We start from the raw sequence: 216,945 nt of genomic DNA on the forward strand, positions 1-216,945 counted from the left end.
GGCGGGCCCCGGGGCGCGCGGGGCGCCGCGGGGGGGCGCGCACGGGACGGGGCGGCCGGTGGTTTAGCCGGGGGCCCGCCTTCCGCAGCGGGCCTAGCTGAACGAGTCGCCGCAGGCGCAGGAGCCGGTGGCGTTCGGGTTGTCGATGGTGAAGCCCTGCTTCTCGATGGTGTCGACGAAGTCGACGGTGGCGCCGCCCAGGTACGGGGCGCTCATCCGGTCGGTGACGACCTTGACACCGTCGAAGTCCTTGATCACGTCGCCGTCGAGCGAGCGCTCGTCGAAGAACAGCTGGTAACGCAGGCCGGAGCAGCCACCGGGCTGGACGGCGACGCGCAGCGCGAGGTCCTCGCGGCCCTCCTGCTCCAGCAGGGCCTTGACCTTGCCCGCGGCGGCATCGGTGAGGAGGATGCCACTCTCGACGGTGGTCTCGTCCTGGACGGTCATCTGCTTTCTCCCGGTCTTGACGACGGTCTGCCGCCAGTGCCAACCAACAGCCGTCCGGTTTCATTTCCCGGACGGCGATTGATTTCTGCGGCCTGTTCGCGACCGAATATCCGTGGGCCGGGTGTGCCACCCGCGTCCCCTACGCTCCCCATGCTCGCACACCCCCGCGGGACGGGTCACCGCGCGAGGTGCGGATCCGGGCGAACGGGCCCCGCGGCGGGCCGTCGGACGCCAGGATGGTTCCCATGATCCTTCGCCCGGTCAGGGACACCGCCGCGGACGCGGAGGCCGTCCAGGAGCTCGCCGACGCCGCGTTCGCCGACGCCGCCCCGACCACGGCGGCACCGGGGCCGACGCCGCTGCGGCTGGCCCGGACCAGACACCTGGCGCGCACCGATCCCGGCGGCTGCTGGCTGGCGGAGAGTGCCGGCGAGCCGGTCGGGGCGGTGCTGTCGATCCGCCGGGAGGGCCTGTGGGCGCCGTCGCTGTACGCCGTCCGGCCGTCCGCGCAGGGCAGGGGCGTCGGGCGGCTGCTGCTGGAACGGGCGGCGGCGCACTCCCGGGGCTGTCTGCGCGGGATGGTCTGCGCGGCGGACTCCCCGGCGGCGGCCCGCCGCTACCGGCTGGCCGGCTTCACCCTGCACCCGGCGATGTGGCTGGCCGGGCGGGTGGACCGGGAGGGGCTGCTCGACCCGGGGGACATCCCGGTGCACCGCGGCAACGCCACTCACCTGCACCTGCTGGACTCGGTGGACCGGCGGCTGCGCGGGTCCGCGCACGGGCCGGACCACGAGCTGATGCTGGGCCACTTCGAGGAGCTGCTGATCGCCGACGCGCTGGCCGGCAGCGGCTACTGCTACCGGGACGGCGGCGTGGTGCGGCTGCTCGCGGCCACCAGCAAGCGGATCGCCGCCCGGCTGCTGCGCGAGGCGCTGTCCCGGGTGCCGGAGGGGACCGAGGCGCGGGTGGAGCACCTGACCGCGGAGCAGGAGTGGGCGCTGGACGTCGGGCTGGAGGTCGGGCTGACGCCGCGGGCCGCAGGCTTCGTCGGGGTCCGCGGGATGCGGCCGCCGGCGCCGTACCTGCCGAGCGGGGCGTTCCTGTAGGGCGCGGGCACGCGTACGGCCCCGCCGGGACTGCCGACGGGGCCGTGACGGGAGCGGGCTCAGACCATGGTGTCCAGGATCTCCCGGACCATCTCCATGGTGGTGCCCGGGTGCAGGAAGGCGAACCGGGCGACCGTCTCGCCGTCCCAGCCGGTGGGGGTGACGAAGCCGATCTGGTCCGCGAGCAGCTGCTGCGACCAGCGGTAGTAGTCGTCGTTGGTCCAGCCCTTGCGCTTGAAGCAGACCGCCGAGAGCTGCGGGTCGAACAGCAGCTCCAGGTGCTCGGTCTCGCGGATCAGCTGCGCGGTCTCGCGGGCCAGGGTGAGGCCGGCCTCGATGGCGTCGGTGTAGGCCTGGACGCCGTGCACGGCCAGCGAGAACCAGAGCGGCAGGCCGCGGGCGCGCCGGGTCAGGTGGTAGGCGTAGTCGGTGGGGTTCCACTCGTCGCCCTCGGTGTGCAGGACGTCCAGGTAGGAGGCGTCCTGGGTGTGCACGGCGCGGGCCAGCTGCGGGTTGCGGTAGATCAGCGCGGCGCAGTCGAAGGGGGCGAACAGCCACTTGTGCGGGTCGACCACGAAGGAGTCGGCGTGCTCGATGCCCTCGTAGCGCTCCCGCACCGAGGGGGCGAACAGGCCCGCGCCGCCGTAGGCGCCGTCCACGTGGAACCACAGGTCGCGCTCGCGGGCGACCTCGGCCAGGCCCTTGAGGTCGTCGACGATGCCCTCGTTGGTGGTGCCGGCGGTGCCGACGACGCCGATCACCGTCTCCGGGTTCGGGTCGGCGGCCAGGGCGGCGCGCAGCGCCTCGCCGGTGAACCGGCGGTCGACGGTCGGGACCTTGAAGGCCTCGACGCCGATGATGTTGAAGGTGTTCTTGACCGAGGAGTGCACCTGGTCGGCGACGGCTATCCGCAGCCGCGCCTCCGGTCCGACGCCCAGTCGGCGGCGGGCGGTGTCGCGGGCGACCACCAGGGCGGAGAGGTTGCCCGCCGAGCCGCCGGAGACGAAGGTGCCGCCGGCCGACTGGGGCAGGCCCGCGCGGTCGGCGATCAGGCGCAGCACCTGGTTCTCGGCGGCGATCGCGCCGGCCGCCTCCAGCCAGGAGATGCCCTGCAGGGAGGCGCAGGAGACGACCATGTCGAACAGCAGCGCGGCCTTGGTCGGGGCGCACGGGATGAAGGACAGGTAGCGCGGGCTGTCGGCGGAGATGACCGCCCGGGACAGCTCGTGGTCGTACAGCTTGAGCACGTCGACCGGGTTGTTGCCGTCCTGGTTCAGCAGGCCGGACAGCTGGGCGCGCAGGTGCTCGCCGTCCCCGGGGTGGTCGAGCGGGACGGGGTCGTACTGCAGCCGCTCCCGCATGTAGTCGAAAACCAGGTCGACCAGTTCGTTGTCGGGCCGGTGCATGCGGTCGGGTGCTGCGGACACGGCTGTCCCTCTCGGCGTGGGGTGTCGGGGGGCGTCCGACCGGCGGGACGCCTCACCGCGACGACCGGACGTGATCAGCGTAGGCAGCACGAGGGCCTCACCGCGCGTCGGAACGCGGCTGGTCAGGCAGGTTTCGGGCGTCTTCGGGCCGGTCCGCGCAGGATTCCTGCGTGCGGGCCGGGAAGGTCGTGTCCGGTGGGTCCCGGCGGGCCCGGCGAGGCTCCGCGGGACACCGCCCGGGTCACCCGATGAGCTGGGAGAGGACCACCGAGGAGCGGCTGCGCTGGACGCCGGGCTCGCGCCGGATGCGCTCGATGACGGCCTCCAGGTGGCGCATGTCGGCGGCCCGCAGGTGCACCAGGGCGTCCGGGTCGCCGGTGACCGTCCAGGCGGCGACCACCTCGGGGAACTGCCGCAGGCTGGCGAGGATCTCCTCGGGGGCGGTGCGCTCGCGGCAGTAGACCTCGACGAAGGCCTCGGTCTGCCAGCCCAGCACGGACGGGTCGAGCACCACGGTGAAGCCCCGCACCACGCCGCGCGCCCGCAACCGGTCGATCCGCCGGCGCACGGCGGTGGCGGAGAGGTTCAGCTGCAGGCCGATCTCGGCGTACGAGGCGCGGCCGTCGCTGCCGAGCCGGGCGAGCAGGAGCCGGTCGGTCTCGTCCAGGTCGGCCCCGACCACCTCGTGCGCTCGGCTGCTGGTCATGGGTGCGGGGCTCCACGGTCGTACGGGGGGGTCGGTGGGGCGCTCCGGCGGCGGGCTGCCACTGCCGAAACGGTTCGTCACCATTCTGGCGGATGACCTGGACGAGTTCACCGCCGAAGGATGACGGGCCGGAGGCCGTCACGGAACGAGCAGCACGATCTTCCCCCGGGTGCGGCCCTCGGCGCTGAGCGCCTGGGCGGAGGCGGCCTGGGCCAGCGGGAAGGTCGAGGCGACGGTGACCGTCAGCCGGCCGTCGTCGGCGAGCGCGGCCAGCTCGGCGAGATCGCCGGCGTCCGGGCGGACCCAGACGTACCGGCCGCCGAGCGCCTTGACCCCGAAGTCGGTGATCGAGGCGATCCGGCCCGGGTCGGCCACCAGGCCGGCCGAGACCTGGACGGCACCGTGGCCGACCAGGTCGAGGGCCGCGTCCACCCCGTCGGGGGCGAGCGCGCGGACCCGGTCGGCCAGGCCCTCGCCGTACACCACCGGCTCGGCGCCGAGGCCCCGCAGGAAGTCGTGGTTGCGCTCGGCCGCGGTGCCGATCACTCGGGCGCCGAAGGCCCGGGCCAGCTGTACCGCCAGGTGGCCGACCCCGCCCGCGGCGGCGTGCACCAGGACGGTCTCCCCCTCGGCGAGGCGCAGCGCCCGCAGGCCCTGCAGGGCGGTGAGCCCGGCCAGCGGCAGGCCGCCGGACTGCGCCCAGTCCAGCGCGGCCGGCTTGCGGGCCAGGGTGCGGACCGGGGCGGAGACCAGCTCGGCGTAGGTGCCGTGCTCGACGGCGTCCTTGCGGACGTAGCCGTACACCTCGTCGCCCGGGGCGAACTCGGTGATCCCGCCGCCGACGGCGCGCACCACACCGGCCAGGTCCCAGCCCATGACCAGCGGGAAGTGCGCGTCGAGGATGCCGTCCAGGGCGCCGTCCCGGACCTTCCAGTCCACCGGGTTCACCCCGGCCGCCCGGACCTCGACCAGGACGGAGTCGGGTCCGACCTTGGGGTCGGGCAGGTCGGTGTACTCGACCACCTCGGGGCCGCCGTAGCGGTTGATCGCGATTGCTTTCATGGCTCAGCCATACCCGCGGGCTTCGAAGTATCGATTCGGCCGCGCCGGACTGCCCCGAATCGGCTATCGGGCTCCGCCGGGGGTCCGTTTCGGCGAGCGGTTCTCGTCACATCGACAGGATGGCCATCGTCACTCTGACGCTAAGCGGTTAGAATAGATAGCGTCAGTTAGACGAAAAGGCCCCACCGCTAGCTCGGCCGCACAGAAGGGCACCCGCCCGTGACCACCACCATCACCGAGACCCACGGCGTCGACCCCACTCCGACGCCGCTCGCTCTGCTGCTGCTCGGCCGCGAGGCCGATCCGAACAGCGAGCGCGGCGTCGAATGCCCCGGTGACCTCCCCCCGGCCTCCGACCCGAACCTCGTCGAGCGCGCCCGCGCGGCCAAGGCCGCGCTCGGCGACCGCGTCTTCATCCTCGGCCACCACTACCAGCGCGACGAGGTGATCGAGTTCGCCGACGTCACCGGCGACTCCTTCAAGCTCGCCCGCGACGCGGCGGCCCGCCCCGAGGCCGAGTACATCGTCTTCTGCGGCGTGCACTTCATGGCCGAGTCCGCGGACATCCTCACCAGCGAGCGGCAGCAGGTCGTCCTGCCGGACCTCGCGGCCGGCTGCTCGATGGCCGACATGGCCACCGCCGAGCAGGTCGCCGAGTGCTGGGACGTGCTGACCGACGCCGGAATAGCCGACGTCACCGTCCCGGTCTCGTACATGAACTCCTCCGCCGACATCAAGGCCTTCACCGGCCGGCACGGCGGCCTCATCTGCACCTCCTCCAACGCCAAGCGCGCCCTGGAGTGGGCCTTCGAGCAGGGCCAGAAGGTGCTGTTCCTGCCCGACCAGCACCTCGGCCGCAACACCGCGGTGCGGGACATGGGCTTCTCGCTGGACGACTGCGTCGTCTACAACCCGCACCGGCCGAACGGCGGCCTGACCGCCGAGCAGCTGCGGGACGCCAAGATGATCCTCTGGCGCGGCCACTGCTCGGTGCACGGCCGGTTCAGCCTGGACTCGGTCAACGACGTCCGCGAGCGGATCCCCGGCGTGACCGTCCTGGTGCACCCCGAGTGCAAGCACGAGGTCGTCGCGGCCGCCGACATGGTGGGCTCGACCGAGTACATCATCAAGGCGCTGGACGCCGCCGAGCCCGGCTCCAAGTGGGCCATCGGCACCGAGCTGAACCTCGTCCGCCGCCTGGCCAAGGCGCACCCGGACAAGGAGATCGTCTTCCTGGACCGCGCGGTCTGCTTCTGCTCGACCATGAACCGGATCGACCTGCCGCACCTGGTGTGGGCGCTGGAGTCGCTGGTCGAGGGCCGGGTGCCGAACGTGATCACCGTCGACCCGGAGACCGAGAAGCACGCCAAGGCGGCCCTGGACCGGATGCTGGCCCTGCCGTAACCCGTCCCGCGGACAACGGCGAAGGGCGGGCCCCCTCCCACCGGAGGGGGCCCGCCCTTTCGTCTGGCAGCAGCCGCGGGCGCTACTCGGGGAAGCCCGGGATCACGCCCTCGCCGTCGGCCATCAGCAGCTCGCGGACCTCGTCGATCGTCGCTTCGGCGCTCGGCAGGATCAGCTCGGACGGCTCCAGCGAATCCAGCGGCACCGGGGTGCCGTACTGCTTCACCGCGTCGATGAGCTTGCCGTAGGCCTGGCGGAAGAGCGTCTCGTCCCCCGACTCCACTGCAGTGACGAGCTCGGCGTCGAGCTCGTTGAGCAGGTTCAGGTGGTCGTCGCCCACCTCGTACTGCCCCTCACCCATGACCCTCATGATCATGCCGTGCGTCTCCCTGGTTCGTGGGTCGAGCTCAGATCACTTGTTGTAATTGATGCGCGGGGTGTCCTGCTGCGGCTGCGGCTGGACGTCCTGCTTGCCCTGCTCGATCGCGGCGGGGCCGGTCGAGGAGGGGCCGGACAGCTCGGCCTTCATCCGGGCCAGCTCCAGCTCGACGTCGGAACCGCCGGCCACCCGCTCCAGCTCGGCCTCGATGTCGTCCTTGCGGCCGAGACCGCTCGCGTCGTCGAGCGCGCCCGAGGCGAGCAGCTCGTCGATCGCACCGGCCCGGGCCTGCATCTGGGCCGTCTTGTCCTCGGCACGCTGGATCGCCAGGCCGACGTCGCCCATCTCCTCCGAGATCCCGGAGAAGGACTCGGCGATGCGGGTCTGCGCCTGGGCGGCCGTGTACGTCGCCTTGATGGTCTCCTTCTTGGTGCGGAAGGCGTCCACCTTGGCCTGAAGTCGCTGGGAGGCGAGCGTGAGCTTCTCCTCCTCGGCCTGGAGCTGCTGGTACTGCGTCTCCAGGTCGGTGATCTGCGACTGCATGTTGGCCTTGCGGGTCAGCGCCTCGCGGGCGAGGTCCTCGCGGCCGAGCGACAGCGCCTTGCGGCCCTGGTCCTCGTACTTGGCGGACTGCTGCTGCAGCTGCGTCAGCTGGAGTTCGAGCCGCTTGCGCGAGGTCGCGACGTCCGCGACACCACGCCGTACCTTCTGCAGCAGTTCGAGCTGCTTCTGGTAGGAGTAGTCGAGCGTCTCACGGGGATCCTCCGCCCGATCCAAGGCCTTGTTCGCCTTGGAGCGGAAGATCAACCCCATACGCTTCATGATTCCGTCGCTCATGGGCCTCGGGTGCCCCCTTCTCCGGCCTGCGGTCTTTATCTCGTTACCAGACACGACGAGTGTATGTGCAGCGAGCCCGTCGCCGCAGTGCACCTGCCTGCAACAAGACTGCTACAGCGACCAGTGGCGTTTCCTCCTCCCCCGGGTGGATCCGCCCCTCATACCCCCCATCGTCCATCCGAGTGATCCCCTACGGGAAGGCCCCGGGAAACCCGCTTCGGACGGCGACCTGGCGGTATCGATATGCGTTTGGGTCCGAGGGCACCCGTGGAAGCCGCGTCGCACCCCGTACGCTGGTGGTGTGTTCCGACGCCGTTCAGATGATGCCGCCGCCTCCGCCACCGTGCTGGAGAAGCAGGACGAGACGACCCAGGCCCGCGATCCGCAGGCCAAGAAGGGCCGCCCCACCCCCAAGCGCAGTGAGGCCGAGGCCAACCGGCGTACCCGGGTGACCGTGCCCAAGGACCGCAAGGAGGCCGCCCGCCAAGGGCGCGAGCGGATGCGCACCGAGCGCGAGAAGCAGCGCCAGGCCCTGATGAACGGCGACGAGCGCCACCTGCCGGCCCGCGACAAGGGCCCGGTGCGCAAGTTCGCCCGCGACTACGTGGACTCCCGCTGGTCGCTCGCCGAGTTCTTCCTGCCGGCCGCCGTGGTCATCCTGGTGCTCAGCATCGTCAAGGTGCCGACGCTCCAGCTGCTCTCCACCCTGCTGTTCCTGCTGTTCTTCGTGCTCGTGATCCTGGACTTCGTCCGCCTCGGCTTCGGTCTGCGCAAGCAGCTCGCCGAGCGCTTCGCCGGGCAGAACACCCGCGGCGCCGTCGCGTACGGCATCATGCGCACCCTCCAGATGCGCCGGCTGCGCCTGCCCAAGCCGCAGGTGCGGCGCGGGGAGAAGCCCTGACCGCCGAACCGGTCGACTCCGGCTGGGCCCCCCCGTCCTGGGAGGGGCCCGGCCTCTACGCGCTTCCGGGGCAGGGGGACGGCGGCCACGACCGTCTCGCCCAGGAGCGCAGGCTGCCCTCGCGCAGCGGGTCCTTCGCGGGCGGCACCGGCGCCTGGCTGGACCGGCTCGGCGGGCTGCGCAACTTCGTCCGCCAGGAGCTCGTCGCCCGCCAGCTCGCCGAGCAGCTCGCCGGGCGCAGCGCGCAGCGGGTGCTCGACATCGGCTGCGGCCAGGGCACCCAGGCCCTGCGGCTGGCCAGGGCCGGCCACTACGTCACCGGGATCGACTCGGACCCGGTCGCGCTCGGCGTCGCCCAGGGGGCGCTCGCCGAGGAGCCGCCGGAGGTCCGCGGCCGGATGCAGCTGCTCAGCGGCGACGGCCACCAGTGCGGGCGCTGGTTCGGCCCGCGCAGCTTCGACGTGGTGCTCTGCCACGGCGTGCTGATGTACCTGCCCGACCCCGATCCGATGATCGCCTCGCTGGCCCGGCTGCTGGCCCCCGGCGGGTTGCTCTCGCTGCTGGTCCGCAACCGCGACGCGCTCGCCCTGCGGCCGGCCGCCGCCGGGGACTGGCGGGCCGCCCTGCACGCCTTCGAGAGCGACCGGTACTACAACCGGCTCGGGCTGGCCGCGCGGGCCGACCGGCTCGGCGACCTCACCGTCACCCTCTCCGAGGTGTCGGTGCCGCTGCGGCACTGGTACGGCGTGCGGGTCTTCACCGACAACGCCCCGGACGACGCGGCCCCGCCGGTGGACGGGCGGCAGCTGGCCCAGCTCCTGGAAGCCGAGTACCGGGCCGGCCGCACCGACCCGTACCGGCAGGTCGCCGCGCTCCTGCACGTGATCGGGGCGAAGTAGCCCGGGGAGAAGCCGATCCGGGCGAAGTAGCCCCGGGCGGAGCGGATCCGGGGCGGAGCAGCCGCCGGGCGACCGCCCCACCCCGTCGGGCCTACTCCTCGCGCAGGCTCATCGCATAGACGACGCGGTCGTCGTCCAGCAGCACCGCGGTGTCCACACCGTCCTCCGCGAGCTGCTTCCAGGTCTCCCCGATCCAGGTCTCGGCGTCTCCCTGGCCCGCGAACTCCTCCTGGCCGCCGCCGGGCGTCACCGCGCTGCCGTCCGCCTTCTCGTACCGCCACGTCCAGACCATGCCGGCTCCTCCCACTGACCACGCTGCCTGTGTTGCTGCGCACCATAGCCTGCCCGGCCCGATCTTCCGTATGCCTGGTCCGGCGGCCCGGTCCGGCAGGATGGGCGGCATGGCGACCCCCTCCGAGCCCACCCGTCCCCCGCTGCCCCGCACCCTGCTGCTCGGCGGCGCCCGCTCCGGCAAGTCCACCCGCGCCGAACAGCTGCTCGCCGACCACCCGGACGTCCTGTACGTGGCCACCGGCGGCACCCGGGACGGCGACGCCGAGTGGGCCCAGCGGGTCGCGCTGCACCGGGAGCGCCGCCCGTCGAGCTGGCGCACCGCCGAGACCTGCGACCTGGAGGCCGTGCTGGCCGACCCCACCGACCCGGCCCCGGTGCTGGTCGACTGCCTGGCGCTGTGGCTGACCTCCGTCATGGACGAGTGCGACGCCTGGGACGACGAGGTCTGGGCGGACGAAGGCGAGCGCGCGGTCCAGCGCCGCTGCGAGGCGCTGGCACGCGCCTGGGCGGCCACCGGGCGCACGGTCGTCGCGGTGAGCAACGAGGTCGGCATGGGCGTCGTCCCCGCCACCGCCGCGGGCCGCCGCTTCCGCGACACCCTGGGCCGGCTCAACATGGCCGTGGCGGACGCCTCGGAGCGGGTCCTGCTGGTCGTGGCCGGACAGGTGCTGACCGTCAAGCCAGCCGCAGGCTGAACACCTTCGGCGTGTAGCCTTCCGGACGATGGACACGACCGTGGATCTCGATACGTTCTCCTCGCTCGTCGAGCGCCCCGACGAGAGCGCCCGGCGGGCCGCCGACGAGCGCTGGCAGGCGGCCGACCGCCCGCGCGGCGGGCTCGGCAGGCTGGAGGAGCTGGGCAGCTGGCTGGCCTCCGTGCAGGGGCGCTCCCCGGTGCGGCCGATCTCCGCTCCCAAGGTGCTGCTGTTCGCCGCCGACCACGGCGTCGCGGCGCTCGGGGTGTCCCGGATGCCCGCCGAGGGCGGCACCGCGGCCCGGGTGCGGGCCGTGCTCGACGGCAGCGCGCCGGTGTCCCGGCTGGCCGCGCGCTACGGCGCCCGGGTGCGGGTCGTCGACGTCGCGGTGGACGCCGACCCGGCCGACTTCCCGGACGAGGTGGTCACCCACCGGATCCGGCGCGGCTCCGGGCGGATCGACGTCGAGGACGCGCTCACCGCGCAGGAGACCGTCCGGGCGTTCCGGGCCGGCATGGCCGTCGCCGACGAGGAGGCCGACGCCGGCACCGACCTGGTGCTGCTCGGCGACCTCGGGGTCGGCGCCACCACGGTGGCCGGCGTGCTGGTCGGCGCGCTCTGCGGGACGGACGCGGCGGCGGTGACCGGGCGCGGCTCCGGGATCGACGACCGGGTGTGGATGGTCAAGTGCGCCACGGTCCGGGACTCGCTGCGGCGGGCCCGGCCGGTGCTCGGCGACCAGCTCGCGCTGCTCGGCGCCACCGGCGGGGCCGACTTCGCGGCGATCACCGGCTTCCTGCTCCAGGCGGCCGTGCGGCGGCTGCCGGTGGTGCTGGACGGTGTGGTCTCGGCGGCCTGCGCGCTGGTCGCGCAGCGGATCGCCTTCCGGGCGCCCGAGTGGTGGCGGGCCGGGCAGTCCAGCGGCGAGCCGGCCCAGGCGAAGGCGTACGACCGGCTGACCCTGACGCCGTTGCAGGACCAGGGAATCACCATGGGCGAGGGCTTCGGCGCGCTGCTGGCGCTGCCCCTGCTCCAGGCCGCGGGGGACGTGCTCGCGGACGAGGCGCCGAAGCCGTTCGTGCCGATGGCGCCGAGCGCGCCGAAGGAGCAGCCGAGGCTGCCCTCGGCGGCGGACCTGCTGCGCAAGCTGTAGCGAACCGGCCCGCGCCCCCGGCCGACGGCACGACAACCCCGGGAACGCCCCTGCCAGGGGCGTTCCCGCCGTGAGAGGAACACGTTCATGGCGAGCGGCACCGATCGGGCCACCTGGGCCGACGGCCTGCGGTTCGGGTTCGGCACGCTGTCCGTACTGCGGGTGCGGGTGGAACGGTGGGACCGGGCGGCGGCGGCCCGGGCGATGCTGACGGCTCCTCTGGTCGGGCTGGTGCTGGGCGCACTGGCCGCCGCGGCCGGGGCCCTGGTGGCCTGGCGGGCGGGCGGGCCGCTCGGCGCGGTGACCGCGGTGGGAGTGCTCGCCGGGCTGACCCGGGGACTCCACCTGGACGGCCTGGCGGACGTCGCCGACGGACTGGGCAGCGGCAAGCCGGCCGAGGACGCGCTGCGCATCATGAAGCAGTCCGACATCGGTCCGTTCGGCGTCCTGACCCTGGTGCTCGTCCTGCTCGCCCAGGTGGCCGCGCTGGCCGGACAGTTCGCCCACTCCCCGCTGCGCGGCGCGCTCGCGGTGCTCGCCTCGGCGACGGCCGCGCGGTGCGCGCTCGCCTGGGGCTGCCTGCGGTCGGTGCCGGCCGCCCGACCGGGCGGGCTGGGGGCGATGGTGGCGGGCACCGTGGCGCCCGTCGGAGCCGCCGCCGCGACGGCCGCCGCGGCGCTCGCCCTGGCCGCGGCGGGACTGTCCGACGGATGGTCAGCCCTCCGTCTCCCGCTGGCCGTTGTGCTCGGCACGGGCTGCGCCCGGCTGCTGCTCGGACGGTGTGTGCGCAGGTTCGGCGGGATCACCGGTGACGTGCTCGGCGCGATGGCCGAAACCGCCGCGACCGCCTCGCTGTTCGCCCTGGCGTTGCTCGGCTGACACCGGGCGGCGCGTGATCCCAGCATGCGGACTACCATGCGTGGAGCACCGCAGCCCTGCACCGTGGCAGGTCCTGCCCGCCCGGCGCGCACCGAGGAGCCGGGGCCTCTGGTGTGCGCGGCCGCCTCGGACGGACGCGCGCGCCAGGGGGCCCGGACCCCGGAGGCCCGCCGGCGGACGGCCTGCGACGGCGGGCTGCGCCGGTGCGGCAGCCTCGCCGTGGCCGGCCGTGGACCGCGAAAGAACAGGACGCATTACGTGACTGCATTGTCTGTGAGCACCTCCTCCGCCGCCTCGCTGCGCGCGGATGCCCTGGTGATCGGTGTCGCGAAGGGCCCGAAGGGCATCGTGCTGGCCCCCGGCGCCGAGGCCGTCAACGAGGCGTTCGAGGGCAAGCTGACCGAGGTCCTCAGCACCCTGGGCGCGACCGGCGCCGAGGGCGAGGCCGTCAAGGTCCCCTCCCCCGCCGGCCTGAAGGCCGCGCTCGTGCTCGCGGTCGGCCTGGGCGAGGCCGCCGAGGACGGCTACCAGCTGGAGGCGCTGCGCCGCGCCGCCGGTGTCGCCGCCCGTACGCTGGCCGGCGCCAAGAAGGCCGCGCTGGCCCTGCCCGCCGAGTCCGCCGCCGACATCGAGGCGGTCGCGCTGGGCGGCCTGCTCGGCTCGTACGCCTTCGGCACGTACAAGGCCAACGGCAACGGCAAGGAGCCGGTCGGCGAGCTGGTCCTGCTGGCCGCCCGCAAGGGCAGCAAGGACGCCAAGGCCGCCGTGGAGCGCGCCGCCGCGATCGGCGAGGAGATGAACCGGGCCCGCGACCTGGTCAACACCGCGCCGAACGACCTGAACCCGAAGAGCTTCGCCGCGATCGCCCAGGCGGCCGGCAAGGAGCACGGCCTCAAGGTCGAGGTGCTGGACGAGAAGGCGCTGACCAAGGGCGGCTTCGGCGGCCTGCTGGGCGTCGGCGTCGGCTCGGAGAACCCGCCCCGCCTGGTGAAGGTGGCCTACACCCACCCGAAGGCCAAGGCCACCCTGGCGTTCGTCGGCAAGGGCATCACCTACGACTCGGGCGGCATCTCGCTGAAGCCGGCCGGCCACAACGAGACCATGAAGTGCGACATGGCCGGCGCCGCCGCCGTGTTCGCCGCCGTGGTGGCCGCCAAGCGCCTGGGCCTGGCCGTCAACGTGACGGGCTGGCTGGCGCTGGCCGAGAACATGCCGTCCGGCTCCGCCACCCGCCCGGGTGACGTGCTGAAGATGTACGGCGGCAAAACCGTCGAGGTCCTGAACACGGACGCCGAGGGCCGCCTGGTGCTGGCCGACGCGATCGTGCGGGCCGGCGAGGAGAACCCGGACGTCATCGTCGACGTGGCCACCCTGACCGGCGCCATGGTGCTGGCCCTGGGCAACCGCACCTTCGGCGTGATGGCCAACGGCGACGAGCTGCGCGAGGAGCTGCACGTCCTGGCCGGCGAGGCGGGCGAGCAGTCCTGGCCGATGCCGCTGCCGGCGGACCTGCGCAAGGGCTTCACCGAGTCGACCATCGCCGACCTGGCCAACATGGGCGAGCGGATGGGCGGCGGCCTGGTGGCCGGCCTGTTCCTGAAGGAGTTCGTGGCCGAGGGCATCGACTGGGCGCACCTGGACATCGCCGGTCCGGCGTTCCACGAGGGCGCGCCGTACGGCTACACCCCGAAGGGCGGCACCGCGAGCGCGGTGCGCACCCTGGTCCGCTTCGCCGAGCAGAGGGCGAACGGCAAGGCCTGATCCAGGCATGCCCTGAACCAGGACCCCCGGACCCGGGGCGCCCCCTGGTCCAGGACCCGCTGCGACGGGGCCCGGCGCGTGTGCGCCGGGCCCCGTCGTCGTTCCGGCCCGGTTACCTGCGAGTAGGGCCGGTGGCCGCGGCGCACCTCTGTTCGCTGCGGGCGAAACTTTGTTCCACAGTACGGAAGAAGCTGTGGCGGGCAACGCGGAAGACGCCCGTCCGGCGGCTGTCAACACCGCGCTGAGCTGCGATGATGCCCTTCCGTCGGGGGTGTTCGCGCCCCGGTGACCGCTCCGCGGGACACCCCTGGGGCGGACCCGGACATCAGCCACCGTGAACAAGTGCGAAGATGTATTTCCGGCACGACTGGGCGCCCCACAAAGGCTTCCGACCCACCGGACCGCGACCGGCCCGGCGACCCACCCCATGCATGGAGGACGTGACGTGGCGAACGACGCCAGCACCGTTTTCGACGTTGTCATTCTCGGAGGCGGAAGCGGCGGTTACGCCGCGGCGCTCCGCGCCGCTCAGCTGGGCCTGAGCGTCGCCCTGGTCGAGAAGGGTGAGCTGGGCGGCACCTGCCTGCACCGCGGCTGCATCCCGACCAAGGCGCTCCTGCACGCCGCGGAGATCGCGGACGAGACGAAGGAGGCCGCCGAGTTCGGCGTTCTGGCCACCTTCCAGGGCATCGACATCAACGGCGTCCACAAGTACAAGGACGACGTCATCGCCGGCCTGTACAAGGGCCTCCAGGGCCTGGTGGCCTCCCGCAAGGTCACCTTCATCCAGGGCGAGGGCAAGCTCTCCTCGCAGACCTCGGTGGACGTCAACGGCCAGCGCATCGAGGGCCGCCACATCGTCCTGGCCACCGGCTCCGTGCCGCGCTCGATCCCGGGCCTGGAGATCGACGGCAACCGCGTGATCTCCTCCGACCACGCCCTGAAGCTCGGCTTCATCCCGAAGTCGGCCGTCATCCTCGGCGGCGGCGTGATCGGCGTCGAGTTCGCCTCGGTCTGGAAGTCCTTCGGCGTCGAGGTCACCATCGTCGAGGCGCTGCCGCACCTCGTCCCGCTGGAGGACGAGAACTCCTCCAAGCTGCTGGAGCGCGCGTTCCGCAAGCGCGGCATCAAGTTCGAGCTGAAGGCCCGCTTCTCGGGCGTCGAGTACACCGAGACCGGTGTGCGCGTCTCCACCGAGAACGGCAAGCAGATCGACGCCGACCTGCTGCTCGTCGCCATCGGCCGCGGCCCGGTCTCCTCCGGCCTCGGCTACGAGGAGAACGGCGTCGCGATGGACCGCGGCTACGTCCTGGTCGACGAGTACATGCGCACCAACGTGCCCACCATCTCCGCCGTCGGCGACCTCGCCCCGACCCTCCAGCTGGCCCACGTCGGCTTCGCCGAGGGCATCCTGGTCGCCGAGCGCCTGGCCGGCCTCAAGCCGGTGCCGATCGACTACGACGGCGTTCCGCGCGTGACCTACTCCAACCCCGAGGTGGCCTCCGTCGGCATCTCCGAGGCCAAGGCCGTCGAGCTGTACGGCAAGGAGAAGGTCGTCACCCTGAAGTACAACCTGGCCGGCAACGGCAAGAGCAAGATCCTGAAGACCGCCGGCGAGATCAAGCTCGTCCAGGTCAAGGACGGCGCCGTGGTCGGCGTCCACATGGTCGGCGCCCGCATGGGCGAGCAGGTCGGAGAGGCCCAGCTGATCTACAACTGGGAGGCCCTCCCGGCCGAGGTCGCGCAGCTCATCCACGCGCACCCGACCCAGTCCGAGGCCCTGGGCGAGGCGCACCTGGCGCTGGCCGGCAAGCCGCTGCACGCGCACGACTGATCACGCCCCACCCCCTTTCCCGGTACTTCCCGTACGCAAGTACCTCCCGTACGCAAGACTTGATAGGAGTCGCTGAAACCATGGCGGTCTCAGTAACACTGCCCGCGCTGGGCGAGAGCGTTTCCGAGGGCACCGTCACCCGCTGGCTGAAGGCCGAGGGTGAGCGTGTCGAGGTCGACGAGCCGCTGCTGGAGGTGTCGACCGACAAGGTCGACACCGAGATCCCGGCCCCGGCCTCCGGCATCCTGGCCTCGATCAAGGTCGCCGAGGACGAGACCGTCGAGGTGGGCGCCGAGCTGGCGATCATCGACGACGGCTCGGGCGCCCCGGTCGCCGCCGCGGCCCCCGCTGTCGAGGCCGCGCCCGTCGCCGCCCCGGCCCCGGTTGCCGCCCCGGCCCCGGTTGCCGCCCCGGCTCCGGTCACCGCTGCCCCGGTTGCCGCCCCGGCTCCGGTCGCTGCTCCGGCCCCGGTCGCCGCCGCGCCGGCCGCCGACGCCACCCCGGTGCTGCTGCCCGCGCTGGGCGAGTCGGTCACCGAGGGCACCGTCACCCGCTGGCTGAAGGCCGAGGGTGACACCGTCGAGATCGACGAGCCGCTGCTCGAGGTCTCCACCGACAAGGTCGACACCGAGATCCCGTCGCCGGTCGCCGGCACCCTGGTGAAGATCCTGGTCGGCGAGGACGAGACCGCCGAGGTCGGCGCCCAGCTCGCGCTGATCGGCGCCGCCGGTGCCGTCGCCGCCGCCCCGGCTCCGGTCGCCGCTCCGGCTCCGGTTGCCCCGGCCGCTCCGGCCCCGGTCGCCGCTCCGGCCCCGGTCGCCACCCCGGCTCCGGTTGCCGCCCCCGCTCCGGTCGCCGCTGCCCCGGCTCCGGCCCCGGTCGCCGCTCCGGCTCCGGTCGCCGCCCCGGCCCCGGTCGCCGCCCCGGCCCCCGTTGCCGCCCCGGCCGCTCCGGTGGCCGACAGCGGTGACGCCTACGTCACCCCGCTGGTGCGCAAGCTCGCCGCCGAGCACGGCGTCGCGCTGGCCTCCGTCGCCGGCACCGGCGTCGGCGGCCGCATCCGCAAGCAGGACGTCATCGCCGCCGCGGAGGCTGCCAAGGCCGCTCCGGCCCCGGTCGCCGCTGCCGCCCCGGCCGCCGCGCCGAAGGCCGCCGCCTCGCCGTCCGCCCTGCGCGGCCAGACGGTCAAGATGACGCGCATGCGCAAGGTCATCGGCGACAACATGCTGAAGGCCCTGCACGAGCAGGCCCAGCTGACCAGCGTGGTCGAGGTGGACGTCACCAAGATCATGTCGCTGCGCGCCAAGGCCAAGGAGGGCTTCCTGGCCCGCGAGGGCGTCAAGCTCTCCCCGATGCCGTTCTTCGTCAAGGCCGCCGCCCAGGCGCTGAAGGTCCACGCGGTCGTCAACGCCCGGATCAACGACGCCGAGGGCACGGTCACCTACTTCGACACCGAGAACATCGGTATCGCGGTGGACTCCGAGAAGGGTCTGATGACCCCGGTCATCAAGGGTGCGGGCGACCTCAACATCGCCGGCATCTCGAAGAAGACCGCCGAGCTGGCCACCAAGGTCCGCGACAGCAAGATCACCCCGGACGAGCTGTCCGGCGCCACCTTCACCATCAGCAACACCGGCTCCCGCGGTGCGCTGTTCGACACCGTGATCGTGCCGCCGAACCAGGTCGCCATCCTGGGCATCGGTGCCACCGTCAAGCGCCCGGTGGTCATCGAGGCCGACGGCGGCACCGCCATCGGCATCCGCGACATGACCTACCTGTCGCTCTCCTACGACCACCGCCTGGTGGACGGCGCCGACGCCGCCCGCTACCTGGTCGCGGTCAAGGAGATCCTGGAGGCCGGCGAGTTCGAGGTCGAGCTCGGCCTCTGACCCCACCAGGTCCCCGCGGAACCCCGCGTACGGAACCCCGCGTCGTCCCCGGACGGCGCGGGGTTCCGCCGTTCCCGGCCCCCGGACACGCCGAGTCCCGCAGTCGCACCGAGTCGCGGCATGCGCGGACGCGGCCGAACGGGGATGCTGGAGCGGTGATGGACGAGACGGACTTCTGGCAGATCATCGACGAGACCCGGGACGACGCCGACGGCGACCCCGACGAGCAGGCAGACCTCCTGGTGGAACGGCTCCTCCAGCTGACCCCGGACGATGTGATCGACTTCGCCCGGCTGTTCCAGGCGCGGTTCCAGCGCGCCTACCGCCACGACCTGTGGGGCGCGGCCTACCTGATGCTCGACGGCGCCTCCGACGACACCTTCGACTACTTCCGGTCCTGGCTGATCGGCCAGGGCCGGGAGGTCTTCGAGGGCGGGCTCACCGATCCGGACGACCTGGCGGACCTGCTGCCCGAGTTCGACGAGGAGGAGGACGGCGAGGCCGAGGACCTCGGCTACGCCGCCGACGAGGCGTACGAGCGGCTGACCGGGCTGCCGCTGCCCGAGGTGGGTGTGCGGCAGCCCGAGCGGCCGGCCGGGCCGGTGCTGGACTTCGACGATCCGGACGTCATGGCGAAGCGCTTCCCCAAGCTCTGGGAGCGGTACGGGGACTGAGGGCGGTCAGGTGCTGCTGCCGGAGGAGCTGTCCTGCTTGATGCCCTTGAGGATCTGGTCCAGCACCGCGAAGTCCGGCGCGGCCGGACTGTCGTCCACGCCGCCCTCCATGACCACGTAGCCGCCCCCCTTGGCCGGGAGGGCGGCCAGCAGGACGTAGCCCTGGGTGCCGTCCGTGGTGCGGATGTGCCAGCGGGTGGCGTAGCCGAGCACCCCGGCCACGCTGATGTACCCGGAGCCGGCGTCGGTGTGCGAGCTGACGCCGGAGAAGATCTGCCCGGCGTAGGAGGGCATCTGGGCGTCGGCGGCGGCCTTGGGCGTGGTGCCCTGGACGATGTCCTTCTCGACCGAGAACTGGCCGCGGATGCAGGCGCTGCCGTCCGGGCAGGTGTAGCGGTCGGTGCCGAGGTAGACCGTCGAGTGCGGCGGGTTGTCGGACACCACCCAGCCGTCGAGGACCGGCACGGTGATCGCGTGCTCCGGGTCGGGGACGGTGCTCTTGACCGCCGGCAGGGGCTTGGGCGCCGCGGGGCTGCTGGTGGACGCGGTGGGGCTGGGGCTCGGCGTGGGGCCGCTGCTCCGGGGCGCGGTGACCGTGGGGTCCGGGGTCGGGTCCGCCCGGTGGTCGCCGCCGCTGTTGAGGACGACCCCGGCGACGATCCCGGCCACCGCCAGCACGGCGACCGCGATGCCGATGATCAGACCGGTCTTCGGTCGGGCCGGCCCGGGCGGCGGCGGGTAGCCCGGGCCCGGGTAGCCGTAACCGGGGCCGTAGCCGGGGCCCTGGGGCGGGTAACCGCCCTGGGCCGGGCCCGGATAGTCGCCCTGGGCCGGGCCGGGGTAGCCGCCCTGGGCCTGGTAACCACCCTGGGCCTGGGCCTGGTACGCGTCCTGGCCGGGGTAGCCGTAGGCGGGTGCCTGGTGGGCGTCCTGGCCCGGGTAGCCGTAGGTCGGGGCCGCCGGGCCGCCCGGGTACCCGTAGCCGGGCTTCCGGTCGGACGGCGACCCGGTCTGGGTGGGGGCGTCGGCGAGCCCGCCCGCGACGCCGCCCTGGAGCGGTCGGACCTCGGCCGTCCAGGCGTTGCCGTCCCACCAGCGCTCGTGACCGGGGGTGCCGTCCGCACCCTGGACCGGGTACCACCCGGGAGGCGTCGAGTTGCTCACGGGCGTACGGTACCCGGCACGGCGGCGCTCCAGACAGATCGGGACTGTCACGACTCCGCACCGCCCCGCGAACGGCCAACCTCCCCTGGCGGCAAGCCTGTTCGAACGGCCGGCGCGCGGGGCGGGGCGAGAGGGCGGCGCCGGTGCGGGCGGGGCGGGCGAGGCGGGCGCGGGCGGGAAGGCGCGGGCAGCGCGGGCGCGGCTGCCCTGCCGCTCAGTCGGCCAGGCCGCGGGCCATCCAGATGTCGTCCACGTACCGGCCGTCGATCAGGAACTCCCCGGCCAGCGAGCCCTCGACGACGAAGCCACAGCTCTCGTAGAGGCGGCGGGCCGGAGCGTTCCAGCCGAGCACCCGCAGGCTCATCTTGCGGGCGCCCTCGGCCCGGGCCGCCGCACAGGCCGCGTCGACCAGCCGGCGGCCGATGCCCCGGCCGCGGACGGTGCCGTCGACGGCCAGGCCCTGGATCTGCCGCACGTGCCGGTTGCTCGCCAGCCGGGTGGCCGGGACCTGCCGGATGTAACCGACGATCCGGCCGTCCAGCACGGCCAGCAGGTAGTGCTCGGGGGCGTGCCGCTCGTCGAAGAGCGGCTCCTCGACGGGCGGTTGCGGGGAGACGTCGGACAGGACGGACCAGGCCGCGTGGTTGAGGGCGGCGAGTTCGCGCTCGTCCTCGCTCCGCGCCGTACGGATGATCAGATCGTCGTCAGGCATGCGCGTCATGCTAACGGCGCATGCGGAGGTGACGGCCGGTCGGGAACACCGCGGGAGCGCGCGGGAGCTGCGAGGATGGGCGCATGCGCATCGCTGTCACGGGTTCCACGGGTTTGATCGGTTCGGCGCTCGTCCGCTCCCTGCTGGCGGACGGCCACGAGGTGGTCCGGCTGGTCCGGCACCGCTCGAAGACCGGCCCGCGGCCGGACGGCAGCACCGCGATCGGCTGGAACCCGCTGCTCGGCGAGGTCGAACGGGACGGACTGACCGGGGTCCAGGCCGTGGTGCACCTGGCCGGCGCCGGGGTCGGCGACCGCCGCTGGACGGACTCCTACAAGCGGGAGATCCGGGAGAGCCGGGTGTACGGCACCGAGACGCTGGCCGTCGCCCTGGCCGGGCTCAAGGAGCCGCCGCAGGTCCTCGTGAGCGCCTCCGCGGTCGGCTGGTACGGGCAGACCGGCGACCGGGTGATCGACGAGGACTCCCCCGCCGGCGACGACTTCCTGGCCGAGGTCTGCCGGGAGTGGGAGGACGCCGCCCGGCCGGCCGAGCGGGCCGGGATCCGGGTCGTCCACCCGCGCACCGGCATGGTGCTGTCCGCGGCCGGCGGGGCGGGCGGGCGGCTGTTCCCGCTGTTCAAGCTGGGTCTCGGCGGGCGGCTCGGCGACGGGCGGCAGTACTGGAGCTTCATCTCGCTGCACGACGAGGTGGCCGCGCTGCGGTTCCTGATCGACCACGACGACCTCTCCGGCGCCTTCAACCTCACCGCTCCGAACCCGGCGACCAACGCCGAGCTGACCACCGCGCTGGGCCGGGCGCTGCGGCGGCCGACGCCGTTCCCGGTGCCGGAGGCGGTGCTCAAGGCGGTGCTGGGCGAGCTGGCGATCGAGGTGGTCGGCAGCCACCGGGTGGTGCCGCGGCGGCTGCTGGACGCGGGTTTCCGCTTCACCCACCCGGACGTGTACTCGGCGGTGCTCGCCGCGATGTGACGGGTGCGCGGGGCGGCGTCAGGGGCACGCGCGGAGCGGGTGCCGGGCGACGGGACGGGTGCGGCCGGCGAGGCGGGTGCGGCGGGCGAGGCGGGTGCGCGGGTCGGTGCGGCTCCTGGGGCGGGTGCTGGGCGGCGGGCGCGCGGGGTGGCTGCGCGCGCCGGGAGGGTAGGCGGGCGCGCGGGTCGCGCGAAGCCCGTACGTACTCCGACGACGGTATCCGCCCTGGCCAGCGGCATATGCCGAGCGGGGCCCGAGGGGGCCCGAGGAGGGGGCGCACGGGAGCACATGGTGGGCGCGTCGCACGCCCCCGGTGACCGTACGCGCCCACCGACCCCCGAACCCGGCCACCACGGCGCACTGTCCGTGACCACTCCCCCGCCCGGTGCCGCAGGACCCTCCCCGGCCTTCGGATCCGGCCCGATGCGCTTGTCTGATGCTCACACTGACTGGGCATCACCCTCCACGGACCGTGTCCCGGCACCCCGCTGCCTGCGTCGGCCGGAGCCCCGGGACCAGGGAGGGAGCACCCCAGTGCCCACGTACGACTTCACCCGCCGCGCCCGCCGGCCGTCCGACCCGGACGTCGTCGTGGTCGGCGCCGGACTCGCGGGCCTGGCCGCCGCCCGCGCGCTCACCGGCCACGGCCTCACCGTTCAGGTCCTGGAGACCACCGACCGGATCGGTGGCCGGATGGCCACCCGCGAACAGGACGGATTCCGGCTCGACGACGGCAGTCACCTGTTGAACACCGCCTTCCCCGAGCTGCGCCGCACGCTCGACCTCGACCGCCTCGACCTGCGCCCGCTCGCGCCCGGCGTGCTGGTGCACAGCGCCGGCCGCCGGTACCGCGCCGGGGACCCCCAGCTCACCGTCGCCCGGCAGGCCGCCGCCCGGGCCCCGCTCGGCAGCCCGCTGGACAAGGCCCGGCTGGCGGGCCGGCTCGGCCGGCTCGCCGCCACCCCGGTCGGCCGGCTCCAGGCCCGTCCGGAGACCACCGCCGCCCGCGCACTGACCGGCCACGGCCTGGCCCAGCGCACCGTGGACGGCTTCCTGCGGCCGCTGCTCAGCGCCCTGCTCTCCGATCCGGCGCTCGGGACCAGCAGCCGGGTCGCCGACCTGGTGCTGCGCTCGTACGCGCGCGGACGGCTCTGTCTGCCCGCCGCCGGGATCGCGGCGGTGCCGGCCCAACTGGCCGCCGCCCTCCCCGCCGGCACCGTCCGCACCCGGGTGCGGGTCACCTCGATCGCCGCGGACGGCGTGGAGACCGCAGCGCACGGGCGGATCGGCGCCCAGGCCGTCATCGTCGCCACCGACGCCCGCTCCGCCGCCGAACTGCTGCCCGGGCTGCGGCTACCGGACTTCCACCCCGTCACGACCTTCTACCACGCCGCCGACGCCGCCCCGCTGGGCGAGGCCGTCCTGCTGCTCGACGGCGACCGGCCGAACGGGCACCCGCCGCTGGTCTCGCACTCACTGGTGCTCAGCGAGCTGCACCCGTCCTACGCCCCGGCCGGCCAGTCGCTGATCGCCACCACCGTGCTCGGGCGGCGCGCCTTCGACGTGGGCGGCCCGGCCGGTCTGGAGCCGGCCGTCCGGGCCCGGCTGGCCGAGCTGTACGGCGGCTCGACGTCGGACTGGCAGTTCCTCGGCGTGCGGCACGTCCCGGACGCGCTGCCCGCGATGCCGCCGCCGCACAACCCCCGCCGCCCGGTGCGGCTGCTGGCCGGGCTGTACGTCGCCGGGGACCACCGGGACACCAGCACCGTGCAGGGCGCGCTGGTCTCCGGGCGGCGGGCGGCACAGGCGGTGCTGGGCGACCTCGGTGTCCCCGCCGACGCCCGGGAGGTGGAGGCGGCGGCCTGACGGCCGCGCCTGTGCCCGGGCCCGGGCACAGGCGCGGGCGCGGCGAGCGGCATCGGCAGGCTCCTCGGCCTCGGCGGGCGTCGCGGCGCCCCGCCGGAACGGCGGGCACCGCGTGGCCGGTGCCCGCCGTTCCTGCTGCCGTCCCCGGCCGTTCCCGGCCGTCCGCGGGCCGCTCCGCGCCGGTGACGGCCGACGCGGAACGGCCGGAGGTCCGGGCCGGGGCCTGAGGGCCCGGACCTCCGTACGCCGGGTGCGTGGGGGCGGACCCCGTCCGCCCTTCGGTCAGATCACCCCCGCCTGCCGGGCCGTCTCCTCGAAGGCGCGGGCCACCGGGCTGCCGCGGTAGGGGGTGAGGCGGCGGTGGAAGTCCCGGACGTACTCCAGCGAGCGGGCCGAGCGCATCTCCCCCGCCGCCCGCAGCGCGTCGGTGGCCATGGTGCAGGCCTCGTCGAGGTCCCCCATGCCGAGCCGGGCGGTGGCCAGCACCAGACGGCAGAAGATCCGGCTGCGGGCGTAGGCGGGCGAACGCAGCCGCAGCGACTTCTCGGCGTGCTGCGCGGCCGTCCGCCACTGCTGGAGGTCGCGGTAGCAGTGGGCGAACTCGTCGGAGAGCTGGGCCTCGTCGAAGTACCGCGCCCAGGAGGGCAGTTCGTCGCCCGTCCGGGCCGCCGCCAGGGAGCGCTCGGCGCGCACCAGGGCGGTGGTGCAGGACCGGACGTCGCCCAGCAGCCCGTGCCCGCGCGCCTCGGCGGCGTGCATCAGCGACTGGACGACCGGCGGCACGGCGGTGCCCACGCCCTGCTGGGCGACCCGGGCGAGCTGGACCGCCTCCCGGCCGTGGCCCAGGTGGACGGCCTGCTGGCTCATCGTCACCAGCACGTAGCCGCCGAGCGCGCGGTCCCCGGCGGCCTGGGAGAGGCGCAGCGCCTGGACGAAGTAGCGCTGGGCGAGGCCGTGCGCGGCGATGTCGAAGGACGTCCAGCCGGCCAGCCTGGTGAGGTCGGCGACCGCGCCGAACAGGGCCCGGCCGATCTGTTCCCCGTAGCGGCCGCGCAGCATCGGCTCGGCCTCGCTCTCCAGGTAGCGGACCAGCGCCTGGCGGGCGTGGCCGCCGCCGTAGGCGTGGTCGAGCGCGCGGAAGAGGTCGCCGACGGCGCGGATGGCGGCGATGTCGCCGCGGCCGACCCGCAGGGTGGGGCGGGACTCGCGGGCCGGGTCGGTGTACGGCGGTTCGACGGCGACCGGCGGCCGGCGGCTCTGGATCGGCACCCGGCCGATGGTGGGGGCGGTGCCGGTGGTCCCGGCCGTGCTGCGGGCGGTGGGGGCCCCGGGGACGCCGGGGGCGGGGCCGCGCGCCGGGCTCCCGGGGGACGCGCCGGGCGCGCCCGGCGCCGGGGCGCCGGTGATGGCCGCGGAGGTGGCGCTGCCGGACGGCGGGCCGGCGGTGGCGTCCGAGCGGGTCAGGGTGGAGCCGTCCCGGGCGACCCGCTCGTCGGTGCGGCCGATCAGCCAGTCCCGGCTGGGGACGACCAGGCCGGCCGGAGTGAAGGCGATCCGGCGCAGCTCGGACTGCGGGCCGTTGTCCTTGCGCCACATGCTCGCCACGATGTCCACCGCCTCCTGCGGCGTCTCGGCGAACTCCAGGCCGGCGTAGACCGGGGCGCAGGCGTCCAGGCCGAGGTCCTGGGCGGTGAGGCGGCGGCCGAGGCGGCGGGTGAAGACCTCGGCGATCAGCGCCGGGGTGGCCCCGCGCGGCTGCTGGCCGCGCAGCCAGCGGGTGACCGAGGTCTTGTCGTAGCGCAGGTCCAGGCCGTGCTCCAGGCCGAGCTGGTCGACCCGGCGGGCGAGGCCCGCGTGCGAGAAGCCGGCCTCCTCGATCAGCGCCGCGAGCTGGCCGTTCTGCGGGGCCGGGCCGGAGTGGCCGGGGCCGCGGGGAGGGCCGGGCACGGGCGCGGCGGGGTTCTCGTGCCGGTCGGGTGTGGCCTGCACCGGCAGCCGCCGGTCGTCGGCGTCCGGGGCGTCGGCGGTCAGCGTGTCGGCGGTCAGGGCGTCGGGGGCGTCCGGAAGGGTCCGGCCGACCGTCCCTCGGTGCTGGCCGAGCGGGTCGAGCGGTCCGTACGCCGGGCTGTCGGTTGCAGGCCGTTGGGGCATGTCTGTCAACACCTCTCGGACGTCGCACCGGGCTTCACCAGCACTTCGGCGGCCCGGGGCGGCGCCCCCTGTCGGGAATCGGCGTGAATGTAGCGAGCATTCGGGCGCTATGGGTGGATCTGACCGAGCAATCCACCGAACGGGTGAAGCAACCGCGCCCATTTCGGGGAAGCGGGGCCTTCTCGGGTTTGGTCGTCCGGGGTCGAACCACCGGCCGTTCCGAGGGCTTTCCCGAGGGCCTCTCCGAGGGTCGATCCGCCGTTCGGACCCCGCTCCGGTGTCATGGCGGACGGCACCACAGCCCAGCGGACTGCTGTGGCGTTCCGCCACATGGGAGTGGGGCCGCCGGATTCCTACCGTTCTCGGCCATGGACACCTCTACTGCCCGCCCGCTCGCCGGCCGCACGGCCATGGTCACCGGGGCCGCCTCGGGCATCGGCCGGGCCTGCGCCGAGGCCTTCGCCGGGGCCGGCGCCCGGGTCTACGTCGTCGACCTCGCGGCCGGCCCGGCCGAGGAACTCGCCGAGCGGATCGGCGGCCGCGCGATCGTCGCCGACCTCGCCGACCCCGGGGCCGTGGACGCCCTGCCGGACGACGCCGACATCGTCGTCAACAACGCCGGCCTCCAACACGTCGCGCCCGTGCACGAGTTCCCGCCCGACCGCTTCACGCTCATCCAGCGCGTCATGGTCGAGGCCCCGTTCCGCATCCTGCGCCGCACCCTGCCCCACATGTACGGGCAGGAGTGGGGCCGGATCGTCAACGTCTCCTCCGTCCACGGCCTGCGTGCCAGCGCCTTCAAGTCCGCGTACGTCACCGCGAAGCACGCACTGGAGGGACTCAGCAAGACCGTCGCCCTGGAGGGCGCGCCGTACGGCGTCACCAGCAACTGCATCAACCCGGGCTACGTCCGGACCCCCCTGGTGGAGAAGCAGATCGCCGCCCAGGCGCTCGCCCACGGCATCCCCGAGGAGGAGGTGGTCGAGCGGATCATGCTCGACCGCACCGCCGTGAAGCGCCTCATCGAGCCCGACGAGGTCGCCCAACTCGCCCTCTGGCTCTGCTCCCCCACCGCCTCCTACATCACCGGCGCCAGCCTCCCCGTCGACGGCGGCTGGACCGCCCACTGAGCGGGGAACGCCCGGCGGTCAGGCCTCCCCTCTCATAGGGCAGCGCAGCACATTCGACCCCGGGACTGTGTGGGCCGTCCACATAGTCCCGGGGTCGGCCGCTTCCTACCTTGTGGCGACATCGTCTCCCCCCTGGTTCTGGAAGTGGTGGCCATGAGCACCTCCGCACGAGGTACGGCGGCGAGCAGTTCACTCCCGAGAGTGGTGGCTGCGAGCCTGATCGGCACGACCATCGAGTGGTACGACTACTTCTTGTACGGAACGGCGGCGGCGCTGGTGTTCGGGAAGCTGTTCTTCCCGCACAGCGATCCGCTGACCGGGACGCTGCTGTCCTTCCTGACCTATGCGATCGGGTTCGCGGCACGCCCGCTCGGGGCGCTGGTGTTCGGTCACTTCGGGGACCGGGTGGGACGGAAGAAGCTGCTGGTGGTGAGCCTGCTGCTGATGGGCGGGTCGACCACGGCGATCGGGCTGCTGCCGACGTACGACTCGATCGGGGCCGCGGCGCCGGTGCTGCTGACGGCGCTGCGGCTGGTGCAGGGCTTCGCGCTCGGCGGCGAGTGGGGTGGCGCCGTGCTGCTGGTGTCGGAGCACGGGGACCAGCGGCGGCGGGGGTTCTGGGCGTCCTGGCCGCAGGGCGGGGCGCCGGCCGGGAACCTGCTGGCGGCCGGGGTGCTGTCGCTGATGACGGCGGTGCAGTCGGACGCGGCGTTCCTGGCGTGGGGCTGGCGGGTGCCGTTCCTGCTGTCGGCGGTGCTGGTCGTGGTCGGCATGTGGATCCGGCTCGCGGTGGACGAGTCGCCCCTGTTCAAGCAGGCGCTGGCGGCGCAGCACAAGCGCCAGGAGGAGCGGAGCACGGCCGAACGGCTGCCGCTGGTGGAGGTGTTGCGCGACCACTGGCGGGAGGTGCTGGTGGCCATGGGCGCGCGGATGGCGGAGAACATCTCCTACTACGTGATGACCACGTTCGTGCTCACCTACGCCGTCACCCACGCCCACTTCTCCAAGCAGACCGCGCTGAACGCCGTCCTGATCGCCTCCGCGATCCAGTTCGCGCTGATCCCGCTGTTCGGCGCGCTGTCCGACCGGGTCGGGCGCAGGCCGGTGTACCTGGTGGGCGCGGTCGGGGTGGGCGCCTGGGCCTTCGTGTTCTTCGGGATGGTCGACACGAAGTCCTTCGGCTCGCTGGTCACCGCCGTGACCGTCGGCCTGGTCTTCCACAGCGCCATGTACGCGCCCCAGGCGGCCTTCTTCTCCGAGCTGTTCGCGACCCGGATGCGGTACTCGGGCGCCTCGATCGGCGCCCAGTTCTCCTCGGTGGCGGCCGGCGCCCCCGCGCCGCTGATCGCCACCGCGCTGCTCAAGGACTACGGCAGCTCCACCCCCATCGCGGTGTACGTCGCCATCGCGGCGGCGATCACCGTGCTGGCGGTGCTGTGCGGCCGGGAGACCAGGGGCCAGGACCTCATGGACGTCGAGGGACGGGACGACCGGGACGGCCGGGAGCCGGGCACCGCCTCGGCCGAAAAGCCCGCCGTCGCCTGAGGAGCGAGCCGATACGATCACGGTTTCTCGGAACCGACGGAACCGACGCCGATTGGCAGCACGCACCATGAACCACCCTCACGAAAGCGCCGCGCCCGCGCTGCGGCGGCTGCTCGACCTGCTCGCCTCCGGAGCCGCCACCGAGGACTTCGCCGACGTGCTGGCCGACGCCCGCCGCCGCGGGGCGCCGGCCGCCGTCCTCGCCGAGATCGACGACGCCACCTGGCAGGCCCTGCGCGTCCACCGCACCCTGCGTCAACACCGGCGGCGCGAAGCAGAGTTGACGGCCCTGTTCGACACCGCCGGGGACCTCGCGGCCTCCCGGGACCTGGACACCGTGCTCCAGGCGATCGTCCGCCGGGCCCGGATGCTGCTCGGCACCGACACCGCGTACCTGACCCTGCCGGACGAGGGCGCCGGCGACACCTACATGCGGGTCACCGACGGCTCGGTCTCCGTCCTGTTCCAGACCCTGCGGCTCAGCCTCGGGGACGGCCTGGGCGGGCTGGTCGCCCAGACCGCCCGCCCGTACGCCACCCCCGACTACCGCACCGACGAACGCTTCCACCACACCGGCACGATCGACGCCGGTGTGCTGGACGAGGGCCTGGTGGCGATCATCGGGGTGCCGCTGCTGCTCGGCGGCCAGGTCATCGGCGTCCTCTTCGCCGCCGACCGCACGCCGCGCGCCTTCTCCCCCGACGAGGTCGCGCTGCTCTGCTCGCTGGCCGCGCACGCCGCGATCGCCCTGGACACCGCCAAGGCGCTGGCCGACACCCGGGCCGCACTCGCCGAGCTGAACGCCGCCAACGAGCTGGTCCGGGCCCACTCCTCCGCCGTGCAGCGCGCCGAGCAGGCGCACGACCGGCTCACCGACCTGGTGCTGCGCGGCGCCGAGGTGCCGGACGTCGCCGCCGCCGTGGCCGCCCTGCTGGGCGGGGAGATAGCGGTCCTGGACGCCGAGGGCGAACCGCTCGCCGGACGCTCCGCACCCGCCGCCGAACTGGCCGAGGCGGTCGCCGCCTCCCGCGCCGAGGGCCGGTCCGTACGGCACGGCGAGCAGTGGGTCTGCGCGGTGCTGGCCGGACACGACGCGCTCGGCACCATGGTGCTGCGCGGCCGGCCCGACCTCGACGACGCCGACCGGCGGCTGTTCGAGCGGGCCAGTGTGGTCACCGCGCTGCTCCTGCTGCTGCGCCGCTCGGTCGCCGAGACCGAGAACCGGGTCCGCGGCGAACTGCTCACCGACCTGCTGACCGCCCCCGAGCGGGACCCGGGCGGGCTCACCGCGCGCGGCCGCCGGCTCGGCGTCGACCTCGCCCGGCCGCACCTGGTGCTGGTCGCGGAGCCCGCCGACGGGAAGGCCGACGACCGGGCACGGCTGGCCGGTGCGGCCCGGCGCTACCTGTTCGGCTCCCGGGGCGTCAGCGCCGAGCACGCCGAGACGGTGGTGCTGCTGGCGCCCGTCGAGAGCGGCGGCACCGACGACCCCGAGGAGACCGCCCGGCAGGCCGCCGAACGCCTGGCCCGGCTGGCCGGGTTCCCGGTCACCGTCGGCGCCGGCCGGCCGTCCGCCGGGCCGTCCGCGCTGGCCGCGTCCTACGGCGAGGGCCTGCGCTGCCTCCGGGCGCTGCGGGTGCTCGGCCGCGCCGGGGAGGGCGCCTCGGCCCGGGCGCTCGGCTTCCTCGGCGTGCTGCTCGGCGACGGCCACGACGTGGACGGCTTCGTCGGCGCGACGCTCGGCCCGCTCCTGGCGTACGACGCCCGGCGCGGCACCGAGCTGGTCCGCACCCTGCGCGCCTACTTCGACTGCGGCGGCAGCCTGACCCGGGCCAAGGACGAGCTGCACGTCCACGTGAACACCGTGGTCCAGCGGCTGGACCGGGTCGAGGCGCTGCTCGGGCGGGACTGGAACCAGCCGGAGCGGTCGCTGGAGCTCCAGCTCGCGCTGCGGCTGCAGCTGCTCGCGGGCGGCTGAGCCCGAACAGGCCGACGGGCTCGCCCGGGCCGGGCTGCCGCTCCCGGGCCGAACCGCTGCCCGGGGCGGGGTGACGGACCCCGGCAGGACGGCCGGACCCGGCAGGACCGCTGCTCATGGGCGGCCGAGGGGGTTCGGCCGGGCTGGGCGTACAGTGGCGAGGTTGGTCTCGAACGCCCGGCAAGGAGCGGCAACGGTGAGCGAGAACGTGCGTTTTGTTCGCATGGGCATAGGTGAGCGCACCGTGCCCTACCAGGAGGCCTGGGAGGAGCAGCAGCGGCTGCACGCGCTGCGGGTCGCGGACGAGATCCCCGACACCGTGCTGCTCCTGGAGCACCAGTCGGTGTACACCATGGGCAAGCGCACCAACCCCGCCGACCTGCCGCTGGACGGCACCCCGGTGGTCGAGGTCAACCGGGGCGGCGAGATCACCTGGCACGGCCCCGGCCAGCTGGTCGGCTACCCGATCGTCAAGCTGCCCGACCCGATCGACGTCATCGCCTACGTCCGCCGGCTGGAGGAGGCGCTGATCCGCACCGCCGGCGAGTTCGGCATCGGGTCCACCCGGGTCGAGGGCCGCAGCGGCGTCTGGGTGCTGGGCGAGTCCATCCCGGACGCCGTGGTGGATCCGGCGCAGGTGGTGGACATCGGCAGACTGACCCTGCGGATGGGCCTGCCGCTGGGCATCGACCCGCGACTGGCCGGCCCCGAGTACGCGCCCTCCAACGCCGGCCAGCGCGGTGACGACCGCAAGCTCGCCGCGATCGGCGTGCGGGTCGCCCGCGGGGTGACCATGCACGGTTTCGCGCTCAACTGCGACCCGGACATGACCTGGTTCGACAAGATCGTGCCGTGCGGCATCCGGGACGCGGGCGTCGCCTCGCTCACCGGCGAGCTGCGGCGCGGACTGTCCGCCGCCGAGGCCGCGCCGGTGGTCGAACGGCACCTGGCGGACGTCCTCGCCGAGTTGCCGGAACCGGTCCTCGGCCACTGACCCGCCGGGCAGCGCCGACGCACCTTCCGCCGACGGCCGCCGAAAGTCCCGGCGGCCGCTGGGAATCTACCGACCGGTAGCCATGTTGCCCTGCGATTGCAGGGCGGCAGGCCCGGCGAAGGCCGTACAACCACAGGCGTACCCTGGGGGTACCCCGTCTAGTTCTAGGAGTCGCACGTGTCCGCTGTCGCGCCCGACGGCAGGAAGCTGCTCCGCCTGGAGGTCCGCAACAGCGAGACCCCCATCGAGCGGAAGCCCGAGTGGATCAAGACCCGCGCGAAGATGGGCCCGGAGTACAACGCCCTCCAGTCGCTGGTGAAGAAGGAGGGGCTGCACACGGTCTGCCAGGAGGCCGGCTGCCCCAACATCTTCGAGTGCTGGGAGGACCGCGAGGCGACCTTCCTCATCGGCGGTGACCAGTGCACCCGCCGCTGCGACTTCTGCCAGATCGACACCGGCAAGCCCGCCGAGTTCGACCGCGACGAGCCGCGCCGGGTCGCCGAGTCCATCGTCACGATGGACCTCAACTACGCCACCATCACCGGCGTCGCCCGTGACGACCTGGAGGACGGCGGCGCCTGGCTGTACGCCGAGACCGTGCGCCAGGTCCACGCGATGACCGCCGCCCGCGAGGCCGGCCGCACCGGCGTCGAGCTGCTCATCCCCGACTTCAACGCCGTGCCCGAGCAGCTGGCCGAGGTCTTCTCCTCCCGTCCCGAGGTGCTCGCGCACAACGTCGAGACGGTGCCGCGGATCTTCAAGCGGATCCGCCCGGCGTTCCGCTACGAGCGCTCGCTGGACGTCATCACCCAGGCGCGTGCGGCCGGACTGGTGACCAAGTCCAACCTGATCCTGGGCATGGGCGAGACCCGCGAGGAGGTCAGCCAGGCGCTGGCCGACCTGGTCGGCGCCGGCTGCGAGCTGATCACCATCACCCAGTACCTGCGCCCCTCGCTGCGCCACCACCCGGTCGAGCGCTGGGTGAAGCCGCAGGAGTTCGTCGAGCTCCAGGAGGAGGCCGAGGAGCTGGGCTTCGCCGGTGTCATGTCGGGCCCGCTGGTGCGGTCCTCGTACCGGGCCGGCCGGCTGTACCGGCAGGCGCTGGAGCGGCGCGCGCAGGCCACGGTCTGATCGCGGTCCGATCACGCGTGTGACGGCGGTCCGACGGCGACCTCCCGGTCCACCGATCGGTTCGAGCCACGGGAAGGGCGGAGCTTCGGCTCCGCCCTTCCGGTTTTCACCACGCTTTGACTGGCTGGTCACGGGCTGGTAACACGGGGTGGGGACTCTGGACGCCTGGTGAGCGTTCGATTCTTCTCAGCCACGAGAGGAGCTGTTCGGCATGCGGGTTCAGATGCGGATCCGGTCGGTGGGGGTGGCGCTGCGGTTCGCCGAGAGCGTCCTGCTCGCTCCCGGCCAGCGGCACGCGCGCCGCAACGCGTGGGCGGCGGTGTGCGAGAACCGCCGGTACGCGGCGGACCGCAGGCACGACGACGCGGCGGCCCGGACGGCACAGCCGCGGCCGGTCCGGCGGTAGTGCTCCGGCGGTGACGCATCGGCGTCGGCGGCGGTGCTCCGACGGCACCGCACCGGCGTCGACGATGGTGCTCCGGCGGCAACGGACCGGCGTCGCCATCGGCGATAACGCTTCGACGTCGCAGGGCCCCCCGGCGTCGCTCTGTGCGACGGCGTGCGGGCACACGGGTCACGGTTGGGGCGAACGGGTACCCGGGCTTGGATATCCCGTACCCGTGCCACGTACCATGAGCGTTATGGCGAGGGAAACATCCGAGAACCCCGGGCGACTGAAGCAGATCCGCCTGGCGTACACCATGACCAAGAAGGTCGACACCAAGATCGGCCTGATCATCGCCGGCGTCGGCCTGCTGACCTTCGGCGTGTTCCTCGCCATCGGCTTCGCGATCGAGCATCCCGTCTACCTGGGCATCCTGGGCTTCATCGTGGCCGTGCTGGCCATGGCGATCGTCTTCGGGCGCCGGGCCGAGCGCGCCGCGTTCGGTCAGATGGAGGGGCAGCCGGGGGCAGTCGCCGCGGTGCTGAACAACATCCGGCGCGGCTGGAGCTCCAACAGCACCCCGGTGGCGGTCACCCGTAACCAGGACGCGGTCTACCGCGCCGTGGGCCGGGCCGGCATCGCGCTGATCGGGGAGGGCAACCCGAACCGGGTCCGCCAGCTGCTGGCCTCCGAGAAGAAGAAGATGGCCCGTGTGGTCGGCGACGTGCCGGTGCACGACATCGTGGTGGGCAACGGCGAGGGCGAGATCCCGCTGAAGAAGCTCCAGATCCACCTGATGCGCCTGCCCCGCGCCATCACCGCCGCCCAGGTCACCGAGACCAACGACCGCCTGCGCGCGCTGGGCGACCTGCTCTCCAAGGCGCCGATCCCCAAGGGTCCGATGCCGAAGGGCGCCCGGATGCCCAAGGGCGGCCAGGCCCGCTGATCCTCCCCCGCCCCTGACGACACGAGAACGGCCCCGCCGCGGAAGCTCCGCGGCGGGGCCGTTCCGACGTTCGTACGGCGTCGGGGGTGCATCCCGGCCTCGACCAGGGGCCGGGGCCGGGGGCCGGGTCTCGGCCGGAGCTAGATCCGGACCTCGACGGTGCCGACCGCCTTGTCGTGCAGGCCGCGGGTGTCGCGGTCCCAGACCAGCGGCGGCACCACCAGGCAGAGCAGCAGGGTGCGCAGCAGGACCTGCGGGATGGTCGCGCGGCTGCCGTCCAGCCGGACCACCCGGAGGCCGAACAGCCGCTTGCCGACCGTCGTGCCGGTGGTGGCCAGCAGCAGGGCCGCGACCACGAAGAACAGCGGGCTGGTCCACAGGTTGGCCTCGGCCTGGTCGCCGCGGGCGATCAGCCCGTACGAGATCAGGGCGACCAGCCAGCCGTCCACGAACAGGGCGCCGATCCGGCGGCCGGGGCCGGCGATCGAGCCGGGGCCCTCCTTGGGCAGCCCGAGGCGCTCGCCGCGGTGGCCGAAGTCGGCGCCCATCTTCTCGGCGGCCGCCCGGGGGCCGTCGATCCACGATCCCAACGCTTCTCTGGTGTCCACGAATCCACACTAACCGGGCTGACGGCGTACGCCGCCACCGGCTCCCCTCCGGTCGGGACATCACCCCCGACCGGGTGAATCGTCGTTCCGGCGCCTTTCCAAGTGGTCCAGACCACTTGCGGGAGGGCGCCCAGCCGGGCAGGGTGATTTGTACCGTCCCGTACGTCTTTGCCAGCCGCCCGGCAGCCGTGGTTAACATCTAGGAAACGAGCGGGTCACCGAGTGGAAACGACCCATTCCTATGGTGAGCCCAATTCGCACGCCGAGGAGGATGGATGTTCAACAACGCCGCCGAAGTGAAGCAGTTCATCCAGGACAACGACGTGAAGTTCGTCGACGTCCGCTTCTGTGACCTGCCGGGCGTCCTGCAGCACTTCTCCGTACCTGCGGCGACCTTCGACCCGTCCGAGATCCTGATGTTCGACGGCTCGTCGATCCGCGGCTTCCAGGCCATCCACGAGTCCGACATGGCCCTGGTGCCGGACCTCGCCACAGCCCGCCTCGACCCCTTCCGGGCCGAGAAGCACCTCAACATCAACTTCTTCATCCAGGACCCGGTCACCGGCGAGGCGTACAGCCGCGACCCGCGCAACGTCGCCAGGAAGGCCGAGGCCTACCTCGCCTCCTCCGGCATCGCCGACACCGCGTTCTTCGGGCCCGAGGCCGAGTTCTACGTCTTCGACTCGGTCCGCTTCGACACCAGCGCCAACGCGTCCTTCTACCACATCGACTCGGAGGCCGGCGCCTGGAACAGCGGCGCCGCCGAGGGCGACGTACGCGGCTACAAGGTCAAGTACAAGGGCGGGTACTTCCCCGTCCCGCCGGTCGACCACTTCGCCGACCTGCGCGCCGAGATGTCGCTGGAGCTCGCCAAGGCCGGACTGGAGGTCGAGCGCCAGCACCACGAGGTCGGCACGGCCGGCCAGGCCGAGATCAACTACAAGTTCAACACCCTGCTGCACGCCGCCGACGACCTGATGCTGTTCAAGTACATCATCAAGAACGTCGCCTGGCGGAACGGCAAGACCGCCACCTTCATGCCGAAGCCGATCTTCGGCGACAACGGCTCGGGCATGCACGTCCACCAGTCGCTGTGGAGCGAGGGCACCCCGCTCTTCTACGACGAGCAGGGCTACGCCGGGCTCTCCGACACCGCCCGCTACTACATCGGCGGGCTGCTGCGGCACGCCCCCTCGCTGCTGGCCTTCACCAACCCCTCGGTGAACTCCTACCACCGCCTGGTGCCGGGCTTCGAGGCGCCGGTCAACCTGGTCTACTCGCAGCGCAACCGCTCGGCCGCGATCCGCATCCCGATCACCGGCTCCAACGCCAAGGCCAAGCGCATCGAGTTCCGCGCGCCGGACCCGGCCTCCAACCCCTACCTGGCCTTCGCCGCCATGCTGATGGCCGGCCTCGACGGCATCCGCAACAAGATCGAGCCGCTGGAGCCGGTCGACAAGGACCTCTACGAGCTGGCCCCCGAGGAGCACGCCAACGTCCCCCAGGTGCCCTCCTCCCTCCCCGCCGTCCTGGAGGCCCTGGAAGCCGACCACGAGTACCTCCTCGCCGGCAACGTCTTCACCCCGGACCTCATCGAGACCTGGATCGACTACAAGCGCACCAACGAGATCGCCCCGATCGCCCTGCGCCCCCACCCGCACGAGTTCGAGCTCTACTACGACCTGTAGAGGGCCGCGGGGCTGACAGTGCGCACCGGGCGGGCGGTCCGACGGAGGTCGGGCCGGCCGCCCGGTGCGTGCTGTTTCCGGCCGCGGGGGTGGGGTGGGTCAGTAGGAGTCGGGGGTGTGCTGCTGCGGCGGGTGGGTGTCCCTGGGGGTGAAGGCGGTGGCCCAGGGGGTGGTGACGGTTTCCAGGACGCCGGGGGCCCGGGCCGGCGCCGGGGCGGGCTGCGGGGGGAGGGGTTCGGCGGCGCGGAGCTCGTCGATGCTCCTGGTCATGCCGGTCTTGAGACGGGGCGTCAGGGGCTTCTCGATGAGGCGGTGGGCCAGCCAGGAGGCGACGAGCATGCCGGCGGTGACGATGGCGACCGCCGTCCAGGGCTTGACGTCGCGCTCGTGGAGAGCACGCAGGGCGGTCCAGCCCATGGTCTCGTGGAGGAGGTAGAGGGGGTAGGTGAGGGCGCCGGCGAAGGTGAGCCAGCGCCACTGGATCCGGGATCCCCAGCCCAGGGCGACCACGATCATGACGAGGTAGGAGAGGCTGGTCAGCAGGACGGCGGGCCAGGTCGGCAGGTCGACGCGACCGAGGTAGGGGTTCACGTCCTTCTGGTGCTGGATGGTGTAGAGCACGGAGAGGATCCAGCTGATCCCGACGATGCCGAAGAGCATGAGGTTGGGACCGTACCGGTGGACCAGGTAGAGCGCGAGGCCGGCGACGAAGAACGAGGAGACCTGCGACATCGCGAAGAAGTCGAGGACCGGCCACTTGGTGCTCGCCGCGACGATGCCGGCGACCGTCCAGATCGAGCAGAAGGCCACGATCCGCCGGTAGGTCACGCCCCGCCAGACCACGATGGCGAACAGCAGGTAGAAGCGCAGCTCGATCCAGAGCGTCCAGTAGACGGCGTCGACATCCTTGATGCCCAGGCCCTCCTGGAACATCGTCAGGTTGGCGAGCACCTGCTCCGAGGGGAGCGGCTGGCGCACGAGCGGCCACACCGTGACGACCGCGGTGGTGAGCAGGACGGCGAACCAGTACGCGGGGTAGAGCCGGATGACCCGGGAGCGGACGAAGTCGCCCACCGGACGGCCCCAGCTGCTCATGCAGATCACGAAGCCGCTGATCACGAAGAACAGGCAGATGCCGGTCCACAGATAGGCGCCGAGAAAGGAAGCGCGGTGGAACACCTGATCGACCGGCTTGCCCCAGGCACTGTCCTCGGGCTTGGTACCGCCGCCGTAGCCGACGTAGTGGTGGAAGACCACCATCAGCGCGGCCAGGATGCGCAATCCGTCCAGGACCGCGAGACGGCCGCCCTTGGCGGACTTGCGGCCCGAGGAACCTGATCGTTGCCGGGGGAAAATGCTCACGGCAGAAGATAGCGCACACACGTTCAATTGCCCGGTGCAGGCCCGGAGGCGCTCACTCCGGGAGGCTCGGCGGCACGGTCCGGACGACGGCCAGGGACGCCACGGCGGCCGCGAAGCCGAGCAGCGCGCCCGCCGCGACATCTCCCGGGTAGTGCACGCCGGTGTGGACCCGGGAGTAGCCGACCGCGGTCGCCAGCGCGCCGAGCGGCAGCGCCAGCGGTGGCAGCAGCACGCCGACGGCGGTGGCGAAGGCCGTCGCCGAGGCCGTGTGCCCGGACGGGAAGGAGGCCGACTCCGGCATCGCCACCTGCCGGCCGACGGTCACCCTCGCCAGCTCCCGGTCGGGCCGGGGGCGGTGGACCAACTGCTTGCCGACCAGGTTCGCCGCCACCGAGGCCAGCGCCACCGCGCCGACCCCGGCCACCGCCGCCTGCCGGGGGCGGCCGGGCCGCAGAGCGAGCAGGGCGGAGACGGCCAACGAGATCTTCGAGTGGTCGGCGGCCCTGGAGAGCCGGCGCAGCGCGGAGTCGAGCGTCGGGGTGGAGGTGGCGGCGACGGCCGCGTAGACGGCTCCGTCGAGCGCCCGAAGGTCGGTGAGTACGGACGGCGGTACGGACGGCGGTACGGGCGGCGGGGCGGGAGGCGGGGCGGGAGGGGTGGCGTCGTGGTCCGGGTGGTCAGTCACGGGTCGGCCCCTCCTCAGTCGGGTCGGAGCCGGAACCGGAGCTGTCGCCGGCGCCGGGGTCGGAGCGGCCGAACGCGAGGGCGGCCAGCCGGCGCCAGTTCACGGACGGCACGGGGGCGGGGACGCCGGGGCGGTCGCGCGGCACCAGGACCCGCAGGGCCCGCGGGCTCAGCGTGCACACGACCGGGACGGGCATCCGCAGCGTCTCGCCGTCGACCGCCACCGGGATCTCGTCCTCCTCCGCGGTCACCTCCACCCGCCGTGCGGTCAGCGCGGTCAGCCCGGTGGACTGCGTGCCGCGCACGGCCAGGTCCGCGGCCTGGGCCGCGCCCTCCACCCGGATGCCCAGGACGCCGAGCAGGCCGCTGTCGAGCCGGGGCCGGCGGCCGCCGATGCCGAGGTCGTCGGTCGAGCCGTACGGGTTGTTGCTGACCAGCAGCGCCTGCTGGGCGGTGAGCACGGTGGCGTCGGCCCTCACGTCGACCCGCCGTACGCCCTCGCCGACCAGCAGGTCGGGCAGCAGGCCGAGCGCGGTGCCGGCCTTGGCGTCGCGGTACTCGGGGCGCTCCACGACGTCGGCGTACACCCCGAAGGAGACGGTGTTGACGAAGGCCCGGCCCGCGACCTCGCCGAGGTCGACCCGCAGTTCCTCGCCGTCGGTCAGCGCGTCCAGGCAGCGGGAGGGGTCGTCACGGTCGAGGCCGAGGTCCATGGCGAAGTGGTTGCGGGTGCCGGCGGAGATCACCAGGAACGGCAGGCCGTGCTCGGCGGCGACGGCCGCGACCAGCGCCTGGGTGCCGTCGCCGCCCGCCACGCCGAGCAGGTCCGCGCCCTCGGCCACGGCCGTGCGGGCCAGCTCGGCGACGTCGGCGGGGGCGGCGGGGTCGAGCAGGACCACCCGGGCGCCGAGTCCCTCCGCCCGCTCGACGAGCCCGAAGCGGCCGACCTTCCCACCGCCGGACTTCGGGTTCATGATCAGGACCGGTCGCAGCGGCCGGGGCGCGGCACGCCCGCGCATCGGCGGCTCCGGGCGGGCCCGGCGCAGCGCGGCACGGGCGAGGGCCAGCGCGATGCCCCAGACCAGGACGAGGAGCAGGGCCGTCAGCCACAGCTGGTGGTGGGCGAAGAGCACCAGCACCGCGACCGGCGCAGCGATCGCGACGAGCAGCCCGAACACCCGGACCGCGCCCCGGTAGGCCAGGAACCACCAGACGCCGGCGGCCCAGACGACGAGTCCGAGCAGCCCGGCCACGAGCACCAGCAGCCCGCCTTCCCCCAGCGCGAACAGCAGCACCCCGACGGCCCCCGCGGCCGCCAGCAGGGCGCAGCGGGCGAGCAGCGGCGCGCCCGCTCCCCCGGCGTGGTCCGCCGTCCGTGTCCTGTCGATCTCGTCCTCCCGTGCCGCGCCCTGGGGCGTGTCCGTCCCGGGCCCGGTCGGGCCCGGTCGTTGCCAGCAGCCTGCGCACTCCCGCGCCCGGGGGCATCCCGGCGGGCCCGTCCGGGTGACCGGGGCGACGGGTGGCGGGAAGAACGACGGGCGACGGGCGACGGGAAGGACGAGGGCGGGAAAAGCGGTTGTCGGGCCGAGTTGGATGGGGCCATGGGACACAGGGAGAAAGTCACCCCGACGGTGTACGTGTCGGTGGACGTGGAGTCGGACGGGCCGATCCCGGGGCCGTACTCGATGCTGAGCTTCGGGGCCGTGGTGGCCGGATGGCACGACGGGGACGGGTTCCGGCGGCCGCCGGCGGGGGCGGCGGCGTTCTACCGGGAGCTGCGGCCGATCAGCGCGGAGTACGTCCCGGAGGCGCTGGCGGTGTCGGGGCTGAACCGGGCGGCGCTGCAGGCGGACGGGGCCGATCCGGCGGCGGCGATGCGGGAGTTCGGCCGCTGGGTGGAGGGGGTGCGGCGCGGGCCGGGCGGGCAGCGGTACCGGCCGGTGATGGTGGGCTACCCGGCGGTGTACGACTGGCAGTTCCTCTACTGCTACCTGGTGCGGTTCACCGGCTCCAGCCCGTTCGGGCACTCCGGCTGCCTGGATCTGAAGACGCTGTACGCGGCGCGGGCCGGGGTGCCGTTCGCCGGGATCGGCAAGCGGTCGATGCCGCCGGAGCTGCTGCCGGACCTACCTCATACACACCACGCCCTGGACGACGCCCGGGAGCAGGCGGAACTGTTCGCGAACCTCTGGGAGTGGTCCGGACCTACTGGACGTCCGGAGTGGTCCGGGCCTACGGGACGTCCGGAGTGAGGGCGAGGACGGCGAGGTCGTCGGCGAGCAGGCCGGCGTACCGGTGGACGTCCTGGGCCAGGAAGGAGACCACCCGGTCGGGGGCGGTGGTGCCGAGGGCGGCGAGGCGGGGGGCCAGCGGGTAGAAGGCGCCGGCGGTGTCGCGGGCCTCGCTGACGCCGTCGGTGTAGAGCAGGACGGTGTGGCCCGGGGGCAGCGCCACGGCGACCGCCTTGCTGCGCTCGTCGGCGGGGCCGAGGTGGCCGAGGCCGAGCGGGAGCTCGTCGGCGCAGGACACCGGGGTGATGCCGCCCCCGCCGAGGAGCAGCGGGGTGGTGTGACCGCGGTTGACGATCTCGACGCAGTCCGAGCCGGGCCGGTACTGGAGCAGGACGGCGGTGACGAACAGCTCGTCGTCGCCGCGGTCGGCGGCGTCGCGCAGCACCGCGCGGTCCAGCTGGTCGGCGAGTTCGACCAGCCCGGGGGTGTCGTACGCGGCCGCCCGGAACGCGCCGAGGACGTCGGCGACGGTGCGGACCGCGCCCAGGCCCTTGCCCCGGACGTCGCCGAGCAGCACCCGCACGCCGAAGCGGGTGTCGCAGACCTCGTACAGGTCGCCGCCGACCAGCACGTCGGCCTGGGCCGGGCGGTAGAGGCCGGCCACCCGCAGCCCGCCGGCCCGCTCCGGCACCGGACGCAGCACCGTGCGCTGCAGGGTCTCGGCGACCGTACGGGCCTGGAGCAGGTTGCGGTTCTGCCGGGTGCGCTGCCAGGACAGCGCGGTGCCCATGACGCCGGAGAGCAGGGTGGCGATGTAGACCCAGACGTGGTGCTGCTCGTTGACGTGGTCCGCGCGCAGCGCCAGGCCGAGCTGGAGTGCCAGGGAGCCGGCCGTCGTGACGGCGGTCAGCACGGGGCCGTAGCTGAAGGCGGCCACCACGGGCAGCGCGGTGAGCAGGAAGCCGGCGGCGACGGCGTCCGGGACGACGGCCTCGGCGACCAGGTCCAGCACCAGCAGGAGCACCGGCAGCCAGGGCACCCAGCGCGGAACCCTGGGCTCCAGCGCCGCGGGGCGCGGCGGGCGGGGTGCTGTGCGCACGGTGGGACCTCCTGGCAGGTGGCCGTTCCGGGTGATCGGTCCGGATTGGCCGCTTTCGTCCCTCCATGCTCTCCCACGAACGGCCCAGCCACGAACGGCCGAACGTCCCGGTCCCCGGGGCCGGAGGAGCCAAATCCCCCGGCCCCGGGGACCGCGCGTCACCGGTTGGTCACCGGACGGTCACCGGCAGGGTCTCGTAGCCGCGCAGCACCAGGCGGTCGCGCCGGGTCGGGACGCCGCCCGGGGCGAGCCGCGGGAAGCGGTCGAGCAGGGCGGGCACCGCGACCTCGGCCTCCAGCCGGGCCAGCTGGGAGCCCAGGCAGAAGTGGGTGCCGCCGCCGAAGCTGAGCGGCTGGCTGTCGGTGCGGGTCGGGTCGAACACCTCGGGGCGCTCGTACCGGGCCGGGTCGTGGTTGGCCGAGCCGATCAGCAGGGTCACCGCGTGGCCGGGTGGGATCGGCAGGCCCTCGACGCTCAGGCCCTCCTCCAGCGCGACCCGGCCGGTGGCCTGCACCGGGGAGTCGAAGCGCAGCACCTCGTCGGTGAACCCGGCCGGGGTGATCGCGCCGCTGCGCAGCCCGGCGGCCGCCTCGGGGTGGCGGAACAGCAGGGCCAGGCCGTTGCCGAGCAGGTTGGTGGTGGTCTCGAAGCCGGCCACCAGCAGCAGGACCAGGTTGGCCAGCAGCTCCTCGGCGGAGAGCCGCTCGTCGTCCGCGGCGGCGATCCGGGCCAGGTCGGTGACCAGGTCGTCCTGCGGCCTGGCCAGCCGCTCGGCGGCCAGCTCGGTGAAGTAGCGGGCCAGCTCGTCGGCGGCCTCGTCGGCGGCGGCCAGCTCGTCCAGGTCCTGGATGATCTCCAGCGCGACGGTCAGGTCGGAGGCGAGGTCGCGGAAGCGGTAGCGGTCCTGCTCGGGGACGCCGAGCAGCTCGCAGATCACCCCGACCGGCAGCCGGAAGGCGAAGGCGTCCATGAAGTCCACCGGCGAGCCGTCGGCGCCCTGCTCGGCCATGCCGTCCAGCAGCCGGTCGACCGCCGTCTCCACGGCCGGGCGCAGCGCGGCGACCCGGCGGGCGGTGAACACCGAGGCGATCAGCGAGCGGACCCGGGGCTGGTCGGGGGCGTTGCGCTGGAGGATCGAGCGGCCGAACAGGGCCAGCGAGGAGTGCACGGCGTACTCGGGGGCCAGTCCGGCCATCATCTCGGCGGTCGCCACCCCGAAGGCGGGCGTGCGCAGCACCTTGTTGACCGCCGTGTAGCCGCTCACCACGAACATGCCGTCCCCGGCCGGGGCCACCGGGCCCAGCTCGCGGGCCCTGGCGTACAGCGGGTACGGATCGGTCCTGACCTCCGTGGTCATCAGCTGTTCGATGATCGCCGCGCCGTCCATGCGGTGCTCCCCTCCCGAGATCACGCTTCCTGTCCGGTCAACCGCCGTCGTGCGCGGCGGAGTTCCCGTACCCACCGGAATCGCGCGGCGGACGGGGCGGGCCGATGCGTGCGGCGGGGCGGGGCGGGCCGTTGTGCGCGGCGGGGCGGGGCGGGCGCGGGCGGCTCGGTAGGGTGGCCGGCATGGAGATCTGGATCAACCCGCGGTGCGGCAAGTGCCGGTCCGCGCTCGGCGAGCTGGACGGCGCCGGAGTCGAGTACACCGTACGCCGCTACCTGGAGCAGCCGCCCACCGCGGCCGAGCTGGTACAGGTGCTGGAGCGTCTCGGCCTGGAGCCGTGGGACATCACCCGCACCGACGAGCAGGTCGCGAAGGACCTGGGGATGAAGGGCTGGCTCCGGGAGGCGGGTGAGCGCGACCGCTGGATCGCGGCGATGGCCGAGCACCCGATCCTGATCCAGCGCCCGATCATCACCGCGGACGACGGGCACGCCGTCGTGGCCCGCACCCCCGAGGCCCTCAAGTCCGTCCTGCCGTAGGGGCCTTGCGGCCGGATCGGCCGGTCAGTGGACCTGGATCCGCTCCACCGGCCGACCCGGGTGCCAGTTGTGCACGAGCAGGTGGTCGCCCTCCACGGAGGTGTGCACCACCTGGTCGAGCTCCAGCCGGAACGCGTGGAACGGGCCGGGCGGCGCCTCGGGCAGATCGGCGGCGAAGGCGGCGAGTTCGGTCTCGTCGGTGACCTCCACCGCCCTGCCGGAGACCTTGGAGTCCCCGCCGGCCATGGTCTCGTCCCCCGGGTGCGCGTGCAGTGCGAAGCGGGCGTCGCGCTGGAGGTCACGCGCCTTGACCGCGCCGTACATCGACCCGATCCACAGGTCGGCGCCGACGAACTCGACCTCCGTGCCGCTGACCCGGGGCGATCCGTCCTTGCGCAGCGTCGCCATGACGTGGTGCTTGTTCGCCTCGAACCGGGCCCGGACCAGGGGCGCCAGATCGGGGGCCTCGTGCTCGAAATCCTGCCAGGTAGCCATGGCGCCAGTCTGGCACCCGGCACCGACGGCCGCCGTGCGCGGACGACCGGACGGGCGGGGACGACCGGACGGGCGGGGGCCGGGCCGTTGTCGGTGGCCGGTGCCACACTGGCCGGGTGACCACCACGACCACGTACATCGCCTTCCTGCGGGCCGTCAACGTCGGCGGCCGGACGGTGCGGATGGAGCGGCTGCGGGCGCTGTTCGCCGAGCTCGGCCTGGGGAACGTCCGCTCCTACATCCAGAGCGGCAACGTCTTCTTCACCACCGACGAGCCGGACCGCGCGGCGCTGACCGCGCGGATCGAGGAGCACCTGGAGCAGGCGCTCGGGTACCCGGTGCCGGCGCTGCTGCGGACGGTGGACGAGGTGGCCGGGCTGCTCGCCGCCGAGCCCTTCCGGGGCGTCGAGGTGACACCGGACGTCCGGCTGGTCGTCGCCTTCCTCTCCGAGCCGCTGCCGGGCGAATTCGCCTTCCCGTACCGCTCGCCGAAGGGCGACGTCGAGGTGCTCGGCGCCGACCCGGGGTCCGCGTACGTGGTGATCCACCTCCGGGACGGCAAGTGGGTCACCAAGGACATGTTCGGCAAGGCCTACCGGGGCACGGTCACCTCCCGGTTCCTGCACACCACGGAGAAGATCCTGGCCGCCGCCCGCAAGGCCTGATGGCCCGTACGGCCCGTACGGCGCCCCGGAACGGACCGGGCGGCACGGCCCGGAGCACCCCGCCCGGGCGGCCCGGAACGTGCGGAACCGCCCGGCCGGAAGGGGCGTCTGGACTGCCGTGACGTACGAACCCCGCACCCGTGCACGGCGTGTTCTGGACAGCCTGAGTCGGCCGCGCCGACAATTTGGCCATGACGACTCCTGAGCTCCCCACCGGCGCGGCCGGTCCGACCGGCGCGGTCCGACCCTCCGACGCCGAGCGGGACGAGGCGCTCGGGGTGCTGCGGGACGGCGCGGGCAGCGGGCGGCTCTCGCACGACACCTTCCTCGGCCGGATGGACATCGTCCTGCAGGCCACCAGCCGCGGCGAGTTGGACGCGGCGGTGGCCGGGCTGCCCACCGGCGGGCCGGTCGAGCGCTTCGTGCTGCGCACGGTCGGGCGGGCGTCCGCCTTCGGCGACCGGCTGGGCCGGGCCTGGCGCACCGAGCGGCTGCCGGGGCTGAGCCTGCCGCAGGCCGGGGCCGGGCAGTTGACGATCGGCCGGATCCCCGGTTCGGGACTGCGGCTGCACGACGCCTCGGTGTCCCGGCGCCACGCCGAACTGCGGCACGAGCAGGGCGGCTGGGTGCTGTACGACCTCGGCTCGACCAACGGCACCCATGTGAACGGGCGCCGGATAGCGGGCGGCGTACGGGTCGGCCCGGGCGACCAGGTGCGGTTCGGGAACCTGGAGTTCCGGCTCGCCGCGTTCTGACCGGCGTTCCGCGCCCGCGCTCCCGGTCAGTGCGGGAACTGCCGGGGCGGTCGCAGGCGCGGCAGCTCGTCCTGGAACTCGGCGATCACGGTGGCGATCTGGCGGGTCACCACGGTGTGCTCCAGCCGGTCCAGGTACCGGTTCTCGGCGGCCAGCGCCTCGACCGTGACGCCGAAGTAGAGCGTCATCAGCGGGTTGACGAAGAGCTGCGCGTCCTTGGTCCGCTCGGTGAAGCGGACGTCGCCGAACTCGCCGCGCAGCGCCGCCGCCACCGAGCCGTTGACGATGCTGGGGTGGTCCGGGAAGGCGGCCCTGGCGTGCTCGACGGCGTCCAGGTAGAGCACGCCCTCCCGGCTGTCGCGCGGGATGGAGAAGGCGCCGAGGTAGCCGCCGGCCCGGTCGATCGCGGCGAGGTTCTCCAGCACCAGGGAGTGGTTGACGCCGTGGTAGGCGTCGATGCCGAAGCCGAGGCAGGCGACCAGCCGCTCGGGCACCTCGGACAGGCCGGCCACCGCGCCCAGGCTCGCCATGTCCTCCTCGGGGGTGCCGAGTCCGGCCTCGTCGCCGCGCATCAGGATGTCGGTGCCGCCGTCGACCAGCAGGATCGCGTCCACGCCCAGGCGGGCGACCAGCGCGCGGTAGGCCTCGCGCAGCGGCTGCACGCCCACCGTCGGGAAGGCCCACACGGTGTCGGGCATCCCGTGCCGGTTCAGCCAGCGGGCCAGGGTGCGCTCCGGGAAGTAGCCCTCGGGGGCGGCGGTGTCCGGACCGATCCGGGCCACGTCGGGCTCCGCCCAGACGTCGAGGGGCAGGCCGTAGAGGTGGGTGAAGGAGAGGTTGGCCAGGTGCACCTCCTTGCCCGCGGCCCGCAGGGCGAGGGCGATCGGCAGCCCCGCGTACACGTCGAAGCCGCCGCCGGCTCCGGCGATCAGGATGCGCTCGGCGGCCAGCAGCCGGGTGATCAGCGGGGGTTGCAGCAGAGAAGTCACCGGCGGACGGTAGCAGGGCGGTGCAGGGACGGCGGGGCCGGAGGCCCGGGCGTCGCACCGGAGGCCCGGGCGTTGTCGGTGGCGGGTGCGAGGATGCGGGCATGACCGAGGAGACGGTTCCCACCCCCGACGTGCTGCGCGAAGCCCAGGAGCGGGCCCGCGAGTTGATCCGGTGCGGCTTCCAGGAGCCGGACGAGATGGCCGAGTCCCTGGTCGAGCACCTCGACGACCGGGGGCTGACGCAGGAGGAGGCGGAGCGGATCCTCGCCCCGCTGTGGACCGAGCGGCTGGCCGAGCAGGCGGCCTGGCCGGAGACCACCGACGTGGACCGGCTGGCGGACGCCTTCGACGCGCTGGAGGACCGGGGCATCGTCGCGGCGATGGACTTCACCTGCTGCGCGGGCTGCGGCTACGCGGAGATCGGCGGCGAGGCCGGGACGGACTCGGTCGGCTTCGTCTTCTTCCACCAGCAGGACACCGAGGCGGCGGCCGCCGGGCGGGGGCTGATGCTGCGCTACGGCGGGTTCCGCGCCGGGGAGGAGACGGCCGAGGTGTCGGAGCGCCGGACGGTGGAGGTCGGGCGGGCGGTGGTCGCCGCGCTGGAGGCGGTCGGGCTTCCGGCGGAGTGGGACGGCTCGCCGCACACGGCGATCCGGGTCGCCCCGATGGAGTGGCTCAACCGCCTGCCGGGGTAGGCGCGGTAGCGCTTTGTCGTGCCGGGGCGGTCAGTCCCGCTCGATGTGCACTTCGGCGTAGTGGTCGTCCTTGTTCGTCTTGCGCAGGGTGATCCTGACGCCGCCGACGGAGGTCTCGGAGTCCTTGGTGGCGGTCTTCCTGTCGTCGCCGACGGTCACCTCGGCCGAGTTGTCACCGATGTGGCCGACGGTCATCCGCATCGGGTTGTCGCCGCCGAAGACCTTGACGGTCTTGGTGCCGTCGGCCTTGTCGGTCTTGATGCCGACGGTGCACTTGTGATCGTCCAGGCAGAGGGCCACGCCGCCCTCGCAGGCGGTCAGTCCGGCGCCGAGCACCAGGACGGCGCCGGCGGCGAGGAACGCGGGGCCGCGTCGGAAGCGGGTCCCGAGGCGGGTCCCGGGGCGGGTGCGGTGCGGGCCGGGTGTGCTGCGCGCTGTGGTCATGCGGTCGACGGTAGTGCGGCGGGTACGGCCCGCCATCAGCCGTCGGCGTGACGCCTCCCCTGGTGCGGCCCGGAGCGGCCGGGGCGGCCCGACCCCGAGGGCGGTGGGTCGAATCCCCTAGGGGGCATGGGGAGTTGAGAGCTCCCCCGCGCTGGGGACCGACTCGGCATATGCCGCAGTCCCCTGCCTCCGGCTCATGCCACGCGCGTAGATCAAAGGCCCGCGAAGAGCCCCGGAGTCAGTCCGCGATGCGCCCCAGGCCGTCGAGGCCGAGGTCGTCGAGGCCGAGGCCGGCGCCGGCGGCCGGACCGTCCGGCGGGCCCCACAGCGGCGAGGTGCAGCGCTGGTAGGTCGCGTGCCAGTGCGGCCAGTTGCGGGCCACGTCGTCGTCGCACTCGGCCAGCAGCCGCTCGACCAGCTCGGGCTCCACGCCCTCCAGGAGCCAGGCCAGCGCGTCCGCCGTGCCGGGGCCGTCGGCCAGGCGCAGCAGGTCCAGCAGCTCGCCCAGCCCGCCGAGCCGGGAGCCGTCGGCGATCACCCGCTCCATCCGGGGCAGCAACTGCCGCTCCTCGATCCGCAGGTGGGTCTCCAGCCGGGCCGCGAGGTCCTCCATCGCGTACGCGACCGGCCAGGCGCTGCCGGTGTCCCGGCTGGCGATCCGCACCAGCGTGGTGACCCGGGTGAAGGAGTGGTCCAGGTTGTGGTGGTCGTCCTCCAGCCAGTTGAGCAGCAGCCGCAGCTCGGGCGCGAAGCGGCGCACGATCGGCCACAGCCGGGTGTCCTGCTGCTCGTGGTGGCAGGTGAGCATCGCGGTGATGAAGTTCCAGTGCCGTAGCAGGGCCTCGCCCTTGTGGTCCTCGTCGGGCTGGAGCAGCCGCAGCGCGTTGGGCAGCCGGGCGAGGTCCCGGCGCAGCGCGGCGTGCACCAGGCGGAGCCCGGAGAACCGCAGGACGGCCGGCTCGTCGGCCGCGGCCCGTCCGTACGCGTCCGCGCCCAGCGAGGCGGCTGCGGACTTGCCCTGCGCGGGCACGGTGGGGACGGGCTGGGGCACCAGGTGGATCGGCATGGCACTCTCTTCACGGCTTGGGGCACGGCGGGTGGCGGCGGCCGGTGGAGGACCGCCCCAGCCAAGGTGCTCGCAGTCGATCAGAAGCGAATCAATGTCCGATTGACGCGCAGGTCACGGGCCTGCGGACGGGCGGCGCGACCTGCTCGGAGCTGCCGGAAAGCAGGACCGCCGGCGTCGGGAGCGCGAACGCGTCCCGGCACCGGCGGTACGGGTGAGAGCAGTGCGGCAGTCCGAGCAGTGCGGCAGCAGCACGGGCAGTGCAACAGCAGAGCGGGCAGTGCGGGCAGCCGAAGGGCGGGCCCTCAGTCGGCCGCCGGCCCCGCCAGGTGGGCGGAGAGCCACACCAGGGTGTCCGGGATCATCTTCTTGAAGTCCGAGGTCAGGTGCTTGCCGCCGGGCTGCTCGTGGTACTGGAGGCTCACCGGCGGGACCGCCTTGTCCACCCAGCTCTTGACCACCTTGGTCTCGTACGGGTTGGCGCCGCCCGCGGTCACCAGCATGCTCACCTCGGCCTTGCCCTGGGCGACCAGCACGTCCGGGTTGTTGGCGGCCCGCTCCGCGTCGTGGCCCTTCCACAGCCCCGAGTCCGGTATGAAGTAGCCGTCGATCGGCACCGCGGCCTTGTAGACCTGCGGGTACTGGAGGGCGAGCTTGGCACTGCAGAAGCCGCCGGTGGAGGCGCCCATGACGCCCCAGCCGTCGCGGCCCTTCACGGTGCGGAAGTTGGCGCGGACGAAGTCCGGGAGGTCCTCGGCCATCCAGGTGGCCATCTTGGGCTGGCCCGGGATGTCGGAGCAGTCCAGCGCGTTCTTCTCGTCGCTGTTGAAGTTCTGCACCGGCATGATCATGATGAACGGGTGGGACTTGCCCTCCTTGACCAGCCGCTCGTTCTCCTCCTGGATCGGCAGCTGGTTGTCGGTCCAGGTGTTGTAGCCGTTGCTCTGGCCGCCCGCGAACAGGGTCAGCACCGGGAAGCCGGTCTTGGCGAACTTGGGGTCGTTGTACTCGGGCGGCAGCCAGACCCAGACCTGGCCGGTGACGCCGGACTTGGCGCCGGTCACCTTGGTCATCATGATCGGGCCGGCGCCGGTGTCCCGGACCTTGTTGAGGGCGGCGGCGGGCCCGGTGGGCATCAGCACCTTGCCGGAGGAGGCCGCGGTGGCGGTGCCGGTCGCGGCCGGGCTGGTGCCGCCGGCGCTCGGACTGCCCGCCGAGCTGCTGCCGCCGGCCGGGGTGGCGTTCTTGGCGCTGTCCCCCTTCCCACCGCCGGAACTCCCGCAGGCCGCGAGCGAGGCGGCCAGGGCGAGCACGGCGGCGCCGGACAGGACGGCGCGGGAACGGGACGACTGCCTAAGCACGGTGAGGACTCTCCGACCGATGTCGCGCCCGGTCCGTCTGACCGGGCGGCGGCCCCCCGGTGGGGCCGGACAGACCGGGGGCACAGCGCTGGTGCGTCCCCCGGAGCGATGGCGCGCCGCCCCTCGCGGGGGTGCGCCTTCCTGCGATCTTATGACGTGGGCCCGGGTGGCCCGGTTGCGCGGTGGCCACCGGAAATCCAATGTTTGTTCGCGATCGGGTAAAGGCCTTCACCACTCCCCCCGGTCGGCGGGGGTCGGATGGCGGGGGTGGCCGCCGGGCTCCCGCCGAGCCGTCCGGATTTCGGCGGCTTTGACCAGTGACGGCGGGCCGCCGGTCCGCGACGATCTCCAGGGCACGCCCGGGGCCGACCGGGAACAGTCATCGAGGAGGGTGCCATGAACCAGCGGATCGCCGTCGTCACCGGAGCCGGGAGCGGCGTCGGCCGCGCCGTGGCGGTCGAACTGGCCGCGGACGGCTGGCGGACGGTGCTGGCCGGCCGGCGGCCCGGACCGCTGCGGGAGACCGCCCGGCTCTGCGCCGCCCCGGCCGACGTGGTGCCGGCCGACGTCACCGACCCGGAGGCGGTGGACGCGCTGTTCGCCGCGGCCGCCGGGCGTCACGGCCGGGTGGACCTGCTGTTCAACAACGCCGGCGCCTTCGGCCCGGCCGTCCCGCTGGAGGAGCTGTCGGTCGAGGACTGGCGGGCCGTCGTCGACCTCAACCTGACCGGCGCCTTCCTCTGCGCCCGGGCCGCGTTCCGGCAGATGAAGGCGCAGGACCCGCGGGGCGGCCGGATCATCAACAACGGTTCGATCTCCGCGCACGTCCCGCGCCCGCACTCGATCGCCTACACCGCGACCAAGCACGCCGTCACCGGCCTGACCAAGTCGCTGTCGCTGGACGGCCGCCCGTACCGGATCGCCTGCGGGCAGATCGACATCGGCAACGCGGCGACCGACATGACGGCGGCGATGGGCGCGGGCGTGCGTCAGGCGGACGGCCGGATCGCCCCCGAGCCGACCATGGACGTGGCCGACGTGGCGCGCACCGTGCGGCACATGGCCGGGCTGCCGCTGGAGGCCAATGTGCAGTTCGCCACCGTGCTGGCGACGGCCATGCCGTACATCGGGCGGGGGTGACGGACGGCCGCGCCGCCCGCCTCCCGGCCGCCCTCGCGGGGGATCCCCGCCGGAACGGGCCGACGGGGATCCGGAGCGGGCCGGGGCCCGCGGCTCACGGCCGCCAGGTGTCGTTCAGCGCGACGGTCCCGCCCGAGGGCACCGTCGCCGTCCGGTTGGCGCCGGACTCCCAGGTGACCGCGCCGCTCGCGTCCTTGCGGACGTACTTGTACTGGAAGGACGTGCCGGCCGGCAGCGACAGCGCCAGCGACCAGACCGGGTAGCCGGCCGAGGAGAGCGGCAGGGCCTTCGCCGGGTCCCAGGCGCCGAGCGCCGCGGCGTCGCCGACGACGTAGATGTTCTGCCCGACCGAGGTGGTCGCGTTGACGTTGAACGAGGCGCCGGAGACGCTCGCGCCGGACTGGACGTACAGCGCGACCGCGTCGCCGGCGCCGACCGTCGCGGTGAACTGCCCGTTGGCGCCCACCTGGTACGTCGGGCCGGTGCAGCCGCCGCCGGACTGCGGGTCGCCGTGCTGGACGTCGCAGTAGGTGCCGGCCGGCAGCCCGGTCTGGAAGGTCCGGGTGATCGCGCCGCCCTCGTGGTTGATCGCGACGTAGCCCCTGTTGCCGCGTCCGAAGGCGATCGCGTTGCCGCCGTTGGACCACCAGTCGGTCACTCCGGTGCCCGCCACCGCGTTGCGGAAGCCGACCATGTTGGCGACCTGCCGCCAGGCGTGGGTGCAGTTCCAGCCGTCCTGGTAGCAGGCGTTGACGGTGCCGCCGTTCGGCGGGCCGTCGTCCTTGTTGGCGAAGGAGTAGCCGGAGTGGATGTTGGGGGCGCCGTACGGCGAGGCCAGCAGGAAGACGTTGGCCAGCGTGTAGGTGTTGCCGTAGGTGTAGTTGAGGGTGGAGCCGTTGCGCTCGGTGTCCCAGTTGTCGACGAAGGCGCGCGCCTGCCCGCTCGGCAGGTAGCCCCAGGAGGCGCCCCAGCCGCTGAGGTTGGCGAGCTTGTCGGTGGTGAACATCCGCTTGAGGTCCGTGCCGACCCGGAACTCGTCCACGTCGCCGGTGCCGGTGTACTCGGTGGGCTGGACCGGCTCGCCGGCGCCGTGGATGACCTCCTGGACCCAGTAGGCCGCGGGGTTGGCCATCCTGGCCTTGATCGCCGCGAGGTCGGCGGCGGCGATGTGCTTGGCGGCGTCGATCCGGTAGCCGTCGACGCCGAGCGAGGCGAGGTCGTCCAGGTAGTGCGCGATGGTGGTCTGGACGTACGCGCTGCCGGTGTTCAGGTCGGAGAGGTTCTCCAGCTCGCAGTTCTGGACGTTGCCGCGGTCCTGGTAGTTGGTGATCGGCTGGCGGCAGGTGTGGAAGTCCTGGTCCTGGTACGTGCCGGGGTAGGTGTACTTGGTGTACGCGGTACCGCCGGTGCCGGTGCCGGAGCCCGCCGACATGTGGTTGACCACCGCGTCGGCGATCACCTTGACGCCGGCCGTGTGGCAGGCGGCGACCATGTTCTTGAAGGACGTGCGGTCGCCGAGCCGTCCGGCGATCCGGTAGCTGACCGGCTGGTAGGAGGTCCACCACTGCGCGCCCTGGATGTGCTCCTGCGGCGGGGAGACCTCGACGAAGCCGTAGCCCTTGGGGCCGAGGGTGGAGGTGCAGGCCTGGGCGACGGAGTCGAAGCGCCACTCGAAGAGGGTGGCGGTGACGTCCTTGCCGTTGTTGGCCGGCGGGGCGGCCTGGGCGGCGGGGGCGCCCAGGGAGGTGCCGAGCGAGAGCGCGAGCGCCGCCGAGGCGGCGAGCGCGCCGGCCGCGCGGGCGGGCCGGCGGGTGGCCCTGGGGGTCCTCCCGGCCGAAGGCAGGGGGAGGGTGGGGGCGGTGGTGACCACGTCGTCTCCTGAGGGGGTGGCTGGGGTGGGGCAGCCGGAGGTGAGGCCTGCAGGAAGTTTCTGCAACTTGCCGGAAACTTGCAGCGCCGAACCTAGAGGCGCCCGCGAGGGCCGTCAAGACCTCGGCCGAAACCCCGGACGGCACGACAAGGGCCCGGCGGCCGTAGCCGCCGGGCCCCTCACCTGTCCTGGTTCACCGGCCCTTCAGGAGCCGGCCCGGGGTCAGCCGGTCTGGACGGAGGTGTCGTCGATCACGAAGCTGGTCTGGAGCGAGGCGTCCTCGGTCCCGGCGAACTTCACGGTGACCGTCTGGCCCGCGTAGGCCGACAGGTCGAAGGTGCGCTGCTGGTAGCCGGCCGCGGCGTCCACGTTGGAGTAGGTCTTCAGCGTGGTGCCGTTGACCGAGACGGTCAGCTTGTCGTACGCGGTGGTGCCCGACTCGGCGGTGTCGATGTGCAGCCAGAAGCTCAGCGTCGCCTTGCAGCCCGACGGGATGCTCACCGTCTGCGACAGCGAGTCCGAGTGGGTCGAGCCGTAGCCGTTCATCCACGCCTTCCAGGAGCCGCCGTGGGCCGCCTGCGAAGAGCTGTTGTCCACCACGCCGCTGGACGCCGTCCACGGGGTGGCGGTGCCGGTCTCGAAGCCCGCGTTGCCCAGCAGCTGCGCCGGGGTGCAGCTGCCGCCACCGGTGGAGACGGTCCAGGTGAAGCTGGTGCTGCCGGTCTTGCCGGCCGCGTCCTTCGCCGTGACGGTCACGTTGTAGGTGCCCGCGGTGGAGGCGGTACCGGTGATCGCGCCGGAGGAGGAGATCGACAGCCCGGTGGGCAGGCCGGTCGCGGTGTAGGTCAGCGGGGCGGTGCCGCCGGTGGCGCTGACCTGGAGGTTCACCGCACCGCCGACGGCGGTGGACTGGTTGCCCGGGTTGGTGACGGTGACGCCGCCGCTGGGCGCGGTGCCGACGTTGACGCCCGCCCAGGCGGTGCTGACCGCGGTCAGCTCGGCGCTGCCGGCGCCGTACAGGTCGGTGGCCGCCTTCTCCGTCGCGACGCGCGCCGCGGCGTAGTTGGTGCTGGAGGTCATGTAGGTGGTCAGCGCGCGGTACCAGACGGCCGCGGCCTTGTCCCGGCCGATGCCGGTGACCGTGATGTTGCCCTGGGTCGGCGAGTCGTAGCTGACGCCGTTGATGACCTTCGCGCCGCTGCCCTCGGACAGCAGGTAGAAGAAGTGGTTGGCGACGCCGGAGGAGTAGTGGACGTCCTTGTTGCCGACGGTCGAGGACCAGTAGTCGGCCGAGGCACCGTCCTTGGACGGCTTGTCCATGTAGCGCAGCGGGGTGCCGTCGCCGTTGATGTTGATCAACTCACCGATCAGGTAATCGGGGTTGTCGGTGGGGATGTTGGCGGAGAACTCGACCATGGTGCCGAAGATGTCCGAGGTGGCCTCGTTGAGGCCGCCGGACTCGCCGGAGTAGGTCAGGTTGGCGGTGGCCGCGGTGACGCCGTGGCTCATCTCGTGGCCCGCGACGTCCAGCTCGGTGAGCGGCGCGGTGTTGTTGCTGCCGTCGCCGTACGTCATGCAGAAGCAGGAGTCGTCCCAGAACGCGTTCACGTAGTTGTTGCCGTAGTGGACGCGGCTGTAGGCGCCGACACCGTCGTTGCGGATGCCGTTGCGGCCGAAGGTGTTCTTGTAGTAGTCCCAGGTGGCCGCGACGCCGAAGTGGGCGTCGACCGCGGCGGACTCGCCGTTGTTGACGGTGCCGTCGCCCCAGGTGTCGGTCGCCTTGCTGTACAGCGTGCCGGTGCCCGAGGTCCCGTGGTTCAGGTTGGTGGTGTACATCCCACCGCGGGTGGTGTCCTTCATCTGGAACGCCGAGCCCGACTGGGTCGTGCCGATGGTGACGTTGCCGACGAAGACGCCCTTGCCGGAGCCGGTCTCGATGCCGTCCCACTGCTGGATGACCTGGCCGCTGGTGGCGTCGGTGACGACGTGCATCTTGCTCGGGGTGCCGTCCGACTTGGTGGAGGAGACGACGGTCTCCCAGGCCAGCCGGGGGCTGTTGTCCCCGGCCCAGACCACCAGGCGCGGCGCGGTGTCGACCGCGGTGCCCGACTCGGCGGCGAGCGCGGCGCTCTGCGCGGCCGGCGCGGCCAGCTTCGGCGTGGTGCTCACACCGCTCAGCGAGGCGGTGCTGGCCCGGTCAACGCTCTTGGTCGCACCGGTGGGCGCCTGGTGCACCACCAGGTCCCCACCCAGGACGGGCAGTCCGTCGAGGGTGCGCTCGTACCGCAGGTGGCGGGTGCCGTCCGCGTCCTGGATGACGTCCCTGGTGACCAGCTTCTCGGTGCCGCTCAGGCCCAGGGTCTGGGCGAGGGAGGCGGTCTGCTGGTTCGCGACGGAGATCAGCTGGGCGCGGCTCGCCTGCTGGGCCGCGACGGCGGCCGGCGCGTCCGGCGTGGCCGCCTGGGCGATCACCGGCATGCCGGTGACCAGCAGCGCGGTGGAGGCGGCCATGACAACCGCCGCCTTCCGGGCGTGAGCGTAACGGGACATGCGGACTCCTTTTCCGACCGGCGCTGGGTCGCGCACGGTGGAGAGAAACCTGAGCCGCGGTTGCGGCGCAGTGGGGGCCCCCGCCGGGTGCGACGGGAGTGCGGATGCGTTGCTCACAACTCGTTTGCAGGGTCGGGACGCGCTGCACCTGAACTGGAACAGCTGCACCGGGGGGTGGGGTCCCCTCGTCTACAGCCGGGGGAATCGTGGCAGCTACCGAGCGGTTAATGACAGATGCATGCCACGGATTGGCCGATTCATTACCGAAACCGTATGCAGGACGGTTCGTCAGTTGTGTTACCCCGTGGCGAACTCGTGAACACGGTTTTCATGCCCCGGACAAAGTTCGATCACTGCCGACGGTCGGTGACCAGCACTCAGGTCCGGTTCTCCCCGCGGAGAGCGGCCGCCAGCGCCAGGCAGACCCGGCACATCACAGTTCCGGCCGTGCCATCAACGGTTTCCGGCCATTGTGCGTCCGGAACGGAACCTTGCCGTCCCCGAACCGGAGCCGGGCCCCGCACCACCTGAACAGTGGTACGGAGCCCGGGAGTTGTCGCAGTGTACGAATCAGTGTTGGACGAACACCGCCACGGTGCGGCCCGGCACGGTGAAGGTGCCGGTCGCGGCGTCGAAGCCGGACCGCTGCACCACCCGGTCCGCCCCGCCCGCCTGGACGGGGTGCAGCGCCTGGCCGGTGCCCCGCAGGGCCGGCACGGTCTGCGCCTGCGCCGCGGGGGTGGCGTTGAAGACCACCGTGATGCCCTTCTCCGCCCCCGGCAGCCCGGTGCCGTCCAGGTGCAGGGTGATCACCCCGGGCGTCTCACCGGCGGTGCCGGAGAGCGGGTAGGAGAGCCGCTGCTGGACGGCGGCCAGGCTCGGCAGCGAGAACAGCGGCGAGGACCGCTTGATCCGCAGGAACTCCTGGTACTGCGCCGAGGCCGCCCGGATGTCGGCCGCCCCCACCGTCAGCTTCGGGTTCGCCAGCAGGGACCGCGCGGCCGGCCACTGCTCCTGGTTGTCCTTCGCCATCGGCAGGCCGCGGCCCCAGCCGTTGCCGTCCGCGGCGTCCCAGTGGATCGCGTTGAACCAGTCCCCCGAGTCGTAGGAGTTGGAGTCGAGCGACTTGGAGCGCAACAGGTCGCTGCCGGCCTGGGCGAAGCCCGCGCCCTGGGTGAGCGCGGTCAGCGAGAGCGCGAGCGCCTGCATCCGGGCCCGGTCGGCGGGCGCGGTGCCGGTCGGCAGCTTGTACGCGAGGGCGTCGAAGAGATCGGTGTTGTCGTGGGCGTCCACGTACTCCACCGCCTCGCCGGGCTTCGCCGCGTACCCGGTCGGGGCGCCGTTGTAGTCGACCTGGGCGCCGGTGACGGACTTTCCGGAGCTGTCGGTGAAGGAGTAGCCGGCCAGGTTGCCGGTCAGCCCGACCTTCAGCTGGTCCATCCCGTGCAGCAGCCGGGCCTTCTGCTCCTCCGGGGTGCCGTTCGCGGCCGAGCCGTTCGGGTCCGTGAACAGACCCGAGGCGAAGCCCTGCTGCGGGGCGGAGTTCAGCATGAAGTTGCCGCCGCGGGCGGCGTCCCGGATCCGGTCGTCGAAGGTGGCGATCCCGGTGCCGGCCATGTTGGCCTGGGTGGCCTGCTCGAACCGGGCGTTGTCGGCGACCGCGCCGAAGTTCCAGCCCTCGCCGTACAGGAAGACGTTCTTCCCGTCCACGCCGTCCGAGTCCGGCGTCATCCTCCGCAGCGCGGACTGCACGTCCAGCATGGTGGACTTCGGGTCCAGGCCCATCAGGTCGAAGCGGAATCCGTCCACCTTGTACTCGCGCGCCCACAGCGTCACCGAGTCGACCACCAGCCGGTTCATCATGGCGTGCTCGGGCGCGGTGTCGGCGCAGCAGCTGTCCGTCGTCACCTTGCCGTCGGCGTCGAGCCGCTGGTAGTAGCCGGGGACCACCTTGTCCAGCACCGAGTGCTCGGCCTGGCCCGCGGCCGCGGTGTGGTTGTAGACCACGTCGAGCACCACCCGCAGCCCGGCCGCGTGCATCGCCTGCACCATCTGCCGGAACTGCACGGTGCGCGCCGTCCCCCCGGGGTCGGTGGCGTAGGAGCCCTCCGGCACGTTGTAGTGCAGCGGGTCGTAGCCCCAGTTGTACGCGTCGTCGGCGGCGACGGCCGCCACGCACTCCTGCTGCTTCGGGCCGTCCGGGGGAAGGGACTTGAGGTCGCAGGCCGGCAGCTTCTGGTCGGCCCGGTTCTCCCGGACGGTGGCGATGTCGAAGGTCGGCAGCAGGTGGATCGTGGTCACCCCGGCGTCGGCGAGCTCCCGCAGGTGCCGCATGCCGGCCGAGTTCGACTCGGTGAACGCCAGGTAGGTGCCGCGCTCGGCGGCCGGGACGGTGGGGTCCTCCACCGAGAAGTCCCGGACGTGCAGCTCCTGGATCTGCTGCTGCGCGGGCGGGACGGCCTGCGGTCGGGCGTGGTCGTCCCAGCCCGCGGGCTTGAGGTCCCTGGCGTCGAGGTCGGCGACCAGGCTGCGCCGGGAGTCGGTGGACAGTGCCACCGAGTACGGGTCGGTGACGGTGTTGACCACCAGCTGCTGGGTCGAGGGAGCCCAGACCTTCACCTGGTACAGGTAGTACTTGCCGTCCAACTCGCGCTTGTCACGGACGACTTCCCACACCCCGGTCTCGTCGTCGAGCTTCAGCGGCAGCGTCTTCGGGGTGCCCCCGGTGGCGCTGTCGAAGACCTGGACGGAGACCTCCTGCGCGGTCGGCGCCCACAGCGACAGCGCCACCTTGCCGTTGTAGTGGGCCGGTCCGAAGTCCACCTTGCCGGTCCGCCCGGCGTACAGGTCGTCCAGCACGCCCGGGATCTGCACCCCGGTGGCGGCCAGGACGGCGCCGCTGGGCAGGTGTTCGGTGAACAGCAGCTGGCCGCGCAGCGCCGCCGGGACGCGGGCGGCGTCCCGGCCGTCCACGGTGAAGGCCCGGTAGCCCGCCAGGTGCGGGTACTTCGCCTTCTGGGCGTCGGTCGGCCCGCCCTTGACCGGGGTGAGCCGCAGCCACTGACCGGGCTTGGTCAGCACGCCCTTGTCGGCCTTGATGCCGCCGGCCGGGTCGTACACCAGCTGGGCGCTGGTGCCGCCGGCCAGGGCCTCGTCGCCCGCGCCGTAGTTCGCCGGGACGAGGACGGTCCGCGCGTCGATCCACTGGGCCTTGGCACCGGTGAGGTCGATCTGCGCGGAGGCGGCCGGGTTCTGCGGCAGCAGGTAGCCCTCGCGGCCGCCGAGGATCCAGACCTCCTTGCCGTTGACGGCGAGGTCCAGCGACTGGTCGGCGGGCAGGTCCTTGTCGTTGCCCTTGTGCAGGATGTAGCTGAGGCTGGTCGCCCCGGGGGCCAGCGGCACCTCGAAGACGGCGCCGAAGGCGTCGCGGCGCACCGGCGCCAGCGGCTTGCCCCAGTCGGTCGGGGTGGCCGCGCCGGTCCAGTCGTGCAGTCCCCAGCCGTCGTAGTCGCCGTCGGCCCGGTTGTAGTGGATGACGGCAGTGTTCGCGGGCTGGGTGTTGCCCGGGCCGGGGTCGGCGGTGCGCACGGCCGGGTCGCCCTGCTTGAGCCACACCTCCCCGGTGCTGCCGACGTCGAGGTGCCGGTCGGCGTCGACGTCCTTGACGCCGTCCTTCTCCACGACGAACCCGACGTCCGAGGCGCCGGGCTTCAGCCGCACGTAGGCGAAGGCGCCGTACGCGTCCCGTCCGGTGAAGGGGTGCCCGGCCGGCCACGGGGTGGCCTCGCCGTCGGCGAGGTCGCCCCAGGCGTAGAGGTTCCAGCCGTCGTAGTCGCCGTCCGGCCGGTTGTAGTGGACGACGGCGTACGGGCGGGAGCCCGCGGTGGGCACCGGCTTCGGCGCGGGGGCGCCGGTGGTGAAGCTCGCGGTGGCGGAGCGCAGGTGGCCGCCGGGGTCCTGCACGACGGCCTTGTAGCGGACCACCGTGCCGGGGGCGACGGCGCCGAGGTCCTGGGTGACCTTGTACACGCCGTTGTCGGCCGTGCCCAGGGTCTGCCAGGGCCCGTTGCCGATCTGGGCGGCGAAGCTCACCCGGTCGAAGCCACCGCCGTCGACCTTCGCACCGACCGTGACGAGTCCGCTCGAACCGTCCGCCGGCGGCCGCACCGCGAGCTGCGGAGCCGGGCCGACGGCCGCGAGCCGGGCGCCCGCCTTGAACACGACGGAGGACAACGCCGGCACGGTGACGGTCACCTTGCGGTCGGCGCCGCTGGTGATCCGGTCCCCCGCGGACGGGTAGATCCGGTCGAAGCCCGTTCCCGCCGAGAAGGTGTCCAGGGTGACGGTCTTCGCCTCGGCGGCGTTGTTGACCGCGACCAGGTACTCGACCTGCTGCCCGGCGTCGATCCGGGAGAAGGCGTACACGCCCGCGCCGTCGGCGGCGTACCGCTCGACCTGGGCGCCGTCGGCCAGTGCCGGGTTGTCCCGGCGCAGCCGGGCCAGCCCGGCGATGCCCTGGTAGAGCTCGCCGCCCTGCCCGTAGCGGTCGGCCGGGCCGGAGGGTCCGCCGAGCACCCGGTCGCCGTTGTAGGAGGCGGTCTTCGAGGCGAACAGGTCCTGCCGGGCGTCCTTGTCGCCGCCCGCGCCGGTGAAGCCCTGCTCGTCGCCGTAGTAGACGACGGGCTGGCCGCGGGTGAGGAACTGCAGCTCGTTGCCGAGCCGGTCCTTCTTCAGCAGCGTGGCGTCGTCGGCGCCCGGGTTGTCGGCGAGCAGGAAGGAGCCGAAGCGGCCCATGTCGTGGTTGCCGAGGAAGGTCGGCAGCTCGTACGCGTCGGTGTCGGCGCCGGTGTAGCGGTAGTCCTGGCCGTAGACGTCGGCGAGGCCGCGCGCCGAGCCGCCCTGGGAGACGTAGGAGCGGGCCGCGCCCTGGAACGGGAAGTCCAGGGTGGCCTGGAGCCTGCCCTTGGTGACGTACGGCGAGGTGACCGCCGGGTCCCCGGAGTAGACCTCGCCGAACATGAAGAACTTCTTGTTGCCCTGCTTGGCGGCGAAGTCCTTGAGGGCGGGCGCCCACTGCTGCCAGAAGGCCATGTTGACGTGCTTGACGGTGTCGATCCGGAAGCCGTCCACGCCGGCGTCCTTGACCCACTGCTGGTAGACCTTCTCGAAGCCCTTCACCACCTTGGGGTTCTGGGTGTCGAGGTCGTCCAGGCCGCTGAAGTCGCCCTCGGTGGCGGATTCGCCGACGAAGGTCGAGTCGCCCCGGTTGTGGTAGAGCGCCGGGTCGTTGAGCCAGGACGGGGTCTTGGCCCCGGCGTCGGCCGGGGTGCGGAAGACCGGGGTGTAGGGGAAGGAGTCCTTGGTGGTCCGCGGCCAGGGGGCTCCCGCGTCGGCGACGGCGGTCTCGTCCACCGGGTTCCCGTCCGCGTCGAGCGTCGGGTAGGCGCCGGCGGAGCGGTAGCCGTACTGCTTCTCGGCGTAGTCGACGACGTCGGCGGTGTGGTTGGTGATGACGTCGAAGAAGACCTTGATGCCGCGGGCGTGCGCCTTGGCTATCAGCTCCTTGAGCTGCTCGTTGGTGCCGAAGTGCGGGTCGACCTGGGTGAAGTCGGTGATCCAGTAGCCGTGGTACCCGGCCGAGGCGTCGGCCCCGCTGCCCTGCACGGGCTTGTTCTTGAAGATCGGGGCCATCCAGATCGCGGTGGTGCCGAGGTTCTGGACGTAGTCGAGCCGCTGGATCAGCCCGGCGAGGTCGCCGCCGTGGTAGAAGCCCTTGTCGGCGGGGTCGAAGCCGTTCTCCAGCCGCCCGCCGGTGATGCCTCCGCCGTCGTTGGCGACGTCGCCGTTGGCGAAGCGGTCGGGCAGGACGAAGTAGAACTGTTCGCGGGTGAGGTCGTGCCGCCCGGCGGTGGCCGCCAGTGCGGCGTCCGAGGGCGGGGCCGGCGGGGCGGCGGCGAGGGCCGCGGGGGCGCCGCCGAGGGTGGCGGCGGTCAGTGCGGCGGCCAGCAGGACGGCGGTGCGGCCCGGCGGTCTGCGGCGGCCGGTGGTTCGTCGGGCGGTGCTCCGTCGGGGACGGAGCGGGGCATCGGCCACTGAGGGCTCCCTTAGGGGAAGGGGCGATCGATTTTCCCAGGAAGCTAGCGGCCTGCAATATGTTTCAGCAAGATGCTGAAACCGTTTCGTGCCGGGAAATTCCAGGTGGGCGACCGTCTCCGACCACCCCGATTACTTCCTCGGAGCGACGGGCGTGACAATGGGACGTATGTCCGTCCCACCGGTACGCACCGAACCCCAGAGCACCCCCTACCCCGGTGGGAGCCGGCCCCTAGCCCTCAAGGGGGACAGCCGGTGAAGAATCCACTTCCAGAGGATGAGCAGACGGCTACGAGCGGTCTGGCAGACTTGCCGTCCATGGGGGAACCGACCGAGATCCAGCGAGGCGACGCCGGGCGCGCCGACGCGGCCAGTGGTGGCGGTTCCGAAGCAGCGAAGGCCCTCCCCGGCCGCCTGCCCGATGGAGCCACCCGTGCCGCACAGTCCCGTACCGCCGTCCTGCGCGACCGCATCGGCGCCCAGCGCCGGTCACCGGCCAGACCGCGGATCTGGTTCGAACTGGCACTGATCGGGATCAGTTACTGGATCTACTCGATCGTGCGCAACGCGGTTCCCGAACAGGAAGCGATAGCCCAGAAGCACACGCGCTGGATCTGGGACCTCGAACAGCACCTCGGCATCGCCGTCGAGCGCTCGATCAACCACGCCGTGGACAGCGTCGGGTGGCTCATCACCGGGATGAACTACTACTACGCGACGCTGCACTTCGTGATCACGATCGGCGTGCTGGTCTGGCTCTACCGCAGCCACCCCGGGCGCTACGTCGCGGCCCGCACCGTGCTGTTCGTGACCACCGGGATCGCCCTGGTCGGCTTCTACTTCTTCCCGCTGGCCCCGCCCCGGCTGATGACCGACGGCGGCTTCATCGACACCGTGAAGGTCCACGGCACCTGGGGCTCGATGGCCTCCGGGCCCGCCGCACACGTCTCCAACCAGTACGCGGCCATGCCCTCGATGCACATCGGCTGGTCGATGTGGTGCGGCCTGGCGATCTTCTTCCTGGCCCGCCGGACGTGGGTCCGGGTGCTCGGCCTGCTGTACCCCGCCGCCACCCTGGTGGTCATCGTCTCCACCGCCAACCACTTCTGGATGGACGCCGTCGGCGGCGAACTCTGCCTGGCCGTGGGCTTCCTCGCCGCCCGCTGGCTCTACCACGAGTGGGTCTACAAGCTGCCCAGGGTGCCCGCCCGGGAGACGCCGGCCGAGCAGCCGGTCACCGTGCCCGAGCAGTGGAGCGAGCCCGCGGTCAGCAGCGCACGCCGCTAGCGGCGCAGCGCCGGCCGGGCCCGCACGCCGGCCGCCCGGAACACCGAAGGGGCCCCGCACGGGGCCCCTTTCGCGTGCCCGTCAGCCGGAACCGTAGAACAGCCGGTCCACCACGCCCCGGGCCCGCCGGGTGATCCGCCGGTAGTCGTCCAGCAGCTCGCCGCTGTGCCCGGAGCCGTACCCGAGGTAGCGGGCCACCCCGGCCAGCTCCCGGGCCTCCCCCGGGAAGCTGTCCCCGGGCCGGCCGCGCACCAGCATCACCGCCGCCCGCACCCGGGAGGCCAGCACCCAGGCCGCGTCCAGCACCTCGGCGTCCTCCGACCCGACCAGCCCGGCCTGCGCGGCGGCCGCCAGTGCCGCCCTGGTCCGGGTGGTGCGCAGGGCCGGCAGCTCGTGCCCGTGCCGGAGCTGCAGCAGCTGCACCGTCCACTCGACGTCCGCCAGCCCGCCCCGGCCGATCTTGGTGTGGGTGGTCGGGTCGGCCCCGCGCGGCAGCCGCTCGGCCTCGATCCGCGCCTTGATCCGGCGGATCTCCACCAGGTCCCGCTCCGGCACCCCGCCGCCGGGGAAACGCAGCGGGTCGATCAGCTGCCGGAACCGCGCGCCCAGCTCCTCGTCCCCGGCCACCGGCTCGGCCCGCAGCAGCGCCTGGCTCTCCCAGGCGTGCGACCAGCGCCGGTAGTAGGCCGCGTACGAGGCCAGGGTGCGCACCAGCGGGCCGCTGCGGCCCTCCGGCCGCAGGTCGGCGTCGACCAGCAGCGGCGGCTCGGTGGAGGGCGCGCCCAGCTGGGTGCGCAGCTCGTGGCAGACCGCCTGGGCGGCCCGGGCCGCCTCCTCCTCCAGCGAACCCAGCAGCGGCTCGTGGACGAAGAGCACGTCCGCGTCCGAGCCGTAGCCCAGTTCGTGGCCGCCGAAACGGCCCATCGCGATCACCGAGATCCGGGTCGGCAGGTCCCCGTGCTCGGCCTCCCACCCGGCGACGCAGGCGCGCAGCGCGCCGCCCAGGGTGGCGGCGTTGAGCGCGGTGAGCGCCTCCCCCGCGGTGTCCAGCGCCTCGGCGGGGTCCTCCCCGAGCCGCCCGAGCACGTCCGCCGCGGCGGTGCGGAACAGCTCCCGGCGGCGCACCGAGCGGGCGGCGGCCACCGCGGCGTGGGTGGATCCGGCCCGGCCGACGGCGGCCAGCACCTCCGACTGCAGCGCCGCCCGGCCGCGCGGCTCCAGACCGCGCGGATCGCCCAGCATGGCCACCGCCTCGGGGGCGCGCAGCAGCAGGTCGGGGGCGAGCCGGCCGGCCGACAGCACCCGGGCCAACTGCTCGGCGGCGGCGCTCTCGTCCCGCAGCAGCCGCAGGTACCAGGGCGTGCGGCCGAGCGCGTCGGAGACCTGGCGGAAGTTGAGCAGCCCGGCGTCCGGGTCGGCGGACTCGGCGAACCAGCCGAGCAGCACCGGCAGCAGGGTCCGCTGGATCGCGGCCTTGCGGCTCACCCCGGAGGCGAGCGCGCTGAGGTGCCGCAGCGCGGCCGCCGGGTCCGCGTAGCCCAGCGCCTCCAGCCGGGCCCGGGCCGCGTCCGGGCTCAGCCCGGTGGCGCCCTGCGGCAGTTCGGCGACGGCGTCCAGCAGCGGCCGGTAGAACAGCTTCTCGTGCAGCCGCCGGACCTCCATCGCGTGCCGCTTCCACTCGCGCTGCAGCGCGGCCACCGGGTCGGCGCGGGTGTCGTCGTTGATCAGCGCCGCCAGCGAGCGGGCCAGCCGGCGCAGATCCTCGTCGGCGGTGGGCATCAGGTGAGTGCGGCGCAGCCGGTACAGCTGGATGCGGTGCTCCAGCGAGCGCAGGAAGCGGTACGCGGCGTCCAGCGAGGCGGCGTCCGCCCGGCCCACGTACCCGCCCCGGGAGAGGGCGGCCAGCGCCTCCAGGGTGTTGCCGCTGCGCAGCGCCGGGTCGGTGCGGCCGTGCACCAGCTGGAGCAGCTGCACGGAGAACTCGACGTCGCGCAGCCCGCCCGGGCCGAGCTTGAGCTGGCGGTCCAGCTCGGTGGCCGGGATGGAGTCGACCACCCGGCGGCGCATCTGCTGCACGTCGGCGACGAAGTTCTCCCGGGCGGCGGCCTGCCAGACCATCGGGGCGAGCGCCTCGACGTACGCGGCGCCGAGTTCCTCGTCCCCGGCGACCGGGCGGGCCTTGAGCAGCGCCTGGAACTCCCAGGTCTTGGCCCAGCGCTGGTAGTAGGCGAGGTGGCTGGCGAGGGTGCGTACCAGCGGGCCGTTGCGCCCCTCGGGGCGCAGGTTGGCGTCCACCGGCCAGATCGTGCCCTCGCCGGTGGTGTCCGCGCACAGCCGGGTGAGGGCGGCGGCCAGCCGGGTCGCGGCCCTGATCGCCTCCGCTTCGTCCACGCCCTCGCGCGGCTCGGCGACGAAGACCACGTCCACGTCCGAGACGTAGTTGAGCTCGCGGCCGCCGCACTTGCCCATGCCGATCACGGCGAGCCGGCAGGCCGCGGCGGCCTCCGGGTCCTGCTCGGCGGCGAGGTCCAGGGCGGTCTGGAGGGTGGCACCGGCCAGGTCGGCGAGTTCGGCGGCGGTCTGCGCGAGGTCGGTGGTGCCGGTGAGGTCGCGGGCGGCGATGGCGAGCAGGCAGCGGCGGTAGGCGACGCGCAGCGCGTTGGCGGGGCCGAGCGCGTTGGCGGGGCCGAGCGCGTTGGCGGGGCCGAGCGCGTTGGCGGGGCCGAGCGCGTTGGCGGGGCCGCGGGCGTTGGCGGGGCCGCGGGCGTCGCCCCGGACGCCTTCGGCGAGGGCCCGGCGGAAGTCCTCCGGGCCGGGGTGCATGTCGCGCAGTTCGAAGGTGACCAGCACGTGCCAGTCGTGCGGGTGCCGGGCCAGGTGCTCGCCGAGCGCGGTGGAGACGCCGAGCACGCCGAGCAGCCGGTCGCGCAGCGGCTTGGAGGTGGTGAGGGTGTCGCGCAGGGTGTGCCGGTCGGCCTCGTCGGCGGCCTCCAGCAGCCGGGCCAGGCCGAGCAGCGCGAGGTCGGGGTCGGCGGTGGCGCCGAGCGCGTCCAGCAGCAGCGGGTCGTCGGCCAGGCCCTCCAGCCCGGGGCCCTCCAGCAGCCGCACCGCCCGCGCCGGGTCGGTGAACCCGCGCCGGACCAGCCGGTTCTCCGGCCGGCTGACCCGGCTCCCGGCCCGTTGCTCCTCGACCGCCATCGACCCCTCCGTCCGTCCGAGGACCGCCCTCGCACCCGCGTCCTCAGGGCCCGCCCCCGGATTCCCTGCCGGGTCCGAGCCGCGGGCCCTAGCAGGCTACGCGCCCCCGGTGCCCGCCGCCGGACGCGCCCGCCGGGTGGACACGGCCGGCCCCTCGACCGCCGTAGGCGTGACCTGGTCCCGGCCGCGCTCGTTCAGCCGGGCGCCGCAGCACGGCCCGCGGCCCAGCCCCCTCCTCCGGAGCGCCGATGCCCACGACCGGCCCCGCCCGCCTGCCCTCGCTCACCGGGCTGCGCTTCTGGGCGGCCCTGCTGGTGGTGCTCTACCACCTCTCCCACAAGGTGGGCACGCTTCCGGTGCTCGGCCCGCTCGCCTGGTACGGCCGTTCGGGTGTGACGTTCTTCTTCGTGCTCTCCGGCTTCGTGCTGGCCTGGACGTACGGGGCCTCGCCCGCCCCGGCCGGGGCCCTGACCTTCGCCCGCCGCCGATTCGCCCGGATCTGGCCGCTGCACCTGCTGACCACCGTGCTGTCCCTGGGCGCGGACGCGGCGATCGGCGCGGTGCTTCCGGTGGTGGCCGCGCTCTGGTCGCTGGCACTGGTGCACCCGTGGGCGCTGCCCACGGTGTACGGCGGCAACCCGGCCTCCTGGTCGCTGGGCGCCGAGGCCTGGTTCTATCTGCTGTTCCCGCCGCTGCTGCGCCTGCTGGCCCCGCGCCGGCGCGCCTGGCTGCCGCTCGCGGCCCTGTGCACCGCGCTCGGCCCGGTGCTCTGGGCGGCCGGTGCCCTGCTGCCCGCCGACCCGACGGTGCGCGGCTGGCTGCTGGACTACCTGCCGCTGACCCGGACCCCGCAGTTCGTCCTCGGCGTGGTCACCGGCCTGGCCGTGCGGCACGGCGCGCTCCCCCGGGTGCGGTCGGCGCGGTCGGGGCTCCTGCCGGCGGCCGCCGCCGTGGCGCTCTGGCACCTGCTGCTGGTCCCCTGGCACGCCGCCGTCCCGGACGCCCTCTGGTACGGCCCGTACAGCGCCTCCCAGTTGCTCCCCGCGCCGCTGTTCGCGGCCCTGCTGGCGGCCGCCGCCCGGCGCGACGCCGCCGGGTGCCCGCCCCGGCTGCTGGCGGGCCGCACGGCCGTCCGGCTCGGCGAGTGGTCGTTCGCCTGGTACCTGGTGCACGAGATCGGCATCCGCTGCTGGCTGTCCGTCCAGGGCCGCCCGGCGCCGGGGGCCGCGACGTTCGGTGTCTGGCTGCTGCTGGCCGGCGGTTCGCTGGCCGCCGCGGGCGTGCTGTACCGCTGGGTGGAGCGCCCCTGCGAGCGGCTGCTGCGCGGCGCCGACCGGGGCCGGGACGCGGCGGCGCCGCCGGCGCCCCGCGCGGTGCGGGTGGGGCGGCAGCGGCGCCGTGGTGCGACGGGGGATCAGCCCTCGGTGGAGCCGTCCAGGTTGATGTAGGCGTAGAAGACGCCGAGGTCGTAGCCGTCCTTGTCGGTGTCGAACAGCACCTTGATGTCGGTGTCCCCGTTGCGCAGGAACGGCGAGATGTCCCAGCGGTTGGAGTCGTAGCCGAAGTTGTTGCGGTTGTACGGGGTGCGGACGAACTGGTCGGCCGGGGTCAGCTCCTCGATGGTGGAGTTGAACGCGTCGTTGGAGGCGTGGTTGAGGTCTGAGAAGAGTGACAGGGGGCCGTTGGTGGACTTGATGGCGAGGGTGTCGCCGGTCCACTTGAGGTCGCCGTCGTAGACCACGAAGCCGAGCTTGCCCGCCACCGGGCCGGCGGCCGGGGTCCGGAGCCCGGTGAGGTCGAACTCGCGCGGCGGGCTGTCGGGCAGCTCGACCCGGAAGCCGTCCCACAGGTGGACGTGCCGGAAGGGCTTGCACTCGTTCTCGTAGGCGACCACGATCGTCCAGCCGCCCCAGCTGTGCGGCTTCACCACCGAGTCCATGTTGGCGACGGTGTAGGTGCCGTTGCCGGCCTGCCTGACCAGGTCGGTGATGTCGGCGGAGGCCTGGTAGCTGCTCTCCACGTCGGTGGTGATGTAGCCGATGGAGGGCTGGTCGTTGGCGATGTTGCGGTACTCGGGCTCGCCCGGGACCTTCAGGTACACCTCGTCGATCTGGTTCTCCGGCAGCACGACGTCGTCGATGCCGCGGGTGCCGCCCCAGTACAGCCGGGCGTACTTGACCCTGGAGCCGTCGATCAGGCCGAGGTCGGCGGAGCTGGCGGAGTAGATCGCGTCACCGAGCGGGCCGACCGAGCCCGGGTCGATGTTGATGTACTTCATCTCGTACTTGTTGTTGATCGGCCTGGGTCCGAGGCCCTTGCGGGCGTCCAGGCAGGGCGGCTGCTCCGGGTCGAGCGGCGCCTTGGTCTCGTCGCAGGTCATCAGCGAGTTGCTGATCCGGGTGATGGAGCCGTGGAAGTCGCCCTCGAAGCGGGTGGTGAACGGCAGTTGGTTCTCGGCGATCGTGGTGGCCCGCTGCTTCGCGCGCTGTGCGGGCTGGGCTTGCTGTGCGTGCTGGACGCCCGCCTCCGGCCCGGGGGCCGTGCCCGAGCCACGGGCGTCGGCGATGGTCGGGGCGGCCAGCAGTTGGCCGGCGACGGCGGCGAAGGCGGCGCCCGCGACGCAGGTCCGGCGGAGGAGCAGACGGGTGGCGGAGGCACGACTGACGGAGGAGATCATGTGATCCTCTTTCAGGATGGACGGACGAGCAGGCCGGTCGGACCACAACCCTCCGTCACATAAGCATCACATTCCGCCACCGGTGCGGCGATTCCGCCGCAGGTCCACTCCATAGCAGGGCCCGCTGCCGCCCTCCTGGGCGACAGCGGGCCGACGGGGGTTTGAGCGGCCGTCACCCGCTCACAGCACCTGGAGGTTCTTCCGCAGCTCGAACGGCGTGACCTCGGAGCGGTACTCCTCCCACTCCTGGCGCTTGTTGCGCAGGAAGAAGTCGAAGACGTGCTCGCCGAGGGTCTCGGCGACGAGTTCGCTGCGCTGCATCAGGTCGATGGCCTCGCCGAGGTTCTGCGGCATCGGCTGGATGCCGAGAGCGCGGCGCTCGGAGTCGGACAGCGCCCAGACGTCGTCGTCGGCGCCGGGCGGGAGCTCGTAGCCCTCCTCGATGCCCTTCAGACCGGCCGCGAGGGTGACGGCGTAGGCGAGGTACGGGTTGCAGCCGGTGTCCAGGGAGCGGACCTCGATCCGGGTGGAGCCCTGCTTGCCCGGCTTGTACATCGGCACCCGGATCAGCGCCGAGCGGTTGTTGTGGCCCCAGCAGATGTAGGACGGCGCCTCGCCGCCGGCCCCGGCGGTGCGCTGGGAGCCGCCCCAGATCCGCTTGTAGGAGTTCACCCACTGGTTGGTGACGGCGGCGGTCTCGGCGGCGTGCTTCAGCAGGCCCGCGATGAAGGACCGGCCGACCTTGGACAGCTGGTACTCGGCGCCGGACTCGTGGAACGCGTTGCGGTCGCCCTCGAACAGCGAGACGTGGGTGTGCATGCCGCTGCCGGGGTGCTCGGAGAACGGCTTGGGCATGAAGCTCGCGTGCACGCCCTGCTCCAGCGCGACCTCCTTCATGACCAGCCGGAAGGTCATGATGTTGTCGGCGGTGGACAGCGCGTCGGCGTAGCGCAGGTCGATCTCCTGCTGGCCGGGGGCGCCCTCGTGGTGCGAGAACTCGACCGAGATGCCCATCGACTCCAGCATCGTGATCGCCTGTCGGCGGAAGTCGTGGCCCACCCCGCGCGGGGTGTGGTCGAAGTAGCCGGAGTGGTCGGCGGGGATCGGCGGGGTGCCGTCGCCGGGCAGGTTCTTCAGCAGGAAGAACTCGATCTCCGGGTGGGTGTAGAAGGTGAAGCCCTGCGCGGAGGCCTTCTCCAGGGTGCGCTTGAGCACGAACCGGGGGTCGGCGTAGGACGGCGATCCGTCCGGCATCAGGATGTCGCAGAACATCCGGGCGGTGCCCGGGGTCTCCGAGCGCCACGGCAGGATCTGGAAGGTGGTCGGGTCCGGCTTGGCGATCATGTCGGACTCGTACACCCGGGCGAAGCCCTCGATCGCCGAGCCGTCGAACCCGATGCCCTCCTCGAAGGCCTGCTCCAGCTCGGCCGGCGCCACCGCGACCGACTTCAGGAACCCGAGCACGTCGGTGAACCACAGCCGGACGAACCGGATGTCACGCTCTTCGAGCGTCCGAAGCACGAACTGCTGCTGCTTGCCCATGGGGACAGTCTCACCTCTGCTCTTTACGCTCGTGTTACGCCCCGGAGGCCGTGGAAAGACCTCGTAAAGCGGTTGCCCCCATCATGGCCGATCCCCGCCCGGCCCGGCAGCGCCGACCCCCGCCGCAGGCTCCCGCCCAGGACATCGCGTCAGTTGGACGATTACACTCGGGGCATGCCCAATCTCCGTCTCGCCCTGAGCCAGATCGACCCCTGGGTCGGTGACCTCGTCCGCAACGGCGACGAGGTGGTGCGCTGGACCAAGCGGGCCGCGGAGGCCGGCGCGCAGCTGGTCGCGTTCCCCGAGATGGCCCTCACCGGGTACCCGGTGGAGGACCTCGCCCTGCGCCACTCCTTCGTCGAGGCCTCCCGCGCCGCGCTGGTCGGGCTGGCCGGCCGCCTGGCCGCGGAGGGGCTGGGCGAGGTCCCGGTGCTGGTCGGCTACCTCGGGCGCTCCGAGCACGCCTCGCCACGCTTCAACCGTCCGGCCGGCTCCCCGCAGAACTGCGCCGCGGTGCTGCACCGGGGCGAGGTGGTGACCCGGTTCGCCAAGCACCACCTGCCCAACTACGGCGTGTTCGACGAGTTCCGCTGGTTCGTCCCCGGCGACCAGCTGCCGGTGCTGCGGCTGCACGGGGTGGACGTCGCGCTGGCCGTCTGCGAGGACATCTGGCAGGACGGCGGCCGGGTCACCGCCGCCCGCGAGGCCGGCGCCGGGCTGCTGCTGGTGATCAACGGCTCCCCGTACGAGCGGAACAAGGACGACCAGCGGCTGGAGCTGGTGCGCCGCCGGGCGGCCGAGGCGGGCTGCACCCTGGCGTACGTCAACATGGTCGGCGGCCAGGACGAGCTGGTCTTCGACGGCGACTCGATCGTGGTCGGCGCGGGCGGCGAAGTCCTGGCCCGTTCCCCGCAGTTCGAGGAGCACCTGCTGGTGCTGGACCTCGACCTGCCGGCCGCCGCGGGGGACGACACCGACGGACTGCTGCTGAGCGACGGGCTGCACCTGGTCCGCACCGAGCTGGGCGGCGAACCGCAGGCCGCGCCCGCCATGGGGGTCCCCCCGGCCGAAGGCTGGGGGAGGCTCACCGCCGAGGTGGCGCCGCGGCGGTCCGACGAGGCCGAGATCTGGGCCGCGCTGGTCTCCGGCACCCGGGCGTACGTGACCAAGAACGGCTTCTCGTCCGTGCTGATCGGCCTCTCCGGCGGCATCGACTCGGCGGTGGTGGCCGCGATCGCGGTGGACGCGGTGGGTGCGCGGAACGTGCACGGCGTCTCGATGCCCAGCCGCTACTCCTCCCAGCACTCCCGGGACGACGCGGCCGAGCTGGCCCGCCGCACCGGACTGCCCCTGCGGACCGTCTCCATCGCCCCGATGTTCGACGCCTACCTGGCGGCGACCGAGCTGACCGGCCTCGCCGAGGAGAACCTCCAGTCCCGGCTGCGCGGCACCCTGCTGATGGCGATCTCCAACCAGGAGGGGCACATCGTGCTCGCGCCCGGCAACAAGAGCGAGCTGGCGGTCGGCTACTCGACGCTGTACGGCGACTCGGTGGGCGCCTACGGACCCATCAAGGACGTCTACAAGTCACTGGTGTTCCGGCTGGCCCGCTGGCGCAACGAGGAGGCCGTGCGGCGCGGCGAGGTGCCGCCGATCCCGGAGCACACCATCACCAAGCCGCCGTCCGCCGAGCTGCGGCCGGACCAGGTGGACACCGACTCGCTGCCCGACTACGACCTGCTGGACGGCGTGCTGGCCCGCTACATCGAGGGCGACGAGGGCCGGGACTCGATCGTGGCGGACGGCTTCGACCCGGCCGTGGTGGACCGGGTGGTCCGGCTGGTCGACACCGCCGAGTACAAGCGGCGCCAGTACCCGCCGGGCCCGAAGGTCTCGGCCAAGAACTTCGGCCGGGACCGCCGCCTGCCGATCACCAACCGCTGGCGGCGCGGCTGACCGCTACGCCGAGTACCGGTAGGTGGCGGCCACCGCGAGGTGGTCGCTGCCGTCCCGGGACAGGGTGCGGGAGTCCACCGGCGTGAGCCCGCCCTTGCTCATGATCTGGTCGATCCGGGCCATCGGGAAGGCCGCCGGCCAGCTGAAGCCGAAGCCGTCGCCGGCGGCGCCCTGGGCCGAGCGCATCTGCGAGGTGACCGGCGCCAGGCTGCGGTCGTTCATGGTGCCGTTGAGGTCGCCGAGCAGCAGGACCTTCTTCAGCGACTCGGCCTGGATCGCGTCGCCGAGCGCCTGCGCGCTGAGGTCCCGCTGGTTGACGGTGAAGCCGCCCTCGGCCTTCAGCCGCACCGAGGGCAGGTGCGCCACGTACACGGCGACCGGGCCCTGCGGGGTGGTGACCTCGGCCCGGAAGGCCCTGGTCCAGCCCATCTTGAGGTCCACCGGGGAGGCGTCCCCGATCGGGTACTTCGACCAGAGCCCGACCGTGCCCTCCACGGTGTGGTACGGGTAGGCGCCGGCGAGCCCGGTCTCGTACGAACGCAGCTGCCGGCCGGCCAGCTCCTGCAGGGCGACGATCTGGGCGCCGGAGTCCACCAGGGTGCGGACGGTGCCCGGCACGTCGGTGTTGGCGGCGGCGACGTTGTGGCTGACCACCGTCCAGTCGCCCTCGCCGCCGCTCCTGTCGGACAGCAGCCCGCCGAACAGGTTGACCCAGAGCACGACGGGCAGCAGCAGGGCGAGCAGCGCGGTGGCGGAGCGGCGCAGCAGCGCGGGTACCAGCAGCACCGGGACGGCCAGGCCCAGCCAGGGCAGGAAGGTCTCCAGCAGGCTGCCGAGGTTGCCGACGCTGTTGGGCACCTCGGCGTGGAAGGCGAGCAGCGCGGCGGTGAGCACGGCCAGCACGGCGACCACCAGGCCGCGCCGCCAGGTGCCGCTGCCGCGGGCGTCCCGGCCCCAGTGGCGCAGGCCGAGGAAGCCGCCGCGACGCACCGCGGGGGCCGGGCCGTCGGCGTCGCCCCCGGGGGCCGCGATCCGCTCGGTCCTGTCCGCCTGCGCCATGAAGTGGCTCCCGTCGCTCGTGCCGTCGCCGCTCCGGTGTCCGGCCCGTCGTCGGGCGGGCAGGCACCGGACCGGTGCCGGTTTGATCGATTGTCCGGCTCAGCCTATGCCGGGACAGACGTCGGCCCCGCTGAGCGGGTTCCGGCGTGGCCCGGTTTGGTGAGCGAGGCCACGTTCGGGGCCGGGCCGGGCCGGGTCGGGCGGGGTCAGCGGGGTGCGAGGCCTTCGAGCACGGAGTCGACCAGCTTGCGGGCCAGGTCCGGGTCCTCCAGGTCGGAGTCGTCCCACAGGATGCTGCGGTAGAGGATCGGCCCCATCAGGAGGTCGTTGAGCAGTTCCAGGTCGAGGTCGTCGCGGATCACGCCCTCGGCGACGGCCTGGCCGATCAGGCGGAGCCCGACCTCCCGGCGCGGCTTGATCACCCGCTCCCGGTACGCGGAGTACAGCTCGGGCAGGGTCTGCATCTGGCCGAGGGCGGCCTTGAGCACCCAACGGGTGCGCTTGGCCAGGCCGCGCCGGCGGACGTGGTCGACCAGGGCGATCAGGTCGGCCCGGGCGCCGGCGCCGGTGGGCTCCGGCAGCGGCTCCTCCAGCCGGCTGACCACGTCGACCAGCAGGGCCTCCTTGTTGGACCAGCGCCGGTAGATGGTGGCCTTGCCGACGCCGCCGGCGGCGGCGATGCCCTCGATGGTGAGCTCGGACAGCGCGGTACCGCCGGCCATCAGGTCCTCGACGGCCGTGAAGATGGCCTGCTCGGCGGCCTCGCTCCGGGGCCGGCCACGGCGTACCTCCGCGCAGTGCTGCCCGGTGTCGGCGGTCGGCGTGTCCGTCTTCATCCCCGCTGTCTCTCCCTCGCTCTCCCCGGCGGCGCTGGCGCCGTGGGGTGTCCCTCGGTGGGTCCGCGGCGGGGCCCGCCCCGGACCGAGGCCCTGCCGCCCGGGGCGCACCCGGGCGACAGGGCCATTGTCGCTCAGTCACGGTGGGCCCGGCCGCTGGTCAGGCCTCCGCGGCCGCGGCCTCGCGCTCCTGGCCGCGCTGTCCGGGGGCCGGGCCGGCCGGGCCGGCGGGGGCGGCCGAGCGGCGCGGCAGCAGGAACCAGGCGACGACGGCCCCGATCACCGAGACGCCCGCCGAGAGCGAGGCCACCACGTGCATGGCGTGGACGAAGGCGTCGTTCGCCGGGGCGATCAGCGCCTGGCCGCCGGGGATGCGGTCGGCGATGGCCAGGGTGGCCTCCAGCGACTCGCCGGCCTTGTCGCGCAGGCCCTCGGGCAGGTGGGTCAGGGTGTCGGCCATCCCGTCGCGGTAGACGGTGGAGAGCACCGCGCCGAGCACGGCGACCCCGAGCGAGCCGCCGACCTGGCGGAAGGTGTTGTTGACGGCCGAGCCGGCGCCGGCCTTCTCCCGGGGCAGCGAGGCCATGATCGCGACGGTGACCGGCGGCATGACGTGCGCCATGCCGGCGCCCATCACCAGGCCGAGCACGACCAGCACCCAGATCGGGGTGGTGGCGGTCAGCACGACGTAGCCGACGAAGCCGACCGCGACCAGCAGCATGCCGCAGGTCGCGGTGGCGGCGACGCCGAAGCGGTCGACCACCAGCCGGGCCCGCGGGGCGAACACCAGCTGGGCGGCGGCCAGCGGCAGCATCAGCACACCGGCCTGGAGGGCGCTGTAGCCGCGCACGCTCTGGATGTAGAAGACGCCGAAGAACGAGACGCCCATCAGCGCGAAGAAGATCACGCCGACGACCACCACGGACGCGCTGAACACCTTGTTGCGGAACCAGGTGACGTCCAGCGCGGGGAACGCGGTGCGGCGCTCGAACCAGACGAAGGCGACCAGCGCGACCACGCCGACCAGGGTCGGCGCCCAGGCCTCGACCGCGGTGAAGTCGGCCAGCTCGCCGCCCTTGATGATGCCGTAGATCAGCGCGACCAGGCCGACGATCGACAGCAGCACGCCGATCGGGTCCATCCGGCCCGGGCTGGGGTCCTTGGACTCGGGGACCAGGATCACCATCGCGATCACCGCGACGACCACGATCGGGACGTTGATCAGGAAGACCGAGCCCCACCAGAAGTGCTCGATCAGCAGGCCGCCGGTGATCGGGCCGATGGCGATGGCCAGGCCGACCGCGCCGGCCCAGATCCCGATCGCCTTGGGCTGCTCGGAGCGCTCGAAGACGTTCATGATGATCGCCAGCGTGGCGGGCATCGCGAGCGCGCCGCCGACACCCATCAGGGCGCGGTAGCCGATGAGTTCACCGGGCGAGGCGGCCAGCGCGGACAGCAGCGAGGCGATGCCGAAGACCACCATGCCGGCCAGCAGCGCGCGCTTGCGGCCGAACCGGTCGCCGAGCAGGCCGGAGGTGAACAGCAGCCCGGCGAAGACCAGGGTGTAGGAGTTGATCGACCATTCCAGGTCGCTCTGGGTGGCCCCGAGTCCGACCGGCGCGGGCGTCGCGATGGTCTTCATCGCGACGTTGAGGATCGAGTTGTCGAGCACGACGACGAGCAGGGCGAGCAGCAGGGTGCCGAGGATCGCCCAGCGCCGACGGTGGATGGCTTCCGGCACGCGGGGTGGCGCGGCTGCGGTGGTCATGGGTGTTTCCCGTCCGTGGTGGTGTGGCACTGGCGGGCATTCCGAGCCGCATACGTCTCGTAACCCCCCGCACCAGAGTAGCGGGCGATACGATACGAGACGAATCCGTTTCGTAAAGAGCGGGCAAATTCGGCGGCCGCCGGCGCACCCCGGCGGAGGTGACCCGCGCGCCCGGTGTGTCCCGGATCGCACCGGGACGCCCGCACCCCTCTTTGCGCGGGCGCCGGGGCGTGCAAGCATGGAGGTGATCCGGGGACGCCGTACGGCGCCACGAGACGACAACCCTTCAGGAGTCCGTTCGATGAACGCTTCTACGCCTTCGCCTGCCCAGAACCGGGCGTCGACCGCCACCCTCTACGGCGGGGTCACCAACCGCCGTGTCACCGTCCGCGACCTCGCCGCCGCCAAGCAGCGCGGCGAGAAGTGGTCGATGCTCACCGCCTACGACGCCCTCACCGCGGGGGTGTTCGACGAGGCCGGCATCCCGGTGCTGCTGGTCGGCGACTCGGCGGGCAACTGCCACCTCGGCTACGAGACCACCGTCCCGGTGACCATGGATCAGATGGTGATGCTCTCCGCCGCCGTCGTCCGCGGCACCGAACGGGCCATGATCGTCGCCGACCTGCCGTTCGGCTCGTACCAGGAGTCCCCCGCGCAGGCCATGCACAACGCGGCCCGGCTGATGAAGGAGGCCGGGGTCGGCGCGGTCAAGCTGGAGGGCGGGGAGCGCAGCGCACGCTCGATCGAGCTGCTGGTCGAGGCCGGCGTCCCGGTGATGGCCCACATCGGCCTCACCCCGCAGTCCGTGCACGCCCTCGGCGGCTACCCCGTCCAGGGCCGCGGCGACGAGGCGGCGCACCAGCTGCTGCGCGACGCCAAGGCCGTCCAGCAGGCGGGCGCCTTCGCCGTGGTGCTGGAGGCCGTCCCGGCCGAGCTGGCCGCCCAGGCCACCGAGCAGCTGGCGATCCCGACCGTCGGCATCGGCGGCGGACCGGACACCGACGCCCAGGTGCTGGTCTGGACCGACATGGCCGGCATGACGGCCGGCCGGGTGCCCAAGTTCGTCAAGCAGTACGCCGACCTGCGGACCGTCCTCGGCGACGCCGCCCGGGCGTACGCCGAGGACGTGCGCTCCGGCGCCTTCCCGGCGGCGGAGCACAGCTTCCACTGACGCCCGCTCCTCGCGGCCCGCGGCCCCGTTCCGGTTCGGAGCGGGGCCGCTGCCGTACCCGGGGCCGCTGCCGTACCCGGGACCGCGTCCGGTGGCCGGGGAGCGCCTCCGGCGGCCGGTGACAGCGGCCTGACAGCGCCCGGCGCCGGCCGACAGGGAGCTGACAGCGCGGGCGGACACCCTGGGGGCATGACACGAATCGCGACAGCCCCGAACGACCGGGGAACCACCTCTCGGAACGCCGTGGAGGTGCACGGCATCGTCAAGCACTACGGCGAGACCAAGGCCCTCGACGGGGTCGACCTCACCGTCGAGGAAGGCACCGTCCTCGCCCTGCTCGGCCCCAACGGCGCGGGCAAGACCACCCTGGTGCGCGTCCTCTCCACCCTGATCAAGCCGGACGCCGGCACCGCGTTCGTCGGCGGCTACGACGTGCTGCGCCAGCCCAAGCAGCTGCGCCGCACGATCGGCCTCACCGGCCAGTACGCCTCCGTGGACGAGCTGCTCTCCGGGTACGAGAACCTCTACCTCATCGGCCGGCTGCTCGACCTCCCCCGCAAGGAGGCCAGGGCCCGGGCCGCCGAACTGCTGGAGCGCTTCTCGCTCACCGAGGCCGCCAAGCGGACCGCCAAGACCTACTCCGGCGGCATGCGCCGCCGCCTCGACCTGGCCGCCAGCATGATGGGCCGCCCCCGGGTGCTCTACCTGGACGAGCCCACCACCGGCCTGGACCCGCGCACCCGCAACGAGGTCTGGGACGAGGTGCAGCGCATGGTCGCCGAGGGCAGCACCGTGCTGCTGACCACCCAGTACATGGAGGAGGCGGAGCAGCTCGCGAACGAGCTGACCGTCATCGACCGCGGCCGGGTGATCGCCAACGGCGCCGTCTCCGAGCTCAAGGCCAAGGTCGGCGGCCAGACCCTCCAGGTCCGCCCGGCCGACCCGGCCGAGCTGCCCGAGATGGCCCGCTGCCTGCACCAGAGCGGCATCCTCAACGCCACCTTCTCCGCCGACACCGGCCTGCTCGCGGTGCCGATCACCGGCGAGGAGCAGCTGACCGCGGTGATCGGGGTGCTCGGCACCCGCGGCTTCGCCGTCGCCGGCATCGACACCAAGGTGCCCAGCCTGGACGAGGTCTTCCTCGCCATCACCGGCAAGCCCGCCTCCGCCGCGGTGCCCGCCCCCAGCCTCGCCAAGGAGCCCGTCGCATGACCACCGCCACGCTCACCCCGCCCCGGGCCCGGGACACCCGGCCGCCGGCGGAGGATTCCCGGATCGGCCTGGCCGGCACCCTGCGCCACGTCGGCGCGCTGACCCGGCGCAACCTGATGCGGATCAAGGCCGACCCGGAGTCGATGTTCGACGCCGTGCTGATGCCGATCATCTTCACCGTGCTGTTCGTCTACGTCTTCGGCGGCGCGATGGCCGGCAACCAGGACGACTACAAGCAGTACCTGATCCCCGGCCTGCTCGGACAGACCGGCCTCACCCTCGCGATGGCCGTCGGCACCGGCCTCAACAGCGACTTCCAGACCGGCGTGATGGACCGCTTCCGCACCCTGCCGATCGGCCGGGCCTCGGTCCTGCTGTCCAAGATCGTCGCCGAGACCCTGCGCGGACTGCTCTCCTTCGCGATCCTGATCGGCTTCGCGATGTGCATCGGCTTCGAGGTGCGGACCGGACCGCTGGAGGTGCTGGCCACCATCGGCCTGGCCCTGGTGTTCGGCATGTCGATCGTCTGGATCTCGATGCTGCTGGGCATGGCCCTGCGCAGCGCCCAGGCCGTCCAGGGCGTGGCCATGCTGGTCCTGATGCCGATGCAGTTCGGCAGCTCGATCTTCGCCAGGCCCGACACCATGCCGGGCTGGCTGAAGTCCTTCACCGAGGTCAACCCGCTGTCGGCGCTGGCCGACGCCTCCCGCTCGCTGCTCAACGGCGAGGGCCCGGTGGCCCACCCGGTGATGATCGTGCTGGTCTGGTCGGCCGCCGTCACCGCGATCTTCGCCCCGCTGGCGGTCGCCCGGTTCCGCAAGCGGACCTGACCCCACGACCGCCGTCGGCTCCCCCTCGACTCCCGCCGGGGAGGGCCGGCGGACGAGAACGGCCGGCCGCCCGGGACAGGCGCCGGCCGCGGAACGGGCCCGTGCGGCCGGTGACCGGGGGACGGGCGCCGGCCGCGGAACGGGCCCGTGCGGCCGGTGACCGGGGGACGGGCGCCGGCCGCACGGGCCCGCGGAGTCCGGGAAGTCCGCGGGGTCCGCGGGGTCCGGGGAGTCCGGGGAGTCCGGGGAGTCCGGGGCTAGCCGATCAGCCCCTCCAGCAGCTCGAAGGCCTGCTCCTGGGACGTCCCGACCCCGCCGTCCCGGGCCTCCTCGTACTCGGCGTCGCCCATCACCTCCCGCAGGACGGCCTCCGTGCGCGCCCGCTCGGACCGCTCCAGGTAGCCGCCCTTGGGGCCGTTCAGCCCGCCGTGCGCGCCCATCAGCACGGCCGCCGCCCGGGCCCGCTCCAGGTCCCCGTCGCGCCCGGCGAAACTGCACAGCACCGCCGTCACCGCGGGCACCACCATGACCGTCATGTGCTCGGCGAAGCCGCTCGCCGCCGTCACCGCCCGCAGCTGCCGCCAGCCGTCGCGCAGCATCTCGAACCCCGCCTCCGGATCGCCGGCCCGGGCCGTGATCCAGCCCCGGGCGCTCAGCAGCATCCCGGTCACCAGGCTCGGCGCGAAACCGCCGACCCGGACCGTGTCCAGCTCGTCCAGCTCGGCCAGCGCCAGCTCGAACTCGCCGCGCTGGGCGTGCAGGCCGCAGAGCGTCAGGTGGCCGAACATCAGGGCCCCGGTGGTGGACTGGTTGAGTCCCGGGGTCTCGATCGAGGCCAGTGCCTCCCGGACGACCCGCTCGCCGCGGTCCACGTCGTGCTCCAGCAGGGCGGTGCCCAGATTCACCCGCAGGATCGGCACCTCCAGCGGCGCCCCCAGCTCCTCGACCAGCCCGATCGCCCGCTCGTACGCCTCCGCGGCGGCCGCGGACTCGCCCCGGTTGGCCAGCGACTCGCCGTGCGCCGCCAGCGCCTGGGAGATCCCCCAGAGGTTGCCCGCCCGCTCGTACAGCTCCAGCGAGCGCTTGCCGTCCACGATGCTCTGCTCCGCGCCGCTCGGCCAGTCGTTCAGCATCCTGGCCCGCACCTGCAGGATGAACGCCAGGTCGCTCGGCCCGCCGTGCCGCTCGCAGCCGAGCACGGCGTCGTCCAGCAGGTCCTTCATCACCTCCAGGCGGCCGGCCAGGAACGCGCCGAACACCCGCATCAGCGCCGGGAAGCGGTAGGACTGCGGCAGGTCCGGGGTGTAGGCGTCCATCAGCCGCTGGGCGACCTCGACCGCCTCCGGGTCGCCGAGAACCTCCAGGTTGCCCTCGAACAGCCCGATCAGCCGGAACATCGCGAGCAGCCGGCGGGCCTCCTCGACCACCGGCGCGGACAGCGGCAGCTCGTACGCGAACACACTGTGCTCCAGCGGCACCGCCCGCGGGGCGTCCGGGCCGAACGGGTCCGGGCCGAGCGCGCCGACCGCGGTGTACCAGGTGCGCGCCTCCATGCTGTAGCCGCGCAGCGACCAGTACCAGCTCATGCCGACGGCAAGCAGCAGCGCCTGCTCCTCGTCCCGCAGGTCGATCGCCCGGCGCAGCGCCGCGCGAATGTTGTCCTGCTCGCGCTCCAGCACCGCCAGCCAGTGCAGCTGCCGGGGGCCGTGGATCTGCGTGTCCGCGACCGAGATCATGGTGCGGAAGTGCGCCAGGTGACGGGCCTCGGTGGCGGCGCGCTCGGCGGCGGACGCGGCCAGGCGCTCGGTCGCGTACTCGTGGATGGTCTCCAGCATCCGGTAGCGCGGCAGGCTGGCCCCGTCCAGGTCGGCCACCAGCAGGGACTTGTCGACCAGCGACAGCAGCAGGTCGGCGACCTCGCCGGTGGCCACCTCGACGCCGTCGGCGCAGACCGCCTCGGCGTCCTCCAGCTGCCAGCCGCCCGCGAACACCGCGAGCCGGCGCAGCACCGCCCGCTCCCGCTTGCCCAGCAGGTCCCAGCTCCAGTCGACCACCGCGCGCAGCGTCTGCTGGCGCGGCAGCAGGGTGCGGCTGCCCGCGGTGAGCAGCGCGAACCGGCCGTCCAGCCGGTCGGCTATCTGGCGCGCCGTCATCACCCGCAGCCGGGCGGCGGCCAGTTCGATGGCCAGCGGCAGCCCGTCCAGCCGGCGGCAGATCTCGGCGCACGCCTCCGGGTCGCCCTGCGGGTCGAAGCCGGGACGGGCGGCGGCCGCGCGCTCGACGAACAGCCGCAGCGCGACCGGGTCGGGCAGCGGCTCCACCGGCAGCACCGTCTCCCCCGGCACGCCCAGCGGCTCGCGGCTGGTGGCGAGCACCGTCAGCCCGGGGCACTCGGCGAGCAGGACGTCGGCGAGGTCGGCGGCCGCCTGGATCAGGTGCTCGCAGTTGTCCAGGACGAGCAGCATCCGGCGGTGGCCGCAGTGCTCGACCAGCCGGCGCAGCGGGTCCTCGGCCCGCTTCTCGATCACCTCGGCGACCATGCTGGTGCTGTGCAGCACGATCTCGCGCAGGCCGAGCGCCGAGACCACGGCGGCGGGCACCGCGTCCGGGCTCTCCAGCGGGGCGAGTTCGGCCACCCAGACGCCGTCCGGCCAGCGTCCGGCGGACTGCTCGGCGCGGCCGGCCTCGGTCGAGAGGCTGGTCTTGCCGGAGCCGCCGGGGCCGGTCAGGGTCACCAGTCGACGGTCCGTCAGCATCGCGCGCAGCGAAGCGAGATCGTCCTCGCGGCCGACGAAGCTGGTCAGCCGGCCGCGCAGGTTGCCGCCGGGGCGCGGGAGTTGGGGCGCCGCGGGGGCGGGGGTGGCGGCGGGGGCGGGATCCGGGTTCCGCCCCTCCTGGGCCGCCGGGGACGCCGGGTCCGCCGGGACCACCGGGGACGCCGGGTCCGTCAGGTCCGTCGGGTCCGTCGGAGCGAGCAACTCGGCGTACAGGGAACGGAGTCCGCGCCCCGGGTCGACGCCGAGCTCGTCGGCCAGGGCGCGCCTGGTCCGCTCGTAGTGGCGCAGCGCCTCGGCCGTCCGCCCGCCCTCGTGCAGCGCCCGAATCATCAGCAGCTGCAACGGCTCGTCCAGCGGCTGCCGTTCGCACAGCTCGGCCAGTTCGGCGATCAGCTCGGCGGCCCGGCCGAGGCCGAGGTCCGCGGTGATCCGGTGGCGCCGGGCCTCCTCGTACTGGGCCTCCAGCCGGACGGCCGGTCCGGTGCGGTCCGGCAGGTCGGCGAGCGCGGGGCCGCGCCACAGGGCCAGGGCGGCGCGCAGCCGCTCGGCCGCGAGCGCGTGGTCCCCGGCGTCCAGGGCGCGGCGGCCCTCACCGGTCAGCCGCTGGAAGTCGGCGAGGTCGGTGGCCGGGCCGGTCAGCCAGTACCCGGCCGGGCCGGAGCCGACCTCGTCCCGGCCGATGGTGCGGCGCAGCCGGCCGACCAGGGTCTGGAGCGCGGCGGAGGAGTCCTGCGGCGGCTCGGCCTCCCACACCTCGTCCACCAGCAGGTCGGCCGGCACCGGCCGGCCCTGCCGCAGGGCCAGGGCGGTGAGCAGGGCCCGCAGCCGGGCGCCGCCGATCGCTACCGGCGTGCCGTCGTCGTGGTGGGCCGTCGTCGTCCCGAGGATGCCGTAGTGCACCGCACCATTCTGGTCGATGCCCGGGGGAAGGGCCGCACAATTGTGCTGGGCCCCTCCCGGCCCCGGCACGTAGGGTGGAACGCCACCGCGCGCCCGGACGTTCACCCGGGACGGCTTGTCCGGTCACCGGCCCGCCCGGCATGATCGACCCGCCCGCGCCCGCCCGCCTTCCCCTCCCCACGGAGCACCCAGACCATGACCTTCGCCGCCACGCCGCGCTCCCGCAGCGAGGACCGCCGGATCAGCCCGGTGTTCTGGGCGCTCCTCGCCGTCCTCGGCACCTCCGGCTGGGCGGTGTACCAGGGTTACGGCAACGCCTCGTTCGGGGTGTTCCTGTTCGTGGTCGCGGGCTGGATGGTCTCCCTCTGCCTGCACGAGTACGCCCACGCGCGCACCGCGCTGCACGGCGGCGACATCACCGTCGGGGCCAAGGGCTACCTCACGCTCAACCCGCTGAAGTACGCCAACGTGCTGCTCAGCTTCGTGCTGCCGATCGTCTTCGTGATCCTCGGCGGCATCGGCCTGCCCGGCGGCTCGGTCTGGATCGAGCGGCACCGCGTCCAGGGCCGGCTCAAGCACAGCCTGATCTCGGCGGCCGGTCCGCTGGTCAACCTGCTCATCGCGGCGGCGCTGCTGATCCCGATCGGCGCGGGCTGGCTGGACGACCCGACCGTGCACGCGTTCTGGAACGGCTACGAGCTGACCATCTCGCCGTTCTCCGGCGCGCTGGGCTTCCTCGGCTTCCTCCAGCTGAGCGCCGCCGTGCTGAACCTGCTGCCGGTGCCCGGACTGGACGGCTACGGGATCGTCGAGCCCTGGCTGTCCTACAAGACCCGGCGCGCGGTCGAGCCGTTCGCGCCGTACGGGATGCTCGCGGTGTTCGCGCTGCTGTGGCAGCCCCAGGTGAACCAGTTCTTCTTCGGGATCGTCCACGGCCTGATGACCCTGTTCGGCGTGGACCAGGACTACGCCACGCTCGGCCGGTACCTGTTCAGCTTCTGGAAGAACTAGCTCCTCCGGGGACCGCGGGCAGGGCCTCAGCCCTGCTCGGCGGCCGCCGCGGCGATCCGGGCCCGGCGGCGGTCCATCCACAGCACGTTGCTGGCCACGCCGGCCAGCGGCAGCCAGATCAGGCCCAGCCAGAAGCCCTGGACCAGCGAGACCACCAGGGCCACGAGCGCGAGGACGACGGCGGCCAGGGCGAAGAGGGACGTGCGAGGCATGGCGGGAGGCTCCTAGAACGGGTGCGGGCGGCCGGGTCACGGCCGCCACCCATTGTCGCCGACCTCACCTCCGGAGCCGGTCCAGGGGTGAGGTCGACACGGCCCCCGCCGGTCAGACGTCGGTGATCCGCAGGCCCGCGTGGGCCTTGTAGCGGCGGTTGACCGAGATCAGATTGGCGACCAGCGACTCCACCTGGTGGGCGTTGCGCAGCCGGCCCGCGTAGATGCCGCGCATCCCGGGGATGCGGCCGGCCAGGCCCCGCACGACGTCGGTGGCGTCCCGGTCGTCGCCGAGCACCATGACGTCGGTGTCGATGCTCTCCACCGACTCGTCCTGGAGCAGCACCGCCGAGAGGTGGTGGAACGCGGCGGTGACCCGGGAGTCCGGCAGCAGGGCGGCGGCCTGCTCGGCGGCGCTGCCCTCCTCCGGCTTCAGCGCGTACGCGCCCTGCTTGTCGAAGCCCAGCGGGTTGACGCAGTCGACGACGATCTTGCCCGTGAGCTCCTCGCGCAACGCGGTCAGGGTGGCGGCGTGGCCGTCCCACGGGACCGCGATGATCACCACGTCGCTCTCCCGGGCGACGGCGGCGTTGTCGGCGCCGCGCACGCCGAGGCCCAGCTCCGCCGCCGAGGCCTCGGCACGGGCGGCGTCACGGGAGCCGATGAGCACCTGCTGGCCGGCCTTGGCCAGCCGCAGGGCCAGTCCCCGCCCCTGGTCGCCGGTGCCGCCGAGGACACCGACCACCAGCTGCGAGACGTCCGGCACCTCGTGGGCCGGGTTTGTCGCTGAATCGAGGGAAGTCATGGGCCGATCCTGCCAAATCCCCGGCCCGGCGGGACATCCTGGCCCGCATGGACGCGGTGAGAGTTTCGGCACTCCGGGAACGGCTGACGGGAACGGGCTGGCTGGAGGCGGTCGGCGGCTTCGCCGGGGCGCTGCGCCGCTCGGTGGAACGGCGCGGGGCGAGCGGGCTGCTGCTGGTCGGCACCGAGGCGTACGAGCCCTGGCACCTGGCCGCCCACCTGGACGACGAGGCCGCGTGGTCGGACATCCCCCGGCTGGCGCCCACCCTGCTGCGGCACAGCCCGCCGGCCGGCGCCCCCGCCCACCTGCTGCACGACCTGCGACGGCTCACCGGGGCCGGGCGCGGCGACACCGTGCTGGTGGTGGTCCCGGAGGCGGCCGGCGCCCCGCTGCTGGAGCGGGTGCAGGACGCCCGGCGGCGCGGCGCGACCGTGCTCGCGCTGGACGGCGGCGCCCCGGCCGGGCCCGGGGCGGCCGGCGGCGCGGGTGGGCCCGGGGGGCCCGGGGGGCCCGGTGGGCCTGACGGCTCCGGTGGCCTCGGCGAGCTCGCGCACGAGCGGCTGGCCGTCGGCACCGCCGCCGAGGGCCCCTTCGACCTCGCCCAGCACCTGGTCAGCGTCGCCGCCGGACAGCGGACCGACCGCCGCTCCGTCCGGGACCGGCTCGCCCGACTCGCCGAACGGCTGACCTCGACGCCCGCGATCAGCCGCTGGTGAACCGGGCGCCCGAGCCACCGGTGCGCGCGTCCCGTCCGCCGACGGGCCGAAAATCCTTTGCGGAAGCGGTGACCGCCGTCCGAGGATGACGGTTCGTGAACGTCGACGAACCCCCGCGTCCCGCCGTGCCCGGGCGCGCCCGGAGGCTGCTGCGATCGCTGACGCCCGACCTGGCACCCTGGCGCGCCTCCCGCGACTTCCGCTACCTGTGGACCTCCGGCTGCGTCACCAGCTTCGGCAGCTTCCTGACCTTCGTCGCCGTGCCGATGCAGATCAAGGAGCTCACCGGCTCCTCCTTCGCGGTCGGGCTGATCGGCGCCGTCGAACTCGTCCCGCTGATCGTCTTCGGTCTCTGGGGCGGCGCCCTCGCCGACGCCCTGGACCGCCGCAGGCTGGTGCTGCGCGCCGAGGCCGCGCTCGGCCTGCTGGCCGGGCTGCTGCTGCTCAACGCCCTGCTGCCGAACCCGCTGGTCTGGCCGATCTACCTGGTCGCCGCACTGGTCGCGGCCGCCGACGGCCTCCAGCGCCCGGCCCTGGACTCGCTCACCCCGCGGATCGTCCCGCACCAGCACCTGACCGCCGCGTTCGCCCTCAAGTCGCTGTACCACAACGCCGCTTCGGTGGCCGGCCCCGCGCTGGCCGGGGTCGTGGTGGCCTTCGCCGGGGTGCAGACCGCGTACGCGCTGGACATCCTCACCTTCGCGGTCTCGCTGCTGCTGCTCGTCCGGATCAAGGCGGTGCCGCCGCCCACCGGTGCCGAACGGCCGTCCGTCCGGGCGGTGCTGACCGGCGTCCGCTACGCCTGGAGCCGCAAGGACCTGCTCGGCACCTACGCGATCGACGTCTGCGCCATGCTGTTCGCCTACCCGGTGGCCGTCTTCCCTTTCCTGGCCTCGGAGTTGGGGGCGGACTGGGCGCTCGGCCCGATGTACGCCGCCTCCGCCCTCGGCGCCCTGCTGGTCGGCGCCACCAGCGGCTGGACCTCCCGCGTCCACCGGCACGGGCGGCTGCTGGTGGCCGCCGCCGTCGGCTGGGGCGCGGCGATGGCGCTCGCCGGACTGTCCGAGCACATCGGGCTGGTGCTGCTCGGCCTGGCGCTGGCCGGCGGCGCCGACGAGATCAGCGGGCTCGCCCGCTCGACCATGTGGAACCAGTCCATCCCCGACGAGTTGCGCGGGCGGATGGCCGGCGTCGAACTGCTCAGCTACTCCGTCGGCCCGCAGCTCGGCCAGGTCCGGGCCGGCACCATGGCCGGGCTGGTCGGCGTGCGCGCCGCCGTCTGGGCCGGCGGCGTCGCCTGCGTGGTCGCCGTGCTCGCGGTCGCCGCCGCCCTCCCGAAGCTGCTCGGCTACGACGACCGCACCGACCCCCACGCCGCCGCCGTCCGCGCCGAGCACGAACGCACCGAACGGGAGGCCGCCCCGACGGCGTGACGAGCCCACCGGGCCGGCTACTCGGCGTCGTCCTTCGGCTTGTCGCTCCAGCGCGGGTCGTTCTGCCACTCGCGGTTGCGCTCGTCGGCGATGCGCAGCGCCTGGGCGGCCTCCTCGGGGGTGGCGTACGGGCCCAGGCGGTCCTTCGCCGGGCACTCCGGGCCCTCTTCGACCTTGTTGTGCTTGATGCAGTAGAACCACTCGCCGGGTTTGCCGGTCGGCTTGCGGTTGAATCCGAGGGGCATGGCGCTCTCCCGTTCAGAAGGCCAGAAGGATGGGTCGGTACCGATCATTCCCCGCCCCGGCCCGGGCCGCACACCCCCCGGGGCCCCGGGGACCGGCGACTAGACTCGCGGCATGGCTCTCGTACCCGGCATCCAGTCCCCCACCCGCAAGGTCCCGGCGCACATCGCGCGCCCCGAGTACGTCGGCAAGTCCGCGCCGACGCCGTACACCGGGCCCGAGGTGCAGACCGCCGAGACGATCGAGAAGATGCGGATCGCGAGCGGGATCGCCGCCCGGGCGATGGAGGAGGCGGCCAAGCTGATCGCCCCCGGCGTCACCACCGACGCGCTGGACGCCGTCGCCCACGCCTACATGTGCGACCACGGCGCCTACCCGTCCGACCTCGGCTACCGGGGCTTCCCCAAGTCCGTCTGCACCTCGATCAACGAGGTGATCTGCCACGGCATCCCGGACTCGACCGTGCTCCAGGACGGCGACATCGTCAACATCGACGCCACCGCGTACATCCACGGGGTGCACGGCGACCTCAACGCCACCTACCTGGTCGGTGACGTGGACGAGGAGTCCCGGCTGCTGGTCGAGCGCACCCGGGAATCCCTCGCCCGGGCGATCAAGGCGGTCAAGCCGGGTCGTCAGATCAACGTCATCGGGCGGGTCATCGAGTCCTACGCCAAGCGCTTCGGGTACGGCGTGGTGCGGGACTTCACGGGACACGGCATCAACACGTCGTTCCACTCCGGCCTGATCATCCCGCACTACGACAGCGAGCGGGCCACCGAGGTGATCAAGCCGGGCATGACCTTCACCATCGAGCCGATGCTGACCCTGGGCACCTACGACTACGAGATCTGGGAGGACGGCTGGACGGTCGTCACCAAGGACCGCAAGCGCACCGCCCAGTTCGAGCACACCCTGGTGGTCACGGCGGACGGTGCGGAGATCCTCACCCTGCCGTGACCGGGGCGCGGCCGGCGTGAGCCGCGCCGCCCGGTGGGCGCCCTAGCCGATCAGCCACTGCTCCTCGGCGACGGCGCCCACCTCGGTGCAGGCGTCGGTGAGCACGTCCAGTACCCGCAGCGGGTCCGGCAGTGGCTGCTCGGGCCCGCGCAGCCACCTCACGTGGGAGCCGTCCGGCAGCGCGGCCGGCGGCAGCAGGGTGTACGAGCCGCGGCAGTGCCAGCGCAGGCCGGGGTGCTCGGACATGGTGTCCGGGGTGGAGTCGAGCGCGCTCGGCCACCACTCGTCCTCGTCCTGCGGGGTGCCGCGGGTGGCGGTGAAGAACAGGTAGCGGTCCTCGCCGACGGCGGCGACCGGGCCCTCGACGCCCAGTGCGGTCAGCCGCTCCAGCGCCAGCCGTCCGGCCTCCGCCGGGACGTCCAGCACGTCGTGCACCCGGCCGGTGGCGGTGATGAAGTTGGCCTGCGGGTCGCGGGCGAGCCAGCGGGAGAGCTGCTCGGGGTCGGTGGTGGCCTGGGTCTGCCAGGCGAAGGACACCGGGTGCTGGGCGGGGGCCGGGCACGCCACCCGGTCGCAGGAGCACCGGTAGCCGGCCGGGTGGGCGGCGGGCGCGAGCGGGAATCCGGCGCGCGCGGCGCCGAGCAGCTGATCGAGTCCGGCGGCCGGGTCGTCGGCGCCCCCCGCCCGCTGACGTTCACGCTTCTGCCACCAGGTCGTCCACCTGCTGCCGGCTTCCATCGGGCCCCTTCCGCGCAACTGCCGTGCCTGGTGCGACACAGCGTTCGACGTACCACTCGACGCAACGCACGGCGCCCCCGACTGCTTCCCGGGGTGCTCGGCCCTGACGTCCGCGCCCTGCCGGCCGTGGACCGGGGTCACCGGGCGGCCGACGCCCGGGTCACGGTACGCAGTCGCGGCAGCACGCTGTCCGCGCCAAATCGGCCGGAGGGCGCGCGGATTCGCGCCTCGCCCGGCCCGTACGGGCCCGCTGACCCGGGTGGACCCCGAGGGCGTAACAGGAAGGATAAGGGTGCGGAGGGCCTCCGGATGACCGGGGGCGGTGCCTCTCCGGTCACACTCGCGGTGACGCCCACGGGCGCACCCCGGGCACACTCCCGGCACGCCGCTCGCACGCGACGTCCCGCCCGCCCTCCCGTCCGGGAGCCCCCGGTCGCCCCGGCGCTCCCCCGCCGGCACCCCGTGCGGCGCCCCGGGCACGGCCCCGGCCCTGGTCCCGGTCCCGGTCCGGCGCGGAGGTGAGACCCTGGGGGGATGAAGAGCGCGGACACCGAATTCGTCGGCGGCCCCCTGGACGGGACGATCCTGCCCATCCCCCTGGGGCCGATGCTCGGCGTGCCCAAGAAGTACAAGGTTCCGGTCCCCGCGCACGGCGAGGCCACCGCGCGCACACTGGTGTACGTCCGGAGCAAGCAGGTTCGGGGCCTGAGCTGGTTCTGGCGCTACGAGTACGACGAGGCGGCCACCGTCCGCGCCTCCGGCTGACGAGCCGCGCGCTTCGCCGTCGCCCCGCGTCGCCCTGTCTTGCCCCTGTTGCCCTGCGTTGCCCTTCGTTCGCCTCCTGGGGAGGTCGGCATGGCGAGGACGGTTCGGCACCCGAGGAGCCGCTCCCGGGCGGTGGAGCACCACAACCGGCAGGTCGCCGGCGTCACCGGGGTGCTGCTCCTGGTGGTGTGCCTCTACAGCGTGGCCATCGGGCCGAACGCCTGGCTCTGGTTCGGCTGGGTGGTGCTGCTGCTGGTGTCCGTGGCGCTGTTCACGGTCCGGCCGTGAAGCCCGTGAGGCCCGTGAGCCCCGCGAGGCCCGTACGGCCCTCCCCCGGACCGCCCGGGCAGCGGCACCGCCCGTCCCGTTCCCCGGCGGGCTGCCCGGCGGCGCCCCCCGCGGGTTCTTTCCCGGCTTCTCCCCCCGGGCCGGTCAGTCGTCCTCGGCGAGGATGAGGTACAGCTTCTTGCGGGCCTCGGTCAGTACGGTCAGGCCCTTGGCGCGCTGCGCCTCGGTGCCGGTGGCCATGACCTGCCGGATCGCCTGGTCGACGGCGGCGAGTGCCTGGCCGACCTCCTGGACGGCCTCCCAGTCGACCTCCCGGCCGGCCTCCGCCCACGGTTCGGCCGGCCCGGCGTCGGCCTCGGCCCGGCCCGCGTCGGTGAGCGAGACCAGCCGCTTGCCGCCGACCTCCTGCGCCGTGATCAGGCCCTCCTCCTCCAGCAGCTGGAGGTTGGGGTAGATCGACCCCGGGCTGGGCCGCCAGGCCCCTCCGGTCCGCTCAGTGATCTCGGCGATCATCTCGTAGCCGTGCATCGGCCGCTCCTTGAGCAGCGCCAGCAGCGAGGCCCGGACGTCACCGCGCCGGGCCCGCCCGCCGCGCCGCCCGTGCGGACCTCCGCGCCGGCCGCCGTGACCGCCGAAGCCGTGCCCGAACGGGCCGCCCATCGGCCGGCCGGGGCCGCCGCCGCCGAACGGCGGGCCGAACCCGCCGAACGCCTCCCGGCCCTCGACGCCCTCCCCGGGCATCCCCCGGAACTCCGGGCCCGGGCCGCGGCGCCGGCCGCCGCCCGGGCCGCCTCCGCGCGGGCCTTCCCAGCGGAATCGCATTCCTTGACCTTCCGAGCGCATCGCGCCCACCTCCGTCTCCACGGTTCGACGAGGCAGTCGAGTTACTGTCTCGATAGCTCGACGATATATCGGTGACTGTCGCTCGTCAACGGATTCCGACACGCCCACGGAGCACGACGCATCCCCCGTCCAGCCGCTACGGTGGCGGGCATGGCCGCAGAACGAGACCTCGCGACGCTGCTGCGCGCAATGAGCCCGCAGCTCAACCCGGGGCGGTACGTCTACTGCACGCTCCCCGCCCGGGTGCCCGCCGGCATGCGGCCGGTGGTGACCGTCGCCGAGCCCGAGGGGGTGACGATGGTGGTCGCCCAGGAGGAGGCGGACGCGCTCGGGCTGCGCTACGAGTACGTGGCGGCCTGGATCACCCTGCGGATCCACTCGGCGCTGGAGGCCGTCGGGCTGACCGCCGCGGTGTCCGGCCGGCTCGCCGAGGAGGGCATCAGCTGCAACGTGGTGGCCGGTTTCCACCACGACCACCTGTTCGTCGCCGCCGACGACGCCGACCGCGCCGTCCGCGCCCTGGAGGACCTCTCCGCCCGCTCCGCCTGAGCCCCCGCCGCTCGCCCCGGGTGGCCGCCGCCGACCGGGCCTTCGACACTGGGAGACGAGCCGCCCCGCCGGGACGGCCCCACCGGAAGGAGACGGCCGCCATGGCCATCTGCGTCACCTGCGGCAACGACTACTGGCTGGCCTTCGAGATCAAGACGGTCACCGGCGACACCTACACCTTCGACAGCTTCGAGTGCGCGATGGAGAAGCTCGCCCCGCGCTGCGAACAGTGCGACGTGCGCATCGTCGGCCACGGCGTCGAAGTCGCCGGCATGTTCTTCTGCTGCGCCAACTGCGCCCGCGTCAACGGCGGTCTCGGCGACCAGATCCGCGACGCCGTCGGCGCCCGCCCCGCCTGACCCGGCGGGGCCCCGCGCCGGACGGCGGGGAGGGAAAGGGGCGGAAGAGTCGGCCTGTACGCCGGGTTCTGTCTCCCGGGTTGCTTGCGCGGCCCGGGGAGGCGGCCATCCATCTAGGGCTGCCGTTGCCGACAGCCTCGTGCGGTCCACCCGCGGACTCGGGCGAGCAGCCTTCAAACATCCGCGCACGGTGCCCGAGGGCACCGATCTTGACCTTGCTCCAGGTGGGGTTTACCTAGCCGGCCGGGTCACCCCGGTCGCTGGTGGTCTCTTACACCACCGTTTCACCCTTACCCACCACGAAAAGCGGTGGGCGGTCTGTTTTCTGTGGCACTGTCCCGCGGGTCACCCCGGGTGGGCGTTACCCACCACCCTGCTCTGTGGAGCCCGGACGTTCCTCGGCGGGTCTGGGACCCGTCGCGACCGCCCGGCCGGCTCTTCCGCCGTAGTGGTCATGGTAGCCGCTCGGGCGGCGCCTCCCGTACACCGGACCGGACGGACGGCGCCTCGGCGCCGAGGCGGGCGGCCACCCGGGCGGCCGTCGCGCTCGCCCAGGCCGTGGTGGTGACCAGGCCCAGGACGAGGACGGCGCCGCCGAGGCCGACCAGGATCCACCAGCCGGCGTGGCTGGCCCGGGCGAAGCCGGTCGCGACCGGCCCGACCACGGCCGAGGCGACGACCGTGCCGATCACCGCCACACCCAGCGACTGGCCGATCTGACGGCTGGTCGAGGCGACCGCGGCCGCCACGCCCGCCTGGGCGCGCGGCATGCCGGACACCGCGGCGTTGGTGATCGGCGCGTTGACCATGCCGAAGCCGAAGCCGAACAGCCCGTACGCGGCCAGCAGCAGGGCGGGCGGGGAGTCGGCGGCGAGCCGGGTCAGCAGCAGCCCGCTCGCGGCGAGGCCGAGCCCGGCCGCGACCAGCGGCAGGCGCGGGCCCCGGCTCGCGACGATCCGCCCGGACAGCGGCGCGCAGACCAGCATCATCCCGGCCATCGGCAGCGTCCACAGGCCGGCCTCGACCGGGCCGTAGTGGCGGACGTCCTGGAGGTAGAGGGTGTTGAGGAAGAGGAAGCCGCCGAGCGCGGCGAAGGCGCAGACCGCGGTGACGGTGGCGCCGGTGAACGGCGCGCTGGCGAAGAACCTCGGGTCCACCAGCGGCTCGGCCACCCGGCGCTCCCAGAGCGGGAAGGCGATCAGCGCGGCCCCGGCGGTGGAGGCCAGCGCGAGGATCAGCGGGGACGTCCAGCCGTTGGCCGGCCCCTCGATGATCGCGGCGGTGCCGCAGCCGAGCAGCACGATCATCAGCAGCTGCCCGACCGGGTCCAGCCGGCGCGCCCGGGGCGCCCGGGACTCGGGCACGAAGCGGGCGGTCAGCGCGATGGCGGCGAGCGCCACCGGGACGTTGATCAGGAAGATCGACGGCCAGCCCGCGCCGTCCACCAGGAAACCGCCGAGCAGCGGGCCGAGCGCCATCGAAATGCCGACCACGCCGCCCCAGACGCCGATCGCCCGGGCCCGCTCCTTCGGGTCGGTGAAGGTGTTGGTGATGATCGACATCGCCACCGGGTTGAGCATCGAGCCGCCCACCGCCTGGAGCGCCCGGAAGGCCACCAACCAGCCCAGGCTCGTCGCCTGGCTGCACAGCAGCGAGCCGAGCGCGAAGCAGACCAGCCCGGTCTGGAACACCCGGCGGCGACCGAAGCGGTCGGCCACCGAGCCGAACAGCATCAACAGCGAGGCCAGCACCAGGGTGTAGGCGTCGATGATCCACTGCAGCCCGGACGCCGGGGCGCCCAGGTCCCGCTGGATCACCGGCAGGGCGATGTTCACCACGGTGTTGTCGAGGCCGACAATGAACAGGCTCAGGCAGCAGATCGCCAGGACGAGCAGACGGCGGCGGGGGCCGGGCGCGGGCCCGGGGGCAGGCACGGGCGCGGCGGCGGCGCGGGGCTGGGGGGCGGGCACGGACCGATCCTCCCACCGCGGGGTGGCCCGGGGCGGGTTGGCGGCGCGTCCGGGTGGCGCGTCCGAGTGGCGCCTCCCGGGCCGCGGCGCCCCCGGCCGGGGGGGTGGCGCGGCCCGGCGGCCCCGGCGGGCTCAGCGCCCCAGCAGGGACTTCAGGTCCTTGGCGGCGAGCGCGACCGCGCCGTCGTAGCCCCCGGTGGCGAGCCGGAGCATGAAGGCCACGGCGTCGTCCGGGTGCGGGTCGGTGTACGGCTCGCCGTTGTAGTCCAGGAACAGCAGCATCGCCTCGAAGGCGGTGCGCTTGTTGCGGTCGATCAGGGGGTGGTTGCGGGCCAGGCTCTGGCCGAGGGCCGCCGCCTTGGACCAGAGGTCCGGGTAGGCGTCCTCGCCGAACAGGCTCGCCTGCGGGCGGGCGATCGCCGAGAGCAGGCCGCCGAGGTCGCGGACGGTCTCCGGACCGCCGGCGAGGTAGGTGACGTCGTCGAGGTCCAGGTACTCGGTCACAGGTCCTTGAGCCTCTCCAGCGTCTCCGCGTTGGCGGTGCGGATCCGGGCCACCATGGCCGCCCGGCGCTCGGCCCTGCTCTCCCGGCCGGCCTCGCGGCCGGCCTCCGGAGCGGTCTCCGGAGCGGTCGGCCCGGTGAGCGCCCTGGGGACGTCGGACTGGCGGACCTCGAAGGCGAGTTCGGCGGTGTCCGCGCCGTCCGGCGCCCCGGTCACCCGCACCCGCCCGGCCATCACCGCCTGCGCGGCCGCCCGCAGCGCGAACTCCAGCGCCGTCCGGGTCTCGGCCGGCAGGCCGGCGGGCAGGCGCACGGACAGGGACTCCTCCACGGCGTCGTCGTCGCCGGGCACCAGGTCCAGGGGTCGCAGGGTCATCGCACTCACTCTCCTCGCCGCTCACCGTACTGGTGAACAGCCGGGTGCCCCACCGAATTGCCTGCCGCTCCCGCCCGCGGCCGGGCAGTCGAGGGCGAAGGGGCGGGAGCGGGAGCGGCGGGGTCCGTACGGCGGGCGCAGTAGGGTTGCGGGGTTCGTGTGCCACAGATTGTCGAGGAGTCCGCTGTGCTGGTGCTGTTGCCGCCCTCGGAGGGCAAGGCCGGATCCGGGGACGGCGGGCCGGTGGCGCTGGAGCGGCTGTCGCTGCCCGGGCTGACGGCGGCGCGCGGCGCGGTACTGGACGCGCTGGTGCGCCTGTGCCGGGGCGACGAGGACACCGCCGCCGAGGTGCTCGGTCTCTCCCCCGGCCTGCGCGGCGAGATCGCCAAGAACGCCGGACTGCCGACGGCCGGGGCCCGCCCGGCGGGCGAGGTGTACACCGGGGTGCTGTTCGACAACCTCGGCCTGGCCACCCTGGACGCCGCCGCGTACGACCGGGCCGAGCGCTCGCTGCTGGTCTTCTCCGGCCTCTGGGGCGCCGTGCGGATCTCCGACCGGATCCCGTCCTACCGCTGCTCGATGGGCGTGAAACTCCCGGAGCTGGGGGCGCTCGGCGCGTACTGGCGGAGCGTGACGGCCACCGTGCTCCCGGAGGTCGCGGACGGGCTGGTGCTGGACCTGCGCAGCTCCGCGTACGCGGCGGCGTGGAAACCGGCCGGCGAGGTGGCCTCCCGGACCGCGACCGTCCGGGTGCTCCAGGAGCGCGACGGCAAGCGCACCGTGGTCAGCCACTTCAACAAGGCGACCAAGGGCCGGATCGTCCGGGACCTGCTGCTCGCCGGGGCCGAGCCGAAGACCCCCGGCGAGCTGATGGACGCGCTGCAGGAGCTGGGCCACCACGTCGAGCTCGCGGCACAGGGCACGGCGCGCAAGCCGTGGCAGCTGGACGTGGTGGTCACGGACGTGCACTGAGCACGTCCGTGACCGGCGGATCAGCGCAGGTGCGAGGTGTCGTTGAGCAGCCGCAGCGAGGCGTTGCCGTCCGCGTAGTACTGGACGGCGCAGATCGAGGCGGCGGACAGCTCCATCCGGTACATGGAGTCCGGCGGGGCGCCGAGCGCCAGCCGGACCAGGGTCTTGATCGGGCTGACGTGCGAGACCACCAGGACCGTCTTCCCCGCGTACCGGGCGATGATCTTGTCCCGGGCGACGCCGGCCCGGTGGGTGAGCGTGGTGAAGCTCTCCCCGCTGCCGGTCGGCCTGGCCTTGGCGGAGCCGAGCCAGGCGGTCAGGTCGTCCGGGTACCGCTCCCGCACCTCGGCGAAGGTCAGGCCCTCCCAGTCGCCGAAGTCGACCTCGCGCAGCCCGTCCTCGTACCGGACCTCCAGGCCGAGCCGGGCGGCGACGGTCTCGGCGGTCTGCCGGGTGCGGCGCATCGGGGAGGCGACGACCGCCTGGACGCTGCCGCGCGCGGCCAGCGCCTCGGCGGCCCGCTCGGCCTGCCAGCGGCCCTTGTCGGAGAGCTCCGGGTCGCCGCCGCCGCTGCCGGAGAAGCGCTTCTCCGGGGTGAGCGGGGTCTCGCCGTGGCGCAGCAGGACGAAGGTGGTGGGGGTGCCGAGGTCGGCCGGGGCCGCCCAGCCGGCCTTGGGCGCGGCGGTCTCCAGCGGGGGTTCCTCGACGGCGGCCGCCGGCTTGCGGGGCTCCCACTGGCGCCCGGCCTTGCCCGCGTCCATCGCCTCGTTGGCCAGCCGGTCGGCGTCCTTGTTCCGCTCGCGCGGGATCCAGGTGTACGTGACCCGGGCGCGCGGGAGGACGGTGCGCGCCTCGGCGGCGAGCGGCTGCATGTCGGGGTGCTTGATCTTCCAGCGCCCGGACATCTGCTCGACGACCAGCTTGGAGTCCATCCGGACGTCCACCGAGGCGTCCGGGTCCAGCTCGCGGGCCGCCTTGAGCCCGGCGATCAGGCCCTTGTACTCGGCCACGTTGTTGGTGGCGTGGCCGATGAACTCGGCGGCCTCGGCGACGATCTGCCCGGTGTCCCCGTCACGGACCACCGCGCCGTAGCCGGCCGGCCCCGGGTTGCCCCGGGACCCGCCGTCGGCCTCGACGATGAAGCGGGCCGCCACCGGCTCAGACGCCCGAGTCCGAGGTGCGGACCAGGATCCGCGAGCAGTTCTCGCAGCGGACCACCTTGTCGGCCGGCTCGGCCTTGATGGCGTTCAGCTCGGTGATGGAGAACTCGGTGCGGCAGCCCTCGCAGCGGCGCTGGTAGAGGCGGGCCGCGCCGACGCCGCCCTGGGTCTCGCGCAGCTTGGCGTACACCTTCAGCAGGTCGGCCGGGATGACGGTGGCGACGGTCTCGCGGTCGCGCTTGACCTTGTCGGCCTCGCCGTCGATCTCGGCGAAGGAGGCGTCGCGGCGGCCCTCGGCCTCCTTGAGCACGATGGTGGAGTGCTCCAGGCGGGCGGACAGCTCCTCGACCCGGGTGTTGGCGCTCTCCTGGCGCTCCATGATCTCCAGCACGACCTCCTCCAGGTCGCCCTGGCGCTTGGCGAGCGAGCCGATCTCGTGCTGGAGGTTCTCCAGGTCCTTCGGCGAGGTGATCGCGCCGGAGTCCAGGCGCTGCTGGTTGCGGGCGGCACGGGAGCGGACCTGCTCGACGTCCTGCTCGGCCTTGGTCAGCTCGCGGGCGGTGTCGCCCTTCTGGGCCTCGGCGGCGACGACGAGGTCCTTGAGCGCGGTGTGGTCGGCGGTGGCCTTGTCGATCTCGGCGTGCTCGGGCAGGCTCCGGCGCCGGTGGGCCAGCTGGTCGAGCTTCGAGTCGATGGCCTGGAGGTCGAGCAGGCGGATCTGGTCGGCGGGCGCGGCGTTCAAGCGGAGAGCTCCTGTGAATCGGGTCAGGCGGTGAAGGACATGGGGGCGTGCGCGGTCCACGGGTCGGTGACCCGGTGGGAGACCTTGGTCTCCACGGCCCAGCCGCGCTTGTCGGCGACGGCCAGCAGGGCCCGCTCGGCCAGGGTGAGCCAGGGCCACTCGGTGGCCCAGTGGGCGGCGTCGAGCAGCGCGACGGGCGCCGCCTCGGCGGCCTCGGAGGCCGGGTGGTGACGCAGGTCGGCGGTCAGGTAGGCGTCCACGCCGGCCGACCGGACGTCGGCGAAGAGGCTGTCGCCCGAGCCGCCGCACACCGCGACGCGGCTGACCAGCCGGGTCGGGTCGCCGGAGACGCGGACGCCGGCGGCGGTGGCGGGCAGGCCCTTCGCCACCTGCGCGGCGAAGGCGGAGAGGGTCAGCGGGGGCTCCAGCAGGCCGATCCGGCCGGTGCCGCGGCGGCCCAGCGGGTCGGTCGGGTCCGGTACCAGCGGGCCGGTGACCCGCAGGCCCACCGCCTCGGCGAGCGCGTCCGAGACGCCGGGGTCGGCGTGGTCGGCGTTGGTGTGGGCGACGTGCAGGGCGATGCCGTTGGTGATCAGCGTGTGCACCACCCGGCCCTTGAAGGTGGTGGCGGCGACGCTGGTGGTGCCGCGCAGGTAGAGGGGGTGGTGGGTGACCACGAGGTCGGCGCCCCACTCCACGGCCTCGTCGACGACCGCCTGGACGGGGTCGACGGCGAAGAGCACGCGGTTGACCTCGGCCTGAGGGTCCCCGCAGACCAGGCCGACGGCGTCCCAGGACTCCGCCCACTGCGGCGGGTAGACCTCTTCGAGCGCGGTGATGACGTCGGACAGTTTCGGCACCTGTCGAGACTACCGTGCGCGCGGGCGCGGTCGGGCCTCGGCCGTTCGGCGGGCTGCCGGGGGAGTCGCGGCGGCTGTTCGGACGCGGGAGCTGCGGGCGTACGGGTGCGCGTCAATCTGTGACGGGAGGCGCCCGACGGGCCCGCGCGCTCCGTACGCGGCCGCGCGCCGGGCGCCCGTTACTCACAGCAGGGTTCTCGTACGAATTCGAAACCACGCCTTGATCACCCTTACGAGTGAAGTGACCGGCTCTGCGTTGAGGCTTCGGTTGGCTCGAAAGTAACTTCACTCCTGCGAACGGGAGTTGCACCGGCGGCAGCCACGACCCGGAGTCGGGCGGATGCCGCGCGGGCCGGACGGGATCCGGGTGAGCACTCCCGTGCCGGGGCGGCACCGCCGCCCCCTCCGGGGAAACCGATCAGGCCGGGCCGCCGACCCGGGTGCCGCGAGCAGTGGGCACCCGGCGCGGCGGCGGAGACGAAGGGATGTGGTGGCGGATGAGGGCGGGCACATCGCTGCGTGCGGCCGGGGACAGGGGATCGGTGGAGCGCGGACCGGACGCGGCGGGTTCGTGGCCGGGGACGACACGGGCGGCACCGACCGGTGCCGGAGGCCGGGGAGGCGGCGGTGACCGGGACGTCACCGCCGGCGGCTTCCGGCGCGCGGCCGGGCCGCCCGTGTCCTCGCCGCGCGTTCCTGCCCCTCCTTCCGGCGCCGCCCCTTCTTCCGGCAAGGCGCTTCGCTCCGCGCCTGCCTTTTCCTACGCTTCCGCTGCGGCCCCTTCGTCCGGGGCGGGGTGCCCGGCCGGCACCACCGGGGTGAGCGGAGCATGAACGTGGCCACCCGGACCGTGACCCAGGCCCTGCGCCGGCTGAACTTCGCCTTCGCCGCCGACGGCAGCCACGCCGCCTGCCTCGCCTCCTCGGCCGACAGCGGCTGGTACGTGGAGAGCTGGCGGCTTCCGCAGGACGGCGGGCCGGCCGCGCCGACCCCACTGGCACTGCCCGGCAACCGCTCGGAGAGCCTGCGCTCGCAGCTGGTCGCCCTGCCGGACGGCTCGGTGCTGATCTGTCGGCACGACGGCGACCGGCACGACCTGGCCCGCCTGGCGCCGGGCGAAAGCTCCGCCGCGGAACAGCGGCTGGGTGCGCTCAGGATGGCCGGACTGCGGGTGCTGCCGCTCCCGGCACCGGCCGGGGCCGGGCCCCGGACACCGGTGGCGGTCGCCCTCGGCAGCGACACCCGCCCGGCGACCACCGCCTGGCTGGTGCGGACGGACGGCAGCGAGCCCGAACAGGTCGCCGAGATCCCCGGGTTGCACGGCGGCGGCACCTGGCTCGACCGTACGGGCACGCTGCTCGCGCTGGACCGGGTGAACGACGGCCTGGTCCGCAGCGTGGTCCTCGACCTGCGCACCGGCCGCACCACCCCGCTGCTGGAGATCGGCCCGCACAGCAACGACCGCCTCGTCCTGTTCGACCCGGAGAGCCGGTTCGCGATGGTACGCAGCGACGCGCCCGGCACCGACCGGCTCGGCTGGGGCCTCCTCGGCACCGGGGAGCCGCTGCGGTTCCCGGAGTGCCTGCACGTCGCGGGCATGCTCCTGCGACCGGTGGCCCTGCGGGTGGCGGCGGACGGCCCCCGGGTCGCGGTGCAGATCGACCACGGCGCGGGCTCGACACTCGCGCTGTGGCGGCCCGCCGCCGGACGGCTGAACCCGCTGCCGGCGCCGCCCGGGCGGCTCGGCGCGGTCGGCCACTGGGGCGAGGCCGGGCTTCGGCTGCCGTACTCCTCGCCCGACCGTCCGACGGCGCTGGCCACCCTGGACGTCGACGCGCTGCTGGCGCACGGCCCGCTCCCGGCCGCCTCCGCCCCGGTACCGCTGCCGCTTCAACTCGCGCCACTGGCCTCGGGGTTGCCCGGCCCGTGGCGGGACACCGTCCTGCCCTGGCAGCCCGGCGGGATGCGCCCGGTACGGACCGCACCGCCCGGCTGGCGGCTGGACGGCAGCACCCCGCCCGGCGACGGCGGCCGCTGGCAGCCCGCGCAGAGCCTCGAACTGGCGGGCCCGGCAGGCCCGTTGGAGGCCGTGGTGTACGGCGGGGACAGCTGGCTGAGCAGCCCGCACCTGGTGCTGGCGCTGCACGGCGGCCCGGCGGACGCCTGGCGGCTGGAGTTCGACCCGGCGCTGCAGCGGATGGCCGCCGAGGGCCTGGCGGTGGTCGCGCCCAACCAGCGCGGCTCCACCGGCTACGGCGTGGCGCACGCGCTGGCCATCCGGGGCGCCTGGGGCGGCCCCGACCTGGACGACGTCCTGTACCTGCTGGACGGCATCGCGGGCCAGCGCGCCGCCCTGGGCCTGGAGCCGCCCGCCCTCTTCGGGGTCAGCTACGGCGCCTTCCTCGCGCTGCTGGCGGCCGCGCACGCGCCGGCCGGGCAGGTCGCCCGCTGCGCGGTGGTCGCACCGTTCCTGTCCGGCGCCCGACTGCTGGCCGAAGCGGCGCCCCCCGTAGGGGCGTTGGCCACCCGCCTGGGCGGTGGCGAGCCGATCTCCGACGCCCGCGGACCGCGCGACGTCCTGCAACTCGCACACCGGCTGAGCGCGCCGCTGCTGATGGTGCACGGCAACCGGGACGAGGTCGTGCCGGTGAGCCAGTCCCGGTCGCTGCGGCACGAACTGCTGCGGATCGGCCGGGTCGAGGGCGAGGACTTCCGGTACGTCGAGGCGGCGGGCTCCGGGCACGAGGTGCTCGCCGACGAGGGCGCCGCCGTCCTGCACGAGCTGCTGGCCACGTTCCTGCGGACCGGCCGTCCGGGCTGATCCGCCGCCCGCCCGCCGAAGGCCACGGACTCCCGGACCCTCCCGCACGACCGGGCGGCCCCGGCGCCGTGCTGGGCGATCCGAGTGAACTCTCCGCAGGTGAGCGCGGGCCGCCGGCCCGGCCCGGCGGCCTCCGGGCACCGCCCCGGTCCGCCGCGAGCCGGTGCGCCGACGACCCGGCTCCGGGCCCCGGACCAGCACGGGACTCGCGTCAGGATCTCGATAGGATCTCGCCCGTCCCGGCCGTTATGGTGGCCGGGGCACGGGCCGTGATCACCGGCTACGGGCGCGTACCGAGCACCCGATCGGGGACCCGACCGTGCGCCACCGGCGCCGGCCGGGCGCCGATGACCCGCACCCTCCGCACGGAAAAGACGAATCTCATGTCCGACACCCTCACCGACACCACCGGACCCGCGGTTACCGGGACCGACGCCGACGAGAAGACGGCCAAGGACACCGGGTCGCACGGCCGCCACCGCGGTGGCTCCGCCGACGACGACAGCCCGGAGACCGACCCGCACGGCCGCCACCGCGCGGCCGGCGCGCGGGGCTGACCGCACCACCGCCAGGGCGTCGGCGCCAAGGGCACCGCGCAGCAGCACCGCACGGAGGCGCCGCGCCCGAGGGCCCGCCGGGAGAGCACGGACTCCCCCGGCGGGCCCTCGCTCTTTCCCGGGCCCGCCCGGCCGTGCCCGCACCCGGCCCGGCCCTCAGTCCATCGTGACGACCGTCCGCAGCGCCTCGCCGCTGCGCATCTGCGCGATCGCCTCGTTGACGTCGGCGAGCCCCACCCGGTGGCTGACCATCCCGTCGAGGTCGATCCGCCCGGCCCGCCAGAGGTCCACGACCAGCCCGATGGTGCGCGTCACCGTCGCCCCGCCGTACAGCGAGGGCAGCAGGCGCTTCTCGTTGAAGAACAGCTCGCCCATGGTGAACTGCGCGAGGTCGTCCTGCGCGCCCGCGCCGATGACCACCACCGCGCCGCCGCGCCGGGCGGCCTCGTAGCCGGCCCGGACGGTGGCCGCGCGGCCGACCGCCTCGAAGACGTAGTCGAAGCCGCCGCCGGGCAGCGTCCTGGCCGCCGCCTTCAGTTCCTCGGGCGCGATCGCCTCGGTGGCGCCGAAGGCCAGGGCGCGCTCGCGGCGCGAGGCCACCGGGTCGACGACGGTGATCCGGCCGGCGCCGCAGACCCGGGCGCCCTGCACGGTGGCCACGCCGACCCCGCCCGCCCCGATCACCGCGACGGAGGCGCCGGGCTCGACCCGGGCGGTGTTCACGGCGGCGCCGATGCCCGTGGTCACGCCGCAGCCGATCAGCGCGGCGGCCTCGTAGGGGAGGTCGGCGGGCACCTTGATGACGGCGTTCGCCGCGACCACGACCTCCTCGGCGAAGGCCCCGGTGCCGTAGAAGCCGGAGGCGTTCAGCTCGCCCTCGGCGATCCGGAAGCCCGGGGCGCCGAGGCCGCGCAGGCTGGCGATGCACAGGTGGCCGCGGTCCCGGCGGCAGTGGTCGCAGCGGCCGCACGGGGCCATCCAGCAGAGCACCACCCGGTCACCGGCGGCGAGGCCGGTGACGCCCTCGCCCACCTCCAGCACGTCCCCGGCGCCCTCGTGCCCGGGGACGAACGGCGCGGGCTGCGGCAGCACGCCGTTCATCGCGGAGAGATCCGAGTGGCAGAGGCTGGCGGCGCGTATCCGGACCCGTACGGTGCCCGGTCCGAAGCCCACGGCCGTCACGTCCTCGCGGACGTCGAGGGTTTCCTGGCCGGTCTTGTGCAGGACGGCTGCGCGCATGGTGCTGCTCCCTGGGTGCCTGGTGTTCCTCGGATCGGCGGTCGCGCCGATTCTGGCACGGGCGGCGCGGCGCGACGAGAACGCGTTCCACAACATCCGACCGGCGGAACTGTGCGAAGCCGCTGTCCTTTCGCCACCGGAACACGCCATGATCACCACCGTGTCGATACCCCCACCGATGTCGTCGCCGACGTCGCCTCCGATGTCTGCGCCGACCTCCCCCGAGCGGCCCGCCCACGGCGGGCCCTGCCCCCGCTGCGACGCCGCGCTGACCGCCGACCGGCGCTTCACCGCCTGGTGCCCGGCCTGCGACTGGAACCTGTCCCCCGGCCAGGACGGCACCGCCGCGCCCACCCGGCGCGAGCGGGCGGCGGCCGAGCGCACCGACCGGCTGTTCGGGGAGCAGGCCGCGGGCGGCGACTCCCCCACCGCCCGCCGCGACTGGCTGCTGGCCTCCGCCGCCGCCGCTCCGGTCCACCTGGTCACCGTCGGCCTGTTCTGCCTGGCGCTCTGGCTGCTCGTCACCGGGAGCACGGTGCAGCGCTGCGCCGGCGCGGTGGCGCTGGTGATCGCGGTCGCGCTGCGCCCCCGGCTCGGCCGGGTGCCGCGCGAGAACGTCCTCGACCGGGCCTCGGCCCCGGCGCTGTACGGGCTGGCGGACCGGGTGGCCGCCGAGCTCGGTGCCGCGCCGGTGGCCGCCATCGAGGTCACCGACGAGTTCAACGCCTCCTACGGGCTGGTCGGGCTGCGCCGCCGTCCCGTCCTCCACCTGGGTCTGCCGCTCTGGGAGGTGCTGGACGACCGGCAGCGGATCGCCCTGCTCGGCCACGAGTTCGGCCATCACGTCAACGGCGACCACCGGCGCTCGCTCTGGCTGCACAGCGCGATCGTGGCGCTCGCGGCCTGGTACGACATGGTCCGGCCCGACCGTCCGGGCCGCGGACGTGGCGACGAGGTCTCGCTGCTGATCCGGATCGGCGCGATGGTCGGCGCGGTCGTCCTGCGGGCCGTCGCCTGGCTGCTGCTCCAGGGCCTGTACCTGTTCGACCGGCTCACCTCCCGCGCCGGGCAGCAGGCCGAGTACCGCGCGGACGCCCTCGCCGTCCGGGTCGGCGGCAGCGAGGCGGCCGGTGGCCTGCTCGCGACGTTCCTGCTGTTCGGCCCGGTGTGCACGGCCGTGGACCGGATCCGCGCCGAGGAGCGCCGGCGTCCCCGGACGGTCCGCCGCGGCCGGGGCCGGACGGCCGAGCAGCCGGAGCAGCCCGAACAGCCGAAGCCGCCCGCCCCGGACCTGCTCTGGGAGCGGCTGCGCGAGCACCTCGGCTCCGTCCCCGCCACCGAGCGCGAGCGCCTGCTGCGGCTCAGCGCCCGTGACCGTGCCGCCGTGGACTCCACCCACCCGCCGACCCATCTGCGGATCGCGCTGGTCGAACGCGCGGAGGCCCGGCCGGCCGCCGTCACCGCCGCCCCCGCCGAGGCCGGGGCGATCGCCGCCGAGCTGGCCCCGCACCGCGCCCGGATCGCCGCCGACCTGCTCGCCGGCTGACCGGCGACCGGGCGGCGAGCAGGTCGGCGGCCGGGCGCGGTGAGCCCGCGCGGCACCGGCCGCCCCGGCGCCGTCGCCACCGCTACCGTCGAGTAGGGTCCGTGCACGTCCGCCCGCGTCCCGACCCCCGAGGAGCACCGCATGTCCGACCTGCTGCTGAGCGCCGAGCCGGCGCCCGAGGTGCTGGCGGCGTTCGAGGAGGCCACCGGGTTCATGCCGGTGGACGAGGGGCTCGCGCTGTACGCGGCGGCGGTGGCGGTGGCGCGCGGCACCGGGCTGCCGGTGCTGGAGATCGGCACCTACTGCGGCCGCTCGGCGATCCTGCTCGCGGCGGCGGCGCGGGAGGCCGGGACGGTCGCGCTGACCGTCGACCACCACCGCGGTTCGGAGGAGCAGCAGCCCGGCTGGGAGTACCACGACTCGACGCTGGTCGACCCCGAGGTCGGGCTGATGGACACCCTGCCGAGGTTCCGCCGCACCCTGCACGCCGCCGGGCTGGAGGAGCACGTGGTGGCGCTGGTCGGCCGTTCGCCGCGGATCGCCGCCCTGTGGGGGCGCCCGCTGGGCCTGGTGTTCATCGACGGCGGGCACACCGACGAGCACGCGACCGGCGACTACGAGGGCTGGGCGCCGCACCTGGCGCCGGAGGGCCTGCTGGTGGTGCACGACGTCTTCCCGGATCCGGCGGACGGCGGCCAGGCCCCGTACCGGGTGTACCTGCGGGCGCTGGCCGAGGGCTTCGAGGAGGTCTCGGTGACGGGCTCCCTGCGGGTCCTGCGCCGAGCCGCCCGGTAACGCGTTCGTTCCCGCGTCCCCGCACCGATGCTCTAACGTCGTGCCAGGGCTGTCGGGCGGGGGTTCGAACGGTACGGTGGCCGCGCAGCACCAGGCAGAGCGCAGAGCATCGGCGGACGGTGGGGGCCAGCAGCGACATGACGGACCAGCAGAACAGCGCTCCGGCGGTCTGGGACCCCACCGCGCGAGGCGGCGCCGGCGGCTGGGTGCGCGGCCCGCAGCGCCCGGCCGACGCGCAGTCCGCCCCCGGGGCTCCCGCCGCCCCCCAGCCTCCCGCAGCCCCGCAGTCAGCGGCTCCGCAGTCCGCCGCCCACCCCGGCCCGATGGCCCCGCCGCCCGGGCCCGGCGCCGTCGGCGACCAGGGCCCGCCGCTGGGCGCCCGCCCGTACCTGGCCGCCTCGCCCGGCTACGACCCGCCGACCGCCCGGCTGTTCCCCGCCGCGCCGCCGCCCCCGGCCGCCCCGCCCCCGGCCTCGCCGTTCCCCTCCCACGCGGGTCCGCAGTCCCACGCCCCGCAGCAGGCACCGCAGCAGGCCCCCGGCTACGACTACCTCCTGCAGCCGCCCGCCGCCCCGCCGCAGTCCCCGTACGGCGCCCAGCCCCCCTACGGCACCCAGCCCGACCGTCCGACCGGCCACGGGGACGACGAGGACCGGCCCACCGACCGCAGGACCCCGCTGCTGATCGGCCTGGCCGTGCTGCTGGTGCTGGCGCTCGGCGGTGGCCTGCTGTTCGCCCTCCAGGGCGGCGACAAGGACGACCGGGCCGCGCCCGCCCCGGCCTCCGCCCCGGCGACCGGCCCGGACAACCTGCCGCCCGCGCCCACGGGCGCGGACGGCGCGCCGAGCGCCTCCGCGAGCGCCTCCGGCCCGCCCACCGGCACGCCGTCCCCGACCGCGACCGGTCCCGGTCCGGCCGCCGGCGCGCAGGCCCAGGCGCTGGACAGCCTGCTCAGCGAGGGCGAGAACGCCAAGGCCCCGATCGGCAGCGCCGTCGCCAAGGTGACCAGCTGCCCGCCGAAGGCCGACATCGAGAGCGCCGCGCAGGACTTCGACAACGGCGCGAGCCAGCGGGCCGCCCTGCTGGCCAAGCTCTCCCAACTGACCGTCACGGACGTGCCGGGCGGCGCGGACGCGGTGAACTCGCTGAAGTCCGCCTGGCAGCTGTCGGCCGACATCGACAAGGCGTACGCGAGCTGGGCGCGCGCCGTCGCCGCCCAGGGCTGCACCGGCAGGGCCCCGGCCACCCCCGACAAGAAGCGCGCGGACGAGCTCAACCCGAAGGCCACCCAGGCGAAGACGGACTTCATGACCAAGTGGAACGTGATCGCGAAGAACTACGGTCTGACTCCGCGCACCCAGGACAGGATCTGACCGACCAGTGACCGGTTCCGCCGCCCGACCGCCCCGCCGCTCCGCCCTGCTGCGCGCCACCACGGCCGCGGCCGTGGCCGTTCCGCTCTGCACGGCGGGCTGGTTCGGCTGGCGGGCCCTCGACCACTCCGGCCCGGCGGGCGCCGCGGCGGCCCCGGCCACGTCGTCCCCGGGCTCGGCCCCGGCCGCCGAGCCCCCGGCTCCGAGTGCAGCTCCGACGGCCACGGACCAGCCGGCCGCCACCGGCACGCCCCTCACCCCTCCGGTCGCTCCGGCGCCCACCGACGGCGGCTCCCCCGCCGGCGCCCCCTCGGCCGGGACCCCGGCCCCGACCGCCGACACCGCCACCGTCCTGGCCGGCCGCACCGTCCTGCTCGACCCCGGCCACAACCCCGGCAACTCCGCCCACACCGCCGAGATCAACCGTCAGGTGGACATCGGCAACGCCCGCAAGGAGTGCGACACCACCGGCACCGAGACCAACGCGGGCTACTCCGAGGCCGAGTACACCCTGGACGTCTCCCGCCGGGCCCGCGCCATCCTGACCGCCCTGGGCGCCAAGGTGGTGCTGGCGCAGGACGGCGACCGCCCCTGGGGCCCGTGCATCGACGAACGCGCCCGCGCGGGCGCCGACGCGCACGCCGACGTCGCGCTCTCGGTGCACGGGGACGGCGGCCCGGCGAGCGGCAGCGGATTCCACGTGATCATGCCCGCCAGGGTGGTGGCCGGAAAGGCGGACAACGCGGCCGTCGTCGATCCCTCGCACCGGCTCGGCCTCCTGCTGCGCGAGCGGTTCCACGCCGCGACCGGCGAACCGTACGCGGACTACATCGCCAAGGACGGCCTGGACACCCGCTCCGACCTGGGCGGCCTCAACCTCTCCACCGTCCCCAAGGTGTTCATCGAGTGCGGTAACATGCGCAACTCGACGGACGCGAAGCGGATGACGGACCCTCAGTGGCGCCAGCAGGCGGCCCAGGGGATCGCCGACGCGCTGACCGCGTTCCTGACGACCCAAGAGAAGACCGAAGAGCGACACGGGAGTTGAACCGCACACCCCCGGAGGACGACGCTCCGCCCGGACCGCACGGTTTGCAACGACTTCGCCCCATTCCCGGTCCCGCCGTGCACCGGCAGGACGGTTGGGCCTAGGCTTCTGGTCCGTTCGGGAGTTTCGGCCGGTCGGCCCGACCGTACGAACCACCGTCCACGACACGTCAACGAGGGGAACGTTAGTGAATCTGCGCGCTCTCACCAGGGGAGACGCCGCCGTCGCAGGCGCGGCCGTCCTGCTCTTCATCGCCTCCTTCCTGCCCTATCTGGCCGCGGACTGCAGCGGCCGGCTCTGTGCGGACGCCTCAAAGAACGCGTGGAGCACCGATCTGTTCCCCGTCCTGCCCTCGATCTACCTGCTCGGCATCGTCGCCGCCGCGCTGATCCTGGTGCAGCGCTTCCAGGGCCAGGCCGCGGCCAACCGACAGGTCCTCGGCCTGCGACTCGACCAGTGGGGCATCGCCTTCGCGGTCGCCGCGCTGTGGACCTCGGTCTGGTCCCTGGGCGCCAGCCCGTACGGCCCGAACGTCAGCCACGGCTTCGGCGCCTGGCTCGGCTTCATCGCGCTGATCGTGCTCGCCGGCGCGGCCGCCGCGAGCCCCCTGGTGCCCGCGCTGAAGGCCCCGCTGGTCTCCGACCGCCCGGCGGCCGTCCCCGGCCAGTACGGCTACCCGGGCCAGCCCGGTCACCCGGGTGCGCCCGGCCAGCCCGGTCAGTACGGCTACCCGGCCCAGGGCCACGACCCGGCGTTCGGCGGCCAGGGCGGCTACGGCTACCCGGGCGCCGGCCAGCCGCAGCCCGGCCAGCCGGTCCAGCCGCACGACGCCGGCACCCCGGTGCCGCAGCCGGCCCCGGCCGCGCAGCAGGCGGCCGCCCCGGCGGCGGACTTCCAGCCGTTCTGGTTCGCCGTCCCGGCCCCGCGCCAGCTGGCCCCGAAGGACAACCCGGCCGGCGCCCCGGTCGGCGAGGTCGTGCCGGGCACCTGGTACCTGGCCGTCGAGCAGCGCGGCGCCGCGCTGGTCGCGCAGCTGCCGGACGGCAGCCAGGGCGTGCTGGCCGACACCACGGGCATCCAGCGCGGCTGACGCCCGCGGGCATGTACCGCGAAGGGGCGGGACCGGTTCTCCGGTCCCGCCCCTTCCGCATGAGCGCCCGCCTTCCGTACGCGCGCTCGACCGCCGTACGCGTCCGCACGCTCGATCGCCGTACGCGTCCGACTGCGCGCCCGCCTGCCCGCTCGCCTGCCCGCTCGAGCGCACGGCTGTCGCACGCGCGTCCGGCTCAGCAGCAGTCCTCGACCACCAGCCCGGCCGGCAGCTGCTCCCCGCCGAAGACCGAGACCGTCGCCGGGTCCCCGCCGAGCGCGGCCACCGCGAGCAGCAGCGCCCCGGCCGTCCAGGTGGTGCGCTCCTCCGGCCAGATCGCGTCGTCCTCGAAGACGTACCCGGTCCAGTACGAGCCGTCCTCGTGCCGCAGGTGCTTCTGGATCCAGCGCAGGATGTCCACCGCGCGGTCGGACTGGCCGATCGCCCAGAGCGCGAGCGCCAGCTCGGCGCTCTCCCCGCCGGTCACCCACGGGCGGTCGCTGACGCAGCGCACGCCGAGGCCGGGGACGACGAAGCGCTCCCAGTCCCGCTCGATCCGGGCCACCGCCGCGTCGCCGCGCAGGCCGGTGCCGAGCACCGGGTAGTACCAGTCCATCGAGTAGCGGTCCTTGTCCAGGAACCGCTCGGGGTGGTGGGAGACGGCGTGTCCCAGCCGCCCGGCCGCGAGCTCCCAGTCGGGCTGCGGCTCCTCCAGGTACTCGGCGACGGCCAGGCCGCAGCGCAGCGCGTGGAGGATGCTGGACGAGCCGGTGAGCAGCGCCTCGTCGGTGGCGGTGCCGTCCTCGGAGACCCGCCAGGCGATCGGGCCGCCGGGCAGCCGCAGTCCGACGATGAAGTCCAGGGCGCGCCGGACGACCGGCCAGATCCACTCCAGGAAGGCGTCGTCGCCGGTGCTGAGGTGGTGGTGCCAGACCCCGACCGCGACGTACGCGCAGAAGTTGCTCTCCTTGGCCCGGTCGGTGACCACGCCGTCGGTGTAGGCGGCGTACCAGGAACCGTCCGAGTTCTGGGCGGCGGCGAGCCAGCGGTAGGCGGCCTCGGCGGCGGCGTGCTCGCCGGCCGTGTCGAGGGCCATCGCGGCCTCGGTGTGGTCCCAGGGGTCGAGGTGGTGGCCGGCGAACCACGGTATGGCGCCGTCGGGGCGCTGCTCGGCCAGGATGCTGCGGACGGTGTCGGCGGCCTGCTCGGCGTCGAGCACCCCGTCGAGCAGCAGCACCTCGGGGACGGCGGCGGTCATGCCGTCCTGCCCGGCGCGCGGTTGGGCTTGGAGGCGTACGCGACGAAGCTCTTGCCGATCACCGGGTTGAGCGCCCGCTCGGCGGCCTTGGTGAGGCTGCTGATCACCGGGGTGCCGACGATGTCCCAGACCAGCAGCTGGTGGTACGCCTTCACCGGCAGCGCCTTGTCGTTGTCGACGCCGACCGCGCACTTGATCCACCAGTACGGCGAGTGCAGCGCGTGCGCGTGGTGGGTGCCGTACGGCTCCAGGCCGGCGTCCTTGAGCTTGCCGAGCAGCTCGTCGCCCCGGTAGATCCGGATGTGGCCGCCCTCGTTCGCGTGGTACTCGTCGGACAGGGCCCAGCAGATCTTCTCGGGCAGCCAGCGCGGCACGGTGACGGCGAGCAGGCCGCCCGGCTTGAGGACCCGGAACATCTCGTCGAGCACGCCCTTGTCGTCCGGGATGTGCTCCATCACCTCGGAGATGATGATCTTGTCGAAGGACTCGTCCTCGAACGGCAGCGCCAGCGCGTTGCCCTCCATGGCGACCGCCGACGCCCCCTCGGGGGCCTCACCGGCCTGCTCCATCGCCGCGAACCACTTCCTGACCTCGGCGATCTCCCCGGCGTTCTGGTCGAGGGCGATCACGTTGGCGCCGCGGCGGTAGCACTCGAACGCGTGCCGGCCCCCGCCGCAGCCCAGGTCGAGCACCCGGTCGCCAGGGGCGAGCGGGAAGCGCGAGAAATCGACGGTCAGCACTGCTGGACTCCCATTCCTATTGCTGCCAAGCGTTCTTGACGCCTCGTCAGGCTTCGTTCAGCACGTCGCGCTGCGCCGGGCGGGCCCCGACCCGCCGTCACCGACCCGCCGTCACCGGCCTGGCCGCCGACCGGGCCGCCAACCGGGACGCCGACCTCCCGTGCGCGTCGACAGGGCCCTAGGCCACGTACCGCCAGCCCGGCCCCGAACGGGCCCGGGCGCCGGCGCCGGTGGCGATCGCCGCCCGGTAGGCCTCGGCGGTCAGCTCGGCCGCCCGCTCCCAGGTGAACCGGGCCAGCACCCGCCGCCGTCCGGCCGCGCCGAGTCCGGCCCGCAGCTCGGGGTCGTCCAGCAGCCGGCCGAGCGCGGCGGCCAGCGCGTCCGCCTCCCCCGGCGGCACCGCCAGGCAGGTCTCCCCGTCCGGCCCGGCCACCTCGGGGATCGCCCCGCCGGTGGTGGCGACCAGCGGGGTGCCGGTGGCCATCGCCTCGGCGGCGGGCAGCGAGAAGCCCTCGTACAGGGAGGGGACGCAGGCCACCTCGGCCGAGCGGTAGAGGTCGACCAGCTCGCGGTCGGTCAGTCCGCTGCGGAACTCGATGTGCCCGGCCAGCCCGAAGCGGCGCACCGCCTCGGCCACCGGCCCGTCCTCCTTCTGCGGCTTGCCGACCACCACCAGGTGGGCGTCCCGCTCGGTGCGCACCTTGGCGAGCGCCTCGACCAGGAAGACCAGGCCCTTCAGCGGGACGTCCGCGCTGGAGGTGGTGACGATCCGGCCGGGGACGCGCCCGATCTCCGCCGAGGGCGACCAGAGCCGGGTGTCGGCGCCGATCGGCACCACCGAGATCGCGTCCGGCGCGGCGCCCAGGTGCTCGGCGATCTCGCGCTGCGAGGTCCCGGAGACGGTGATCACGTGGTCCAGCCGGGCGGCGACCCGGCGCTGCATCCGGGTGAAGGCGTACCAGCGGCGCAGCGAGAGCCGCTTGCCCCGGGTGGTGGCGGCGTCCAGCTCCAGCTGCCGGTCCACGGTGATCGGGTGGTGGATCGTGGTGACCAGCGGGAAGCCGTGCCGGGCCAGGCCGAGCAGGCCGTAGCCGAGGGTCTGGTTGTCGTGGACCACGTCGTAGCGGCCCTTGTGGGCGGCCAGGTACTGGCGGGCGCGCAGCGAGAAGGTGAGCGGCTCGGGGAAGCCGCCGGTGCGCATGGTGGCGAACTCCAGCACGTCCACCGGGCCGCGGAACTCGCCCCGGGCCGGGGTGCGGAAGGGGTCGTCGGCGCGGTAGAGGTCCAGGCTGGGCAGCTCCACCAGGCGCACCGAGCCGGGGCCGTCGACCTCGTCGAGCACCGGGTAGGGCTGGGCGCCGATCACGTCCACGTGGTGGCCGAGCCGTGCCAGCTCGCGGGAGAGGTGTCGTACGTACACGCCCTGACCCCCGCAGAAGGGGTCACCGCGGTACGACAGCAGGGCAATCCGCAGCGGCTGCGCGGTCATCCTGGGCCCTCTTCTCTAGCTGCTATCGGTGCTGCCGGTCGTGCTTCCGGTCGCTAAAGTAGATCAGGTTTCAGTGGCTGGGGAACTCGTCGTCGACCACGTGAACAATGAGAGACCTCGAAGATACCGGCCCGTAGCTTTTCCCCAGGAGCCAGGGCTGGTGATTCCCGCCACGCCGAATCCTGCCGACCTGTGGAGCACGCCGCCACTCTCGCCCGCCCGGGAGCACCCTTGCCGCCACCCCCTCCTTCGACGTTGCCGCCGGTCTCCCCTCCGGGCGAGCCGCCGCTGACCGCGCGCCAGGCCGAACGGCGCCGGCGCATCCTGCGGGCCGCCACCGCACTGGCGGTGCGCGGCGGGTACGAGGCGGTGCAGATGCGGGAGGTCGCGGAGAGCGCGCAGGTCGCCCTCGGCACGCTCTACCGGTACTTCCCGTCCAAGGTGCACCTGCTGGTGGCGGTGATGCTGGAGCAGCTGCAGGGCCTCCACGAGCACATCCGGCGCCACCCGCCGACCGACCTCGAACCGGCGCTGCGGGTCGCCGACACCCTCACCCGGGCCTTCCACGCGCTGCAGCGCGAGCCGCTGCTGGCCGAGGCCATGGTCCGGGCGCTGTCCTTCGCGGACCGCTCGGTCGGGGCCGAGGTGGACCAGGTCAGCGTGGCCACCGGACAGCTCATCCTGGACGCGATCGGCCAGTCCGGACCGCCCACCGGGAGCCAGCGCGCGGCGGTGCGGGTGATCGAGCACACCTGGCACTCGGCGCTGGTCGCCTGGCTCTCCGGCCGCGCCTCGATCGCCGAGGTGCGGGCCGACCTGCACACCGCGGCCCGGCTGCTCACCCTGCCGTGAACCGTCCTCCTCCCGCCGCCGACTGGAACCTGTTCCTGCCCGCCCCGGGCAGCTCGTCGTGCTCCGGCGGCTAGAGTCGACAGTCGGCACAACTCCATCCCGCTCCTCCCCCGGGGAAAGCCGGTGCGAATCCGGCGCTGACCCCGCAGCCGTGAGACCGGCGCCGCCCTCGGCCGCCCGGACGAGTCGGAGCACCCGCGGAGGGGCGAGCGGCCCGTCCGGACGCCCGCGCCCGGCACCGTCGAGGACTACGGAACGGCCCCGCCCGGGCCACCACCGCTCACCGAAAGGCACACCCGCACCATGCTGACCGCCGCCCGCCTGGGCGCCGCCGCCCTGTCCGCCGCGCTGCTCACCGGCCTCGCCGCAGGACCGGCCCTCGCCGACAGCCCCGCGCCGACCCCCGCCGCCCTCCCCGACGGGCTGTACGGCAAGGGCGACCCGACGTACGACGGCGTCTGGCGACAGTCGCTGGCGCTCACCGCGCTGACGGCGGCCAAGGTCACCCCGGCCGACTCGGCCGTCGGCTGGCTCACCGGCCAGCAGTGCGAGGACGGCGGCTGGCCGTCGTACCGGGCCGCCGGCGCGGCCTGCGACCCCAAGACCGAGGACAGCAACGCCACCGCCGTCGCCGTCCAGGCCCTGGTCGCCCTCGGCGGGCACCAGGAGGCCGTCGACAAGGGCGTCGGCTGGCTCAAGGCCAACCAGAACGCCGACGGCAGCTGGGCCTACAACCCGGGCAGCCCCGGCGACGCCGACTCCACCGGCCTCGCCGTCAACGCACTGTTCGCCGCCAAGACCGACCCGGCCGGCGTCGCCAAGGCCGGCCGGTCCGCCTTCGACGGGCTCGCCCTCTTCCAGCTCGGCTGCGCCGCCCCCGCCGACCAGCGCGGCGCCTTCGCCTACCAGTTCGACCCGGCCGTCGGCGCCCTCACCCCGAACGCCCTGGCCAGCGCCCAGGCCGCGCTCGCCGCGAGCGGCGGCCACCTGCCGGTCGCCGGCTCGGTGCACGCCGACGCCGCACCCAAGGCCCTGGCGTGCGCCTCCGACGCCCCGGCCGCCCAGGGCTCCTCGGCCTCCTCGGCCCCGGTTGCGCACGCGGAGTCCGGCGAGGCCGTCGGCGCCTACCTGACCGCCCAGCTCGCGGCCGGCGGCGACCACCTCACCCTCACCACCCCGGGCGCCGCCCCCACCCCGGACTACACCGCCACCGCCTGGGCCGCCCTCGCCCTCACCCAGAGCGGCCACCCCCAGCAGGCCGCCGGCGCCGTCGACTGGCTCACCAAGGAGGGCGCCACCTGGACCAAGGGCGGCACCGACGCCGGCGCCACCGCCACCCTCCTGCTGGTCTCCCAGGCCGCCCACCGCGACACCGCCGCCCTGACCGGCCAGCTCACCGCCCTCGGCCCGGCGCCCAAGGCCGCCGAAGCCGCCGCCTCGGCGACGGAGGCCCCGAAGGAGAAGAAGGACGGCGGCATCGGCCAGTACTGGCTCATCGGCGTCGGCCTCCTCGTCGGCATCGGCGGTGGCCTCGTGCTCAGCCTCCAGCGCAAGCGCAACCCCCACCTCTGATGCGCCCCGCACCCCGCCCCGCCCCGGCGGGCGCCGGCGTCCGCAGCCGCCGGGCCGTCGCCGTGCTGCTCCTGCCCCTCCTCGGGGCGGTGCTGGTGCTCGCCTCCGCCGCCCCCGCGCAGGCCGCCGGCTACCGCTACTGGTCGTTCTGGCGCGGCGCCGAGGGCGGAGCCTGGACGTACCAGCAGCAGGGGCCCGCCGTCGCGGTGCCGCCGGACGGCGCGGTGGACGGGTGGCGGTTCGCGCTGAGCCCGGACGGCGGGCAGGACGCCGCGAAGCCCCGGACCGCCGGGAGCTTCACCGAGATCTGCGCGGACACGCCCTCCCAGGAGGGCCGCAAGCGGGTGGCCGTCGTGCTGGACTTCGGGACCGCCGAGGACGCCGGTTCGTCCGCCGCCCCGGCGCCCGGGCAGCGGACCGCCTGCGCCGCCGTCGCGCCCCGCGCCACCTCGGCCGAGGTGCTGGCCACCGTCGCCCCGCCGCTGCGCTACGACACCAACGGGCTGCTGTGCGCCATCGCCGGGTACCCGCAAGCGGGTTGCGGCGACCCGATCGGCGCGGCGGGCGCGGCCCGGCCCGCCGACCAGGGCGGCGGCAGCAGCGGCAGCGGCCCCGACATCGGCCTGATCGCCGGTGGCGCGCTGGTCGCCGTCCTCGCCGGCGGTGCCGTCCGGCAGGCGCGCCGCCGCCGTCACTCCTAGTCCCCCACCCAGGAAACACCGTGAGCAGCACCGCCCGTAGCACCCGGCCGCCCACCGGCCCCCGCCAACTACACCCCGGGGCCTGGTGGTTGTGGGCGCTCGGGCTGGGCGCGGCGGCCACCCGCACCACCAACCCGGCGATCCTGCTGCTGCTCGCCGCCGTCGCCGGGTACGTGGTCGCGGCCCGGCGCGGCGATGCGCCCTGGTCGCGCTCGTACGGGGCGTTCCTGCGGCTGGGCCTGCTGGTGCTCGGCATCCGGCTGGTGTTCGCCGTGTTCCTCGGCTCGCCGGTCGCCGGCACCCACGTGCTGTTCACCCTGCCCGAACTCCCGCTGCCCGTCTGGGCGCAGGGCGTGCGGATCGGCGGCCGGGTCACCGCCGAGGGGCTGCTCGCGGCGCTGTACGACGGGCTGCGGCTGGCCACCCTGCTGGTCTGCGTCGGCGCCGCCAACTCCCTCGCCAGCCCCGCCCGCCTGCTGCGCACCCTGCCCGGCGCGCTCTACGAGGCGGGCGTCGCCGTCGTCGTGGCGATGACCTTCGCGCCCAACCTGGTCGCGGACGTCCGCCGACTGCGTGCCGCACGGCGCCTGCGCGGACGCACCGACAAGGGCGTCGCCGCCGTGCTGAGCGTCGGAATCCCGGTACTGGAGGGCGCGTTGGAGCGGTCCATCGCGCTGGCCGCCGCGATGGACACCCGGGGCTTCGGCCGCACCGCCGACGTCCCGCGCCGACTCGCCCGAGCGACGGCCGCGCTCACCCTGGCCGGGCTGCTCGGGGTCTGCCTGGCCGCGTACGGGCTGCTGACGGCCGGCGGCGCGGGCTGGGCGCTGCCCGTCCTGCTGCTCGGCCTGGCCGCCGCCTTCGCCGGACTGCTGCTCGGCGGCCGACGCTCCGTCAGGAGCCGCTACCGGCCGGACCCGTGGGCCCTCCCGGAGTGGCTGACCGCCGGTTCCGGCGTGGCCGTGGCGGCCCTCACCGTCTACCTGGCCGCGCGGGACCCGGCCGCCTTCGCCCCCACCGTCGTCCCACCGACCGTCCCCGCGCTGCCCCTGACCGCCGTGCTGACCGTCCTGCTCGGCCTGGTGCCGGCGTTCGCCGCCCCGACCCCGCCCCGGAGGGCATCGTGATCACCTTCGAGCAGGTCTCCGTCCGGTACGCGGACTCCGCCGCGCCCGCGCTCGGCGGCGTCGAGCTCACCGTCCCCGAGGGCGAACTCTGCCTGCTGGTGGGCCCCTCCGGCTCCGGCAAGTCCACCCTGCTGGGGACGGTCAGCGGCCTGGTGCCGCACTTCACCGGCGGGGTGCTGCACGGCCGGGTCACCGTCGGCGGCCGGGACACCCGCGAGCACCGGCCGCGCGAACTCGCCGACCTGGTCGGCACCGTGGGGCAGGACCCACTTGCGCACTTCGTCACCGACACGGTGGAGGACGAACTCGCCTACGGCATGGAGTCCCTGGGCCTGCCGGGCGACGTGATGCGCCGCCGGGTCGAGGAGACCCTCGACCTGCTCGGCCTCGCCGACCTGCGCGACCGCTCGCTGACCACCCTCTCCGGCGGCCAGCAGCAGCGCGTCGCGATCGGCTCGGTGCTCACCGTGCACCCCCGCGTACTGATCCTGGACGAACCCACCTCGGCACTCGACCCGGGCGCGGCCGAGGAGGTGCTGTCCGTCCTCCAGCGGCTGGTGCACGACCTCGGCACCACCGTGCTGATGGCCGAGCACCGGCTGGAACGCGTCGTCCAGTACGCCGACCAGGTGCTGCTGCTCACCCCCGGCGCCCCGCCCGTCCTCGGCGAGCCCGCCGAGGTGATGGCGCACTCCCCGGTGCACCCGCCGGTGGTCGGCCTCGGCCGGCTCGCGGGCTGGCGGCCACTGCCGCTCTCGGTCCGCGACGCGCGCCGCAAGGCCGCCCCGCTGCGCGCCGAACTGGACGGCCGGACGCCCGCCACTGTCGGCTCCTCGTCCGGCACCCCCATCGCCGTTGCCGACCGCCTCGCCGTCCGGCGCGGGCCGGTCCCCGCCCTGCGCGGCGTGGACCTCGCGCTCCGCCCCGGCGAGATCACCGCCCTGATGGGCCGCAACGGCGCCGGCAAGTCCACCCTGCTCGGCAGCCTGGTCGGCCTGCACGCCCCGGCCTCCGGCAGCGTCAGGGTCGGCGGCCGCACCCCGCACCGCACCCGCCCCGCCGAACTGATCCGCGAGGTCGGCCTCGTCCCGCAGGAACCGCGCGACCTGCTGTACGGCGAGTCGGTCGCCGCCGAATGCGCCGCGGCCGACACCGACGCGGGCGCCGCCGCCGGCACCTGCCGCGCCCTGGTGGAACGCCTGCTGCCCGGCATCGCCGACGACGCCCACCCGCGCGACCTCTCCGAGGGCCAGCGGCTCACCCTCGCCCTCGCCGTCGTGCTCACCGCCCGGCCCCCGCTGCTGCTCCTCGACGAGCCGACCCGCGGCCTCGACTACGCCGCCAAGGCCCGGCTGGTGGAGATCCTGCGCGCCCTCGCCGCCGAGGACCACGCCGTGCTCCTCGCCACCCACGACGTCGAACTGGCCGCCGAACTCGCCCACCGCACCGTGATCCTGGCCGAGGGCGAGATCGTCGCGGACGGGCCGACCGCGGAGGTGGTGGTCTCCTCGCCGGCCTTCGCCCCGCAGGTCGCCAAGGTGCTGGCGCCCGGGCCGTGGCTCACCGTCGGGCAGGTCGCGGAGGCGCTGGGCGCATGAGCACTCGTCCCGTCCCCCTGGGGCGCCGGTCCGTCACGGCGCTGCTCCTCGTCACCGCCGTCGGCGTGACGGCCTTCGGCTGGCCGCTGCTCGCCTCCACCGGGTCGGCGCTGGTCGGCCACTCCGCGGACGCGCCGTGGCTGTTCGCCCTGCTGCTGCCGCTGCTGCTCGCCGTCGTCATCGCCCAGATCTCCGAAGGCCGCTCGGCGGGCGGCGGGGCGCCCGGGTTGGACGCCAAGTCCGTCGCCCTGCTGGGCGTCCTGGCCGCGGCGGGCGCGGCGCTGCGGCCGCTCGGCGCGGGCACGGCGGGGCTGGAGCCGATGTTCTTCCTGATGGTGCTCTCCGGGCGGGTGCTCGGACCGGGCTTCGGGTTCGTGCTCGGCTCGCTGTCGATGTTCGCCTCCGCACTGCTGACGGGCGGAGTGGGGCCGTGGCTGCCGTTCCAGATGCTGGCGATGGGGTGGGTGTGCCTGGGCGCCGGGCTGCTGCCGGGCCCCGCTTCCCTGCGCGGCCGCCGCGAACTCTGGCTGCTCGCGGCCTACGGCGCCGTCGCGTCCCTCCTCTACGGCACGATCATGAACCTCCAGGGCTGGCCGTACATCGGCGGCCTGGCCGGCTCCATCTCCTTCCACCCCGGCGACCCACTGCCGGCCAACCTGGTCCGCTTCGCCGCCTACTGCCTGACCACCTCGCTGGGCTGGGACCTGCCGCGAGCCGCCCTGACCGTCGTTCTCTGCCTCACCCTCGGCACCCCCGTCCTGCGCGCCCTGCGCCGCACCACCCGCCGCGCCGCCTTCGACGCCCCGGTCGCCTTCCGGCCGCCGGAGCGCTAACGGCACGCCCCGCACACCTGCCCGGCCCCGGCCACGGGCCGCCCGCACATCCCGCCCCGCCCGGGGCACTCGTGCCGGCGCGGCCCGTCTGTCGCACCTCGTGCCGCCGGAACGGCCGGCAGCTTGGTGATCCGCCCCGCGAGGACCGCCCCCACGCTGTGCGTGACCGTCCCCGGCAGCGGCGCCGACAGGATCCCGGTCAGTGCCTCCCGCGTCCACCCGCCCGCCAGCAGCCCCTCCACCCGGGCGGCCTGGTCGCACAACGGCTTCCCCGCCAGGGCCATCCGGGGCTGCCTGTGCCCGAGTTCGAGCAGCAGTGCCATCCCGGCCGTCAACTTCTCGGAGGGACGGACGGAAGGTTGTTCCGCTTCCTTTGATTTCAGTTCCTTGGAAGGGCTTCCCGCCTTCCCGGCGACTGGATCGCCTGGACCTGGAACACCGGCGGCCGGGGACGCGGGAAGCGGCGGCACCGTGTGCACCGCCTTGCCCGTCACCGGCGCCTCGTGCACCGAAACGACCGTCCGCACCTGCCCGGTCAGCGGATCGCGCTGGGTCCGCCGCACGTAGTGCCCGGCCGCCTCCAGCTCCCTGAGCGCCCGCGCGACGGTCGTCCGCCCCTCCACGCTCTTGGCGGCCAGGGTCCGCACGTCCTCGCGTGCGCCGTCCGGCAGGCTGAGCAGGTAGCTCAGCAGCCCGCGCGCGGCCCAACTCAGCGAGTGCTTACGGACGACGTGGCCGTTGTCGAGGATCGTGTACCCGGGGGCATGCCGAGGGATACGATGGATCTGCATTCGGGAGGCCTTTGCTCCTGGTGCCGAACCCCGGGGTGTTGGCGCACCGCCGGGGTAACTTCTGCTCACGCACCGAGCGCCCCTTCCGAGAGCGCCCGGCACCGCAATATTCACCGTAATTCCGTAACGTCCCGTCACACTTCTTTCCTGATCACCCATTCGGGCGGCGCGAGCGCGCACAGCCCAGCGCGCCCCAGGCTCGTAAGCCCAGGACGCGCTTCGCACCACCCCACATCAACCGACCACGTGGTCCGGCTCGTCCAGCCACACGCGGTGCTCGCCCGCGACGGTGACGGTCAGGCCGAACCGGTCGAGACCCGACTCGCCCTGGCGCTGCCACCAGGCGTGGGCGGCGGTCAGCTCGTCCCACAGGCTGCGGGGGCCGGACTGCGCGACGGCGTGCCTGCCGTCCCAGTCGGCCAGACGACAGTGGGCGTACGAGACCCCGTCCCACACCTCCAACCGGCCGGTACCGAACCGGTCGTAGCCCGCCGAGACCTCCTGACGGAACAGCCCCGGCAACCGCAGCCCGATCGCGAAGGCCGCGTCGGTGTCCTCCGCCACGACAGCGGGGTCGAGTTCGGACGGGCCGTGCCGGACGTCCTCGATCTCGAACTCGCCGCTCCCGGGGCGCTGGCCCCGCACCCACATGAAGGCGACGTCCTCGACGAACGGCCCGCTCGCGGAACGGCCGTCGTCGGCGACGGTGAGCTTCAGCAGCCCGCCGTTGCAGAACGCCGTGCCGTACGGGACGACAATCACACCCCCGGGCACCGTCTGCTCGATCAACGCGTCTGGGACACGCTGCACGGCGGCGGTGACGTGAACCCGGTCGTACGGCGCGGCCGCCGGATGGCCGAGCATGCCATCGCCGACCACTGTCCCTGCCAGCAGGCGATTTACCTCCAAACGGAACCGCGCAGCAGCGGCGAGTTCAGGATCCAGCTCGACGGTGGTGACGTGCTCCGCCCCGAGCCGGCGGGCCAGCAGCCCGGCCGTCCAGCCCGTACCGGTGCCGACGTCCAGCACCCGCATGCCGTCGGAGACTTGCAGGTGCCGGAGCATCTGGGCCACGACGGTGGGCATCGAGCTGGACGAGGACGGCGTGCGGCCGTCCTCGTCCAGCCGGGTCACCAGCGGGATGTCGGATTCGACCAACTCGCCCCACTCGACCGGGTGTTCATTGCGGTCGATCCACTCACCCCGGTGGCGGATCCGGTCCGGAACGAACAGTCGGCGGGGCACATCCCGGAACACCGGCTCCCAGCCGGCCGACAGCGCCCCGGACTCCCGGAGGTCGTCAGTCAGCGCGTCCCATTTCACGCGACAGTCCCCCTCAAGGCTTCGACGGCTTGGGCAGGTTGGTGGGCGGCGCGTCCCGCTTGCCGTCCTGCGACGCCGTGTCCGGCTTCCCGGAGTGGCTGCCGCCCTTGCCTCCGCCCGCCGTACCCGGCCCGTCGCTGCCGGGCCCTCCGCCGTGCTTGCCCATGTTCTGCTCCTCTCGACGTGCTGGAAATCGTGATCGCCGGCCTACCGGTCCGGCGGGCGGGGAGTGCGCGGGCCCACCGGCCTCGGCGGGGGCGGTTTCGGCTCCTGGCAAGGCATCGCAGTACTCCTTTCGGGGCGAGAGGCGGACGAGTTGGGCCGCCGACCCGGCAGCGCCGCCGGGCAGGCGGCCGGAAGGACCTGGTGGTCGAAGCCCGATGACCGCAGCGCGACGTTTCACGGACAGACGCTTCCGCTTGTGCCGGAACTCTGTCGGCGTGAGTCGAGTACAGCCCAAGTCGCGGTCGCCGACCAGGCATTGTCCGTAGTCCCGGGGTTGTCCCGCCCTCGCCGACAGTAAGCTCTCGGTCACTGTCGATGATGGGATTGGCCCCGTGGACGACCCGATCCGGCACCCCCTCGCCTACGCACGTGAGCTGCGCGGCTGGTCGCAGGGCGACCTCGTCGCGGAGCTGAACAAGGCCGCCCGCCGTCACGGACTCCTCTCCGGTGCCGACAAGACGGCCATCAGCCGGTGGGAGCACTGGCGCAAGACGCCGAACACCGACTCCCAACTCCTCATCGCCGAAGCCTTCGACGTCCCGCTTTCGGACCTGGAGGCGTACGGCTGGCCCTACTGGCTGCCCGGACGCGACGAACCGCTGCCGCTGGGGGCCGCTCACACCGTTCACGCACTCCACGACGCACAGAGGGCCGCCATGGACCGCCGCACCTTCATGACCTTCAGCGCGATCTCGCTGGGCGGCCTGGCCGCCCAGTGGGCCGCCGCCGAGCCCGCCGAGCCCGAACGCCTCGCCTCGGCCCTGAGCGGCAAGCGAGTGGACGGCGCACTCGTGGACTGGCTGGAGGGCACCGGCAGGACGCTGACGGCCATGCCCACCGAACAGCGTCAGCACACCGCCCGGCTGGTGGACGCCCACCTGACCACCGTCACGGACCTGATCGAGGAGGGCCATTACGGCGAGGGGACGGGCCGCCGCCTCCACCGCCTGGCCGCCTCACTCGCCACCACCAGCGGCTGGCACCGCTTCGACCGAGGCCGGCACTGGGCGGCCGGGAAGCTCTGGGAAGCCGCTCTCCAATCCGCGAACGCCGCCGGCGACCGTGACCACGGCGCCGGAGTGCTGTCCGACTTCGCCTACCAGGCCAACTGGCTCGGCGAATCGAAGGTCTCCGTCGACCAGCTCGGACACGCCCTGTCCGGCGTCTCGCACCCCACCGCCCGCTCCCTGCTCCTCCTCCGCCGCGCCAGGGCCCATGCGGCACTCGGCGACCGCTCCGCCTGCTACCGGGACCTCTCCGACGCCGAATCCGCCCTCGCCGTCGACGTCACCGACCCCCCGCCCGGGTGGTGCGCCTGGATGAGCCCCGCCGACCTGGCCGTGGACTCCGGCCAGTGCCTCCTCGACCTGAACCGGTCGGGCGAGGCCCATGCCCTCATCGCAGAGGGGATGGCACTGCTGCCCCGCGCCAGGGACAAGACACGCGGCATCTTCCTGACATACCAGGCCAGGAGCCACCTGAAGGCCAAGGACATCGAGCAGGCGCTGTCCGTCACCACCGAGTCCCTCGACCTGGCCACCCGCATCGGCGCGCCCCGCTGCGTCGCCCTGGTCCGCGAACTCGCGCCTGCCTTCAAGCCCTACCGCCGGGTCGACGGCGTCCCGGAGTTCCTGGACCGCCTGCGGGCCACATGAACCGATCCGCCGGCACGGCTCCCAATGCCAGACTGGCGGGGCTTGATCGTCCTGATCGGCCGCACAGCCCCGACTTCCTTCACCAGGAGACGTGTTGAACGAGATCATCCTCATGTCCGACCCGAAGGTCGCCGCGATACCCGTCGCGCCCCGCGACGAGCAGCTGCTGGACGTACGGAGCGGCAGCGGGCTCCTGGTCGACGAGCGCAAGCAGGACGGGACCGGCGCCTTCGCGCGCCTGCGGGCCGGGGTGCTCGATCGGCTGCTCGACGCGCAGGCCGCGCTGCCCGACGGCCTGCGGCTGCTGTTCGTCGAGGGATACCGGCCACCGACTCTCCAGAGCCGCTACTTCGACGAGTACGCCGCCGAGTTGCGGGCCGCGAACCCGGGTTGGCCCGCCGACCGGATCAGGTCGGCGACGAGCCGCTACGTCTCGCCGCCGGAGATCGCGCCGCACAGTGCCGGGGCCGCCGTCGACCTCACCCTCGTCGACGCCGACGGCCGTGAGCTCGACCTCGGCACTAGGGTCAACGCCAGCCCGGAGGAGAGCGCCGGGGCCTGCTACACCCACGCCGACGGCATCGGCGCCGAGGCCCGCGCCAACCGGCGGCTGCTCAGCAACGTCCTGACCGGCGCCGGGCTCGTCAACTACCCCACCGAGTGGTGGCATTGGTCGCACGGGGACCGCTACTGGGCGCTGGCCACCGGCGCACCGGCCGCGCTCTACGGGCCGGCGCACGGGTAGCCGACACGACACGCGGCCCGTGGAGCCTGCCGAGCGGGCCTGCGGTCCCGGGCCAGGATGGCGTCGACACCGTTGCCCGCCCGAGGAGCAGAGCGATGACCGAGCAGACCCCCGAGCAACTCCCCGCCGTCGCCGTCGCGATCGTCGTCAAGGACAGCCGGGTGCTGATGGTGCGGCGGCGGATCGCCGAGGGCGAGCTGTCCTGGCAGTTCCCGGCCGGGGAGGTCGAGCCGAACGAGTCCCCCGAGGCGGCGGCGGTCCGCGAGACCGCCGAGGAGACCGGCCTCCACGTCGCCGCCGCCCGGCTGCTCGGCGAGCGGGTGCACCCGCAGAACGGGCGGCGGATGGCATACACGGCCTGCGAGGTGGTCGGCGGCACCGCCACCGTGGTGGACTCCGACGAGCTGGACCGGGTGGTCTGGGCGTCCCGCGCCGAGCTGGACCGCTACGTGCCGTTCCCGCTGTTCCCGCCGGTGCGGGAGTACCTGGACGGCACGCTCGCCGGGTAGGGCGTGGGCGGCGGCGGACGAACCCGCGCGAGAAGTCGGCCTGTCCGACTTCCCGCTCAGCAGCGCCCCGGTGTCCGGAACTCATCCTCGGCGTACGGACGTTCGGACGGGAGACCGCCCGTCCCCGCGCTGGAAGGAAACGCGTGACAACCGCGCACGGAGCCCCGTCCGACCACGACCACGCCGTACCGCGAGCCCGCCGCCCGAGGCGGGAGCCGGTCACCGACGAGACGGTCGCCCGGCTCCGGGTCCAGGCCCGCACCGACCCCGCCTCGGGCCTGCCCGCGCTGGCCGAGGCGCTGCGGGGCCGGGCCTACGGCCGGCCCAGGCCCCGGCCCGAGGAGGCCGTCCCGTTCCTGGAGGAGTCCGCCGGCATCTACCGCGCCCTGGTCGCCGACGGCGGCACCGAACACCTGGGCGCCGCCGCCAACGCCCTCGCCTCCCTCGCACTGAAGTACTCCCTGGCCCACGCCGACGGCCCCGCCCTCGCCGCCCGGCAGGAGGCGGCCGACCTGGCCCGGCGCGCCGAAGCGGACCGGCCGGTGGAGGGCCTCGGCCGGGCCGCCGTCCTGCACGCCGACCTCGCCCACGGCCTCGCCGAGGCGGGACGGTTCGACGAGGCCGTGGACGCCGCCCGCGCGGTGGCCGACCGCTCCCGGGCGGTGACCGAGGCCGGCGGGAGCGACCTGACGTGGCGACTACTCGACCTCACCGTGCTGCTCCGCCTCGCGGACCGCACCGAGGAGGCCGTGGCCGTCGAACACGAGGCCCTCGCCTGGCTGCGCGAGGGCCGCACGGAACCGGCCCGCAGTCCCGTCCCGGCCCTACGGGCGGCCGGCGCCGCCCTGTGGTTCGCCGATCTGGGCCGCACCGAACAGTCGCACCGGCTGCTCGCGGACGCCGCCCGCTCCTGCGAGCGCCTGCCCGCCCGCGGCGACGCCGGCAACTTCGGCTTCAACGACGGCCTGCGGAGCGCCTTGTTCGCCCGCTCCGGCGTACGGGACGAACAGGCCGCGGCCGACGCCCCGGACCCGCTCGCGCTCGGCGTCGACCCGGGACGGCGCCTCCAACCGGTGCTGGGCCTGAACCTCCACCACTGGTCCTTCAGCCTGCGCGCGTCCTTCGAGGACGGACTGGTCACCCTCGCACGGGCCGTCGAGGCCATCACGGACACGCCCGAGCCCACCGACCGCCTGCCCGACGCGGAGGACCCGTCCGAGCGGGCCTACGGCCCACTGCCCCTGCCGGAGGACCGCGACCTGCTCGCCACCCTCGGCACCCTCACCCGGCGGCTCGACCTGCGCCGGGCGGTCCGCGGCGACCATCCCAGCTACTACGCCCACCTCACGCTCCCCCGGCTGCGGCGGAGCGTCCGGATCGAACGCCGCCTCCACACGACCGGCCCCGCCCACGACACCCGGCGCCTGGCCAGGGCGCTCACCGACCTGGCCATGGCCCAACTCGTCCACGGCGACCACACCGAGGCGACCGGCACCCTGCACGAGGCCCACGCCCTCGCCGTACGGACGGAGAACCCGGCCGGGTGACCACCGCCCTCGGTGCCCCGGTCCGCACCCACGGCCGGGGCACCGAGGAGGAGTCCCCTGCTCGCCGCAGGAGCCCGAGGCCGGGCCTGCGGGCCGCGGCCGGGCAGCACGCGGCCCGCCGAAGCCACCGAACCGACCGGAATCCCCATCCACCCCCCGGTACACCCCCGTACCCTGTCCCGCAGCACTCGCACGGGCACGGTACGGACCTTCGGGGGAACCGGGGAAACCAGTGGAACTACGTCAGTTGCGCGTCTTCGACGCCGTCGTCACCCACCGCACCGTCACCGGCGCGGCCGTGGCACTCGGACTCGCCCCGGCCTCCGTCTCCGAACAGGTCCGCACCCTCGAACACAGCCTCGGCACCGACCTGTTCGACCGGGCCAGGCGCGACCTGACCCTCACCTCGGCCGGGGAACGGCTGCTGCCCTGGTCCCGACGGCTCCTCGATCAGGCCGAACAGGCCCGCCGCGAGGTCGCCGTCACCCGGACCCGCCTGCGCCTCGGCGTCCTGAGAGCTGTCGCCACCGCCCACCTCCCGGCCGTCCTGGCCCGCCTCACCGACCGCCGCCCCGGCCTGGACATCTCCCTCCACACCGACGCCAGCCGGGACGTCCTGCTCGACGGCGTCGCCGCCGGAGCCCTGGAAGCGGCCCTCGTCCTCGACGCCCCCGGCCCGCTCGGCGCACTCGGCTTCCCCCTGCCGCCCGCCCCGCTCGACCACCTCGACCTCCAGGCCGTCCCCCTCGCCCTGGTCGCCGCCCCCACCCACCCGCTCGCCCGCACCACCACCCTCACCCCCGAGAACCTCCGCGGCCACCGCCTCCTCGTCGACACCCCCGCCTGCTCCTACCACCTCGCCGGCGAACGCCTCCTCGGCCACCACGTCCAACGCCTCCGCACCGGCGCCGTCCCCACCACCCGCGCCTGCGCCGCACAGGGCCTCGGCATCGCCCTCCTCCCCACCCACGCTGTCCACGACCACCTCACCACCGGCACCCTCACCCGCCTCCCCCTCGACCCCCCACCCCTCCACCTCCGCCTCCTCTGGCGCGCCGACCACGCCCCCTTCGCCGCCTGACCGCCCGCCCCCGCACACAGCAGCGCGCCCCGGGGTTCCGTGAACCCCGGGGCGCGCAACTACCGCCGGACGTCAGGCCTTGGGGCCCGCCGACTGGACGACCTCGAAGGACCAGAGGGTGGAGCCGGAGGCGGCGGGGCGCTTGGGGGCCTCGCCGGAGGGGCCGTTCTGGTGGGCCGCCTTCATGGGGCCCTCCATCCAGGCCTTGAAGTCCTCCTCGCTGCGCCAGCGGGTGTAGACGAGGTACTGGTCGGTGCCCTCGACCGGGCGGAGGAGCTCGAACCACTCGAAGCCGTCCGAGTTCTCCACCGCGCCGGCGCGGGAGGCGAAGCGCTGCTCCAGCACCTCGCGCTGCTCGGCCGGTACCGTCAGCACGTTGATCTTGACGACGCTACTCACATGACACCTCTCATCACTAGGCCCTCTACCTGGGCGCTTAACCTTGACCACGTGCGAGCAGTCTCCTACATACGACAGTCAAAGAAGCGTGAGGACGACTCGCAGGCTTCGCCGGCTGCCCAGCGGACAAAGACCGAAGCCCTGATCGTCGCCAAGGGCTGGGAGAACAACGGCCACTTCGAAGACGTCGGCAAGTCGGGGTGGGACCCCAACGTCACTCGACCCGGGTTCGAGGAGATGATGGCGGCCGTCCGCGCCGGTCAGGTTGACGCCGTGGTCGTGTTCTCCCTGTCCCGCCTCACCAGGCAGGGTGCTCTGGAGGCCATGAGGATCAACGAGGAACTGGCTCGCTACGGCGTACGCCTGGTCTCGGTCGAAGAGCCCTACCTCGACACCTCCACGCCGATGGGCGTTGCCATCTTCGGTCTGATCGCCGCACTGGCACAGCAGGAATCCGACCTCAAGTCCGCCTACGTCACGGCGACCAAGGAGACGCTGCGCGCGGCCGGGAGCCACGTCTCCGGCATCCCGCCGTACGGCTTCCAGACGGTCCGGGAGCAGCGCGGCGAACTGTCCGTGATACGACTGATCCCCGACCCGGTCGAAGCGCCGCACGTGCGCGACATGGCCCGCTGGGCTGCCGATGGCATGTCCGCCGGAGACATAGCGCGCCAGCTCACCAACTCGAACGCGCCGACCAAGGTCACCACGCTGGGCGACAAGGGCACCAAGCGCCTTGAAGCGCGCCGCGCGAACGGCTCGTCCAAGAGCCTCAGTGGCCCCGGCTGGACGACCTCCACCGTCCTGCGCATCCTCCGTGATCCCCGGCTCGCCGGGTACGCCATGGTCTGGGAGGGCCGGAAGCCGCGCACGAAGGACGAGGACGGCAACGTGGTCCCCGGAACACAGGGCAAGCGGACCGTTCTGCGCGGAGACGACGGCTCTCCCGTGGTGTCGCACGACGGCATCATCACGGCCGTGGAGTGGTGGACTCTCCAAGAGATCCTGGACGGCCGCTCGAAGGTCGTCGCCCGCTCCGGCCGTCGCGTCCCGACGCTGCTCGCTGGCCACGGGATGCTGTTCTGCGACGTCTGCGGTTCGGTCATGGTCGCGGACGACAGGGGCGACGACGACAACCCCAAGCTCTACTACAAGTGCAACCGCCCCGCCGGTGTCGTCCCCGGGCACGGCGGTTTGGTCATCGACGCAACGGCTGCGGACTACGAGGTGGCCAGCTCGGTTTGGGCACGCCTGACAGCCATGGACCCGGATGACGAAGACGACGCAGAGTGGCTGATGGAGGCTGCTCGCCGATTCACCCGCCAGCAGCAGGACCCGACTCTTGATGCCGAACAGGCTGCATCAGAAGCCGAGTTGGTTCACGTACGCGAAGCCCTTCGCACCCTGTACCAGGACCGGCAGGAAGGCCTGTACGTCGGCGAGACCGGCAAGCGAATATTCGCCGAATCGGTCGCCCGGCTGACTGCGCACGAGGAGCGCGTATCCGCACGAGTCGAAGAATTCCGATCGGCGAACAACCGAACCGTCACCATCCCGGCGGAGTGGACGGCCCCCGATGGCGACCCAGTCGGCGACGGCTCGACCTGGGCGGGCATGACCCTTGAGCGGAAACGGGAGTTCCTGTCGCTGTTCGTGGACTCGGTCCGGATCACCAAGGCGATAGGCAGGGGCCGGAACGCAAACACCCGGGACCGCGTAGTCATCAGGTGGGCCGAGAAGCCGTCCGTCGACTAAGAAGACATCTCATTTGGAGAGTCGGCGGTAGCAGATGACGGCTGCGGCGATGCTGGCGAAGGCGGCGAAGTGGTCGACCTTGACCTCGTAGCGGCGGTGGAGTCGGCGGAATCCGCTCAGCCAGGCCACGGTGCGCTCGATCACCCAGCGGTGGCGGCCGAGACGCTGGGAGGACTCGATTCCTCGGCGGGCAATACGGGCCGGGATCTGCCTGCGGCGCAGGTAGGAGCGGATGAACCGGTGGTCGTAGGCTTTGTCGCCGCGCAGTTTTCCGGGCCTGCGCCTCCTCGGGCCGCGTCGCGAGCGGATCGGTGGGATGGCGTCGACGAGCGGGATCAGAGCCTGGCTGTCGTGGAGGTTGGCCCCGGAGATCGCGAGCGACAGGGGTAAACCGGTGCGTTCGGTGAGCAGGTGGATCTTCGACCCGTACTTGCCCCGATCGACAGGATTCGGACCTGTCAGCTCCCCTTTTTCAGGGCCCGCATGTTCACCGAGTCGACCGCGCACCTCGACCAGTCCAGCTCGCCGCGCGCGCCGAGCTCGTCCAGCACGACCCGGTGGAGCTTGGCCCACACCCTGGCCCTGCTCCACTCGGTGAAGCGCCGGTGGGCGGTAGGCCCGGACGGGCCGAAGCAGGGCGGAAGCTGAGCCCACGTGCACCCCGACGTCGCCACGAACACGATCGCCGCCAGCACCTCGCGATCCCCGTACCGCCGCCGCCCGCCGCCCTGGGGACGGGTCGGCGCCGCCGGCACCACCAACTGGAACAGCTCCCACAACTCGTCCGGCACCAGGCGCTCCACGATCGTCACGGGAGCAGCCTACAAGCCCAAATGAGATGTCTTCTAACACCAAACGGGCCCAGCCGCTCTCCCGGGCCCCTTTCGGCCCCGCCTGGCCCCCTGCGGTCGGGCGGGGCTTCTTCGCGCCTTCTGGGCGCCTTCTGGGGCTTCTGGGGTTGCCACCGGTTCGGGGAGGCTGCGAACAACTGATGCGCGCCGTCCACGCGGGCGGTACCGACCACTCCGCCGCCCTCGCCGACCTGGCAGCGTCACAGGCTCGCATGGTCAGGGCGATTGCTCAGATCGAAGGCCCCGCCCTTCCCAGCGGCAGAGGGCACCAGGGGTGACGGGGTGACGTTCGAAGGGCCAAAATCAGGTTTCTCTATGACACAGAGAGTCTAGAGAAAACTGAAATCACCCTCTCGAACGTCACCCCGTCACCCGATGGACCCAGGTGGGAGATCGCCCCGCTCCCCTACCAGTGGAGGGGCGGGACGGAACGAACCGGGACGGCGCCGCTCGGCGGCCCGCAGGAATTCGTCCCCCTCCTCTATCCCCGGGGGAGGGAGCGGCATGACCGGGACACCGCCGATCGGCGAGCCTCGGGAATTCCTTGCGCTCTCCACACCAGTAGGGGCAGAAGACAGGCGGCCGTGTCCGCCTCGTCACCCTCAGGCCGAGCCCCGGCCGACAGCGGCGAGAGAGGTGGCGGGGTGGTGGTTCTTTCCTATTTTTTAGAACACATAGAAAAAATATAGAGAAGAAGAAACGGGGCCCCTCTCGCCACCGCGCCACCGGAGCGGGGAAACCTTCGCTCTTCACTGGTACTGGGAACCCCTGCCGCGCGCACCCGAGAAGTCTGGCAAGGGGTGCTCCCCATTACTACCGAGGCCCGCCCACGACAGGAGGAGCCGTGTCCCCCAGACCCCGCCCGCCGCCGGCTGCTCGCCCTGGTGGCACGGCGCCACAACGGCACGGAGAGGCTTCGCCGGTTGGTCGACCGAGCGGGCTCCGCGCGGTGCGGACTGTGCGGCGACGACTTCCCCGCGGCCCTGGTCGACGTCGACCACCAGCAGCCGCTTGCCCTCGGCGGCGAGGACACCGACGACAACGTGTGGTCGCTGTGCCGCCCGTGCCATCGCAGGAAGACCGAGGGGGAGACGACCAGTGCTCGGAGTTGAGGAACGTTACGACCACGGGCCCGAGGTGGCCGAGCTGTTGGCGACGGTTGTTGTTGCTGCTGCTGCTCGACTTCCCCGCGGTCTGCTGCTGACGACCACCACGGCCGAGGTCCTGCGACCGACCCGGGAGTACCTGCGGCAGGTCGAGGAACGGCACCGTGCCGCGTGGGCGGACGTGCTTGATGCTGCCGTCAACGTCGGGTGAGCCACGCGCCGAGGGCTCCTGTACCGAGCATGGGACCGGCGGTGAGTACCCACCGAGGGATACGACGAATCGTCAGGTGCAGCCCTCCCCAACGGAGTTCGAACTGCGGCTGACTAGTGGTTGCTGTCTTCTGCGGCATGCCGTCCATGGCAGCAGGCGCATGCTGCATCGCCAATGGATTTGAGCTGGATCTGAGGATAACGATTCACGCAACGTGACGGGAGGGCCACCATGCCACGACGACCCCGGCCCCCGTGCAGCGTGCCCGGGTGTCCCGAGCTGACTGCCCGCGGTGGTCGCTGTGCCGCTCACGAGCGGGAAGCCGAGGCACTGCGGGGGAGTGCTGCTGAGCGCGGCTACTCGACCCGGTGGCAGCGCATCCGGCGGGCGTTCCTGTACCGGCATCCGTGGTGTCTGCTGTGTGGCTCGGTGGCCACCGTGGCGGACCACTTCCCTGCGAGCCGGCGAGAGCTGGTGGCACAGGGCGTGGCCGATCCGGACGCGTTCCATCGGCTCCGGCCGTTGTGCACTCTCTGTCACAACAGGGAGACCGCCGCCCGTCAGCCGGGTGGTTGGGCTGCGGCGAATGCCAAGCCCGTACGCCGCTGACCTGCAGTTTTACCAGGGGGGTACTCCCCTCTCCTCCTGCCATTGATCGGCAGGGAGATGACTTTCTCGCGTTGGAGCTGCGGCCGTTTTTGGAAGTTCCGCGCACCCCGAGGCGAATCAGGAAAGAGACAATGGCTGACCGATATCGACCCAAGCCATCAGCAATACGGGTCCGCGAAGGGAACCCGCCCAAGACTGAAATCCGAGAAGGCGTGATCGTCCCGCGTGCTGTTCTCGTCGAACCCAATTGGCACGATGTTTTCAAGGATTCGCCATTCGCCGAGATTCAAGCAGCAAATATCCGCTGCCGGGAAATGGCCTCAGCTGAATGGCGACGTGTCGTGCCAATTCTCGAAGTTGCCGCCGGGCTCGGCGAAGTGGACCACTCCACAGTCAAGGATCTGTGCGTCTGCGTGGCACGGATCGACCAGGCGGAGCGGGACTTGTCCGAACGTGGGCTCATGGTCACCGCCGAGCGGGGCACGGTGAAGAACGGGGCCGCCACCATAGCAGCACAGTACCGCTCTCAACTCTCGCGCTATATCAGAGAGTTGGGGCTGTCCCCAAGTGCCCGTGTGGCCATCGCGCCACCGGAGCCTGACGACGATTCCGATATCTGGGACTGACCGCCCCGGAAGCAAGTAACAACAATTCCTACAACTAGGAGATTTTAATCATGGCTCTTACCCTTGCTGAATCTGCAAAGCTCTCTACGGAGGACCTTCAGCGTGGCGTGATCGAAACTTTCGTTCAGGAGTCGCCCATTCTCGACCGCCTTCCCCTTATTCAGACCGAGGGAACGGCATACCGGTACAATGAGGAATCCGAGCTCCCCGGAGTTTCTTTCCGAGCTGTCAATGAGGCGTACCCCGAGAGCGTCGGCGCGGTGAACTCGCGCATCGAAACCCTTGCAATTCTCGGCGGCGACTCCGATGTGGACAAGTTTCTCGTACAGACGCGGGGCAACATCAATGACCAGCGCGCAATTCAGGAGACGCTGAAGGTCAAGGCCGCTTCGCTGCATTTTTCGGATCAGTTCTTCAACGGTGACACCGCTGTGAATCCGAAGGGGCTTGACGGTCTTCGGAAGCGGCTGATCGGCCGACAGGTGCTCGACGCGAAGGGAGTCGGCCCGGTTGCCAACGGATACGACTTCTTCGATGCACTCGACGCGCTGACCGGGCAGGTTCGTGGGATTGCCGGGCCGAACGGTGCGCTGTACATGAATTCGGCGATCCTTGCGAAGATCCGCTCCGGGTTTCGCCGGCTCGGCGGTGCGGAGCTGCTGACGTCCGAGATCAACGGCAAGAAGGCCACCATGTGGAACGGCATTCCGATGCTCGACCCCGGCCAGAAGCTCGACGGTACGGACATTCTCCCGCTCACGGCCGGTACCGGCGGTAAGGAGACAGGCGATATTTATGCGGTGCGGTTCGGCTCCACCGAGGCGGACGCCGGTGTCACGGGTCTGACCAATGGCGGAATCCAGGTGACCGACCTCGGCGAAGCGCACGACAAGCCGGTTTATCGAACCCGCATTGAGTTCTATTGCGGTATTGCACTGTTCGGCGGTAAGGCGGCGGCGCGTCTGATGAACGTTCTCGCTGGCTGACTCACTGACATGGCAAAAGCCCCCGTCCCCACCTCCCTTGCGGGTTGTGGGGGCGGGGGCCTCTTTGCGTTCTTGGCCAACCTACGGCGTGTACTCGTAGCCGATGGTGAAGCGGGCGGGCAAGCACGACTCCGTGTACTCGATCACCCCTTCGTCGTCTGACCAGCGATGGACGAGGGCCAGGATCGAGCTGCCGACAGGTACCGCCAGGGCGGCGGCTTCTCGCTGGTCCGCGGTTCGCGCGTGCATGTCGTCGCGTGCGGCGGTGATGGTTCGGCCCGTGGCTTCGAGGACCCTTGCCGTGATCCCGTCGTTTCGTCCTGGTGCCGTGTTGAGCAAATCGGGCACAAGCGCGGCGAAGTGTGCGGGATACCAGGACACCGCGAAGAGGGTTCGCGACTTGCCGCGCCCGGCGATGTACTCGCGACGAACCAGTTGGGCGCCGTGCTCCAAGTCGAACAGATCTGCTACATAGAGCGGCGGGATGACGATTTCGGCGGCCGTCACGCGGCTGGTTTCGCCATCCATGAAGCTGGACTGCACCCTCTGCACCCGGGCAAGGCGGTCGCGACTGCTGGCACTCACGCGCGGGTCGTCCGCGACGAACGTTCCCCGTGGTGACGTGCGCAGATAACCCTCCACCTGGAGGTGTTGCAGCGCTCGGCTGACCGTGGCAACAGCAACGTTCCAGCGGCCGGCGATCTCCTTGTTGCTGGGCAGCTTTGCGCCCGGTTCCAGCTCTCCCGAGAGGATCCGCTGGCGGTAGTGATCCGCGATCACAGACCACGTCTTCGGCGTCTTGCTCGGCACGTTCGCTCGCTTCCGCTCGGTGGACGATTCCCCGCGTGAGCAGACTAGTTCACTCGGAACCGTAGCGACTGAACTAGGCCACTCTTCATGCTGGACTAGTTCGCTGACTGGCCGTCGGCTGGGCGGCGACCAGCCCTGTCCCGAGGGAGAACACGTGCAGGACGAGGAGAACAAATGTCCAAACGGCGAGGAGATCCGCCCCGCCCCGCCGGACCCGGACGGCATTGCCACGTGGAAGTGCGAGTGCGGGTACTTCGGCTACCTGCTGCCGCATGGCTTCGTGGCGACGCACCCGGACGAGACACGAGTTCAGGTCTGCGGCCGGAAGCGACTCGACAGCGAGACCGCCGCCCCCGCCGTGGCCTGAGAGCGGCACCGACCACGCCCAGGTGACCCCCCGACATCTGGACGAAGTCCCCTTCAGACCCCCGTCCCGAGCGCGCTGTCATGGCTGACTCCGTATTCGGGGCGGGACCCAACTTCCGTACCCCGCCCGGGGGCTGAAGTCTGGGCGGAAACATCGGTACGGGAACCGGGGTCTCGTCCGCCCGTGCACCACAACCCCCGTGCGGGCGGGCGGGACTACCTGAAGACCCCCGTCCTGGGGTCGGCATTTTCTTCCGTTTAGTCGGCCCCAGGACGGGTTCAGCACCCGAGACAGGTCCGCGTACAGGCCACCGTGTCGGGGCACCCCCGGAACGCGTGGCGAACCGGCTGGTGCGCGCTGAGCCCCTTGTCCGGCCCCTGGCGGTCGTGCTCCATGCCGGACAAGGGGGACCCCCGAACTCCCGGCAAAAGGTCTGTAGTCGATCCGGACCCTGCCGGGCGCGCACCGGGCTCGGAACCCGGGAGCGCACGCCGGTCCCCCCGGATGTTCTGGCTAAACGTTCCGGATGGGGACCGGCCCCATGAACTCCCGTCCCGGGTGGTTCGTCCATTCCAGCCCGGGGCGGGCTCATCTGCTCACCCACTATCGAGGGAACACCCATGGTGCACAAGGATGTTCAGCGGCAGCCGAGGCGCCGGGTCGGTGCGCTGATCCTGATCCTGGACAAGGACGGACGGGTTCTCCTGGTGGAACCCAGGTACCGCGCGGGGTTCCAGCTCCCCGGCGGCGCCGCCCACCAGGGCGAGCAGATCGCCGACGCTGCGGCGCGCGAACTTGCCGAGGAAACCGGGCTTCAGCGGGTGATCACCCACCACCTGGGGATCGACCAGATCCCGGCCAACCCGTCGACCGGCGCGTGTGAAGGCTTCAACATCATCTGCGACGGCGGGATCGCCTCCCCCCGGGAGGTGCACCTTCTTTCGGAACGGGGTGTCCCGGTGGGCGCGGACACGGAGCTCGCCGGGCACCGGTGGGCGGCTCTCGAAGAGCTGGACGAACTCACCGAGCCCTACATGGCGCAGCGCATCCGGGTCGCCGTGGGCATCCTGAACAGCAAGTTGCGTCAGCCGCTCCTGTACATCGGACAGCCGGCGGAAGGGCGCCACGTCGCATGATGGGCGAGACGTCCGGCGGCGGCTTCAACCCCGAAGGCAAGGCCTGGCGGGCCGAATATTTCTTCCGAGGCCAGCCCGGTGTAGCCGGAGCCTTCTCCGGTGGCTCCGACGTCCGGGGGTTCGCGGCCATGCACGAGTTCGTTCCGTTGGCCGTTCACCTGATTTCGGAGATGGCCCGGCGGTGGTGGGTCCTGGACGTCCCGCGCGAAGTCGCCGACTTCGGGGAGATCCTGCTTCGCCACGCGAAGGCCGACGCCCAGGCGCACGGCAAGTGGACGTACCGGCCGGACTGCCCCCCAAAGTGGGCTGACGTAACCGTGACCTACCACCCCACCGGCTGACCCGGTGGCGGCGAAGAAGCGGCCCAGGGCCCGAACCTGACGGGCCACAAAAGCCCCCGCTCCGGCCGTCATCCATGGCAGGCAGCCGACCGGAGCGGGTTCCGCAACACCGCACGATCCGGACGCCAAACGGTGTCCGGCACTCCGCACGATGTGAGGAGACACCAGTATGCCGAAGCTCGAACGTCCGACCGGCAGCCCCGGTCCCGACGTGCGCTCGCTGCTCGACCCGGGACAGTTCGACCGGGTCGTGTTCACCGTGCTGGACAACAACCCCAAGATGACCGCCGACACGGCCGAGCGCATCGTGACCGAAGCGCTCAAGTTCGTCGTGACCGCCCGCACGTTCCCCACCGTGCGAATCACGCCGTCCAACGTCGTCGACGAGGGGTGGCACGCGCTCATCCTCCACACCCGGGTCTACGCCGAACTGTGCCAGCGGCTCGGCGGGTTCGTGCACCACTACCCGGAACGCCCGGACCCGGAGCGCCACGACGAAGCGGCGCTGGTGCGGACCGTCGCCCTCATCGAGGAAGCCGGATACACCCCCGACCACGAACTGTGGACGGGGCCGACCCGGGCCCTGGTGGCCGTGGCGGCGAACTGCTCGCACACCCCGGTGCCCGGTGGGTGCGGACCGATCAACCCCGGGGCGTGCGCCTCCCACTGCAACGGCGGTGGCGGCGGTGGTGGCGGGGAAGCCCACTAACCTGGGCGGACCAACACGGAAGGGCGGGACGCGTGGACGAGAACGAAGCCCAGCAAGTGGCCACAACACTCCGGAACCTGGGCATTCGGGGAGTCGTCTCCCCGGAAGACCTGGGGAATCCGGACGGACCGTGGCGGGTGTACGACAGTGCCGACCCCGACACCCGCCGGGACATCACCGACGAAGCTCTGACAGTCATGGCGGGTCGATCCCGGCAGTCCGGTCCGACGCGAGGATTCGTCATCCCGCAGTCCCGCTGAATCAGCCCTCGGAACGGCCCCGTCCGGGTTCGCCTGGGCGGGGCCGCGGCGTCCGGCGGCTCTTCCTGCGACGGTCCGGGCTTATGTGAGTGGCTTGACACATTCATTGATCTTGACGACGGACATTGGGCGCACACTCCTTCTGCTCCGGTGACTGCTTACGGGGAGCAGTCTGCTACACCTCACAGGCTGAGGCTCAGGCGATCCACGGCGGCAGGACGCGCTGGTCGTCGCGCGGGGCGAGGCCGCAGGCGCCCTCGGGGGTGCGGGCGTCGGGGTTGTAGGCGTGGGCGGGGGACGGGGAGGCGACGACGGCGGTGAAGCCGTCGGTGGTGGCGACCTGGCGGGCGGTGTCGGCGGGGAGGACGGCGGTGTCGCCGGCGGCGAGGGTGAGGGCCTCCCCGGCCAGGTCGACCCGGGCAGTGCCGGTGAGCAGGGTCCAGACCTGCTCGGTGTCCATGGCGTGCAGCGGGCCCTTGGTGCCGGCAGCCATGTCGACGTGCCAGACGGCGAGGGCGGCGGAGCCCTGGGTGGGCGAGGCACAGGTGGTCATGACGGCGTTCGGGGTCGCGGTGCGGCGGGCGTCGGTCCGGCGGATCACGGGCATGGCGAAGGAACCCCCTAAGATGGTCAATGAAGTTGTCTATATGGTCAATGAGGTTGTCTATCGTGTCAAGTGAAGCGCCCCCGCCGGGCTTCGAGCTGCCGCTGCGCCTGCTGCTCGCCTTCCGGACGATCATCGACGAGCTGCACGAACGCATCGCCCGCGAGGGCCATCCCGACCTGCGCCCGATGCACGGCTTCGTCTTCCAGGCGATCGGCCCGCACGGCACCACCGCCTCCGAACTCGGCCGCCGCCTCGGCGTCACCAAGCAGGCGGCGGGCAAGACCGTCGACACCCTGGAGCAGCTCGGCTACGTCGAGCGCGCCGCGGACCCCTCCGACACCCGGCGCAAGCTGGTCCGGCTCACCGGGCGCGGGGTGGACTGCCTGGTCCGCTCCGCCCGGATCTTCGACGAGCTGCGCGAGGAGTGGGCCGCGACCCTGGGCGAGGAGCAGCTGCGGCAACTGGAGGACGGCCTGCGCCGGCTCGCCCCCGGCGACCCGTTCCGCCTCGACACCCCGCGCTGGTTCGGGGCGCCGTAACCCCGGCACCGAGGTCAGGACCCGGGGAGCCCGAGGGTCGCGAGGGTCTGGTTCTTGTACGCCTTCACGCCGGTGATCTCGGCGCCGAACCACTCCGGCGCCGAGAACGCCTCCGCCTCGGCCTCCGAACCGAACTCGACCTCGACGGTGCGCAGCCCGGCCAACTCCCCCTGATAGACGTCCGCGTAGACGGTGACGCCGGACGCCTCGAAGGTGTAGCGGTCCTTGACCAGGCGGGCGCCCGCGGTGGCCGGCCAGAGCTCGGTGAACTCCCGCTCCCCGAGCTCGCGTTCCACCTCGATCCGGACCGGCGCGCCGGCCGAGGAGTCCTTGCGCTTGACACCGAGGACGCAGCTGCCGGCGATCCGCCGCAGCCGCACCTCCGTCCCGTCGTCCTTGATCGCGATGTACCCCTGCTCGATGTGCTGCCGCACCGCCGTGTCCGGCGGCTCGAAGTCACCCAGCAGGAACTTGCGCTCGATTTCGAGCGGCATTCCGCACCACCCTTCCGGCAGGCCGTCAGAACGACCGGCCCTCCCCACGGTACGGCGGCTCCGGCCCCGAGGAGTCCGGCCGGTCCCGCAGGTCCGCGCAGAGCGAGGAGCTGAGCCGGTTGAGCACCCCGGCGAGCTCGGCGTACCGCTCCTCGTCCCAGTCCCCCAGCAGTTCGGCGAGCTGGGCGCGCCGGGCGGCGACCAGCCGCAGCGCCACCTCCTCCCCCGGTTCGGTGAGCCGCAGCGACAGCCCGCCGGACCGCGCCGCCAGCCCCCGGCCCTCCACCTCCCGGGCGGCCTCCTCGACGACGGCCACCGGGACGATCCGCCGCTCGGCCAGTTCGGCCGGCTCGACCGAGCCGTGCTGGTGCATCTGGAGGAGCAGCCAGCTGGAGGCGGGCCGCAGGTCCAGTCCGGCGGTCTCGGTGATCCGCCGGAAGAGGTCGCGCCGGGCCTCGCGGCTGTTCAGCACCGAGAGCGCGCGGGCGATCTCGTCCAGCGAACTGCGCTCGACCGGATTGACGCCGATGGACTCGCTGAGGTCCGGCCCGGTGACGGCGGAGCGCAGCTTCTGCTCGCGCAGGAACAGCGACAGCACGAAGGCGACCACCGCGACCGGCACCGCGTACAGGAACACCCGGGTGATCGACTCGGCGTACGCGTGGTAGACCGCCGGCTGGACGGCGGCCGGCAGTTGGGGGATGACCCGCGGGTCGGCCGTGATGGTCTCCGGCTGGAAGCCGGGTGGCAGCGGCACCCCCGCCAGCGCGTCGGCGAGCCGGCTGCGCAGGCCGCTGGCGAAGACCGTCCCGAAGATGGAGACGCCGAAGGAGGCCCCGATGGAGCGGAAGAAGGTGGCGCCCGCGGTGGCCACGCCGAGGTCCTCGTAGCCGACCGAGTTCTGCACGATCAGCACCAGCACCTGCATCACCAGGCCCAGCCCGAGGCCGAAGACCAGGAAGTAGAAGCTCATCTCGGCGGTGCTGCTGTGCTCGTCCAGCCGGGAGAGCAGCAGCAGCCCGACGGTGGTCACGGCCGTCCCGGCGATCGGGAAGATCCGGTAGTGGCCGGTGCGGGCGACGATCTGGCCGGAGCCGATCGAGGTGAGCAGCATGCCGAGCACCATCGGCAGCATGTGGATGCCGGACATGGTCGGCGAGACCTGCTGGACCACCTGGAGGAAGGTCGGCAGGTAGGTCAGTGCGCCGAACATCGCGAAGCCGATGACGAAGGAGATCACCGCGACCAGGCTGAACGTCCGCGAGCGGAACAGCCGCAGCGGCAGCACCGGCTCCACCGCGGTCCGCTCGACCAGGACGAAGGCGAGCAGCAGCACCAGGCCGAGCACGCCGAGGCCGACGGTCTGCCAGGAGGTCCAGGCCCAGGTGGTCCCGCCGAGCGAGGTCATCAGCACCAGGCAGGTGGCGACGGCGGCGATCAAAACGGTGCCGAGGTAGTCGATCCGGTGCTCGCGCCGAACCTCCCGCCCGTGCAACACCGTCGCGATCACCACCAGGGCGACGATGCCGATCGGCAGGTTGATGTAGAAGACCCAGCGCCAGCTGAGGTGGTCGACGAACACTCCGCCGAGCAGCGGCCCGAGCACGCTGGTGACGCCGAACACGGCACCGAAGAGGCCCTGGTAGCGGCCGCGGTCCCGGGGGGCGACGAGGTCGCCGACGATCGCCTGGGAGAGCACCATCAACCCGCCGCCGCCCAGGCCCTGGAGCGCGCGGAAGGCGATCAGCTCGCCCATGTTCTGGGCGATCCCGCACAGCACCGAACCGAGCAGGAAGATCACGATGGAGGCCTGGAAGAAGCGCTTCCGGCCGTACATGTCGCCGAGCTTTCCCCACAGCGGGGTCGCGGCGGTGGAGGCCAGCAGGTAGGCGGTGACCACCCAGGAGAGGTGGTCGAGGCCGCCGAGGTCGCTGACGATGGTCGGCAGCGCGGTGGAGACGATGGTCTGGTCGAGGGCGGCCAGCAGCATCGCCAGCAGCAGGGCGCCGATCGGCACCCAGAGGTTGGGGACGGTGACCGCCGGCGGGCCGGTCCCGGCCGCGGCGCTCCGGTCGGACGCGGCGTGCGGCTCCGTCATGACGTCTCCGTCATGGCTTCTCCCTCATGACTTCTCCGTCGGCCATGGCTTCTCCGTCGACATCACGACGTCTCCGTGGGCATGGCGTCTCCGTACGGGGTCGCGGGCCCGTCGGCCGGGCCGGGCAGGTGATCACTCCCAGCTCACAACGCTCGCTGGTTCGTCCCGATTTGTTCCACCGGGTTGAGCCGAGCGTAAGCGCCGGGGACAACCGCCGCGCCCCGGGCGTTCTCCGGAGAGCCAACCGGCACCAATCGGCACAACCTCCCCGCAGGGGGACGGACGCCCCTGTCCACCCTTCGAGCGGTCCTGCATAATCAGGCGCGATCGTGCGCCCGGTTCCGCCCGGACGGCGCACCGAACGACCGAACAGCCGAACAGCCCGACGACCGAACAGCCGCCCGCGAAGTCGACGCGAAACCGAGGAGGACCGGCCGATGCCGGACCAGCACTGCCCGACGTGCGGCACCGCACGCTCCACCGGGTGCGGCTGCGTCCCGGACCCGAGCCTCACCGAGACCGCCGTCCTGCCCCACATCGAGGGCCCGCCGCTGGTCCGCCCGTACGTCCCGCAGACCGCCGACCAGCTGGCCGACGAGACCCACCCGAACGCGCCGGTGGTGGACCCGTTCGCGACCACGGTGCTGCCGCCCGTACCCCCGGGGCGGCCCGGGCCGCCGGCCGCTCCGCCGCTCGGACCGGACGCGGACGCGTACGCCACCACCGTGCTGCCGCCCGTCGCCCCGGGGCAGGCCCCGTTCGGGCCGGGCGTCGGTGCCCACCCGGGCGTCGGTGCCCACCCGGGCGCCGACGGCTACCCGGACGCACCTGCCTACCCGGACCCGCATGCCTACCCGGGTGCCGACGGCTACCCGGCAGGCGGCGGTTACCCGGCAGGCGACGGTTACCCGGCGACCGACGGCTACCCGGACCTCGGCGCCCACCCGGAGGCGTACGCCACCACCGTGCTGCCGCCGGTACCGCCCTCGGGGCCGGCCGGGAACGAGATCGGCCTCTTCTCCTTCGGGCAGGCGCCGGACCTCGGGCCGGCCTCGAACGGTCGGGCCCCGAACGCCGGTCAGGCCGTGCCCGGGCCGGAGGCCGGTGGCGGCCGGGCCGCCAGGAGGGCGGCCGAGCAGGCCGACCGGAACCCGCTCGCCCAGCGCAAGGGGCTGCTCGCCGGGGCCGGCGCCGCCCTGGTGGCGCTCACCATCGGTGTCGCGTACGCGGTGACGCCCTCCAACGAGCCGCCGGCCAAGCAGGCGCAGCCGCTGCCGACGAGCACCCTGGCGCCTGCGCCGGTGGACCCGCCCACTCTGGCGGTGCCCGCTCCGAGCGCCGCGGCGCCGACCAGCGAGGCACCGAGCCCGACGGCCGCCCCCACCCGCAGGCCGAGCCCGACGAAGACGACCACCCCGCCCCCGGCCGCCACGCCGACGCCACCGCCGCCGCCTCCGGTCCAGGCGCCCGTTCCGGTCCCCACCCCGACGCCCACACCCACGCCCACGCCGACCCAGGCGCCGAGCCCGCGGCAGCTCCAGCTCGGGATGAGCGGGGCCGACGTCAAGGACATGCAGCAGCGCCTGTACGCCGCCGAATGCGGATTCATCGACAAGTCGATCGTCACCGGCACCTTCGACTACTGGACCCAGTCGGTGCTCACCAGCTACCAGCGCGACAACCGGATCAAGGGCGAGAACGGCGTCTACGGCCCCAAGACCCAGGCCACCCTCACCGCCGACCCCGGCTGCTGACTCCGACTGCTGGCCCCGGCTGCTGAGCCGGGCTGCCGAGCCGGGCTGCCGCTCCCGTCCGAGCGCAGGCACAGGAAAGGGGCGGCGGCCGCCCGTCGGCAGCCGCCGCCCCGCCCGTGACCCCGCCGGCCGGTCAGCCGGTGATCGCCCCGAAGATGCTGATGCCCGCCAGCACGACCATGATCGTCGCCGCCACCCGGATGATCAGCTTCATCGGCACGTACTTGAGCAGCTTCTGCCCACCCACGATGGCGACCCCGCCGACCGCGCACAGCGCCAGCCAGGACCCGAGGCCGACGGCCAGCGGGTCGGCGTACTTGGCGGCCAGGTTGGCGGTCATGATCTGGGTCAGGTCACCGAACTCGGCGATCGCGACGACCACGAAGCTGGCCCCGGCCACCTTCCAGAAGCTGTTCGAGGACGGCTCCTTGGCCGCGTGCTCGTCCTCGTCCTCGCCGCCGTGGAACAGCAGCATCGCCGCGCCGACCAGGAACAGCAGGCCGGTGACGCCCTCCACCCAGCGGTGCGGCAGCAGCGTGAGCAGGTGCCCGGCGACGAGCGCGAGGCCCACTTGGAGGGCGAAGGCCGCGGCGATGCCCACGAAGACGTAGCTCGCACGGTACTTGGTGCCGAGCACCAGGCTGGCCAGCGCGGTCTTGTCCGGCAGTTCGGCCAGGAAGATGATGCCGAAGGTCAACGCGGCAACGGTGATACTCATAGGAGTCCTCGGTCGGGCTGCCCGGCCTCCGCAGGTCCGTCAGGGGACGCTTCGGCCCGACAGCACTGGTCATGGTCACAGCACTGCGGCCGAAGGTCTCGCCGGCACCGCTCATCGAGCGGTACCCCGGGCGCCGGGCCCCTGGGGGCCAGTATGTCGACGGTCCGGTGGAGGGCTACTCCCCTTCAACGGCCCCAAGCGTACCCGACGGCGTCGACCGACCCGCCCGGGGAGATCCACGGCGGCCGACGGGGATCGACGGAGTCCGACAGCGGTCGATGGCGGCCAACAGAGCTCGACGGCGGTCGACCCGCCTACCGGGCGCCCCCGTCCGGCTCGGCCGCGATCAGCCCGCGCCCGACCAGTTCCAGTACCACCACGATCGCCACCGACTCCACCGCCAGCAACCCGATCAGCACGAACAGCTGCACCGCCCCCGCCTGGACCGGCGAGGCCCCGCCCAGCAGCATCCCGACGAAGGCCCCGGGCAGGGTGACCAGGCCGACCGTCCGGGTCTGGTCCAGCGCCGGGACGAGCGAGGTCGCCGCCGCCGTCCGGCAGATCTCCAGCCGGGCGTCGCGCTCCTCGAAGCCGAGCGCCAGCGCCGCCTCCACCTCGCCGCGCCGCAGCCTCAGCTCGTCCAGGGCCCGCCGCCCTGCCAGCGAGGTCGCGCTGAGCGCCCCGCCGATCAGGATGCCCGCGACCGGGATGACGGACAGGCCCTCGGGCGGCAGCAGCCCGACGCCCAGCAGCAGGGCGAGCACCGGCAGCACCCCGGCGCCGATCGGGGCGGCCGCCCAGACCCAGGCCGGGCCCCGGGTCATCCGCCGTCCGGCGGTGCGCACCGCGACCGAGAACATCAGCACCACGAACAGCGCCGACCACCAGAGCGAAGCGACCACCCAGGTGATCACCGCGGCGACGGCGGCCAGCTGCACCACGGCACGCAGCCCGGCACGCAGCACCGCGTGCCCGTGGCCGAGCAGTCCCCGCCCGGCCACCGCGACGGCGGCCAGCAGCAGCACGGCGGTGACCACCCCGAGCACCGGGGTGACCGGCAGCAGCTGGCCGCCGGAGGCCGCCAGATCCGCCGGGGCCATCAGATCCGGCCCTTTCGGATCCGACCCGCACAGATCCCACCCGCGCAGATCCAATCCGTCCAGATCCCACCCGCACAGATCCAATCCGTCCAGATCCGGCCCATCGGGCGCGGGCCCTCAGATCCAGCTGGTGAACCACATCCGGTCCTGCCAGGACGACATCGGGATCACCTCCGCCGTGTACAGCGGGTAGAAGAAGGCGAAGCAGCCGACGATCGCGAGCACGACCGCCCCGGCCCCGATCGCCCCGATCCGGCGTCGCTCGGGGGTGCACCCGGGCGGGCCGAGCATCGCGCCGAGCATCTGGGCGACGGCCAGGCACAGGAACGGCACCAGCACGACCATGTAGAAGGAGAAGATCGTCCGCTCCTGGTACCGGAACCAGGGCAGGTAGATCCCGGCCACCGCGCACAGCACCGCGCCCGAACGCCAGTCCCGCCGGAAGAACCAGCGCCACAGCAGGTAGACCAGCGCGAAGCAGGCCGCCCACCACAGGAAGGGCGTACCGAGGCCGAGGATCTGCGAGGCGCAGCCGCCCGAGGAGGTGCAACCGCGCTGCCCGTACGGGATCTGCTCCCAGTACATCGAGACGGGGCGGCCGTCGACCAGCCAGGCGAAGGGGTTGGACTGGTAGGTGTGCGGGGTGCTCAAACCGGTATTGAAGTCGTACATCTGCGAGTGGTAATGCCACAGGCTGCGCAGCGACGCGGGCACCCAGCTCATCGGGACCTGCGGCAGCGGGATGCCGAGGACGCTGTCCGGGGAGAGCCCGGCGCGCCCGTCGGCCCAGTGCCGGTCGTAGCCGCCCCCGCCGGTCGGGCCGGAGCCGCCGGTGGCGAGCCAGCCGCTCCAGGCCCCGACGTACACCACCACGGCGGAGCCGACCATGGCGAGGAAGGCGGGGACGGCGTCCCGGCGCAGCATGGAACGCCAGGGACGGCGGGCGCCGGCGGCGCGGCGGCCGGACTGGTCCCACAGGACGGTCAGGACGCCGAAGGCGGCGAGGATCGGGGCGCCGTTCCACTTGACCGCGCAGGCGGCACCGAGGAGCACCCCGGCGGCGATCCGCCAGGGACGCCACCCGAGCCGGACGGCGTCGCCGCCGACGCTCTCGCCGCCGACGGTCTCGGCGGCGACGGCGAGCCGGGCGCGGACGTGGTCGCGGTCGATCAGCAGGCTGCCGAAGGCGGCGAGCACGAAGAACATCTGGATGCCGTCGAGCAGGCCGACCCGGCTCATCACCAGTTGGAGGCCGTCCACCGACATCAGCAGCGCGGCGGTGCAGCCGATCAGGGTGGAGCCGAAGAGGCGGCGGCCGATCCGGGCCAGCATCAGCACGGTGACGGTGCCGAGCAGGGCGGTCATGAACCGCCAGCCGAAGGGGTTCAGTCCGAACAGCTGCTCGCCGACCGCCATCACCCATTTGCCGAGCGGCGGGTGGGCGATGAACTCGGGCGCGGAGGTCAGCGGGATCGACTGCGGGGCGGACAGGATGTCGGCGTTGGCGTGGTCGGGCCAGGTGCCCTCGTAGCCCTGCTGGAGCAGGGACCAGGCGTCCTTGGGGTAGTACGTCTCGTCGAAGACGAAGGAGCCGGGGTGGCCGAGGTTCCAGAACCGCAGCAGGCCGGCGAAGAGCGCCACGGCGATCGGTCCGAGCCAGCCGGAGCGGTCGGCCGCCCAGCGGACCAGGCCCCCGCGCGGGGCCGGGGCCGGGGCGGCGGTGGCCGGGGCCGCCGGTGGGTGCGTGAGCGCCGCTTGCGTCATAGCCTCGCCGATTCGCCTGTCTGCTCTGTCCGGGTCCTGGCTCCGCCCGGGTCGTGCCGCTCCGGCCGGGGCAGGGCGGTCAACAGCCACTGACACTATGTGGCGGTGCGCGCGAAGCCAAGCGCGACGGGCGCCGACCAGGTGACCTGGTCGGCGCCCGTTTCGAACCCCCTTGCCGCCCGTTCCGCTAGGCGGCGGTCTGCAGCTCCCGGACCGGGACGGCGTGGACGACGGCCGGTGCCGCGTTGTCCTGCTCCGGCGTGAGGTACGGGCGCAGCCGCAGCGCCATGGCGACGATCAGCAGCGTGGAGCCCGCCATGGCCGCCAGGTAGAGCGGCCAGGTGCCGGAGCCGACCAGCAGCACGCCGACGGCCGGGCCGACCGCGATGGCGATCTGCTTCACCAGGGCGTACCCGGCGTTGTAGGTGCCGAGCAGCCGGGCCGGGGCGAGGTCCGCGACGATCGGGCCCATGGTGGGCGCGAGCAGCGACTCGCCGACGCCGAAGAGGGCGTAGATCGAGACGATGGCGACCGTGGCGGCCATGGTCTCGGTCCGTATCAGGCCGGCCACCAGGGCCATCGCCCAGGCGCCGAGCCAGACCACGCCGGCCGCGGCCATCGCGGTGGTGCGGCGGCGCTTGGCGGTGATCCGCACCATGAACATCTGCAGCACCACGATGGTCAGCGCGTTGGCGCCGATCGCGAAGCCCAGGGTGGAGGGCGCGGTGCCGACGGTGTCGGTGGCGAAGGCCGCGACGCCGGACTCGAACTGGCCGTAGCAGGTGAAGAAGATCAGCCCGGCGAGGATGCTGAGCCGCACCATCGCCTTGTCCGCGAGCAGGGCGCGCAGCCCGGTCGGGCCGTCGGCCTTCCCGTGGACGGCGGTCAGCTGGGTCCTGGGCATCCGGGCGGTGCCGGTGACCAGGGCGAGGCCGAGGAACGTCACCGCCTCGATGGTGAACAGCCGGGTCAGGCTGGCCGGGTCCGACACGTTCACGATCTGCCCGCCGACCAGCGCACCGATGCCCATGCCCAGGTTGACCAGGGTGAACTGGAGCGCGAAGGCGTGCGAGCGGGTGGCCGCCGTGGAGCAGCGGACGATCATCGTGGCGAGCGCCGGCTGGCAGGTGGTGACACCGGCGCCGAACAGGAAGGAGGAGACCAGCAGGGCCGGGGTGCCGGTGGCGTGGCCGAAGGCGAACGCACCGGTGGCGGCGAGCGCCGTACCGGCCAGCAGGACCGGGCGGGGACCGTACCTGTCGATGCCGCGGCCGGTGAACGGCAGGACGGCGAGGGCCGCCAGCGCGAAGACGGTGAACACCATCCCGGCCGCCAGCGAGCCCAGCCCGCGCACCTGGTCCACGTACACGAACATGTACGGCATCGTGAACCCGCTGCCGAACGCGCTGAGCGCGTTGCCGATCTGGACGCGGCGCAGCGGGCCGCCCGCTCCCCGCCGCTGCTGCCTCTGCTGCTTCACCGTGCCGGTCACCGTGCACATCCCTTCCTGGCTTCAACTGGATACTCTTAAGTCCAGAAGATTTCAGAGCTAAAGTTTGACGAGATAAAGTCTTAGCACCCGAAGACTGCGGAGTCAAAGGCTTAAGGAGTGCACCCTCGTGCGACACTGGTCCGCATGACTACGGACAAGCCGCCGCCGGCTGCCGGCAAGCCCGCCCCGGCCACCCCCCTGGAGTTCGGCATCGCCGAGCAGGTGGCCCTCTACCAGCGGGAATTCCCCACCGTCGACCCCCAGGTGGAGACGATCGTGCAGACCCTCAACCGGGTCTCCCGGCGGATGGGCGTGGCGTACGACCGGCAGCTGACTGTGCTCGGAATCACCTCCGCCGAGTGGGAGGTGCTCAAGGCGCTGGTGGTGTCCGGCAGCCCGTACCGGCTGGGGCCGGGCGAGCTGGCCAAGCGCCTCGGGCTCACCCCGGCGGCGATGACGCACCGGATCGACCGGATGGTGGCGGACGGACTGGTCACCCGGGAGCGGGACGAGACCAACCGGGTGCGGGTGATCATCGAGCTCACCGAGACCGGCCGCGACAAGTGGCTGGAGTCGATGCGGATGGCCGCGGTCTTCGAGGAGGAGCTGCTCCAGGACGTCGTGGGCGAGGAGCGGACCGCGCTCTCCGCGATGCTGGGCCGGATGCTGCGGCGGATCGAGGAGAGCCGGCCGGACGCGCTCGGGCGCACCGCCGGCCTGGACTGACCCCCGGGAGGCCGGGGAACGCGAAACGGGTCCGGCCCGCCGGGAGGATGCTCCTCCCGGCGGGCCGGACCCGTCGCTTCAGGTGCTGCGGGGGTCCGTCGGGCCCTCGGCGGTCCGGTGGACCGTCAGCAGGGGCCGTTGTCGGTCCAGACGCCCCACTGGCCGCTCAGGCTCGGGTCGTCGCCCTTGGTCCACCACTTGTTGGTGTAGTAGTGGCCCTTCCACGAGACCTTGGTGCCGCCGGCCGCGTAGGTGGTGTCGGTGTCCCAGCTCGGGGCGGCCGGGCAGGAGGCCGGCGTGGTCGGGGTGCCGGTCGGCGTACCCGTGGGGGTCCCGGTCGGGGTGCCCGTGGGGGTCCCGGTCGGCGTGCCGGTGGGGGTGCCGGTGGAGGTCGGGGTCGGCGTGCCGGTCGGCGGGGCCGGGCAGGCGGACGCGGAGCCGTTGGTGGCGCTCACCATCTTGTCGAACAGGGCGGTCTTGGTGCCCAGGTCGTACAGCGAGAAGGCGAAGGAGCCGCCGAGGCCGTTGCAGTGCGCGTAGTCGAGCTTGGCCTGGATGGACTTGGCGTCCTCACCGCTCCAGAAGGTGTTGCCGTCGTAGAAGTACGTGGCCTGGGCGCCGTCGTCCCAGAAGGTCTTGGACGGGTTGTCGACGAAGCCCGCGAGCTCCTTGTACATCTGGATGCCGGGCTGGTTGCCGGACATCGCCGCGCCGGCCGCCGGCTGGGTGGCGGGCTGGAACAGGCCGTGCTTGCCGTTGTCCTTCACGCCGGTCCAGCCGCGGTAGTAGAACGGCACACCCATGTTGATCTTGTTGGCGGGGAAGCCGCCGGGGATGCCGTACTCCTTGTCACCGGCCGTCCAGGCCTTGATCGCGTTGTCGATCGAGTACTTCCCGTTGCCCGGCTTGGCCGGGGTCGACGGGTCGTCCGGGGTCGAGTAGAGCGCGGCCTGGTGGTTGGTCGGGCCCTGGGCGTCCCAGCCGCCGTGCATGTCGTAGGTCATGACGTCGAGGAAGGTCAGGTACTGACCGATCTTGTCGGTCTCGACGTTCATGATCTTGTCCTGGCCGGCGCCGACCGCCGCCGACAGGGCGTAGGTCTTCTTGTCGGCCGTGCCCTGCGCGTCCAGCTGGGTGCGGAACTCCTTCAGCAGCGCGGTGAAGTTCTGCTTGTCCGCCGGGCTGGAGAGGTTGCCGGTGTGGCCGCCGCCGCCCGGGTACTCCCAGTCGATGTCGATGCCGTCGAAGACGCCGGCCGCCGAGCCCGGGCCGCCGAAGCCGGCGTCCTTGGGCAGGTTGCCCTTGATGAACATGTCGATGCAGGACGACACCAGGTGCTTGCGCGAGGCGTCCGTGGCGGAGGCCGGCGAGAAGTACTTGGAGTAGGTCCAACCGCCCAGCGAGAGCAGGACCTTGAGGTTCGGGTTCTTCGCCTTCAGCTTCTTCAGCTGGTTGAGGTTGCCCGCGATCGGCTGGTTCCAGACGTCGCCGACGCCGTCGACCGAGATGTCCGGGCCGAAGCTCTTCTGGTAGTCGGCGAACGCGTCGCCCGCGCCGTCACCCGCGTTGGGGTTGTTGTCGTTCGTGTCGGCGGCCTTGGTGGCCTCGAAACACCCCAGGTCGGTCGGGTGGATGTTGGCGAAGGAGTAGATCAGGTAGTCCAGGTTCTTGGCGACGCCGGTGTCCTGGATCGTCTTGGGGTAGTACGCGTTCGCGTAGATCGACCACTGGTCGAAGTAGGCGACCTTGATGCCGCCGCTGGTGGCGGGCGCGCCGGTGGAGTTGGTGGTCGCGGCGTTGGCCGCGCCGCCGCCGGACAGCGCGAGACCTGCGCCGAGCAGCAGGGAGGCGGTGGTGCCGGCCGCGATGGCGGCCATGCTCTTCGGGCGGCGTCGGCGGCCGCCCTGCGGCGCCGGGGTCCCGGCCCTTTCAATGCGTGAGCGCAGCATGGGTGCGTGACTCCTGGTTGTGGGGGTTCCCGTCGGCCCGGGGGCGCGCGTCCGGGGTGGGGCCGGACGACCGGGACATGACAGGTGTGGGTGGGGAATCGAGCGGGATCAGACCATGACGGACTACCGGGATGTGCCGAACCGGCGCCCGCGGCACGAGGCCGCTGACGCCGGTTCAGGGGCTCCCTGCACCTGGGCAATAAAAATGGACTAGACCAACTCCCCCGTCAAGGGGTGCCGTTGGGCCTTGAGACCCGCTTAAGGTTCCACCCCCGCGCTGAGCTGGGCGGCCGCGCCCCGAGCCGGCCCCGGAGTCAGTAGCGGACGGCGTTGGCCACCTCGGCCTTGACCGTGCCGGAGAGGTCCCGGTGGGCGTGCGCGGTGGCCTGGGAGCTCTGCCCGACCGCCACGTCCTGGATGGTCACCGCGGCCGCGTCCAACACCTTGCCCGACCCGTCGGTGAAGTTCACCTGGATCACGTACCGGTACGACTGCTGCCCGTGGTTGGTGACGGTCAGCGGCACCTGCGGCTTGCCGTCCGAACCGGTGGTCACCGCCCCGGCGGTGACGTCCCCCTTGGCGTCCAGCCCGCCCTTGATCCCGGAGACGGCCGAGGAGGCCGCCGACACCGCCGCCGAGGCCCGCGCCTCGGCCGAGGCGATCGCGGACCCCGCCCCGCCGGCCGCCGAGCCCAGCGCCGAGGCGGCGGAGGCGACGGCGCTCGCGCCCTTCTCCACCGCGGACGCCGCGGCGGAGGCCACGCCGCTCACGCTCTTCGAGGAGGAGGAACAGCCCGCGAGCGCCGTCGCGCCGACCACCGCCGCGACCAACACCCCCGCCAACGCCCGGCGTTGGTGACGCACCGGTGGTGCGTCCAGGTCCTGCGCGGTGACCCTCGGCGGGGTCGGGAAGCTGGCTCGGGTGAGCGGCTGGCGGTCCATGCGGTCCCTCGTTTCCGGTCGGCGCCGGGCTGCCCGGCACACCTCCACGCCCACCCTCCGAGGGCCGCGGGGCCGCCGCCAGCAGGGCTGCTGCCTCCGGGTGAGCCGGGCCGGGAGCGCGCGTCAGGACAGCCCCGAGCCCTCCTGGGAGTCCGACTCCACCGCGGCCCGCTCCTCGCGCAGCCGCACCACGTGGCGGCGCCGCGCGACGACGCCGTACGCCCCGGCGGCGCTCGCCACGAAGGACGCCAGGCCGAGCCACGGCCGGTCGAAGACGTGGCCGGTCAGGTGGTCCAGCGAGTACCGGCCGGCGCCCGCCAGGCCGAGCGCCAGGCCGGTCGCACCGAGGAAGGCCGGGTACTCGTAGCCGCCGGACATCGCGAAGAAGCCGGCCGGGGCGTGCACCGACACCGCGCCCGCCATCGTCCCCGCCACCACCGCGCCGGCCGCCGGGGTCGCCAGCCCGGCCACCAGCAGCGCACCGCCGCCCGCCTCGCCGAGGCCGGCCGCCAGCGCACTCTGCCGGGCCGGGTGGAAACCCATCTGCTCCATGGCGTGGGTGGCGCCCTCCAGGCCGCCGCCCCCGAACCAGCCGAACAGCTTCTGGGTGCCGTGCGCGATCAGCACGCCGCCGACCGCGCCGCGCAGGGCCAGCAGGCCCAGGTCCTTACGGTTCAGGCACATGTCGCATCCTCGCTTCCGCGGCGGAGTGACCCCGCTCGGTGACAATGGTGACGGTCCTGCCTCCATAGCAACCGAGGGCGCCCGTCCCTTCGAGCCGGGGCCGCCATCCGGGCGAATTCGGCCCCGACCGGGAATGAACCGCCGGCGGGGTGATCCACGCCGCGCCCGGCCGCGGGGCGTGGCGGACCGGCTGCCCGGGGCCCCGAGGTCATGCTTGGCCCATGTTCGTCTTCAACCTGGGCAGCGCCTTCATCACCTTCTTCGCCGTGGTCGGCCCGCCGAAGACCCTGCTGGCCTTCGCCCGGCTGGCCGGGACCCGCAGCAACCGGGAGCTGCGCCGACTCGCCGCGCTGAGCACGGCCATCGCGGCGGTGATCGGCCTGGTGCTCGGCTTCGGGGCCGACGAGCTGACCACCCTCTTCCACATCAGCGACCAGTCGCTCCAGCTCGCGGGCGGGGCGATCTTCTTCGTCTACGCCGTCGCCCTGGTCTTCGGCGTCCACCTCGGCTCGGACGCCGACGACGACGAACACCTGTCGAACCCGCTGGTGGACGGCATCCGCGAACTGCTGCTGCCGTACATCGCCAGCCCGCTCGCCATCACGGCCGTCCTGGTCGCCTCGCTCAACCAGGACAACCTGGGCTGGAAGGCCGCCGTCTCCGGGGCGTACGTGGCCGTCGCGGTGATCAACTACCTCTGTGTGGCGGTGCTCGCGCCGCTGATGCGACGCACCCACCGCACCTCGCTGGAGGTGCTGTCCCGGCTGCTCGGGCTGCTGCTGGCGGCGGTCGGCGTCGAACTGTTCCTGGAGGGCCTGGCCGGGCTGGGAGTGCACCTGCCGGAGGGGCACTGAGCCCGCACCGTACCCGCACCAGGCCCCGACGGGTGCCGAACGGCGCTCACGGGCCCTGAACGGAGCCGGGCCCGGCGCCCGCCCGGGTCAGCCGGCCGCGAGGCGTGCCAGCACCTCGCCGATCCGCTCGCGGACCAGTGGATCGGCGACCAGCCCGTCCGGGCCGACCGCGCCGCGCTCCAGCGGAAGCCGGACGCAGGCCTCGTCCAGCACGGCCGCGCCGGTGTAGCCGAGGACGGTGCGCAGGGTGGCCTCGGCCCCCTGGCCGCGGCCCGGACCGGCGGCGTTGATCCAGCCGGTGGGCTTGTCCGAGATCTCGATCCCGCCGACCGTCCAGTCCAGCAGGTTCTTGAACGCGCCCGGCAGCGTCCCGGCGTACTCGGGGGTGCAGACCAGCAGCGCGTCGGCCGCCTCGATCGCGGCCCGCAGCTCGGCCACCGGCTCCGGCAGCGGGTCGGTGTCGTGGTCCGGATTGAAGTGCGGCAGCCCGGCCAGCCCGGCGTAGTACGTGGTCCGCAGGCCCGGGGCGGCCGCGGCCACGGCGGCCGCGGTGCGCAGCACGGTCTCGTTGGCGGAACCGGCTCGCAGGCTCCCGGGCAGCAGCAGGATGTGGCGCTCGTTCGGCATGCCGGGCAACCTACTCCTTGACGTCCGCGTCAAGGACAGCCGCCCACCGCCCGCCGCCCGCCATCGGCACCGGCCGTGGACCAGTGGCAGCGGCAGCGGTCAGCGCGGAACCACCGGCCGCCAGGGCACCGGGCTGGAGAGGATCATCGAGCTGGACGGCTGGCCGTAGCCGCCGAGCCGGTCGCACACCGCCTCGAACTCGGCCATCGTCGACACCGCGACCAGCAGCACGCAGCACGCCCCGCCGGTGACCCGGTGCAGCTGGACCACCTCCGGCCAGGTCGGCACCTCCGGATCGCGCAGCACGCAGCGCGGGCCGTAGCACTGGATCTGGACCAGCGCGGTGATCGGCAGCCCGGCCCGGGTGAGGTCCACGTGGGCGTGGTAGCCGCTGATCACCCCCTCGGATTCCAGCCGTCGGACCCGTTCGGCCACCGCGGGTGCGGACAGGCTCACCCGGCGGGAGAGTTCGTTGTACGAGAGCCGGGCGTCGGCCTGGAGCTCGGCGAGCAGGCGGCGGTCAACGGCGTCCAAGGCGACCTCCCGGGTGGTCGGGATCAAGGGATTTCCATTCGTAAAGCGAATCGGCGGAACGCATCGCGAACAACAGCTCCGAAGGCGGTTGCGATGCCCGTCGACCATTCAAACGGGGGGCACCGCCACCGCACAATGGGCACCCGGTGGAACCCGGCAGTCCGGCTGGTTCACCGGACCGGGCGATGCGGCCCGGAGGATCAGGAGGATCGGGATGGGGCACGACACGGTGGAGACACCCAACCTGTCGTTCGGTCGGGGCGGAGCACCGGGCCGGGGCACCCCGTACGCCCAGTACGTACGCCTGGAGGAGCTGCACGGCCTGCAGCACCCGCGCAGCAAGGAGCCGGCCGAGCTGTCGTTCATCGTCACCACCCAGGTGATGGAGCTGCTGTTCGACCTGCTGCGGCACGAGTGGACGCTCGCCCGGCAGGCACTGCGCGAGGACGACCTGCCCGCCGCGCTGGCCGCGCTGCGCCGGGGCACCCACGTGCAGGACGTACTGGTGGAGTCCTGGGACCTGCTGGCCACCATGACCCCGCACGAGTTCAACTCCTTCCGCTCGCTGTTCGGCGAGGCCTCCGGCTTCCAGTCCGCCGCCTTCCTGCGGCTGGAGTTCCTGCTCGGCAACAAGAACGCCGCGCTGCTGAAGATGTACGACGGGATGCCCGACACCCAGGCCGAGCTGACCGAGGCCCTGCGCTCCCCCGGCCTGTACGACGAGGCACTGGCGCTGCTGGCGCGCCGCGGCCTGGCCCCGCACCGGGCGCCCTCCGAGGAGCGCCACCAGCCGTCCGCGGAGGTCGAGGCGGCCTGGCGGCGGGTGTACACCGAGCCGGAGTCCGCCGCGCTCCAGCCGCTCGGCGAGGCCCTGCTGGACGTGGCCGAGCGAGTCACCCGCTGGCGCCAGCGCCACCTCTCGGCGGTCAAGCGGACCATGGGCGGCAAGCCCGGCTCGGGCGGCTCCAGCGGACTGACCTGGCTGCGCAAGTCGGCCGAGCAGGACGTGTTCCCGGAGCTGTGGACGATCCGGGACGGGCTGTGACGGAGCGGGCCGTGACGGAGCGGGCCGTGAGCGAGGGTAACCAGGGGAACGAGAGGACGGGCATGATCACGCGCGAGGACTGCGCGGCGCTGGACGCCGTCGACCCGCTGGCGGCGTTCCGCAAGGAGTTCGCCCTGCCTGACGGGGTGATCTACCTGGACGGCAACTCGCTGGGCGTGCTGCCGGTGCGCACGCCCGAGCGGGTGCGCCGGGTGGTCGAGGAGGAGTGGGGCCGGGAGCTGATCCGCAGCTGGAACGACGCCGGCTGGTTCGAGCAGCCGTACCGGCTGGGACGGCGGATCGCGCCGCTGATCGGCGCCGGTCCGGCGGAGGTGGTCGTCTGCGACACCACCTCGGTCAATCTCTTCAAGGTGCTGTCGGCCGCGCTGCGGCTGCGTCCGGGCCGGCGCACCGTGCTCGGTGACGCCGAAGCCTTCCCGACCGACCTGTACATCGCCGAGGGCGTGACCGGTCTGGTCGAGGGCGCGCGCAGCGCGCTGATCCGCCCCGAGGAGCTGGACCGGCACCTGGACGGGGACGTCGCCGCGGTCGTCCTCTCGCACGTGGACTACCGCACCGGCGAGCTGCTGGACATGCCCGGCATCACCGCCCGGGTGCAGGCCGCGGGCGCCCTGATGATCTGGGACGTGTGCCACTCGGTGGGCGCGCTGCCGGTCGAACTCGGCGCCGCCGGCGCGGACTTCGCGGTCGGCTGCACCTACAAGTACCTGAACGGCGGCCCCGGTTCGCCGGCCTTCCTGTACGTCGCCGAGCGGCACCTGGCGGCCGGCCCGCTCCAGCCGCTGAGCGGCTGGTTCGGCCACGCCCGGCCGTTCGCCTTCGAGCCCGGGTACGACCCGAAGCCGGGCATCGGCCGGTTCCTCACCAGCTCGCCCTCGCTGCTCGGGCAGGCCGCCCTCGACGCCTCGCTGGACGTCTGGGAGCGGGTCGACCAGGCGGCGGTGCGGGCGAAGAGCCTGGCGCTGACCGACCTGTTCGTCTCGCTGACCGAGGGGCTGGACGGCGTCGAGGTGGCGACCCCGCGCGAGCACGCCCGGCGGGGCAGTCAGGTCGCGCTGCGGCACGCCGACGGCTACCCGGTGGTGCAGGCCCTGATCGAGCGCGGGGTGATCGGCGACTTCCGCGCACCGGACCTGATGCGTTTCGGCTTCACGCCGCTCTACGTGTCGTACACCGAGGTCTGGGACGCGGCCCGGCAGCTGGCCGAGGTGCTGGAGAGCGGTGAGTGGCGGGCGGAGCGCTTCTCCCGCCGGGGCGAGGTGACGTAGGCCGGGGACCGGGACTGGGCCACCTCCTTTGCCATTAATAATGCGCAGCATTAATCTTGCGCGCATGGCAAGGACATCGGCGGGCCACGAGACCCGCGAGAGGCTGCTGCGCGCGGCGGAGGAACTCTTCGCCACCCGCGGCGTGGAAGCCGCCCTGACCAGGGACATCACCCGACTGGCCGGACAGAGCAACCCGTCCGCCGTGCAGTACCACTTCGGCTCCCGCGAGGGCCTGCTCGACGCGATCATGGCCGGCCGCCAGGAACGCGCCGAGCAGGCCCTCGCGCCGCGTCTGCCCGCCCTCGCGGACGCGGACCTGCCCGGACTGCTCGGCGCCCTGGTCGCGGCCGAGGCCACCGAACTGCGCACCGAACAGGGCCGGCACTGCCTGCGGATCTCCGCGCAGGTCAGCCACACCAGCGGCATCCGCACCCGGACCCCGCACCCGACGCTGGCCGGCGGCGGCTACTGGCGCCTGATCGAGCTGGTCGAGGACCGGATCTCCGCCCTGCCGGAGCCGATCCGGCTGGAACGGATCGACCTGGTCCTCACCCTGATCGGCGCGGCCCTCGCCGACCGGGCGCAGCAGTACCTCGCCGGCTCCACCCCCCTGACGGACGAGGAGACCTTCCTCGCCGACCTGGTGACGATGTCCGCCGCCATGCTCTCCTCCCCCACCCCCCGAAGGAGCAGGTCATGAACGACCTCACCGGCAAGACCGTCGTCGTCACCGGCGGCGCCCGCGGCCTGGGCGCCGAGGCCGCCCGGCTCGCCGTGGCGTCCGGCGCCAACGTGGTGATCACCGACGTCCTGGAGGAGGACGGCAGGACCACCGCCGCCGAACTCGGCGAGCGGGCGCGGTTCGTGCGCCACGACGTGACCTCCGAGGAGGACTGGCAGCGCGTGGTGGACTTCGCGGTGGCGGAGTTCGGCGCCCTGCACGGTCTGGTCAACAACGCGGGGATCTCCACCGGCACGCTGCTCGCGGACGAGAGCGTCGAGCACTTCCGCAAGGTCCTGGACATCAACCTGACCGGCGTGTTCATCGGGATGAAGACCGCCGTCCCGGCGATGCGCGCGGCCGGCGGCGGCTCGATCGTCAACATCTCCTCGGCGGCTGGCCTGATGGGCCTGGCGCTGACCGCCGGCTACGGCGCCTCCAAGTGGGGCGTGCGCGGCCTCAGCAAGATCGGCGCGGTCGAGCTGGGCACCGAGCGGATCCGGGTCAACTCGGTGCACCCGGGCATGACCTACACCCCGATGACCGCCTCGGTCGGCATCCGGCGCGGCGAGGGCAACTACCCCAACACCCCGATGGGCCGAGTCGGCGAGGCGCCCGAGATCGCCGGCGCCGTCGTCTACCTGCTCTCCGACGACTCCTCCTACGTCACCGGCGCCGAGCTGGCGGTGGACGGCGGCTGGACCACCGGCCCGACCGTCAAGTACGTCATGGGGCAGTGAGCCCCGCGGCCGCCCGGGCCGCCGTGACGCAGCTCATGTCCGGGCCGAGTTCGACCGGCATCGCCCCTGGGGAAGCTTCCGACCGACGGAACGTCATACCCTGGGGAGGTAGCGCGTGACCCTCGCACTCGGCCCGCTCAAGCCCGAACCTGCCCCGCTGATCCTCGGCCTGGCACTGTTCTTCCTGCTGCTGTGGCTGCTCGGCCGCCACCTGCTCCCCCGGATCGAACGGGTGCAGTCCGAACGCTGGGAGGCCACCGAGGGCCGCACCGAACGCGCCGAGGCCCTGCTCGCCGAGGCCGAGGCCACCCGGGAGGCCCGCCTGCGGGAGCTGGCCGAGGCCCGCCACGAGGCGGCCCGGATCCGGGAGGAGTACGCCGAGCGCGGCGCGGCGGCGATGGTCGCGGCCCGCGCGGAGGGCATCCGCGACCGGGACGAACTGCTCACCACCGGCCGCGCCCGGATCGCCGCCGACCGGGCCGAGGCGGCCCGCCTGCTGCGGCAGGACGTCGGCGAGCTGGCCGTCGCCCTGGCCGGCCGGGTGATCGGCGAGCCGGTGGACGCCGTCGCCGCACAGCGCCGCACGGTGGAGCGCTTCTTCGAGGCGAACTAGCGGAGCCGGCCGGCTCTCGTCGGCCCGCCGCCAGCCCCTCGTCAGCCCATCGTCAGCTCCTCGACCAGCGCGCGGTACACCGCGAAGGCCGGCTTGGGCGTGTAGTCGTCGCGCACCAGGCCGAAGTGCGGGAACAGCCCGGCGGCCGCGCTGTCCGCGTCCCTCAGGGCGAAGAACGCGTAACCGGTGACATTGAGTTCGGTGGCGAGCCCGGCGACCGTCCGGACCACCTCCGCCACCACCTCGGCCTGCCGCGCCTCGCTCCGCCCGGGGCCGGTGGGCCAGCCGTTCTCGCAGATCCGCAGCGGAACACCGGGCCCGATCCCGGCTCCGGGCAGCGTGTCCCGGCGGAAGCCGGCGAGCACCGCCCGTACCGCGTCGGCGAGTCGACCGGGTGGGACGGGACGGAAGACGTCCGGGAAGAAGTCCAGGCCGACGTAGTCCAGGGCATGGTGGAAGCGCTCGTCGGCGAGCCGGCCGAGCTCGGGCCAGAAGGTGTCCGCGGGGTCGAAGGAGGGCACCGCGTTGAAGCCGACGGCCAGCCGGTCGAATCCCCGGGCCAGCGCCTCCTCCTTCGCCGCGATCACGCCCTCGACCAGCGCCCGGCGGACGTTGGGGATGCTGCCGTCCACGGGCGGGAGGTCCAGGTTGGGCTCCTCGCAGATCTGGAGCAGCCCGAGGCGGTGCCCCTCGGCGCGGACCGTCCGCCGGACGAAGTCCAGCCAGCCCGCCAACTCCCCGCCGCGGTCCCGGTACTGGACCACCAGGTCGAGCTGGCGTCCCTCGGCGGCGTACTGCTCGGGCCGCGCGGGGGTGTGCTCGCCGCCCGGGTACGAGCGGTAGGCGCGGACCAGGAACTCCGCCGCACCGCCCTGGAGTTCGCGCAGGGCCGCGGTGATCCGGGCCGGGTCGTCGGGGCGGACGGGCGCGATCACGCCGGTGTCGTCACCGGTCAGTCCGCCGGGGTAGATGCCGAAGGTGAAGGTCATGCCGTCACCGTAGCCGATATTTTTGGTGTCACTGCAACTTTGGAGTGACAGCATGAACTGCGGATAGGATCCGGCCATGGGACTTCGCGAACTCAAGAAGCAGCAGACCCGGGAGCTGCTCTCCGACACCGCCATGGGCCTGTTCGCCGAACGCGGCTTCGACCGGGTCACGGTGGTCGAGGTGGCCCGGGCCGCCCGGGTCTCGCCGAACACGGTCTTCAACTACTTCCCCACCAAGGAGGACCTGTTCTTCGACCGGCAGGAGGAGGTCGTCGCCCACCTGGCCGAGGTGGTCCGGCGCCGCCCCGCGGGCAGCCCGGCCGTGGACGCCGTCCGGGCCGACCTGCTGGCGGCCTTCGCGAGCGGGGAGCCGACAGTCGGGCTGCACCCGGGGATGGCGGCGTTCTGGCGGATCGTCGAGGACAGCGCCGCACTCCGGGCCCGGCTGCTGGAGCTCGGCGAACGGGCCGAAGCGGCACTCGCGGCCGCCCTGGCCGAGGAATCGGGAGCCGCACCGGAGGACCCGCTCCCCCGGATCGTGGCCGGAGCCGTCACGGGGGCCCACCGGGCGGTGCTCGGCGAGATCCGTCGGGCCATGGTGGCCGGGGAGCCGGCCGAAGCCGTGCGGGCCCGGGTCGAGGCGGCGGTCGACCGGGCCTTCGGCCTGCTCGCCTCGGGCCTCGCCCACTACCCGGCCGAGCGGTAGGCGGCCGGGGCCGGGACGGCGCAGGCCGCCCGGTCGAGTCGACCCGGGCGGCCTGCGCCACTGTTCGGCTGTTCGGCTCCTCAGCTCCTCAGCGGTACGGACGGTCAGCCGTGGCGGCCACGACGACGGCGGGCGGCCAGCACGGCCAGGCCACCGAGGCCGAGCAGGCCGACGCCCGCCACGCCGAAGACCACCGGGGCGTTGCCCGCGCCGGTGGACGGCAACTCACCGCCGCCACCGGGGTGGTGGCTGGTCGGCTGCCCGGTCGGACGGTGGCTGGTCGGGGCCGGACCGGCACTCGACGTCGTCGCACTGGCCGACGGCGAGGTGGGCGCGGGCGAGGTGGGCGAGGTCGGCGACGGGGACGTCGGGCTCGGAGACGTCGGCGACGGTGACGTGGGGGACGGCGAGGTCGGCGACGGCGAGGTCGGGCTCGGAGACGTCGGGGACGGCGAGGTCGGCGACGGCGAAGGCGTCGGTGAGGTCGGCGACGGGCTGGGCGTCACGACGCAGTCCGGCAGGTCGCCGTCGAACGGGTAGCTGTGGATCTCGTAGCCGCCGGTGCCGGTGTGGATCAGATTGCCCGCGAGGTACACCCGGCCGTTCATGCCCGGCTGGGCGATGGTCGTGGTACCGCCGGGATTGCCGGCCATGACCGAGCCCTGGAACTGGGCGCTGCCGAGGATCTGTGCCGAGGTGGCGGTCGGGAAGTTGTACATGAGCTTCGAGCGCATGTCGGTGGTCTGGTCGCCGGCCAGCCCGGTGCCGGTGTAGGTGTTGATGATCGGGCTGTCCCCGAGCATGTTCACCACGACGGTGGCGCCGGCCGGGATGTTGTTGAAGACCAGGCCGATCTGCCCGCCGGACGGCGAGGCGAGGTTCTGGGTGACGTTGAAGACCTGCTTCATGCTGGTCCCGTCGCCGGTGAAGGTCGCCTGGCTGGAGGAGATGTCGACGGTGCCGGTCGCGGTGGCCCGGCCGACGCAGTCGGAGACCTCCTCGATCTGGGTCAGCACCGCCTGGTACGGCGCGGCGGCGTTCGGGTCCTGGATCGACTCGCCGGTGGGGTCGATGTTCACGGTGCCGGTGACGGAGCCCGCGTGCCGCAGGTTGCCGAAGGCCGGCCCGTGCGAGTCGCTGCCGCCGATCAGGATCGCGTTGCCGGTCACCACGTCGACGTTGCCGCCGGTGGTCACGAAGTCGCTGCCGTTCGGCGGCACCACGCGCGAACCGACGCCGACGACGCCCATGTTGTAGATGCCGCCGCCGTTCTTGTCGACGGTCAGGTTCCCCAGTGCGACGATCTTGCCCTCGGCCTCCGCGGCCCGGCCGTTCACGGTGTAGTTGCCACCGGTGAAGACGTTGATGGTGGAGTCGCGGCCGGTGAAGTCGCCGTTGTTGGGCGGCGGCCAGGTGGCGGGGCAGTCGGGTCCCGTGCAGGCGCCCAGCGGCGGGGCCAGCGGAGCGGCCGAACCGACCGTCAGCACCGCGGCCAGCGGCAGCGCGGTGACGGCGGTCGCCACCGCGATCCTGATGGCCCGGCGCCCGCGCGTCGCCGGAGTTCTCACGGCGGTCGTTCTGTGATCCGGCGAACCGGTGGCCTGATCCATCGACAATTCCTCCGTGCACGAGAAAGGGCGAGACCGGATGACCCGCCATGTTCCATACGATCTGCTGGCGATCCCATAGATCCGGGATATCCAATACCAAAACGGACTTATCGCAGCCTACAGACCCTCAGATCGGATCCGAAACTCATACGTACGGAGCAGGGATCCCCAGGGCGGGCGCCGACCGGCGGCAAGGGCCTAGGTTGGGAGGCATGACCACCGAGGCCCAGGAACAGAGCGCGCCGCTCGTCTCCGTCGCGTCCGCCGACGCCGTACTGCGGCACCCCGAGGCGGGCGAGCACCTGCTGACCGCCATGGAGCGGGAACGCGCCGCGCGCTTCCGGCACGAGTCCGGTCGGATCGACTTCACCGCCGGGCACCTGCTGGTCCGGCTCTGCGCCGCCCGGCTTCTCGACGTACCGGTGGCCGGCCTCGTCCTCGCCCAGCAGTGCCCGGACTGCGGGCTCGCCGACCACGGCAAGCCCTACCTGCCGGACCACCCCGGAGTGCACGTCAGCCTGTCGCACACCCGGGGCGTGGTCGCCGCCGGCGCCGGGTTCCAGCCGGTCGGGGTCGACGTCGAGCTGTCCGCCCGGAGCGGCTCGCTGCGTTCGGTCGCCCGCCGGGTGCTGGCCCCGGCCGAGCTCGCCCTGGTCGAGGCCGACCCGGAGCCCGAGCAGGCCTTCCTGCGGCTCTGGGTGCGCAAGGAATCGCTGATCAAGATCGGACGGGCCACCCTGGACACCCTCGGCCGGGTCGACCTCTCCGCCCTGCCGCTCTCCGTCCCGCCGGGCCCGCCGCTGCGCAGCCGGTGGGAGGACCTGCACCTGCTCGACTGGACCGACCCGGAGCACGCCGCCGCCGTGGGCGCCGTCAGCACCGCCCCGCCCCGGATCGTGGAGCTCACGGCGGCGGGCTGAGCGGCCGGGCCGGAGGGGGCTCAGTGCCGGCACGAGCCGGGTACCGGGCCGGAGCGGGCTCCCCGGCGCCCACCCACGCGGTGGGCCGGGAAATAAGCGGTGTTAGCGTGCCTGGTCGTGGGCACGCCGAACGCGGGTGCCCGCCCACCAGCTGCCCACCGGATCCAAAGGGTGCCCCGCCATGGCCAAGTTCCTGCTGAGCCTGCACGTCCTCGTGTCGGTCCTGTTCATAGGCCCGGTCGCGGTGGCCGTCAGCATGTTCCCGCGCCGGGCGAAGGCCGCGCTGGCCGGCGGCCCGGACCGGGCCTCCGACGCCGGCGTGCTGCGCGTGCTGCACCGGATCACCCAGGTCTACGCGCTGCTCGGGGTCGCGGTGCCGGTGCTGGGCATCGGCCTGGCCCAGGTGATGGACGTGCTCGGGCAGTCCTGGGTGATCGTCTCGATGGTGCTGACCGCGATCGCCGCGCTCTCTCTGCTGCTCTTCGTGCTGCCCGGTCAGCAGGCCGCGGTGGACGCGCTCGAACTCGACCCGTCGGACGAGCAGCACACCAAGGCCGTCGGCGGCCTGAAGATGCTGCCGATGACCGCCGGGGTGTTCAACCTGCTGTGGGCCGTGGTCGTGGTGCTCATGGTCATCCGCCCGGGGTCGAGCACCGGCGTCTGAGGCCCTGCTCTCCCGGCCCCTCCCGCTCTCCCGGTTCCCCCCCGGTTCCTCCCCACTTCTCCTGAGCTCTCCGGTCCGCTGCTCCCGCCGTTCCCTCCCGACCCCCGCGCCCCCTCCCGCCGACCGGGCCCGTTCGAGTACCGTCCTGGGCCATGACGATCATGGCGGGCATGGGCAGCCCGACGGGAACCGGCGTCGGCCCGCTGCTGCGCGGCTGGCGGGAACGACGGCAGCTCAGCCAGCTGCAACTGGCGCTGCGGGCGGAGTCCTCGGCCCGCCACCTCAGCTTCGTCGAGAACGGCCGCTCCCGGCCGAGCCGGGAGCTGGTGCTGCGACTGGCCGAGCAGCTGGACGTCCCGGTGCGCGAGCGCAACACCCTGCTGCTGGCGGCCGGCTACGCCCCGCACTACCGCGAGACACCGCTGGACGACCCGTCGATGGCCGCGCTGCGCGGCGGACTGGAACGGCTGCTGGCCGCCCACGACCCGTACCCGGCGGTCGTGGTCGACGGGTCCTTCCGGGTGCTGGCGGCCAACCGCTCGCTCGGGCTGCTCATCGACGGCGTCGCCCCTCACCTGCTGGAACCGCCGTTCAACGCGATCCGCGTCACCCTGCACCCCGACGGGCTGGCTCCGCGCATCGTCAACCTGCGGCAGTGGCGGCAGCACCTGCTGGAGCGGATGGAACGGCAGCTGGAGCTGGTCCGCGCCGAGCCGCTGCGGCGCCTGTACGAAGAGGTCCGCGGCTACCCCGAACCGCCCGCCGAGGACCCGGCGGGCGGACCGACCGCGGGCGGACCGGACGGGAACGGACCGGTCACGGGCGGACCGGCCGTCGACGGATTCCCGTTCGCGCTGCCGATGCGGATCCGGTACGAGGGACGGGTGCTCTCCTTCCTCTCCACCATCGCGACCTTCAACACGCCGGTGGACGTCACCGTCTCCGAGCTGGCCATGGAGACCTTCCTCCCGGCCGACACGGAGACGGCACGGTTCCTGCAGGCCGTCGTCGGGCCCGAACGCTAGGCCCGAACGGCCAGGCCCGAACGCCAGAGCCGAACGCTAGGGCCGCTCCCGGGCCTCTCGCCGCAGGGCGGTGAACTGGAGGACGGCGAACAGGGCCACCGCCGCGGCCTGCACCGGGATCCAGACGGACCCGGCGGTGGTCGGCTCCAGCCACACCTCCATCGCGACCAGGCTGAGCACCACCCAGGCGAGGTTGACGTCGATCACGGCCCGCACCCCGAGCACCGGCGGCCGTCGGCGGGCGGCCAGCGCGCCGACCGCGAGCGCGTAGCCGAGGAGCAGCAGCCCGACATCGACCAGGGTGGTGCGGCCGGCACCGAGCAGTTCGCCGAGCGGGCCGGAGAGGACCAGGTAGGCCAGGCCGTTGCCGCCGGTGACCAGGGCGTCCAAGGCGAGGGCGCCGCGCACCGTCCGAAGCGAGAAGACGGAACCGGGCCTGGCGGGGGTGAGGGTGTTCACGTGGGCGGACACGGCGGATCGCCTCCTGTCGGGGGTGGGAGCCCGGGACCGTGGCGGCCGCACCGGGTGCCACCACCCTGCCCGGTGCGGCGGCGGGCGTCGATTACCCCGCGGGTAACGGCCGTCGGATGCCCGGCGGACGCCTCCGCGCCACGCTCCCCCACGGGCGCCGGCCCGCGCGCCAGACACGCCCTACGGCCTCCGGGGCGGCTGCCGGAGCAGCACTCCCGCCCGCTTCACCGCGCGGGCGGTGATGGTGGTCTCGGCGCGGGCGACGCCGAGCGGGCCGAGGGCGTCGGTGAGGAACCGGTACAGCTCGCCGTGGTCCGGGCAGAACACCGTGGCCAGCAGGTTGGCCGGACCGCTGGTGGCGAACACCCCGTGCACCTGCGAGTGGCGGGCCAGCGCCGCCCCGACCTCGGCGATCCGGCCGGGCGGCACGTCCAGCCAGAGGTTGGCGTCCACGGCCATGCCGAGCAGCCGCGGGTCCACGGTGGCGTGGGTGCGCAGCAGCCCCGCCCCGTCGAGCCGGTGCAGCCGGCGGCGCACCGTGGACTCGGGCGCGCCGACGGCCGCGGCCAGCACGGCGTGGGACTGCCGGGCGTCCTCGCCCAGCCGCTCCAGCAGCGCGCGGTCGAGGCCGTCCAGCGGCGGGGGTGCGGCGGGGCGCGGGACGGCGGGCCGGGCGAGCGCCGCGGCCTCCTCCTCGGTCAGGTGCCCGGCCCGCCACTGCCCGGCGTCGGAGAAGGCGTGCAGCACCGCGTGGGTGGTGGTCTCGGTGACGGCGCCGGTCGCGGGCAGCTGCCCGTACAGCAGCCGGTCGCGGGAACCGGCGTCGGTGAGCATCACGGCGCCGACCTCGTGGCCGCCGAGCATCACGTCGACGAACGGGACGTCGGGGCGGTCGGCGAGGGCCCGCGCGATGGCGTCCACCCGGCCGCTCAGCACCCGGACCCGCAGCAGCAGCGCACCCACGGCCGCGTCCTCGACGTCCGGCAGCCGGACCACCCGCAGCACCCCGGCCTGCCGCAGCCGGCCCAGCCGGCGGGTGACCGTCCGCGCGGACACGCCCAGGACCTCGGCGATCCGGCCGGGCTCGGCCCGTCCGTCCACCTGGAGGGCGCACACCAGGCGGCGGTCGAGGACGTCCAGCACGCTGTCCGGATCGGCGGTGGAGAGGTCCATGGTGTCCGATCTCCGTCACTCTCGGCGGCTTCTGCGTCCTGTTCGGCAGCCCTGACGGTACTCCTTGTCCCGGGCGGCCGGAGCACACCGGCCCCGAGCCCCGGCCGGAAGCCCCGGTGCGGGAGCTCCGGTGGGGCGCATCGGTCCGGGAGCTCCGGTCGGGCGCTTCGGCCCGGGGGCTCCGGTGGGGCGCGTCCGCCCGGGGTGAGCAATCGAGGAGGAGGGAGTCACCGTGACGAACGAGCTGTGGACGCTGGCGGAGGGTGTGGAGGCCGCGGTGCGGGAGGTCGGTGCGGGGCTGGCGGCACGCCGGTCCGCCGACCCGGTCACCGCCCGGACCGCCGAGGAGGCGGCGGCCCGCTTCGCCGAACTGGACGGCCCGGCCGCCGCCGTACTGCGGGAGCGGCTGACGGCTCTGCACCCGCAGGCCGGCTGGGTGCCCGAGGAGCTGGACGGGTCGGTACCCGCCGAGGGCGAGTGGTGGCTGTGCGACGCGACCGACGGCGCGGTGCAGTACCTGCTCGGGCAGCCGCACTGGGCGGTGACCGCCACGCTGGTGCGGGACGGCGCGGCGGTGCTGGCCGTGGTGCACGCCCCGGAACAGGACGGCCGCACCTACCGGGCGGTGCTCGGCGGCGGCGCCGAGCTGGACGGACGGCCGATCGCGCCCCTGGAACGGGAGTTGGCCGTCACCGTCGCCGCCACCAGCCAGCCGCCCCGGGTGGCCGCCGACCCGGTGGCGCTGCGCCGGGCGGGCGAGTCGCTGTCCGCGATGGCGGGTGCCGTCCTGGCGGTGCGCAACCTCGGCCCCACCGCGCTCCAGGTGGCCCAGGTCGGCTCCGGCCACCTGGCACTGTTCTGGGAGTACGGCCTCGACGCGGGCAACCTGCTGCCCGGCGCGCTGATCGCGCGCGAGGCGGGCGCCGCGGTGACGGACGCCGCCGGGTCGGCCTGGACGACCGGCTCCGACGGCTTCCTCGCCGCCGCGCCCGGGCTGCACGCCCGGGCGCTGGAACTGCTGCGGACGGTGCGGTGATCAGTCCTCGGACTTGATGCCGAAGAGGGCGGCCGCGTTGTCGTGGCAGACCGCCCGCAGCCACTCCTCCCCCAGCCCCAGCCCGGCCAGTGCCTCCAGCTGGTGCACGTACCGGTACGGGATGTTGGGGAAGTCGCTGCCGAGCAGGACGCGCTCCCGGAGCCCGCGCAGGCGCGGCAGCTCCCCGCGCGGGAACGGGACGTCGGCCTCGGCGAAGTCGGTGAACGCGATGGTGGTGTCCAGCCGGACGGCCGGGTGGCGCTCGGCCAGGTCGAGGAAGCCGCGGTACTCGGGCATCCCGAGGTGGGCGACCACCAGGACCAGAGCCGGGTGCCGCTCCAGCACCGCGCCGATCGGACCGGGGCCGGTGAACCTGCCCGGCACCGGCCCGGACCCGCAGTGGGTGACCACGGGGGTTCCGGTCTCGGCGAGCAACCCCCAGACCTCGTCCAGCAGCGGATCCGCCGGATCGTAGCCGCCGACCTGGAGGTGCGCCTTGAACACCCGGGCACCGTCCTCGATCGCCCGGGCCACGTAGCCGGGCGCCCCGGGCTCGGGGAAGAAGGTCGCGGTGTGCAGGCACTCCGGGGTGCGGGCGGCGAATTCGGCGGCCCAGGCGTTCAGCCAGCCGGCCATGCCGGGCTTGTGCGGGTAGAGCATGGACGTGAACGCCCGGACGCCGAAGTCCCGCAGCCGGCGGACCCGTTCTTCCTCAGCCTCGCGGTAGGTGATCGGCCAGGGCCGGTTCACCAGCGGGCCGGCCGCGTCGAAGTACGCCCACACCTTGTCGAGGACGTTCTTCGGCATGAAGTGGGTGTGCACGTCGATCAGCCCGGGCAGGCCGAGCTCCTGCCAGAACCGCCGTACGCCGTCCGCTTCCTGACCGCCCTCCCGGTCCTGGTCGTTCTCCTGCCCCTGGTCGCTCGCCCGGTCCTGATCGTTCTCCTGACCCTGGTCGCTCGCCCGGCCCTGGTCGCTCGCCCGCTCCTGACCGCTCACACGATCACCGGGCGGGCACGGTCGATGATCGCCGCGGTGTCGACCCCGGCCGGCAGGGTGCCGAAGGCCGCGCCGTGGTCGCCGCCCAGCCGGCTCGCGCAGAACGCGTCGGCCACCGCCGGGCTGCCGAACCGGACCAGCAGCGAGCCCTGGAAGGCCAGCGCCATCGACTCGACCAGCCGGCGGGTGCGGTACTCCAGGTCGCCCAGGTCGGTCAGCTCCTTGCGCAGCGCGGCGACGGCCGCGTCCAGCCGGCGGTCCGCGCCCGCGGCGGCGTCGAGTTCGCCCAGGAACGCCTCGACGCTCTCCGGACTCCTGGCCATGGCACGCAGCGCGTCCAGGGCGGCGACGTTGCCGGAGCCCTCCCAGATCGACACCAGCGGCGCCTCCCGGTAGAGCCGGGGCATCCCGGACTCCTCGACGTAGCCGTTGCCGCCCAGGCACTCCAGCGCCTCGGCGGAGTGCGCCGGACCGCGCTTGCACACCCAGTACTTGGCCACCGCCAGGCCCAGCCGCCGGACCAGCGCCTCGTTCCCGTCCCCGGCGAGGGTCAGGTCGGTGGCCCGGGCGAGCCGCATGGCCGTGATCGTGGCCGCCTCGGACTCCACCACCAGGTCGGCGAGCACGTTGCGCATCAGCGGCTGGTCGACCAGCGCCTTGCCGAACGCCCGCCGGTGCAGGGCGTGGTGGACCGCCCGGGTGGCGCCGTAGCGCATGCCGGAGGCGGCACCGATGGTGCAGTCCAGCCGGGTCATGTTGACCATCTCGATGATGGTCGGAACGCCCCGGCCCTCCTCGCCGACCAGCAGGCCGACCGCGCCGTCGTACTCCAGTTCGGCCGAGGCGTTGGACTTGTTGCCGAGCTTGTCCTTGAGCCGCATCAGCTGGAGGCGGTTGCGGCTGCCGTCCGGCAGGACGCGCGGCAGCACGAAGCAGCTGAGGCCGCCCGGAGCCTGGGCGAGGGTCAGGAAGAGGTCGGACATCGGCGCCGAGGTGAACCACTTGTGGCCGGTGAGCCGGTAGGTGCCGTCGGCGTGCGGGACGGCGGTGGTGGTGTTGGTGCGGACGTCCGAGCCGCCCTGCTTCTCCGTCATCGACATGCCGGCGATCAGCCCGCGCTTGGTGCGCGGCTCGCGCAGCCCGAAGTCGTACTCCCGCGCGGCCAGCAGCGGCTCCAGCTCGGCGGCCAGCGCCGGGTTGGCGCGCAGCGCCGGGACGGCGGCGTAGGTCATCGAGACCGGGCAGGTGTGGCCGGCCTCGACCTGGCCCCAGACGAAGAACCTGGCGGCACGGGCGGAGTGGGCACCGGGGCGATCGTCGCGCCAGGGCGCGGCGTGCAGGCCGTACGAGACGGCGGTGCGCATCAGCTCGTGCCAGGACGGGTGGAACTCGACCTCGTCGATGCGGTGGCCGAAGCGGTCGTGGGTGCGCAGCACCGGCGGGTTCTCGTTGGCCAGCCGGCCCCACTCGGCGGCCTGCTCGGAACCGGCCAGCCGGCCCAGCTCGCGCAGCTCGGGCTCGGCCCAGCCGGCGTCGGCCCGCCGGAGGGCGTCGAGCAGGGTGGGGTCGGCGGCGGTGTCGTGGCCGTACGGCAGGGGCACCTGGTTGGTGACCTCATGCGTCGCTGTCATCGCGTCCTCCCAGGGCACGCAGGGTGAAGGAGACCAGGGCGGGGACCACCGCGGTGCTGTCGCTCCTGGTGGCGCCGCTGGTGGTGCTGCTGCTTGTGGTGGTGCTGGTGCTGCTGCTGGTGGTGCTGGTGGCGCTGCTGCTGGTGGTGCCGTCGCCGCACTCGGGCCCGGCGGCGGCGACCGGTGCAACCGGTGCGGCCGCGAGGGGGCCGGCCAGAGCCTCGCCGACCGCGCCGACCAGGGCGGCGGCGGTGAGCACCGGATCCTGCTCGGGCAGTTCGCCGCTCGCCACGGCGGCGGCGATCTCGGTGGCGATCACGTCCCGGAACGCCCGCCGGAAGACCAGGCGCTCCTCGTCCACGACCGCGTCGGCCGGCTCGACCAGCAGCGCGTACGCCAGCCGGGGCGCGCGCAGGGCACGGGCTGCGAAGGTCTCGACCACGGCGGCGATCCGCTGCCGTGGGGTGTCCCGGAGGGCGACGGCGGCGTTGACCGCGTCGATCTCGTGCGTGACCACCCGGCGGAAGAGCTGCACCGACAGCTCGGCCTTGCCGGAGAAGTGCTGGTAGAGGCTGCCGGTGGCGATCCCGGCGCGGTCGGCCACGGCGGCCATCGTGCAGCCGCCGTAGCCGCGCTCGGCGAGCAGGCCGACCGCCGACTGGAGCACCGCTTCCCGCTGGGCGTCCAGGCGGGCTTGTACGGCGGGGGTGCGTCGGTAGGCCATGGAAGCATTGAAGCACTGATTCACTGCTTCGGGGAGGGGGCCGGCCAGGCCGTTCCCGGCCCTGTGTCCCGGCCCTGTGTCCCGGCTCCGCGACCCGGCGCTTCCCGGGACGACGCGAGGAGGCCGCCCCCCTGGTAAGCGGGGGCGGCCTCCTCCTCGTGCTTCGTGGCGCGGCCTACTGCGCGCGAGCGCTACAGCGGGCGGCGCTCCTGCTCCAGCCGCTGGCCCTCGACGTCGAGCGGGCCGAACTCCGCGCCCGCCTGCGGCGACTTGGCGAGCGAACGGGCGGCGTTGGGGTCACCCAGGCCCGCCCACTCCAGCACCTTGGCGGTGGCCTCCGCCGACTGCGCGGCCGGCAGCTGCTCGATCTTCGAACCGTGGTTGCCACCGGGGACGGTGTAGACGTAGCTGTCCTCGCTGCCCCGGCCGAGACGGAACGGCTTGGCACCCCACGGGTCGTTGCCGCCGTAGACGTACATGATCCGCTCGCCCTCGCGCTTCACCCAGCGGTCGATGTCGGGCATCGCGTTCGGGTTGAAGACGGTCGGGATCTCCTTCGGCACGTAGCTGCGGACCGAGTAGAGCTCCTTGTAGTCGTAGTGCAGCACGCCCTTGAGGTGCGAGACGTCGAAGAACGGCGCACCCAGCTCGGTCGCGGCCTGGTAGTAGTACGCGGTGTACTTCGCCAGCGACTGGTCGCTGTTGCCGGTGATGCCGGACTGCGAGTCGAACCAGGCGTACAGCTCGTCGTCGGTCGCGGTGGCGGCCACCGGGACCTTGACGCAGTCGGCCTCCAGGCTGTACTGCCAGAACGCCCAGACCACGTCCAGCACGCCGGCCTCGTACGCACGGTCCGGGGTGCCGAGGGTGTTGAAGGTGGACCCGGCCGCCGTGTTGTCGGCGACGAAGCGGGCCTCCAGACGGTCGCGGCGCACCAGCAGCTCACGCTGGGCGGCGTTCAGCCTGGCCCGGCACTCGGGGGTGCCGACGGTCCGGAAGAACTCGCTGTACGCCGCGTAGTCGTTGACGTTCGTGTTGTTCGGCGCGACGTAGGCGATCGTGCCGGCCACGTCGTCCGGGTAGAAGCGGCGGTAGAAGGTGGAGGACATGCCGCCCTTGCTGGCGCCGGTGGACAGCCACTCCTCCTGGTAGATCCGCTTGAGCGCGGTCACCAGCCGGTGCGAGTCCGCGGCGCCCTGGCGGATGCCGGCCTTGGACCAGTCCGCCGGGTTCGGGCGGGAGGGGGTGAAGAACCGGTACTCGATGGACACCTGGTTGCCGTCCACCAGCCGGGTCGGCTCGGTGCGGGACGGGTTGGTGCCCAGGGTGTAGCCGTTGGTGTAGAAGACGGTCGGGCGGTCGTAGCCGCGGTGCAGCAGGCTGAAGCGCTGCTGGAAGGTGCCCAGCCAGGGGCGGTTGTGGTCGATCGGCTGGGTGTACGTGGCGATGAAGTAGCGGTGACCGGTGGTCGTCGGCTTCTCCTCGGTGATGGTCACCCCGGGGATCGCCGCCAGACGGTCCTTGATGTCGGCGGTCGGGTCGTCGGCGGGGCTCCGGCCGTGGCGGGACCCGTTGCCCTGGCCGTCCTGCGCCCCCTGGGCACCCTGCGCGCCCTGGCCGTCGGCGGCGGACGCCGGACTCGCCAGGGCGCCGAACGCGAGCAGCGGTATCAGCAGGGCCGACACCATCAGCCTTCTCACGGTGGTGGTCATCAACTCTCCATCTGTTCAACTGACATGAATGCCGCCTGCCGGTGCGGCCGTGCGGCGCGGGTCGTGCGGGTCGTGCAGGTTGTGCTGGTTGTGCGGATAGTGCAGGTGGTGCGGTGGCCGACCGATGGACGGCCGAATGGGCCACCCGCCGTTCGCGGATGGCCCATCGGGGGAAATGTGCTGGTCAGCGGGGTTGTCCTGGCTGCCTACGGGCGGGGCAGGGTGCAGCCGGGGAGGGTGAGGTCGAAGCGGTTGCCGGCGGCGAAGCAGGCCGGGATCCCGTAGGTCTCCTGGGCGTAGCCGATGCCAGGACGGACCGTCACGGCACCGTTCTGGTCGACCTCACAGGGGTTGTCCAGGGTGCAGGTCTCGCCGCTCTCGTTGATCGTGTTGTTGACGGCGACCACCTGGCCGGTCGAGGCGTCGACCACCGGCGAGCCGGAGGTGCCGCCGATCACGTTGCAGGTGGAGGTGTAGCGGACCGAGTCCTTGAAGGTCCAGTCGGCTTCCTTCAGTCGGTAGGCGAAGCCGTCGACCGAGCAGGAGTAGATCTTCTTCCAGTAGCCGGAGACAACCCGGATCGAGGTGCCCTGGACCGGGTGTGTGGCCGCGAGGGTCAACGGGGCTATCCCGTACCGGGACTGGATCGACGCGTAGGTGGTGTTCAGCTGGTAGATCGACACGTCGGTGTCGGTCATCGCGCCGTAGACGATCTTGGTGGCACGCAGTGTGGCCGCGCTGCCGCCGCTCGCGTTGAGCAGGGTGAAGCTCCGGCTGGAGGACCGGTTGAGGACGACCTGGCCCGGACCGGGCATACCGGTCTCCAGGCAGTGGCCGTTGGAGAGCACGAGGGCCGGGTCGCTCGCGGCCGAGCCGGGCATCCGCACCAGCGAGCCGGAGCAGTTGCTGAGCGCGACCGTCCCGGCGAAGGTGACGGCGGCGACAGGCTTCGCGGCGGGCTTGGCGGCCGTGGCTGCGGCCTGAGCCGGAACGGCTCCAACAAAGGCGGTGGCCCCGGCGACCAGGAGTGTGGCAACCGTGCCTATGAGCGGCTTCTTCATGAGAGACCTCTCGGTGTGGGGGGTCCACGGGTGGGGGTCCACCAAAGCTGGCGCGGACATGACCCACTGTCAAGAGTCAAAGCAACACCAAGAACCTCCCAAGACGCATTGGCCGGTTACCGCCGCCACTCGGCACGCGGTCCGGGGGTGCGGACAGGGGGTGCGGACCCGGGGTGCGGACCCGGGGTGCGGACCGGCAAGCGATCCGGGACACAGGCCGGCCGGGCCGGAACGCCGCCGGATTCACAACCCCACCGCGGGCCGGCCACGCGCCGGCCACGCGTCCCCGCCGGCCGGTCAACTGCCGCGCCCGTACGGTCAACCCGCCCGCCAGTGCTCCCGGCCGAGGCTGATCAGGCGCAGCTGGAAGCGCGCGGTGGCGGCGATCCGCGGCTCCCGCGCCGGGTCCGTCTCCAGCGCCTCCAGGAAGGCGGCGGCCGTGGAGACCATGTGGTCGACGTACAGCTCGGCGAGCATCCGCAGGTCCCGCTCGCTCCACCCCCGTGACTCCGGCTGCAGCGCCAGGGCGGCTCCCACCTCGGCGGCGAAGCGGCCGAGTTCGGCATCGATCGCCTCCCGCACCTGCCGGACCCCGCCGTGCCGCTCACGCGCCAGGAAGCGGACGTGCCCCCGGTGCTCGCGGACGTGTCGTTCGATCACGTCCACCGCACGGTCGATCAGCTCCTCGGCGCCACCGGCCTCGGCGAGCACCGCACGGATCATGATGTGCAGGCTGGCCAACGACTCCTCGACCAGTGCCACCCCGAGGGCCGCGAGGTCCGGGAAGTGCCGGTAGAAGGCGGCCGGGGAGAGCCCCGCCTCGCGGGTGACCTCGCGAACACCCAGGCTCGCCAGGTTCTGATCGGCCAACAGATGCAGTCCGGCGTCCAGCAAGGCCCGCCGACTCTGCTGCTTCTGGGCCTGCCTGGCCCCAACGGTGTGACTCACGCCATTCAGTAAACAATCGTTTGCTGAACTTGGCCAGCCGAGCGTACAGTGGGGCCGAAGTCAGTGAACACTTGTCAACCGAAATCGGCGCAGTCCCAGCCGCAGCCGAAGGAGCCAGCCGTGATCCTGCTCTCCGCCCTGGTCGCCATGGGTGTCCTGATCGGCACCGCCGCCCACACCTCGCTCCCGGTCTTCCTCGCCGCCTCCGCCGGCATCACCGCCTGGCTGCTCGCCTTCGGCGCCCGCGAGGGCATCGCCCGCCTCCGGCACCGCTGACCCGGCCGCTCCGCGGAGCGCACCCGCGGCCACTCCACAGAGAGGACCCGCACCACCATGAGCACCGCCACCGACCACCCGGCCGCCTCGCTTCCGGCCACCGTCCGGCGGATCGTCAGCCGCCCGGCGAGCCTCGGCCGGGCGACCGACCGTCAGGCGGACATCCGCCGGACGACCGACCGTCAGGGACCCGGCCGCCAGGGAGCCGACCGTCAGGGAACCGCCGAGGCAGACGGCCTCGCCATCGCCTCCTTCCTCCTCGGCCTGCCTGGCCTGCTGCTGTTCAACATCGTCCTCGGACCGATCGCCATCACCCTGGCCACCCTGGCGTTGGTCCGCGGCACCAGCCGGCGCGGCCGCGCCCTCCTGGGTCTGGCCCTCGGCATCGCCTCACTGGCGATCCTCGCCGTCACCCTCGTCACCTCCCACGGGGTGCTCATCGACATCGGCTCCTGAATCCGGCCCAACTCCCCTTCCGTTCTTGGCTCCTGCACTCGCCCCTCGCTGCTCTCCGTTCCCGATCCACCCTTCGCCCTTGATGCGCCCGGCAATTCACCCAGCGATTCACCCGGCGATGCGCCCGGCGATGCGCCGGCGGTTCTCCGTGGCGGCTCACTCGGCGGATCCCGACTGCCGGAGCGACTGTTCGAACGACTGATCCCGTCAACCCGCCCCGTTCCTCCGGCCCGCCCCGTAGGGTGGGCCCCATCGGCCGGACGACCTCAGGGGGCAGGAGTGACTACCGAGAACCGCAGCGACACGCAGCCGGAACGACCCACCCCAACGGGTGGACGGCTGCTCGCCGTAAGCGATCTGCACATCTCCTACCAGGAGAACCGCGACCTGGTGGAGAAGCTCCAGCCCTCCCACCCCGGCGACTGGCTGCTCGTCGCCGGTGACGTCGCCGAGCTCACCACCAGCATCGAGTGGGCCCTCGGCCTGCTCGCCGAGCGCTTCGCCCGCGTGGTGTGGGTGCCCGGCAACCACGAGCTGTGGACCCACCCCGAGGACCCGGTCCAGCTGCGCGGGGTGGCCCGCTACGAGCACCTGGTGGAACGCTGCCGCCGGCTCGGTGTGGTGACCCCCGAGGACCCGTACCCGGTCTGGGAGGGCCCCGGCGGTCCGGTCCGCATCGTCCCGCTCTTCCTCCTCTACGACTACACCTTCCGTGCGCCGGGCACGACCACCAAGGAGGCCTCCCTGGCGGCCGCCTACGAGACCGGCGTCGTCTGCGCGGACGAGCGGATGCTCTACCCGGACCCGTTCCCGGACCGCGACTCCTGGTGCCGCGAGCGCGTCCGGCTGACCGAGAAGCGGCTGGCGGCCTGCGACCCGGACGTCCCGCTGGTCTTCGTCAACCACTACCCGCTGGTCCGCCAGCCCACCGATGTCCTCTGGTACCCCGAGTTCGCCCAGTGGTGCGGGACCGAGCTGACCGCCGACTGGCACACCCGGTTCAACACCGCGGCGATGATCTACGGCCACCTCCACATCCCGCGCCGGACCACCTACGACGGCGTCCCGTTCACGGAGGTCTCGCTCGGCTACCCGCGCGAGTGGCGCAAGCGCGGACTGCCGAACCCCCTGCTGCGGGAGGTTTTCCCGCAGACGGCGGACTGAGCATCCGGCTCAGCCGCTCCCACCTCCTTCTCCACCGCCTCCACCGCCCCTGCTCTGCCGTCTCCCGTTCCAGCGCCTCTCCTACTCCGTCGCGATCGCCCGCAGGATGTCCAGCCGCGCCGCCCGGCCCGCCGGGCGGAGTCCGGCGACCGCGCCCGCCAGCAGCCCGGCCACCAGGACCACGGCCAGCTGGAGGGGCGGTATCGCGAACGATCCCGTCCCGGCGCTGTCCGAGGCCCGCACCAGGGCCCAGCCGAGGAAAGCTCCGAGTCCCAGACCGCCGACCGTCCCGAAGGCCGCCACCAGCACCGACTCCCAGCGCACCATGCCGCGCAGCTGGGCGCTGCTCTGACCGACCGCCCGCAGCAGCCCCAGCTCCCTGGTCCGCTCGTGCACCGCCAGCGTCAGGGTGTTGGTGATGCCCAGCAGCGCGATCAGCACTGCCAGCGCCAGCAGCGCGTAGACCACCGAGAGCATCGTGTCGACGCCGGAGGCCGCGCTCTTGGCGTACTCGGCGCGGTCCTGCACCTGCGGGCTGCCGTACGGGACCAGCGCCCGTTCCACCGCCGCCTTGCCCGCGGCGGCCGGCACGCCGTCGCGCAGCCCGACCGCGACCATGGTGTCCGCGTCCTGCCCCCGGTGCGGAGCCCAGGCCTGCCGGGTCATCAGGTAGTCCCCGGCCAGGCTGCCGCCCTCGTACAGAGCACGGATCGTGAACGGACCGCTCGCACCGTCGGTGAAGCCCACGGTGACGGACTGTCCGAGCCGCCAGCCGCGCTGCTGCGCCTCGCTGCGGGAGACCGCCAGCCCGTCCGTGCCGAGCGCGGCCAGCGAGCCGTCGACCCGGCCGAGGTCCACGATCCCGGACAGCCGGGCCGGGTCGGTCACGTCCAGCGTCCGGCCGTGCCCGTCGATCCGGGCCACGCCGCGGCCGAGCCCGACCGTCTGCCGCACCTCGGGCAGGTCGGCCAGGGCGTCCGCCACCTTGGGGCTGATCCCGCTGCCGCCGGCCCCGAACGAGGCGGTGGTGACGGCGAGATCGCCCGCGAAGGACCTGCTCACCGTGGAGTCCAGGGTCGCCTTGATCGAGGCGCCGAAGACGGTGAACAGCGTGACCACCGCGACCCCGATCATCAGGGCGCTCGCGGTGGCCGCCGTCCGGCGCGGGTTGCGGGCCGCGTTGCGCCGGGCGAGCACCCCGGAGACCCCGCGCAGCCTGGGCAGCGGCGCGCCCAGCGTCCGCACCGCGAGGGCCGCGGCGACCGGGCCGAGCACCACCGTGCCGGCCAGTACCGCCAGGGCCCCGACGGCCGTCAGCACCACGGACGGGCCGTCCGTCGCTCCGAGGACGGCCACCGGCACTCCCCCGGTCAGCAACAGGCCGCCGAGCACCACCCGGACGGCGCCCGAGCGCCCTTGCGCCGCCCGGTCGACCCCGGTCTCCCGCAGGGCCGCGAGCGGAGCCGTCCGCCCGGCCCGGACGGCCGGCAGCAGCGCGGAGCCCACCGCGACCAGCGTGCCGACCAGCAGCGGCAGCAGGACGGCGGCCGTGCCGATCACCATGCCGCCGGTCGGCAGGGCGAAGCCGAGTGCGGAGAAGAGCGCCTTGAGCCCGGCGGCCACCCCGATCCCGCCCAGCAGCCCGCCCAGCGAGGCCAGCAGGCCGACCGTCAGCGCCTCCGCCAGGGTCGCCCCGAGCACCTGGCCGCGCACCGCCCCGAGTGCCCGCAGCAGCGCGTTCTCCCTGGTCCGCTGGGCGACCACGATGGCGAAGGTGTTGTGGATGGTGAACGTCGCCACCAGCAGTGCGATCCCGGCGAAGACCAGCAGCAGCGTGGTGAACATGGTCAGGAACCGCCCGGACACCAGTTGGGTGGACTCCTGGGTGGCCGCCGCGCCGGTGATCGCCTGGACGCCCGCGGGCAGGTGCGGGGTGATCCGGTCGACCAGCTCCCGCTGGGAGATCCCGCCCGCGGCGCGGACCTGGATCGAGCCGGCCTGGCCCTCGCCCTTGGGCGTGAGGTACCGCTCGGCGTCCGCGAAGGTCATCGCGGTGAAGGTGCTCGGCCCCATGCCGTCCGCGTCCGCCCCGAAGGTGGCGATGCCGACGACGGTGACCGGCACCGGATCGGGGGTGCGCAGCACGGTGGTCGAGCCGACGCGCAGCCCGCCCGACTTCGCCGCGCCCCGGTTCACCACTACCTCGCCCGGGGCGGCCGGCGCCCGGCCCTCGGCCAGCCGGTACGGATTGAGCCGGCCGTCGACCAGCCAGTTGCCCGCCAGGGTGGGCGGGCCCTGACCGCCGATCGGCTTGCCGTTGCTCCCGATGAGCTGGCCCGCGCCCTGGACGGACGGCTCCGCGGCCGCCACCCCCGGCACGGTGCGCAGCCGGTCGGCGAGCGTCACCGCCACAGGCGCCCGCACCCCGCCGACCGTGCCCGCCGAGTCCAGCACGTCGGCGCTGCGGACCACGACGTCGGTGCCGGCGTTGGCGTCGGCGAAGAGGGTGTCGAAGTTGGCCCGCAGGGTGTCGCCGAGCACCATCGTGCCGGTCAGGAAGCTCACCCCGAGCACGATGGACAGGAGGGTGCCGGCCAGCCGCCGTTTGTGGGCGCGCAGCGAGCGCAGGCTGAGCCGGAGGGGAACGGCGTTCACGACCGCCCCCGTTCGAAGGCCTTCATCCGGTCCAGCACCAGGGCGGAGGTGGGCTGCCGCATCCGGTCCACCAGCCGTCCGTCGGCGAGGAAGAGCGCCTCGTCGGCCCAGCCGGCGGCCGTCGGGTCGTGGGTGACCATGACCACGGCCCGGCCCATCTCGTCCACCGCCCGCCGCAGCAGGCCGAGCACCTCGCCGCCGCTGCGGGAGTCGAGGTTGCCCGTCGGCTCGTCGGCGAAGACCACCCGGGGCCGCCCGGCCAGCGCCCGGGCCACCGCGACCCGCTGCTGCTGGCCGCCGGAGAGCTCGCTCGGACGGTGCCGCAGCCGGTCGCCGAGTCCGACCACGTCGACCAGCGTCTCCAGCCAGGCCTGGTCGGGGGCGGCCCCGGCCAGGTCGAGCGGGAGGGTGATGTTCTCCAGGACGGTGAGCGTGGGCACCAGGTTGAAGGCCTGGAACACGAAGCCGATCCGCTCCCGACGCAGCAGCGTGAGCCGCCGGTCGTTGAGCGGGCCGAGTTCGGTGTCGCCGATCCAGGCGCTGCCGGCGGTGAGCCTGTCCAGCCCGGCCGCGCAGTGCATCAGGGTGGACTTGCCCGAGCCGGACGGGCCCATGATCGCGGTGAACCGCCCGGCCGGGAACTCCACCGTCACGTGGTCCAGCGCGCGGACCTCGGTGCCGCCGACTCCGTAGACCTTCACGGCGTCGGCGACCCGGGCGGCGGTGCCCCGTACGACGTCCAGGGTGGTCACCTGGCGCCACCTCCCTTGGCGTCGTCCCGCGGCGACTCGCTGAGCACGGCCCGCTTGGCGCGGTACTCCTCGGCGTCGATGTCCCCCTCCGCGTAGCGCCGGCCCAGGACGGCCAGCGGATGCTCCGCCGCGACTCCGGCTCCGGCTCCAACCCCGTAGCCGTACCCGAATCCGCAGCCGTGCCGCCGCCAGACCGTGCGGCGCAGCACCGCGATCACCAGGACCACCACGGCGATCCAGATCAATGGGACTAGCAGGATCCATGGGCCGGGGCCGTGCCAGTCGGCCAGCTGGGTGTACATGGTGGTTCAACTCCTCGGTGGTGGGCCTCCAGGACCTCGGACGGTTCCCGAGGTGACTGGAGCGTCCCGCACCGAGCTCTCATCACGCGTCCTACCAGCAGCGGCAGTTGGGATACTCCCGGGAGAGTAGGAACCGCCCGCGACACGCGGGGCCGGAAGCAGCCGCGCGACGGCGACGCCTCCGGCGCACCCGCCCCGTGGACGCAACCGCCCACGGACCAACCACCCGCGGACCGCAACCGCCAGGAGCCGCTCAGCCCAGCCAGCCCGGCCGCACCAGCCCCGACTCGTAGGCCAGCACCACCAGTTGCGCCCGGTCCCGCACGCCGAGCTTCACCATCGCCCGGCTGACGTGCGTCTTCGCCGTCAGCGGGCTGACCACCAGCCGCCGGGCGATCTCCTCGTTGGAGAGCCCCATCCCGACCAGGGCCAGCACCTCGCGCTCCCGCTCGGTCAGCATCGAGATGTCCGAGAGCCCCTCCGGCACGGCCTCGGGCGCCTTCGAGCGGGCGGCGAACTCGCCGATCAGCCGCCTTGTGACGCCCGGCGAGAGCAGCGCGTCCCCCGCGACGGCGACCCGGATCGCCCGCAGCAGTTCGGCCGGCTCGGTGTCCTTGACCAGGAAGCCCGCGGCCCCCGAGCGCAGCGCCTCGAACACGTACTCGTCCAGCTCGAAGGTGGTCAGCACGACCACCCGCACGGGGGACAGCGCCGGGTCCTCGGCGATCCTCCTGGTCGCCTCCAGCCCGTCCATCCGCGGCATCCGGATGTCCATCAGCACGACGTCCGGCACGAGTTCACGGGCGAGCCGCAGCGCGGCCTCGCCGTCGTCCGCCTCGCCGACCACCGTCAGGTCGTCCTGGAGGTCCAGCAGGGCCCGGAAGCCCGCCCTGACCAGCAGCTGGTCATCCGCCAGCAGTACCCGAATCAATCGCTCTCCGCCTTCGGTGTCGGCAGCTCCGCCCGGACCCGGAAGCCGCCGTCGGGCAGCGGCCCCGCGGCGATGGTGCCACCGAACGCCGCCGCGCGTTCCCGCATCCCGACCAGCCCGCTGCCCGACCCGCCCGCGTCCGCGAGCACCGCGGGCCCCGGGTCCTCCACCCGGACCACCAGCACGGCCGGGTCCGTCCAGTCCAGCACCACGACCGCCTGGCGGGCCGCCGAGTGCCGGACCACGTTGGTGAGCGCCTCCTGGACGATCCGGAAGGCGGTGAGGTCGACGGCGGCGGACAGCGCGCGCCGCTCGCCGCGCTCCTGCACCTCCGCCGCCAGGCCCACCCGGTCCGCCTGCTCGGTGAGTTCGTCCAGCCGGTCCAGCCCCGGGGCCGGCCCGCGCGGCGCCGCCCCGGGCCCGCGCAGCGTCGCGAGCACCTGGCGGACCTCGCCGAGCGCCTCCTTGCTGGTCGACTTGATGGTGACCAGCGCGCCGCGGGCCTCCTCCGGCCGACGGTCGAGCAGCGCCAGCGCGACCCCGGCCTGGATGCTGATCAGCGACAGGCTGTGCGCCAGGATGTCGTGCAGCTCCCGGGCCATCCTGAGCCGCTCCTCGTTGGCCCGGCGCTCCTCCAGCTGCTGCCGGTAGGCCCGGTGGGCGGCGATCCGCTCACGCCGGAACCGGACCAGCTCGCCCCCCGCCATCACCAGCAGCAGCCAGGCCAGCAGCCCCAGCTCCTGCAGCCAGACGCTGCCGGACGGCGGGGCCGCGCGCTGCCAGCTCTGCGGCAGGACGAAGGTGCCGAGCAGGTGCACCAGGTAGACGCCCCCCGCGCCGGCCCAGGCCGCCCGGCGGTGGCCGGAGCCGATCGCCACGCAGCAGGCGATCAGCCAGCTCACGAAGGCCGGCCCGTACGGGTATCCGGCGGCCAGGTACCCGGCGGTGACCACCGAGGTGCCGGCGACCACCGCGACCGGCCGGCGTTCGCGCAGCACCAGCAGCGCCGGCCCGAGCAGCAGCAGGAGGTAGCCGAAGGCGTCCAGCGGGGCCCGCCCGTGCTGGTTGTGCCCGGCGAAGGTCGAGCCGACCACCTGGAGCACCGCGACCGCCGCCGCCGTCCCGAGCGGGTAGCCCGCCTTGGCCGCGCGCACCCACGGCGGGCGCCACGGCTCGGGCGGCTCCTCCGGCGGCTGCGCCGGTGGCCGCTCCGCCGAAGGCGGCTCGGCCGGCGGGGACATGGGCGGCATCATGCCCACAAGCTAGACCCGCGACGCGTCCCCGCGCGTCCTCCACCAGTGGCGTTCGGGCGTACTCCCGCTGGAGTACGCCCGCCCCCGGTCGTCCTCAGTCCCCCGCAGCAGCCGAGCCGGCCCGGGCCTTCGCCTCCGCCTCCGCCTCCTCGAAGGTCGCCGACGCCTCCGGCCGCGCCAGCGTCACCACCAGCTCCCCGTCGCTCACGTCCGCGATCAGCGTGTCCCCCTCCCGCACCGAACCGTCCAGCAGCAGGTTGGAGATCCGGTTGTCCAGCTCCGACTGGATCGTCCGGCGCAGCGGCCGGGCCCCGAACTCCGGCTGGTAGCCCCGGTTGACCAGGTACTCCTTGGCCGTCCCGGTGACGTCCAGCTCGACGTCCTGGGCCCGCAGCCGGCGCCGGCTGCGGTCCAGCAGCAGGTCCACCACCGAGAGCAGGTCCTTCCGGGTGAGCGCGTGAAAGACGATCACCTCGTCGATCCGGTTGAGGAACTCCGGCCGGAACTGCTGCCTCAGGTCGCGCATCAGGTCGTCACGGATCTCGTCCACGTTGCCCGCGTGGTCGAGGATCCGCTGGGAGCCGATGTTGCTGGTCATGATCACCACAGTGTTGCGGAAGTCGACCGTACGCCCCTGGGAGTCGGTCAGCCGCCCGTCGTCCAACACCTGGAGCAGCAGGTTGAAGACGTCCGGGTGCGCCTTCTCCACCTCGTCGAAGAGCAGCACGCTGTACGGCTTGCGGCGCACCGCCTCGGTCAGCTGCCCGGCCTCCTCGTAACCGACGTACCCGGGCGGGGAGCCGACCAGCCGGGAGACGGTGTGCTTCTCCTGGAACTCGCTCATGTCGAAGCGGATCATCCGGTCCGGGTCGCCGAACAGCAGCGCCGCCAGCGCCTTCGCCAGCTCGGTCTTGCCGACGCCGGTCGGCCCGAGGAAGAGGAAGGAACCGGTAGGACGGTCCGGGTCGCCCATCCCGGCCCGGCCGCGGCGCACCGCCTGGGCGACCGCCGTGACCGCCTCGTCCTGGCCGATCACCTTCTCGTGCAGGTGCTCCTCCAGCTTGAGCAGCCGCTCCTTCTCGGTCGCGTTCAACTCCGCGACGGGGATGCCGGTCCGGGAGGAGAGCACCTGCGCGATGTCGTCGGCGGTCACGTCGACGACCTCCTCGCGGGACTCGGCCATCGCCGCCAGCTCGTCCTCGGTCTGCCGCAGCTCGGTCTTCAGGTTGGCGGCCCGGACGAACTCCTCGTCCGCGACGGCCTCGTCCAGCTCCCGCTTCAACTTGGTGATCCGGTCCTGCACCCCGGTCGCCTCGGTCGACCCGCTCAGGCTGCGCAGCCGGACCCGCGCGCCGGCCTGGTCCAACAGGTCGATCGCCTTGTCCGGCAGGAAACGGTCGCTGACGTACCGGTCGGAGAGCGTCGCCGCCGCGTCCAGCGCCTCGTCGGTGAACCGCACCTGGTGGTGCGCCTCGTACGCGTCGCGCAGCCCGTGGAGGATCTCGACGGTCTCCTCGACGCTCGGCTCGGGCACCAGCACCGGCTGGAAGCGGCGCTCCAGCGCGGCGTCCTTCTCCACGTGCTTGCGGTACTCGTCCAGCGTGGTCGCGCCGACCACGCTCAACTCACCGCGCGCGAGCGCCGGTTTGAGGATGTTGCCGGCGTCCATCGAACCCTCGCCACCGCCGCCGGCGCCGACCACGGTGTGCAGCTCGTCCAGGAACAGGATCACGCTCTTCTCGGCCGCGGTGACCTCGTCGATCACGTTCTTCAGCCGCTCCTCGAACTCGCCCCGGTACTTGGAACCGGCCACCAGCGCGGTCAGGTCGAGGGTGACCACCCGCTTCTCCCTGAGGCTCTGCGGCACGTCCCCGGAGACGATCCGCTGGGCCAGTCCCTCGACGATCGCCGTCTTGCCGACGCCCGGCTCACCGATCAGCACCGGATTGTTCTTGGTCCGCCGGGAGAGGATCTCGACGGTCTGCTCGATCTCCTCGGCCCGCCCCACCACCGGGTCCAACCGGCCCGAACGCGCCTCCTCGGTGAGGTCGCGCCCGTACTCGTCCAGCGTCGGCGTCTCGCTCGGGCGGGCACCCGTACTGCTGCGCTCGCCGCCGGTGCCGCGCCCCTCCAGCACCGACTTCAGCGCCTCCTGCGAGGGCGCCGCGTTGCGCAGCGCCACCCCCGCCCCCGAGCGCTCCTGGTCGAGCAGCGCGCCGAGGATGTGCTCCGGGCCGATGTACGAGGCGCCCACCGCCTGCGACTGGGCGTGCGCGGCGAGCAGCGCGCGCTTGGCCGAGGGGGTGAGCGCCGGCCGGCCGTCCACCGCCTCGGGATCGCCTGCGGGCAGGGCGTGCTCCAGGTCCCCGGAGAGCCGGTCCGGATCGATACCGGCCCGTTCCAGCATCCGGCGCGAGGGTTCCACCCGGGTGGCCGCCCAGGCCAGGTGCGCGGTGTCGAGGTCACTGGAGCCGTCCTCGGCCGCCCGCCGCGCGGCCAGCGCGAGCAGCTCCTGCGAGGACTCGCTGAGCAACCGTCCGATCGGCACCCGCTGCACGGCGGGCGGGGAAGCCAGCGGGCTCATCCCGAAGAACCGGCTGAGCAGATCGGAGAACGGATCGTTCGATCCGAACGGGGGCACGGTCACGGCGTTTCACCTCTCCCAAGCGGTTTGCAGCCACACAAACACAGGCCGCGACACCTCGCCTGTCGAGCCGGACGGCGCCGTCACCCGGCGTGCCCGGGCCTCGCCGCCGGCGGGACGGGCGGGCAGACATGCGGGCATGCGGGCGGACGTGTGGGCCCGCCGCAGAACCGTTCACGGGGCCGGGAACTCGCGTTCACCCGGTGACCCGATCCAGCAGCACACCGCCGCTGTACGTCACCCCCATCGCCAGCAGCCCGCCCACGACGTTGCGCATGATCGCCCGCCCCGGGCCGGCCCCGCCCAACCGGGCACTCGTCCAGCCCGACACGGTCAGCGCGACCGCCACCGCCACCACCGTCACCAGCAGCCGCCACGACTCCGGCGGCAGCAGCACCGCCAGCAGCGGCACCAGCGCGCCCAGCGTGAACGCCGCCGCGCTCGCCAGCGCCGCCTCCCAGGGGTTGGTCAACACGTCCGGGTCGATGCCCAGTTCGGTCTGCGCGTGGGCCGCCAGCGCGTCCCGCTCGGTCAGCGCCGTCGCCACCTCCCGGGCCAGTCCGTCCTCCAGCCCGCTGCCCCGGTAGTAGTCGGTCAGCTCGTCGAGCTCCCCCTCCGGATCCTCCGCGAGCTCCCGCCGCTCCTGCGCCAACGCGGCCCGCTCGGTGTCCCGCTGGGTACTGACCGAGACGTACTCGCCCGCCGCCATCGACATCGCCCCCGCCAGCAGCCCGGCCACCCCGGCCGCGAGCAGCGCCGTCCGGGAACCCTCCGCGCCCGCCACACCGGTCACGAGGCCGGCCGTCGACACCACGCCGTCATTGGCCCCCAGCACGGCCGCGCGCAGCCAGTTCAGGCGCGAGGAAAGCTCCGCCCGCGACTCCCCGACCTGCTCAGCCATCCGCCACCGCTCTCAGGGGTCCGCCCGGTCCCCCCGATCCTCGCTCGCCACCCCCACCCCCGCCACCCGCGGCCGCACCACCCGCTGGCCCAGCACCGGCGCCAGCGCCCGCCGCAGGTCCTCCGGTCCCCGGTAGCGCACCCCGGTCATGCCCAGCGCCACCGCCGCATCCACGTTCTCCTGCCGGTCGTCCACGAACAGGCACCGCTCCGGCACCACCCCGGCCCGCCCGGCGGCGATTTCGTAGATCCGCCGGTCCGGCTTGGCGCTGCCCACCCGGGAGCTGTTCACCACGGCGTCCGCCAGGTCCGTCAGCCCCAGCAGCGCCAGATCCTCGTCCAGCCACGCCGTCGCATTGGTCACCAGCACCACCCGGCAGTGCTCCCGCACCCGCCGCAACAACCCCACCACCACCTCGTCCGCCCGGAACGGCGAGTTCGCGAACGCCTCCGCCAGCCCACGCGCCTGCACGCCCGTCACCCGCCCGGCCAGCCCCCGCGCGATCGAGTCCACCCACTCCGCCTTCCCGATCCGCCCGAGCAACAACGGCAGGTCGTTCTCCGGCGCGAACCCGACCTCCGCCGTACTCCCCTCACCCACCCCCGCCGCCCGCTCCAACGCCGCCACCTCGGCCCCGTCGAAGAACCGAATCACCCCGTCCACATCGCACAGCACCGCATCGAACGCCCTGGTCAACATCCCCCCTCCCTACCACCCCGGCCCACCACCGCCACCCGGCAACCCCCACCCCCGACCGGCGAAGGGCCCAGGCCCGGCGCACCGCCAGGACCCGGAAACGGCCGAGGGCCGGTCCAGGAGGTGATACCTCCCGAACCGGCCCTCGTGGTGGTGGGCCAGAACGGTTTCGAACCCCGACGTCTGCTTTGTAAACCTGGCGTGCGCCACCCGCCCCGATCTGCACCCCACCCGACCTGCCAGCTCTCCGACCACCGCGCCGAGCACCGCGCCTGGGTCCTGGAAGTCCTCGGCGACACCGCCGACCGGTCCGAGCCCAACCGTGTGTCTGGGAGCTCGTCCGTCCCGGTGCCCCCAGCAGGTCACCCCTCGCCATCCGACTCCTACGCGCCGTCGCCGAACGGGCCCGCTGGCGACAGCCCTGGACGAAGCCTTGCCCCGTGCCGAAGGGCCCAGCTTCTCGGCAACCGCCCTGCGACGTGCGGAAGCGGCCAGCCCTCACGGTCACCGAGGTGGTCGTCACCACCGACGCGATCAGTCCGCGCTGGCGGGCCCTGGCGCTGCTGACCGTGTTCACGACGCTCCGCTTCGGCGAACTGGCTACGCTCCCCTGACGGGACATCGAACTGGCGAACCGGCTCGTCCGGGTGCAGCGCAACCAGGCGGAACTCAACCGCGGTCGGCTCAACGGCACGGCGCCGAAGAGCCGTGCGGGCGTCCGCCCCATCGCTTTCCTGCCGGGATCGTGGGCGAAAAAAGGAACACCACCTCGACCGATTCGCCGACCCTGCTCGGACGGCACACCTCATCGGGCCCCGCCTCGGCAAGCTCCGCCGAAGAAGCCTTCGGGACGACTGGATCAAGGCCCGCACTGCTGCTGAGGTGAGCGAGGATGCCCACTTCCACGACCTCTGCGCACCGGAAACACCCTCGCCTCGCAGAACGGGGCCGACACCCGGGAGCTCAGGACCAGGACGGGCCACAGCAGCACCGGGGCCGCGCAGATCTACCGGCACATGACCGGCTGCACTACTCATTGCCAGGACCGGCGATTACCCCGGTGACCTCATGTGATCACGCTCGCGAGAGACTTCGATTCGCACATACGTACTGCAAGCTCAGCAGAACGGAGCCTGATCACGTGCCCGCGTCCGCCATACCCTCGCCCCAGACCGAACAACCTGCCGCTACGTTCGCGGATCTGTCCGGGGTCGACCTCCATCTTGATGCGTTCTACCCCGGCGGCACGAGGGGCAACAGCTCAGATGACCCGATCAACAGGCTCGTCCCGGGGGTCGGCAATCAGGGCGGCTTCAGGCCCGCCGGCTCGCCACAGGAACAGTCCGTACGCCTTGCAGTCCTCTACACGACCGGGCGGCAGCCTGACTGGCCAGATGCTCTCGACCCTCAGACTGGCGGCTTCACCTACTTCGGCGACAACCGGACCCCCGGCCACGAGATGCACAAAACTCCCCGCCGCGGGAACCTCCTGCTGCGCGATGTCTTCGGTGCGTCGCACGAGGGGCCTGACGCCCGCCACCGAATACCTCCGTTCCTGCTCTTCGAGAAGGCTGGCGCCACCGGCCGCGGCGTCCGGTTCCGCGGCCTGCTCGCACCCGGCGGCCCTGCCCTGACCTCGGACGATGAGCTGGCCGCAATCTGGCGCACCACCAACGGCCGACGGTTCCAGAACTACCGGGCGCGTTTCACCGTGCTCGACCAGGCTGTGATCCCCCGTACCTGGATTGAGCATGTACTGAACGGCGGTGACGCCCTGGAAGGCGGCTGCCCAGAGGCTTGGCGGACATGGGTTGAGACCCGTTCCTACATGGCACTCGCAGCTCCCTCCACAACCGTCATCCGCAGCCAGGCAGAGCAGCTGCCGCCCGACCTGGAGTCCCAGGAGATCTTGGCTGCTGTGCGGGAGCACTTCCGCGGCCGGGAACACGACTTCGAGCCGTGCGCTGTGGAGCTGTGGCGCCTGCTCGCGCCGGCGACCGGGCAGGTTGAGGTGACCCGCCGGAGCCGCGACGGGGGCCGGGATGCGGTCGGCCAGTACCATCTGGGCCCTCCCGCGGACCGGATCGCCATCGACTTCGCACTTGAAGCCAAGTGCAAGTCGCCGGATCAGTCGGTCGGGGTCAAGGAGGGGAGTCGATTGATCTCCCGGCTCCGGCATCGGAACTTCGGGGTCCTCGTCACGACATCGTTCTTCAACCGGCAGATGCAGGAGGAGATCCGTGACGATCAGCACCCGGTGATTCTTATCTGTGGCCGTGACATCGTCGACCTGCTTCGGCAGCACGGCTACACGTCCAAGGCTGCTGTCGACTCCTGGCTGGCTCAGCGCTTCCCTGCACCGGGGGTATCTGGCACGCGGGTGGCACGGGACGAGTAGGAGCCCGGGAACGATACAAGGGCCAGTTCGGGAGGATCAAGCCTCCGAACTGGCCCTTCGTGTGGGTGGGCGCGGACGGTTTCGAACCGCCGACATCTGCTTTGTAAGAGCAGCGCTCTACCACTGAGCTACGCGCCCCCTGCCGTATGCCCGGTGGGCGTACGACGAGTGCCTAGGGTACCTGGTCCCGGGAGGTGGTGTGGGCCGGGTGTGCGGTGGGGTGGCGGGCGGGTGGGGGTGCGGCGGGGTGCGGGGCCGTGAGGTGGATGGGGTGGGAGGGGGTGCCGGGCCGGTGGGGGGATCGGGGAGAATGGAGGCCGGATCAGCGGGTCGGAGCAGGGAGCGCGCAGTGACGGTGGCCGGCGGGAGCGGGCGGGGGCGGCGTCGGGCGGGGAGTGCGCTGGCCGACGCGTTGGTGTTGCCGGTGGTGCTGGCGGGTGCGCTGGGGGCGGTCGGGCTGGCCTCGGCCGGGACCGGCGGCTGGTGGGGCCGGCGCGGCGGAGGTGAGGGCGGACGAGCACAGGCCCGGGAGGCCCGGGCGGCGGCCCAGGAGGCGTTCTACGAGCTGGAGGAGACCCAGCGCGAGGTGCAGCTCGCGGTGGAGACGGTCCGCGCGGCGGAGGAGAGCCAGGCGGCGCAGCGCGCGCTGGCCGACCTGGCGGCGATCTCCGGCCGGGTCGACCAGGTCACCGTGAACTACCTCGCCGCGCTCGACGCCCACAACCTGGACAGCGAGACCCTGGACGCGGGCACGGCCGCGCAGGCCAAGCGCCAGTTGGAGGACGTGAAGGGCCAGCTGGGCTCGGCCCGGGCGGAGCTGAACGACTTCCTGCGCCGCCTGCAGCCGACCGTCCAGCACGCCGAGCAGCAGCTGATGCGGGTCACCCCGGCGGTCGAGCAGGCCAAGCGCGCGCTGCTCGCGGCCACCACCGCGCTGGACGAGGCGCGCGGCGCCGGCCTGCGGGCGGACGACCTGGCGGCCCGGCTGGCCGAGCTGGCGCCCGAGCTCGGCCGGCTGAACGAGGGCCCGGCCCGGCACGGGGTCGCGGACACCCTGCGGCGCGCGGACGACGTGAAGCACCGCGCCGAGGCGATCGCCGCCGACGCCGGGCAGTTGCCGGAGCGGGCGCGGGAGATCGACCGGCGGGTGGCGAGCCTGCGGACCCGCATCCAGGCGCTGGAGACCAAGGCCACGACGGTCGAGCCCGCTCTGAGCGAGCTGCGCCGCCGGTTCAGCACCGCCTGCTGGCAGGACCTCCAGCGGGTGTCGGACCAGGTCGCGGAGACCGGCCGCGCCGCCGAGCGCAAGCTCGCCGAGGCCGCCCGGGCGCGGGACGAGCAGCGCTGGGCGGACGCCACCGCCGCGATCGGGACGGTCCGCGCGCTGCTGGAGACCGCCGACGGCTCGGTGTCCGCGGTGAACGACCGGCTGCGGCAGCTGAACGAGGTGCAGCACGACCCCAACCGGGAGATCGAGCGTGCCCGCTTCGCGATCCGGGACGCGCAGCGGCTGGCGATGGCCGGGCGCAGCGCGCCGGACCCGCGGCACGCCGCCCCGCTGGACGAGGCGGTGGCCCGGCTGGACCGCGCGGTGGCCGCGCTGGAGGCGGCGGGCCGGCACCCCGACTACTGGCACTTCCTGACCGAGCTCGCGGGCGTGCGGGACACGGCGGCGCGGGTGATCGAGCTGATCCGCGGGGACCTCGGCGGTCACCGGTAGGACGACCGGCAACGCCAGTAGGACCAGTAGGACCAGTAGGACCAGTGGCGCCGATAGCACCGACGGCTCCGGCGGCGCCGGAACAGGGCTCCCGGCAGCCACCCCCGCTGGGTACGCTGCCGGTATGCCACGCTACGACTTCCGCTGCCGCTCCTGCGGCGCCACCTTCGAGCTCCGCCGCCCGATGGCCCAGGCCAACGACCCCGCCGTCTGCCCGCAGGGCCACGAGGACACCGTGAAGCTGCTGTCCACCGTCGCCGTCACGGGTGGCGCGGCCGCCGCCCAGCAGGCCCCCGCCGCCGGGGGCGGGGGCGGTTGCTGCGGGGGCGGTTGCTGCGGCTGACCTGGGCCGGTCCCGGTCCCGGTCAGGCCCCGACCGGCAGGACGGACGCTCCCGCGAGGAACCGCCGGACGATCTCCTCCCCCGCCGTCACCCCCACCTCCGTCAGGGCGGTGACGCCGGGGGCCGTCCAGCCGCTGTCGGCGAGTTCGCCGTGTCCCGGGCGCCAGCCCGCGTCCGCCGCGAGCAGCAGGTCCGCGTCGAGCAGTGAGTCCCCGGCCGCCAGCACCGTGTCGGCGCCGGCGCGCCGGACGACCTCGGCCAGCGCGGCGCTCTTGGTGAGCGGCGCGGGCACCGCGTACACCTTGCGGCCCTGCAGGGAGACCGTCCAGCCGCGTTCGGCGCACCAGCCGGTCAGCTCGTCGAGCCAGCCCTCCGGCAGTGCGGCGCGCTCGACCACCAGGTAGGCGAACAGCTCGTCGGCGACCCGCCGCTTGTGCGTCCACTCCGGGTCGGCGCAGAGGGCGAGCCGCCGGGTCACCTCCTCCAGCGGAGCCGAGCCGGCCGCGATCCGCGTGGTGATCTCGGCCCGCCAGTCGCGGTCCGGCACGCCGTCCACCAGCAGCTGCCCGCCGTTGGCGCAGATCGCGTACGCGGGGACCCAGTCCGGCGTCGGGCCGGGCAGGTTGACCCGCCCGTACTGCTCCGGTGTCCGGGTGGTGGCCGGGACGAAGCAGACCTCCCGGGCGAGGTCGGCGAGCAGCCCGGCGGCCCGCTCGGTCATGAAGGACAGCGGCCTCCCCTTGTACACCTCGACGCAGAGCAGCCGCGGCGCGAGCCGGTCGGGCTCGGCCAGGGCCATGGCCCGTTCGGAGTAGATCAGCGTCCGGTCGAGGTCGCTGGCCACCAGAACACCCATCAGGATTCCCTCCCCGTAGTCTCGGTCGCGACGCGCCCATCGGTGAAGGCGCGTCGGTCGGTCACGGCACTCCCGTCGGTGCCGGGGCGCACGTCGGTGCCGGGGTGCCCGTCGGTCACGGCACGCCCGTCGCCCCCGGTCGCCCCGCGGCTGTAGCGGGGGTGGATCAGGCCGACGCAGGTGTACGGCAGGCCGTCCACCTCCTCGACCTCGACTCCGCGCTGGGCGGCGAGCAGCCGGACGTGGTCGAGGTCCGCGCCGGCGCCGCGCCGGGCGAGGATCCGCCAGGGGACGCGCCGCAGCAGCACCCGCGTCGTCTCGCCGACGCCGGGCTTGACCAGGTTGACGTTGTCGATGCCGTACTCGGCGCTGATCCGCTCGACCGCGGCCCAGCCGGCCCAGTCGGGCGCCCGCTGCGGGTCGTCGGCGAGCCGGCCGGCGCCCTCGGCCACCGCGGCACGGACCTCGCCGAAGCGGGCGGCCACCGCGTCCAGGAAGGCCGCCGAGACGTCGCTCCCGGCCAGTTCGGCGTAGTGCTTGGCGCCGTGGAAGTCGTCCGGCCCGATCAGCCCGGCCCGCAGCACGGTGCGCGAAACCAGCCCGGAGACAGTGGAGTTGAGGCAGGCGGACGGGATCAGGAAGTCGTCCCGGGTTCCGTACGTCCGAACGCAGCGGCCCGGGTCGGCCAGCACCGCGAGGTCCGGGTCGAAGTCGGTGCCGGCCAGCGCGCCGGCCAGTTCGCGGGTGATCGCGCCCTTGCCGGTCCAGCCGTCGACGAACACCACGTCCTGCGCGCGGTGGTGGGCCGCCAGGTACCGCAGCGCGACCGGGTCGATGCCGCGGCCGCGCACGATCGAGACCGCGTAGTGCGGGACGGACAGGCCGTGCGCGAAGGCCAGCCAGCGCCGGATCAGGATGCCGACGGGCGTGCCGGCGCGGGCCAGCGAGGCGAGCACCAGCCCGGGGCCGCGCTCGCGCAGCAGCGTCTCGGCGACGGTGCCGACGGCGAGCGCGATCCGCCCGGCGGAGCCGCGCAGTGCCTGCTGGAACAGCTCCTGGTACTCGGGGCTGGGCTGGTACTCGACCGGCAGCGACTCGGCGTAGTGCGCGCCGCCGTTCTGGACGGCCTCCTCGCGCTCCTCGGTGGGGGCTTCGAGCGCGACCCCGGAGAGGTCCTTGAGCAGCCAGGCCACCTCCTCGGCCGGGTACGAGGAGAACGCCGGCCCGTACAGCGGCACGGGCAGCGACGGCGACAGCGGCGAGGGCGAGGGCGAGGGCGAGGGCGAAATGGACGGCACAACAGGCCCGGCCGGCGAAGCGGCACCCCCGGCCACCGGCCGGTGCGAGGGCAGCACGGCGAGCACCACCCGGTCGGTCACCTGCCGCAGCTGGCCGAGCAGCGCCCGCTCGCCCTCGTGCAGCGCCGGGGTGTCGGCCATGTCGTCCACCACCAGCACCACCGCGTCGAAGCGCCGCGCCGGGTCGCTGCCGGGGGCGACGTTGTACGCGTAGCGCTCGGGCGAGCCGCCGTCCTGCGGGTCGTCGTGGGCGGGGAAGGCGAGCCGGGTGCGGATGGCGTAGCCGGGGTCGTCCACTGCCAGGACGGGCGAGCGGGTGGTGGTGGAGAACCGGACGCGGTTGCCGCCGAGCCGTTCGTCGAGGGCGTCGGCCAGGCGCAGCGGCGCGTACATCAGCTCCTCGAAGCCGAGCACCAGCACCCGCCGTGCCCCTGCGGGCAGGGCCTCGGCCAGTTGTCCGGCGAGTCGGGGCAGTGCGGCGTCCAGCCGGGCGCGGTCGCGGGCGGTGAAGCCGTGCCGGCCGCCGTCCGGGAGTCCGGCGGGCCAGTCCAGCGCGATCCGGGCCAGCGGCGCCGCGGGGGCCGCCGGGGGCGCTTCCTCCAGTACCGCCCCGGCGATCAGCCGCTCGGCCCGTGCCACGACGTCCTCGGGCAGCTCGACAGTCCCGCTCGCGGTGGCCACCAGGTCCAGCCGGACGCCGAGTTCGGCGGCGGCCTCGTCGAGCCGGCGCCGGTCGGCCGCGGAGCGCAGGTCCACCAGGGCGACCACGACGTAGTGGCCGCGGGGGTGGCGGGCGTGCAGGTCGCGGATGGTGTTGAGGACCGTGCGGCCGGTGGAGAACTCGTCGTCCACCAGCACCAGCGGCCCGTCCCCGGCGAGGAGTGCGGGGTCGGCGGGGAGCAGCAGGTGCGAGGTGGCGTGCGAGTGCTCCTCCTCGAAGCCGCCGACCGGGGCCAGGCCGGGCACCGGTCGGCGGGTGGAGTGCAGGTAGGGGGCGTCCAGGCCGTCGGCGACGCTGTGGCCGAGGCCGGTGGCCGTCTCCGCGTAGCCGAGCACGACGGCGCGCGCGGTGGCCGCGGCGCCGAGCAGTTCGCGGACCCGGCGGCCGAGTTCGAGCCCGGTGCCGTGGACCACCGAGGGCCGCTGCGGCACGTGCTTGCCGAGCACGTTGGAGACCAGCAGGTGGGCGCGCTTGGGGTTCCCCGAGCGCAGCGCCAGGCCGACGAGTTCGGGGAGGCGCTCGGATCCGGTCAGCGCGATCCCGGCCCGGTCGGCGACCCAACGGCCGGTCCACGTCTGCGGTGTTGCTGTCACTGCTGGTCCTGCCTTCGATGGTGCGCTGGTGCGTTCGTGAGCTGGCGAGCTGGCGCGTTGCTTCGTCGGTGCGTTCGTGCGCTGGCGCGTCGGTGCGTCGGTGCGTTGCTTCGTCGGTAAGTCGGTGCGTCGGTGCCCCGCCACTCACGGATCCGTCATATCCCCGCCGGGGGAACCGGAGGGAACGGCTCGGGTTCGGTCGCGGAAACAGTCAGCCGCACAGGCAGGCCGACAGCAGTTCCGCGAAGCTCACGTCCTCCCGGGCCACCCCGAACACCTCCGCCCGCAGCAGCACCCGCTCCGCCCAGGCCCGGTGCGGCCGGGCCTCGTTCATCTTGTTGGTGTACGCCGAGCGCAGTACCCCGCCGCCGTCCTGCTCCTGCCGGAGGATGTCCCGGGCGTCGCAGTACTCCTCGTGCGTGACCACGGAGAGGGCGTGCACGGCCGGCACATGGCTGGGGTGGATGCAGGTCTTGCCGAGCAGGCCGTTGGCCCGGTCGAGTTCGACCTCCCGGATCAGCCCGTCCAGGTCGTGTTCGATGATCCGTCGGCGGACCTCCTCCCCGGAGGCCCGCAGTGTCCCGGCAACCCCGGCAACCCCCGCAGCCCCGGCAACCCCCGCAGCCGCGGCCGCAGCCCCGGCCGCGGCGGAGACGGACGCCCCGGCGAACGGGGTCCGGCGCAGCTGCGGCTTGAACATCCGCTCCTGCACCGGGAAGTACTCCCAGACCGGTCCGGTGACGGTGTACCCGGTGCCGTCCGCCCGGCCGAGCACGTTGACCACGTCCCCGATCACCGACGCGACCAGCGCCACGTCGTACGCGGTGAGGTCGGGCGAGCGCCGCAGGCCGTACGCGGAGCAGAGGTCGGTGACGCCGAGCCGGACGGCGAGCACCCGCTCGCGGTGGCCGGCGAGCAGGTCGGCGATGCCGAAGAGCTGGTCCCGCCTGGTCTCCAGGTGGGCGAGTTCGGGCGACTCCAGGACGGGCATGGCGAACAGCCGGCGCCCGGTCGCGGCCTCGGCGGCGGCCAGCGCGGCCAGGTACTCGCCACCGTTCTCGGGGGTGAACTTCGGCAGCACGAAGCCGCTCAGCAGTTCGACGGCCGGTCCGAGGCGCCGGGCCAGGTCGAGGATCTGGGCGGCGGTGCGGACCCTGATGAAGAGCAGGGGATGGCTCTGTGCACAGGAGGTGAAATCCTTGACCAGGTCATTCAGTTGCTCGACCAGATTCCGCTCACCCGCGTCCACCTCGTGGTCGGCGATCGCGTCCTCCAGGCAGAGCACCATCGACACCACGCCCCGACCAGCGAGTTTGCGGATGTCGGCGGCCAGGGCGGGCCGGGTGGCCGGGCTGTAGAGGGTACCTCCGAGGGCGGTGGCGAGCACCGTCGGCTCGCTCCGCACGTCGAACGGGCGCGGCTGTTCCAGGAAGAGCCGGCCGCGTACGTCCTCGGCGAGGTGGCCGAAATGCCGCAAGGTGCTCTCCTCCAGGAAGTGGACCGGCCCCCGGCCGGTTGCCGACGACACCCTGGTCAACCGGCCGACCGGGCGCCTTGGTTCCCGGGGCGCCTCCGCCGGGCGCCCCTGCGTCGAAACCCCGGGGACCTTTCGACCGCCCATCGTACGGACGGGATCCGGCCGGTCCCGGTTCCCCGGCACTGAACTCCCGGAACATCCCGGTCCACTTGGACGATCATGGGCGGAACGGCGGCGAACCCCGGAAACGACGGCGGCAAACCTCGGAAAGCGCAAGTCTTGGCAAAGTCCGACCCGGCACGGACCGGTCCGGTCACGTTGTCCGAAGGGGTGGCGAACAGGCAGGATGGTCGGCTATGACGCACGTGATGGCCAAGGGCGCCAACATCGCACTGCCGGCGGCGGCGGTCCGCGCCGTGCTGCGCTGGAGCGCCACGCCCGGTGCGCCGGACGTGGACGCGTCGGCGCTGCTGCTCGGCGCCTCCGGCAAGGTCCGCTCGGACGCCGACTTCGTCTTCTACAACCAGCCCCGCCACCCCTCCGGCCTGGTCCGCCACCTGCCCAAGCAGCAGACCTCCGGCGGTGCCGAGATCATCGACACGGTCGAGGTCGAGCTGGGCAAGCTGCCCGCCGAGGTGGACCGGGTGGTGCTGGCCGGCTCCTCCGAGGGCGGACCGTTCCGCGCGGTGCCGGGGCTGCGCCTGCTGCTCTTCGACGCCACGGCCGGCGAGGGCGTGCCCGCGCTCGCCGAGTTCGGGATCGACGACGCCGAGAACGTCACCGCCCTGGTCGCCGGCGAGCTGTACCGCCGGTCCGGGTCCTGGAAGTTCCGGGCGATCGGCCAGGGCTACACCTCCGGGCTGATCGGTCTCGCCACCGACTTCGGCATCATGGTGGACGACGAGGCGGAGGCCGACCAGGCGCCCGCCCAGGTGCCCGTGTCCACCACCCCGTCCGGCACTCTCGACCCGCGCAGCACCGCGATGCCGGACCCGCGCTCGACCACCCCCGAGCCGGGCACCTTCACGCTGGCCCCGGCCGTCCCGCAGTCGCCGCCGGCCCAGCCGCCCGTCCCGGCCCAGCCGCCCGTCCAGCCACCGCCCACCGCCCCGGCCCCGGCCACCGCCGCCGCCGCGAGCGCCTCGCCCGCACCGGCGACCCCGCCGCCGCCCGCGGCCCCGCCGACCATGCCCCCGCCGCCGCCCACCGCACCCCCGGGCCACCAGCCCGGCACCGGCTACGGCTACCCCCAGCAGACCGGCCCGGCGTACGGCCACCCCCAGCAGCAGCCCACCGGCGGCTACGGCTACCCGCAGCCCGGCACCGGCCAGCAGCCCTACCAGCAGCAGCCGGGCGGTTACGGCTATCCCCAGCCGAACCAGCCCGTCCCGCCGCAGCAGCAGCGCCCCGCCGGCTACGGCTACCCGCAGCCCGGCACCGGCCAGCAGCCGCCCGTCCCGCCGCAGCCGCCGACGGCCCAGCCCCCGGCCGCCACCGGCGAGGAGTTCGCGCTGCCCCCGCAGGGCCCGCAGTTCCAGCCCCGCTGACGCCCCCGGCGGGGCCGCCCGACAGCCCCGGCCCCGGCCCCGCCGTGAAACCGCCGAACCGCCGACCGCCGTCAGTCGCTCTTGTACCCGCGCTGCCACTGCAGCCCGAAGCCGTACAGCCGGTCGATGTCCGCCTGGAACCCGTTGACGTACCGCACCTCACGCCGCACCGTCAGCTGGTTGTCCCCCGAGTTCTCGATCAGCACCACCGCGCAGGAGCGCGCAGCCCGGGCCCGCTCCTCCAGCTTGATCTCGATCCGCGGCCCGGTCTGCGGCACGATCGTGACCACCGCGTGCGACTGCTCGAAGGCCGGCGTGCCGTCGTAGATGTAGACGAAGATCAGCAGCCGCTTGAACTTGTCCTTCTTCTCCAGGTTGACGTACATCGTCTCGCCGGACGGCGCCCCGTACTGGTCGTCGCCGCTGAGTTTGATGTACGGCGCGTTCTGGAGGTCTCCGAAGAGCCCGCCGAGCGGCTGCACCACGCCGGTGCTCCCGTCGGAGAGCTCGTACATGCAGGCCAGGTCGAGGTCGACGTTCGTCGGCTCGGTGCCCTGCGGCGAGTCCGGGTCCTGCGGCCGCAGGATCCGCGGGCTGAAGAACCGCTTCACGGACTCCCGGGTGCTTGGCCGCGCGGCGCCTCCGGCGCTCATCGTCCAGTGCAGGTTGACGTAGAGGTAGCCGGTGGTGGCGGCCGACCCGGTGATCGCGTGCTGCGGGGCCGACTTGGTGAGTATGACCTTGTGCTGACCGCCGGGGTTGTCGAAGGTGTAGCTCTTGTCCCCGCGCAGGTACTCCCAGATCGAGACCATGCAGTCCTCTCCCCCTGCTCCCGCCAGGCGTTCTGACGGTCCGCCGACCAATGATCGGGCATCGGCCCGGCCGTCGGATACCCAGTCCGCGCCCTCCTCTACCCAACTGGGCGCGACCGGCGGGTCGATTGGCGGGAGGAAGCCGCCCTCCCGTAACATGCCGCCCCTTCGGACGCGATATCGTCTAGCCGCACAGGTGTCCCGTCCGCCCCTGCGCGGGCGCGGCGGGCCCGTCGTGCGGCGACGAACGAATCGTCAGGCAGCTCCCGCTCGGCGGGCCCTGACCGCCTGTGTCGCGCTGTGATCCTGTCCCCTGCGGAAACCCGAGGCCCGACCCGCAATGAACCTGACCTCCATACAGCTGGTCTGGACCGTCGTCGGCGGCGCAGCCCTGCTGTTCGTCGCCGTCCTGATGGCGACGCTGCGATTCAAGAGCTCGAAGAAGGACGAGTCCGGCGACTCCTGGGAGCGCAGCGAGGAGCGCCGTCGGCGCAAGGAGATGATCTACGGCATCTCCTCGTACACGCTGCTGTTCTGCTGCGCCGGTGTCGCGGCCGCGCTCTCCTTCCACGGCCTGGTCGGCTTCGGCAAGGAGAACCTGGGTCTGTCCGGCGGCTGGGAGTACCTCGTCCCGTTCGGTCTGGACGGTGCCGCGATGTTCTGCTCGGTGCTCGCCGTCCGCGAGGCCAGCCACGGTGACGCCGCGCTCGGTTCGCGCCTGCTGGTCTGGGTGTTCGCGATCGCCTCGGCCTGGTTCAACTGGGTGCACGCCCCGCGCGGCGTGTCGCACGACGGCGCCCCGCAGTTCTTCTCCGGCATGTCGATCTCGGCGGCGATCCTGTTCGACCGGGCGCTGAAGCAGACCCGCAAGGCCGCGCTGCGCGAACAGGGCCTGGTCCCCCGCCCGCTGCCGCAGATCCGCATCGTCCGCTGGCTGCGCGCCCCGCGCGAGACCTACGCGGCCTGGTCGCTGATGCTGCTGGAGAACGTCCGCAGCCTGGACGAGGCGGTCGACGAGGTGCGCGAGGAGCGCCAGGCGAAGCTGGACGCCAAGGCCCGCGCCCGTACGGCCGACCGCCGCGAGCGGGCCGAGCTGAAGGCCATCTCCCGGCAGGGCGGCATGCTCGCCCGGACCCGCGGCGGCCGCCAGGTTCCCGCCCTCACGGCTGCCGGAGACGGCCCGAGCGCTACGGAGCCTGCCCTAGCCGCGGGATCCGACGCCACCACCTCGACCTCGGCCTCGCTCCTGTCCGGCGACTCGCCGGAGCCGGCCGCCCTGGACGCCGGTCGCCGCCCCCGCGCCGCCGTCGGCTCCTCGTACTCGTCCTCCTCCTACTCGTCCTCCTCCTACTCCTCGTCCTCGTACTCGTCGTCCTCCTCCGGCACCGGGTCGTCCCGCAGCGGCTCGGCCATCGACCTGACGGCCGACGACGACACCCTGTCGATGCCGAAGCTGGACTCGCTGGAGCGCAAGCTGCGCGCGATCGAGCAGCAGCTCGGCTGACCCCGGCACCCCGCGGGTACGACCGCGGACCACGAGGAACGGCCGCCCCCGGGAAATCCCGGAGGCGGCCGTTTCGCTTGCCCTGCGGACTACTTTCCGGTGCCGACCAGCTCCGGTTCCTCGTCCGCGCCCTCGCGCCGGTTGCGCAGGATCGACGAGCCGAGCGCCAGCCCGATGAAGGCGACGCCGATCAGCCCGGTGACGATCTCCGGGATGTGGTACTTGATCCCGATCAGCAGGATCGCCGCCAGCGCGCCGATGGCGTAGTGCGCGCCGTGCTCGAGGTAGACGTAGTCGTCCAGGGTGCCCTTGCGGACCAGGAAGACGGTCAGCGAGCGGATGTACATCGCGCCGATGCCGAGGCCCAGGGTGATCTGGAAGATGTCGCTGGAGATGGCGAACGCGCCGACCACGCCGTCGAAGGAGAACGAGGCGTCCAGGACCTCCAGGTAGAGGAAGAGGAAGAACGCGGCCTTGCCGCCGACCTGGATGATCGACTTGCCGGCCTTCTCCGCCTCCTCCTCGCGCTCCTCCTCGGCCTCCAGCCCCGACTCGAAGATCGAGGAGAGGCCGTTGACGGCGAGGTAGGTGACCAGGCCGAGGACACCGGCGAGCAGAACGGTTTCCGCGTGCTCCCCGGCGAAGAAGTTGGAGGCGAGCAGCAGGGCGACCAGGGCGACGACGGTGGAGAAGGCCTCCAGCTTGCCGACCTTCTCCAGCGGGCGCTCGATCCAGGCCAGCCAGTTGTAGTCCTTCTCCTCGAAGATGAAGTCGAGGAAGATCATCAGCAGGAAGACGCCGCCGAAGGCCGCGATGGCCGGGTTGGCCGCTTCCAGGTACTGGCCGTAGGTGAGGCCTTCGTAGGTCTTCTCGGAGTGCAGCGCGAGGTCGATGACCGTCGTGGGGTTGAGCTTCGCGGTGAGGCCGACGACCAGCAGCGGGAAGACCAGGCGCATGCCGAAGACCGCGATGAGGACACCGACGGTCAGGAAGATCTTCTGCCAGTACGGGTTCATCCGCTTCAACACCGTGGCGTTGACCACCGCGTTGTCGAACGACAGGGAGATCTCCAGGATGGAGAGCATCAGCACGATGCCGAAGCCTTGGGCTCCCCAGAGCAGTCCGGCCGCGATCAGGCCGATGACGGTGATCGCGAACGACCAGCCGAATGTGCGGAGGAACACGGGAGTTGGCTACCTTTCGGGTTCTGGCCGTGCCGGGGGCGGCCTCGTCCCCGAGACGTCCTGACCGGGCCCGGCCCGGTCAGGTCACCCCCGCACTGCCCTCTGTTCTCATGATCGGGTCGGGTACGACAAGTCCGATTTCCGCCTTTACTGTACGTTCACGCCGAAGTCGAGCGCGATGCCACGCAGGCCGGAGGCGTACCCCTGGCCCACTGCGCGGAACTTCCACTCGCCCGCGTAGCGGTACAGCTCACCGAAGATCATCGCGGTCTCGCTGGACGCGTCCTCGGACAGGTCGTAGCGGGCGATCTCCTGGCCGTCGACCGAGTTGACGACCCGGATGTAGGCGTTGCGGACCTGACCGAAGTTCTGGAGCCGCGCCTCGGCCTCGTAGATCGAGACCGCGAAGATCACCTTGTCGGCCTGTGCCGGGACGAGGTCCAGGCTGACCAGGACCACCTCGTCGTCACCCGTTTCGTCGCCGCCGGTGAGGTTGTCGCCCTGGTGCTCCACTGAGCCCTCGGGGCTCTTGAGGTTGTTGTAGAAGACGAAGTACTCGTCACCGAGCACTCGCCCGCCACCGCAGATCAGGGCGCTCGCATCGAGGTCGAACGGGGCGCCCGTGGTCGAACGGGCGGACCAGCCGAGGCCGATCTGGACCTGCGTCAGGTTCGGCGCGGCCTTGGTGAGCGAGACGTTGCCACCCTTGGCGAGCGTGACCACCATGACGTTCTTCCTCCCTTGCTTCTCCCGGGGCGCCATCCAGGTGTATCCCCCGCGGCCCCGGCCGACCGGTTCTGGTCGGCTGAACTTCCTGAACTCACATCCTCGCAGTGCGAGGAACCGCCACGGCACCGGGCCGGACGAAGCCGGGGCGGCCCCGGACCTCGGAGGTCCGGGGCCGCCCCGGGAGAACGGCGCGCAGCCCGCGCCGCAGGGCGCCGGCGCGGGCTCAGACGTTGACGCCGAAGTCCTGCGCGATGCCGCGCAGGCCGGAGGCGTAGCCCTGGCCGATGGCGCGGAACTTCCACTCCGCGCCGTTGCGGTACAGCTCGCCGAAGACCATCGCGGTCTCGGTGGAGGCGTCCTCGGAGAGGTCGTAGCGGGCCAGCTCCGTGTTGTCGGCCTGGTTCACCACGCGGATGAACGCGTTGCGCACCTGGCCGAAGTTCTGGCCGCGGGTCTCGGCGTCGTAGATCGACACCGGGAAGACGATCTTCTCGACGTCCACCGGCACGCCGGCCAGGTTGACCTTGATCGCCTCGTCGTCGCCCTCGCCCTCGCCGGTCAGGTTGTCACCGGTGTGCTCGACCGAGCCGTCCGGGCTCTTCAGGTTGTTGAAGAACACGAAGTTGCCGTCCGAGGTGACCTTGCCCTGGGCGTTGCACAGCAGGGCGCTGGCGTCCAGGTCGAAGTCCGCGCCGGTGGTGGTCCGGACGTCCCAGCCCAGGCCGACGACCACGGCGGTGAGGCCGGGTGCCTCCTTGGTGAGCGAGACGTTGCCGCCCTTGCTGAGGCTGACTCCCACTAGTCCTCCAAGAATCGGGAGGCACGTCCAGTGGTGCCCCCGGTGGTGCGGTCCGGGGCGGCGGGAGGCCCATCGGCTCCCGCATCCCACCCCGCCAACGGCCCGAGCGTAGTACGGGGTTCCCGTCCGCACCCCTGATCAGGCCGGACACGGCCCCGGGGCACTCGGCCGGCGGGTGCCGCAGGGCGCCCGCGACCCGGCCGAGGCGCGTACGGGGCCCGGGCGGGGGTCTCAGAGCGCCGCGAGGACCTTCAGGTACTCCTGCTCGTCCCGGGCGTCCGGGAGGCCGTTGACGACGCTCCAGCGCACCGTGCCCGTGGTGTCGATCACGAAGGTGCCGCGCAGCGGGCAGCCCCGCTCCTCGTCGAGGACGCCGTAGGCCCGGGTGACCTCGCCGTGCGGCCAGAAGTCGGCCAGCAGCGGGAACTCCAGGCCCTCCCGGTCGGCGAAGACCCGCTGGGAGAACTGCGAGTCGCAGGAGAGGCCGAGCACCTGCACGGTGTCGTTCTGCAGGCCCGCCAGCTCCCGCTGGATCGCGCCCAGCTCGCCCGTGCACACACCGGTGAAGGCGAACGGGTAGAAGACCAGGACGACGTTCCGCCGGCCGCGGAAGTCGGAGAGCCGGACGGCCTCGCCGTGCTGGTTGTTGAGCTCGAAGTCCGGAGCCGGGGTGCCGACCTCGATGGCCATGAGCGGGACCTTTCTGACGCGACCGCGCCGCGCGGCGGGCGCGGCGGGCCACATCCTCGCATTCGTTTACGGCCGTTGCGCCGAACGGATGAGGCGGGCGGCCGCGGCCCGCCGCATGTGCTTCAGAGCCCGCTCAGCGCTTGGCGCCCTTCGCCGTGGACTTGGTCGCGAGCCTGGTGGCCGCCCAGTCCTTGACGATGTTGATCGAGCTGGTCTGGGAGAGGCCCGCGGTCTTGGCCGCGTCGCTGATGTCGGAGGCCTCGATGTGGCCGTCCCGCCCGGTCTTGGGCGTCATCAGCCAGATCAGGCCGCCTTCAGCGAGGTACTCCAGCGCGTCGACGAGGGCGTCGGTGAGGTCCCCGTCGTCGTCGCGGTGCCACAGCAGAACGGCGTCGGCGACGTCGTCGTAGTCCTCGTCGACGAGATCCGTCCCGATGAGCTCCTCGATTCCCTCGCGGAGTTCCTGGTCAGTGTCGTCGTCGTACCCCAGCTCCTGGATGATCTGGCCCTCTTCGAAGCCGAGACGGGTCGCCGGGTTGGACTTGTCCGCGGGGTCCGCGGTCGCGCTCACGGGAATAACCTCCAGTATTCGGCCCGGCATCCATGCCGAGGCTGTGGCCGTAGTCCACACGGGCGCGGCGGTTCGCGCAAGTACCCGACCCCCGATCCCCTCCAAAGGTTGACGTGTCGCAGGGGGACACGCCGCTCGACGTGGCGGGAATCACACCGATTTGCCCTTTTCTGCATGGTCCAAGGATGCTTCGGATGGTCCCGGCCCACAGGCCGTACGCACGCCCGAGATGCGAACGGCATTCGGGTCCGCGCGTGCGCGGGCGTAGAGTCTCCTGTTGGCCCTCACCCCGGCCGCCCGCCATCGGGCGGACGGGACACCAGGTCGGACCACCTCTTTTCGTAACACCCGGGGGTGTGCGGAGCGGACGAAGACGCCCGCACCGCACGCCGCCAGACCGGGCCGCCCGCCGGGCGGACCGGTTACCGATCGGTAGAGATGACGGATCTCCGAGCGCGGTAGCACGATGGAGGCGGCGCGACACACCTCAGTTTCGACCGACAGTGAAGGAACAGCGTGGCTTCCGGATCCGATCGCAACCCGATCATCATTGGCGGCCTTCCGAGTCAGGTCCCGGACTTCGATCCCGAGGAGACCGCGGAATGGCTGGAGTCGCTCGATGCGGCCATCGACGAGCGGGGGCGTGAGCGTGCCCGTTACCTGATGCTGCGGCTGATCGAGCGCGCCCGCGAGAAGCGTGTCGCCGTGCCCGAGATGCGCAGCACGGACTACGTCAACACCATCGCGACCAAGGACGAACCGTTCTTCCCCGGCAACGAGGAGATCGAGCGGAAGATCCTCAACGCGACCCGGTGGAACGCGGCCGTCATGGTCTCCCGGGCGCAGCGCCCGGGCATCGGCGTCGGTGGCCACATCGCCACCTTCGCCTCCTCCGCGTCTCTGTACGACGTCGGCTTCAACTACTTCTTCCGCGGCAAGGACGGCGAGGGCGAGTCCGGCGACCAGGTCTTCTTCCAGGGCCACGCCTCCCCCGGCATCTACGCCCGCGCCTTCCTGCTGGACCGGCTCACCGAGCAGCAGCTCGACGCGTTCCGCCAGGAGAAGTCGAAGGCCCCGTACGGCCTCTCCAGCTACCCGCACCCGCGGCTGATGCCGGACTTCTGGGAGTTCCCGACCGTCTCGATGGGCCTCGGCCCGCTCGGCGCGATCTACCAGGCCCGGATGAACCGCTACCTGGAGCACCGCGGGATCAAGGACACCTCCGACTCGCAGGTCTACGCCTTCCTCGGCGACGGCGAGATGGACGAGCCCGAGTCGCTCGGCCAGCTGTCGCTGGCCGCCCGCGAGGGCCTGGACAACCTGACCTTCGTGGTCAACTGCAACCTGCAGCGCCTGGACGGCCCGGTCCGCGGCAACGGCAAGATCATCCAGGAGCTGGAGTCCCAGTTCCGGGGCGCCGGCTGGAACGTGATCAAGCTGGTCTGGGACCGCAGCTGGGACCCGCTGCTCGCGCAGGACCGCGACGGCGTCCTGGTCAACAAGCTGAACACCACGGTGGACGGCCAGTTCCAGACCTACGCCACCGAGACCGGCCAGTACATCCGCGAGCACTTCTTCGGCGGCGACCTGCGCCTGCGCGCCATGGTCGAGAACATGACCGACCAGCAGATCCAGCACCTGGGTCGCGGCGGCCACGACCACAAGAAGATCTACGCGGCGTTCAAGGCTGCCCGCGAGCACAAGGGCCAGCCGACGGTCATCCTCGCCCAGACGGTCAAGGGCTGGACGCTGGGCCCCAACTTCGAGGGCCGCAACGCCACCCACCAGATGAAGAAGCTGACGGTCGAGGACCTGAAGCGCTTCCGCGACCGGCTGCACCTGCCGATCACCGACAAGCAGCTCGAGGAGGGCTACCCGCCCTACTACCACCCGGGCCGCGACTCGGAGGAGATCCAGTACATGCACGACCGCCGGGAGGAGCTGGGCGGCTACGTGCCGACCCGCAAGGTCCGCCCGCGGAAGCTGGAGCTGCCCGGCGACGACGCGTACAAGGCGGTCAAGAAGGGTTCCGGCAACCAGACCATCGCCACCACCATGGCGTTCGTCCGGGTGCTCAAGGACCTCATGCGGGACAAGGGCATCGGCAACCGCTTCGTGCCGATCGCGCCGGACGAGTACCGCACCTTCGGCATGGACTCGCTCTTCCCGTCGGCGAAGATCTACAACCCGCTCGGCCAGACCTACGAGTCGGTCGACCGGGACCTCCTCCTCGCCTACAAGGAGTCGCCGACCGGCCAGATGCTGCACGACGGCATCTCCGAGGCGGGCTGCACCGCCTCGCTGATCGCCGCCGGCTCCTCCTACGCCACCCACGGCGAGCCGCTGATCCCGGTGTACGTCTTCTACTCGATGTTCGGGTTCCAGCGCACCGGCGACCAGTTCTGGCAGATGGCCGACCAGCTGGCCCGCGGCTTCGTGATCGGCGCCACCGCCGGCCGCACCACGCTGACCGGTGAGGGCCTGCAGCACGCCGACGGCCACTCGCACCTGCTGGCCTCGACCAACCCGGGTGTCGTCGCGTACGACCCGGCGTACGGCTTCGAGATCGCGCACATCGTCCAGGACGGTCTGCGGCGGATGTACGGCTCCAGCGCCGAGCACCCGCACGGCGAGGACGTGTTCTACTACATGACCGTCTACAACGAGCCGATCAAGATGCCGGCCGAGCCCGAGAACGTGGACGTCGAGGGCATCCTCAAGGGTCTGCACAAGTACGCGCCGGGCACCGCCGGCCAGATCCCGGCCCAGATCCTCGCCTCCGGCGTGGCCGTGCCGTGGGCCCTGGAGGCCCAGCGCATCCTCGCCGAGGAGTGGAACGTCAAGGCCGACGTCTGGTCCGCGACCTCCTGGAACGAGCTGCGCCGCGACGCGGTGGAGGCCGAGGAGTTCAACCTGCTGCACCCCGAGGAGCAGCAGCGCGTGCCGTACGTCACCCAGAAGCTCCAGGGCGCCGAGGGCCCGGTCGTCGCGGTGTCCGACTGGATGCGCGCGGTGCCGGACCAGATCGCCCGCTGGGTGCCGGGTCAGTACCAGTCGCTGGGCGCCGACGGCTTCGGCTTCGCCGACACCCGTGGCGCGGCCCGTCGCTTCTTCCACATCGACGCGCAGTCGGTCGTCCTGGGGGTGCTCACCGAGCTCGCCAAGCAGGGCAAGATCGACCGCTCGGCGCTGAAGGACGCGATCGACCGCTACCAGCTGCTGGACGTGGCCGCGGCCGACCCGGGTGCCGCCGGCGGCGAGGCCTGATCAGCCCGTAGGCACTGAGGGGCCGGACTCCCGTCGGGGGTCCGGCCCTTCGGCGTTCGCCGTGGCGCGGCCCTTGGTTCGGCCCTCGGCCCGCCGCCCGGACCGGCCCGCCGGTGGCCCTCGGGGAACGCCACGGCCCACGGGAACAGCAGGACGGCCCCGGACTCCGAGGAGTCCGGGGCCGTCCTGCTGCGGGGCCGGTCAGATGTGCACGGCCGGGCCCGCGTCGGTGGCGCCGCGGCGGGTGAGCAGGCCGAGCACGGCGGCGCCGAAGGCCACCACGGCGGCCACCGCGAAGGCCAGCGACATGCCGCTCACGAAGGACTCGTGGACGGCGCCGGCCATCGCGTCCACCGCCTGCTGCGGGGTGCCGGCCGGGGCCGGCGGGGCGATGCCCAGCTGGGCGGCCTGCTTGAGGCCCTCGCCCGCCGCGCCCTCCACCGGCGGCAGACCGGCCTTGGCCCAGTTGCCCGGCAGGACGTCGCCGACCTTGGCGGCCATCAGCGCGCCCAGCACGGCGGTGCCGAGGCTGCCGCCGACCTGCATCGCGGCCTGCTGGAGGCCGCCGGCCACGCCGGACAGCTCCAGCGGGGCGTTGCCGACGATCACCTCGGTGGCGCCGACCATGACCGGGCTGATGCCCAGGCCCATCAGGACGAACCAGAGCGACATCACGCCGTTGCCGGAGCCGGTGTCCAGGGTGGACATGCCGAACATCGCGGTGGTGGTGATCAGCATGCCGGCCACGATCGGGATGCGCGGGCCCAGCTTGCCGATCGCCAGGCCGGCCAGCGGCGAGCCGATGATCATCATGCCGGTCATCGGCAGCAGGTGGACGCCGGCCTCGACCGGCTTCATCCCGTGCACGTTCTGGAGGTAGAAGGTCACGAAGAAGATCGCGCCGAAGAACGCGAAGGCCATCAGCACCATCAGCAGGACGCCCGCCGACAGCGGCACCGAGCGGAACAGGCCGAGCGGGATCAGCGGCTCGCGGGCCTTGCCCTGCCAGAGCGCGAACAGCACCATCAGGACCACCGCGCCGATCAGGAACAGCAGCGTCCGCCCGTCGCCCCAGCCCCACTCGGGGGCCTTGATGATGCCGAAGACCAGCGCGAACATCCCCACCGAGAGCAGCGCGATGCCGGGCAGGTCGAAGGACTTGGCGGCGTTCTCGGCCCGGACGTCCTTGAGGATCCACACGCCCAGCGCCAGCGCGACCAGGCCGACCGGGATGTTGATGAAGAACACCGACTCCCAGTTGACGTGCTCGACCAGCAGGCCGCCGACGATCGGGCCGGCCGCGGTGGAGGCGCCGATCACGCCGCCCCAGATGCCGATCGCCATGTTGAGCTTCTCGGCCGGGAAGGCCCCGCGCAGCAGGCCCAGCGCGGCCGGCTGGAGCAGCGCGCCGAACAGGCCCTGGAGCACCCGGAAGGCGATCACGGTCTGGATGTTGCCGGCGAAGCCGATCGCGGCCGAGGTGACGGCGAAGCCCGCCGCGCCGACCAGGAAGGTGGTCTTGTGGCCGAAGCGGTCACCGATCTTGCCGGCGGTGATCAGGAAGACCGCCAGGGCCAGCAGGTAGCCGCTGGTGACCCACTGGATCTCGGAGGGCGCCGCGTGCAGCTTCTCCTGGATCACCGGGTTGGCGATGGCGACGATCGTGCCGTCCAGCGCGACCATCATGACGCCGACCGCGACGGTCAGCAGGGTCAGCCAGGGGTGTCCCTTGAGACCGCCCCCCGACGGTGGGTTCGGCGGTGCGTCCGCCTCGGAGTTCTTCACGACGGACTGACTCATCTGGGCCCTCCGGGGGCGTGGCTCGGTGCGGTACATGGTCGTGGCGCCCCGGCCCACCCGTCCCCACAGGTGCCCCGGCCCGACGGGCGCCACCCCGGCAGATTATGTCAGCCTCTGACATTCGGCAAACAGTGACTTCTGACCATCACTGCCATTTGTCAGAGCGGTAAAGTTGTGGTCCCACCAGCCACACCCAGCGCTCCGGAAGGCCCCCGCCATGGCCGCTCACACCCCCCGCACCACCGGCACCCCGGCGGGCCCCGAACGCGCGCCGGGCCTGCGCGAGCGCAAGAAGCAGCAGACCCGCTACGCCCTGATCCAGGCCGCCCACCTGCTCTTCCTCAGGCAGGGCTTCGCCCGCACGACCGTCGACGAGATCGCCTCCGCCGTCGACGTCTCCCAGCGCACCTTCTTCCGCTACTTCGCCAACAAGGACGAGGTCGCGCTCGCCGTGATGGCCGTGGCCGAGGACTACTTCATCGAGTGCCTGCGCCACCGCCCGGCCGAGGAGGCCCCGCTCCAGGCCCTGCGCGCCTCGATCGTCAAGGCCTGGCGCGACCTCGGCAACGAGGAGTCCGCCGGCCCCGGTTCGATCCACAGCGCCCTGGAGCTCATGCGGATGATCGAGGAGACGCCCCCGCTGCTCGCCGCCCAACTGCGCCGGGTCACCGAGCAGGAGCGCCTGGTGGTCCAGGTGCTCGCCGAACGCGAGGGCCTGGACCCGGCCGAGGACCTGCGCCCGGCCGTACTCGCCGCCGTCTTCGGCAGCCTGCTGCGCTCGGCCCACCTGTCCTGGAGCGCCGAGCACGCACCGGCCGGCCCCGAGGGCATGGTCGCGGTGATCGAGCGCTACTTCGACCAGCTCGGCCCGGCCCTGGCCGGCCACTGGCGCAGCCCCGCGTAGCACCCGGCGCCGCACCCGGGTCATACCGGGGTATCACCCGGTACCCCGGTAGCCCCGCGGAAGTTCGCGCCCCAGTGCGACGACCCACGCGGCCCGCCCTCCTAGGCTGACCCACGATGAAGACGCCCACCAAAGCCGACACCCGCACGTTCGCACTGCGCCAACTGCGCGCCCTGCGGCACCACCTGACCACCCCGAGCCAGGACGAGACCCCACTGCTCGGCGACTCCCGGCGGCGCTGGGTGCGCCGACTGCCGTACATCGTCGTGATCGCCCTGCAGGGCTCGCTGATACCCACCGGGATCGCCAACCTGGTCAGCTTCTACGACCTGGTGCTGCCGGTGGCCGCCGCGCTCACCATCGCCCAGACCACACCGCTGTTCCTCGCCGTCACCCGGCCGCTGACCGCCTGGTGGATCAGCGCCGCCGCCATGGTCACCACCGCCGCCATCACCGCCCGCCACCACCAGCTGATGGGCAGTTGGCCGTGGACGGCCCCGATGATCATCGCCTACGTCTTCCTGCTGCTCGCCCTCGCACTGCGCGAGAGCCGGGCCACCGTGGTCTCGGTCTGGGTGGCCACCGTCCTGCTCACCGCGCTCACCACCACCCTCGGCCTGCCCCGCTCCGGCGACGGCACCACCGTGCTGCTGATCGCACTCAGCGGCGCCGCGCTGCTGCTCGGCTGGGCCGTCCGGGACCGCGCCGTGGCCCGCCGGCTGCTCACCGAGCAGGAGCACATCAGCGAGGCCGAACGCGAACGCCGCACCCTGCTGGAGGAACGCACCCGGATCGCAAGGGAGTTGCACGACGTGGTGGCGCACCACATGTCGGTCATCGCGGTGCAGGCGGCCAGCGCGCCGTACCGGATCACCGGGGTGCCGGACGCGGCCGCCGAGGAGTTCACCGCGATAGCCGGCACCGCCCGCGAGTCGCTGGCCGAGATGCGCCGGCTGCTCGGCGTACTGCGCAGCGAGGAGTCCGGCGGGGAGAAGGCACCGCAGCCCGGGGTCGGCCAACTCGCCCAGCTGGTCGAGACGGTGGGCCGGGCCGGGGTGCCGGCCGAGCTGACGGTGGAGCCGGACCTGGTGGACCTGGTGCCGCAGGCCGTCGGCCTGTCCACGTACCGGATCGTGCAGGAGGCGCTGGCCAACGTGGTGCGGCACGCCCCCGGCGCGCGGACCTGGGTGTCGCTGACCGCGGACGGCCCGGCGCTGCTGGTGACGGTGGTCAACGCGCCCCCGCCGGAGCACACCGAGTCGCTGGAGGCCTCGGTCGAGGGCACCGGGCAGGGGCTGGTCGGAATGCGTGAACGCGTCCGGCTGGTCGATGGCAGGCTGGACACCGGCCCGCTGCCGGACGGCGGCTTCAAGGTGGCCGCCGTCCTGCCCCTCGACCTTCCAGACACCCCCCGGGAGACCACCGCATGACCATCCGCGTGATCATCGTCGACGACCAGGCCATGGTGCGCGCGGGCTTCGCGGCCCTGCTCAACGCCCAGAGCGACATCGACGTGGTGGGGGACGCGGCGGACGGCGCCCAGGCCCTGGAGGTCAACGGCCGCACCCACCCGGACCTGGTGCTGATGGACGTCCGGATGCCCGTCATGGACGGCCTGGAGGCGGCCCGGCGGCTGCTCGACCCGGCCGTGCCGGGCGCCCACCGGCCCAAGGTGCTGATGCTGACCACCTTCGACGTGGACGACTACGTGTACGAGGCGCTGCGCGCCGGGGCCAGCGGCTTCCTGCTCAAGGACGCCCCGCCGGCCGACCTGATCGCCGCGGTCCGGGTGGTCGCGGCCGGCGAGGCGCTCCTCGCCCCCTCGGTGACCCGCCGGCTGATCGAGGACTTCGCCCGCACCCGCCCGGCCAAGCGCCACGACCCCAAGGTGCGGCTCAACGGCCTGACCCCGCGCGAGACCGAAGTGCTGGAGCTGATCGCCCGCGGCCTGTCCAACCAGGAGATAGCCGCCAAGCTGGTGCTCGCCGAGCAGACCGTCAAGACGCACATCGGGCGCATCCTCGCCAAGCTCGGCCTGCGCGACCGCGCCCAGGCGGTCGTCCTGGCCTACGAGTCCGGCCTGGTGACCCCCGGTCAGTAGGGGCAGCCGTTCGCCCCCTCTGATACCCGGGTAGCACCCGGGAGTTGGCCCCGCGGTGTGACGTCCGCGGGGCCGTCGCATTCCTACCTTCCTCCCCATCGGACGCCGAACGGATACGGCGGCCGAACGGACGAGGGAGGGCAAGGACATGCGCAGGTTTCGGGCCGGACGGGCGATCGCCGCCACCGCGGTGGCGCTGGCGGTCGTACTCGGCGCGGGCGGCTGGGCCGCCGACACCCAGACCCCGGTCACCGGCCCGCCGCCCGGCAGCGCCGCCTGGACGGCCGACTCCTCGCTCGGCCGGCGGCTGCCCGACCCGGCCACCACCACCCCGGCCGGCGTCGCCGCGTTCTTCGCCGAGCTCACCCCGGCCGCGCAGGACGCCCTGGCCGTCCGGCACCCGCTGGTGGTCGGCAACCTGGACGGCGCCCCGGTCGCCCTCCGCTACCGGGCCAACGCCCTGGCCCTGAACGCCGAGCGCACCCGCGAACTCGCCCGGGCCACCGACCCCGCCCTCACCCCGCAGGACCACGAGGCCGCCCGCACCCGCGCCGAGCGCTACCGCGCCCTGCTGGACGGCGGCCGGCGGATCCTCGCCTTCGACCCGCGCGGCCGCGGCCAGGTCGCCGAGGTGTACGGCGACCTCGCCACCGCCCTCCGCACCGCCGTGATCGTCCCCGGCTCCGACATCGACCTGCTCCGCTTCGACCGCACGTCCGGCCCGTACGGCACCCCCGCCGGCATGGCCCGCGCGCTCCTGGACGCCACCGACGGGCGGACCGCCGTGATCGCCTGGGCCGGCTACACCACCCCGCTCGGCCTCGGCCCGGACGCCGCCACCGAGGACCTGGCCCGGGCCGGCGCCCCCCGCCTCACCCGGCTGCTCGACGGACTCGCCGTCACCACCCGCCCGCAGGCCCCGCCCACCGTGTTCTGCCACAGCTACGGCTCGGTCGTCTGCGGCCTGGCCCGCCCCACCCCCGCGCAGGCCTCCGGCGTGGTGGTGCTCGGCTCGCCCGGCATGGGCATCGACTCGGCCGCCGACCTCGACCCGGGCGTCCCGCTCTGGGCCACCGCCCGCAACGACTCCGACTGGATCGGCGACGTGCCCAACGTCCGGCTGTTCGGCCTCGGCCACGGCGCCGACCCGACCGCCCCCGGCTTCGGCGCCCGCCCGCTGCCCGCCACCGGATCCCACGGCCACGACGGCTACTTCGCCCCCGGCACCGCCTCCCTCGCCGCCTACGCCGCCGTCGCGCTCGGCCGCGCCTGACCGCCCGCACCGGAAGGAGCACCACCATGGCCAGCACCCTCGCCCCCCGGCCCCGCACCGCGGAGCCCCGCACCCCCCGGCCGCTCACCGCGCTGCGCCGCGCCGCCGCGCGGGTCGACGCGAAGACCCCGGCCCACCGCGACCGCGCCCTGGACGGGCTGCGCGCCCTCGCCCTGCTCGCCGTACCGGTCGGCCACTGGATGCTCGGCGGCCTCACCCGCTCCCCCGACGGCGCCCTGCACAACACCAGCCCGCTCTCCACCCTCGGCTTCTTCGCCCCGCTCAGCTGGGTGCTCCAGATGCTCGGGGTGTTCTTCCTGGTCGGCGGCCACTCCTCGGTCCGCTCGCTGGAGCGGGCCCGGGCCAGGGGCGTGACGTACGGCGGCTGGCTGCGGGCCCGTACCGTGCGGCTGCTGCGCCCGGTGCTCGGGGTGGCGGCCGTCTGGGCGGCGCTGATCCCGCTGCTGCCCGCGCTCGGCGTCCCCGCGGACACCGTGCGCACCGGCGCCACCCTGGTGGTGCAGCCGCTCTGGTACATCGGGGTCTACCTGGGGCTGACCGCGCTCACCCCGCTCTGCGTGGCCGCCGGGCGCCGGCTGGGCGGCTGGTCCGCGGGCCTGCTGGTGGCCTCGGTCGCCGCCGTCGACCTGCTGCGCTACGGGCCGTGGGCCGGGGCGGTGCCGTCCTGGGTCGCGCTGCTGAACATCCTGCCGGGCTGGCTGTTCGGCTACCAGCTGGGCGTGCTCTGGGCGCAGGGCCGGCTCGGCCGCCCGGCGGCCCGGGTGCTGCTGCTCGGCGGCGGCGCGCTGTTCGCCGCGCTGCTGCTGGTCTTCCACTACCCGGCCAGCATGGTCGGCGTGCCCGGGGCCGCGCGCACCAACTCGCACCCGCCGTCCCTGCTGGTGCTCGCCCTGGCGGCGTTCCAGTGCGGCGCCGCGGTGCTGCTGCGGGAGCGGCTGGGCCGGCTGCTGACCCGCCGTCCGCTGCTCTGGCTGCCGGTCGTGGTGGTCAACCTGTCGGCGATGACGATCTTCTGCTGGCACCAGAGCGCGATGCTCGCGGTCGCCGTGCCGGGCGCGGCCGGGCTGGGCGCCGTCCCGGGGCTGACCACCGCGCCGGACTCGCTCGGCTGGGTGGCCGCCAGGCTGGCGCTGCTGCCGCTGTTCGCCGCCGTGCTGGTGGCGCTCGGCTGGTTCACCCGCCGGTTCGACGGCCCGTGGACGGCCTTCTCGCGGGGCGGCAAGGCGGTGGCCGGCGCCGCGGCGGCGCTCTTCGCGGCGTACGCGCTGGGCGTGGTGTGACGGCCCACCGGGTGCGGGCCGCTCCGGGCGGCGGAGCACGGCGTGCAGGAGGGGCGCGGGCCGATCGGTCCGCGCCCCTGCGGCGCGCTGTCGGTGTCCTGCCCTACCCTGCCGCCATGGTGACGTTCGACGAGTTCCGCACGATGGCGCTGGCCCTGCCGGAAGCCGCCCAGGAGCCGACCTGGGACATCGAGACGCTGCGGGTCCGCGGCCGGATCTTCGCGATGGGCGCGCCCGACGGGGACCGGGTCACCGTCAAGGCCTCCCCCGAGGACCAGGCCGAACTGCTCGCCGCCGAACCCGAGGTGTTCTCCTCCGCCCCGTACGTCGGACGGCACGGCTGGGTGAGCGTCCGGCTGGACCTGGTGGACCGGGACGAGCTGCACGACCTCGTCACCGAGGCCTGGCGGCGGACGGCGCCGAAGCGCCTGGTACGCGAGTTCGACGCCTGATCGCGGCCCTGTCGAACGGCCGCGCGGGCCACCGTCCGAACCACTGGGAGACGTCGCGCGGACACCCCGGGTTCATGTGATCCATCCCACAGTTTAGGCGTTCCCGTCCTCCCTCCGGGCCCCCTAGGCTTGCGCAGGGAAGTCAGCAGAGCTATCGCACCCTCCGGGCACCGCCCGCGAAACGGTGACGGGCCCCAAGGGAGTTGGTGCGGTGCGCAACCGTCGGCGCTGGAAGCGGGTACTGATCGGGGCGTTCGCCGGCTGCGCGGTGCTCGCCGACGCCGGAGGCGCCGCCGCCGCGGCCGCGGTCTCCTCCGAACAGCTGGCGATCTCCACGCCTCCGGCCGGCAGCGCCGCCTGGGTCCAGGACCACTCCTTCGGCCACTCCCTGCCCGACCCGGCCACCACCACCCCGGCCGCCGCCGCGGCGTTCTTCGCCTCGCTCGCGCCCACCGAACTGGACCGGCTGATCCAGCAGTACCCGCTGGTCGTCGGCAACTACGACGGCGCCCCGCTGGACCTGCGCTACCGCGCCAACAGGATCGCCCTGGCCGCCGAGCGCGACCGGGCCCTGGCCCGCGCCGCCGACCGCGAACTGGACTCCGACACCCGCGCGCTGGCCGTCTCCCGCGCCAACGACGTCGAGCACCTGCTCGCCCCCGGCCGGCAGGTCCTGGCCTTCGACCCGCGCGGCCGCGGCCTGGTCAGCGAGGTGTGGGGCGACCTCGCCGACGCCGAGCGGATCTCCGTGCTCGTCCCCGGCTCGGACGCCGACCTCGGCCACCACGACCAGGCCGCCGAGCCGCTGCGCTCCCCGGCCGGCATGGCCCGCGCCCTCTACACCGAGGAGCGGCGCCAGGCGCCGAACACCCGGACCGCCGTGATCTCCTGGACCGGCTACGTCACCCCCTCCGGCCTCGGCCCGGACGCCGCCACCTCCCGGCTCGCCGACGTCGCCGCCCCCCGGCTGGAGCGGCTGCTCTCGGGCCTGAAGGAGACCACCCGGCCGGACGCGCCGCCGTCGCTGCTCTGCCACTCGTACGGCTCGGTGGTCTGCGGCACCGCCGCCCCGGAGATCCCGCGCGCGGCGGCCTCGCCGTCCGACACCTCCGGCATCACCGACCTGGTGGTCTTCGGCAGCCCCGGCATGGGCGTGCAGAGCACCACCGAACTGGGCGCCGGCGTGCACGTCTGGGCCACCCGCAACCCCAGCGACTGGATCGGCAACGTGCCGTTCCTGGAGGTCGGCGGGCTCGGCCACGGCGCCGACCCGACGGCGAGCGGCTTCGGCTCCGAGCAGATCTCCTCGGCCCGCGCGGCCGGCCACAACGGCTACTTCACCGAGGGCACCGACAGCCTGCGCAACTTCGCGGCGATCTCGCTCGGCCGCTACCAGGACGTGGTCCGGGCCAACCCCGGCTCCTGAGGCCCGCCCCCCGGGGGCTCAGGACGGCTGGTCCTGGTACAGCCGCAGGGCCTCCGCCGCCGCCCTGGCCAGCTCGCGCCGGGCGGCCGGCGGGACCAGCACCTCGACGTCCGCGCCGAAGGCCAGCAGCGACCGGACGGCCGCCGGGGCCGGGAAGGCCATCGCCACCTCGGCCCACTCCTCGGGCGGCCCGGCGCCCGCCTCCGGCGGCGGCGCGGTGACCCGGCCGCCGTGGATGCGCAGGAACATGTCCAGCCGTCCGCGGCGGACCCGCACCCGCACCGGCAGGTCCTTCGGCAGCCGCTCCACCTGCTCGCGCAGCACCGCCCAGACGTCGCCGAGCCCGACCCCGGCCCGGCGCCGCACCGTCTCCTCGGTGGTGTCGGCGGCCAGCACCCGGTCGGCCCGGAACAGCCGGGGCTCGCCGTGCAGATCGGCCACCAGGTACCAGACCGCCGCCTTGCTCACCAGCCCGTACGGGTCGACGGTGTACTCCACCGGCGCGGGCGTGCCGCCGTGCCGGTAGCGCAGCCGCAGCCGCCGGTCGGCGAAGACGGCGTACTGCAGCTCGCCCAGGTCCGGCCCGGCGGCGGGGCCGACCGCGCCGGGGGTCTGCATCCAGCGGGCCGGGTCGACCAGGATCCGCTCACTGATCCGCTCGGCGGCTGGCCGGTGCGGGGCCGGCAGCGCCGCCATCACCTTGCGCAGCGCCGAACCGAGCGCCCCGTCCAGCCCGAGGTCGCTGTGCGCGCCCTGGGCGGAGAGCACGAACAGCGCCCTGGCCTCGTCCGCGGTCAGGCCCGTGACGTCGGTGCGGTAGCCGGGCAGCAGGCCGATGCCGCCGTGCCGCCCGCGCTCGGTGAACACCGGCACCCCGGCGGCGGAGAGCGACTCGACGTCGCGGTAGATGGTGCGGACGGACACCTCCAGCCGCTCGGCGAGTTCGGTGGCGGACACCCGGCCGCGGGTCTGGAGCAGCAGCAGGATCGAGAGCAGGCGGTCGGCCTTCATGCCCCAAGAATTCCAGTAATCCTGACGGCAGTTGTCAGGTTTTACTGGGAAATTGCGTTCCGAGCCCGAAAGACCATCCGACACCAGGGAGTTGAGCGCCGATGACCGCCGTCCAGGATGCCCGCCCGCAGTACCTGACCGCCCTCGACCAGCTGGAGAAGCTGTTCGCCACGATCACCCCCGCCGACCTCGACCGGGCCACCCCCTGTACCGAGTTCACCCTGCGTCAGCTGCTGAACCACGTGGTCGGCGGCATCCACCGGTTCGCGTACATGGGCGAGGGCGGCCGCGCCGAGGACGTCGTGGCCGCCGTCGAGGACCCCTCGGACGAGGGCTGGCCGGCCGCGCTGGGCCGGGCCCGCGCCCGGGTCACCGCCGCCTGGGCGGACGACGCCAAGCTCGGCCGCCCGACCGTCGCCCCCTGGGGCGAGGTGCCCGGCGCGGCGGCGGTGGGCGGCTACCTGATGGAGCTGGTGACCCACTCCGGGGACATCGCCGGGAGCCTCGGCAACGGCTTCGCCCTGGACGACGACCTGGCGCGGACCGCGCTGGCCGTCGCCGAGTTCGTACTGCCGGCCGAACAGCGGGTGCCGGGTGTCCCGTTCGCCGCCGTCCGGCCGGTCGCCGAGGACGCCGACGTGCACACCCGGCTGGCCGCCTGGATGGGCCGGACGGTCTGAACCCGGCACCGGCCCGGCGGCCCGGGGGAGCCCGCACCGGCTC

Annotated in this window: 195 protein-coding genes, 1 tRNA gene, 1 other RNA gene and 1 riboswitch; of the genes, 102 read left to right on the forward strand and 95 right to left on the reverse strand. The window is 73.3% G+C overall.

What is annotated here, in order from left to right; all coding sequences use genetic code 11:
- Positions 1-93: 93 nt before the first annotated feature.
- On the reverse strand, positions 94-447 hold the full coding sequence (gene erpA / locus ACFVVA_RS14395; RefSeq protein WP_359897039.1) for an iron-sulfur cluster insertion protein ErpA: 354 nt from the start codon (positions 445-447) through the stop codon (positions 94-96).
- Positions 448-692: 245 nt separating this feature from the next.
- On the opposite strand from erpA, the gene ACFVVA_RS14400 reads away from it, so the two are divergent.
- Positions 693-1,553: a GNAT family N-acetyltransferase gene (locus ACFVVA_RS14400; protein ID WP_387689233.1), complete on the forward strand. Its 861-nt coding sequence runs from the start codon at positions 693-695 to the stop codon at positions 1,551-1,553.
- Between the two features lie 59 nt (positions 1,554-1,612).
- Here ACFVVA_RS14400 and ACFVVA_RS14405 read toward each other — a convergent pair whose 3' ends face one another.
- The 3 genes from ACFVVA_RS14405 to ACFVVA_RS14415 form a co-directional block, all read right to left on the reverse strand.
- Entirely contained in the window at positions 1,613-2,980 is a 1,368-nt protein-coding gene (locus ACFVVA_RS14405) for a pyridoxal phosphate-dependent decarboxylase family protein (protein ID WP_387689236.1), read from the reverse strand.
- Positions 2,981-3,221: 241 nt separating this feature from the next.
- Positions 3,222-3,686, reverse strand: coding sequence for an Lrp/AsnC family transcriptional regulator (locus ACFVVA_RS14410; RefSeq protein ID WP_387689239.1), 465 nt, complete (start codon positions 3,684-3,686; stop codon positions 3,222-3,224).
- A gap of 138 nt (positions 3,687-3,824) precedes the next feature.
- The gene (locus tag ACFVVA_RS14415) at positions 3,825-4,748 is read right to left on the reverse strand and encodes an NADP-dependent oxidoreductase (RefSeq protein WP_387689242.1); all 924 of its coding nucleotides are present in this window, start codon (positions 4,746-4,748) and stop codon (positions 3,825-3,827) included.
- 219 nt (positions 4,749-4,967) lie between these two features.
- On the opposite strand from ACFVVA_RS14415, the gene nadA reads away from it, so the two are divergent.
- Positions 4,968-6,152: a quinolinate synthase NadA gene (gene nadA / locus ACFVVA_RS14420; RefSeq protein WP_380546007.1), complete on the forward strand. Its 1,185-nt coding sequence runs from the start codon at positions 4,968-4,970 to the stop codon at positions 6,150-6,152.
- An 82-nt stretch (positions 6,153-6,234) separates the two neighbouring features.
- On the opposite strand, the gene ACFVVA_RS14425 is transcribed toward nadA, so the two are convergent.
- Positions 6,235-6,528: a hypothetical protein gene (locus tag ACFVVA_RS14425; RefSeq protein WP_387689246.1), complete on the reverse strand. Its 294-nt coding sequence runs from the start codon at positions 6,526-6,528 to the stop codon at positions 6,235-6,237.
- Positions 6,529-6,564: 36 nt separating this feature from the next.
- Positions 6,565-7,353 (reverse strand): PspA/IM30 family protein, encoded by a 789-nt coding sequence (locus tag ACFVVA_RS14430; protein WP_380546013.1) that lies wholly within the window; start codon positions 7,351-7,353, stop codon positions 6,565-6,567.
- Positions 7,354-7,669: 316 nt separating this feature from the next.
- Between ACFVVA_RS14430 and ACFVVA_RS14435 the strand changes: the two genes are divergently transcribed.
- Both ACFVVA_RS14435 and ACFVVA_RS14440 read left to right on the forward strand, forming a co-directional pair.
- Positions 7,670-8,269, forward strand: a complete 600-nt coding sequence (locus ACFVVA_RS14435) for a DUF3043 domain-containing protein (RefSeq protein WP_359897026.1) — start codon at positions 7,670-7,672, stop codon at positions 8,267-8,269.
- A 158-nt stretch (positions 8,270-8,427) separates the two neighbouring features.
- Positions 8,428-9,168 (forward strand): methyltransferase domain-containing protein, encoded by a 741-nt coding sequence (locus ACFVVA_RS14440; protein ID WP_359897136.1) that lies wholly within the window; start codon positions 8,428-8,430, stop codon positions 9,166-9,168.
- 91 nt (positions 9,169-9,259) lie between these two features.
- On the opposite strand, the gene ACFVVA_RS14445 is transcribed toward ACFVVA_RS14440, so the two are convergent.
- The gene (locus tag ACFVVA_RS14445; RefSeq protein WP_359897024.1) at positions 9,260-9,460 is read right to left on the reverse strand and encodes a hypothetical protein; all 201 of its coding nucleotides are present in this window, start codon (positions 9,458-9,460) and stop codon (positions 9,260-9,262) included.
- Positions 9,461-9,569: 109 nt separating this feature from the next.
- Between ACFVVA_RS14445 and cobU the strand changes: the two genes are divergently transcribed.
- The 7 genes from cobU (at position 9,570) to ACFVVA_RS14480 (ending at position 18,347) form a co-directional block, all read left to right on the forward strand.
- Entirely contained in the window at positions 9,570-10,157 is a 588-nt protein-coding gene (gene cobU / locus ACFVVA_RS14450; protein ID WP_387689251.1) for a bifunctional adenosylcobinamide kinase/adenosylcobinamide-phosphate guanylyltransferase, read from the forward strand.
- Between the two features lie 28 nt (positions 10,158-10,185).
- On the forward strand, positions 10,186-11,310 hold the full coding sequence (locus ACFVVA_RS14455) for a nicotinate-nucleotide--dimethylbenzimidazole phosphoribosyltransferase (RefSeq protein WP_387689254.1): 1,125 nt from the start codon (positions 10,186-10,188) through the stop codon (positions 11,308-11,310).
- A gap of 87 nt (positions 11,311-11,397) precedes the next feature.
- Entirely contained in the window at positions 11,398-12,189 is a 792-nt protein-coding gene (locus tag ACFVVA_RS14460; RefSeq protein WP_387689257.1) for an adenosylcobinamide-GDP ribazoletransferase, read from the forward strand.
- A gap of 258 nt (positions 12,190-12,447) precedes the next feature.
- Positions 12,448-13,950 carry a leucyl aminopeptidase gene (locus ACFVVA_RS14465; RefSeq protein WP_387689260.1) on the forward strand — a complete coding sequence of 501 codons (1,503 nt, stop codon included), beginning with the start codon at positions 12,448-12,450 and terminating at the stop codon, positions 13,948-13,950.
- A 427-nt stretch (positions 13,951-14,377) separates the two neighbouring features.
- Entirely contained in the window at positions 14,378-15,784 is a 1,407-nt protein-coding gene (lpdA, locus tag ACFVVA_RS14470; RefSeq protein ID WP_359897017.1) for a dihydrolipoyl dehydrogenase, read from the forward strand.
- Positions 15,785-15,864: 80 nt separating this feature from the next.
- On the forward strand, positions 15,865-17,673 hold the full coding sequence (sucB, locus tag ACFVVA_RS14475; RefSeq protein WP_387689263.1) for a 2-oxoglutarate dehydrogenase, E2 component, dihydrolipoamide succinyltransferase: 1,809 nt from the start codon (positions 15,865-15,867) through the stop codon (positions 17,671-17,673).
- A gap of 158 nt (positions 17,674-17,831) precedes the next feature.
- Complete coding sequence (locus ACFVVA_RS14480) at positions 17,832-18,347, forward strand: DUF4240 domain-containing protein (RefSeq protein WP_380540255.1); 516 nt, start codon at positions 17,832-17,834, stop codon at positions 18,345-18,347.
- A gap of 6 nt (positions 18,348-18,353) precedes the next feature.
- Here the strand turns inward: ACFVVA_RS14480 and ACFVVA_RS14485 are convergent, their stop codons facing one another.
- Positions 18,354-19,511 carry a DUF2510 domain-containing protein gene (locus tag ACFVVA_RS14485; protein WP_387689266.1) on the reverse strand — a complete coding sequence of 386 codons (1,158 nt, stop codon included), beginning with the start codon at positions 19,509-19,511 and terminating at the stop codon, positions 18,354-18,356.
- A gap of 214 nt (positions 19,512-19,725) precedes the next feature.
- Positions 19,726-20,223, reverse strand: coding sequence for a GNAT family N-acetyltransferase (locus tag ACFVVA_RS14490; protein ID WP_387689268.1), 498 nt, complete (start codon positions 20,221-20,223; stop codon positions 19,726-19,728).
- An 83-nt stretch (positions 20,224-20,306) separates the two neighbouring features.
- On the opposite strand from ACFVVA_RS14490, the gene ACFVVA_RS14495 reads away from it, so the two are divergent.
- Both ACFVVA_RS14495 and ACFVVA_RS14500 read left to right on the forward strand, forming a co-directional pair.
- Positions 20,307-21,212: a TIGR01777 family oxidoreductase gene (locus ACFVVA_RS14495; RefSeq protein WP_359897007.1), complete on the forward strand. Its 906-nt coding sequence runs from the start codon at positions 20,307-20,309 to the stop codon at positions 21,210-21,212.
- A gap of 534 nt (positions 21,213-21,746) precedes the next feature.
- The gene (locus ACFVVA_RS14500; protein ID WP_387689272.1) at positions 21,747-23,078 is read left to right on the forward strand and encodes an NAD(P)/FAD-dependent oxidoreductase; all 1,332 of its coding nucleotides are present in this window, start codon (positions 21,747-21,749) and stop codon (positions 23,076-23,078) included.
- Positions 23,079-23,360: 282 nt separating this feature from the next.
- On the opposite strand, the gene ACFVVA_RS14505 is transcribed toward ACFVVA_RS14500, so the two are convergent.
- Positions 23,361-25,229: a regulator gene (locus tag ACFVVA_RS14505; RefSeq protein WP_387689274.1), complete on the reverse strand. Its 1,869-nt coding sequence runs from the start codon at positions 25,227-25,229 to the stop codon at positions 23,361-23,363.
- A 368-nt stretch (positions 25,230-25,597) separates the two neighbouring features.
- Between ACFVVA_RS14505 and ACFVVA_RS14510 the strand changes: the two genes are divergently transcribed.
- The 7 genes from ACFVVA_RS14510 (at position 25,598) to ACFVVA_RS14540 (ending at position 33,338) form a co-directional block, all read left to right on the forward strand.
- Positions 25,598-26,359 (forward strand): 3-hydroxybutyrate dehydrogenase, encoded by a 762-nt coding sequence (locus ACFVVA_RS14510; RefSeq protein ID WP_387689277.1) that lies wholly within the window; start codon positions 25,598-25,600, stop codon positions 26,357-26,359.
- A gap of 153 nt (positions 26,360-26,512) precedes the next feature.
- A complete protein-coding gene (locus ACFVVA_RS14515) occupies positions 26,513-27,904 on the forward strand; it encodes an MFS transporter (RefSeq protein WP_387689280.1) in 1,392 nt (463 codons plus the stop codon).
- A 67-nt stretch (positions 27,905-27,971) separates the two neighbouring features.
- Positions 27,972-29,882, forward strand: coding sequence for a helix-turn-helix domain-containing protein (locus tag ACFVVA_RS14520; RefSeq protein ID WP_387689283.1), 1,911 nt, complete (start codon positions 27,972-27,974; stop codon positions 29,880-29,882).
- A gap of 223 nt (positions 29,883-30,105) precedes the next feature.
- Positions 30,106-30,876, forward strand: coding sequence for a lipoyl(octanoyl) transferase LipB (lipB, locus tag ACFVVA_RS14525; RefSeq protein ID WP_380352416.1), 771 nt, complete (start codon positions 30,106-30,108; stop codon positions 30,874-30,876).
- A gap of 177 nt (positions 30,877-31,053) precedes the next feature.
- Complete coding sequence (gene lipA / locus ACFVVA_RS14530) at positions 31,054-32,007, forward strand: lipoyl synthase (RefSeq protein WP_387689285.1); 954 nt, start codon at positions 31,054-31,056, stop codon at positions 32,005-32,007.
- A gap of 211 nt (positions 32,008-32,218) precedes the next feature.
- On the forward strand, positions 32,219-32,413 hold the full coding sequence (locus ACFVVA_RS14535; RefSeq protein WP_359896994.1) for a hypothetical protein: 195 nt from the start codon (positions 32,219-32,221) through the stop codon (positions 32,411-32,413).
- 226 nt (positions 32,414-32,639) lie between these two features.
- Positions 32,640-33,338, forward strand: coding sequence for a DUF4191 domain-containing protein (locus ACFVVA_RS14540; RefSeq protein ID WP_380352414.1), 699 nt, complete (start codon positions 32,640-32,642; stop codon positions 33,336-33,338).
- Positions 33,339-33,478: 140 nt separating this feature from the next.
- Here ACFVVA_RS14540 and ACFVVA_RS14545 read toward each other — a convergent pair whose 3' ends face one another.
- Entirely contained in the window at positions 33,479-33,946 is a 468-nt protein-coding gene (locus ACFVVA_RS14545; RefSeq protein ID WP_387689288.1) for an RDD family protein, read from the reverse strand.
- Between the two features lie 275 nt (positions 33,947-34,221).
- Here ACFVVA_RS14545 and glnA (ACFVVA_RS14550) point away from each other — a divergent pair, with 275 nt between their 5' ends.
- Complete coding sequence (gene glnA, locus ACFVVA_RS14550) at positions 34,222-35,634, forward strand: type I glutamate--ammonia ligase (protein ID WP_359896989.1); 1,413 nt, start codon at positions 34,222-34,224, stop codon at positions 35,632-35,634.
- Between the two features lie 99 nt (positions 35,635-35,733).
- Here the strand turns inward: glnA (ACFVVA_RS14550) and ACFVVA_RS14555 are convergent, their stop codons facing one another.
- Genes ACFVVA_RS14555 through ACFVVA_RS14565 form a run of 3 tightly spaced genes read right to left on the reverse strand, consistent with a single transcriptional unit; the run spans position 35,734 to position 38,999 of the window.
- Entirely contained in the window at positions 35,734-36,996 is a 1,263-nt protein-coding gene (locus ACFVVA_RS14555; protein WP_387689291.1) for an acyltransferase family protein, read from the reverse strand.
- A 52-nt stretch (positions 36,997-37,048) separates the two neighbouring features.
- Entirely contained in the window at positions 37,049-37,681 is a 633-nt protein-coding gene (locus tag ACFVVA_RS14560) for a phosphatase PAP2 family protein (protein ID WP_387689294.1), read from the reverse strand.
- Positions 37,674-38,999: a diacylglycerol/lipid kinase family protein gene (locus ACFVVA_RS14565; protein WP_387689659.1), complete on the reverse strand. Its 1,326-nt coding sequence runs from the start codon at positions 38,997-38,999 to the stop codon at positions 37,674-37,676. Before ACFVVA_RS14565 ends, ACFVVA_RS14560 begins: the two co-directional genes overlap by 8 nt.
- A gap of 282 nt (positions 39,000-39,281) precedes the next feature.
- Between ACFVVA_RS14565 and ACFVVA_RS14570 the strand changes: the two genes are divergently transcribed.
- Entirely contained in the window at positions 39,282-39,932 is a 651-nt protein-coding gene (locus tag ACFVVA_RS14570; RefSeq protein WP_387689297.1) for an exonuclease, read from the forward strand.
- Here ACFVVA_RS14570 and ACFVVA_RS14575 read toward each other — a convergent pair.
- Both ACFVVA_RS14575 and ACFVVA_RS14580 read right to left on the reverse strand, forming a co-directional pair.
- A complete protein-coding gene (locus tag ACFVVA_RS14575) occupies positions 39,913-41,010 on the reverse strand; it encodes a PP2C family protein-serine/threonine phosphatase (RefSeq protein ID WP_359896975.1) in 1,098 nt (365 codons plus the stop codon). The genes ACFVVA_RS14570 and ACFVVA_RS14575 overlap by 20 nt on opposite strands.
- 169 nt (positions 41,011-41,179) lie before the next feature.
- Positions 41,180-42,397 carry a cytochrome P450 gene (locus ACFVVA_RS14580; RefSeq protein WP_387689300.1) on the reverse strand — a complete coding sequence of 406 codons (1,218 nt, stop codon included), beginning with the start codon at positions 42,395-42,397 and terminating at the stop codon, positions 41,180-41,182.
- 182 nt (positions 42,398-42,579) lie between these two features.
- Here ACFVVA_RS14580 and ACFVVA_RS14585 point away from each other — a divergent pair, with 182 nt between their 5' ends.
- Positions 42,580-42,936, forward strand: a complete 357-nt coding sequence (locus ACFVVA_RS14585) for an arsenate reductase family protein (RefSeq protein ID WP_387689303.1) — start codon at positions 42,580-42,582, stop codon at positions 42,934-42,936.
- Between the two features lie 24 nt (positions 42,937-42,960).
- On the opposite strand, the gene ACFVVA_RS14590 is transcribed toward ACFVVA_RS14585, so the two are convergent.
- Complete coding sequence (locus tag ACFVVA_RS14590; RefSeq protein ID WP_359896970.1) at positions 42,961-43,431, reverse strand: pyridoxamine 5'-phosphate oxidase family protein; 471 nt, start codon at positions 43,429-43,431, stop codon at positions 42,961-42,963.
- Positions 43,432-43,547: 116 nt separating this feature from the next.
- Between ACFVVA_RS14590 and ACFVVA_RS14595 the strand changes: the two genes are divergently transcribed.
- Positions 43,548-44,096 carry a DUF1697 domain-containing protein gene (locus ACFVVA_RS14595; protein WP_387689306.1) on the forward strand — a complete coding sequence of 183 codons (549 nt, stop codon included), beginning with the start codon at positions 43,548-43,550 and terminating at the stop codon, positions 44,094-44,096.
- 191 nt (positions 44,097-44,287) lie between these two features.
- On the forward strand, positions 44,288-44,851 hold the full coding sequence (locus tag ACFVVA_RS14600; protein ID WP_387689308.1) for an FHA domain-containing protein: 564 nt from the start codon (positions 44,288-44,290) through the stop codon (positions 44,849-44,851).
- Between the two features lie 26 nt (positions 44,852-44,877).
- On the opposite strand, the gene ACFVVA_RS14605 is transcribed toward ACFVVA_RS14600, so the two are convergent.
- Positions 44,878-45,840 (reverse strand): DUF1152 domain-containing protein, encoded by a 963-nt coding sequence (locus ACFVVA_RS14605; RefSeq protein WP_387689311.1) that lies wholly within the window; start codon positions 45,838-45,840, stop codon positions 44,878-44,880.
- A gap of 101 nt (positions 45,841-45,941) precedes the next feature.
- Here ACFVVA_RS14605 and ACFVVA_RS14610 point away from each other — a divergent pair, with 101 nt between their 5' ends.
- Positions 45,942-46,535: a DUF6891 domain-containing protein gene (locus ACFVVA_RS14610; RefSeq protein ID WP_387689314.1), complete on the forward strand. Its 594-nt coding sequence runs from the start codon at positions 45,942-45,944 to the stop codon at positions 46,533-46,535.
- A 30-nt stretch (positions 46,536-46,565) separates the two neighbouring features.
- On the opposite strand, the gene ACFVVA_RS14615 is transcribed toward ACFVVA_RS14610, so the two are convergent.
- The 3 genes from ACFVVA_RS14615 to ACFVVA_RS14625 form a co-directional block, all read right to left on the reverse strand.
- A complete protein-coding gene (locus tag ACFVVA_RS14615; protein ID WP_387689317.1) occupies positions 46,566-46,979 on the reverse strand; it encodes a hypothetical protein in 414 nt (137 codons plus the stop codon).
- A 238-nt stretch (positions 46,980-47,217) separates the two neighbouring features.
- Positions 47,218-48,045, reverse strand: coding sequence for a hemerythrin domain-containing protein (locus ACFVVA_RS14620; protein ID WP_387689319.1), 828 nt, complete (start codon positions 48,043-48,045; stop codon positions 47,218-47,220).
- Between the two features lie 305 nt (positions 48,046-48,350).
- On the reverse strand, positions 48,351-49,406 hold the full coding sequence (locus ACFVVA_RS14625; RefSeq protein WP_387689322.1) for an alpha/beta hydrolase: 1,056 nt from the start codon (positions 49,404-49,406) through the stop codon (positions 48,351-48,353).
- A 396-nt stretch (positions 49,407-49,802) separates the two neighbouring features.
- Here ACFVVA_RS14625 and ACFVVA_RS14630 point away from each other — a divergent pair, with 396 nt between their 5' ends.
- Positions 49,803-50,546 carry an SDR family oxidoreductase gene (locus tag ACFVVA_RS14630; protein ID WP_387689325.1) on the forward strand — a complete coding sequence of 248 codons (744 nt, stop codon included), beginning with the start codon at positions 49,803-49,805 and terminating at the stop codon, positions 50,544-50,546.
- Between the two features lie 94 nt (positions 50,547-50,640).
- On the opposite strand, the gene ACFVVA_RS14635 is transcribed toward ACFVVA_RS14630, so the two are convergent.
- From ACFVVA_RS14635 to pulA, 3 genes are all read right to left on the reverse strand, one after another.
- Complete coding sequence (locus ACFVVA_RS14635) at positions 50,641-52,416, reverse strand: carbohydrate-binding module family 20 domain-containing protein (protein ID WP_387689328.1); 1,776 nt, start codon at positions 52,414-52,416, stop codon at positions 50,641-50,643.
- Between the two features lie 222 nt (positions 52,417-52,638).
- Entirely contained in the window at positions 52,639-54,966 is a 2,328-nt protein-coding gene (locus ACFVVA_RS14640; RefSeq protein ID WP_387689331.1) for a M4 family metallopeptidase, read from the reverse strand.
- A gap of 570 nt (positions 54,967-55,536) precedes the next feature.
- Positions 55,537-61,059 (reverse strand): pullulanase-type alpha-1,6-glucosidase, encoded by a 5,523-nt coding sequence (gene pulA, locus ACFVVA_RS14645; protein WP_387689334.1) that lies wholly within the window; start codon positions 61,057-61,059, stop codon positions 55,537-55,539.
- A 318-nt stretch (positions 61,060-61,377) separates the two neighbouring features.
- Here pulA and ACFVVA_RS14650 point away from each other — a divergent pair, with 318 nt between their 5' ends.
- Complete coding sequence (locus tag ACFVVA_RS14650) at positions 61,378-62,346, forward strand: phosphatase PAP2 family protein (protein WP_387689337.1); 969 nt, start codon at positions 61,378-61,380, stop codon at positions 62,344-62,346.
- Between the two features lie 81 nt (positions 62,347-62,427).
- Here ACFVVA_RS14650 and ACFVVA_RS14655 read toward each other — a convergent pair whose 3' ends face one another.
- A complete protein-coding gene (locus ACFVVA_RS14655; protein ID WP_387689340.1) occupies positions 62,428-65,544 on the reverse strand; it encodes a bifunctional [glutamine synthetase] adenylyltransferase/[glutamine synthetase]-adenylyl-L-tyrosine phosphorylase in 3,117 nt (1,038 codons plus the stop codon).
- 248 nt (positions 65,545-65,792) lie between these two features.
- Here ACFVVA_RS14655 and ACFVVA_RS14660 point away from each other — a divergent pair, with 248 nt between their 5' ends.
- Complete coding sequence (locus ACFVVA_RS14660; protein ID WP_387689343.1) at positions 65,793-66,992, forward strand: acyltransferase family protein; 1,200 nt, start codon at positions 65,793-65,795, stop codon at positions 66,990-66,992.
- Here ACFVVA_RS14660 and ACFVVA_RS14665 read toward each other — a convergent pair.
- A complete protein-coding gene (locus ACFVVA_RS14665; protein ID WP_387689346.1) occupies positions 66,959-68,221 on the reverse strand; it encodes a hypothetical protein in 1,263 nt (420 codons plus the stop codon). The two genes, ACFVVA_RS14660 and ACFVVA_RS14665, sit on opposite strands and share 34 nt — an antisense overlap.
- 180 nt (positions 68,222-68,401) lie before the next feature.
- Complete coding sequence (gene glnA, locus ACFVVA_RS14670; RefSeq protein ID WP_380540346.1) at positions 68,402-69,763, reverse strand: type I glutamate--ammonia ligase; 1,362 nt, start codon at positions 69,761-69,763, stop codon at positions 68,402-68,404.
- A gap of 174 nt (positions 69,764-69,937) precedes the next feature.
- On the opposite strand from glnA (ACFVVA_RS14670), the gene ACFVVA_RS14675 reads away from it, so the two are divergent.
- Entirely contained in the window at positions 69,938-71,719 is a 1,782-nt protein-coding gene (locus ACFVVA_RS14675) for an NAD+ synthase (RefSeq protein ID WP_387689350.1), read from the forward strand.
- 3 nt (positions 71,720-71,722) lie between these two features.
- Here the strand turns inward: ACFVVA_RS14675 and ACFVVA_RS14680 are convergent, their stop codons facing one another.
- From ACFVVA_RS14680 to ACFVVA_RS14690, 3 genes are all read right to left on the reverse strand, one after another.
- Positions 71,723-72,778, reverse strand: coding sequence for an endonuclease/exonuclease/phosphatase family protein (locus tag ACFVVA_RS14680; protein ID WP_387689353.1), 1,056 nt, complete (start codon positions 72,776-72,778; stop codon positions 71,723-71,725).
- Between the two features lie 206 nt (positions 72,779-72,984).
- On the reverse strand, positions 72,985-73,614 hold the full coding sequence (locus ACFVVA_RS14685; RefSeq protein ID WP_387689356.1) for a TetR/AcrR family transcriptional regulator: 630 nt from the start codon (positions 73,612-73,614) through the stop codon (positions 72,985-72,987).
- Positions 73,615-73,774: 160 nt separating this feature from the next.
- A complete protein-coding gene (locus tag ACFVVA_RS14690) occupies positions 73,775-75,382 on the reverse strand; it encodes an MFS transporter (protein ID WP_387689358.1) in 1,608 nt (535 codons plus the stop codon).
- Between the two features lie 301 nt (positions 75,383-75,683).
- Between ACFVVA_RS14690 and panB the strand changes: the two genes are divergently transcribed.
- The 3 genes from panB to ACFVVA_RS14705 all read left to right on the forward strand — a co-directional run bounded on the left by panB (position 75,684) and on the right by ACFVVA_RS14705 (position 78,595).
- Complete coding sequence (gene panB / locus ACFVVA_RS14695) at positions 75,684-76,553, forward strand: 3-methyl-2-oxobutanoate hydroxymethyltransferase (protein ID WP_387689361.1); 870 nt, start codon at positions 75,684-75,686, stop codon at positions 76,551-76,553.
- Positions 76,554-76,742: 189 nt separating this feature from the next.
- A complete protein-coding gene (locus ACFVVA_RS14700; RefSeq protein WP_387689364.1) occupies positions 76,743-77,765 on the forward strand; it encodes an ATP-binding cassette domain-containing protein in 1,023 nt (340 codons plus the stop codon).
- A complete protein-coding gene (locus ACFVVA_RS14705; RefSeq protein ID WP_387689367.1) occupies positions 77,762-78,595 on the forward strand; it encodes an ABC transporter permease in 834 nt (277 codons plus the stop codon). The genes ACFVVA_RS14700 and ACFVVA_RS14705 overlap by 4 nt, the downstream gene beginning before the upstream one ends.
- Before the next feature lie 257 nt (positions 78,596-78,852).
- Here the strand turns inward: ACFVVA_RS14705 and ACFVVA_RS14710 are convergent, their stop codons facing one another.
- Positions 78,853-82,272, reverse strand: a complete 3,420-nt coding sequence (locus tag ACFVVA_RS14710) for a BTAD domain-containing putative transcriptional regulator (protein WP_387689370.1) — start codon at positions 82,270-82,272, stop codon at positions 78,853-78,855.
- Positions 82,273-82,467: 195 nt separating this feature from the next.
- Between ACFVVA_RS14710 and ACFVVA_RS14715 the strand changes: the two genes are divergently transcribed.
- On the forward strand, positions 82,468-83,283 hold the full coding sequence (locus ACFVVA_RS14715) for a site-2 protease family protein (protein ID WP_387689373.1): 816 nt from the start codon (positions 82,468-82,470) through the stop codon (positions 83,281-83,283).
- 26 nt (positions 83,284-83,309) lie between these two features.
- Here ACFVVA_RS14715 and ACFVVA_RS14720 read toward each other — a convergent pair whose 3' ends face one another.
- Together ACFVVA_RS14720 and npdG are read right to left on the reverse strand one after the other, a co-directional pair.
- Positions 83,310-83,495, reverse strand: a complete 186-nt coding sequence (locus tag ACFVVA_RS14720) for a hypothetical protein (RefSeq protein ID WP_359896925.1) — start codon at positions 83,493-83,495, stop codon at positions 83,310-83,312.
- A gap of 112 nt (positions 83,496-83,607) precedes the next feature.
- Positions 83,608-84,300, reverse strand: coding sequence for an NADPH-dependent F420 reductase (gene npdG, locus ACFVVA_RS14725; RefSeq protein ID WP_359896923.1), 693 nt, complete (start codon positions 84,298-84,300; stop codon positions 83,608-83,610).
- A gap of 47 nt (positions 84,301-84,347) precedes the next feature.
- On the opposite strand from npdG, the gene ACFVVA_RS14730 reads away from it, so the two are divergent.
- Positions 84,348-85,016, forward strand: a complete 669-nt coding sequence (locus tag ACFVVA_RS14730) for a hypothetical protein (protein ID WP_387689377.1) — start codon at positions 84,348-84,350, stop codon at positions 85,014-85,016.
- Positions 85,017-85,111: 95 nt separating this feature from the next.
- Positions 85,112-86,449, forward strand: a complete 1,338-nt coding sequence (locus ACFVVA_RS14735) for an MFS transporter (protein WP_387689380.1) — start codon at positions 85,112-85,114, stop codon at positions 86,447-86,449.
- 17 nt (positions 86,450-86,466) lie between these two features.
- On the opposite strand, the gene ACFVVA_RS14740 is transcribed toward ACFVVA_RS14735, so the two are convergent.
- Positions 86,467-86,694, reverse strand: a complete 228-nt coding sequence (locus tag ACFVVA_RS14740; protein WP_359896920.1) for a hypothetical protein — start codon at positions 86,692-86,694, stop codon at positions 86,467-86,469.
- Positions 86,695-86,806: 112 nt separating this feature from the next.
- On the opposite strand from ACFVVA_RS14740, the gene map reads away from it, so the two are divergent.
- Positions 86,807-87,652 carry a type I methionyl aminopeptidase gene (gene map, locus ACFVVA_RS14745; RefSeq protein WP_359896918.1) on the forward strand — a complete coding sequence of 282 codons (846 nt, stop codon included), beginning with the start codon at positions 86,807-86,809 and terminating at the stop codon, positions 87,650-87,652.
- 42 nt (positions 87,653-87,694) lie between these two features.
- Here map and ACFVVA_RS14750 read toward each other — a convergent pair whose 3' ends face one another.
- Complete coding sequence (locus tag ACFVVA_RS14750) at positions 87,695-88,390, reverse strand: bifunctional DNA primase/polymerase (protein WP_359896917.1); 696 nt, start codon at positions 88,388-88,390, stop codon at positions 87,695-87,697.
- A 534-nt stretch (positions 88,391-88,924) separates the two neighbouring features.
- On the opposite strand from ACFVVA_RS14750, the gene ACFVVA_RS14755 reads away from it, so the two are divergent.
- Together ACFVVA_RS14755 and ACFVVA_RS14760 are read left to right on the forward strand one after the other, a co-directional pair.
- The gene (locus ACFVVA_RS14755; RefSeq protein WP_387689385.1) at positions 88,925-89,155 is read left to right on the forward strand and encodes a hypothetical protein; all 231 of its coding nucleotides are present in this window, start codon (positions 88,925-88,927) and stop codon (positions 89,153-89,155) included.
- A gap of 90 nt (positions 89,156-89,245) precedes the next feature.
- Positions 89,246-89,443 (forward strand): hypothetical protein, encoded by a 198-nt coding sequence (locus ACFVVA_RS14760; RefSeq protein ID WP_387689387.1) that lies wholly within the window; start codon positions 89,246-89,248, stop codon positions 89,441-89,443.
- Between the two features lie 144 nt (positions 89,444-89,587).
- On the opposite strand, the gene ACFVVA_RS14765 is transcribed toward ACFVVA_RS14760, so the two are convergent.
- Positions 89,588-90,265, reverse strand: coding sequence for a PadR family transcriptional regulator (locus ACFVVA_RS14765; RefSeq protein ID WP_359896911.1), 678 nt, complete (start codon positions 90,263-90,265; stop codon positions 89,588-89,590).
- Between the two features lie 171 nt (positions 90,266-90,436).
- Between ACFVVA_RS14765 and ACFVVA_RS14770 the strand changes: the two genes are divergently transcribed.
- Entirely contained in the window at positions 90,437-90,835 is a 399-nt protein-coding gene (locus ACFVVA_RS14770; RefSeq protein ID WP_359896909.1) for an ACT domain-containing protein, read from the forward strand.
- A 101-nt stretch (positions 90,836-90,936) separates the two neighbouring features.
- Positions 90,937-91,194, forward strand: coding sequence for a Prokaryotic metallothionein (locus ACFVVA_RS14775; protein ID WP_359896907.1), 258 nt, complete (start codon positions 90,937-90,939; stop codon positions 91,192-91,194).
- Between the two features lie 41 nt (positions 91,195-91,235).
- Here ACFVVA_RS14775 and rnpB read toward each other — a convergent pair.
- The 4 genes from rnpB to ACFVVA_RS14795 all read right to left on the reverse strand — a co-directional run bounded on the left by rnpB (position 91,236) and on the right by ACFVVA_RS14795 (position 94,042).
- An RNA gene (gene rnpB / locus ACFVVA_RS14780) (RNase P RNA component class A) lies at positions 91,236-91,633 on the reverse strand.
- Positions 91,634-91,646: 13 nt separating this feature from the next.
- The gene (locus ACFVVA_RS14785) at positions 91,647-93,128 is read right to left on the reverse strand and encodes a DHA2 family efflux MFS transporter permease subunit (protein WP_387689661.1); all 1,482 of its coding nucleotides are present in this window, start codon (positions 93,126-93,128) and stop codon (positions 91,647-91,649) included.
- A gap of 168 nt (positions 93,129-93,296) precedes the next feature.
- The gene (locus ACFVVA_RS14790; protein ID WP_387689392.1) at positions 93,297-93,668 is read right to left on the reverse strand and encodes a type II toxin-antitoxin system death-on-curing family toxin; all 372 of its coding nucleotides are present in this window, start codon (positions 93,666-93,668) and stop codon (positions 93,297-93,299) included.
- Positions 93,665-94,042 (reverse strand): hypothetical protein, encoded by a 378-nt coding sequence (locus ACFVVA_RS14795; protein WP_387689395.1) that lies wholly within the window; start codon positions 94,040-94,042, stop codon positions 93,665-93,667. The genes ACFVVA_RS14790 and ACFVVA_RS14795 overlap by 4 nt, the downstream gene beginning before the upstream one ends.
- 186 nt (positions 94,043-94,228) lie before the next feature.
- Here ACFVVA_RS14795 and yaaA point away from each other — a divergent pair, with 186 nt between their 5' ends.
- Positions 94,229-95,014: a peroxide stress protein YaaA gene (gene yaaA, locus ACFVVA_RS14800; protein ID WP_387689397.1), complete on the forward strand. Its 786-nt coding sequence runs from the start codon at positions 94,229-94,231 to the stop codon at positions 95,012-95,014.
- Between the two features lie 20 nt (positions 95,015-95,034).
- Here the strand turns inward: yaaA and ACFVVA_RS14805 are convergent, their stop codons facing one another.
- Genes ACFVVA_RS14805 through ACFVVA_RS14815 form a run of 3 tightly spaced genes read right to left on the reverse strand, consistent with a single transcriptional unit; the run spans position 95,035 to position 97,776 of the window.
- Entirely contained in the window at positions 95,035-96,168 is a 1,134-nt protein-coding gene (locus tag ACFVVA_RS14805) for a bifunctional RNase H/acid phosphatase (protein WP_387689400.1), read from the reverse strand.
- Positions 96,169-96,172: 4 nt separating this feature from the next.
- Complete coding sequence (locus ACFVVA_RS14810; protein ID WP_387689403.1) at positions 96,173-96,916, reverse strand: zinc ribbon domain-containing protein; 744 nt, start codon at positions 96,914-96,916, stop codon at positions 96,173-96,175.
- Positions 96,917-96,939: 23 nt separating this feature from the next.
- The gene (locus ACFVVA_RS14815; protein WP_387689406.1) at positions 96,940-97,776 is read right to left on the reverse strand and encodes a Nif3-like dinuclear metal center hexameric protein; all 837 of its coding nucleotides are present in this window, start codon (positions 97,774-97,776) and stop codon (positions 96,940-96,942) included.
- 829 nt (positions 97,777-98,605) lie between these two features.
- On the opposite strand from ACFVVA_RS14815, the gene ACFVVA_RS14820 reads away from it, so the two are divergent.
- Both ACFVVA_RS14820 and ACFVVA_RS14825 read left to right on the forward strand, forming a co-directional pair.
- A complete protein-coding gene (locus ACFVVA_RS14820; protein ID WP_387689409.1) occupies positions 98,606-100,597 on the forward strand; it encodes an alpha/beta hydrolase family protein in 1,992 nt (663 codons plus the stop codon).
- Between the two features lie 383 nt (positions 100,598-100,980).
- Entirely contained in the window at positions 100,981-101,154 is a 174-nt protein-coding gene (locus ACFVVA_RS14825) for a hypothetical protein (protein ID WP_380352529.1), read from the forward strand.
- 156 nt (positions 101,155-101,310) lie between these two features.
- Here ACFVVA_RS14825 and ACFVVA_RS14830 read toward each other — a convergent pair whose 3' ends face one another.
- Positions 101,311-102,393 (reverse strand): alcohol dehydrogenase catalytic domain-containing protein, encoded by a 1,083-nt coding sequence (locus tag ACFVVA_RS14830; protein ID WP_387689412.1) that lies wholly within the window; start codon positions 102,391-102,393, stop codon positions 101,311-101,313.
- A gap of 202 nt (positions 102,394-102,595) precedes the next feature.
- Between ACFVVA_RS14830 and ACFVVA_RS14835 the strand changes: the two genes are divergently transcribed.
- The 5 genes from ACFVVA_RS14835 to ACFVVA_RS14855 all read left to right on the forward strand — a co-directional run bounded on the left by ACFVVA_RS14835 (position 102,596) and on the right by ACFVVA_RS14855 (position 108,245).
- Positions 102,596-103,939: a M48 family metallopeptidase gene (locus ACFVVA_RS14835; protein WP_387689415.1), complete on the forward strand. Its 1,344-nt coding sequence runs from the start codon at positions 102,596-102,598 to the stop codon at positions 103,937-103,939.
- Between the two features lie 141 nt (positions 103,940-104,080).
- Positions 104,081-104,734 (forward strand): class I SAM-dependent methyltransferase, encoded by a 654-nt coding sequence (locus ACFVVA_RS14840; RefSeq protein ID WP_387689418.1) that lies wholly within the window; start codon positions 104,081-104,083, stop codon positions 104,732-104,734.
- A gap of 137 nt (positions 104,735-104,871) precedes the next feature.
- Positions 104,872-106,107: a hypothetical protein gene (locus tag ACFVVA_RS14845; protein WP_387689421.1), complete on the forward strand. Its 1,236-nt coding sequence runs from the start codon at positions 104,872-104,874 to the stop codon at positions 106,105-106,107.
- Between the two features lie 7 nt (positions 106,108-106,114).
- The gene (locus tag ACFVVA_RS14850) at positions 106,115-107,155 is read left to right on the forward strand and encodes an N-acetylmuramoyl-L-alanine amidase (protein WP_387689423.1); all 1,041 of its coding nucleotides are present in this window, start codon (positions 106,115-106,117) and stop codon (positions 107,153-107,155) included.
- Between the two features lie 187 nt (positions 107,156-107,342).
- Positions 107,343-108,245 carry a hypothetical protein gene (locus ACFVVA_RS14855; RefSeq protein ID WP_387689426.1) on the forward strand — a complete coding sequence of 301 codons (903 nt, stop codon included), beginning with the start codon at positions 107,343-107,345 and terminating at the stop codon, positions 108,243-108,245.
- Between the two features lie 196 nt (positions 108,246-108,441).
- Here ACFVVA_RS14855 and ACFVVA_RS14860 read toward each other — a convergent pair whose 3' ends face one another.
- The 3 genes from ACFVVA_RS14860 to ACFVVA_RS14870 form a co-directional block, all read right to left on the reverse strand.
- Entirely contained in the window at positions 108,442-109,503 is a 1,062-nt protein-coding gene (locus tag ACFVVA_RS14860) for a prenyltransferase (protein ID WP_387689429.1), read from the reverse strand.
- Positions 109,500-110,243 (reverse strand): class I SAM-dependent methyltransferase, encoded by a 744-nt coding sequence (locus ACFVVA_RS14865; RefSeq protein ID WP_387689432.1) that lies wholly within the window; start codon positions 110,241-110,243, stop codon positions 109,500-109,502. Before ACFVVA_RS14865 ends, ACFVVA_RS14860 begins: the two co-directional genes overlap by 4 nt.
- A gap of 178 nt (positions 110,244-110,421) precedes the next feature.
- On the reverse strand, positions 110,422-111,732 hold the full coding sequence (locus ACFVVA_RS14870) for a glycosyltransferase family 4 protein (RefSeq protein WP_387689435.1): 1,311 nt from the start codon (positions 111,730-111,732) through the stop codon (positions 110,422-110,424).
- Positions 111,733-111,987: 255 nt separating this feature from the next.
- Between ACFVVA_RS14870 and ACFVVA_RS14875 the strand changes: the two genes are divergently transcribed.
- From ACFVVA_RS14875 to ACFVVA_RS14900, 6 genes are all read left to right on the forward strand, one after another.
- Complete coding sequence (locus tag ACFVVA_RS14875; RefSeq protein ID WP_359896874.1) at positions 111,988-112,584, forward strand: TetR family transcriptional regulator; 597 nt, start codon at positions 111,988-111,990, stop codon at positions 112,582-112,584.
- A gap of 113 nt (positions 112,585-112,697) precedes the next feature.
- Positions 112,698-112,781, forward strand: a riboswitch (cobalamin riboswitch).
- Positions 112,782-112,887: 106 nt separating this feature from the next.
- Positions 112,888-114,156 carry a prenyltransferase/squalene oxidase repeat-containing protein gene (locus ACFVVA_RS14880; RefSeq protein ID WP_387689438.1) on the forward strand — a complete coding sequence of 423 codons (1,269 nt, stop codon included), beginning with the start codon at positions 112,888-112,890 and terminating at the stop codon, positions 114,154-114,156.
- Positions 114,156-114,857 (forward strand): SCO2322 family protein, encoded by a 702-nt coding sequence (locus tag ACFVVA_RS14885; protein WP_387689441.1) that lies wholly within the window; start codon positions 114,156-114,158, stop codon positions 114,855-114,857. The genes ACFVVA_RS14880 and ACFVVA_RS14885 overlap by 1 nt, the downstream gene beginning before the upstream one ends.
- A 20-nt stretch (positions 114,858-114,877) precedes the next feature.
- The gene (locus ACFVVA_RS14890; RefSeq protein ID WP_387689444.1) at positions 114,878-115,984 is read left to right on the forward strand and encodes a CbiQ family ECF transporter T component; all 1,107 of its coding nucleotides are present in this window, start codon (positions 114,878-114,880) and stop codon (positions 115,982-115,984) included.
- A complete protein-coding gene (locus ACFVVA_RS14895; RefSeq protein ID WP_387689447.1) occupies positions 115,981-117,582 on the forward strand; it encodes an ABC transporter ATP-binding protein in 1,602 nt (533 codons plus the stop codon). Before ACFVVA_RS14890 ends, ACFVVA_RS14895 begins: the two co-directional genes overlap by 4 nt.
- Complete coding sequence (locus ACFVVA_RS14900; RefSeq protein WP_387689450.1) at positions 117,579-118,415, forward strand: ECF transporter S component; 837 nt, start codon at positions 117,579-117,581, stop codon at positions 118,413-118,415. The genes ACFVVA_RS14895 and ACFVVA_RS14900 overlap by 4 nt, the downstream gene beginning before the upstream one ends.
- On the opposite strand, the gene ACFVVA_RS14905 is transcribed toward ACFVVA_RS14900, so the two are convergent.
- The 3 genes from ACFVVA_RS14905 to ACFVVA_RS14915 all read right to left on the reverse strand — a co-directional run bounded on the left by ACFVVA_RS14905 (position 118,412) and on the right by ACFVVA_RS14915 (position 120,695).
- Positions 118,412-119,206 (reverse strand): helix-turn-helix domain-containing protein, encoded by a 795-nt coding sequence (locus ACFVVA_RS14905; RefSeq protein WP_387689453.1) that lies wholly within the window; start codon positions 119,204-119,206, stop codon positions 118,412-118,414. The genes ACFVVA_RS14900 and ACFVVA_RS14905 overlap by 4 nt on opposite strands.
- Positions 119,207-119,440: 234 nt before the next feature.
- Positions 119,441-120,529, reverse strand: coding sequence for a methyltransferase domain-containing protein (locus tag ACFVVA_RS14910; RefSeq protein ID WP_387689456.1), 1,089 nt, complete (start codon positions 120,527-120,529; stop codon positions 119,441-119,443).
- Positions 120,530-120,542: 13 nt separating this feature from the next.
- On the reverse strand, positions 120,543-120,695 hold the full coding sequence (locus ACFVVA_RS14915) for a hypothetical protein (protein ID WP_387689459.1): 153 nt from the start codon (positions 120,693-120,695) through the stop codon (positions 120,543-120,545).
- A 391-nt stretch (positions 120,696-121,086) separates the two neighbouring features.
- On the opposite strand from ACFVVA_RS14915, the gene ACFVVA_RS14920 reads away from it, so the two are divergent.
- The 5 genes from ACFVVA_RS14920 to ACFVVA_RS14940 all read left to right on the forward strand — a co-directional run bounded on the left by ACFVVA_RS14920 (position 121,087) and on the right by ACFVVA_RS14940 (position 126,291).
- Entirely contained in the window at positions 121,087-122,409 is a 1,323-nt protein-coding gene (locus ACFVVA_RS14920) for an XRE family transcriptional regulator (RefSeq protein WP_387689462.1), read from the forward strand.
- Positions 122,410-122,503: 94 nt separating this feature from the next.
- On the forward strand, positions 122,504-123,154 hold the full coding sequence (locus ACFVVA_RS14925) for a M15 family metallopeptidase (protein ID WP_387689465.1): 651 nt from the start codon (positions 122,504-122,506) through the stop codon (positions 123,152-123,154).
- A 95-nt stretch (positions 123,155-123,249) separates the two neighbouring features.
- Positions 123,250-123,663, forward strand: coding sequence for an NUDIX hydrolase (locus tag ACFVVA_RS14930; RefSeq protein WP_387689467.1), 414 nt, complete (start codon positions 123,250-123,252; stop codon positions 123,661-123,663).
- Positions 123,664-123,806: 143 nt separating this feature from the next.
- Entirely contained in the window at positions 123,807-125,210 is a 1,404-nt protein-coding gene (locus ACFVVA_RS14935; protein WP_387689470.1) for a hypothetical protein, read from the forward strand.
- Between the two features lie 232 nt (positions 125,211-125,442).
- Positions 125,443-126,291: a LysR family transcriptional regulator gene (locus ACFVVA_RS14940; RefSeq protein ID WP_387689473.1), complete on the forward strand. Its 849-nt coding sequence runs from the start codon at positions 125,443-125,445 to the stop codon at positions 126,289-126,291.
- 72 nt (positions 126,292-126,363) lie between these two features.
- On the opposite strand, the gene ACFVVA_RS14945 is transcribed toward ACFVVA_RS14940, so the two are convergent.
- The gene (locus tag ACFVVA_RS14945; RefSeq protein ID WP_387689476.1) at positions 126,364-126,690 is read right to left on the reverse strand and encodes an antibiotic biosynthesis monooxygenase family protein; all 327 of its coding nucleotides are present in this window, start codon (positions 126,688-126,690) and stop codon (positions 126,364-126,366) included.
- Between the two features lie 51 nt (positions 126,691-126,741).
- Here ACFVVA_RS14945 and ACFVVA_RS14950 point away from each other — a divergent pair, with 51 nt between their 5' ends.
- Positions 126,742-128,445: a recombinase family protein gene (locus ACFVVA_RS14950; RefSeq protein ID WP_387689479.1), complete on the forward strand. Its 1,704-nt coding sequence runs from the start codon at positions 126,742-126,744 to the stop codon at positions 128,443-128,445.
- 9 nt (positions 128,446-128,454) lie between these two features.
- Here ACFVVA_RS14950 and ACFVVA_RS14955 read toward each other — a convergent pair.
- Positions 128,455-129,251 (reverse strand): IS5 family transposase gene (locus ACFVVA_RS14955; protein WP_387689662.1). Its coding sequence is split into 2 segments (ribosomal slippage): positions 128,455-128,906 and positions 128,906-129,251, totalling 798 coding nucleotides; the frame shifts between segments, so codons are not numbered across the junction.
- A gap of 968 nt (positions 129,252-130,219) precedes the next feature.
- Between ACFVVA_RS14955 and ACFVVA_RS14960 the strand changes: the two genes are divergently transcribed.
- From ACFVVA_RS14960 to ACFVVA_RS14975, 4 genes are all read left to right on the forward strand, one after another.
- On the forward strand, positions 130,220-130,408 hold the full coding sequence (locus ACFVVA_RS14960) for an HNH endonuclease (protein WP_387689482.1): 189 nt from the start codon (positions 130,220-130,222) through the stop codon (positions 130,406-130,408).
- On the forward strand, positions 130,395-130,613 hold the full coding sequence (locus ACFVVA_RS14965; protein WP_387689485.1) for a hypothetical protein: 219 nt from the start codon (positions 130,395-130,397) through the stop codon (positions 130,611-130,613). Before ACFVVA_RS14960 ends, ACFVVA_RS14965 begins: the two co-directional genes overlap by 14 nt.
- A gap of 821 nt (positions 130,614-131,434) precedes the next feature.
- On the forward strand, positions 131,435-131,848 hold the full coding sequence (locus ACFVVA_RS14970; protein ID WP_387689488.1) for a phage terminase small subunit P27 family: 414 nt from the start codon (positions 131,435-131,437) through the stop codon (positions 131,846-131,848).
- A 50-nt stretch (positions 131,849-131,898) separates the two neighbouring features.
- The gene (locus ACFVVA_RS14975; protein WP_387689491.1) at positions 131,899-132,834 is read left to right on the forward strand and encodes a major capsid protein; all 936 of its coding nucleotides are present in this window, start codon (positions 131,899-131,901) and stop codon (positions 132,832-132,834) included.
- An 81-nt stretch (positions 132,835-132,915) separates the two neighbouring features.
- Here ACFVVA_RS14975 and ACFVVA_RS14980 read toward each other — a convergent pair whose 3' ends face one another.
- Positions 132,916-133,644 carry a GntR family transcriptional regulator gene (locus tag ACFVVA_RS14980; protein ID WP_387689494.1) on the reverse strand — a complete coding sequence of 243 codons (729 nt, stop codon included), beginning with the start codon at positions 133,642-133,644 and terminating at the stop codon, positions 132,916-132,918.
- 154 nt (positions 133,645-133,798) lie between these two features.
- Here ACFVVA_RS14980 and ACFVVA_RS14985 point away from each other — a divergent pair, with 154 nt between their 5' ends.
- The 5 genes from ACFVVA_RS14985 to ACFVVA_RS15005 all read left to right on the forward strand — a co-directional run bounded on the left by ACFVVA_RS14985 (position 133,799) and on the right by ACFVVA_RS15005 (position 136,457).
- Positions 133,799-134,011, forward strand: coding sequence for a hypothetical protein (locus ACFVVA_RS14985; RefSeq protein WP_387689497.1), 213 nt, complete (start codon positions 133,799-133,801; stop codon positions 134,009-134,011).
- A gap of 620 nt (positions 134,012-134,631) precedes the next feature.
- Positions 134,632-135,147, forward strand: a complete 516-nt coding sequence (locus ACFVVA_RS14990) for an NUDIX domain-containing protein (protein ID WP_387689500.1) — start codon at positions 134,632-134,634, stop codon at positions 135,145-135,147.
- Positions 135,144-135,488 carry a hypothetical protein gene (locus tag ACFVVA_RS14995; RefSeq protein WP_387689503.1) on the forward strand — a complete coding sequence of 115 codons (345 nt, stop codon included), beginning with the start codon at positions 135,144-135,146 and terminating at the stop codon, positions 135,486-135,488. The genes ACFVVA_RS14990 and ACFVVA_RS14995 overlap by 4 nt, the downstream gene beginning before the upstream one ends.
- 169 nt (positions 135,489-135,657) lie before the next feature.
- The gene (locus ACFVVA_RS15000; protein WP_387689506.1) at positions 135,658-136,197 is read left to right on the forward strand and encodes a glycine-rich domain-containing protein; all 540 of its coding nucleotides are present in this window, start codon (positions 135,658-135,660) and stop codon (positions 136,195-136,197) included.
- A 32-nt stretch (positions 136,198-136,229) separates the two neighbouring features.
- Positions 136,230-136,457 (forward strand): hypothetical protein, encoded by a 228-nt coding sequence (locus ACFVVA_RS15005; protein WP_387689509.1) that lies wholly within the window; start codon positions 136,230-136,232, stop codon positions 136,455-136,457.
- A 196-nt stretch (positions 136,458-136,653) separates the two neighbouring features.
- Here the strand turns inward: ACFVVA_RS15005 and ACFVVA_RS15010 are convergent, their stop codons facing one another.
- Complete coding sequence (locus ACFVVA_RS15010; RefSeq protein ID WP_387689512.1) at positions 136,654-137,064, reverse strand: cupin domain-containing protein; 411 nt, start codon at positions 137,062-137,064, stop codon at positions 136,654-136,656.
- Between the two features lie 47 nt (positions 137,065-137,111).
- On the opposite strand from ACFVVA_RS15010, the gene ACFVVA_RS15015 reads away from it, so the two are divergent.
- Positions 137,112-137,603, forward strand: a complete 492-nt coding sequence (locus ACFVVA_RS15015; protein ID WP_387689515.1) for a MarR family winged helix-turn-helix transcriptional regulator — start codon at positions 137,112-137,114, stop codon at positions 137,601-137,603.
- Positions 137,604-137,617: 14 nt separating this feature from the next.
- Here ACFVVA_RS15015 and ACFVVA_RS15020 read toward each other — a convergent pair whose 3' ends face one another.
- Both ACFVVA_RS15020 and ACFVVA_RS15025 read right to left on the reverse strand, forming a co-directional pair.
- Positions 137,618-138,097 (reverse strand): hypothetical protein, encoded by a 480-nt coding sequence (locus ACFVVA_RS15020; RefSeq protein WP_387689518.1) that lies wholly within the window; start codon positions 138,095-138,097, stop codon positions 137,618-137,620.
- A gap of 25 nt (positions 138,098-138,122) precedes the next feature.
- Positions 138,123-140,195 carry an MFS transporter gene (locus ACFVVA_RS15025; protein ID WP_387689521.1) on the reverse strand — a complete coding sequence of 691 codons (2,073 nt, stop codon included), beginning with the start codon at positions 140,193-140,195 and terminating at the stop codon, positions 138,123-138,125.
- Between the two features lie 437 nt (positions 140,196-140,632).
- Here ACFVVA_RS15025 and ACFVVA_RS15030 point away from each other — a divergent pair, with 437 nt between their 5' ends.
- Positions 140,633-141,949, forward strand: a complete 1,317-nt coding sequence (locus ACFVVA_RS15030) for a peptidoglycan-binding protein (RefSeq protein WP_387689524.1) — start codon at positions 140,633-140,635, stop codon at positions 141,947-141,949.
- Positions 141,950-142,082: 133 nt separating this feature from the next.
- Here ACFVVA_RS15030 and ACFVVA_RS15035 read toward each other — a convergent pair whose 3' ends face one another.
- From ACFVVA_RS15035 to ACFVVA_RS15050, 4 genes are all read right to left on the reverse strand, one after another.
- A complete protein-coding gene (locus ACFVVA_RS15035; protein ID WP_387689527.1) occupies positions 142,083-142,667 on the reverse strand; it encodes a TMEM165/GDT1 family protein in 585 nt (194 codons plus the stop codon).
- Positions 142,668-142,981: 314 nt separating this feature from the next.
- Positions 142,982-143,767 (reverse strand): ABC transporter permease, encoded by a 786-nt coding sequence (locus ACFVVA_RS15040; RefSeq protein ID WP_387689530.1) that lies wholly within the window; start codon positions 143,765-143,767, stop codon positions 142,982-142,984.
- Between the two features lie 117 nt (positions 143,768-143,884).
- Positions 143,885-145,531: a dolichyl-phosphate-mannose--protein mannosyltransferase gene (locus tag ACFVVA_RS15045; protein WP_387689533.1), complete on the reverse strand. Its 1,647-nt coding sequence runs from the start codon at positions 145,529-145,531 to the stop codon at positions 143,885-143,887.
- Positions 145,532-145,718: 187 nt separating this feature from the next.
- Positions 145,719-147,023, reverse strand: a complete 1,305-nt coding sequence (locus tag ACFVVA_RS15050; RefSeq protein WP_387689536.1) for an MFS transporter — start codon at positions 147,021-147,023, stop codon at positions 145,719-145,721.
- A gap of 144 nt (positions 147,024-147,167) precedes the next feature.
- Here ACFVVA_RS15050 and ACFVVA_RS15055 point away from each other — a divergent pair, with 144 nt between their 5' ends.
- Positions 147,168-147,749, forward strand: coding sequence for a MarR family transcriptional regulator (locus tag ACFVVA_RS15055; RefSeq protein WP_359907163.1), 582 nt, complete (start codon positions 147,168-147,170; stop codon positions 147,747-147,749).
- Positions 147,750-147,874: 125 nt separating this feature from the next.
- Here ACFVVA_RS15055 and ACFVVA_RS15060 read toward each other — a convergent pair whose 3' ends face one another.
- The 3 genes from ACFVVA_RS15060 to ACFVVA_RS15070 form a co-directional block, all read right to left on the reverse strand.
- Positions 147,875-149,698, reverse strand: coding sequence for a glycosyl hydrolase family 18 protein (locus ACFVVA_RS15060; RefSeq protein ID WP_387689539.1), 1,824 nt, complete (start codon positions 149,696-149,698; stop codon positions 147,875-147,877).
- 314 nt (positions 149,699-150,012) lie between these two features.
- Entirely contained in the window at positions 150,013-150,639 is a 627-nt protein-coding gene (locus ACFVVA_RS15065) for a hypothetical protein (protein ID WP_387689542.1), read from the reverse strand.
- 123 nt (positions 150,640-150,762) lie between these two features.
- Positions 150,763-151,323 carry a DoxX family protein gene (locus tag ACFVVA_RS15070; RefSeq protein WP_387689545.1) on the reverse strand — a complete coding sequence of 187 codons (561 nt, stop codon included), beginning with the start codon at positions 151,321-151,323 and terminating at the stop codon, positions 150,763-150,765.
- Positions 151,324-151,544: 221 nt separating this feature from the next.
- Between ACFVVA_RS15070 and ACFVVA_RS15075 the strand changes: the two genes are divergently transcribed.
- A complete protein-coding gene (locus tag ACFVVA_RS15075) occupies positions 151,545-152,177 on the forward strand; it encodes a MarC family protein (protein ID WP_387689547.1) in 633 nt (210 codons plus the stop codon).
- Between the two features lie 87 nt (positions 152,178-152,264).
- On the opposite strand, the gene ACFVVA_RS15080 is transcribed toward ACFVVA_RS15075, so the two are convergent.
- Positions 152,265-152,804 carry an NADPH-dependent FMN reductase gene (locus ACFVVA_RS15080; RefSeq protein WP_387689550.1) on the reverse strand — a complete coding sequence of 180 codons (540 nt, stop codon included), beginning with the start codon at positions 152,802-152,804 and terminating at the stop codon, positions 152,265-152,267.
- Between the two features lie 99 nt (positions 152,805-152,903).
- A complete protein-coding gene (locus tag ACFVVA_RS15085) occupies positions 152,904-153,365 on the reverse strand; it encodes an Lrp/AsnC family transcriptional regulator (RefSeq protein WP_387689553.1) in 462 nt (153 codons plus the stop codon).
- Between the two features lie 187 nt (positions 153,366-153,552).
- On the opposite strand from ACFVVA_RS15085, the gene ACFVVA_RS15090 reads away from it, so the two are divergent.
- From ACFVVA_RS15090 to ACFVVA_RS15110, 5 genes are all read left to right on the forward strand, one after another.
- Positions 153,553-154,383, forward strand: coding sequence for a tryptophan 2,3-dioxygenase (locus ACFVVA_RS15090; protein ID WP_387689556.1), 831 nt, complete (start codon positions 153,553-153,555; stop codon positions 154,381-154,383).
- Positions 154,384-154,445: 62 nt separating this feature from the next.
- Positions 154,446-155,672, forward strand: coding sequence for a kynureninase (gene kynU / locus ACFVVA_RS15095; RefSeq protein ID WP_387689558.1), 1,227 nt, complete (start codon positions 154,446-154,448; stop codon positions 155,670-155,672).
- A 64-nt stretch (positions 155,673-155,736) separates the two neighbouring features.
- Positions 155,737-156,372, forward strand: coding sequence for a TetR family transcriptional regulator (locus ACFVVA_RS15100; protein ID WP_387689561.1), 636 nt, complete (start codon positions 155,737-155,739; stop codon positions 156,370-156,372).
- Positions 156,369-157,133 (forward strand): SDR family oxidoreductase, encoded by a 765-nt coding sequence (locus ACFVVA_RS15105; RefSeq protein ID WP_387689564.1) that lies wholly within the window; start codon positions 156,369-156,371, stop codon positions 157,131-157,133. Before ACFVVA_RS15100 ends, ACFVVA_RS15105 begins: the two co-directional genes overlap by 4 nt.
- 115 nt (positions 157,134-157,248) lie before the next feature.
- Positions 157,249-157,746, forward strand: a complete 498-nt coding sequence (locus ACFVVA_RS15110) for a F0F1 ATP synthase subunit B (protein ID WP_387689567.1) — start codon at positions 157,249-157,251, stop codon at positions 157,744-157,746.
- A gap of 41 nt (positions 157,747-157,787) precedes the next feature.
- On the opposite strand, the gene ACFVVA_RS15115 is transcribed toward ACFVVA_RS15110, so the two are convergent.
- Positions 157,788-158,735, reverse strand: coding sequence for a hypothetical protein (locus ACFVVA_RS15115; protein ID WP_387689569.1), 948 nt, complete (start codon positions 158,733-158,735; stop codon positions 157,788-157,790).
- Between the two features lie 76 nt (positions 158,736-158,811).
- Between ACFVVA_RS15115 and ACFVVA_RS15120 the strand changes: the two genes are divergently transcribed.
- Entirely contained in the window at positions 158,812-159,441 is a 630-nt protein-coding gene (locus tag ACFVVA_RS15120; RefSeq protein WP_387689571.1) for a TetR/AcrR family transcriptional regulator, read from the forward strand.
- A gap of 104 nt (positions 159,442-159,545) precedes the next feature.
- Here the strand turns inward: ACFVVA_RS15120 and ACFVVA_RS15125 are convergent, their stop codons facing one another.
- Positions 159,546-160,964, reverse strand: a complete 1,419-nt coding sequence (locus ACFVVA_RS15125; RefSeq protein ID WP_387689574.1) for a choice-of-anchor A family protein — start codon at positions 160,962-160,964, stop codon at positions 159,546-159,548.
- Positions 160,965-161,263: 299 nt separating this feature from the next.
- On the opposite strand from ACFVVA_RS15125, the gene ACFVVA_RS15130 reads away from it, so the two are divergent.
- From ACFVVA_RS15130 to ACFVVA_RS15140, 3 genes are all read left to right on the forward strand, one after another.
- On the forward strand, positions 161,264-161,971 hold the full coding sequence (locus ACFVVA_RS15130; RefSeq protein WP_387689576.1) for a 4'-phosphopantetheinyl transferase family protein: 708 nt from the start codon (positions 161,264-161,266) through the stop codon (positions 161,969-161,971).
- Between the two features lie 181 nt (positions 161,972-162,152).
- Positions 162,153-162,635 (forward strand): hypothetical protein, encoded by a 483-nt coding sequence (locus ACFVVA_RS15135; protein WP_387689579.1) that lies wholly within the window; start codon positions 162,153-162,155, stop codon positions 162,633-162,635.
- A gap of 152 nt (positions 162,636-162,787) precedes the next feature.
- Complete coding sequence (locus ACFVVA_RS15140) at positions 162,788-163,660, forward strand: helix-turn-helix domain-containing protein (protein ID WP_387689582.1); 873 nt, start codon at positions 162,788-162,790, stop codon at positions 163,658-163,660.
- 36 nt (positions 163,661-163,696) lie between these two features.
- On the opposite strand, the gene ACFVVA_RS15145 is transcribed toward ACFVVA_RS15140, so the two are convergent.
- The gene (locus tag ACFVVA_RS15145) at positions 163,697-164,119 is read right to left on the reverse strand and encodes a hypothetical protein (RefSeq protein WP_387689664.1); all 423 of its coding nucleotides are present in this window, start codon (positions 164,117-164,119) and stop codon (positions 163,697-163,699) included.
- Positions 164,120-164,311: 192 nt separating this feature from the next.
- Positions 164,312-165,304, reverse strand: coding sequence for an Lrp/AsnC family transcriptional regulator (locus ACFVVA_RS15150; protein WP_387689585.1), 993 nt, complete (start codon positions 165,302-165,304; stop codon positions 164,312-164,314).
- A gap of 232 nt (positions 165,305-165,536) precedes the next feature.
- On the opposite strand from ACFVVA_RS15150, the gene ACFVVA_RS15155 reads away from it, so the two are divergent.
- Positions 165,537-166,340 carry an inositol monophosphatase family protein gene (locus ACFVVA_RS15155; protein WP_359907219.1) on the forward strand — a complete coding sequence of 268 codons (804 nt, stop codon included), beginning with the start codon at positions 165,537-165,539 and terminating at the stop codon, positions 166,338-166,340.
- Here ACFVVA_RS15155 and ACFVVA_RS15160 read toward each other — a convergent pair whose 3' ends face one another.
- The 6 genes from ACFVVA_RS15160 to ACFVVA_RS15185 all read right to left on the reverse strand — a co-directional run bounded on the left by ACFVVA_RS15160 (position 166,341) and on the right by ACFVVA_RS15185 (position 173,415).
- Positions 166,341-167,180, reverse strand: a complete 840-nt coding sequence (locus tag ACFVVA_RS15160) for an amidohydrolase family protein (protein WP_387689666.1) — start codon at positions 167,178-167,180, stop codon at positions 166,341-166,343.
- A gap of 155 nt (positions 167,181-167,335) precedes the next feature.
- Positions 167,336-168,970 carry an acyl-CoA dehydrogenase family protein gene (locus ACFVVA_RS15165; RefSeq protein ID WP_387689588.1) on the reverse strand — a complete coding sequence of 545 codons (1,635 nt, stop codon included), beginning with the start codon at positions 168,968-168,970 and terminating at the stop codon, positions 167,336-167,338.
- Complete coding sequence (locus ACFVVA_RS15170; protein WP_387689591.1) at positions 168,954-169,694, reverse strand: TetR/AcrR family transcriptional regulator; 741 nt, start codon at positions 169,692-169,694, stop codon at positions 168,954-168,956. The genes ACFVVA_RS15165 and ACFVVA_RS15170 overlap by 17 nt, the downstream gene beginning before the upstream one ends.
- Positions 169,695-169,885: 191 nt before the next feature.
- Positions 169,886-171,406, reverse strand: coding sequence for a S28 family serine protease (locus ACFVVA_RS15175; RefSeq protein WP_387689594.1), 1,521 nt, complete (start codon positions 171,404-171,406; stop codon positions 169,886-169,888).
- A 206-nt stretch (positions 171,407-171,612) separates the two neighbouring features.
- The gene (locus ACFVVA_RS15180; RefSeq protein WP_380550460.1) at positions 171,613-172,467 is read right to left on the reverse strand and encodes a serine protease; all 855 of its coding nucleotides are present in this window, start codon (positions 172,465-172,467) and stop codon (positions 171,613-171,615) included.
- Positions 172,468-172,785: 318 nt separating this feature from the next.
- Positions 172,786-173,415: a TetR family transcriptional regulator gene (locus tag ACFVVA_RS15185; protein ID WP_387689597.1), complete on the reverse strand. Its 630-nt coding sequence runs from the start codon at positions 173,413-173,415 to the stop codon at positions 172,786-172,788.
- A 120-nt stretch (positions 173,416-173,535) separates the two neighbouring features.
- Here ACFVVA_RS15185 and ACFVVA_RS15190 point away from each other — a divergent pair, with 120 nt between their 5' ends.
- The 3 genes from ACFVVA_RS15190 (at position 173,536) to ACFVVA_RS15200 (ending at position 175,311) form a co-directional block, all read left to right on the forward strand.
- A complete protein-coding gene (locus ACFVVA_RS15190) occupies positions 173,536-173,691 on the forward strand; it encodes a hypothetical protein (protein ID WP_387689600.1) in 156 nt (51 codons plus the stop codon).
- A gap of 57 nt (positions 173,692-173,748) precedes the next feature.
- On the forward strand, positions 173,749-174,147 hold the full coding sequence (locus tag ACFVVA_RS15195) for a DUF4190 domain-containing protein (protein ID WP_387689603.1): 399 nt from the start codon (positions 173,749-173,751) through the stop codon (positions 174,145-174,147).
- A 279-nt stretch (positions 174,148-174,426) separates the two neighbouring features.
- Positions 174,427-175,311 (forward strand): metallophosphoesterase, encoded by an 885-nt coding sequence (locus ACFVVA_RS15200; protein WP_359907239.1) that lies wholly within the window; start codon positions 174,427-174,429, stop codon positions 175,309-175,311.
- An 81-nt stretch (positions 175,312-175,392) separates the two neighbouring features.
- Here the strand turns inward: ACFVVA_RS15200 and ACFVVA_RS15205 are convergent, their stop codons facing one another.
- From ACFVVA_RS15205 to ACFVVA_RS15240, 8 genes are all read right to left on the reverse strand, one after another.
- Positions 175,393-177,966 (reverse strand): ABC transporter permease, encoded by a 2,574-nt coding sequence (locus ACFVVA_RS15205; protein WP_387689606.1) that lies wholly within the window; start codon positions 177,964-177,966, stop codon positions 175,393-175,395.
- A complete protein-coding gene (locus ACFVVA_RS15210; protein ID WP_380550445.1) occupies positions 177,963-178,718 on the reverse strand; it encodes an ABC transporter ATP-binding protein in 756 nt (251 codons plus the stop codon). The genes ACFVVA_RS15205 and ACFVVA_RS15210 overlap by 4 nt, the downstream gene beginning before the upstream one ends.
- Positions 178,715-179,020 (reverse strand): SHOCT domain-containing protein, encoded by a 306-nt coding sequence (locus ACFVVA_RS15215; protein ID WP_387689609.1) that lies wholly within the window; start codon positions 179,018-179,020, stop codon positions 178,715-178,717. The genes ACFVVA_RS15210 and ACFVVA_RS15215 overlap by 4 nt, the downstream gene beginning before the upstream one ends.
- A 253-nt stretch (positions 179,021-179,273) precedes the next feature.
- Positions 179,274-179,951 carry a response regulator transcription factor gene (locus tag ACFVVA_RS15220; RefSeq protein ID WP_359907250.1) on the reverse strand — a complete coding sequence of 226 codons (678 nt, stop codon included), beginning with the start codon at positions 179,949-179,951 and terminating at the stop codon, positions 179,274-179,276.
- Positions 179,948-181,192 carry a sensor histidine kinase gene (locus ACFVVA_RS15225; protein ID WP_387689612.1) on the reverse strand — a complete coding sequence of 415 codons (1,245 nt, stop codon included), beginning with the start codon at positions 181,190-181,192 and terminating at the stop codon, positions 179,948-179,950. The genes ACFVVA_RS15220 and ACFVVA_RS15225 overlap by 4 nt, the downstream gene beginning before the upstream one ends.
- Positions 181,193-181,298: 106 nt before the next feature.
- Entirely contained in the window at positions 181,299-183,851 is a 2,553-nt protein-coding gene (locus ACFVVA_RS15230; RefSeq protein ID WP_387689614.1) for an ATP-dependent Clp protease ATP-binding subunit, read from the reverse strand.
- Between the two features lie 193 nt (positions 183,852-184,044).
- Positions 184,045-184,749 (reverse strand): VIT family protein, encoded by a 705-nt coding sequence (locus ACFVVA_RS15235; RefSeq protein WP_387689615.1) that lies wholly within the window; start codon positions 184,747-184,749, stop codon positions 184,045-184,047.
- Between the two features lie 12 nt (positions 184,750-184,761).
- Entirely contained in the window at positions 184,762-185,448 is a 687-nt protein-coding gene (locus ACFVVA_RS15240) for an HAD family hydrolase (protein ID WP_387689617.1), read from the reverse strand.
- Between the two features lie 476 nt (positions 185,449-185,924).
- Between ACFVVA_RS15240 and ACFVVA_RS15245 the strand changes: the two genes are divergently transcribed.
- Together ACFVVA_RS15245 and ACFVVA_RS15250 are read left to right on the forward strand one after the other, a co-directional pair.
- Complete coding sequence (locus ACFVVA_RS15245) at positions 185,925-186,059, forward strand: hypothetical protein (protein WP_387689619.1); 135 nt, start codon at positions 185,925-185,927, stop codon at positions 186,057-186,059.
- 527 nt (positions 186,060-186,586) lie between these two features.
- The gene (locus ACFVVA_RS15250) at positions 186,587-187,843 is read left to right on the forward strand and encodes a restriction endonuclease (RefSeq protein ID WP_387689621.1); all 1,257 of its coding nucleotides are present in this window, start codon (positions 186,587-186,589) and stop codon (positions 187,841-187,843) included.
- A gap of 66 nt (positions 187,844-187,909) precedes the next feature.
- Here ACFVVA_RS15250 and ACFVVA_RS15255 read toward each other — a convergent pair.
- Positions 187,910-187,981, reverse strand: a tRNA-Val gene (locus ACFVVA_RS15255).
- 172 nt (positions 187,982-188,153) lie between these two features.
- Between ACFVVA_RS15255 and ACFVVA_RS15260 the strand changes: the two genes are divergently transcribed.
- On the forward strand, positions 188,154-189,563 hold the full coding sequence (locus tag ACFVVA_RS15260; protein WP_387689623.1) for a hypothetical protein: 1,410 nt from the start codon (positions 188,154-188,156) through the stop codon (positions 189,561-189,563).
- A 124-nt stretch (positions 189,564-189,687) separates the two neighbouring features.
- Positions 189,688-189,906, forward strand: a complete 219-nt coding sequence (locus ACFVVA_RS15265; RefSeq protein WP_359914456.1) for a zinc ribbon domain-containing protein — start codon at positions 189,688-189,690, stop codon at positions 189,904-189,906.
- Between the two features lie 22 nt (positions 189,907-189,928).
- Here ACFVVA_RS15265 and ACFVVA_RS15270 read toward each other — a convergent pair whose 3' ends face one another.
- From ACFVVA_RS15270 to ACFVVA_RS15280, 3 genes are all read right to left on the reverse strand, one after another.
- Positions 189,929-190,762, reverse strand: a complete 834-nt coding sequence (locus ACFVVA_RS15270; RefSeq protein ID WP_387689625.1) for an HAD family hydrolase — start codon at positions 190,760-190,762, stop codon at positions 189,929-189,931.
- The gene (locus ACFVVA_RS15275) at positions 190,762-193,374 is read right to left on the reverse strand and encodes a phosphoribosyltransferase (RefSeq protein WP_387689627.1); all 2,613 of its coding nucleotides are present in this window, start codon (positions 193,372-193,374) and stop codon (positions 190,762-190,764) included. Before ACFVVA_RS15275 ends, ACFVVA_RS15270 begins: the two co-directional genes overlap by 1 nt.
- A 211-nt stretch (positions 193,375-193,585) precedes the next feature.
- A complete protein-coding gene (locus tag ACFVVA_RS15280) occupies positions 193,586-194,851 on the reverse strand; it encodes an HpcH/HpaI aldolase/citrate lyase family protein (RefSeq protein WP_387689629.1) in 1,266 nt (421 codons plus the stop codon).
- 356 nt (positions 194,852-195,207) lie between these two features.
- Between ACFVVA_RS15280 and ACFVVA_RS15285 the strand changes: the two genes are divergently transcribed.
- Positions 195,208-196,398, forward strand: a complete 1,191-nt coding sequence (locus ACFVVA_RS15285) for a TerD family protein (RefSeq protein WP_387689631.1) — start codon at positions 195,208-195,210, stop codon at positions 196,396-196,398.
- A 71-nt stretch (positions 196,399-196,469) separates the two neighbouring features.
- Here the strand turns inward: ACFVVA_RS15285 and ACFVVA_RS15290 are convergent, their stop codons facing one another.
- Positions 196,470-197,210 carry a Tellurium resistance gene (locus ACFVVA_RS15290; RefSeq protein ID WP_387689633.1) on the reverse strand — a complete coding sequence of 247 codons (741 nt, stop codon included), beginning with the start codon at positions 197,208-197,210 and terminating at the stop codon, positions 196,470-196,472.
- 340 nt (positions 197,211-197,550) lie between these two features.
- Here ACFVVA_RS15290 and ACFVVA_RS15295 point away from each other — a divergent pair, with 340 nt between their 5' ends.
- Positions 197,551-198,714: a DUF2637 domain-containing protein gene (locus ACFVVA_RS15295; RefSeq protein WP_387689635.1), complete on the forward strand. Its 1,164-nt coding sequence runs from the start codon at positions 197,551-197,553 to the stop codon at positions 198,712-198,714.
- Between the two features lie 89 nt (positions 198,715-198,803).
- On the opposite strand, the gene ACFVVA_RS15300 is transcribed toward ACFVVA_RS15295, so the two are convergent.
- The 5 genes from ACFVVA_RS15300 to ACFVVA_RS15320 form a co-directional block, all read right to left on the reverse strand.
- The gene (locus ACFVVA_RS15300; protein WP_387689636.1) at positions 198,804-199,898 is read right to left on the reverse strand and encodes a DUF475 domain-containing protein; all 1,095 of its coding nucleotides are present in this window, start codon (positions 199,896-199,898) and stop codon (positions 198,804-198,806) included.
- Between the two features lie 147 nt (positions 199,899-200,045).
- Positions 200,046-200,624 (reverse strand): TerD family protein, encoded by a 579-nt coding sequence (locus ACFVVA_RS15305; protein ID WP_359914478.1) that lies wholly within the window; start codon positions 200,622-200,624, stop codon positions 200,046-200,048.
- A 226-nt stretch (positions 200,625-200,850) separates the two neighbouring features.
- A complete protein-coding gene (locus tag ACFVVA_RS15310; protein WP_387689638.1) occupies positions 200,851-201,426 on the reverse strand; it encodes a TerD family protein in 576 nt (191 codons plus the stop codon).
- Positions 201,427-201,657: 231 nt separating this feature from the next.
- Positions 201,658-202,116 (reverse strand): peroxiredoxin, encoded by a 459-nt coding sequence (locus tag ACFVVA_RS15315; RefSeq protein ID WP_359915651.1) that lies wholly within the window; start codon positions 202,114-202,116, stop codon positions 201,658-201,660.
- A 133-nt stretch (positions 202,117-202,249) separates the two neighbouring features.
- Positions 202,250-202,687: a DUF3052 domain-containing protein gene (locus ACFVVA_RS15320; RefSeq protein ID WP_359913037.1), complete on the reverse strand. Its 438-nt coding sequence runs from the start codon at positions 202,685-202,687 to the stop codon at positions 202,250-202,252.
- 516 nt (positions 202,688-203,203) lie between these two features.
- Between ACFVVA_RS15320 and aceE the strand changes: the two genes are divergently transcribed.
- Complete coding sequence (aceE, locus tag ACFVVA_RS15325) at positions 203,204-205,954, forward strand: pyruvate dehydrogenase (acetyl-transferring), homodimeric type (protein ID WP_359913040.1); 2,751 nt, start codon at positions 203,204-203,206, stop codon at positions 205,952-205,954.
- 201 nt (positions 205,955-206,155) lie between these two features.
- On the opposite strand, the gene ACFVVA_RS15330 is transcribed toward aceE, so the two are convergent.
- A complete protein-coding gene (locus ACFVVA_RS15330; RefSeq protein ID WP_387689641.1) occupies positions 206,156-207,754 on the reverse strand; it encodes an MFS transporter in 1,599 nt (532 codons plus the stop codon).
- Positions 207,755-207,971: 217 nt separating this feature from the next.
- Between ACFVVA_RS15330 and ACFVVA_RS15335 the strand changes: the two genes are divergently transcribed.
- The 7 genes from ACFVVA_RS15335 (at position 207,972) to ACFVVA_RS15365 (ending at position 215,211) form a co-directional block, all read left to right on the forward strand.
- Positions 207,972-208,658, forward strand: coding sequence for a TetR/AcrR family transcriptional regulator (locus tag ACFVVA_RS15335; RefSeq protein ID WP_387689642.1), 687 nt, complete (start codon positions 207,972-207,974; stop codon positions 208,656-208,658).
- A gap of 116 nt (positions 208,659-208,774) precedes the next feature.
- A complete protein-coding gene (locus ACFVVA_RS15340) occupies positions 208,775-210,088 on the forward strand; it encodes a sensor histidine kinase (RefSeq protein ID WP_387689644.1) in 1,314 nt (437 codons plus the stop codon).
- Positions 210,085-210,759: a response regulator transcription factor gene (locus tag ACFVVA_RS15345; protein WP_359913052.1), complete on the forward strand. Its 675-nt coding sequence runs from the start codon at positions 210,085-210,087 to the stop codon at positions 210,757-210,759. The genes ACFVVA_RS15340 and ACFVVA_RS15345 overlap by 4 nt, the downstream gene beginning before the upstream one ends.
- Positions 210,760-210,907: 148 nt before the next feature.
- On the forward strand, positions 210,908-212,032 hold the full coding sequence (locus tag ACFVVA_RS15350; protein ID WP_387689645.1) for an alpha/beta hydrolase: 1,125 nt from the start codon (positions 210,908-210,910) through the stop codon (positions 212,030-212,032).
- A gap of 26 nt (positions 212,033-212,058) precedes the next feature.
- Positions 212,059-213,333 carry an acyltransferase gene (locus tag ACFVVA_RS15355; RefSeq protein ID WP_387689647.1) on the forward strand — a complete coding sequence of 425 codons (1,275 nt, stop codon included), beginning with the start codon at positions 212,059-212,061 and terminating at the stop codon, positions 213,331-213,333.
- 116 nt (positions 213,334-213,449) lie between these two features.
- Complete coding sequence (locus ACFVVA_RS15360) at positions 213,450-213,785, forward strand: MmcQ/YjbR family DNA-binding protein (RefSeq protein ID WP_380358825.1); 336 nt, start codon at positions 213,450-213,452, stop codon at positions 213,783-213,785.
- A gap of 211 nt (positions 213,786-213,996) precedes the next feature.
- Positions 213,997-215,211 (forward strand): alpha/beta hydrolase, encoded by a 1,215-nt coding sequence (locus ACFVVA_RS15365; RefSeq protein WP_387689649.1) that lies wholly within the window; start codon positions 213,997-213,999, stop codon positions 215,209-215,211.
- Between the two features lie 18 nt (positions 215,212-215,229).
- On the opposite strand, the gene ACFVVA_RS15370 is transcribed toward ACFVVA_RS15365, so the two are convergent.
- Positions 215,230-216,222 (reverse strand): helix-turn-helix transcriptional regulator, encoded by a 993-nt coding sequence (locus tag ACFVVA_RS15370; RefSeq protein ID WP_387689651.1) that lies wholly within the window; start codon positions 216,220-216,222, stop codon positions 215,230-215,232.
- Positions 216,223-216,323: 101 nt separating this feature from the next.
- Between ACFVVA_RS15370 and ACFVVA_RS15375 the strand changes: the two genes are divergently transcribed.
- Positions 216,324-216,902, forward strand: coding sequence for a TIGR03086 family metal-binding protein (locus ACFVVA_RS15375; protein WP_387689653.1), 579 nt, complete (start codon positions 216,324-216,326; stop codon positions 216,900-216,902).
- Positions 216,903-216,945: the final 43 nt, after the last annotated feature.

It is taken from the genome of Kitasatospora sp. NPDC058048 (assembly GCF_042885555.1).
GTDB classification, from domain to species: Bacteria; Actinomycetota; Actinomycetes; order Streptomycetales; family Streptomycetaceae; genus Kitasatospora; species Kitasatospora lactacystinica.

What these genes read in the sequence shown, in the direction of transcription:
- erpA (WP_359897039.1), bottom strand. Translation starts at nt 447, where the DNA reads ATGACCGTCCAGGACGAGACCACCGTCGAGAGTGGCATCCTCCTCACC.
- ACFVVA_RS14400 (WP_387689233.1), top strand. Translation starts at nt 693, where the DNA reads ATGATCCTTCGCCCGGTCAGGGACACCGCCGCGGACGCGGAGGCCGTC.
- ACFVVA_RS14410 (WP_387689239.1), bottom strand. Translation starts at nt 3,686, where the DNA reads ATGACCAGCAGCCGAGCGCACGAGGTGGTCGGGGCCGACCTGGACGAG.
- ACFVVA_RS14415 (WP_387689242.1), bottom strand. Translation starts at nt 4,748, where the DNA reads ATGAAAGCAATCGCGATCAACCGCTACGGCGGCCCCGAGGTGGTCGAG.
- ACFVVA_RS14425 (WP_387689246.1), bottom strand. Translation starts at nt 6,528, where the DNA reads ATGATCATGAGGGTCATGGGTGAGGGGCAGTACGAGGTGGGCGACGAC.
- ACFVVA_RS14430 (WP_380546013.1), bottom strand. Translation starts at nt 7,353, where the DNA reads ATGAAGCGTATGGGGTTGATCTTCCGCTCCAAGGCGAACAAGGCCTTG.
- ACFVVA_RS14445 (WP_359897024.1), bottom strand. Translation starts at nt 9,460, where the DNA reads ATGGTCTGGACGTGGCGGTACGAGAAGGCGGACGGCAGCGCGGTGACG.
- cobU (WP_387689251.1), top strand. Translation starts at nt 9,570, where the DNA reads ATGGCGACCCCCTCCGAGCCCACCCGTCCCCCGCTGCCCCGCACCCTG.
- ACFVVA_RS14455 (WP_387689254.1), top strand. Translation starts at nt 10,186, where the DNA reads ATGGACACGACCGTGGATCTCGATACGTTCTCCTCGCTCGTCGAGCGC.
- ACFVVA_RS14460 (WP_387689257.1), top strand. Translation starts at nt 11,398, where the DNA reads ATGGCGAGCGGCACCGATCGGGCCACCTGGGCCGACGGCCTGCGGTTC.
- lpdA (WP_359897017.1), top strand. Translation starts at nt 14,378, where the DNA reads ATGCATGGAGGACGTGACGTGGCGAACGACGCCAGCACCGTTTTCGAC.
- sucB (WP_387689263.1), top strand. Translation starts at nt 15,865, where the DNA reads ATGGCGGTCTCAGTAACACTGCCCGCGCTGGGCGAGAGCGTTTCCGAG.
- ACFVVA_RS14480 (WP_380540255.1), top strand. Translation starts at nt 17,832, where the DNA reads ATGGACGAGACGGACTTCTGGCAGATCATCGACGAGACCCGGGACGAC.
- ACFVVA_RS14490 (WP_387689268.1), bottom strand. Translation starts at nt 20,223, where the DNA reads ATGCCTGACGACGATCTGATCATCCGTACGGCGCGGAGCGAGGACGAG.
- ACFVVA_RS14495 (WP_359897007.1), top strand. Translation starts at nt 20,307, where the DNA reads ATGCGCATCGCTGTCACGGGTTCCACGGGTTTGATCGGTTCGGCGCTC.
- ACFVVA_RS14505 (WP_387689274.1), bottom strand. Translation starts at nt 25,229, where the DNA reads ATGCCCCAACGGCCTGCAACCGACAGCCCGGCGTACGGACCGCTCGAC.
- ACFVVA_RS14510 (WP_387689277.1), top strand. Translation starts at nt 25,598, where the DNA reads ATGGACACCTCTACTGCCCGCCCGCTCGCCGGCCGCACGGCCATGGTC.
- ACFVVA_RS14515 (WP_387689280.1), top strand. Translation starts at nt 26,513, where the DNA reads ATGAGCACCTCCGCACGAGGTACGGCGGCGAGCAGTTCACTCCCGAGA.
- ACFVVA_RS14520 (WP_387689283.1), top strand. Translation starts at nt 27,972, where the DNA reads ATGAACCACCCTCACGAAAGCGCCGCGCCCGCGCTGCGGCGGCTGCTC.
- lipB (WP_380352416.1), top strand. Translation starts at nt 30,106, where the DNA reads ATGGGCATAGGTGAGCGCACCGTGCCCTACCAGGAGGCCTGGGAGGAG.
- ACFVVA_RS14535 (WP_359896994.1), top strand. Translation starts at nt 32,219, where the DNA reads ATGCGGGTTCAGATGCGGATCCGGTCGGTGGGGGTGGCGCTGCGGTTC.
- ACFVVA_RS14540 (WP_380352414.1), top strand. Translation starts at nt 32,640, where the DNA reads ATGAGCGTTATGGCGAGGGAAACATCCGAGAACCCCGGGCGACTGAAG.
- glnA (WP_359896989.1), top strand. Translation starts at nt 34,222, where the DNA reads ATGTTCAACAACGCCGCCGAAGTGAAGCAGTTCATCCAGGACAACGAC.
- ACFVVA_RS14570 (WP_387689297.1), top strand. Translation starts at nt 39,282, where the DNA reads ATGGGACACAGGGAGAAAGTCACCCCGACGGTGTACGTGTCGGTGGAC.
- ACFVVA_RS14580 (WP_387689300.1), bottom strand. Translation starts at nt 42,397, where the DNA reads ATGGACGGCGCGGCGATCATCGAACAGCTGATGACCACGGAGGTCAGG.
- ACFVVA_RS14585 (WP_387689303.1), top strand. Translation starts at nt 42,580, where the DNA reads ATGGAGATCTGGATCAACCCGCGGTGCGGCAAGTGCCGGTCCGCGCTC.
- ACFVVA_RS14590 (WP_359896970.1), bottom strand. Translation starts at nt 43,431, where the DNA reads ATGGCTACCTGGCAGGATTTCGAGCACGAGGCCCCCGATCTGGCGCCC.
- ACFVVA_RS14600 (WP_387689308.1), top strand. Translation starts at nt 44,288, where the DNA reads ATGACGACTCCTGAGCTCCCCACCGGCGCGGCCGGTCCGACCGGCGCG.
- ACFVVA_RS14610 (WP_387689314.1), top strand. Translation starts at nt 45,942, where the DNA reads ATGACCGAGGAGACGGTTCCCACCCCCGACGTGCTGCGCGAAGCCCAG.
- ACFVVA_RS14615 (WP_387689317.1), bottom strand. Translation starts at nt 46,979, where the DNA reads ATGACCACAGCGCGCAGCACACCCGGCCCGCACCGCACCCGCCCCGGG.
- ACFVVA_RS14620 (WP_387689319.1), bottom strand. Translation starts at nt 48,045, where the DNA reads ATGCCGATCCACCTGGTGCCCCAGCCCGTCCCCACCGTGCCCGCGCAG.
- ACFVVA_RS14630 (WP_387689325.1), top strand. Translation starts at nt 49,803, where the DNA reads ATGAACCAGCGGATCGCCGTCGTCACCGGAGCCGGGAGCGGCGTCGGC.
- ACFVVA_RS14640 (WP_387689331.1), bottom strand. Translation starts at nt 54,966, where the DNA reads ATGTCCCGTTACGCTCACGCCCGGAAGGCGGCGGTTGTCATGGCCGCC.
- ACFVVA_RS14650 (WP_387689337.1), top strand. Translation starts at nt 61,378, where the DNA reads ATGGGGGAACCGACCGAGATCCAGCGAGGCGACGCCGGGCGCGCCGAC.
- ACFVVA_RS14655 (WP_387689340.1), bottom strand. Translation starts at nt 65,544, where the DNA reads ATGGCGGTCGAGGAGCAACGGGCCGGGAGCCGGGTCAGCCGGCCGGAG.
- ACFVVA_RS14660 (WP_387689343.1), top strand. Translation starts at nt 65,793, where the DNA reads ATGCCCACGACCGGCCCCGCCCGCCTGCCCTCGCTCACCGGGCTGCGC.
- ACFVVA_RS14665 (WP_387689346.1), bottom strand. Translation starts at nt 68,221, where the DNA reads ATGATCTCCTCCGTCAGTCGTGCCTCCGCCACCCGTCTGCTCCTCCGC.
- glnA (WP_380540346.1), bottom strand. Translation starts at nt 69,763, where the DNA reads ATGGGCAAGCAGCAGCAGTTCGTGCTTCGGACGCTCGAAGAGCGTGAC.
- ACFVVA_RS14675 (WP_387689350.1), top strand. Translation starts at nt 69,938, where the DNA reads ATGCCCAATCTCCGTCTCGCCCTGAGCCAGATCGACCCCTGGGTCGGT.
- ACFVVA_RS14680 (WP_387689353.1), bottom strand. Translation starts at nt 72,778, where the DNA reads ATGGCGCAGGCGGACAGGACCGAGCGGATCGCGGCCCCCGGGGGCGAC.
- ACFVVA_RS14685 (WP_387689356.1), bottom strand. Translation starts at nt 73,614, where the DNA reads ATGAAGACGGACACGCCGACCGCCGACACCGGGCAGCACTGCGCGGAG.
- ACFVVA_RS14690 (WP_387689358.1), bottom strand. Translation starts at nt 75,382, where the DNA reads ATGACCACCGCAGCCGCGCCACCCCGCGTGCCGGAAGCCATCCACCGT.
- panB (WP_387689361.1), top strand. Translation starts at nt 75,684, where the DNA reads ATGAACGCTTCTACGCCTTCGCCTGCCCAGAACCGGGCGTCGACCGCC.
- ACFVVA_RS14700 (WP_387689364.1), top strand. Translation starts at nt 76,743, where the DNA reads ATGACACGAATCGCGACAGCCCCGAACGACCGGGGAACCACCTCTCGG.
- ACFVVA_RS14705 (WP_387689367.1), top strand. Translation starts at nt 77,762, where the DNA reads ATGACCACCGCCACGCTCACCCCGCCCCGGGCCCGGGACACCCGGCCG.
- ACFVVA_RS14715 (WP_387689373.1), top strand. Translation starts at nt 82,468, where the DNA reads ATGACCTTCGCCGCCACGCCGCGCTCCCGCAGCGAGGACCGCCGGATC.
- ACFVVA_RS14720 (WP_359896925.1), bottom strand. Translation starts at nt 83,495, where the DNA reads ATGCCTCGCACGTCCCTCTTCGCCCTGGCCGCCGTCGTCCTCGCGCTC.
- npdG (WP_359896923.1), bottom strand. Translation starts at nt 84,300, where the DNA reads ATGACTTCCCTCGATTCAGCGACAAACCCGGCCCACGAGGTGCCGGAC.
- ACFVVA_RS14730 (WP_387689377.1), top strand. Translation starts at nt 84,348, where the DNA reads ATGGACGCGGTGAGAGTTTCGGCACTCCGGGAACGGCTGACGGGAACG.
- ACFVVA_RS14740 (WP_359896920.1), bottom strand. Translation starts at nt 86,694, where the DNA reads ATGCCCCTCGGATTCAACCGCAAGCCGACCGGCAAACCCGGCGAGTGG.
- map (WP_359896918.1), top strand. Translation starts at nt 86,807, where the DNA reads ATGGCTCTCGTACCCGGCATCCAGTCCCCCACCCGCAAGGTCCCGGCG.
- ACFVVA_RS14750 (WP_359896917.1), bottom strand. Translation starts at nt 88,390, where the DNA reads ATGGAAGCCGGCAGCAGGTGGACGACCTGGTGGCAGAAGCGTGAACGT.
- ACFVVA_RS14755 (WP_387689385.1), top strand. Translation starts at nt 88,925, where the DNA reads ATGAAGAGCGCGGACACCGAATTCGTCGGCGGCCCCCTGGACGGGACG.
- ACFVVA_RS14760 (WP_387689387.1), top strand. Translation starts at nt 89,246, where the DNA reads ATGGCGAGGACGGTTCGGCACCCGAGGAGCCGCTCCCGGGCGGTGGAG.
- ACFVVA_RS14765 (WP_359896911.1), bottom strand. Translation starts at nt 90,265, where the DNA reads ATGCGATTCCGCTGGGAAGGCCCGCGCGGAGGCGGCCCGGGCGGCGGC.
- ACFVVA_RS14770 (WP_359896909.1), top strand. Translation starts at nt 90,437, where the DNA reads ATGGCCGCAGAACGAGACCTCGCGACGCTGCTGCGCGCAATGAGCCCG.
- ACFVVA_RS14775 (WP_359896907.1), top strand. Translation starts at nt 90,937, where the DNA reads ATGGCCATCTGCGTCACCTGCGGCAACGACTACTGGCTGGCCTTCGAG.
- ACFVVA_RS14795 (WP_387689395.1), bottom strand. Translation starts at nt 94,042, where the DNA reads ATGACCCTGCGACCCCTGGACCTGGTGCCCGGCGACGACGACGCCGTG.
- ACFVVA_RS14820 (WP_387689409.1), top strand. Translation starts at nt 98,606, where the DNA reads ATGAACGTGGCCACCCGGACCGTGACCCAGGCCCTGCGCCGGCTGAAC.
- ACFVVA_RS14825 (WP_380352529.1), top strand. Translation starts at nt 100,981, where the DNA reads ATGTCCGACACCCTCACCGACACCACCGGACCCGCGGTTACCGGGACC.
- ACFVVA_RS14830 (WP_387689412.1), bottom strand. Translation starts at nt 102,393, where the DNA reads ATGCGCGCAGCCGTCCTGCACAAGACCGGCCAGGAAACCCTCGACGTC.
- ACFVVA_RS14835 (WP_387689415.1), top strand. Translation starts at nt 102,596, where the DNA reads ATGTCTGCGCCGACCTCCCCCGAGCGGCCCGCCCACGGCGGGCCCTGC.
- ACFVVA_RS14840 (WP_387689418.1), top strand. Translation starts at nt 104,081, where the DNA reads ATGTCCGACCTGCTGCTGAGCGCCGAGCCGGCGCCCGAGGTGCTGGCG.
- ACFVVA_RS14845 (WP_387689421.1), top strand. Translation starts at nt 104,872, where the DNA reads ATGACGGACCAGCAGAACAGCGCTCCGGCGGTCTGGGACCCCACCGCG.
- ACFVVA_RS14860 (WP_387689429.1), bottom strand. Translation starts at nt 109,503, where the DNA reads ATGACCGCCGCCGTCCCCGAGGTGCTGCTGCTCGACGGGGTGCTCGAC.
- ACFVVA_RS14870 (WP_387689435.1), bottom strand. Translation starts at nt 111,732, where the DNA reads ATGACCGCGCAGCCGCTGCGGATTGCCCTGCTGTCGTACCGCGGTGAC.
- ACFVVA_RS14880 (WP_387689438.1), top strand. Translation starts at nt 112,888, where the DNA reads ATGCTGACCGCCGCCCGCCTGGGCGCCGCCGCCCTGTCCGCCGCGCTG.
- ACFVVA_RS14885 (WP_387689441.1), top strand. Translation starts at nt 114,156, where the DNA reads ATGCGCCCCGCACCCCGCCCCGCCCCGGCGGGCGCCGGCGTCCGCAGC.
- ACFVVA_RS14900 (WP_387689450.1), top strand. Translation starts at nt 117,579, where the DNA reads ATGAGCACTCGTCCCGTCCCCCTGGGGCGCCGGTCCGTCACGGCGCTG.
- ACFVVA_RS14905 (WP_387689453.1), bottom strand. Translation starts at nt 119,206, where the DNA reads ATGCAGATCCATCGTATCCCTCGGCATGCCCCCGGGTACACGATCCTC.
- ACFVVA_RS14915 (WP_387689459.1), bottom strand. Translation starts at nt 120,695, where the DNA reads ATGGGCAAGCACGGCGGAGGGCCCGGCAGCGACGGGCCGGGTACGGCG.
- ACFVVA_RS14930 (WP_387689467.1), top strand. Translation starts at nt 123,250, where the DNA reads ATGACCGAGCAGACCCCCGAGCAACTCCCCGCCGTCGCCGTCGCGATC.
- ACFVVA_RS14975 (WP_387689491.1), top strand. Translation starts at nt 131,899, where the DNA reads ATGGCTCTTACCCTTGCTGAATCTGCAAAGCTCTCTACGGAGGACCTT.
- ACFVVA_RS14990 (WP_387689500.1), top strand. Translation starts at nt 134,632, where the DNA reads ATGGTGCACAAGGATGTTCAGCGGCAGCCGAGGCGCCGGGTCGGTGCG.
- ACFVVA_RS14995 (WP_387689503.1), top strand. Translation starts at nt 135,144, where the DNA reads ATGATGGGCGAGACGTCCGGCGGCGGCTTCAACCCCGAAGGCAAGGCC.
- ACFVVA_RS15000 (WP_387689506.1), top strand. Translation starts at nt 135,658, where the DNA reads ATGCCGAAGCTCGAACGTCCGACCGGCAGCCCCGGTCCCGACGTGCGC.
- ACFVVA_RS15010 (WP_387689512.1), bottom strand. Translation starts at nt 137,064, where the DNA reads ATGCCCGTGATCCGCCGGACCGACGCCCGCCGCACCGCGACCCCGAAC.
- ACFVVA_RS15015 (WP_387689515.1), top strand. Translation starts at nt 137,112, where the DNA reads ATGAGGTTGTCTATCGTGTCAAGTGAAGCGCCCCCGCCGGGCTTCGAG.
- ACFVVA_RS15020 (WP_387689518.1), bottom strand. Translation starts at nt 138,097, where the DNA reads ATGCCGCTCGAAATCGAGCGCAAGTTCCTGCTGGGTGACTTCGAGCCG.
- ACFVVA_RS15025 (WP_387689521.1), bottom strand. Translation starts at nt 140,195, where the DNA reads ATGACGGAGCCGCACGCCGCGTCCGACCGGAGCGCCGCGGCCGGGACC.
- ACFVVA_RS15030 (WP_387689524.1), top strand. Translation starts at nt 140,633, where the DNA reads ATGCCGGACCAGCACTGCCCGACGTGCGGCACCGCACGCTCCACCGGG.
- ACFVVA_RS15035 (WP_387689527.1), bottom strand. Translation starts at nt 142,667, where the DNA reads ATGAGTATCACCGTTGCCGCGTTGACCTTCGGCATCATCTTCCTGGCC.
- ACFVVA_RS15040 (WP_387689530.1), bottom strand. Translation starts at nt 143,767, where the DNA reads ATGGCCCCGGCGGATCTGGCGGCCTCCGGCGGCCAGCTGCTGCCGGTC.
- ACFVVA_RS15045 (WP_387689533.1), bottom strand. Translation starts at nt 145,531, where the DNA reads ATGACGCAAGCGGCGCTCACGCACCCACCGGCGGCCCCGGCCACCGCC.
- ACFVVA_RS15055 (WP_359907163.1), top strand. Translation starts at nt 147,168, where the DNA reads ATGACTACGGACAAGCCGCCGCCGGCTGCCGGCAAGCCCGCCCCGGCC.
- ACFVVA_RS15060 (WP_387689539.1), bottom strand. Translation starts at nt 149,698, where the DNA reads ATGCTGCGCTCACGCATTGAAAGGGCCGGGACCCCGGCGCCGCAGGGC.
- ACFVVA_RS15065 (WP_387689542.1), bottom strand. Translation starts at nt 150,639, where the DNA reads ATGGACCGCCAGCCGCTCACCCGAGCCAGCTTCCCGACCCCGCCGAGG.
- ACFVVA_RS15070 (WP_387689545.1), bottom strand. Translation starts at nt 151,323, where the DNA reads ATGTGCCTGAACCGTAAGGACCTGGGCCTGCTGGCCCTGCGCGGCGCG.
- ACFVVA_RS15075 (WP_387689547.1), top strand. Translation starts at nt 151,545, where the DNA reads ATGTTCGTCTTCAACCTGGGCAGCGCCTTCATCACCTTCTTCGCCGTG.
- ACFVVA_RS15080 (WP_387689550.1), bottom strand. Translation starts at nt 152,804, where the DNA reads ATGCCGAACGAGCGCCACATCCTGCTGCTGCCCGGGAGCCTGCGAGCC.
- ACFVVA_RS15090 (WP_387689556.1), top strand. Translation starts at nt 153,553, where the DNA reads ATGGGGCACGACACGGTGGAGACACCCAACCTGTCGTTCGGTCGGGGC.
- kynU (WP_387689558.1), top strand. Translation starts at nt 154,446, where the DNA reads ATGATCACGCGCGAGGACTGCGCGGCGCTGGACGCCGTCGACCCGCTG.
- ACFVVA_RS15100 (WP_387689561.1), top strand. Translation starts at nt 155,737, where the DNA reads ATGGCAAGGACATCGGCGGGCCACGAGACCCGCGAGAGGCTGCTGCGC.
- ACFVVA_RS15105 (WP_387689564.1), top strand. Translation starts at nt 156,369, where the DNA reads ATGAACGACCTCACCGGCAAGACCGTCGTCGTCACCGGCGGCGCCCGC.
- ACFVVA_RS15115 (WP_387689569.1), bottom strand. Translation starts at nt 158,735, where the DNA reads ATGACCTTCACCTTCGGCATCTACCCCGGCGGACTGACCGGTGACGAC.
- ACFVVA_RS15120 (WP_387689571.1), top strand. Translation starts at nt 158,812, where the DNA reads ATGGGACTTCGCGAACTCAAGAAGCAGCAGACCCGGGAGCTGCTCTCC.
- ACFVVA_RS15130 (WP_387689576.1), top strand. Translation starts at nt 161,264, where the DNA reads ATGACCACCGAGGCCCAGGAACAGAGCGCGCCGCTCGTCTCCGTCGCG.
- ACFVVA_RS15135 (WP_387689579.1), top strand. Translation starts at nt 162,153, where the DNA reads ATGGCCAAGTTCCTGCTGAGCCTGCACGTCCTCGTGTCGGTCCTGTTC.
- ACFVVA_RS15140 (WP_387689582.1), top strand. Translation starts at nt 162,788, where the DNA reads ATGACGATCATGGCGGGCATGGGCAGCCCGACGGGAACCGGCGTCGGC.
- ACFVVA_RS15150 (WP_387689585.1), bottom strand. Translation starts at nt 165,304, where the DNA reads ATGGACCTCTCCACCGCCGATCCGGACAGCGTGCTGGACGTCCTCGAC.
- ACFVVA_RS15165 (WP_387689588.1), bottom strand. Translation starts at nt 168,970, where the DNA reads ATGACAGCGACGCATGAGGTCACCAACCAGGTGCCCCTGCCGTACGGC.
- ACFVVA_RS15170 (WP_387689591.1), bottom strand. Translation starts at nt 169,694, where the DNA reads ATGGCCTACCGACGCACCCCCGCCGTACAAGCCCGCCTGGACGCCCAG.
- ACFVVA_RS15175 (WP_387689594.1), bottom strand. Translation starts at nt 171,406, where the DNA reads ATGACCACCACCGTGAGAAGGCTGATGGTGTCGGCCCTGCTGATACCG.
- ACFVVA_RS15180 (WP_380550460.1), bottom strand. Translation starts at nt 172,467, where the DNA reads ATGAAGAAGCCGCTCATAGGCACGGTTGCCACACTCCTGGTCGCCGGG.
- ACFVVA_RS15195 (WP_387689603.1), top strand. Translation starts at nt 173,749, where the DNA reads ATGAGCACCGCCACCGACCACCCGGCCGCCTCGCTTCCGGCCACCGTC.
- ACFVVA_RS15215 (WP_387689609.1), bottom strand. Translation starts at nt 179,020, where the DNA reads ATGTACACCCAGCTGGCCGACTGGCACGGCCCCGGCCCATGGATCCTG.
- ACFVVA_RS15225 (WP_387689612.1), bottom strand. Translation starts at nt 181,192, where the DNA reads ATGTCCCCGCCGGCCGAGCCGCCTTCGGCGGAGCGGCCACCGGCGCAG.
- ACFVVA_RS15235 (WP_387689615.1), bottom strand. Translation starts at nt 184,749, where the DNA reads ATGGCTGAGCAGGTCGGGGAGTCGCGGGCGGAGCTTTCCTCGCGCCTG.
- ACFVVA_RS15240 (WP_387689617.1), bottom strand. Translation starts at nt 185,448, where the DNA reads ATGTTGACCAGGGCGTTCGATGCGGTGCTGTGCGATGTGGACGGGGTG.
- ACFVVA_RS15260 (WP_387689623.1), top strand. Translation starts at nt 188,154, where the DNA reads ATGGAGGCCGGATCAGCGGGTCGGAGCAGGGAGCGCGCAGTGACGGTG.
- ACFVVA_RS15265 (WP_359914456.1), top strand. Translation starts at nt 189,688, where the DNA reads ATGCCACGCTACGACTTCCGCTGCCGCTCCTGCGGCGCCACCTTCGAG.
- ACFVVA_RS15270 (WP_387689625.1), bottom strand. Translation starts at nt 190,762, where the DNA reads ATGGGTGTTCTGGTGGCCAGCGACCTCGACCGGACGCTGATCTACTCC.
- ACFVVA_RS15285 (WP_387689631.1), top strand. Translation starts at nt 195,208, where the DNA reads ATGACGCACGTGATGGCCAAGGGCGCCAACATCGCACTGCCGGCGGCG.
- ACFVVA_RS15290 (WP_387689633.1), bottom strand. Translation starts at nt 197,210, where the DNA reads ATGGTCTCGATCTGGGAGTACCTGCGCGGGGACAAGAGCTACACCTTC.
- ACFVVA_RS15295 (WP_387689635.1), top strand. Translation starts at nt 197,551, where the DNA reads ATGAACCTGACCTCCATACAGCTGGTCTGGACCGTCGTCGGCGGCGCA.
- ACFVVA_RS15305 (WP_359914478.1), bottom strand. Translation starts at nt 200,624, where the DNA reads ATGGTGGTCACGCTCGCCAAGGGTGGCAACGTCTCGCTCACCAAGGCC.
- ACFVVA_RS15315 (WP_359915651.1), bottom strand. Translation starts at nt 202,116, where the DNA reads ATGGCCATCGAGGTCGGCACCCCGGCTCCGGACTTCGAGCTCAACAAC.
- ACFVVA_RS15330 (WP_387689641.1), bottom strand. Translation starts at nt 207,754, where the DNA reads ATGAGTCAGTCCGTCGTGAAGAACTCCGAGGCGGACGCACCGCCGAAC.
- ACFVVA_RS15335 (WP_387689642.1), top strand. Translation starts at nt 207,972, where the DNA reads ATGGCCGCTCACACCCCCCGCACCACCGGCACCCCGGCGGGCCCCGAA.
- ACFVVA_RS15340 (WP_387689644.1), top strand. Translation starts at nt 208,775, where the DNA reads ATGAAGACGCCCACCAAAGCCGACACCCGCACGTTCGCACTGCGCCAA.
- ACFVVA_RS15345 (WP_359913052.1), top strand. Translation starts at nt 210,085, where the DNA reads ATGACCATCCGCGTGATCATCGTCGACGACCAGGCCATGGTGCGCGCG.
- ACFVVA_RS15350 (WP_387689645.1), top strand. Translation starts at nt 210,908, where the DNA reads ATGCGCAGGTTTCGGGCCGGACGGGCGATCGCCGCCACCGCGGTGGCG.
- ACFVVA_RS15355 (WP_387689647.1), top strand. Translation starts at nt 212,059, where the DNA reads ATGGCCAGCACCCTCGCCCCCCGGCCCCGCACCGCGGAGCCCCGCACC.
- ACFVVA_RS15360 (WP_380358825.1), top strand. Translation starts at nt 213,450, where the DNA reads ATGGTGACGTTCGACGAGTTCCGCACGATGGCGCTGGCCCTGCCGGAA.
- ACFVVA_RS15370 (WP_387689651.1), bottom strand. Translation starts at nt 216,222, where the DNA reads ATGAAGGCCGACCGCCTGCTCTCGATCCTGCTGCTGCTCCAGACCCGC.
- ACFVVA_RS15375 (WP_387689653.1), top strand. Translation starts at nt 216,324, where the DNA reads ATGACCGCCGTCCAGGATGCCCGCCCGCAGTACCTGACCGCCCTCGAC.